Annotated in this window: 193 protein-coding genes, 4 tRNA genes, 1 other RNA gene, 1 pseudogene and 1 riboswitch (2 of these 200 cut by a window edge); of the genes and pseudogenes, 100 read left to right on the forward strand and 99 right to left on the reverse strand. The window is 62.0% G+C overall.

The window, feature by feature from the left end; genetic code table 11:
• From ACYQ3G_RS11250 to hslV, 5 genes are all read right to left on the reverse strand, one after another.
• A protein-coding gene (locus ACYQ3G_RS11250; protein ID WP_459825904.1) for a DUF3999 domain-containing protein crosses the window boundary here: on the reverse strand, window positions 1-584 show its 5' end (the start). It extends 682 nt beyond the left edge of the window; the window shows 584 of its 1,266 coding nt (coding positions 1-584); it begins with the start codon at window positions 582-584; the stop codon falls past the left edge of the window.
• Window positions 581-3,235 (reverse strand): DUF2339 domain-containing protein, encoded by a 2,655-nt coding sequence (locus ACYQ3G_RS11255; RefSeq protein WP_459825906.1) that lies wholly within the window; start codon window positions 3,233-3,235, stop codon window positions 581-583. Before ACYQ3G_RS11255 ends, ACYQ3G_RS11250 begins: the two co-directional genes overlap by 4 nt.
• A 158-nt stretch (window positions 3,236-3,393) precedes the next feature.
• On the reverse strand, window positions 3,394-4,275 hold the full coding sequence (argB, locus tag ACYQ3G_RS11260) for an acetylglutamate kinase (protein ID WP_459825908.1): 882 nt from the start codon (window positions 4,273-4,275) through the stop codon (window positions 3,394-3,396).
• 540 nt (window positions 4,276-4,815) lie between these two features.
• The gene (gene hslU / locus ACYQ3G_RS11265) at window positions 4,816-6,162 is read right to left on the reverse strand and encodes an ATP-dependent protease ATPase subunit HslU (RefSeq protein ID WP_459825910.1); all 1,347 of its coding nucleotides are present in this window, start codon (window positions 6,160-6,162) and stop codon (window positions 4,816-4,818) included.
• Window positions 6,162-6,710 (reverse strand): ATP-dependent protease subunit HslV, encoded by a 549-nt coding sequence (hslV, locus tag ACYQ3G_RS11270; protein ID WP_459825912.1) that lies wholly within the window; start codon window positions 6,708-6,710, stop codon window positions 6,162-6,164. The genes hslU and hslV overlap by 1 nt, the downstream gene beginning before the upstream one ends.
• 196 nt (window positions 6,711-6,906) lie before the next feature.
• Between hslV and ACYQ3G_RS11275 the strand changes: the two genes are divergently transcribed.
• Both ACYQ3G_RS11275 and ssrA read left to right on the forward strand, forming a co-directional pair.
• Window positions 6,907-6,983 (forward strand) — tRNA-Arg (locus ACYQ3G_RS11275).
• A gap of 96 nt (window positions 6,984-7,079) precedes the next feature.
• Window positions 7,080-7,470: a transfer-messenger RNA gene (gene ssrA, locus ACYQ3G_RS11280) on the forward strand.
• Window positions 7,471-8,546: 1,076 nt separating this feature from the next.
• Here the strand turns inward: ssrA and ACYQ3G_RS11285 are convergent.
• The 4 genes from ACYQ3G_RS11285 to ACYQ3G_RS11300 all read right to left on the reverse strand — a co-directional run bounded on the left by ACYQ3G_RS11285 (window position 8,547) and on the right by ACYQ3G_RS11300 (window position 14,405).
• A complete protein-coding gene (locus ACYQ3G_RS11285) occupies window positions 8,547-11,969 on the reverse strand; it encodes a PAS domain S-box protein (RefSeq protein WP_459825914.1) in 3,423 nt (1,140 codons plus the stop codon).
• 468 nt (window positions 11,970-12,437) lie between these two features.
• On the reverse strand, window positions 12,438-13,376 hold the full coding sequence (locus ACYQ3G_RS11290) for a metal ABC transporter solute-binding protein, Zn/Mn family (RefSeq protein ID WP_459825916.1): 939 nt from the start codon (window positions 13,374-13,376) through the stop codon (window positions 12,438-12,440).
• A 184-nt stretch (window positions 13,377-13,560) separates the two neighbouring features.
• Window positions 13,561-13,719, reverse strand: coding sequence for a hypothetical protein (locus tag ACYQ3G_RS11295; protein ID WP_169725552.1), 159 nt, complete (start codon window positions 13,717-13,719; stop codon window positions 13,561-13,563).
• A 56-nt stretch (window positions 13,720-13,775) separates the two neighbouring features.
• Window positions 13,776-14,405: a LexA family transcriptional regulator gene (locus ACYQ3G_RS11300; RefSeq protein WP_028577477.1), complete on the reverse strand. Its 630-nt coding sequence runs from the start codon at window positions 14,403-14,405 to the stop codon at window positions 13,776-13,778.
• 156 nt (window positions 14,406-14,561) lie between these two features.
• On the opposite strand from ACYQ3G_RS11300, the gene ACYQ3G_RS11305 reads away from it, so the two are divergent.
• The 3 genes from ACYQ3G_RS11305 (at window position 14,562) to ACYQ3G_RS11315 (ending at window position 17,226) form a co-directional block, all read left to right on the forward strand.
• Window positions 14,562-14,638, forward strand: a tRNA-Arg gene (locus ACYQ3G_RS11305).
• 326 nt (window positions 14,639-14,964) lie between these two features.
• A complete protein-coding gene (locus tag ACYQ3G_RS11310; RefSeq protein ID WP_459825919.1) occupies window positions 14,965-15,996 on the forward strand; it encodes a nucleoside phosphorylase in 1,032 nt (343 codons plus the stop codon).
• Between the two features lie 276 nt (window positions 15,997-16,272).
• Window positions 16,273-17,226: a hypothetical protein gene (locus tag ACYQ3G_RS11315; RefSeq protein WP_459825921.1), complete on the forward strand. Its 954-nt coding sequence runs from the start codon at window positions 16,273-16,275 to the stop codon at window positions 17,224-17,226.
• 216 nt (window positions 17,227-17,442) lie between these two features.
• Here ACYQ3G_RS11315 and ACYQ3G_RS11320 read toward each other — a convergent pair whose 3' ends face one another.
• From ACYQ3G_RS11320 to ACYQ3G_RS11375, 12 genes are all read right to left on the reverse strand, one after another.
• Complete coding sequence (locus ACYQ3G_RS11320; protein WP_459825923.1) at window positions 17,443-18,798, reverse strand: sigma-54-dependent transcriptional regulator; 1,356 nt, start codon at window positions 18,796-18,798, stop codon at window positions 17,443-17,445.
• Window positions 18,782-20,560 carry a sensor histidine kinase gene (locus tag ACYQ3G_RS11325; protein ID WP_459825925.1) on the reverse strand — a complete coding sequence of 593 codons (1,779 nt, stop codon included), beginning with the start codon at window positions 20,558-20,560 and terminating at the stop codon, window positions 18,782-18,784. Before ACYQ3G_RS11325 ends, ACYQ3G_RS11320 begins: the two co-directional genes overlap by 17 nt.
• The gene (locus ACYQ3G_RS11330; RefSeq protein WP_459825926.1) at window positions 20,557-21,684 is read right to left on the reverse strand and encodes a universal stress protein; all 1,128 of its coding nucleotides are present in this window, start codon (window positions 21,682-21,684) and stop codon (window positions 20,557-20,559) included. Before ACYQ3G_RS11330 ends, ACYQ3G_RS11325 begins: the two co-directional genes overlap by 4 nt.
• A gap of 17 nt (window positions 21,685-21,701) precedes the next feature.
• Window positions 21,702-22,268, reverse strand: a complete 567-nt coding sequence (gene kdpC, locus ACYQ3G_RS11335) for a potassium-transporting ATPase subunit KdpC (protein WP_459825927.1) — start codon at window positions 22,266-22,268, stop codon at window positions 21,702-21,704.
• 9 nt (window positions 22,269-22,277) lie between these two features.
• Entirely contained in the window at window positions 22,278-24,323 is a 2,046-nt protein-coding gene (gene kdpB / locus ACYQ3G_RS11340) for a potassium-transporting ATPase subunit KdpB (RefSeq protein ID WP_459825928.1), read from the reverse strand.
• A 19-nt stretch (window positions 24,324-24,342) separates the two neighbouring features.
• Window positions 24,343-26,046, reverse strand: coding sequence for a potassium-transporting ATPase subunit KdpA (gene kdpA / locus ACYQ3G_RS11345; RefSeq protein ID WP_459825929.1), 1,704 nt, complete (start codon window positions 26,044-26,046; stop codon window positions 24,343-24,345).
• A gap of 19 nt (window positions 26,047-26,065) precedes the next feature.
• A complete protein-coding gene (kdpF, locus tag ACYQ3G_RS11350) occupies window positions 26,066-26,155 on the reverse strand; it encodes a K(+)-transporting ATPase subunit F (RefSeq protein WP_459825930.1) in 90 nt (29 codons plus the stop codon).
• 369 nt (window positions 26,156-26,524) lie between these two features.
• A complete protein-coding gene (locus tag ACYQ3G_RS11355; RefSeq protein WP_459825931.1) occupies window positions 26,525-26,908 on the reverse strand; it encodes a DUF488 domain-containing protein in 384 nt (127 codons plus the stop codon).
• A 113-nt stretch (window positions 26,909-27,021) separates the two neighbouring features.
• On the reverse strand, window positions 27,022-28,197 hold the full coding sequence (locus ACYQ3G_RS11360; protein ID WP_459825932.1) for an FprA family A-type flavoprotein: 1,176 nt from the start codon (window positions 28,195-28,197) through the stop codon (window positions 27,022-27,024).
• Between the two features lie 394 nt (window positions 28,198-28,591).
• Window positions 28,592-29,971: a B12-binding domain-containing radical SAM protein gene (locus ACYQ3G_RS11365; RefSeq protein WP_459825933.1), complete on the reverse strand. Its 1,380-nt coding sequence runs from the start codon at window positions 29,969-29,971 to the stop codon at window positions 28,592-28,594.
• Window positions 29,972-30,125: 154 nt separating this feature from the next.
• Window positions 30,126-32,270 carry an aldehyde ferredoxin oxidoreductase N-terminal domain-containing protein gene (locus tag ACYQ3G_RS11370; RefSeq protein WP_459825934.1) on the reverse strand — a complete coding sequence of 715 codons (2,145 nt, stop codon included), beginning with the start codon at window positions 32,268-32,270 and terminating at the stop codon, window positions 30,126-30,128.
• A 25-nt stretch (window positions 32,271-32,295) separates the two neighbouring features.
• The gene (locus ACYQ3G_RS11375) at window positions 32,296-32,967 is read right to left on the reverse strand and encodes a 4Fe-4S dicluster domain-containing protein (RefSeq protein ID WP_459825935.1); all 672 of its coding nucleotides are present in this window, start codon (window positions 32,965-32,967) and stop codon (window positions 32,296-32,298) included.
• 650 nt (window positions 32,968-33,617) lie between these two features.
• Between ACYQ3G_RS11375 and ACYQ3G_RS11380 the strand changes: the two genes are divergently transcribed.
• From ACYQ3G_RS11380 to ACYQ3G_RS11395, 4 genes are all read left to right on the forward strand, one after another.
• Window positions 33,618-34,760 (forward strand): iron-containing alcohol dehydrogenase, encoded by a 1,143-nt coding sequence (locus tag ACYQ3G_RS11380; RefSeq protein ID WP_459825936.1) that lies wholly within the window; start codon window positions 33,618-33,620, stop codon window positions 34,758-34,760.
• Window positions 34,760-35,965, forward strand: coding sequence for a PAS domain-containing sensor histidine kinase (locus ACYQ3G_RS11385; protein WP_459825937.1), 1,206 nt, complete (start codon window positions 34,760-34,762; stop codon window positions 35,963-35,965). The genes ACYQ3G_RS11380 and ACYQ3G_RS11385 overlap by 1 nt, the downstream gene beginning before the upstream one ends.
• Window positions 35,966-35,976: 11 nt before the next feature.
• The gene (locus ACYQ3G_RS11390; protein ID WP_459825938.1) at window positions 35,977-37,329 is read left to right on the forward strand and encodes a sigma-54-dependent transcriptional regulator; all 1,353 of its coding nucleotides are present in this window, start codon (window positions 35,977-35,979) and stop codon (window positions 37,327-37,329) included.
• Between the two features lie 179 nt (window positions 37,330-37,508).
• Window positions 37,509-38,678 (forward strand): Fic family protein, encoded by a 1,170-nt coding sequence (locus tag ACYQ3G_RS11395; RefSeq protein ID WP_459825939.1) that lies wholly within the window; start codon window positions 37,509-37,511, stop codon window positions 38,676-38,678.
• 228 nt (window positions 38,679-38,906) lie between these two features.
• Here ACYQ3G_RS11395 and ACYQ3G_RS11400 read toward each other — a convergent pair whose 3' ends face one another.
• Window positions 38,907-39,251, reverse strand: a complete 345-nt coding sequence (locus ACYQ3G_RS11400; RefSeq protein ID WP_459825940.1) for a hypothetical protein — start codon at window positions 39,249-39,251, stop codon at window positions 38,907-38,909.
• Window positions 39,248-39,898: a hypothetical protein gene (locus ACYQ3G_RS11405; RefSeq protein WP_459825941.1), complete on the reverse strand. Its 651-nt coding sequence runs from the start codon at window positions 39,896-39,898 to the stop codon at window positions 39,248-39,250. The genes ACYQ3G_RS11400 and ACYQ3G_RS11405 overlap by 4 nt, the downstream gene beginning before the upstream one ends.
• A gap of 626 nt (window positions 39,899-40,524) precedes the next feature.
• Here ACYQ3G_RS11405 and ACYQ3G_RS11410 point away from each other — a divergent pair.
• The 7 genes from ACYQ3G_RS11410 to ACYQ3G_RS11440 all read left to right on the forward strand — a co-directional run bounded on the left by ACYQ3G_RS11410 (window position 40,525) and on the right by ACYQ3G_RS11440 (window position 50,611).
• The gene (locus tag ACYQ3G_RS11410) at window positions 40,525-41,979 is read left to right on the forward strand and encodes a class I SAM-dependent DNA methyltransferase (protein WP_459825942.1); all 1,455 of its coding nucleotides are present in this window, start codon (window positions 40,525-40,527) and stop codon (window positions 41,977-41,979) included.
• Entirely contained in the window at window positions 41,976-43,169 is a 1,194-nt protein-coding gene (locus tag ACYQ3G_RS11415; protein WP_459825943.1) for a restriction endonuclease subunit S, read from the forward strand. The genes ACYQ3G_RS11410 and ACYQ3G_RS11415 overlap by 4 nt, the downstream gene beginning before the upstream one ends.
• Window positions 43,170-43,195: 26 nt before the next feature.
• Window positions 43,196-44,992, forward strand: a complete 1,797-nt coding sequence (locus ACYQ3G_RS11420) for a GmrSD restriction endonuclease domain-containing protein (protein ID WP_459825944.1) — start codon at window positions 43,196-43,198, stop codon at window positions 44,990-44,992.
• A 242-nt stretch (window positions 44,993-45,234) separates the two neighbouring features.
• Window positions 45,235-47,679 (forward strand): EcoAI/FtnUII family type I restriction enzme subunit R, encoded by a 2,445-nt coding sequence (gene hsdR, locus ACYQ3G_RS11425; protein ID WP_459825945.1) that lies wholly within the window; start codon window positions 45,235-45,237, stop codon window positions 47,677-47,679.
• Between the two features lie 79 nt (window positions 47,680-47,758).
• On the forward strand, window positions 47,759-48,199 hold the full coding sequence (locus tag ACYQ3G_RS11430) for a DUF6932 family protein (RefSeq protein WP_459825946.1): 441 nt from the start codon (window positions 47,759-47,761) through the stop codon (window positions 48,197-48,199).
• Between the two features lie 18 nt (window positions 48,200-48,217).
• Window positions 48,218-49,507 (forward strand): XRE family transcriptional regulator, encoded by a 1,290-nt coding sequence (locus ACYQ3G_RS11435; protein WP_459825947.1) that lies wholly within the window; start codon window positions 48,218-48,220, stop codon window positions 49,505-49,507.
• A 15-nt stretch (window positions 49,508-49,522) separates the two neighbouring features.
• Entirely contained in the window at window positions 49,523-50,611 is a 1,089-nt protein-coding gene (locus ACYQ3G_RS11440) for a beta family protein (RefSeq protein ID WP_459825948.1), read from the forward strand.
• Here ACYQ3G_RS11440 and ACYQ3G_RS11445 read toward each other — a convergent pair.
• The 12 genes from ACYQ3G_RS11445 to ACYQ3G_RS11500 all read right to left on the reverse strand — a co-directional run bounded on the left by ACYQ3G_RS11445 (window position 50,535) and on the right by ACYQ3G_RS11500 (window position 57,751).
• Window positions 50,535-51,134, reverse strand: coding sequence for a sce7726 family protein (locus tag ACYQ3G_RS11445; RefSeq protein ID WP_459825949.1), 600 nt, complete (start codon window positions 51,132-51,134; stop codon window positions 50,535-50,537). The two genes, ACYQ3G_RS11440 and ACYQ3G_RS11445, sit on opposite strands and share 77 nt — an antisense overlap.
• Window positions 51,135-51,738: 604 nt before the next feature.
• Window positions 51,739-51,930: a hypothetical protein gene (locus tag ACYQ3G_RS11450; protein WP_459825950.1), complete on the reverse strand. Its 192-nt coding sequence runs from the start codon at window positions 51,928-51,930 to the stop codon at window positions 51,739-51,741.
• Window positions 51,927-52,220 (reverse strand): hypothetical protein, encoded by a 294-nt coding sequence (locus ACYQ3G_RS11455; protein ID WP_459825951.1) that lies wholly within the window; start codon window positions 52,218-52,220, stop codon window positions 51,927-51,929. The genes ACYQ3G_RS11450 and ACYQ3G_RS11455 overlap by 4 nt, the downstream gene beginning before the upstream one ends.
• 3 nt (window positions 52,221-52,223) lie before the next feature.
• A complete protein-coding gene (locus ACYQ3G_RS11460) occupies window positions 52,224-52,676 on the reverse strand; it encodes a DUF5681 domain-containing protein (RefSeq protein ID WP_459825952.1) in 453 nt (150 codons plus the stop codon).
• Window positions 52,673-52,840, reverse strand: coding sequence for a hypothetical protein (locus ACYQ3G_RS11465; RefSeq protein ID WP_459825953.1), 168 nt, complete (start codon window positions 52,838-52,840; stop codon window positions 52,673-52,675). The genes ACYQ3G_RS11460 and ACYQ3G_RS11465 overlap by 4 nt, the downstream gene beginning before the upstream one ends.
• Window positions 52,837-53,346 (reverse strand): hypothetical protein, encoded by a 510-nt coding sequence (locus ACYQ3G_RS11470; RefSeq protein WP_459825954.1) that lies wholly within the window; start codon window positions 53,344-53,346, stop codon window positions 52,837-52,839. The genes ACYQ3G_RS11465 and ACYQ3G_RS11470 overlap by 4 nt, the downstream gene beginning before the upstream one ends.
• Window positions 53,346-54,008, reverse strand: coding sequence for a DUF6475 domain-containing protein (locus ACYQ3G_RS11475; RefSeq protein WP_459825956.1), 663 nt, complete (start codon window positions 54,006-54,008; stop codon window positions 53,346-53,348). Before ACYQ3G_RS11475 ends, ACYQ3G_RS11470 begins: the two co-directional genes overlap by 1 nt.
• Window positions 54,005-54,895, reverse strand: coding sequence for a hypothetical protein (locus tag ACYQ3G_RS11480; protein ID WP_459825957.1), 891 nt, complete (start codon window positions 54,893-54,895; stop codon window positions 54,005-54,007). The genes ACYQ3G_RS11475 and ACYQ3G_RS11480 overlap by 4 nt, the downstream gene beginning before the upstream one ends.
• Window positions 54,896-54,911: 16 nt before the next feature.
• Window positions 54,912-55,124, reverse strand: a complete 213-nt coding sequence (locus ACYQ3G_RS11485) for a helix-turn-helix transcriptional regulator (protein ID WP_459825958.1) — start codon at window positions 55,122-55,124, stop codon at window positions 54,912-54,914.
• A gap of 145 nt (window positions 55,125-55,269) precedes the next feature.
• Entirely contained in the window at window positions 55,270-56,004 is a 735-nt protein-coding gene (locus tag ACYQ3G_RS11490) for a hypothetical protein (protein WP_459825959.1), read from the reverse strand.
• Between the two features lie 266 nt (window positions 56,005-56,270).
• Window positions 56,271-57,482 (reverse strand): tyrosine-type recombinase/integrase, encoded by a 1,212-nt coding sequence (locus tag ACYQ3G_RS11495; protein WP_459825960.1) that lies wholly within the window; start codon window positions 57,480-57,482, stop codon window positions 56,271-56,273.
• A 183-nt stretch (window positions 57,483-57,665) separates the two neighbouring features.
• Window positions 57,666-57,751 (reverse strand) — tRNA-Leu (locus tag ACYQ3G_RS11500).
• 136 nt (window positions 57,752-57,887) lie between these two features.
• On the opposite strand from ACYQ3G_RS11500, the gene ACYQ3G_RS11505 reads away from it, so the two are divergent.
• Window positions 57,888-58,097, forward strand: coding sequence for a hypothetical protein (locus ACYQ3G_RS11505; RefSeq protein WP_459825961.1), 210 nt, complete (start codon window positions 57,888-57,890; stop codon window positions 58,095-58,097).
• Here the strand turns inward: ACYQ3G_RS11505 and rsmG are convergent.
• Complete coding sequence (gene rsmG / locus ACYQ3G_RS11510; RefSeq protein ID WP_459825962.1) at window positions 58,065-58,712, reverse strand: 16S rRNA (guanine(527)-N(7))-methyltransferase RsmG; 648 nt, start codon at window positions 58,710-58,712, stop codon at window positions 58,065-58,067. The genes ACYQ3G_RS11505 and rsmG overlap by 33 nt on opposite strands.
• Before the next feature lie 125 nt (window positions 58,713-58,837).
• Between rsmG and ACYQ3G_RS11515 the strand changes: the two genes are divergently transcribed.
• From ACYQ3G_RS11515 to ACYQ3G_RS11555, 9 genes are all read left to right on the forward strand, one after another.
• The gene (locus tag ACYQ3G_RS11515; protein WP_459825963.1) at window positions 58,838-59,776 is read left to right on the forward strand and encodes an ACP S-malonyltransferase; all 939 of its coding nucleotides are present in this window, start codon (window positions 58,838-58,840) and stop codon (window positions 59,774-59,776) included.
• Window positions 59,773-61,428 carry an arginine--tRNA ligase gene (gene argS, locus ACYQ3G_RS11520; protein WP_459825964.1) on the forward strand — a complete coding sequence of 552 codons (1,656 nt, stop codon included), beginning with the start codon at window positions 59,773-59,775 and terminating at the stop codon, window positions 61,426-61,428. Before ACYQ3G_RS11515 ends, argS begins: the two co-directional genes overlap by 4 nt.
• A 15-nt stretch (window positions 61,429-61,443) precedes the next feature.
• Window positions 61,444-62,172 (forward strand): SPOR domain-containing protein, encoded by a 729-nt coding sequence (locus ACYQ3G_RS11525; RefSeq protein ID WP_459825965.1) that lies wholly within the window; start codon window positions 61,444-61,446, stop codon window positions 62,170-62,172.
• 48 nt (window positions 62,173-62,220) lie between these two features.
• On the forward strand, window positions 62,221-63,096 hold the full coding sequence (speB, locus tag ACYQ3G_RS11530) for an agmatinase (RefSeq protein ID WP_459825966.1): 876 nt from the start codon (window positions 62,221-62,223) through the stop codon (window positions 63,094-63,096).
• Window positions 63,096-64,271, forward strand: a complete 1,176-nt coding sequence (locus ACYQ3G_RS11535) for a class I SAM-dependent RNA methyltransferase (RefSeq protein WP_459825967.1) — start codon at window positions 63,096-63,098, stop codon at window positions 64,269-64,271. Before speB ends, ACYQ3G_RS11535 begins: the two co-directional genes overlap by 1 nt.
• Window positions 64,272-64,353: 82 nt before the next feature.
• On the forward strand, window positions 64,354-66,156 hold the full coding sequence (locus ACYQ3G_RS11540; protein ID WP_459825968.1) for a long-chain-fatty-acid--CoA ligase: 1,803 nt from the start codon (window positions 64,354-64,356) through the stop codon (window positions 66,154-66,156).
• Between the two features lie 208 nt (window positions 66,157-66,364).
• Complete coding sequence (gene htpX / locus ACYQ3G_RS11545; RefSeq protein WP_459825969.1) at window positions 66,365-67,207, forward strand: zinc metalloprotease HtpX; 843 nt, start codon at window positions 66,365-66,367, stop codon at window positions 67,205-67,207.
• Between the two features lie 194 nt (window positions 67,208-67,401).
• Entirely contained in the window at window positions 67,402-69,204 is a 1,803-nt protein-coding gene (locus ACYQ3G_RS11550; RefSeq protein WP_459825970.1) for a protein-disulfide reductase DsbD family protein, read from the forward strand.
• Between the two features lie 100 nt (window positions 69,205-69,304).
• Entirely contained in the window at window positions 69,305-70,510 is a 1,206-nt protein-coding gene (locus ACYQ3G_RS11555; RefSeq protein ID WP_459825971.1) for a hypothetical protein, read from the forward strand.
• Between the two features lie 44 nt (window positions 70,511-70,554).
• On the opposite strand, the gene ACYQ3G_RS11560 is transcribed toward ACYQ3G_RS11555, so the two are convergent.
• From ACYQ3G_RS11560 to mqnC, 5 genes are all read right to left on the reverse strand, one after another.
• Entirely contained in the window at window positions 70,555-70,827 is a 273-nt protein-coding gene (locus ACYQ3G_RS11560) for a GIY-YIG nuclease family protein (protein ID WP_459825972.1), read from the reverse strand.
• Window positions 70,828-70,832: 5 nt separating this feature from the next.
• Complete coding sequence (gene trhA, locus ACYQ3G_RS11565; RefSeq protein ID WP_459825973.1) at window positions 70,833-71,486, reverse strand: PAQR family membrane homeostasis protein TrhA; 654 nt, start codon at window positions 71,484-71,486, stop codon at window positions 70,833-70,835.
• Window positions 71,483-72,142 (reverse strand): NYN domain-containing protein, encoded by a 660-nt coding sequence (locus ACYQ3G_RS11570; protein ID WP_459825974.1) that lies wholly within the window; start codon window positions 72,140-72,142, stop codon window positions 71,483-71,485. Before ACYQ3G_RS11570 ends, trhA begins: the two co-directional genes overlap by 4 nt.
• Window positions 72,143-72,218: 76 nt before the next feature.
• Entirely contained in the window at window positions 72,219-73,442 is a 1,224-nt protein-coding gene (locus ACYQ3G_RS11575) for a M24 family metallopeptidase (protein ID WP_459825975.1), read from the reverse strand.
• On the reverse strand, window positions 73,439-74,476 hold the full coding sequence (gene mqnC / locus ACYQ3G_RS11580; protein WP_459825976.1) for a cyclic dehypoxanthinyl futalosine synthase: 1,038 nt from the start codon (window positions 74,474-74,476) through the stop codon (window positions 73,439-73,441). The genes ACYQ3G_RS11575 and mqnC overlap by 4 nt, the downstream gene beginning before the upstream one ends.
• Window positions 74,477-74,602: 126 nt before the next feature.
• On the opposite strand from mqnC, the gene ACYQ3G_RS11585 reads away from it, so the two are divergent.
• Together ACYQ3G_RS11585 and ACYQ3G_RS11590 are read left to right on the forward strand one after the other, a co-directional pair.
• Window positions 74,603-75,070 (forward strand): YkgJ family cysteine cluster protein, encoded by a 468-nt coding sequence (locus ACYQ3G_RS11585; RefSeq protein ID WP_459825977.1) that lies wholly within the window; start codon window positions 74,603-74,605, stop codon window positions 75,068-75,070.
• Window positions 75,070-75,813, forward strand: a complete 744-nt coding sequence (locus ACYQ3G_RS11590; protein WP_459825978.1) for a J domain-containing protein — start codon at window positions 75,070-75,072, stop codon at window positions 75,811-75,813. The genes ACYQ3G_RS11585 and ACYQ3G_RS11590 overlap by 1 nt, the downstream gene beginning before the upstream one ends.
• A 360-nt stretch (window positions 75,814-76,173) precedes the next feature.
• Here the strand turns inward: ACYQ3G_RS11590 and lolA are convergent, their stop codons facing one another.
• The gene (lolA, locus tag ACYQ3G_RS11595; protein ID WP_459825979.1) at window positions 76,174-76,824 is read right to left on the reverse strand and encodes an outer membrane lipoprotein periplasmic chaperone LolA; all 651 of its coding nucleotides are present in this window, start codon (window positions 76,822-76,824) and stop codon (window positions 76,174-76,176) included.
• A gap of 103 nt (window positions 76,825-76,927) precedes the next feature.
• Between lolA and ACYQ3G_RS11600 the strand changes: the two genes are divergently transcribed.
• Complete coding sequence (locus tag ACYQ3G_RS11600; protein WP_459825980.1) at window positions 76,928-78,115, forward strand: MFS transporter; 1,188 nt, start codon at window positions 76,928-76,930, stop codon at window positions 78,113-78,115.
• 1,016 nt (window positions 78,116-79,131) lie between these two features.
• Here the strand turns inward: ACYQ3G_RS11600 and ACYQ3G_RS11605 are convergent.
• The 9 genes from ACYQ3G_RS11605 to ACYQ3G_RS11645 form a co-directional block, all read right to left on the reverse strand.
• Window positions 79,132-79,440, reverse strand: coding sequence for a PilZ domain-containing protein (locus tag ACYQ3G_RS11605; protein ID WP_459825981.1), 309 nt, complete (start codon window positions 79,438-79,440; stop codon window positions 79,132-79,134).
• A gap of 70 nt (window positions 79,441-79,510) precedes the next feature.
• Window positions 79,511-80,344 carry a 3-methyl-2-oxobutanoate hydroxymethyltransferase gene (panB, locus tag ACYQ3G_RS11610; protein ID WP_459825982.1) on the reverse strand — a complete coding sequence of 278 codons (834 nt, stop codon included), beginning with the start codon at window positions 80,342-80,344 and terminating at the stop codon, window positions 79,511-79,513.
• On the reverse strand, window positions 80,341-80,706 hold the full coding sequence (panD, locus tag ACYQ3G_RS11615) for an aspartate 1-decarboxylase (RefSeq protein ID WP_459825983.1): 366 nt from the start codon (window positions 80,704-80,706) through the stop codon (window positions 80,341-80,343). Before panD ends, panB begins: the two co-directional genes overlap by 4 nt.
• Window positions 80,707-81,561 (reverse strand): pantoate--beta-alanine ligase, encoded by an 855-nt coding sequence (panC, locus tag ACYQ3G_RS11620; protein ID WP_459828317.1) that lies wholly within the window; start codon window positions 81,559-81,561, stop codon window positions 80,707-80,709.
• Window positions 81,562-81,566: 5 nt separating this feature from the next.
• Window positions 81,567-81,785, reverse strand: coding sequence for a hypothetical protein (locus ACYQ3G_RS11625; RefSeq protein ID WP_459825984.1), 219 nt, complete (start codon window positions 81,783-81,785; stop codon window positions 81,567-81,569).
• On the reverse strand, window positions 81,775-82,188 hold the full coding sequence (locus tag ACYQ3G_RS11630) for a DUF2721 domain-containing protein (protein WP_459825985.1): 414 nt from the start codon (window positions 82,186-82,188) through the stop codon (window positions 81,775-81,777). The genes ACYQ3G_RS11625 and ACYQ3G_RS11630 overlap by 11 nt, the downstream gene beginning before the upstream one ends.
• 15 nt (window positions 82,189-82,203) lie before the next feature.
• Window positions 82,204-84,075 (reverse strand): ATP-binding cassette domain-containing protein, encoded by a 1,872-nt coding sequence (locus tag ACYQ3G_RS11635; RefSeq protein WP_459825986.1) that lies wholly within the window; start codon window positions 84,073-84,075, stop codon window positions 82,204-82,206.
• Window positions 84,076-84,213: 138 nt separating this feature from the next.
• Window positions 84,214-84,978, reverse strand: a complete 765-nt coding sequence (locus ACYQ3G_RS11640; RefSeq protein WP_459825987.1) for a SagB/ThcOx family dehydrogenase — start codon at window positions 84,976-84,978, stop codon at window positions 84,214-84,216.
• On the reverse strand, window positions 84,975-86,108 hold the full coding sequence (locus tag ACYQ3G_RS11645; protein WP_459825988.1) for an AI-2E family transporter: 1,134 nt from the start codon (window positions 86,106-86,108) through the stop codon (window positions 84,975-84,977). Before ACYQ3G_RS11645 ends, ACYQ3G_RS11640 begins: the two co-directional genes overlap by 4 nt.
• Before the next feature lie 165 nt (window positions 86,109-86,273).
• Here ACYQ3G_RS11645 and ACYQ3G_RS11650 point away from each other — a divergent pair, with 165 nt between their 5' ends.
• Together ACYQ3G_RS11650 and ACYQ3G_RS11655 are read left to right on the forward strand one after the other, a co-directional pair.
• Window positions 86,274-86,987 carry a TerC family protein gene (locus ACYQ3G_RS11650; RefSeq protein ID WP_459825989.1) on the forward strand — a complete coding sequence of 238 codons (714 nt, stop codon included), beginning with the start codon at window positions 86,274-86,276 and terminating at the stop codon, window positions 86,985-86,987.
• Window positions 86,988-87,068: 81 nt separating this feature from the next.
• Window positions 87,069-88,958: an AMP-dependent synthetase/ligase gene (locus tag ACYQ3G_RS11655; protein ID WP_459825990.1), complete on the forward strand. Its 1,890-nt coding sequence runs from the start codon at window positions 87,069-87,071 to the stop codon at window positions 88,956-88,958.
• Between the two features lie 69 nt (window positions 88,959-89,027).
• Here the strand turns inward: ACYQ3G_RS11655 and ACYQ3G_RS11660 are convergent, their stop codons facing one another.
• Window positions 89,028-89,819 carry a tyrosine-protein phosphatase gene (locus ACYQ3G_RS11660; RefSeq protein WP_459825991.1) on the reverse strand — a complete coding sequence of 264 codons (792 nt, stop codon included), beginning with the start codon at window positions 89,817-89,819 and terminating at the stop codon, window positions 89,028-89,030.
• Between the two features lie 716 nt (window positions 89,820-90,535).
• Here ACYQ3G_RS11660 and ACYQ3G_RS11665 point away from each other — a divergent pair.
• The 16 genes from ACYQ3G_RS11665 (at window position 90,536) to ACYQ3G_RS11740 (ending at window position 105,084) form a co-directional block, all read left to right on the forward strand.
• Window positions 90,536-90,709 (forward strand): hypothetical protein, encoded by a 174-nt coding sequence (locus tag ACYQ3G_RS11665; protein ID WP_459825992.1) that lies wholly within the window; start codon window positions 90,536-90,538, stop codon window positions 90,707-90,709.
• Window positions 90,710-90,802: 93 nt separating this feature from the next.
• Window positions 90,803-91,408: a hypothetical protein gene (locus ACYQ3G_RS11670; protein WP_459825993.1), complete on the forward strand. Its 606-nt coding sequence runs from the start codon at window positions 90,803-90,805 to the stop codon at window positions 91,406-91,408.
• Between the two features lie 201 nt (window positions 91,409-91,609).
• Window positions 91,610-91,740, forward strand: a riboswitch (cyclic di-AMP (ydaO/yuaA leader).
• A 383-nt stretch (window positions 91,741-92,123) separates the two neighbouring features.
• Window positions 92,124-92,519: an NADH-quinone oxidoreductase subunit A gene (locus ACYQ3G_RS11675; protein WP_459825994.1), complete on the forward strand. Its 396-nt coding sequence runs from the start codon at window positions 92,124-92,126 to the stop codon at window positions 92,517-92,519.
• Window positions 92,483-93,016, forward strand: coding sequence for an NADH-quinone oxidoreductase subunit B (locus ACYQ3G_RS11680; protein WP_459825995.1), 534 nt, complete (start codon window positions 92,483-92,485; stop codon window positions 93,014-93,016). Before ACYQ3G_RS11675 ends, ACYQ3G_RS11680 begins: the two co-directional genes overlap by 37 nt.
• On the forward strand, window positions 93,013-93,489 hold the full coding sequence (locus ACYQ3G_RS11685) for an NADH-quinone oxidoreductase subunit C (RefSeq protein ID WP_459825996.1): 477 nt from the start codon (window positions 93,013-93,015) through the stop codon (window positions 93,487-93,489). Before ACYQ3G_RS11680 ends, ACYQ3G_RS11685 begins: the two co-directional genes overlap by 4 nt.
• Window positions 93,486-94,643 carry an NADH-quinone oxidoreductase subunit D gene (locus ACYQ3G_RS11690; protein WP_459825997.1) on the forward strand — a complete coding sequence of 386 codons (1,158 nt, stop codon included), beginning with the start codon at window positions 93,486-93,488 and terminating at the stop codon, window positions 94,641-94,643. The genes ACYQ3G_RS11685 and ACYQ3G_RS11690 overlap by 4 nt, the downstream gene beginning before the upstream one ends.
• The gene (gene nuoH, locus ACYQ3G_RS11695) at window positions 94,640-95,602 is read left to right on the forward strand and encodes an NADH-quinone oxidoreductase subunit NuoH (protein ID WP_459825998.1); all 963 of its coding nucleotides are present in this window, start codon (window positions 94,640-94,642) and stop codon (window positions 95,600-95,602) included. The genes ACYQ3G_RS11690 and nuoH overlap by 4 nt, the downstream gene beginning before the upstream one ends.
• A gap of 10 nt (window positions 95,603-95,612) precedes the next feature.
• Window positions 95,613-96,122 (forward strand): 4Fe-4S binding protein, encoded by a 510-nt coding sequence (locus ACYQ3G_RS11700; RefSeq protein ID WP_459825999.1) that lies wholly within the window; start codon window positions 95,613-95,615, stop codon window positions 96,120-96,122.
• A 2-nt stretch (window positions 96,123-96,124) separates the two neighbouring features.
• Window positions 96,125-96,628, forward strand: a complete 504-nt coding sequence (locus tag ACYQ3G_RS11705) for an NADH-quinone oxidoreductase subunit J family protein (RefSeq protein ID WP_459826000.1) — start codon at window positions 96,125-96,127, stop codon at window positions 96,626-96,628.
• Entirely contained in the window at window positions 96,625-96,933 is a 309-nt protein-coding gene (gene nuoK, locus ACYQ3G_RS11710; RefSeq protein WP_028578204.1) for an NADH-quinone oxidoreductase subunit NuoK, read from the forward strand. Before ACYQ3G_RS11705 ends, nuoK begins: the two co-directional genes overlap by 4 nt.
• Window positions 96,934-98,412 carry a monovalent cation/H+ antiporter subunit D family protein gene (locus ACYQ3G_RS11715; protein ID WP_459826001.1) on the forward strand — a complete coding sequence of 493 codons (1,479 nt, stop codon included), beginning with the start codon at window positions 96,934-96,936 and terminating at the stop codon, window positions 98,410-98,412. It abuts the gene before it with no gap.
• Window positions 98,413-98,414: 2 nt separating this feature from the next.
• Window positions 98,415-98,675, forward strand: a complete 261-nt coding sequence (locus ACYQ3G_RS11720; protein ID WP_459826002.1) for a hypothetical protein — start codon at window positions 98,415-98,417, stop codon at window positions 98,673-98,675.
• Window positions 98,665-100,443 carry a Na(+)/H(+) antiporter subunit D gene (locus ACYQ3G_RS11725; RefSeq protein WP_459826003.1) on the forward strand — a complete coding sequence of 593 codons (1,779 nt, stop codon included), beginning with the start codon at window positions 98,665-98,667 and terminating at the stop codon, window positions 100,441-100,443. Before ACYQ3G_RS11720 ends, ACYQ3G_RS11725 begins: the two co-directional genes overlap by 11 nt.
• Window positions 100,444-100,466: 23 nt before the next feature.
• The gene (locus tag ACYQ3G_RS11730) at window positions 100,467-102,002 is read left to right on the forward strand and encodes a complex I subunit 4 family protein (RefSeq protein WP_459826004.1); all 1,536 of its coding nucleotides are present in this window, start codon (window positions 100,467-100,469) and stop codon (window positions 102,000-102,002) included.
• Window positions 101,999-103,402 carry an NADH-quinone oxidoreductase subunit N gene (locus ACYQ3G_RS11735; protein WP_459826005.1) on the forward strand — a complete coding sequence of 468 codons (1,404 nt, stop codon included), beginning with the start codon at window positions 101,999-102,001 and terminating at the stop codon, window positions 103,400-103,402. The genes ACYQ3G_RS11730 and ACYQ3G_RS11735 overlap by 4 nt, the downstream gene beginning before the upstream one ends.
• Before the next feature lie 53 nt (window positions 103,403-103,455).
• Complete coding sequence (locus ACYQ3G_RS11740; RefSeq protein WP_459826006.1) at window positions 103,456-105,084, forward strand: L-lactate permease; 1,629 nt, start codon at window positions 103,456-103,458, stop codon at window positions 105,082-105,084.
• Window positions 105,085-105,235: 151 nt separating this feature from the next.
• Here the strand turns inward: ACYQ3G_RS11740 and ACYQ3G_RS11745 are convergent, their stop codons facing one another.
• Entirely contained in the window at window positions 105,236-107,134 is a 1,899-nt protein-coding gene (locus ACYQ3G_RS11745; RefSeq protein WP_459826007.1) for an SLC13 family permease, read from the reverse strand.
• A 284-nt stretch (window positions 107,135-107,418) separates the two neighbouring features.
• Between ACYQ3G_RS11745 and ACYQ3G_RS11750 the strand changes: the two genes are divergently transcribed.
• Both ACYQ3G_RS11750 and ACYQ3G_RS11755 read left to right on the forward strand, forming a co-directional pair.
• The gene (locus ACYQ3G_RS11750; protein WP_459826008.1) at window positions 107,419-109,317 is read left to right on the forward strand and encodes a DNA recombination protein RmuC; all 1,899 of its coding nucleotides are present in this window, start codon (window positions 107,419-107,421) and stop codon (window positions 109,315-109,317) included.
• A 128-nt stretch (window positions 109,318-109,445) separates the two neighbouring features.
• On the forward strand, window positions 109,446-110,384 hold the full coding sequence (locus ACYQ3G_RS11755) for an HNH endonuclease (protein ID WP_459826009.1): 939 nt from the start codon (window positions 109,446-109,448) through the stop codon (window positions 110,382-110,384).
• Window positions 110,385-110,435: 51 nt separating this feature from the next.
• Here the strand turns inward: ACYQ3G_RS11755 and ACYQ3G_RS11760 are convergent, their stop codons facing one another.
• On the reverse strand, window positions 110,436-110,867 hold the full coding sequence (locus ACYQ3G_RS11760) for a very short patch repair endonuclease (RefSeq protein ID WP_459826010.1): 432 nt from the start codon (window positions 110,865-110,867) through the stop codon (window positions 110,436-110,438).
• Between the two features lie 89 nt (window positions 110,868-110,956).
• Between ACYQ3G_RS11760 and ACYQ3G_RS11765 the strand changes: the two genes are divergently transcribed.
• Complete coding sequence (locus ACYQ3G_RS11765; protein ID WP_459826011.1) at window positions 110,957-112,504, forward strand: DNA cytosine methyltransferase; 1,548 nt, start codon at window positions 110,957-110,959, stop codon at window positions 112,502-112,504.
• Window positions 112,505-113,175: 671 nt separating this feature from the next.
• On the opposite strand, the gene ACYQ3G_RS11770 is transcribed toward ACYQ3G_RS11765, so the two are convergent.
• The 6 genes from ACYQ3G_RS11770 to metK form a co-directional block, all read right to left on the reverse strand.
• A complete protein-coding gene (locus ACYQ3G_RS11770) occupies window positions 113,176-115,242 on the reverse strand; it encodes an AIPR family protein (protein ID WP_459826012.1) in 2,067 nt (688 codons plus the stop codon).
• Window positions 115,243-115,248: 6 nt separating this feature from the next.
• Entirely contained in the window at window positions 115,249-116,247 is a 999-nt protein-coding gene (locus tag ACYQ3G_RS11775; RefSeq protein ID WP_459826013.1) for a PD-(D/E)XK motif protein, read from the reverse strand.
• Entirely contained in the window at window positions 116,240-118,939 is a 2,700-nt protein-coding gene (locus tag ACYQ3G_RS11780) for a Z1 domain-containing protein (protein ID WP_459826014.1), read from the reverse strand. The genes ACYQ3G_RS11775 and ACYQ3G_RS11780 overlap by 8 nt, the downstream gene beginning before the upstream one ends.
• Complete coding sequence (locus tag ACYQ3G_RS11785) at window positions 118,932-120,404, reverse strand: ATP-binding protein (protein WP_459826015.1); 1,473 nt, start codon at window positions 120,402-120,404, stop codon at window positions 118,932-118,934. Before ACYQ3G_RS11785 ends, ACYQ3G_RS11780 begins: the two co-directional genes overlap by 8 nt.
• 791 nt (window positions 120,405-121,195) lie before the next feature.
• The gene (locus tag ACYQ3G_RS11790) at window positions 121,196-121,825 is read right to left on the reverse strand and encodes a hypothetical protein (protein ID WP_459826016.1); all 630 of its coding nucleotides are present in this window, start codon (window positions 121,823-121,825) and stop codon (window positions 121,196-121,198) included.
• Window positions 121,822-122,985 (reverse strand): methionine adenosyltransferase, encoded by a 1,164-nt coding sequence (metK, locus tag ACYQ3G_RS11795; RefSeq protein WP_459826017.1) that lies wholly within the window; start codon window positions 122,983-122,985, stop codon window positions 121,822-121,824. Before metK ends, ACYQ3G_RS11790 begins: the two co-directional genes overlap by 4 nt.
• A 420-nt stretch (window positions 122,986-123,405) precedes the next feature.
• On the opposite strand from metK, the gene ACYQ3G_RS11800 reads away from it, so the two are divergent.
• The 7 genes from ACYQ3G_RS11800 (at window position 123,406) to ACYQ3G_RS11830 (ending at window position 127,585) form a co-directional block, all read left to right on the forward strand.
• Window positions 123,406-124,005, forward strand: a complete 600-nt coding sequence (locus ACYQ3G_RS11800; RefSeq protein WP_459826018.1) for a PIN domain-containing protein — start codon at window positions 123,406-123,408, stop codon at window positions 124,003-124,005.
• Window positions 124,006-124,185: 180 nt separating this feature from the next.
• On the forward strand, window positions 124,186-124,848 hold the full coding sequence (locus tag ACYQ3G_RS11805) for a hypothetical protein (RefSeq protein ID WP_459826019.1): 663 nt from the start codon (window positions 124,186-124,188) through the stop codon (window positions 124,846-124,848).
• 78 nt (window positions 124,849-124,926) lie between these two features.
• The gene (locus ACYQ3G_RS11810) at window positions 124,927-125,574 is read left to right on the forward strand and encodes a hypothetical protein (RefSeq protein ID WP_459826020.1); all 648 of its coding nucleotides are present in this window, start codon (window positions 124,927-124,929) and stop codon (window positions 125,572-125,574) included.
• 48 nt (window positions 125,575-125,622) lie between these two features.
• Window positions 125,623-125,907 (forward strand): hypothetical protein, encoded by a 285-nt coding sequence (locus ACYQ3G_RS11815; RefSeq protein WP_459826021.1) that lies wholly within the window; start codon window positions 125,623-125,625, stop codon window positions 125,905-125,907.
• 80 nt (window positions 125,908-125,987) lie between these two features.
• Complete coding sequence (locus ACYQ3G_RS11820; RefSeq protein ID WP_459828320.1) at window positions 125,988-126,527, forward strand: protein-tyrosine phosphatase family protein; 540 nt, start codon at window positions 125,988-125,990, stop codon at window positions 126,525-126,527.
• A gap of 95 nt (window positions 126,528-126,622) precedes the next feature.
• On the forward strand, window positions 126,623-127,147 hold the full coding sequence (locus ACYQ3G_RS11825) for a hypothetical protein (RefSeq protein WP_459826022.1): 525 nt from the start codon (window positions 126,623-126,625) through the stop codon (window positions 127,145-127,147).
• 129 nt (window positions 127,148-127,276) lie between these two features.
• Window positions 127,277-127,585, forward strand: coding sequence for a hypothetical protein (locus ACYQ3G_RS11830; protein WP_459826023.1), 309 nt, complete (start codon window positions 127,277-127,279; stop codon window positions 127,583-127,585).
• Between the two features lie 35 nt (window positions 127,586-127,620).
• Here the strand turns inward: ACYQ3G_RS11830 and ACYQ3G_RS11835 are convergent, their stop codons facing one another.
• A complete protein-coding gene (locus tag ACYQ3G_RS11835; RefSeq protein WP_459826024.1) occupies window positions 127,621-128,823 on the reverse strand; it encodes a PcfJ domain-containing protein in 1,203 nt (400 codons plus the stop codon).
• A gap of 9 nt (window positions 128,824-128,832) precedes the next feature.
• A complete protein-coding gene (locus ACYQ3G_RS11840; protein WP_459826025.1) occupies window positions 128,833-131,031 on the reverse strand; it encodes an AAA family ATPase in 2,199 nt (732 codons plus the stop codon).
• Window positions 131,032-131,401: 370 nt separating this feature from the next.
• On the opposite strand from ACYQ3G_RS11840, the gene ACYQ3G_RS11845 reads away from it, so the two are divergent.
• Window positions 131,402-131,995, forward strand: a complete 594-nt coding sequence (locus ACYQ3G_RS11845) for a type IV toxin-antitoxin system AbiEi family antitoxin domain-containing protein (RefSeq protein ID WP_459826026.1) — start codon at window positions 131,402-131,404, stop codon at window positions 131,993-131,995.
• A complete protein-coding gene (locus tag ACYQ3G_RS11850) occupies window positions 131,992-132,894 on the forward strand; it encodes a nucleotidyl transferase AbiEii/AbiGii toxin family protein (RefSeq protein ID WP_459826027.1) in 903 nt (300 codons plus the stop codon). Before ACYQ3G_RS11845 ends, ACYQ3G_RS11850 begins: the two co-directional genes overlap by 4 nt.
• 41 nt (window positions 132,895-132,935) lie before the next feature.
• Here ACYQ3G_RS11850 and ACYQ3G_RS11855 read toward each other — a convergent pair whose 3' ends face one another.
• Complete coding sequence (locus ACYQ3G_RS11855; RefSeq protein WP_459826028.1) at window positions 132,936-133,136, reverse strand: hypothetical protein; 201 nt, start codon at window positions 133,134-133,136, stop codon at window positions 132,936-132,938.
• Between the two features lie 190 nt (window positions 133,137-133,326).
• On the opposite strand from ACYQ3G_RS11855, the gene ACYQ3G_RS11860 reads away from it, so the two are divergent.
• The 3 genes from ACYQ3G_RS11860 to ACYQ3G_RS11870 all read left to right on the forward strand — a co-directional run bounded on the left by ACYQ3G_RS11860 (window position 133,327) and on the right by ACYQ3G_RS11870 (window position 136,128).
• The gene (locus ACYQ3G_RS11860) at window positions 133,327-134,442 is read left to right on the forward strand and encodes an ADP-ribosylglycohydrolase family protein (RefSeq protein ID WP_459826029.1); all 1,116 of its coding nucleotides are present in this window, start codon (window positions 133,327-133,329) and stop codon (window positions 134,440-134,442) included.
• A 48-nt stretch (window positions 134,443-134,490) separates the two neighbouring features.
• Window positions 134,491-134,997 carry a YqiA/YcfP family alpha/beta fold hydrolase gene (locus ACYQ3G_RS11865; protein WP_459826030.1) on the forward strand — a complete coding sequence of 169 codons (507 nt, stop codon included), beginning with the start codon at window positions 134,491-134,493 and terminating at the stop codon, window positions 134,995-134,997.
• Window positions 134,998-135,153: 156 nt separating this feature from the next.
• A complete protein-coding gene (locus ACYQ3G_RS11870; RefSeq protein ID WP_459826031.1) occupies window positions 135,154-136,128 on the forward strand; it encodes a helix-turn-helix transcriptional regulator in 975 nt (324 codons plus the stop codon).
• 145 nt (window positions 136,129-136,273) lie between these two features.
• On the opposite strand, the gene ACYQ3G_RS11875 is transcribed toward ACYQ3G_RS11870, so the two are convergent.
• Window positions 136,274-136,350: transfer RNA gene (locus ACYQ3G_RS11875), tRNA-Arg, on the reverse strand.
• 96 nt (window positions 136,351-136,446) lie between these two features.
• On the opposite strand from ACYQ3G_RS11875, the gene ACYQ3G_RS11880 reads away from it, so the two are divergent.
• From ACYQ3G_RS11880 to ylqF, 6 genes are all read left to right on the forward strand, one after another.
• On the forward strand, window positions 136,447-137,013 hold the full coding sequence (locus ACYQ3G_RS11880; RefSeq protein ID WP_459826032.1) for a UbiX family flavin prenyltransferase: 567 nt from the start codon (window positions 136,447-136,449) through the stop codon (window positions 137,011-137,013).
• A 44-nt stretch (window positions 137,014-137,057) separates the two neighbouring features.
• Window positions 137,058-137,708 (forward strand): site-2 protease family protein, encoded by a 651-nt coding sequence (locus ACYQ3G_RS11885; protein ID WP_459826033.1) that lies wholly within the window; start codon window positions 137,058-137,060, stop codon window positions 137,706-137,708.
• A gap of 11 nt (window positions 137,709-137,719) precedes the next feature.
• Window positions 137,720-138,733, forward strand: coding sequence for a tryptophan--tRNA ligase (locus ACYQ3G_RS11890; protein ID WP_459826034.1), 1,014 nt, complete (start codon window positions 137,720-137,722; stop codon window positions 138,731-138,733).
• Between the two features lie 68 nt (window positions 138,734-138,801).
• Entirely contained in the window at window positions 138,802-139,458 is a 657-nt protein-coding gene (locus tag ACYQ3G_RS11895; protein WP_459826035.1) for a hypothetical protein, read from the forward strand.
• Window positions 139,459-139,690: 232 nt separating this feature from the next.
• Entirely contained in the window at window positions 139,691-141,772 is a 2,082-nt protein-coding gene (locus tag ACYQ3G_RS11900; protein ID WP_459826036.1) for a M3 family metallopeptidase, read from the forward strand.
• Between the two features lies 1 nt (window position 141,773).
• Window positions 141,774-142,613, forward strand: a complete 840-nt coding sequence (gene ylqF / locus ACYQ3G_RS11905) for a ribosome biogenesis GTPase YlqF (protein ID WP_459826037.1) — start codon at window positions 141,774-141,776, stop codon at window positions 142,611-142,613.
• A gap of 184 nt (window positions 142,614-142,797) precedes the next feature.
• Here the strand turns inward: ylqF and ACYQ3G_RS11910 are convergent, their stop codons facing one another.
• On the reverse strand, window positions 142,798-144,207 hold the full coding sequence (locus tag ACYQ3G_RS11910) for a mannose-1-phosphate guanylyltransferase/mannose-6-phosphate isomerase (RefSeq protein ID WP_459826038.1): 1,410 nt from the start codon (window positions 144,205-144,207) through the stop codon (window positions 142,798-142,800).
• 247 nt (window positions 144,208-144,454) lie between these two features.
• Here ACYQ3G_RS11910 and ACYQ3G_RS11915 point away from each other — a divergent pair, with 247 nt between their 5' ends.
• A complete protein-coding gene (locus tag ACYQ3G_RS11915; protein ID WP_459826039.1) occupies window positions 144,455-145,288 on the forward strand; it encodes a rhodanese-like domain-containing protein in 834 nt (277 codons plus the stop codon).
• Window positions 145,281-146,195 (forward strand): DUF362 domain-containing protein, encoded by a 915-nt coding sequence (locus ACYQ3G_RS11920; RefSeq protein WP_459826040.1) that lies wholly within the window; start codon window positions 145,281-145,283, stop codon window positions 146,193-146,195. The genes ACYQ3G_RS11915 and ACYQ3G_RS11920 overlap by 8 nt, the downstream gene beginning before the upstream one ends.
• Window positions 146,196-146,224: 29 nt before the next feature.
• Here the strand turns inward: ACYQ3G_RS11920 and ACYQ3G_RS11925 are convergent, their stop codons facing one another.
• On the reverse strand, window positions 146,225-147,322 hold the full coding sequence (locus tag ACYQ3G_RS11925) for a PAS domain-containing sensor histidine kinase (RefSeq protein ID WP_459826041.1): 1,098 nt from the start codon (window positions 147,320-147,322) through the stop codon (window positions 146,225-146,227).
• Window positions 147,323-147,514: 192 nt separating this feature from the next.
• Between ACYQ3G_RS11925 and hypF the strand changes: the two genes are divergently transcribed.
• The 5 genes from hypF (at window position 147,515) to mltG (ending at window position 156,844) form a co-directional block, all read left to right on the forward strand.
• Window positions 147,515-149,812 carry a carbamoyltransferase HypF gene (gene hypF, locus ACYQ3G_RS11930; protein ID WP_459826042.1) on the forward strand — a complete coding sequence of 766 codons (2,298 nt, stop codon included), beginning with the start codon at window positions 147,515-147,517 and terminating at the stop codon, window positions 149,810-149,812.
• A 14-nt stretch (window positions 149,813-149,826) separates the two neighbouring features.
• Complete coding sequence (gene sppA, locus ACYQ3G_RS11935; RefSeq protein ID WP_459826043.1) at window positions 149,827-151,659, forward strand: signal peptide peptidase SppA; 1,833 nt, start codon at window positions 149,827-149,829, stop codon at window positions 151,657-151,659.
• A 180-nt stretch (window positions 151,660-151,839) separates the two neighbouring features.
• Complete coding sequence (locus ACYQ3G_RS11940; RefSeq protein ID WP_459826044.1) at window positions 151,840-155,391, forward strand: FAD-binding and (Fe-S)-binding domain-containing protein; 3,552 nt, start codon at window positions 151,840-151,842, stop codon at window positions 155,389-155,391.
• A gap of 17 nt (window positions 155,392-155,408) precedes the next feature.
• Window positions 155,409-155,810, forward strand: a complete 402-nt coding sequence (gene ruvX, locus ACYQ3G_RS11945) for a Holliday junction resolvase RuvX (RefSeq protein WP_459826045.1) — start codon at window positions 155,409-155,411, stop codon at window positions 155,808-155,810.
• Window positions 155,807-156,844: an endolytic transglycosylase MltG gene (gene mltG, locus ACYQ3G_RS11950; RefSeq protein WP_459826046.1), complete on the forward strand. Its 1,038-nt coding sequence runs from the start codon at window positions 155,807-155,809 to the stop codon at window positions 156,842-156,844. Before ruvX ends, mltG begins: the two co-directional genes overlap by 4 nt.
• A 10-nt stretch (window positions 156,845-156,854) precedes the next feature.
• Here the strand turns inward: mltG and ACYQ3G_RS11955 are convergent, their stop codons facing one another.
• The 3 genes from ACYQ3G_RS11955 to ACYQ3G_RS11965 are packed head-to-tail and all read right to left on the reverse strand — an operon-like array spanning window position 156,855 to window position 163,257.
• Complete coding sequence (locus ACYQ3G_RS11955) at window positions 156,855-157,967, reverse strand: HD-GYP domain-containing protein (RefSeq protein WP_459826047.1); 1,113 nt, start codon at window positions 157,965-157,967, stop codon at window positions 156,855-156,857.
• Window positions 157,964-162,415 (reverse strand): PAS domain S-box protein, encoded by a 4,452-nt coding sequence (locus tag ACYQ3G_RS11960; RefSeq protein WP_459826048.1) that lies wholly within the window; start codon window positions 162,413-162,415, stop codon window positions 157,964-157,966. Before ACYQ3G_RS11960 ends, ACYQ3G_RS11955 begins: the two co-directional genes overlap by 4 nt.
• The gene (locus tag ACYQ3G_RS11965) at window positions 162,415-163,257 is read right to left on the reverse strand and encodes a PhnD/SsuA/transferrin family substrate-binding protein (protein ID WP_459826049.1); all 843 of its coding nucleotides are present in this window, start codon (window positions 163,255-163,257) and stop codon (window positions 162,415-162,417) included. Before ACYQ3G_RS11965 ends, ACYQ3G_RS11960 begins: the two co-directional genes overlap by 1 nt.
• A 331-nt stretch (window positions 163,258-163,588) precedes the next feature.
• On the opposite strand from ACYQ3G_RS11965, the gene ACYQ3G_RS11970 reads away from it, so the two are divergent.
• The 9 genes from ACYQ3G_RS11970 to ACYQ3G_RS12010 all read left to right on the forward strand — a co-directional run bounded on the left by ACYQ3G_RS11970 (window position 163,589) and on the right by ACYQ3G_RS12010 (window position 177,943).
• Window positions 163,589-165,133 carry an ABC transporter substrate-binding protein gene (locus ACYQ3G_RS11970; RefSeq protein WP_459826050.1) on the forward strand — a complete coding sequence of 515 codons (1,545 nt, stop codon included), beginning with the start codon at window positions 163,589-163,591 and terminating at the stop codon, window positions 165,131-165,133.
• 156 nt (window positions 165,134-165,289) lie between these two features.
• The gene (locus tag ACYQ3G_RS11975; protein ID WP_459826051.1) at window positions 165,290-166,267 is read left to right on the forward strand and encodes an ABC transporter permease; all 978 of its coding nucleotides are present in this window, start codon (window positions 165,290-165,292) and stop codon (window positions 166,265-166,267) included.
• A complete protein-coding gene (locus ACYQ3G_RS11980; RefSeq protein WP_459826052.1) occupies window positions 166,267-167,184 on the forward strand; it encodes an ABC transporter permease in 918 nt (305 codons plus the stop codon). Before ACYQ3G_RS11975 ends, ACYQ3G_RS11980 begins: the two co-directional genes overlap by 1 nt.
• Before the next feature lie 7 nt (window positions 167,185-167,191).
• Entirely contained in the window at window positions 167,192-168,166 is a 975-nt protein-coding gene (locus tag ACYQ3G_RS11985; RefSeq protein ID WP_459826053.1) for an ABC transporter ATP-binding protein, read from the forward strand.
• A 3-nt stretch (window positions 168,167-168,169) separates the two neighbouring features.
• Window positions 168,170-169,189 (forward strand): ABC transporter ATP-binding protein, encoded by a 1,020-nt coding sequence (locus ACYQ3G_RS11990; RefSeq protein WP_459826054.1) that lies wholly within the window; start codon window positions 168,170-168,172, stop codon window positions 169,187-169,189.
• Window positions 169,189-169,707 carry an acyl-CoA thioesterase gene (locus tag ACYQ3G_RS11995; RefSeq protein ID WP_459826055.1) on the forward strand — a complete coding sequence of 173 codons (519 nt, stop codon included), beginning with the start codon at window positions 169,189-169,191 and terminating at the stop codon, window positions 169,705-169,707. The genes ACYQ3G_RS11990 and ACYQ3G_RS11995 overlap by 1 nt, the downstream gene beginning before the upstream one ends.
• Before the next feature lie 206 nt (window positions 169,708-169,913).
• A complete protein-coding gene (locus tag ACYQ3G_RS12000; protein WP_459826056.1) occupies window positions 169,914-175,001 on the forward strand; it encodes a RecQ family ATP-dependent DNA helicase in 5,088 nt (1,695 codons plus the stop codon).
• Between the two features lie 131 nt (window positions 175,002-175,132).
• On the forward strand, window positions 175,133-175,756 hold the full coding sequence (locus tag ACYQ3G_RS12005; protein WP_043774325.1) for a queuosine precursor transporter: 624 nt from the start codon (window positions 175,133-175,135) through the stop codon (window positions 175,754-175,756).
• 180 nt (window positions 175,757-175,936) lie between these two features.
• Entirely contained in the window at window positions 175,937-177,943 is a 2,007-nt protein-coding gene (locus tag ACYQ3G_RS12010) for a methyl-accepting chemotaxis protein (protein ID WP_459826057.1), read from the forward strand.
• 90 nt (window positions 177,944-178,033) lie between these two features.
• Here ACYQ3G_RS12010 and ACYQ3G_RS12015 read toward each other — a convergent pair whose 3' ends face one another.
• Window positions 178,034-179,323, reverse strand: coding sequence for an OmpP1/FadL family transporter (locus ACYQ3G_RS12015; RefSeq protein WP_459826058.1), 1,290 nt, complete (start codon window positions 179,321-179,323; stop codon window positions 178,034-178,036).
• A 284-nt stretch (window positions 179,324-179,607) separates the two neighbouring features.
• Between ACYQ3G_RS12015 and ACYQ3G_RS12020 the strand changes: the two genes are divergently transcribed.
• Complete coding sequence (locus ACYQ3G_RS12020) at window positions 179,608-180,228, forward strand: TetR/AcrR family transcriptional regulator (RefSeq protein ID WP_459826059.1); 621 nt, start codon at window positions 179,608-179,610, stop codon at window positions 180,226-180,228.
• 108 nt (window positions 180,229-180,336) lie between these two features.
• On the opposite strand, the gene ACYQ3G_RS12025 is transcribed toward ACYQ3G_RS12020, so the two are convergent.
• From ACYQ3G_RS12025 to ACYQ3G_RS12040, 4 genes are read right to left on the reverse strand one after another with little or no spacing between them, the layout of a single operon-like run.
• The gene (locus ACYQ3G_RS12025; RefSeq protein ID WP_459826060.1) at window positions 180,337-181,419 is read right to left on the reverse strand and encodes an LptF/LptG family permease; all 1,083 of its coding nucleotides are present in this window, start codon (window positions 181,417-181,419) and stop codon (window positions 180,337-180,339) included.
• Window positions 181,416-182,594, reverse strand: coding sequence for an LPS export ABC transporter permease LptF (gene lptF / locus ACYQ3G_RS12030; protein WP_459826061.1), 1,179 nt, complete (start codon window positions 182,592-182,594; stop codon window positions 181,416-181,418). The genes ACYQ3G_RS12025 and lptF overlap by 4 nt, the downstream gene beginning before the upstream one ends.
• Window positions 182,591-182,773, reverse strand: a complete 183-nt coding sequence (locus ACYQ3G_RS12035; RefSeq protein ID WP_459826062.1) for a hypothetical protein — start codon at window positions 182,771-182,773, stop codon at window positions 182,591-182,593. The genes lptF and ACYQ3G_RS12035 overlap by 4 nt, the downstream gene beginning before the upstream one ends.
• Entirely contained in the window at window positions 182,770-185,211 is a 2,442-nt protein-coding gene (locus ACYQ3G_RS12040) for a DNA internalization-related competence protein ComEC/Rec2 (protein ID WP_459826063.1), read from the reverse strand. The genes ACYQ3G_RS12035 and ACYQ3G_RS12040 overlap by 4 nt, the downstream gene beginning before the upstream one ends.
• A gap of 165 nt (window positions 185,212-185,376) precedes the next feature.
• Here ACYQ3G_RS12040 and ACYQ3G_RS12045 point away from each other — a divergent pair, with 165 nt between their 5' ends.
• Window positions 185,377-185,796 (forward strand): response regulator, encoded by a 420-nt coding sequence (locus tag ACYQ3G_RS12045; protein WP_459826064.1) that lies wholly within the window; start codon window positions 185,377-185,379, stop codon window positions 185,794-185,796.
• A gap of 25 nt (window positions 185,797-185,821) precedes the next feature.
• Window positions 185,822-188,974 (forward strand): hypothetical protein, encoded by a 3,153-nt coding sequence (locus ACYQ3G_RS12050; RefSeq protein WP_459826065.1) that lies wholly within the window; start codon window positions 185,822-185,824, stop codon window positions 188,972-188,974.
• A 181-nt stretch (window positions 188,975-189,155) separates the two neighbouring features.
• Here the strand turns inward: ACYQ3G_RS12050 and ACYQ3G_RS12055 are convergent, their stop codons facing one another.
• The 6 genes from ACYQ3G_RS12055 to ACYQ3G_RS12080 form a co-directional block, all read right to left on the reverse strand.
• Window positions 189,156-189,608 carry a metal-dependent hydrolase gene (locus ACYQ3G_RS12055; protein ID WP_028576155.1) on the reverse strand — a complete coding sequence of 151 codons (453 nt, stop codon included), beginning with the start codon at window positions 189,606-189,608 and terminating at the stop codon, window positions 189,156-189,158.
• Window positions 189,609-189,669: 61 nt separating this feature from the next.
• Entirely contained in the window at window positions 189,670-190,851 is a 1,182-nt protein-coding gene (locus tag ACYQ3G_RS12060; RefSeq protein WP_459826066.1) for a SufB/SufD family protein, read from the reverse strand.
• A complete protein-coding gene (locus tag ACYQ3G_RS12065) occupies window positions 190,839-191,606 on the reverse strand; it encodes an ABC transporter ATP-binding protein (protein ID WP_459826067.1) in 768 nt (255 codons plus the stop codon). Before ACYQ3G_RS12065 ends, ACYQ3G_RS12060 begins: the two co-directional genes overlap by 13 nt.
• Window positions 191,607-191,701: 95 nt before the next feature.
• Window positions 191,702-192,415 carry a rhomboid family intramembrane serine protease gene (locus tag ACYQ3G_RS12070; protein ID WP_459826068.1) on the reverse strand — a complete coding sequence of 238 codons (714 nt, stop codon included), beginning with the start codon at window positions 192,413-192,415 and terminating at the stop codon, window positions 191,702-191,704.
• Between the two features lie 2 nt (window positions 192,416-192,417).
• Window positions 192,418-193,995, reverse strand: a complete 1,578-nt coding sequence (gene coaE, locus ACYQ3G_RS12075; RefSeq protein ID WP_459826069.1) for a dephospho-CoA kinase — start codon at window positions 193,993-193,995, stop codon at window positions 192,418-192,420.
• A 144-nt stretch (window positions 193,996-194,139) separates the two neighbouring features.
• Window positions 194,140-195,264 carry an OmpA family protein gene (locus tag ACYQ3G_RS12080; protein WP_459826070.1) on the reverse strand — a complete coding sequence of 375 codons (1,125 nt, stop codon included), beginning with the start codon at window positions 195,262-195,264 and terminating at the stop codon, window positions 194,140-194,142.
• A gap of 178 nt (window positions 195,265-195,442) precedes the next feature.
• Between ACYQ3G_RS12080 and ACYQ3G_RS12085 the strand changes: the two genes are divergently transcribed.
• The 7 genes from ACYQ3G_RS12085 to ACYQ3G_RS12115 all read left to right on the forward strand — a co-directional run bounded on the left by ACYQ3G_RS12085 (window position 195,443) and on the right by ACYQ3G_RS12115 (window position 200,927).
• Window positions 195,443-196,678, forward strand: coding sequence for a DNA polymerase IV (locus ACYQ3G_RS12085; RefSeq protein ID WP_459826071.1), 1,236 nt, complete (start codon window positions 195,443-195,445; stop codon window positions 196,676-196,678).
• A 67-nt stretch (window positions 196,679-196,745) separates the two neighbouring features.
• Window positions 196,746-197,519 (forward strand): dimethylarginine dimethylaminohydrolase family protein, encoded by a 774-nt coding sequence (locus ACYQ3G_RS12090; protein WP_459826072.1) that lies wholly within the window; start codon window positions 196,746-196,748, stop codon window positions 197,517-197,519.
• A gap of 45 nt (window positions 197,520-197,564) precedes the next feature.
• Window positions 197,565-197,729: a hypothetical protein gene (locus ACYQ3G_RS12095; RefSeq protein ID WP_156902372.1), complete on the forward strand. Its 165-nt coding sequence runs from the start codon at window positions 197,565-197,567 to the stop codon at window positions 197,727-197,729.
• Window positions 197,730-197,764: 35 nt separating this feature from the next.
• A complete protein-coding gene (locus tag ACYQ3G_RS12100) occupies window positions 197,765-198,586 on the forward strand; it encodes a transporter substrate-binding domain-containing protein (RefSeq protein ID WP_459826073.1) in 822 nt (273 codons plus the stop codon).
• 70 nt (window positions 198,587-198,656) lie between these two features.
• Window positions 198,657-199,670 (forward strand): amino acid ABC transporter permease, encoded by a 1,014-nt coding sequence (locus ACYQ3G_RS12105; RefSeq protein ID WP_459826074.1) that lies wholly within the window; start codon window positions 198,657-198,659, stop codon window positions 199,668-199,670.
• Window positions 199,671-199,679: 9 nt separating this feature from the next.
• Entirely contained in the window at window positions 199,680-200,426 is a 747-nt protein-coding gene (locus tag ACYQ3G_RS12110; protein WP_459826075.1) for an amino acid ABC transporter ATP-binding protein, read from the forward strand.
• Between the two features lie 33 nt (window positions 200,427-200,459).
• Entirely contained in the window at window positions 200,460-200,927 is a 468-nt protein-coding gene (locus ACYQ3G_RS12115) for a hypothetical protein (RefSeq protein WP_459826076.1), read from the forward strand.
• Window positions 200,928-201,057: 130 nt separating this feature from the next.
• On the opposite strand, the gene ACYQ3G_RS12120 is transcribed toward ACYQ3G_RS12115, so the two are convergent.
• Window positions 201,058-201,387, reverse strand: coding sequence for a helix-turn-helix domain-containing protein (locus ACYQ3G_RS12120; protein WP_459826077.1), 330 nt, complete (start codon window positions 201,385-201,387; stop codon window positions 201,058-201,060).
• A 491-nt stretch (window positions 201,388-201,878) separates the two neighbouring features.
• Here ACYQ3G_RS12120 and ACYQ3G_RS12125 point away from each other — a divergent pair, with 491 nt between their 5' ends.
• Window positions 201,879-202,685, forward strand: a complete 807-nt coding sequence (locus ACYQ3G_RS12125; protein ID WP_459826078.1) for an ATP-binding protein — start codon at window positions 201,879-201,881, stop codon at window positions 202,683-202,685.
• 42 nt (window positions 202,686-202,727) lie between these two features.
• Here ACYQ3G_RS12125 and ACYQ3G_RS12130 read toward each other — a convergent pair whose 3' ends face one another.
• Window positions 202,728-203,717, reverse strand: coding sequence for a DMT family transporter (locus ACYQ3G_RS12130; protein ID WP_459826079.1), 990 nt, complete (start codon window positions 203,715-203,717; stop codon window positions 202,728-202,730).
• 145 nt (window positions 203,718-203,862) lie between these two features.
• Here ACYQ3G_RS12130 and ACYQ3G_RS12135 point away from each other — a divergent pair, with 145 nt between their 5' ends.
• A complete protein-coding gene (locus ACYQ3G_RS12135) occupies window positions 203,863-205,317 on the forward strand; it encodes an AAA family ATPase (RefSeq protein ID WP_459826080.1) in 1,455 nt (484 codons plus the stop codon).
• A 242-nt stretch (window positions 205,318-205,559) separates the two neighbouring features.
• Here the strand turns inward: ACYQ3G_RS12135 and ACYQ3G_RS12140 are convergent, their stop codons facing one another.
• The 5 genes from ACYQ3G_RS12140 to rpsF are packed head-to-tail and all read right to left on the reverse strand — an operon-like array spanning window position 205,560 to window position 209,409.
• Window positions 205,560-206,852, reverse strand: a complete 1,293-nt coding sequence (locus tag ACYQ3G_RS12140) for a phenylacetate--CoA ligase family protein (RefSeq protein ID WP_459826081.1) — start codon at window positions 206,850-206,852, stop codon at window positions 205,560-205,562.
• A 36-nt stretch (window positions 206,853-206,888) separates the two neighbouring features.
• Window positions 206,889-208,337 (reverse strand): replicative DNA helicase, encoded by a 1,449-nt coding sequence (gene dnaB, locus ACYQ3G_RS12145; RefSeq protein ID WP_459826082.1) that lies wholly within the window; start codon window positions 208,335-208,337, stop codon window positions 206,889-206,891.
• Window positions 208,309-208,818 (reverse strand): 50S ribosomal protein L9, encoded by a 510-nt coding sequence (gene rplI, locus ACYQ3G_RS12150; RefSeq protein WP_028576141.1) that lies wholly within the window; start codon window positions 208,816-208,818, stop codon window positions 208,309-208,311. The genes dnaB and rplI overlap by 29 nt, the downstream gene beginning before the upstream one ends.
• An 11-nt stretch (window positions 208,819-208,829) precedes the next feature.
• Window positions 208,830-209,093 (reverse strand): 30S ribosomal protein S18, encoded by a 264-nt coding sequence (gene rpsR, locus ACYQ3G_RS12155; protein WP_028576140.1) that lies wholly within the window; start codon window positions 209,091-209,093, stop codon window positions 208,830-208,832.
• Window position 209,094: 1 nt separating this feature from the next.
• Window positions 209,095-209,409 carry a 30S ribosomal protein S6 gene (gene rpsF / locus ACYQ3G_RS12160; RefSeq protein WP_459826083.1) on the reverse strand — a complete coding sequence of 105 codons (315 nt, stop codon included), beginning with the start codon at window positions 209,407-209,409 and terminating at the stop codon, window positions 209,095-209,097.
• A gap of 145 nt (window positions 209,410-209,554) precedes the next feature.
• On the opposite strand from rpsF, the gene ACYQ3G_RS12165 reads away from it, so the two are divergent.
• Complete coding sequence (locus tag ACYQ3G_RS12165) at window positions 209,555-211,951, forward strand: ATP-binding protein (RefSeq protein ID WP_459826084.1); 2,397 nt, start codon at window positions 209,555-209,557, stop codon at window positions 211,949-211,951.
• A complete protein-coding gene (locus ACYQ3G_RS12170; protein ID WP_459826085.1) occupies window positions 211,948-213,315 on the forward strand; it encodes a sigma-54-dependent transcriptional regulator in 1,368 nt (455 codons plus the stop codon). Before ACYQ3G_RS12165 ends, ACYQ3G_RS12170 begins: the two co-directional genes overlap by 4 nt.
• 124 nt (window positions 213,316-213,439) lie before the next feature.
• On the opposite strand, the gene ACYQ3G_RS12175 is transcribed toward ACYQ3G_RS12170, so the two are convergent.
• From ACYQ3G_RS12175 to ACYQ3G_RS12190, 4 genes are read right to left on the reverse strand one after another with little or no spacing between them, the layout of a single operon-like run.
• Window positions 213,440-215,323: an ATP-binding response regulator gene (locus ACYQ3G_RS12175; protein WP_459826086.1), complete on the reverse strand. Its 1,884-nt coding sequence runs from the start codon at window positions 215,321-215,323 to the stop codon at window positions 213,440-213,442.
• Complete coding sequence (locus tag ACYQ3G_RS12180) at window positions 215,323-216,726, reverse strand: sigma-54-dependent transcriptional regulator (protein WP_459826087.1); 1,404 nt, start codon at window positions 216,724-216,726, stop codon at window positions 215,323-215,325. Before ACYQ3G_RS12180 ends, ACYQ3G_RS12175 begins: the two co-directional genes overlap by 1 nt.
• A complete protein-coding gene (locus tag ACYQ3G_RS12185) occupies window positions 216,726-218,936 on the reverse strand; it encodes a sensor histidine kinase (RefSeq protein WP_459826088.1) in 2,211 nt (736 codons plus the stop codon). Before ACYQ3G_RS12185 ends, ACYQ3G_RS12180 begins: the two co-directional genes overlap by 1 nt.
• Window positions 218,937-218,953: 17 nt before the next feature.
• A complete protein-coding gene (locus ACYQ3G_RS12190) occupies window positions 218,954-219,652 on the reverse strand; it encodes a DUF4390 domain-containing protein (protein ID WP_459826089.1) in 699 nt (232 codons plus the stop codon).
• A 57-nt stretch (window positions 219,653-219,709) separates the two neighbouring features.
• On the opposite strand from ACYQ3G_RS12190, the gene sucD reads away from it, so the two are divergent.
• Window positions 219,710-221,779 (forward strand): succinate--CoA ligase subunit alpha, encoded by a 2,070-nt coding sequence (gene sucD, locus ACYQ3G_RS12195; RefSeq protein WP_459826090.1) that lies wholly within the window; start codon window positions 219,710-219,712, stop codon window positions 221,777-221,779.
• A gap of 98 nt (window positions 221,780-221,877) precedes the next feature.
• On the opposite strand, the gene ACYQ3G_RS12200 is transcribed toward sucD, so the two are convergent.
• The 6 genes and pseudogenes from ACYQ3G_RS12200 to ACYQ3G_RS12225 all read right to left on the reverse strand — a co-directional run bounded on the left by ACYQ3G_RS12200 (window position 221,878) and on the right by ACYQ3G_RS12225 (window position 229,036).
• On the reverse strand, window positions 221,878-223,563 hold the full coding sequence (locus tag ACYQ3G_RS12200) for an ABC transporter permease (RefSeq protein ID WP_459826091.1): 1,686 nt from the start codon (window positions 223,561-223,563) through the stop codon (window positions 221,878-221,880).
• A gap of 10 nt (window positions 223,564-223,573) precedes the next feature.
• Window positions 223,574-224,659: an ABC transporter ATP-binding protein gene (locus tag ACYQ3G_RS12205; RefSeq protein WP_459826092.1), complete on the reverse strand. Its 1,086-nt coding sequence runs from the start codon at window positions 224,657-224,659 to the stop codon at window positions 223,574-223,576.
• A 137-nt stretch (window positions 224,660-224,796) separates the two neighbouring features.
• Window positions 224,797-225,789, reverse strand: coding sequence for an ABC transporter substrate-binding protein (locus ACYQ3G_RS12210; RefSeq protein WP_459826093.1), 993 nt, complete (start codon window positions 225,787-225,789; stop codon window positions 224,797-224,799).
• A 313-nt stretch (window positions 225,790-226,102) separates the two neighbouring features.
• Window positions 226,103-227,440: pseudogene (locus ACYQ3G_RS12215) on the reverse strand (UDP-glucose dehydrogenase family protein); the annotation flags it as partial.
• 25 nt (window positions 227,441-227,465) lie between these two features.
• Window positions 227,466-228,773 (reverse strand): L-cysteine desulfidase family protein, encoded by a 1,308-nt coding sequence (locus ACYQ3G_RS12220; protein WP_028576126.1) that lies wholly within the window; start codon window positions 228,771-228,773, stop codon window positions 227,466-227,468.
• Window positions 228,774-228,844: 71 nt separating this feature from the next.
• Window positions 228,845-229,036 (reverse strand): hypothetical protein, encoded by a 192-nt coding sequence (locus tag ACYQ3G_RS12225; protein WP_028576125.1) that lies wholly within the window; start codon window positions 229,034-229,036, stop codon window positions 228,845-228,847.
• Window positions 229,037-229,112: 76 nt separating this feature from the next.
• On the opposite strand from ACYQ3G_RS12225, the gene ACYQ3G_RS12230 reads away from it, so the two are divergent.
• Complete coding sequence (locus ACYQ3G_RS12230) at window positions 229,113-229,307, forward strand: FmdB family zinc ribbon protein (protein WP_028576124.1); 195 nt, start codon at window positions 229,113-229,115, stop codon at window positions 229,305-229,307.
• 90 nt (window positions 229,308-229,397) lie between these two features.
• On the opposite strand, the gene ACYQ3G_RS12235 is transcribed toward ACYQ3G_RS12230, so the two are convergent.
• Window positions 229,398-230,426 carry an extracellular solute-binding protein gene (locus tag ACYQ3G_RS12235; RefSeq protein WP_459826094.1) on the reverse strand — a complete coding sequence of 343 codons (1,029 nt, stop codon included), beginning with the start codon at window positions 230,424-230,426 and terminating at the stop codon, window positions 229,398-229,400.
• Window positions 230,423-230,686 carry the 3' end of a spermidine/putrescine ABC transporter permease PotC gene (gene potC, locus ACYQ3G_RS12240; RefSeq protein ID WP_459826095.1) on the reverse strand. The gene runs 501 nt beyond the window's last position, so the window shows 264 of its 765 coding nt (coding positions 502-765); its start codon lies beyond the right edge, outside the window; the stop codon is at window positions 230,423-230,425. The genes ACYQ3G_RS12235 and potC overlap by 4 nt, the downstream gene beginning before the upstream one ends.

A 230,686-nucleotide genomic window follows, 5' to 3' on the forward strand; every position in this document is an offset into this window, starting at 1 on the left:
GCCCGTCCCGACAACTCGACTCGGTCCTGCAGGATGCGGCCGCCGGGATGCTCCATGCGCGCCAGAACCCCGACGCCGGCGTCGCGCCACGTCGCCAGGTCGTCGCTGCCGCGCACGGCGACGCGCAGCATCGTGTCGCCGCCGCTCAACCCGAAGCGCAAGGCACCGATGCCCGACGGCGCACCCGTGGCGTCGAGCAGGATCATGCGGTTCTCACCGGCTGAAGGACGGACCAGGGTTTCGACCACGGCGCCGCGCTCCGAGGTGCGCACCTGAAGGCGGAAGTCGACGTCGCCGCTCCCTCTGACAGGCCCGAGCCGGAAAAGGGGCAGACTCACGGCCGGGACGGGCTCCGCAGCCACCTTGCGCAGGTGCATGGGCACCTCTTCCCCGGCGGCGTTGAAGACGCGCACATCGCCCAAGTCGGCGCGGGCGCTGGCGTTGTAGACGGCAAACGGCAATTCGAGGCGCTGCAGGGAATGGCCCGGCCCGGCTTCGAGGACGAAGCCGCCGGCGAAATCCATGGGCGAGACCGCGAAAGCAGGTACAGGTATAAGCAGGGTCAAAAGAAGGACGAAGATCATTTTCCCTCCTTGGGGGGCAGCGGGCAGAAATACCCCATGACGAGCATGAGCAGGCCCACGCCCAGGAACGAGACGATACGCGCCACCGTGCCGATGCCGTCGAGATCGACCGAAAAGAGCTTGATGACCACCACGGTCAGGAGTCCCGCCCCGGCCAGCCAGGCGCGCCGGTTTGCGCGCCTCCAGCCCAGGAGCATGGCCGCCAGGGCGGCCACGGACCACAGCACTGAGCACGAGGCCTGCATGACCGCAGAACGGTACAGGGCCTCCACAGAATAGGGGACGCCGCCCAGGAAATGAACGCTGCGGGCCAGGACCACGTTGGCCCACGCAAAACCGCCCGCCGCCAGGAAAGCCGGCAGCCGACGTTCCGGGCAAAAGGCGCCCAAGGCCTTTTCCCTGTCTGCGGCCCTCGCCCACGCGGCCAGGGCGGCCAGAACCAGAGCCTGGGCCAGGTCCATGGGGCTCAGGACCGGGATGTACGGCAACGGGTACGGGTCCCCGGCGGACAGGCTGACGGCCGGCCACCACAGGCACAGGAACACGGCCGACGCGGCCCCGGCCCGCAGATAGGCGGCGCGGTGGCGGCCCAGGGGCCAGTCCAGGGGCGCGGACACGGCCGCCAGCAGGAGCAGGACGCCCGTCACGGCCAGGGCCGCGTCGGCCCAGCTGCCGGTCTGCAGCAGCCGGAAAGCCTGCCAATGGGCCTCCCGCCCCGCCAGTACCGCAACGAGCAGACCCGCGGCCGAGTGCGCCCAGCCACGGGCCCGCGGGGTCCATTGGTTCTCAAGAGCACGCAGGGCGGCGAAGAGCGCGGCCAGCGCCAGAGGCCAGGCCAACCAGCCGTGGTTCACTGAGGGGTGGCTGTCCCAGTTCAGAGCAGCCGGGAGCGCAAGCGCGGCCGAAGCCTGGGCCAGATGGCGCGCCGCGGGCCACGCCGTCCTGCGTTGCAGCAGGAACCAGACGCCCAAGCTGGCCGTGAGAGCCGCCACCAGAGCCGAGCCATCGTGGGGAGAGAAGCGCAGATACAGGGTCCCGTACCACCACGCCGCACCCCAGAAACCTGCGACCGCCGGCATGAATTCCTCCTGCCGCAGGCGCGCGGCGGGAAAGGCCCACCACGCCCAGGACGAGGCCAGCCCGCCCGCGCCGAGAAAAAGACCGGCCAGCAGCTGCCCGTCGTCCAGGACAGGTTCGACGCCGGACATGCCTGCGGCGAAAGCCGCGGCCGCGCCGAGCTGCAGCAGGACGCCGAAGACCCGCGTGACCAGGCGCTTCTGGCGCAGGCCGAGCCAGACCATGCCCGCTCCCTCCAGAGCCCAGGTCGAGGCGGTCCAGGTCGCGTCCAGGGCCATGGGCACGGCCAGGGAGACGAAGATGACGCCCAGGGCCAGGTGGGCCTCGCCCAGCAGGCGCAGCCCCGTCCCCGTTGTGCCTGCCTCGGCCCCATCGCCCCCGGCGGAAAGGCGGCGGATGCCGCCCAGGGTCAGCAGGTACCACAGGGCCAGGCCCAGGCAGCTGAAGGCCCCGCCCATGTCCGTGTCGCGCACCAGCCCCATCTGCAGGGCGAAGGCGGCCAGGGGCAGGCCGAAGACCAGGGCGCTGTCCAGGCGCGGGTTCTCGCGCGGGGTCCGAGCGAAAAGAATGGAGACGACACCGTACATGACGAAGAAGAGGATGAGGAAGGGCTCGGTGGTGGCGAAGTATTGCGGCGCGTAGTAGCGCGCGCCCCAGGCCGCGCCGATGCCGAAGGTGCAGGCGAAGCCCAGGAGATTCAGGGGGCGCCAGGTACGGCGCCAGGCGATGCCGAGCACCCCCGTGTTCAGCAGGGCGTAGTAGGCGAAGAGGTGCACGTGGCTGCCCTGCCCGGTGGACAGCAGGACCGGGGCCAGGAACCCGCCGGCCGCGCCGAAAAGTGCCAGGGACATGGCGTTCTGGACCACGGCCAGGACGCCGGAGAAGACCACGACGCCGGTCATGAGCGCCAGCGCCCCCACAGGCGGCAACATCCCGACGTAGCGCGCCGCGGCGAAGATCGTCAGGTACAGGACGCCCACGCCGCCGCCCTGGACCAGCAGGGCGTAGACCGGCTTGCCCCGCCGTAGCCGCCAGCCCAGGACCAGCAGGGCCACGCCCAGCAGCCCGGCCCCGGCCATGCGCAGCTCCAAGGACACCAGGCTGTGGTCCGCGGCGTACTTGAGCAGAAAGGACACGCCAAAGAAGAGCACGACGATGCCGACCTTGACCACGGGGTTCCCGCCGGCGAACCAGTCCCACACCGCCCTGACACCTTCGCGGACCCTGGCCTCGAAGACTGACAGCGCCGCCTTCGGCGCAGGCCGTTCAGCGGGGGCAGGCCGGGCCGCAACCGGTCGGGCAGGCGCCTCCTCGGAAAAGGTGAAGTCCCCTGCGCCGCCATCCGCTGTCGGGGCGGCGCAGGCCCGGACATCCGCTCTCGCCGCACCCGCCCTCTCGGCTGCGGCCCGGCCCTCCAGCTCGCGGAGCCTGCGCTCCAGGGAGGAAATGCGCAACACCAGGGCGAGACAGACGGCGCACAGCACCGGCAGGACGAGGATGACGGGGCTGCGCCAGAAGGTGTCCGCGGCGCCGGCCAGGGCAATGAAGGTCAGGATGACGAGGAAGATGCGCACGGGCGCCTCCGGTTTTGACGGATTTGGCCGCGGAGGTTCCCCGGGGCCGCATTGCAAGGCTTTGCCGTGCAGCGGCTGCAAAGGCAAGGGGAGCGCAATGAAAAGGGCCCGGCCTCCGCATGGACGGAAACCGGGCCGCATGACGTGCGCGGGAAGGTTTACTTGCTGACGATCTCCGAGCCGATGCCGCCTTGGGTGAACATTTCGAGCAGAATGACGTTCTCGATGCGGCCGTCGAGGATGTGGGCCTTGGACACGCCGCCGTCCACGGCCTCCAGGCAGCACTTGATCTTGGGGATCATGCCGCCCGTGACCACGCCCTGCTCCAGGGCGTGCACGGCCTGGTGCAGGGTCATGGAGGAGATGAGTTCGCCCTTCTTGTCCAGGACGCCCGGCACGTCGGTCAGCAGGATGAGCTTCTTGGCGCCCACGGCCACGGCCACGGCGCTGGCCACGGAGTCGGCGTTGATGTTGTAGGTGTTGCCTTCCTCGTCCACGCCCACGGGCGCGATGACGGGCACGAAGTTGGCGTTCTGCAGGGAGGTGATGACCGAGGTGTCCACGGCCACGACCTCGCCGACCTTGCCCAGGTCGATGATCTCGGGCGGCGCGTCGGAGCGCTCCACGGCCATCTCCAGCTTCTGGGCCCAGATGAGGCGCCCGTCCTTGCCCGACAGGCCCACGGCCCGGCCGCCCTGGGTGTTGATGAGGTTGACGATCTCCTTGTTGACCTTGCCGACGAGCACCATTTCGACCACGTCCATGGTCGCGTCGTCGGTCACGCGCAGGCCCTGACGGAACTCGGACTGGATACCCAATTGCTTGAGCATGTTGCCGATCTGCGGCCCGCCGCCGTGGACGATGACGGGGTTCACGCCGATATAGCGCAGAAGCTGGATGTTCAGGGCGAAGCTCCGGCGCAGGGCCTCGTCCTTCATGGCGTGGCCGCCGTACTTGATGACGATGGTCTGGCCGTAGAACTCGCGGATATAGGGCAGCGCCTCCAGCAGGATGGAGGCTCTCAGTGCTTCTTGTGACATGGCTCCCTCGTGGGCTTGAATGGTGAGGAAAGGGGCCGGTTTGACGGCGTGTGAAGGCAGTTTGGCAAGGTGGGGGGAAAAGTTCAAGCACTATGATGAAGAAGGGGGCGGGCATTCGAGAGATCGAACAGAAGACAGGAGGAGTCCCTGCGCGGCCGCGTCCCTGCCTGGTCCGGGCAAGGGTCGCCGAAACTCCTTCGCGGGCCTCGTAGAGCTGTATCGGTGCGTGCAGGACGGCAACCCCGGACAGCGCGCCAGACACCGATTCAGCAAACGATGCCTGGCTCAGTCAGACAGTCGGCGCCCCTTGCCCGGACCAGGCAGGGACGCTCGGACGGTGCAGGATCTGACCGGCGCGCTTCATGAGCCGATGGAACCGCAAAAAACAACGTCATCCCCGCGAAGACGGGGATCCATCCCAGAATTTCAATATCCATTTGAAATAAGATGGATTCCCGCCTTCGCGGGAATGACGCTGTGGTGAACGAGACGTCCGCAAATTGGCGGACGTCCCGTTTCAGTAGGCCGAATTGGCAACGCCTAGAGAATGTATCTCGTCAGGTCCCGGTTCTCCTGCACGTCCTGCAGAGCATGGGCCACGTAGGCTCGGTCGATGGTCACGCTCACGCCGTCCATGTCCGGCGCCTCGAAGGACAGGTCGGCGACGATCTTTTCCATGATGGTATAGAGCCGCCTGGCACCGATGTTCTCGGTTTCCTCGTTGATCTTCTGGGCGAAGCGGGCGATCTCGTTCAGGGCCTCGTCGGTGTAGACGATGTCCACGCTCTCGGTGCCAAGCAGCGCCTTGTACTGCACGGTCAGGGCGTTTTTGGGCTCCGTCAGGATGCGGTAGAAGTCGTCACGGGTCAGGGCCGAGAGTTCCACGCGCAGGGGGAAGCGGCCCTGCAACTCGGGCACCAGGTCCGAGGGCTTGGACATGTGGAAGGCGCCGGCCGCGATGAAGAGGATATGGTCCGTGCGGACCATGCCGTACTTGGTGTTGACGGTGCTGCCCTCGACGATGGGCAGCAGGTCGCGCTGCACGCCCTCGCGGGACACGTCGGCCTTGCCGCTGCTCCCCCCGCCGCCGCAGATCTTGTCGATCTCATCGAGAAAGACGATGCCCGACTCCTGCACGCGCTCGCGGGCGATCTCGTGGACCTTGTCCATGTCGATGAGGCGCTCGCACTCGGACTGGATGAGGATGTCGTAGGCGCTTTTGACGCGGACCTTCTTGGTCTTCTTTTTCTTGGGAAAGACCTTGGAGAGCATGTCCTGCATCTGCATCTCCATGCCCTCCATGCCTGGGATGGTCATGGCCTGCACGCCGCCCGAGGACTGCACCTCGACCTCCACCAGCCTGTCGTCGAGCTTGCCCTCGCGCCAGAGCTGACGGAGCTTCTCACGGGTCGAGTCGGCAGCCCGGGACTCGGGGCCGATGTAGTCCACGCCGGCCGATTCCAGGGGCTTGGTCGGCAGGAGCACATCCAGCAGGCGCTCCTCGGCCGTGGCCTCGGCGCGCACGCGGACCGTGGCCTCCTCCTCTTGGCGCACGAGGTTGACGCCGATCTCCATCAGGTCGCGGATGATGGACTCCACGTCGCGGCCCACGTAGCCCACTTCCGTGAACTTGGTGGCCTCGACCTTGAGGAAGGGCGAACCGGCCAGCTTGGCCAGGCGGCGTGCGATCTCGGTCTTGCCCACGCCCGTGGGCCCGATCATGAGGATGTTCTTGGGCGCGATCTCCTCGGCCAGCTCGGGGTCGAGCTGGCGGCGGCGCCAGCGGTTGCGCAGGGCGATGGCGACCATGCGCTTGGCCTGGTTCTGGCCGACGATATACTTGTCCAGTTCGGACACGATCTCTCTGGGGGTCAGGGTACTGTTCATCAGGAGTTCCTGGTCACGGTCTCGAAGACCACGCGGTCGTTGGTGAAGACGCAGATTTCGGCCGCGATCTCCATGGAGCGGCGCGCTATCTCCTCGGCCGAAAGGTCGGTGTTGCGGCGCAGGGCGCGGGCCGCGGACAGGGCGTAGGCCCCGCCGGAGCCGATGGCGGCCACGCCGTCGTCTGGTTCGATGACGTCGCCGGTGCCGCTGAGCATGAGGATGGTCTCGGCGTCGGCCACCAGCAACATCGCTTCCAGCCGGCGCAGGTATTTGTCGTTCCTCCAGTCCTTGGCCAGCTCCACGCTGGCGCGGACGAGGTTGCCGCCGAATTCTTCAAGTTTCGCTTCAAATTTCTCGAACAGGGTGAAGGCGTCGGCCGTGGACCCGGCGAAGCCGCAGACGATGCGGTCGCGGTAGAGCCGGCGGACCTTGCGGGCCCCGTGCTTGACGACGATGGCCTGGCCGAGGGTGACCTGGCCGTCACCGGCGATGGCCACGCAGTGGTCGTCCTTGACCGCGAGAATGGTGGTTCCGCGCATTTCTGGCATGTTCTCTTCCTTGTTGAACGCCCCGGCGGGCGCGTGAGTTAAACAACAAAAATGGGCACTCCCCCGCCCTTGTCAAGGCAATGCCCTGGATTTGCCGGAAAAACGGGCGGTTGCGGGATGAGAAAAAAAATTTTCGACGTACGTAAAAAACTGCTTGACGATCGGGCGTCATGCACATAGAAACCGACTTCTCGACGCGCCCGTAGCTCAGTTGGATAGAGTGCCTGACTACGAATCAGTAGGTCGCATGTTCGAATCATGCCGGGCGCACCATGAGCGAAACAAAGGAGCAAACGTTGTTTGCTCCTTTTTTCTTACCCTTGCCAGTCGTGAAAACGGTCTTATAAGTACTGCCGTGTTCTTTGAAATGGGGCCGCCCTGGTTTCGACGGGGATGATGAGGCCAAAGTCGCAGGTCGAGGCGCTGGGAGGTCCTCGTTAAAACCCAGCATAAACATAATTGCCAACGACAATTATGACTACGCAATGGCTGCCTAGTTAATAGGTAACCGTTGCATGACGACCAAGGTCGTCACATCCGTGCGGTGGATGTCTGATAAGCCGTATCCGGGTGGCAAACCCCATCAGGCTGGCGAAAGGCCGCTGTCTGGACAGCCAATCGCGAGACTACATCCGGGCTGGTTTTCGGGACGCCTGTTCATGGGCTCCCCCGAAGGCGAGATACAGATCATGAACTAAACCTGTAGAAGCTTTGCGCGGAGCGTTCTCGGACGGGAGTTCGATTCTCCCCGGCTCCACCAGCAACAAAAATTTGCCCACGAAAGTGGGCTTTTTTTGTGCCATCTCTCCAGGAAACAACCGTCAATCCTAGCTTTTCTGATTGACGCAATAGTCCCTCCCCCTGCCCCCCCACCCTCTGGAGGGGCTTTTTATTAAAGGTCTTTCCATCAGGTCAGGACGCCCCAACTTTTTGTCTTACAGCCTATTATTCTTGACACTTCCCGTTTCATGAGGCTTAACTTCGCTTGGGTAAAAAGGATACCTTTCGCGGGCATAAAATGCGTGTTCAAGCCCACTTGCGTGGATTGGTACTCTCCTTTTGCTTGATACGGGGCCGGGTAATTATCTTAGAGAACCATGAAGCCGATTTTTGTCGCGTCTACAAGACAACTTGTATTTTTATTCCCGTCTTTGAAGTCGAGGGGACGCGGTACTTCTCGCTTGAGGGCATCAACAGTTGGATCAAACTGCTGCTGATCTAGGAGTCGCGATACTCGCGGGCGACATACAGACTCACCGACAAAGGCCGCCAGCCGACTGCACATCACTGCGCTGGATAAATTGCCATAAACGCATGAAGGAGAGCCGGGCTCTCCTTCATGGTGTGCGTTGCGTCCTGCGCGCGGGTTCGGAACCATCACGCGAGAACAAACCGGAAACTACACTTTCTTGACCTGTTTCTCACTTTTTACTTGAACTTTTTTACTGTCCTTTGCCGCCTTCTGCTTCTGCATTTTATCCTTGTCCTTCTTTCCGCCCTTGTCTCCCATGATACGCTCCTGGTGTTGAAGTTCGTAAAGATGTTGCGACCCGGAAATACCGGCCTGCAAAGCCGGACCTGCCACGGGTCAAACCGGCTCGAACGGGACTGTTTGCAGATGCGGATAGCACGTTTCGCGGGCGTCTGCAACGTGGAGGGCCATGCCGCGGCGGATATCTTCAATCATTCGAAGGGTTGACGCGGGACGCCCGAGACTGCGCCGCCGCAAGCTGCTCGAAGACATGCGCGGCGTTTTGGCTGCTTCGCACGGGCGCTACGGCAGCCAGGCATTCGGCTGTCCCGGCAACATGAGCCAAGGGACGGCCGAAAGCGATTTCAAGGGTGCATGGCTTCGAGGGCGACGCGCAGCACTTCCCTGATGTCCATGGGCTTGGCCACGTAGCCGTTCATGCCCGCGGCCAGCATCCGTTCCCTGTCACCGGCCATGGCGCAGGCGGTCAGGGCGATGACGGGGATGTTCCGGACCGCCTCTCCGGCGTGGCCGTCCCGGATGCAGCGGGTGGTTTCGACGCCGTCCATCCCGTTCATCTGCACGTCCATGACCACGAGGTCAAAAGACTCGCCGTGCAGGGCGGACAAGGCTTCCTGGCCGCTCCTGACGTGGGTCACCTCGGCCCCCTGTCTGCCCAGAAGGGCAACTCCGGCCAAGGCGCTGACGGCATCGTCCTCGACCAGCAGGACGCGCGTGCCCCGCAGGGATGCTGCGCTCCCGGCGACCCGGGACTCCTTGTCGGCCACTGCCCGGCAGTCTCCGGCGAAACTCAGGGTGAACGCGAAGGTCGTGCCGCGCCCGGCCTCGCTGCTCACGGACATGTTCCCGCCCATGAGGTCCACAAGCCGTTTGCAGATGGACAGGCCAAGCCCGGCCCCCTTCCGACCGCGGACGCAGCCTTCCCCGAACTGGGTGAACGGGTCGAAGAGCGACTTGAGCTCTTCATCAGGGATGCCTACGCCGTTGTCCGTGACGGAAAAGTACACGCGCGCCGACCCGGGACTCAGCGCCGGCAGGGCCCAGGCCTCGACGCTGATCCGACCGGAGGTCGTGAACTTGCACGCGTTGTCCACGAGATTGATGAGAATCTGCTGCAGCCGGACCGCATCGCCGTCCATCCGCCCAGGCAAGGCCGGGTCCAGGTCGAAACAGAGTTCGACCCCGCTGCCGGCGACCAGCGGCGCGAACAGTTCCCGGACCTGGCCGAAGATGTCCCCAAGGCTCATGGGCGCGGCCACGATGTCGAGTTTCCCGGCTTCAATGCGCGAAAAATCCATGATGTCCGTCAACAGGCGGACTAAACGGTCGCAGGATCGTACGGCCATGTTCACGAAGGATGCCTGGTCCGCGCCCAGATCCGAGGACTGCAGCAGCTGGAGCATGCCCATCACTCCGTTGATGGGCGTGCGGATCTCGTGGCTCATGCTGGCCAGGAAGGCCGACTTGGCCCTGTTGGCGTTTTCGGCCTGCTCTTTGGCCTTCTGCAGGGCCTCTTCGAAGCGCCGACGCTCCGTGATGTCCTCGCCCGAACAGACCACGTACTCGACCTCTCCGTCGGGCCCGAGCTTGGGAGATTTGAGGATGGACAGCAGCCGGCGTTCGCCGGAAAAATGCGGCACCCACTCATCGGTGCGTATCGGACGCCCCGTGACGAAGACCTCGCTGTTGCCCTGCCGGCAGACCTGGGTGACATCCTCCGGGTAGATGTCGCCCAAATTCCTGAACGCCATCTCTTCGATGCTGCGACCGTTGAAGGCCGCATGGGCCTCGTTCACGGCCCCGTAGGTCTGTTCGTCCTTCAGGTACCAGACCTGCGTCTGGATATGGTTGAGGAGGATGCCCTGCTCTTCCGCCGCCTTGGCCAGCAGGCTCTCGCTGCGTTTGCGCTCGGTGATGTCCATGGCGATCCTGACCCTGGCAGGGCGGCCGTCGAGCCAGGAGACATGGCGGTCGAAATACAGCCGCCATGTTCCGCTCACGGGATCGAGTTCCTCCCAGGTCGTCACTCCGTCGGGATGCGGGCAGGCTGGTGCAGCCGTCTTGAAACCGGAGGTGCCCGATGCGCCGAAGCAAAACTGGTCCGGGGCATCGGGTCCGAGGCTCTCGCGCAGGGATGCGTTCACGAAGAGGATCGCCTGCGTCGCCTCGTCAATGACGCAGATCTCCGCAGGGACGCTGTCGAGGATGGCCCGCAGGGCGGTGTTCCCGGCTTCGAGTTCCCGCTCCATGCGCTTCTGCACGGTCACGTCCCGGGCCGATCCGACGGTCCCGATCATGACGCCCGCATCGTCGACCAGCGGCGCCTTGCGCACGTCCAGAAACAGGAACTTGCCCATGACGTTGCCGTACTCGTCGAACTGCCTTTCCGTCCCGCAGTCCATGGTCATCTGGTCCGTATCGCGGCAGATTTCCCCGAAGCTGTGCCAGTCCGGATTCTCGGGATGCCGGGCCCGTTCGCGTTCGGCAAAAAAAAGGTCCGTCCTGCCCACGGGCTCCGCCGTGTCCGAGGCCCCCAGCAGCTTCTCGCAGATGGCCTTGTTGGCGAAAATATACTTCTTATCCAGATCCTTGGCCCAGATCATGTCCGGCACGTTGTCGCAGATGAGCCGCAGCATCGTGTCGAGCTGCTGGCTCTTTCGCTCCATGGCCTTGCGAGCCGCGACCTCCTCCTTCTGCTGCGTGACGTCCGTGGCCACGCCATGCATCACCAGCCCGCCGTTCTCGGCGACCACCACACCCCTGTCGTGCAGCCATTTGTAGCTGCCGGACCCGTCGAGCACGCGGTATTCGACGTCGTGCACCCCGGACCGGGCCCGCTTCTCCAACGATTCCCTGTATAAGCCGACATCGTCAGGGTGAATGCGGTCGCTCCAGAAGCCGCTCTCGGCTTCGCCAGGCGGGAGCCCCAGAACATGCCTGATCTGGGGCGAGCAGTAGTGGCCCCCCGTCCCGCTCAGGTTTCTGGAGTAGACGATGGCCGGGATGGTCCGGATCAGGCGTTGCAGGTCCTCATGAGCCCGCTGGGCAGACCTCTCCGCTTCATGACGCAGCGCCAATTCCCTGTTCGCTTCGGCCACGGCCATCGAAAGGGCGGCGGTCCTTTCCCGGATGGTTTCGCTCAGGTCCAACTGGGTGCAATGAAACAGGCGCTGGGCCTCGATCCAATCCGTAATGTCCCAGAAGACGATGCACGCCGTGTCGCCTCCATTGGAATTCAGGATTTCGGCCTGAACCTGCATATCCCTGCGCACACCCTCCTTGCGCTCCACCTCGACCACCATGGGTTCCGGCGGGTCGCGGTCGAGCACGCGCTGAAAAAAGTCGCGGAAGGCGTTCGCCCCGGCGTCGCTCACATGCCGGGAAAAGTACTCAAGGGACGGGAGGCGGACCGATGAGTGGCCGAGCATCCGGCAAAAGGATCTGGACCATGTGTGCCGCCCGGTGCGGATATCGACGGTCCACAGCCCGCACCCGGTGAGGGGCTGGAATTGCCATGCGCCGGCGGGGTTTGACTTGGGGTCGATTTCACCAGGGGCTTGACCATGGCCGAGAAAGAAATTGGCCACGGGGGTGTTCAGGGCTGTGGCCGCCTTGGTCAGAAAATCCAGCGACGGCTTGCATTCCCCGCGTTCGATCTGACCGAGATGCTGCTTCGAAACGCCGATGGCCTCGGACAGGCCCTCCTGAGTCAGGCCGCGCAGCTGGCGAAACAACCTCAGCCGTGTCCCGACACCTTTTCGAACCATGATACCTCACCGCATGCGAACGACCTGTGGAGAACGAAATTCCGGGGCAATCCTGGGGACCGCCCTAACCTGCCAACATCCCAGCTGAAGATTTACCCGACGCGTGGAGATATTTGAACAAGGCTCCATCTTGCTTTTGCAAAAAATTTAGGATTGGCGTTTTGCAGACAATATACGTGAAGAAGCGGGCACGCGTAATGTCAAAAAATGTCTTACACGAGCCTTGCAGTGATACGTTTTTTGCCAACGTCATACAGTCGTGCGAAACGTATTAAGAATACATGACTTTGAGCGATCAGAGCGGATTGTTTCACGAAACATTGCCGCGGAAATTTCCACGCGGCACGAATACACAAGACGGGTGGAGACTCGGGAGCGCTGTTCAGCGCAACCGGGGAGCGGATTCAGGGCAGGAGGCTGACAGGAAGACGACGAGGGCCGAAGCCCTCGTCGTGGGGGCAGGGCAGGCTATTTCAGTGCGTCGACAAAGGCGCGGGCGGCGCGATGCAGGTTCTCGGACCAATCTTCGGCCAGGGGGTCCAGACGCACGACAGTGGCGCCGATCTGCTGGGCGATGACGGCCGCGCTCCTCTCCGAAAACTGCGGCTGGACGAAGACGACCTTCGCACCCGTCTCCCTGCCCATGGCGATGATGCGCCCCAGATCCTTGGGACTCGGCTCCTTGCCCTCCACTTCGATGGGCATCTGCTCAAGCCCGTAGGCCTTGGCGAAATAGCCCCAGGAGGGGTGGAAGACGAGGAACGCGCGGCGGTCCGGGGGGAGGACGGACAGCGTCGTTCGGATTTCGGCGTCCAGACGGTCGAGTTCCAGCATGAATGCCTCGGCGTTGGCGGCGTACTCCTGCGCGCCGGCCGGGTCGGCCTTGGACAGCCCGTCGCGGATGTGGCCGACCTGGATCTTGACCAGGGCCGGGTCCAGCCAGATGTGCGGGTCGAGGGTGCCGTGCCCGTCCGCATCGTCAGCACCTGTGCGGCCGGGCTTCTCGGCATCGTCATCATGCGCACCGTGTCCGCCATGGGCGTGCCCCTCGTCTTCGTCGTGATGATGGGCGGTCATGGGGATCTTCTCGATGCCATCGGCCGTGTGCACGACGGCGATCCCCGGACTCGCCCCGACAATGCGCCCCAGCCAGGTCTGGTCGAAGGCGTCCCCGATGGTGAAGTAGACGGACGCGCCGGCAAGGGCGGCCATCTGCCTGGGGCGCGGCTCGTAGGCATGGGGGTTGGCGCCGGGCGCGACCATGACCGAAACGGACGCCTTGCCGCCGCTGACCTTGTCCACGAAATACTTCTGCGGCGCGACGGTCACGAAGACCGACGGCGCGGCCAGGGCCGCTCCCGCGCACAGGACAAAGGCAAATGTCAGCAGCCAGATACAATTTTTCATATTTCCCCCATGATTTTGCAACGATGTTTATGCAACAGACTTGCATCCAGTCAAGGGGAGCGCAACCCTGTTGCATAACGTCGATTCAGGCCGGCCGCGGGATGAACTTCTCGGGAAAGCCAATCAAGGGGTGCGCCGGACCGCAGCCGCCGACACGTGGGCTGCATGGCTGTGGCCTGCCGGTCTAACGCAGTTCGTTGATGTCCACATGCCGCCCGCAGCACGGACAGCGCATGGGTGAGCCGAACCGGGCGTTGACGCTGTAGACGTGCAGGATGCCCCGCTTCGTGATCACGTACGCCACCAGGATCGGATGCCCGCATTCACAATAACGCTGTTGCATGGGATACCTCCTTGAATTCGTGAATTAACTTTTGTTAATCGTGATGACAAAAAAAACTACGCGTAGTCCCGGCCGCACCACAGCACGCGCCCGATGACCCGCAAGGTGTCCATCTCGTCGCCCTGCAGGGTGACGGGGGAATAGCGCTGGTTGGTGCTGAAAAGGATGACGAGACCCGGCCGGACCTGGACCCGCTTGACCTGGATGGTTTCGCCCAGCCCGATGACGTAGAGGCGGTTGTCGGCAACGTGGGACTGGCTCTGGTCGATGAGGATGGTGTCGCCGGGTTCGATTTCCGGGGACATGCTGTCGCCGACGACGTCCATGGCCACCATCCGGGCCGGGTTGCCCTTGCGCGCCAGCCAGGAGCGTTCGAAGGGCAGTTCGTCCACCACGGCGTCGCCGAGCTCCAGGGATCCGCCGCCGGCGCAGGCCCTGGCTGCGACCTTGGGCACGAACACCGTCCGCCCCTGCTCGTGCTGGTGCACGGGCCCGGCGCCCGAACGGAGCCACTCGGGGTTGAGGCCGAACTTCGCGGCCAGGCTCAGGCCCCAGGACTTGGGCACTCCCCGCGACTTGGCCAGGGTGATGGCCGCAGGGTCGATACCCAACAGGGCCGCCAGTTCCTTCTGCGTCCCGATGCCGGTGGCCCTGACCACTCTCTGGAAGAATTCGTCGAATTTCATGCGTGCTCCGTGCCTGCATGATTAACATAAGTTAATTACACGTCAAGCAAAAAACTGCATACCTGTCGGTAACAGCTGTGATTCTCAATCCTTTCAGGATGTTCGAAAAAACACTTGACCTCGGACACGACCGCGCCTAGTAAGCGATCTCCCGATGCGCCCGTAGCTCAGTTGGATAGAGTGCCTGACTACGAATCAGTAGGTCGCATGTTCGAATCATGCCGGGCGCACCACGAATTCAAGGGAGCTGGCCGCTCCCACCCCCTGAAACCCCCTTCCCGCGAAAGCGGCTGGGGGGTTTTCGTTTTCCGGAACCTCACGAGCGCCTTGCCGACCTCGAGTCCGGCGAGAGCCAACGACGAAGGGGCCTGTCGCCCCCCGCTCGTTCCGGAGGGCGATGGACGAGCCTTGCAGAAGCGAGTCCGGAAAAGCTATGTGGGCACGCGACCGGTCAGGCAACGTACCGGCGTCGCGCACTGTGCATACGAACGCTTTGCCAGGAAGTTGCGCTCGGACGCGGCTCGTCCGCCCCTTTATCCCTTTGAAGGAACACTACGCGATGACGAATGAAACGCCTGAGCCCGGTCCGACCTCACTTCGCCCGACCGGCCCCTTTTCGGAAGCGGACCTGCCCATCGACGCCGACGGGTGCATCTACCATCTGCAGCTGAAGCCGGAGCAGCTCGCCCCGGACATCCTGCTGGTCGGGGATCCCGGCCGGGCGGAGTTCATCGGGTCGTACCTGCTGCGCGAGGTGGAGATCGCCCGGGAGCATCGCGGCCTGATCACGGTGACGGGAACGGCGGAGATCACGGGCGCCCGGACGACCGTCATCTCTCCCCTGCGGACCACGGTGGCCACGTCGGGCATGGGCACGCCGTCCCTGGAGATCGTGCTGAACGAACTGGTCGCACTGCACGAAATCGATTTCGCCACGCGCAGGCGCAAGGACAGCTTCCCGACCCTGAACGTCATCCGCGTGGGCACGTCCGGCGCATTGCAGGCCTCGACCAAACTCGGCACGCCCATCGTCACGTCATACGCCGTGGGCATGGACAACACCGGGCTGTTCTACGAGGCGCCCTGCCCCGACGATACATGCGCGCGGCTGGAGCGGGAGCTGACCGCGGCCGTACGGGAAGCCATGCCCGAAGGCTCGCGCTTCCGCGGCCACGTCCGGCCCTACGTCTCCCGCGCCGAACCGGCCGTATGCGAAGCCCTGGCGCAGGCCGCCACAAGCCTCGGACTGCCCGCCCGGCGAGGCCTGACAGTTTCCAACAGCGGCTTCTTCGCCCCGCAGGGACGCGACGTGTCCCGCCTGCGTCCCAGCGTGCCGGAACTGGACCGCCTCTTCTCGGACTTCGACCCGCGCCTCGGCGGCCAGCGCATGGAAAACATGGAAATGGAGACAAGTTTCCTGTGCCACTTCCTCGGCGCCCTCGGCCACCGTGCCGGGGCCATCTGCCCGGCTCTCGCCAACCGCCGGACGCAAACCTTCGACCATGACTATCTGGACGCCGTGGAAAACGCGACCCGGATCGCCCTGCTGGCCCTGGCGAACCTGCGGGCGTCGTGCCCCGGAGCGGGCTGAAAAATCTCTCCCCCTGCGCCATCATGCGCCGGAGCGTTCTTCTCCCGTGCGCCAAAACCGCCCCGGCCATCGCCGGTTCCGTCCACGGCGATCGGGCACCCCACGCCGCAGGAGTTGCCACCTCAAAAATCCCGCGCATGTTCCGCCTCCGATTCCCCTTCGGCCCCATACCTGCTATGCGGTAACCCTGCCGAACCGCGACCGGGCGGGGGCAAGGCTTTTGGTACACGTCGTCGGCGCATGGTGGCGGCAACAACTCACGGCAAGGAGGTCGCCATGAAATTTTTTTTCCGCAACAGCGCGCAGGACAAGGACCCCATCGTGACGCGCATCGCCAACCGTATCGCCGCCGACAACGCCCTCGACATGTCGGATGCGAAATGCGCCGACGCGCTCGCCGAGGCGGTGCAGGCGGCCTGCACCCACGTCCGCGCCATGATCGACGAACTGGGCGAGCCCTTTGCCCTGGACCGCGCCAAGGGAACCGGCAGCGCCCTTGGCCCCATTCTCTTCGACTCCCGCCAGGATGCCGTGGACGCCTTGCGCAGTGCGTCCAAAATAAGGCAGGTTTTTGCCGATCCCCATGTACGCCAATGCGTCTTTCTCCTGACCATGCACCGCAGGGAATACGTCATCTTCGGCACGGAAATCGAGGGGGAAATGGTCCGGCGGGATGTCATGCAGGACGCGGTGGAATTCAGGGACCACCATTTCTCCGCGGCCGCCCCGTCACTGGAGGAACTGCGGGATCTGCTGACGGAGAACATGGTCCTCTTCCTGGCCGACCTGGCGCCAGAACGCCTGCGGCGGGACGAGAGAGTGCGGACCGAAATCCACCACTCCGAAGAAATGCTCAAGGCGCAGATGAAAACGCTGGATTACGCGCTGCGGGAAAGCAGGCCCTTTGCCGCGCCCGCGCCCCTGCAAGCCAAGGTTTCACAGGGGACCAGGGAGATGGAGGGCCTGCTGAAAAAACTTTCGACACTTTCGGCCAAACCGGATCCGGGGAAATGCCTGCAGGAAATCCGCGATATCCTCCTCGCGCCGCAACGCCATGTGCGCCTGGAACAGGTGGAGATGCGGGTGGGTGATTTCGGGGTCAAGTCGAAGACTGGAAAATTCGTCCGCTTCCATGAATGCATCCTCGGCGACGAGGAGCGCCTGGCCGTCTTCCTGGCCTCCATGGACCGCGACAACGCCCTCTATCTCTGGCCGGAACTGGAAGGCTGACGGCTATGAACCTGCCTTGTGCCATGCATCAAAAGCAAGAACATTTCCTTTTCCAAGGGGAAGATGACTTTTTCAACGACTCTATAAATATTGTGCAAGGCAGTTTACTTCTCCACTTGAGATACAAAGGCATCCGCCACGTGTTCGACATGGAGTTCTGCCACGCCTGATATCAGACCGTTAAAATCCAGCGCAGCCCCATTATGACACCGGCTATCAACCAACTTTGTACTCCTTACGCTTCCTCCACAGCGTGACGGTCGTAATCCCCAGGATTTCCGCGGCACGCGCCTGGTTGGGTTCCACGGCGAGAACGCGGCGTATATGCTCTTCCTCCATTTCTCTGAGAGTCGGGATGCGCCCTTCATCCATCGAAGAATCCTTCGTGATGCCGGATGACTGCAGCGATGAAGGCAGGTCCGAAACCGTCGGCGCCCTGCCCAGCGCCAGCAAGGCCGCGCGTTCCATGACATTGCGCAGTTCCCGCACGTTCCCCGGCCAGGAATGGGTCTGCAGGGCGTGCAGAAAGGCCGCCGGCATCTCGACCACGGGACTGGCCTCGCCGAGCCGCAATGTCGCGGCGCGGAAGAACCTGACCGCAAGGCCCGGCACGTCCTCGGGCCGTTCCCGCAGAGGCGGGATTCTGCATTCGAAGACGTTCAGCCGGTAATACAGGTCCTCCCGGAAACTTCCGTCCCGGCACATCTGAATCAGATCCCGGTTGGTGGCGGCGATGATCCGGACGTCGAGCCGCAGGGGCGTGTTGTCGCCGACGCGTTCGATGACCCGGTCCTCCAGGAAGCGCAGGAGCTTGGATTGGGCCACGGCCGACAGCTCGCCAATCTCGTCCAAAAAGAGCGTGCCCCCGTGGGCGGCCTCGAATTTGCCGACATGGTCGCGCACGGCGCCGGTGAATGCCCCCCGAACATGGCCGAAGACCTCGGACTCGAAGAGCGACTCGGCCAGGGCGGTGCACACGACTTCGACGAACGGCCGGCCGGCCCGTGCGGACCGGCGATGGATGGACCGGGCCAGCGCGGTCTTGCCCGTGCCGGTCTCCCCGGTCAGCAGGACCGTGGCCTCCGTGGGGGCGATGCGCTCGATGAGGGGCTGCAACGCGAGCGCCGACGGGGCGCTCAGGCCTTCGAACCAGTCCCCTTCTACCAGCCCCGCGCGCAGCCTCTCGTTCTCCCTGCGCAGGTCGACGATGGTCGCGACCTTGGCCAGGAGATGTTCGAGCTGTTCCATGGAGAACGGTTTGGGGAGGTAGTCGAAGGCTCCGGCCTTGATGGAGCTGACGGCGTTGTCGAACGAGGCGAAGGCCGTCATGACCACGCACAGGGCGTGCGGATGCCTGGCGCGCACCTCCCGGATCAGGTCGATGCCCGACTCACCCTCCATGCGCATATCCGTCAGAACCAGATCAGCGGGATGTCCGTCCAGAGCAGCCAGCGCCTCCTTGACACCTGTGGCGGTCCGCACGTTGCAGCCCAGGGTTTTGAGGCCCACGGCCAGAGTGGCAACGATGGCCGGGTCGTCGTCGACGATGAGCACGTCAAGTCTGGTCCGCATCCTTCTCCTCCAGGTGTAGGGGAATGGAAACCGTGAAGCGGGAACCCCGCGGGCTCCGCGCCGCATAGCCTATGGCGCCGCCATGCGCCTCGACGATGGACCGGGAGATGGCCAGGCCCAACCCGACCAGCCCTTCCCTGGTCCCGGCCGCCCGGCCGTGGGAAAACGGTTCGAACAGCCGCGCCTGAACGGCTGGCGGAAGCCCGGCCCCCTGGTCCTCCACGTCCAGGCGCAGCGCCCCGCCGTGAAGTTCAAGCCGGACGGACACCTCGTCGCCGCTCGTCGAAGCCTGGACGGCATTGGAGACGAGGTTGGAAACCACCCAGGCGAAGCGATCGGCGTCCAGGGGCACGTCCGGAACGTCGCGGGTGGAATGCACCGTGAGGGCGATCCCCCGTTCCCGCGCGAGCAGTTCGAACGGTCGCAGCCAGCGTTCGAGCATGAGCCCCGGATTGACCGGCTGCAGGTTCAGACGCAGGGCCCCGGGGGCCATCCGCGCAATGTCGAGGAACTGGTGGGCCAGGATGCGCAGGCGGGCCGCATCCTCGTGCACTGTCTCAATCAGCAGGCACACCTCCTGATCGAACTCCCCCTTGCGCCGTTCGAGCAGGTCCGCCGCCAGGCACAGCGACTGCATGGGGGTCTTCAGTTCGTGAGAAATCCAATCCATCATCTCCGAGCGCAACCCTTCTCGCCGTCGCCCCTCGGTCACGTCGGACAGGAGAAATATCTGTCCGATGGGCTTCCCGGAAGGCATGACCAATTCTCTTCGCCGCGCGGAGAATGTCCGCTCCTCGCCGTCGATATGCAGCACGATATCCCGCTTGCCCTGCAGGTTCGCGTTCAGCAGCTCGCGCAGCGCCATGTAGTTGGGGCCGGCCGTGGGCAGATCGCGCCAGTTCAGGCTCCCGCCCTCGGCCCCGACATTGAGGATCGCGCTCATCCGCACACTGAGATGCGCGACACGCATGCTTTCGTCCAGCACCAGGATGGCGTCCTCGGCCGACTCCAGGATGGCTTCCAGCTTGCTCTTCTCGGCGGTGAGGCTGCCCAGGTTCAGTGCGTCCAGTTCGCTCAGGCGGTTCCAGAGCCGCCCCAGCTCGTCGAACAGGATTCTGACCTCAAGCGTCTGGGGGGCAGGCAGATGCAGGATGGTGCCGAGCTTCGGCCTGGCCTTCAAAACCTCGGCCGCGCGCCGCAGCGGGTGGGATACCTTGCCGGATATGCCGTCGGCCATGAATACCGCCAGGAGCGTGCCGAGAACGAACAGGCAGGCCGCGCTCAGAACGGTGGCGTCGCGGATGAGCGCCGAGCGGCGCAACCGATCGAGCATGCCCTGCTCGTTGACCTTGACCAGCTCCGCCACGGCCATGCGCAAGTCCTTGAAGGCGTCGTCCGCATCACGGCCCGAGTCGATATCGGCCTGAAAGCGCGTCCACGACGCCTGCAACGCGTCCAGCACCGTGGGTTCGCCCGACTCCGTGACATTGGCTCTCGCCTTGGCCAGCGCCGACTCGAACTGTCCGCGCCATTGCGCCGCCTCCTTTTCCGGGTACTGCTGCGGAAAGCGCAGCGCGTTCATGGCCGTCTCCATGTCCCTGCCCCAGGCTATGGAGTCGTAGTTCATGCTCACCAGGAGCGTCGGCACCCGGCCGGCGACGAAGATGGCCCCGACGAGCAGGAGCCCGAGAACGCCGAAGATCACCACGATCCTCAGGAACTCGCCGCGGATGCGGCGCTGCAGGGTTGGCAGAACGATCATGGCGCCTCCCTGGGCGTGGTGTTGACGATATGCACGTCCACGCCCACCGCATCGTGGAGAAAATCAAGCAGAAAGGAGCCGCGCAGGCGTTCGCGCAGGGGGGACAGGCGAGATTTCCCGAACACTGCGTGCCTGATGTTGCGCTCGCTGGCGAAGTTGACCAGGACCTCCGCGATGTCGCGCCCTTCGAGCTGGACCACTTCCGCCCCCAGCAGCACGGCCAGGCGGAGGTTGTTCTGCAGGACCCTCTGCAGGCCCGCGTCGATGCGCGTCGGGTTCTCGCTGGGCCTGCGCACGTAGACCACGAAACAGGGGGAGCCGAACTGCCCGGCGATGCGCATGCCCTTGCGAATGAGCATCTCCGCGTCCGTCGGATCGGAGCTGACCCCGACCATGACCGCCTCGACGACATCCCCGCTGTCCCGGCGGGAGAGAAGGTCCATCTCGGCGATCTTGCGGACCTGGTCCCCGGAAGCCTCGCGCAGGCACATCTCGCGCAGCAGCGAGAGGTTCTGGTAGGTGAAAAAGGCGGTCAGCGCCCGCTCGGCCTGCTCCGGGGGGTATATCTTGCCCTGCCGCAGGCGCTCCCGCAGCTCCTCCATGGTCACGTCGACGTTGACCACCTGGTCGGCGCGGTTCAGGACCGCGTTCGGCAGCCGCTCCCGGACCGGGACCCCGAGCATGGTCTCGATCCTCTCGGCGACGGACTCCACATGCTGCACGTTGAGAGTGGTCACGACATTGATCCCGGCCTCGAGAATCTCGAGCACGTCCTGATAGCGCTTTTCTCGCGCGGAGCCGCTCGCGTTGGTGTGCGCCAGTTCGTCCACGAGGACGATCTGCGGCCGCCGCGCCAGGACGGCCTGGACATCCAGTTCGGTCCAGACGGCCTCCCCCTCTTTGCACAGCCGGGGCGGGAGCAGTTCCAGGCTTTCAATCAGGGCGGTGGTTTCGGGGCGGCCGTGGGGCTCCACGTACCCGATGACCACATCGAAGCCGGCCTGGCGCAGCCGGTGCGCCTCCTGCAGCATGGCGAACGTCTTGCCCACGCCCGCGGCGTAGCCGAAGTATATCTTCAGGGATCCCTGGCGCTTGCGGGCCAGAAGTTCGGAAAAATCATCCATGTCCGCCTCCCGGGGCATCACGGGCGCATCCCGTCCAGGGCGAGGTTGAGTTCGAGCACATTGACCCTGTCCGAACCGAACAGGCCGAGTTCGGGTTTACGGACATGCCGTTCGACCAATTCTGACACCGATTGCGGCGAAAGGCCACGGGCAGCTGCCACGCGCCCGACCTGGAAGCGGGCCGCCTCCGGGCTGATGTGCGGGTCCAGCCCGCTGCCCGAGGCGGTCAGCAGATCCACCGGCAGGGGGGCGTCCGGGTTCTCCCTGCGCAGGAGGGCCGCCCTCTCCTGCATGCGTCCGGCCAGAGCCGCGCTGGTCGGGCCGAGGTTGGAGCCGCCCGAGGACATGGCGTCGTAGCCCTGCCCCGCCGCCGAAGGACGGCCGTGAAAGGAGCGCGGCCCGGAAAAAGGCTGCCCGATGAGCTTCGAGCCGATGATCGTGTCCCCACTGGTCAGCAGGGACCCCGTGGCCTGTTCTGGGAAGAGCGCACGGCCGAGGGCGGTGACGGCGACGGGATACGCCCCACACAGGACAAGGGCGAGCAATGCGGTGAGGACGATGGATTGGCGCATAATCGTGTACATAACTGCCTCCTAGGCCATGCCCAGCGCGCTGATGAGCATGTCGATGAGCTTGATGCCGACAAAGGGCGCGACGAGGCCGCCCAGGCCGTAGACCAGCAGGTTCGAGCGCAGCGCCGCCACCGTGGAGCGGGGCTTGTAGCGCACCCCGCGCAGGGCCAGCGGGATGAGGGCCACGATGATCAGGGCGTTGAAGATGACGGCCGAGAGGACGGCGCTCTGCGGGCTGGACAGACGCATGACGTCCAGGGCCCCGAGCTGGGGCAGCGAGGCCGCGAAGATGGCCGGGATGATGGCGAAATACTTGGCCACGTCGTTGGCGACGCTGAAGGTGGTCAGGGCCCCGCGGGTGATGAGGAGCTCTTTGCCGATCTCGACGATCTCGATCAGCTTGGTCGGGTCGGAGTCCAGGTCGATCATGTTGCCGGCCTCCCTGGCGGCCTGGGTGCCGGTGTTCATGACGAGCCCCACGTCCGATTGGGCCAGGGCCGGGGCGTCGTTGGTCCCGTCGCCCGACATGGCCACCAGGCGGCCGCCCTGCTGCATCTCCACGATCAGGCGGAGCTTGTCCTCCGGCCGGGCCTCGGCCAGGAAATCGTCGACCCCGGCTTCGGCTGCGATGGCCTTGGCCGTGAGACGGTTGTCGCCCGTGATCATGACCGTGCGGATGCCCATGGCCCGGATGCGCTCGAAGCGGTCGCGCATGCCCGGCTTGACGATGTCCTTCAGGTGGACCGCGCCGAGGATTCCCCTGGCCCGCGAAGCCACCACCAACGGCGTTCCTCCGGCGGCCGCGATCTCGTCGGCCAGCCGCCTGGCCTCTTCGGCGCGTTCGGAACCGCCCGGCAGAGCCATCTCCGCGGCCCAGGCCAGCACCGCGTCGGCGGCACCCTTGCGGACCTGTTCCGCGTCCCAGTCCAGCCCGCTCATGCGCGTCTCGGCCGTGAAGGCGACCGACTGCGCATGTTCCGGAGCTTCGGCCCTGATTCCCTGCCGTTTGACGAGTTCGACGATGGACCGCCCCTCGGGCGTCTCGTCGCCCGCGGAGGCCAGAAGCGCCATGCCGGCGAGTTCCTGCATGTCGACGCCCCCGACGGGCGCGAGCCGGGTCGCCATGCGGTTGCCCAGGGTGATGGTGCCGGTCTTGTCCAGCAGCAGGACGTCGACGTCCCCGGCCGCTTCGACGGCCCGGCCGGACATGGCCAGGACGTTGCGCCGGAGCAGCCGGTCCATGCCCGCGATGCCGATGGCCGCCAGCAGCCCCCCGATGGTCGTGGGGATGAGGCAGACCAGCAGGGCCACGAGAACCGGCATCTCCACGGACACCCCCTGGTACAGGGCGAACGGCTTGAGGGTCACGACGGCCAGAAGGAAGATGAGGGTCAGGCCGGCCAATAAGATGTTCAGGGCGATCTCGTTGGGCGTCTTCTGGCGCTCGGCTCCCTCGACGAGAGCGATCATGCGGTCCAGGAAGGACTTGCCGGGTTCCTGGGTCACGCGGATGACCAGGCGGTCGGACAGCACGGTCGTCCCGCCCGTGACCGCGCTCCGGTCGCCGCCCGACTCGCGCACGACGGGCGCCGACTCGCCGGTGACGGCGGACTCGTCCACGGCGGCCGCGCCCTCGGTGACCGTGCCGTCGGCCGGGATCATCTGGCCGGCTTCGACCACGACGCTGTCGCCGGGGCGCAGGGTCGACGCGGGTATCTGCTCGATGACGCCGTCGCTGCGCAGGCGCGCGGCCAGGGTGTCCCGACGGGCGCTGCGCAGGCTGTCCGCCTGGGCCTTTCCCCGCCCTTCGGCCAGGGCCTCGGCGAAGTTCGCGAAGAGGACCGTGGCCCACAGCCACAGGCTGATCTGCCCTTCGAAGGACGCCCGGGCCAGGCCGTGCAGGGACAGATCCGTCAGGAAGGAGGCAGTGGTCAGGAGGCTGCCGACGCCGACGACGAACATGACCGGGTTTTTCGCCAGGGTGCGGGGATCGAGCTTGGCCAAAGCCCCCAGCAGCGCCTTGCGTACAATGGACGAATCGTGAACGGCGATGCGTTTTCTTTTCATGTCATATCTCCGGGCCGGCTCAGAAGAGCCGGCCTTCCAGCATGTGCAGGTGTTCGACCACCGGTCCCAGGGACAGGGCCGGCAGATAGGTCAGGGCCCCGACGACGACGATGACGGCCATGAGCAGCACCGCGAACGTCGGACCCTCGACGGGGAACGAGGCGTCCGTGACCGGTCGGGTTCTCCGGGAGGCCAGGGAGCCGGCCACGATGAGCATGGGGATCATGACCCCGAAACGTCCGAGAATCATCGCCAGGGCCAGGGAGACGTTAAAGGTCGGGGTATTGGCCGCGAGCCCCGCGAAGGCGCTGCCGTTGTTCTGCGCCGCAGACGTATAGGCGTAGAGAAGTTCCGAGAACCCGTGAGCCCCCGCGTTCGAGAGGGATGCCGGCCCCCACTGCACGGCGGCCAGCGCCGCGAAGCCCAGCAGGGGCAAGGCCGACATGAGCAGCGCGGTCACGGCCCAGGTGATCTCCCGGCCCTCGACCCTCTTGCCTAGATAGTCGGGCGTCCGCCCGATCATGAGCCCGGCCAGGAAGACTGTGAGCAGAATGAAGAGGATCATGCCGTACAGACCCGAACCCACCCCTCCGAAGACGACCTCGCCCAGCAGCATGTTGACCATCGTCGCCAGCCCCCCGAGGGGGGTGAAGCTGTCGTGCATGGAGTTGACGGCCCCGCAGGACGCGTCCGTGGTCACGGCGGCGAACATGGCCGAGGTGAAGGCCCCGAACCGTACCTCTTTCCCTTCCATGTTGGGGACGTCCTGCCCGGCCAGGGAACGCAGCGTCGGGGTGCCCAGGCTCTCGAAATGCCCGGTCCAGACGACGGATGCGGCGAAGAGCGCGGCCATGACCAGCCAGATGGTCCAGGCGTGCCGCGGACGGCCCAAGGCCTTTCCGAGCGTGAAGACCAGGGCCCCCGGAATGAGGAAGACGCTCAGCATCTGCAGGAAATTCGATACCGCGGTGGGGTTTTCGAAAGGGTGCGCGGCGTTGGCGTTGAAGAACCCGCCCCCGTTGACCCCGAGCATCTTGATCGCGACCTGCGAGGCCACGGGCCCCAGCGGGAGGGACTGCACGCCGCCCTCGAGCGTCGAGACGTCGCGCACGGCCGAGAACGTCTGCACGACGCCCTGACCGATGAGCACGAGCGCGAACACGAAGCTCAGCGGCAGCAGCACGTACAGAAGCGAGCGGACCAGATCGGCCCAGAAGTTGCCGATCCCGGCCGCCTCCCGGCGGGCGACGCCCCGGATGACGGCCATGCAGGCGGCCATGCCAACGGCCGCCGAGACGAAGTTCTGGTAGGTCAGCCCGACCATCTGCGAAAAGACGCTCATGGTCGTCTCTCCGCCGTAGGCCTGCCAGTTGGTGTTGGTCACGAAGCTGACCGCCGTGTTGAAGGCCAGATCCCAGGACAGGGACGGCAACCCCCGCGGGTTGAGGGGCAGGACATCCTGAAACATGAGGACCCCGAACGTGAGCGCGAATCCGGCCGCGGTGAAGCCGGCCAGGCAGGCGGCATAGCGCTGCCACGTATGGTTCAGTTCCGGGTTGATCCCGGCCAATGAATACATCCCCTTTTCGAGACGTTCAAAAGCGGGATGCAGGATCGTCCTGCGCCCCTCCAGAACAGCGTAGATGAAATGCCCGAGGGGCGGGCAGCACAGAGCCAGGATGCCCAGGAAAAGCCCGAGTTGGATGAAATCTGTCGATGTCATAGTATGCGCCTCCCGAGCGCTAAAATTTCTCGGGTCGAAACAGGGCGATGAGCAGATACACGAAAATGCACGCCGCTACCCCCAAGCCGATGATATCGTATGCTTCCATAATGCCTCCAATCATGAAACTGAAAATGCCAATTTCACTATGGAAAAGCAGATGTCGTGCCAAAGCAAGACAATAAGAAAAAACACATTATTTCATCTTGTTGAGTTATCGAAAGCGCAGTGTGCGTAAAGAAATGCTTTCAAAATGAATGCTTCAATTACAAAATGTAATCAGCGTGAGGAAGGGAGAAAACTCAAATCAAAGATATGTACATATTTCCAAGATAAATGGGCCGCAACAACGCGCGTCATCTCTGGCCAGACCTTGATGGCTGATTCCACAATACCAAGATCTTCTGCATACCCTCGTGCTTGTTCACGATCTCCTCCGCTGAATTCATCTCAATTCTTTCCAAAGTTTGAACGAGCCTCACGTGCGAGCATCATTCTGTAAATACTCACGTAACGCTACGGCATGATTGAATTCTTCATTTTTGCTCGCATATAGAAGCGTCACCTTCCCACTCCGAACCAATCGGACAACCCTATCGACGGATTCAGGGCGGCCATCCAGCTCGGCGAAATATTTTCTTTTGAACTCCGGCCACTTCTGAGGCTGATGGTCGAACCACTTCCGCAACTCGGTGCTCGGGGCGATCTCCTTGACCCAAATCCCCTGCAGAGCCTCCTTGCTCACGCCTCGCGGCCAAAGGCGGTCCACCAGGATGCGTGTCCCGTCGTCACCAATGGGATCGTAAACCCTTTTGACGGCAATACCCATAGCGAGCACCAAGATCACATGGAGGGGCAACATGCTCGCCCCTCCATGCAGTTTTACGGTTGTATCAGGGAATTCGAACGGACACAGCAGAAACGGCAGCAACGAGAAGGCCTCACCGCAATAATCATATCCGTCAGCATGCCCTTTCAATCGCGGAAACCGCTTTCGCGGTGCTTCGCGGCGATGGCCTCCGCCATCCTGTCGAGGGCTTCAAGGGTGTCCGCTTTCGGCAGCCCCTTGCACAGCACCGGCTCCAGCACCTCGACCTTGAGGTTCGGGATCATGCCGGCCAATGTCTCGACGGTCTTGCCGCCCCATCCGTAGGAACCGATGATGGACAGGTACTGCGCCTTGGGCCGCAGGGCGTTGGCCAGGAAGGCCGCGTACGCGGCCAGGGGGTGTGGCCCGGCCAGCACCGTGGGCGCGCCGACGATGATGGTTCCGGCCTCGACCAGGGACATGGCCAGCTTGCCGATGTCCGTCACCGCCAGGTTGAAGAGTTCGACCTGCACGCCCCTTTCGGCCAAGGCCGCGGTCAGGTGGTCGACCATGCGCGCCGTGCTGCCGTGCATGGACACGTACGGCAGGGACACGAGATTGCGCGGAGGAGCCGAGACCCACTCGCGGTAGGCCTCGATGATCCAGCCCGGACTGTCGTAGATTTGCCCGTGGCTTGGCGCCACCATGGCGATGTCGTACTCCGCGAGCTTGTCCAGGTTCTTGGCGAGGATGTTGCGGAAAGGCATCATGATCTCGGCGAAATAGCGCTTGGCCGCCTCGTGCACCCGGCACTTGTCCGTGACGAAGAGGTCGCTGCTGGCGATATGCGACCCCAGAAAGTCGCAACTGAAGAGGATTTTGTCCTCGGCCAGATAGGTGGACATGGTCTCGGGCCAGTGCGCCCAGGGAGTGTGGATGAATTTGAGGGTCTTGTCGCCCAGGGACAAGGTTTCCCCGTCGGCCACGACCACGAACTTGTCTTCCGGGATGTTGAGCAGGTCCATGAGCATGGGCTTGGCCTTGGCGGTGGTCATGACCTTGGCCTCGGGAAAGCGCGCCAGCACCAGGGGGATGGAGCCCGAATGGTCCTGCTCGGCGTGCTGGGACACGACATAGTCGATGCGCTCGACGCCATCCAGGTACGTCATGAGCGTCTGCGAGAATTCCGGGTCCACCGCGTCGATGAGTACCGTCTTTTCAGACCCCTGGACCACATACGCGTTGTACGTTGTCCCGTCCGGCAACGGGACAAGCGAATCGAACAGCCTTCTATCCCAATGCACGACCCCAACCCAATACACCGACTCTACGATTTTTCTCATCATTCTCTCCTCTGACCAATCACATTTTCGGAAACCACGAACCTGTGTCTTCCGGACCATTTCGCTTCGCATAGCGCATTGTCGGCCTGATTGTAATGGCCTTGACGACGCCTTCGGCCATGAAACCAGGCGCCGGACTCGCAGCGCGCGGCCGGGGCGACCTGCCCGGAGCACCCCATCGCCACATCCGGTTCGCTGGCAAAGAAGACCGGCCTCACCCCGGCAACGGTCAGCAAGGCCCTGGCCGCCCGAAAGCGCAACCGGATGTTCAGCAATGCGGGTTAGATCGAGGTCATGGGCCGGGGCACGGAAGTGCCGGACAGGTGGATACGTCGGAAAATTTTCCGCCCAACAACCCAAAAGGAGGGAGCAAACTCGGGATCGTCTTGAACAGTCAGGCCTGAAGCCTCCGCAGTCTGAAATACCCTTCATCAAATCCCATGTCGCAGAGCTGATCATACAATTCCGAACATGTTCCTTTCGTGAGCATCATTTGCAACATGATCAGGCCATCGACGTCATATTCTCCTGTATAGAGTGGCGGAAACTCGTCCGTCATCCAGTAATCGTCGTTTATCAATCCTTGACGCTTGGAGAGTTCGTACAATTCCGTTCCTGGAAGAATGGTGGCGATGCCTATGGTTGGCAATGTTGCAGGACGGATGGCATTCACCAACGACACGGTCTCGGCAATGGTCTGCGGGGTCTCTCCGGGGTTGCCGACCATGAGGAAGCAACATGGCTCGATCCCTGCCCCGTGCGTCATCTCGAACGCTTCGGCCACTTGGCGCACCGTGAAGCGTTTATTGATCGCGTGCAGTATTTTCGGACTCCCCGACTCCACACCGTAATAGATCCGATAGCATCCCGCCCGGCGCATCCAGCGCAGCAACTCTTCGTCCACGCAATCCACGCGCGTCTCGGCCATCCAAACGAGGTCCAGCCTGCGGTCAAGAATCTCCTTGCAAATGCCGATTGCCCTTTCGGGGCGAAGTGTAAACAGATCGTCAGAGAAATAGACATGCCGCACACCGAAGTTATGGACCAGGGATTCGAGTTCATCGACGACATTGCGGGGTGATCGGAATGCCCATCTCCCGTTGAAGAACCTGTTCACGGAACAGAACCGGCACGTGAAGGGACAGCCCCGGGAGGTTATGACGTGCGTTCCCGTGAGGCCTTGGTAGCACTCGGGTATTTCCGGAGATTTGTACTGGGACAAATCGAAGGCCTCGTAGGAGGGAAACGGGAATGCATCCAAATTCTCGGTCCAGGCCCTGTGCGCCGATGTGAGGACGGTTTGCCCCTGACGGTACGCGATGCCGGGCACATCCCGAAAATCCGCTCCGCGATCCAGCGCCGCGGCCAGTTCGACCACGGTTGACTCGCCCTCGCCCATGACTACGATGTCCACACAACCTCCGGACAGCACCTGGCCCGGAAAGAACGTGGCGTGCGGGCCACCGGCTATCACCGTGGCTCCAGGCAGGATCTGCTTGGCCAGGGAAGCCGTACGCATGGCGTTCACGCGCCCAAAAGTGAAGAAACTGATGCCGACGACATCCGCGCCCGAACCGGCCAGTACTCGTGCGACATCCTCCCATTCGGCATCGTGCAGATCCGCCATGGCGATGTCGAAGCCGGCGGCGCGCAAGACCGCGGTCAGCGAGGCGATGCCCAACGGAACCCATGTCTTGGGGGCCAGCATATCCGGCTCCAGCGTCACGGGATTCATCATCCTCAGACCTGGAGGGGCCAGGAGCAGTATTTTCATTGTCGTTCCTTGGAACAGCGCCGGGGAGCATGTCTCCCCGGCCTGTCCATGACAACGTGGGTGGAAAAGGACGAGGAGGCATCCGGCACGGATTCCTCCTGGCCGTCCCATGACACCGCCCTGATGAAGGAGGACTCAGGACGGTGCCTCCGGATCACGCGGGAAGTTGAAACCCTTTTGCCTCGAAGGCCTTTGCGACATCGCCCATGCCCAATGCCTCAAGGCTGGATCGCTTCGGCAGACCGGTTTCCGTATCCCATCCCATGTAGTTGTAATATTCCGTCTTCGCCGCTTCGAAATGCTCCCGATCGAGCGGGGGGTGCGGATGCTCGGCCGGAGGATATGGAGGCAGCAGGCGGTCTTCCGCAGGAATGAAGAAATGTTCCGGCAACTGGTCGTGTTCCTTGCGCAGGTTGACCGGCTTGCCGCCTCCCCACTCCAACGCCGTGACCAGTCTGTGCATGTTCCAGATTCTGGCGGCCTTTTCGTTGAGCTTGTCCTGGTTCATCTTTTCCCCGGTGACCAGTTCAAAGAGCTTGTACTCGACCGAGACGTCCCCGGTGTATTTGCGGTCCTCCCGGCCGCTGGTCATGATGGGGTAAACCCAATCGCAGACCGTGATGCTGTCCTTGATGCAGGCCCGCATGTGGATGAACCTGCCCAGCGCGGCGTGGGCCTTGGCCGACTTCTCCCCGTTCCAGGTGATCGGGACGTCCCGGTCACGCCAGATGTCGTTCAGCCCGTTTTCCGCCACTTCTTCGCCCCAGATGGTCTTGGCCACCGGCAGCGCCTGATCGAATTTCAGCCCCGTCCATTCGAGGAGGTTGGTCATGGAATGCCGGTTCGGGTCTCGATTCTCCACCGCGAAATTGATCGCCCAATAGTAGCCATAGGTACGCGGGTCATAATGGGCGGACATGCCCCAGCCGCCGTTGCCGCCGACAACGCCGCCCATGATCCCTTCCATGTTCTCGAAATGCATGACCCTCTCGGCCACGTCCTTCAGGCCCATGACGTTGAGCTTGTCGGCGATGATGTCCATGGCGCGACGGAAGCCCTCGGCAAGACTGTCGCCGAGAAACCCTTCGCGATAGGCGATCATGTGCATCAGCGTCTCAAGCCCTTTTGTCCCGAGGTCGCCCTTGGGCGGGTAATGCCCGCTCTCCAGTCCGGTCTGAATTTCGGAGGACACAAGCTTTTTGTCGCGCAGATGCTGCAGGATGCTCTTCCCGTCGACGACCTGATCCTGCAGGAACCAAACGAACTGGATCATGGGGAACATCTCGAAGGTGTCCACGCCGAGCTTGTTGGCCAGCTGATTGGCCAGGAACGTGGCCTTGTCCCTGTTGCCCATCCAGGAATAGAACCACTGCGTGCAGCTCACCGCTCCGCCGCCCATTCCAGGGACATTCATGTAGGAATAGCACCCTTGCGGACAGGCGTAGCACGACTGCGGCTTCACGTGGTATTCATTGAGCCACGGCGCGCAACTCTTGGTCTGGTCGAAGCGCAATGCCTGCTTGTTGATGTCTTTTGGGTCGATATGCTTTTCAGTCCAGCTCAAAGCCCCTGTTGACAGCGGCGTTGAACCCAAGGGACCAGGCTGAATCTCGCGTACACTCTTGACATATTTGATCAGCCCATCCTTGTCGGCGACCTTGACCCCACCCGTGCCCCGCACGCATACGGCCTTGAGGTTCTTGGATCCCATGACCGCGCCGAACCCGCCCTGTCCCGCTGCATTTCCGATGCGGTGGATAATGGGAGATATGCGCACCAATTTCTCCCCCGAAGGACCGATGATAGCGATCTGGACCTTCTCATCCCCGAGCTTGGCCTTGAGAGCGTCTTGTGCGGCGAACGTATCCTGTCCCCATATGAACCCCGCGTCCTCAATGGTTACGGAATCGTTGTTGATGTTGATGAACACGGGTTTGGGCGCCTTGCCCTGAATGATCAGGGCATCGTAACCCGCGAATTTCAGCTCTGCCCCCCAGTACCCGCCGAAGCCGCTGCGGGTTACGAGAGGATGCTTCGAGCCTGGTGCATAAACGTGCGGCGAAATTCCAATGACCTCCGAGCGCCCCGTGGAAGGGGCCAGAGTACCTGTCAGCGGCCCCGTGGCGAAGACCAGGCGGTTATCCGGGCTGAAGGGATCGGCCAGGGGAGCCTCGTCGAAGACGACCTTGTAGCCGATCCCGATCCCGCCGGTATAATCGATGTACTTTTCCGTAGTTTCCTTGGTGACTTTTCCGGAACTCAAATCAACGCGTGCTATGGTTCCCGTCCATCCGTTCATTACAAGCGCTCCTTGGTATCGATGTTTATCTCAGGTCGACAAATGACAAGGCGTCAGCTGGACAATACTTCACGCATTGCGGGTCTCCTCCGCAAAGGTCGCACTTCGAATAGACTCCGGTCGCCTCGTTCTTGACGATCTTGTCCCACGGACACGCGGCGAAACATTCCCCGCACCCGGTGCATTTCGCAGGGTCGATGACGCGTGCGCCAGTCGCCTTGTCCAGCGTAAGCGCGTCATACGCACATGCGAGATAACAATCGGCCATGTTGCATTGGCGACAGACGTCGGCCATGGCCGCAAACTTGGCGAGGGTCTTTGTCGGGTCGTATTGGGTGGTGATCCGGCTTAAAGACGGCTGACACTGTCCGTCATGGCTCAAGGAACAGACAATCTCGCAGGTGCGGCAACCGACGCAAAGGGTCGGATTGGCCGTCAGCCACGCCTTGGAGTTGGGAAGCTGGTCCGGCGTGATCTCGCGGTTGTAATGCTTCGGGTTGAAATTCTTGGGCGCGGCTACCGCCCCCTTGACCACTCCGGCGCCGATGACAGCCTGAACGCCCAGCAACTGGATCATCCTGCGGCGACTCATCGGCCCCTGTCCCACAGCCTTCTCGGCCTGAGGATCGTCTTGGGGACTCTCGGTCGTGTGATTTCCGAATAGGTTTTGCCAGTGTTCACGAATTTTCTTGCTCACGGTAACCTCCTGTGCGGATGCGGACTGTTGCAGCCCTGTTTCCCTCCCCTTGAGCAAGATGAAGACCATGTGCCGAGCGGATTCGCCCGGAAAACACGCCATCTCATGCAACTGAGAAATCGCTTTTATTTCATACGATTAAACAAGAGACGCAGCTGCATTCCGACGGACGTGCCCACCATGCCGATGGTCGCCGTTTGATGGCCGGGGTCAGAATGACTCCCCGCTCCAAATTTCAGGGGTCACAATGACCCCGCCGCTACGCTTCATGCCATCCGCAACAAAACACCGATCAGAGCCCATAAGTTGGGGCTCCCTGCACATGAAAACAGAACATACCGAATTCATTATGGATTCAAGAGAACGTCACAGCGGAGGGCTCTCGACGTGCAGAACATCGCGGATCTCGTGAAAATGGGAAATCGTACGGATCGACACCAGGCACGACGCTTCGGACCAAAAACATTCCGCCGGGCTTTATGACAACAGGCTTGCTTAACAGCGCGAACAGGTTGTAATGATTCATCGCTGATACCAAACCGGCTGCGGCAGCGCATGAGGACGGGCGTCGGCTCGGCTCGTGCCAGCCCGGCTGGACCGATATTTGTATTTGCGCCCGTAACCACCCCATAAAATCCCGGGAGCCCATCGTGGATGCTTACAAGTTCACCATCCCTGAAATCATTTTTGGACGAGGCAGTCTGAAGTATGCAGGAATCTGTGCACAGCAGCTCGGCGCCTCGAAACTTTTCGTCGTCTCGGACCCAGGAGTCGAAAAGGCGGGATGGGTGGACAAGCTTTTTGAGATTCTTCGCCGGGAAAAGCTCGACTTTGTATACTACAACGACGTCGTGCCCAATCCACGGGACTACCAGGTTCACAACGGCGCCAAGTACTACGAGGAAAAGGAAGCAGACGTGATCCTGGCGCTCGGGGGAGGCAGCACCATGGACGCGGCCAAAGGCATTGCGCTCGTCGTCAGCAACAAAGGAAACATTAAGGACTACGAAGGGGCCAATCACGTCAAACACCCCCTCCCTCCCATGGTCTTCATTCCTTCGACCATCGGCAGCGAATCGAACATCTCCCAATTCACGGTCATCACTGATGTCGATCGCCGCATCAAAATGACCATCATCAGCCGCACGCTGGTCCCGAACATATCGATTTCCGACCCGACGCTGCTTGTGACCCTGAACCGCGACCTCCTCATCGCACCAGTATTCGATTCCCTGGCCCATGCCGTCGAGTCGTTTGTATCCCCTCTGGCCAATCCATTTACCGAACTGCAGTCCATGCGGGGACTCGACTTGCTCATTCGGCATTTCCGGCTCGCCCTGGAGGCGTTTCACCTCGATGACCTCGAGCAACTGGCGATAGCCGGAACCTGTTCGGGCATGGCCTTCACCAACGCCAGCGTCGGCCTTGGACACGCTCTGGCCCACGCCTTGGGAGGCATGTACGATGTCGTCCACGGTATCTCGCACGCCATGCTCCTCCCGGATGTCATGCGCTACAATCTGACCTCGTGCATGAACAAGATGGCAACCATCGGCCGGATCATCACGGGGAAAACGTTCAGTACGGAAGAGGCCACGGCGCAGGCGGGCATTGAAGCGCTCGAAGAATTGCGGGCCGAAATCGGCATCCCATCGCGTCTAAGGGAGATCCTGCCGGACAATACGATGCTTCCCACCGTGAGCCAGAACGCGGCAAAGGACATCTGTCTGCGCACCAACCCCCGCCCGGCCGATTGGAAGGATATTCTCAACATCTATTACGGAGCATGGTGATGACCAACCACGCAGACCTCGGAGACATCTGCGGAATCGAGACAATCAAGCTCGGTTTCTTCCGGGAGGTTCAAAGGAAGATCACGGAGCTCAAAAAATCAAACGTCAAGATCGAACAGCGCCGCCAAGAGACACAGAACATTCTTGACGGCATTCCCGATGTGATGGCCGTTCTGTCCATGGATTTCATGCTGCTTTCCGTAAACAAGGCCTTCTTCCGAACATATAAAGGAGTCGAGCCGTATGGCTTGCACTGCTTCCAAGTTTTCAAGGGGTGCACTGAACCATGCACAAATTGTCCTGTGACGCAAGCACTGGAGTGCTCAACGCAAGTTGCCAGAAATCTGCAAACACTCAACTGGAATGGAGAGAAACGCCAGATTGAATGCACGGCATCCATCATGCGCAATGCAGAGAATACGCCGACACGAATCATATTGCTCCAGCGTGACGTGACCCGTGAAAAGCAGTTTCAGGTAAAATATTTCCAGGCCGAGAGAATGGCCACCATTGGCATCCTGGCCGAAGGGGTGGCGCACGAGATCAACAACCCCCTGACCGGAATCGGAGGTTTCGCCGAGGCGCTGACCCTGAAACTCGACGAATTGCGCGAAATCGCGGCCTTATGCAACAAAAGCAACGTGATAGCGGATTTCGAGGAATATCTCCAAACCATTCTCCGGGAATGTCGGCGGTGCTCCGACATCGTGCAGAACCTGCTCACCTTCGGCCATCGCGAAATCAACTTCTATGTACCCGTCGATCTCAACGATGTAATCCGCAATTCCATCAAACTGCTGCACCCCAGGTTGAGCCGTCTGTCTCACGACATCATGGCCCTGGACCTTGCACTGGACGAAGCCGTCGTGCTCGGGCACCCGGGCGAACTTATGCAGGTGGTGCTCAATCTTGTCCTGAACGCTCTCCACGCAATTCAGAACTCCGGAAGAATTACAGTCAGCACCATGCTCAGGGACAACATGGTCATTCTCACAGTCAGCGACACCGGCATCGGCATACCGGAAGATAACCTTCCCAAACTCTTTGAGCCGTTTTTCACCACGAAACCGCCCGGACAAGGAATCGGAGTCGGGCTGTCAACCTGCTACAACATCATCGGGAAACACGGCGGCTACATCTCCGTGGAAAGCGAACCGGGCAACGGAGCCACGTTTGAGGTAATCCTGCCACATCATACTGATTAGGATCGGGCATCATGTACACAACTGGCGCCATCAATCTTCTCGTTGTGGACGACGAACCATCCATCTGCCGCCTTGCGGAGAAAGAACTGGCCGCAGCCAACCGGGTGGTAACGACGGCAAGCACCGCTCGCGAAGCCTTGACCATCAGCAACAAACAGGATTTCGACGTCATCGTGCTGGATGTCAGGCTGCCCGATGGGCATGGATTGACCCTCCTCGAACATTTCCGGAACTCCTTGCCGGACGCGGAAGTGGTCATGATTACGGGATACTCGGAGGTCAGCGTTGCCGTCGAAGCAATGAAAATGGGGGCCTATGACTATGTCACCAAGCCTTTCACCCTGGAGAAGATCAAGCTGGTTATCGAGAAGGCCTTCCAGGCTTCGGCGCTGCGACGGGAAAACCGTATCCTGAGGACATCGGCCTCGCGCAGACCGGTACGCACGCTCATCGGCCATTCCATTGCCATGAAGCGGGTCGGCTACCTCATCGACAAGGTGGCAAAAACCAGGGCGCCGGTCCTGATAACGGGGGAAAGCGGCGTCGGCAAAGATGTCGTGGCCAATGCCGTTCACGACAAGAGCACGTGCGCGGAAAAGAAATTGGTCGTCAAAAACTGCGGGACCTTCAACAAGGATCTGCTGCGCAGCGAGCTGTTCGGCTATCGGAAGGGAGCGTTTACCGGCGCCATGGACTCACAGGACGGACTGCTCTCCCTGGCGAACAACGGGTCGCTATTCCTGGACGAGGTCGGCGAGTTGCCTTTGGACGTGCAGTCGATGTTGTTACGGGTCCTGGAAACACAAAAGTACAGACGCGTTGGCGACACCGAGGAACGCACCGTCAGCGTCCGGTTCCTGTTTGCGACGAACCGGGACCTGGCCAAGGAGGTCGAAGCCGGGCGGTTCAACGAGGCCCTGTACCACAGGCTCAATATCTTCCGCATAGAGATCCCTCCCCTTCGCGAACGCAAAGAGGACATCCCGGTATTGACGGAATACTTTCTTGGGCACCTCTACCCAGAAAGACCACTCTACAAGATTTCGAAACGCGCCTCGGAATGCTTCATGTCCTACCACTGGCCAGGCAATGTCCGCGAACTGCGCAACGTCATAGAGAGAGCCATCATCCTTTCCGAAAACGAGTTGCTCACGGCCCATTCGCTCCCGCCTGAAATTATCGCCAGCAGGGGAGATGCCAATGATGGCAGCGCTGCGTCTTTAACTCTCGAACAGCATGAAAAGGAGCTCATTCTTCGAGTGCTCAACATAGTCGGAAACAATCGCAATAAAGCAGCTCAAATGCTGCATATCGGAAGAAAGACGCTCTACAGAAAAATGTGCAAATTCAATATATCAGGATAGGGATTGATCCGAAGCAGCGACAGGCGCCGCATGGCGATGATTTCGCCGTTGGGGCACTCGTCTTGAAAAATCATCTTTTGTCGAAATCTGATTGATTTCTCACCCCTGCTCGTTTATTTCAGGAAGAGCTAATAACATAAAATAATAAGGCGCCTTATTTTAGTTTCGCGGAAGGCAGAATGAAACGAGAACTCCAAGGCAAATACGTGATCATTTCGACGGTGGGCGAGAAAGCTCAAGCCTTTGTTCCCGCACCGTTGCCTCCGCGTCCTCCCATCGACTGGACACCTGAATTGCGGAACAAATTCGACCTGGCGCTCCTGGCGCTTGGGCGACTGGACAGCGTTTCGACCCTGCTCCCGGACACTTCACTCTTTCTGTACATGTACGTCCGAAAAGAAGCGGTGCTCTCCTCCATGATCGAGGGCACGCAGTCCTCACTGTCGGACCTGCTGCTCTACGAATTGGACCAGGAACCAGGCGTACCCCTGGATGACGTGCGGGAAGTCAGCAACTACGTCGCGGCTTTTGATCACGGCCGACACCTCCTGGATGGTGGGCTGCCTTTATCGCTGCGGTTGTTCCGAGAGATTCACGGGGTGCTCCTCAACAGGGGGCGAGGCAGCGGCCTGACGCCGGGAGAATTCCGGCGCAGCCAAAACTGGATCGGCGGCACCCGGCCGGGCAATGCGGCTTTTGTGCCGCCTCCCGCCGAGCACGTACTCGAGTGCATGAGCAAGCTCGAACGATTCCTCCACGACCAGCCCGAGCCGACCCCGGTGTTGCTCAAGGCGGCGCTGGCTCATGTGCAGTTCGAGACCATCCACCCGTTTCTCGACGGCAATGGCCGCCTGGGCAGGCTGCTGATCACCCTGCTCCTCTACGACCAGAAGGTGCTGAGGGAGCCGATGCTCTACCTCAGCCTCTACTTCAAAACCCACCGCCAGTACTACTATGAACTGCTCAACAATGTACGACTGACGGGCGACTGGGAAGCCTGGCTCGACTTCTTCGCCGAGGCCGTCATCGTCACCGCCGGTCAGGCGGTGGATACGGCCCGGCAGCTCATCGCCCTCTCAAACCTTGACCGCGACAGAATCAGCGGCCTTGGCCGGGCGGCAGCGTCCACCCTGCACATTCACCGGGCTCTGTTGGAGCACCCTATCGCCACATCCGGCTCGTTGGTTGAGAAGACCGGTCTCACCCCGGCAACCGTCAACAAGTCCCTCGCCCACCTGGGACAACTCGGCATCGTCAAGGAGTTGACCGCCAGGAAGCGCAACCGATTGTTCAGCTATGCCGCCTATATTGAGATTATGAATCGCGGAACGGAACTGCCTGGACGATGATTGAAAGGTGATCGACACCTCGGGGAATTCGGAAAAAGGTGATTTTCGAGGTGACAATGAAAAAGGGTCCGCGAACCATTAAATTCGCGGACCCTTGTCATTCCTGGTAGGAGGCGAGACTCGAATTTTAATATTAACAGTTTGAATTAAAAATGATTTATTAATTTGAGAAAACAAATTATACGCCACGTTATACGATATTCACTTGGCTGTAAGCTCCAGCAAGTTCTAATCTTTGCGTTCGTAGAGCGGTGAGACTTTTCGCCCAACAATGTGGATTATCGGACTCGTAGTCCCGGTAATAGCCCCTTGAATATCAAATGCATGACCATCCGAAAAACCATTTAATTCAAGCGTAAATTTTTTCAATGGCCCAAAAACGGAGTTTAATGGACCGCGGTAGTGGCTGACTTCGATTACAGCTTTTGCCTGATTTCCGTACACATCAATATATCCACGATAGAGATATGTTGCGTCACCGCCGTTAATATCACCCTCCGCGATTACGGCGAGCCCACCTCCGACGTTGTTAGGGCCAACAGAAAATTCTACAAAGAAGATACCTGATGTCACTTTCGTCCCCCTTCGGCAGAAATTAAAGATTTAATTTTTAGAAAATCAGACACCGCATTAGGAAAAGAGGAGAGAAGGCTCGATAATCGCGAGGCCATCCGTCGATCCTTAAATTCTGTCTCCAGTCGTGTAGATAATTCCCAAGCGTCATTCGATGATTCAATAAGGCGTTGCGCAATAGCGTGATCAACTCCAAGATCTACCGTTATAAATTTATATAATTGATTTTTTTCTAAATCTTGCTGCTTCTGAATAGCTTTATTTGCTTCTAGGTACACATTTTTTGCAGCAGAATCTAGATTCGCTCCATCAATAAAATCTTGAATTGCAGAAATTTGTTCTTCAATTATTTTAATTCGGCCATCATATTCTTTATCAATTCCATTAATTCCTATAGATGTAACATATAGCTCTTCTTTTTTATAGTCACCAGGAGAAAAAAATACAGCTGGCTTTTTATACAAAACAAAGAAAAATGCCAAAACAAGACCAGCCGGAAAGCCCATCACAAACCAGATGAAAATTACTTGAAGTCTCTCTGGGAGATTAATAATAACATACGCCATCGCTAACTCAGACAAAGCAGCAAAAATGGCGACCATCGCAAGGGGGTTTTTTACTCGTCCGATTGTTTCATCGATATTCATAGTGTATTGTACCTGCACCAACCATTACAATTTTTCCACCAATCATTCGAGCGAAGCGAAAACTCAATCTTCCCGCCTGAAGAACATGTGACCGCCCACGGTTTATCCTGATGAATATTTCGAGGCCGCAATTCTTTCAATAAAGACGACAAAATTCAAATTGTCAACATGTTACAGCATCTAATACCCGTAACTTGGGGACTGTCGCATCAAACTACGTCTGAACGCACTCTCCTTTGACGGCCCCGAGCGGGCCAGATAATTTTATTCCAGCCCGAAGCTGCTGGACCTCCCGGCTTTGATAGCCGGCGCAGTATCCAGCTTCGGGTTTTTCCATTTCGACCGCGCCTTTGATCTGAGACTGTTAGAGGTTTCGATTCTTTGTAATTATTTCGCCGCCATTTCCGAAGGTGGCTTTGTGCCCGGATCCTGCCAGCACCCTCCCCTTTATTCTCCTTGAACGTGCAGTTCAGATCACTCAGCCCGGCGTCAATCCTTCGAAGGGCAAATTTATCTTGTGTCATACAGGAGTTATGCTCTAAAACACCCGTGGATTTCCGGCCTGGTCGGACTTTTCTTTAACCTGAGTCGGCTGAATTGCCGAGTTTCTTCATTTTTGGGACACCATGTTCGAACAAGCATTCAAGAATATCGACGACGCGCTCTGGAAAGAGAGCGGCTGCACGACGGAGCTCGATTACACGGAGCAGACATCCTGGCTCCTTTTCCTCAAATACCTCGACGCGCTGGAGCAGGACAAGGCCACGGAAGCGGAACTGGAGGGGCGGGAGTATTCGTTCATTCTTGACACTCCCTATCGCTGGGAGGCCTGGGCCGCTCCGAAGAATGGCGGCGGCAAGCTGGACCACAACAAGGCCATGACCGGGGATGATCTGGTCGATTTCGTGGACCGCAAGCTGTTCCCCTATCTGCACGGTTTTAAGCAGCGGGCCACCGGGCCGGACACCATCGAATACAAGATCGGCGAGATTTTCGGTGAGATCAAAAACAAAATCCGGAGCGGCTACACCCTGCGCGACATCATCGACCACGTGGACGAACTGCGTTTCGGCTCCCAGAGCGAAAAGCACGAACTCTCCGCACTGTACGAAGAAAAGATCAAGCGCATGGGCAACGCGGGCCGCAACGGCGGGGAATATTACACGCCGCGCCCGCTCATCCGGGCCATGATCCAGGTCACGCAGCCCAAGATCGGAGAACGCATCTATGACGGCGCCTGCGGTTCGGCCGGCTTCTTGTGCGAATCCTTCGCCTACCTCTCGGCTAAGCCGGACCTGACCACGGACGACCTCAAAGCCCTGCAGGAGCGCACCTTCTACGGCAAGGAAAAGAAGTCCCTGGCCTACGTCATCGCCATCATGAACATGATCCTGCATGGCATCGAGGCCCCGAACATCGTCCATACCAACACCCTGAGCGAAAACCTGGCCGACATCCAGGACAAGGACCGCTTCGACGTGATCCTGGCCAACCCGCCCTTTGGCGGCAAAGAACGCAAGGAGGTCCAGCAGAACTTCCCCATCCGCACGGGCGAAACGGCTTTCCTCTTCCTGCAGCACTTCATCAAGATGCTCAAAGCCGGCGGCCGTGCAGCCGTGGTCATCAAGAATACGTTTCTGTCCAACTCGGACAACGCCTCAGTGTCTCTGCGCAAACTGCTGCTCGAAAGTTGCGGCCTGCACACGGTGCTCGATTGCCCCAGCGGTACGTTCCAGGGCGCGGGCGTGAAGACCGTGGTCCTCTTCTTCGAAAAAGGCCGCCCAACGCGCAAGGTCTGGTTCTATCAACTCGATCCCGGCCGCAGCCTAGGCAAAACTACGGCCCTGAACGACACTGATATGGCCGAGTTCGTAGAACTGCAAAAAACCAGGGCCGACTCGCCCAAAAGCTGGAGTGTGGAGGTTTCTCAGATCGACCGGACGAGCTTTGATCTGTCGGTCAAGAATCCAAATAACGGCCATGAGGTGAAACACCGTAGCACGCAGGAGATTATGGATGAGATTGCGGCGCTGGATGCCGAGAGTGCCGAACTACTGAGCAACATCAAGGCTTTGCTATGAAGAACGGCTGGCAGATTAAGCGGCTCGGCGATGTGGTTACGCGCCTGACTAATGGCTACGTTGGACCAACTCGAAATATCTATGTTGAGTCCGGTATTCCCTACCTCCTTGCTAGGCACGTTCGGAACAACAACCTGTCTTTTGATGGGAAAACCTTCATCTCTGAGGAATTCAATCAAAAGAACAAAAAATCGACGTTGAAGGTTGGTGATGTACTATTGGTTCAAAGTGGACACATTGGTCATTCGGCAGTTGTCACAGAAGAACACGAGGGGCACAATTGTCATGCGATGATTGTCATCACGCCACTCAAAGATGTAATCACTGGTCCATTCCTCTCGTTCTTTTTCAACTCGCCCGACATGCAACAGGGCTTCGAGGAAATTCGTTCCGGCTCAACAGTCCCGCATTTGACGTGTGGCGCGGTTAAAGAACTTCAGGTTCCTATCCCTCCACTTTTCGAGCAGCAACGAATCGTGGCCATTCTCGACGAGGCGTTTGCGGGTCTCGCCACTGCCAAAGCCAACGCCGAAAAGAACCTCCAAAACGCCCGCGCCCTCTTCGAAAGCTACCTCCAATCCGTATTCTTCCAGCGCGGCAAGGGGTGGGTGGAGAAAACGTTAGAAGAGATTGGAAAGACACAGACCGGTTCGACGCCCAAAACATCCGACCAATCGAACTACGGCGACTTTATCTCCTTCGTGAAGCCGGGCGATTTCAACAAGGACGGCACGTTGGACTACAACAAAAACAGACTGAGCGAAAGCGGAGCAGAAGGCTCACGCATCGTTCCTGCCGGCTCAGTGCTCATGGTCTGCATTGGTGCGACCATAGGGAAATGCGGCTATTGCGAGCAAAGCGTGACCACAAACCAGCAAGTGAACGCACTCACACCGAGCGATGGGTCGTCAAACCGGTTCATCTATTATCAAATGCTGACCGAAACATTTCAGCGCAAAGTGATCGACGCATCCGGCCAAGCCACGCTGCCCATCATTAACAAATCGAAGTGGAGTGCGCTTTCCGTTTGGCTGCCACCAACGGTTGCAGAGCAAAAAACGATTGCTGCCAAACTCGACGCTCTGTCAGAAGAAACCCAACGCCTCGCCCACATCTACGAGCGCAAACTCGCCGCGTTGGATGCGTTAAAGCAATCCCTGCTACACCAAGCCTTCAGCGGCCAACTCTGATCCCCACACCCCGGAGCAACTTTACAATGGCCACCCAACGCTACTCCGTGACCCCTCATCCAATCGAAACACTCCTGACCTGGGTGAAATCCGGTGAGATAGCCATCCCTGAAATCCAGCGTCCTTTTGTCTGGGAAGCGACCAAAGTCCGCAACCTGCTTGACTCCCTGTATCAGGGCTATCCGGTGGGCTATCTGATCGCCTGGCGCAATCCCAAGGTCAAACTGAAGGACGGTTCCATCTCCGTTGGCAAGCGCATCCTCATCGACGGCCAACAGCGCGTCACGGCACTCATGGCGTCCCTTCTTGGCCAGGAAGTGCTGACGGACGACTACGAGACGCGGCAGATCCAGATCGCCTTCAATCCGCAAAACGAGACATTCGAGGTCACCAACCCGGCCATCCGCAAAGACTCGGCCTGGCTGCCGGATGTGGCGCAGGTCTTCGCCGCGAACGCCAGCATTTTCCAGATGGTCGAGGCCTATTGTTCGGCCAACCCCGATGTCCCCAGAGACGATGTCTACAAGGTGATCGAAAAGCTGCGCGGTATCATCCACAACCATGTGGGCATCATCGAGTTGGCGGAAGATCTGGATATCGAGACCGTGACCGAAATCTTCATCCGCGTGAACTCGGCCGGCGCCCCTCTGTCGCAAGCCGACTTCGCCATGTCCAAGATCGCGGTGAACGAGACCTACGGCGGCAACATGCTGCGCAAGGCCATCGACTATTTCTGCCATCTCGCCGTGGCCCCTGAATTTCTTCCCAAGATCAAAAAGGGCGACAAGGCCTTCGTCGAATCCGAATTCTTCGACAAGATGAAGTGGGTCGCCGACGTCAATGACGACATCTATGACCCGACCTACACCGACATGCTGCGCGTCGCCTTCACATCGGAATTTGGACGCGGGAAACTGCAGGACCTCGTGGCCCTGCTCTCGGGGCGCAATTTCGAGACCAAGCAGTACGAGGAGGCCATTGCGGAGGAGTCGTTCGCAAAGCTCAAGAACGGCATTCACGCGTTCATCAACAAGACCCACTTCGACCGCATCGTTATGATCCTGCGGTCGGCGGGATTCATCGTCAGCAACCTGATCGGCAGCCAGAACGCCGTCAATTTCGCCTATATACTCTATCTGCGCGGCCGATCGGAAAAAGTGCCCGCCGACGATCTTGAACGCTTGGTGCGCCGCTGGTTCGTCATGTCCATGCTCAGCAAGCGCTACAGCAGCGCCCCGGAATCGACCATCGACTTCGATATCCGTCAGATTGATAACAGAGGTGTGGTTGCGTATGCGGATGCGGTGATTCCCAACGAACTGCCGGACAGCTTCTGGACAGGCATGTTGCCGCAGTTCCTTGATACGTCCTCAAGCATCAGCCCCTATTTTCGCTGCTATCAGGCCGCGCAGATCAAACTCGGGGACCGAGGCTTTCTGTCACGAGACATCACCGTGGCAGACCTGCTTCTGAACCGGGCCGACGTGCATCACGTGTTTCCCAAAAAGCACCTCAAGGATGCAGGTCTGTCCCGCGGGAGCTACAACCAGATCGCCAACTTCGTGATCGCCCAGAGCGAGATCAACATCGCAATCGGCGCCAAGGCCCCTGCCGTCTATTTTGCGGAACTGGCCGACCAGGTCCAGGGCGGCACGAAGAAATACGGAGGCATCACGGACAAGGACGATCTGCATGCAAATCTGCGCATGAACTGCATTCCGGACGGCCTGCTCAGTGGCGCGATCACGGAATACAGTGATTTTCTCGAAGAACGGCGCAAGTTGATGGCCTTGAAAATGAAAGACTGGTTCGAGGTGTTGTGACGGTTCAGGACCGGGACATTGCCTTGGAAGTTTCTTGATCGGGTTTTGATTCGGAGTGTCTCCAAAGGCACCAGATCATGCCCAGGCAAATCAAATCAGCGAGTTAGAGAGGCTGACAGAGATATCATTTCTTGATTTAATTTTTACAAACCAAGCCCAAGGCGATACAGACGCCGAGATTGTGTCTCAAATCCCGCAATAAATGAGACACAAACCAGTTTGTAACGCACAGGTGAGACACAATGAACGAAGCCGAAACCCGCCTCCTCCACATCGACCCGGCCCTCAAGGCCGCCGGCTGGGGCGTGGTCGAAGGCAGTCGCATCCGGCCCGAGTACCCCATCACCATGGGACGCATCCAGGGCGCGGGAAAACGGGCCAAGGCGCTCACTGCCGATTATGTCCTTGAGTACCGTAACACCAAGCTGGCCGTGGTGGAGGCCAAGGCCTGGGACAAGGCGCTGACCGAAGGGCTGGCCCAGGCCAAGGACTACGCCGGCAAGCTGGCCGTGCGCTTCACCTACTCCACCAACGGTCAGGGCATCTATGCCGTAGACATGGAAACGGGCAGCGAGGCCGAAGTTTCCGCCTTCCCCACGCCGGAAGAACTCTGGGGGCGGACCTTCGCCGTGAAGAATCTCTGGAGGGACCGCTTCAAGGCCGTGCCCTTCGAGGATCGGGGTGGATACTTTCAGGGCCGTTATTATCAGGACATCGCCGTGGAGCGGGTCCTATCCGCCATGGCCGACGGCCAGGACCGCATCCTGCTGACGCTGGCCACGGGCACGGGCAAGACCTTCATCGCCTTCCAGATCGCCTGGAAGCTCTTCCACAGCCGCTGGAACCTGCAGGATTGGCGGCAGGATGGCGAGCCGAGCCGCAGGCCGCGCATCCTGTTCCTGGCCGATCGCAACATTCTGGCGGATCAGGCCTACAACGCATTTTCAGCCTTTGCCGAGGACGCTCTGGTGCGCATCGCACCGGACGAGATCAGGAAGAAAGGCAAGGTTCCCAAGAACGGCAATATCTTTTTCACCATTTTCCAGACCTTCATGTGCGGACCGCCAACAGGCGGAGAACCGAGCCCCTATTTCGGGGATTACCCGCCCGACTTCTTCGATTTCATCGTCATCGACGAGTGCCATCGCGGCGGCGCCAGGGACGAAAGCAGATGGCGCGGCATCTTGGAATACTTCGCCCCGGCCGTGCAACTCGGCCTGACGGCCACGCCCAAGCGGGACATCAACGCCGACACCTACGCCTATTTCGGCGACCCGGTCTTCATCTATTCGCTCAAAGACGGCATCAACGACGGTTTCCTCACGCCGTTCCGCGTCAAGCAGATCGCCACCACGCTGGACGAATACGTCTACACGTCCGACGACACGCTGATCGAAGGGGAGATCGAGGACGGAAAGATCTACGGGGAGGCGGATTTCAACCGCATCATCGAAATCAGGGCTCGGGAGAAGAAACGGGTCGAAATTTTCATGTCCCTCATGGACCAGCGCGAAAAGACCCTGGTTTTTTGCGCGAACCAGGACCACGCCCTGGCCGTGCGCGACCTGGTCAATCAGCTCAAGTCCTACGGGGACCCGAACTATTGCCAGCGCGTCACGGCCGATGACGGGGTGCTCGGCGAACAGCACCTGCGGGCCTTCCAGGACAACGAAAAGACCATCCCCACGGTTCTGACCACCTCGCAGAAACTGTCCACCGGCGTGGATGCCCGCAACATCCGCAACATCGTGCTCATGCGGCCCATCAATTCCATGATCGAGTTCAAGCAGATCATCGGACGAGGCACGCGCCTGTACGACGGCAAGGACTATTTCACGATTTACGACTTCGTGGAGGCCCATCACCACTTCAACGATCCCGAATGGGATGGCGAGCCCGTTGAGCCGGAACCCTGCACGATCTGCGGCAAATACCCCTGTGTCTGCGTCAAGGAGCCCCCTGCTCCGTGTCTGACCTGCGGCGAGCAACCATGCGTGTGCCCCAAGCCGCCCTGCCCGGAGTGTGGACAGCAGCCTTGCGTATGTCCCAAGGACCCATGCCCCAAATGCGGACAGCGCCCTTGCAAATGCGTCAAAAGGGCCAGGATCAAGCTGGCCGACGGCAAGGAGCGCACCATCCAGCACATGGTCGCCACGAGTTTCTGGCACCCGGACGGAACGCCCATGTCATCCACGCAGTTCATGGAGGCGCTTTTTGGGAAACTCCCGGAATTCTTCCAAGATGAAGATGAGTTGCGAAGCATCTGGAGCGTTCCGGACACTCGGCGCCGGCTCCTGGACGGTCTGGCGGAAAAAGGCTTTGGCAAGGAACAGCTCGCTGATATGCAAAAGATTATCGATGCCGAAAAATGCGACATCTTCGACGTGCTGGCCCATGTGGCCTACGCCGATGTGCCCCTGACGCGGGAAGAAAGAGCGGCCAGGGCCAGAATCAGCATCCAGCAGCGCTTCAACAGCAAACAGCAGGCTTTTCTGGACTTTGTGCTCGGACACTACGTGAACGTCGGCGTTGAAGAACTGGACCAGACGAAACTGACGCCTCTCTTGCGGCTACGCTACGGCAACTCACTGAAAGATGCCATGGCTGATCTGGGCAAGGCGGAGGAGATCAACAAAATCTTTGTCGGATTCCAGAGGTACTTGTATCAACCTGGAATAACCGCCTAAAAAATAGCTCATCCTAAGTCGTCGTAAATTTTTTAATTCCCTAATTGACCCACCCTTAACACAACATTATTATTGTGTCATGATACCGGAATTAGTTGACGTAAACGGGATTTGGGATGTCCTCCCACCTGGAATCCATGATGCGACTCTCGATGAGATTGAGAATCGATTCGCCACAACCGCAGTTCGCCGAAAGTTATTCGAAGGCTTCAAGCTTGCGGCTCAATCACTTTATAACGCCGGGTGTCGAGCCATCTACCTCGACGGAAGCTTCGTAACAGAGAAAGTGGTGCCAGGTGATTTTGATGTCTGCTGGGACCTTTCAGGCGTGGACACGAAGAAACTCGACCCTGTCTTTTTCGACTTTGACAACAAGCGGAAGAATCAGAAACAGAAATTCGGCGGTGAGTTTTTCCCCTCAAACGTCTCTGCTGACGGGCGGAGAATATTTTTGGATTTCTTTCAATCTGACCGGCACTCGGGAAAGCCGAAGGGCATCATACGGGTCGTGCTAGCTTGAAAAAGGGGAGGAAGCGCAATGATAACGAATGAACGACAGTATAAAATAACAAAAGCGAAACTCAATGAATTCGCAAACGCCATAAAATCCTTTGAGATACACGAAGCCGATCAAAGGCTCGGTTCTTCTATCCTTGCGAAGGCAGAATTTGACGCTTTGCAAAGCATCCATGACGAACTTTCAGACCAAGTAAAGGAATATGAAGCACTCAAATCAGGTGCAGTGACTATATTTAAAGCAAAATCAATCAACGATCTACCTCTTTTACTTATTAGTGCAAGAATTGCAAAAGGATTGTCGCAAAGAGAACTTGCTGAAGCATTAAACTGGAAGGAACAGCAAATACAGCGGTATGAATCAGACCGTTACGCCACAGCAAATCTTAAGCGTCTTGAAGAGGTGGCTTCGATCCTGGCACTGGATATTAGCGGGATAGCTGAATTTCGCACCGATCAAAGCCATGACGAAGAGGCCAACCCAGCGATTCAATGGGATCTGTTCCCGATAAAAGAGATGTATCTGCGACGCTGGTTTGACGATTTCGGCTTTGATGGCTCGTTATCAGCGGCAATTGAGCAGAAGAAAGAATTGGCGATTGCTTATGTGCAGTCAGCTATGCCTAGACGGCAGGCTGCATTTTTGAGGCATAAAGCGCGTTTTGGAACTGAAATGGACGTCTATGCTCTCTGGGCGTGGCAGTGCCGGATAACGCTTCTAATTAAGAACGATGTCCTACCGACGAAATTTTCTCGAACATCCCTCTCCGATGATTGGTTCAAGGCATTGGTAAGGCTGAGCCAATATGATGACGGGCCTTTGCGTGCTCGTGATGCGTTAAAAGAAATTGGTATCCACTTGGTGATAGAGCCTCACTTGCCAAAGACGTACTTGGATGGAGCCGCATTCCTGCTTCTTGACGGACGCCCAGTCATTGGCATGACCATCCGTTACGATCGGCTCGACAATTTCTGGTTCGTTCTATTGCATGAACTTGTTCACGTAAGGGATCATCTTAGAAAAGGAAAATTAGAAAGCATTTTTGATGACTTGGAGTCTGAACCGGATGAACTGGAGCAGACTACAGACCAACTTGCTGGGGACATTTTGATCCCGGATGAAATTTGGGAGACGGCACTGCCTCGCTATCTCTGTACAAAAGAGTCCGTAATCGATTTCGCACGAGAAATTGGATTACACCCATCTATCGTGGCTGGCAGGATCAGGAAGGACGCTGACAACTACGTCATTTTAAGCGACTTGGTTGGACAAAGGATGGTGCGCAAGCAGTTTGCTGAGGTACAGTTCTGACAGTGAGGGGGACTCATGGATTTCAATCATAACCACTACGTTCCGTGCCTACGCTGGAAACAAGGCGAGTACATGGCAATCGCTAAACTGTCGGCGTCTACTCGCGAACGCATAACACCCTTGATTGAGGTTCCAGAAATAGGGTTTGATTTCGAGGAGCAAGCCGAAAAGAAGTCCCTTGACGATCATATCGCTCCGTTCGGAAAGCGGGTGAAGGCTAAATGGGGGCGGCCATGCTTCGTGGACTTGATCCACCTGCCAGCAGGAAAGCTGTTGGCTAATGGAATTCATCCTGTAATCCAGGTGTTCGAAGATCTTCGTAACCTTGGATGTGCAGCTACGCCCGTGACGGGTGTTTCGCGAGACCCTTCGTACCAACGTGCGATCAGCCATGTTGTTTCTGTGGATAATCTAGGGGTATGTATACGGATTTCAGTAGGCGAAGCAGCAAAGTCAACACTGGCAGCGATGCTTGATCGACTCTTGGAGCAATTACGAGTTAAGCAGAATAAGTGTCACCTTGTTCTTGATCTTGGCTCTCCAAAAAATTTTGAACCCATCGATGGATTCACAAAACTGGCCTGCGCCATTCTCTCCCGCTTGCCGTATCAAGATGAGTGGAAAACTATCACAGTCACAGGCTCATCTTTTCCTGAAACCATGGCAGAGGTCAGGCGTAGTCCGGCGCAAATTCCACGATGGGAATGGCTGTTATATAAGGGGATTGTCGCGAAACTAGGAGAAAAAGGCGCTCGTGTGCCAACGTTCGGAGATTACGGAGTCAGCCATACGGATATCGCCCAAGTGGACATGCGTCTAGTAAAGCCATCTGCAACGATCCGCTACACAATCGATGATGCATGGCTCATTTTGAAAGGCGTAAATGTTCGCGATCACGGTTTTGAACAATATCGCAGTCTATGCAACGACTTGATCAACTCGCCCTACTTCAGGGATCCAGAATTTTCAATGGGGGATGAGTATATCTACCATTGCGCCATTGGCAAAGTGAAGACTGGCAATCTTTCTACTTGGCGCAAGGTTGGAACAAATCAACACATGGAGAAGGTAGTTCATGACGTCGCCAACCTGTTCGGGCTTTAAGCTGTGAACACACATACCTGCGAAGATCGACAAGGTTGAGATCAGAAGAAAGACTTTGATACAGCACTTTTCTGGGTGCACGCAAAATTTTCTTTTCAGCGCCCAACATTTCAAGCAACGATACCGCTTCGTCTCTCCATAAAAGTTGAGCAACCGAAAATGGATCAACGGATCGGTTCAAACGAGCTCTTCGCTCAACTTTGAAAGAAAGCTTACCATGTGGTATTGCTGTTGCCAGAATAACTCCCCACCATTCAGGGATTAACGACTTGACAGCGCAAATATGTCTTTCCCCAACTATAACAGAGGCTTTGTCAAAAACTGCGCTATAAGCATCGATCTGTGTCGGCAGCCTGCGTAACGAATCTTGATCACTTTTGATTTCATATCCGACGAGATGACCATTAATAACGGCAATATCAGCCCGGCATTGACCGTGCTTAAGCCCTAACTCATCCACTACAATCGTATCGAAGTCATCATGCTGCCTTCGCAACCTCTTGCAGTGGAACTGATGACGCATCTGTATATCATTCATAAAGATCGTACACTACAGTTAGTGAAGAATAAACTTAGAAAACATGCTAGATATGATCGAGAAGAAAAGACAATCGTTCATGTTTATCCTTTCGCCTCTCAGCCCCCTTCGCTCTTCACGGAACGCCAATATCATGAATTCGTTCCAGAGCGGCTCGACTATAGACTGGCGCTAGCAGTAGCAGCTAACAAAAGTCAATTGACTTTTGTTGGAACTCCCGCAGTTGATTGGTGGCACCAGACAAAGCAAAATTGAGCGTTTAATTCTGCCTTGTCCGGCGCCTTATGATGCCCTGACGAGCTTGTTGAGACGAGCCACGCCGTGTGGCTACTGCTCAAAATATCTCTCAATCAGCGCTTTAACTTTAAGGCTTCGCCTCGATTATCTCGCATACAGCGTTCCATCGTCGTCTACCGCCAAATCACGTCGGGGAACTCGCCGCCGGCATCCTCCGCCTCCATCCGCAGGGCATCATCGACGCGGATCTCCTGGCACGGTCAGATGCACTGGACCGGGCGGTCATTCTCAGGATCGGACGGGTTCCGACTTCCAGAATTGCGCTTGAACATGTTGCCTCCTTCTGGTTGTTTCACGCCCCGCTGCGTGGCCGCGCCTGCTTGTGGATGATCAACACGTACGAGGCAGGCCGAATGATCACCGGCCGTCCCTGGTAACACATCCGGCCATCCGGTATGTCCTCGTCAACGACATACAGCCCAAAGTCCTCGGTCGCGGCATTCTCGGATTCCAGCCGTCCAACCCTGCGCTCCAGATCTTTCACAGTACCACCTCCATCGGTGCGAGCGGCTTGAAGCGCACCGGCCTGGACGCGCCGTCCCCAACCTCATGAGTGCCGCCAGCCCCCAGCCTGAGAAACTTCGTTCCTTGGGAAAATTCCCCATGGAAGGCCCGTTCATCCTGGTGGAATTCGAGATCGGGCACGCTCAATACCCGGCCGCCCTCCATGACCGCGTACATCACATGATCCCGGAAGCCTGCGCGGTCCTCGTGCTGCTCGCCCTCGCCAGCCATGGCCTGTTCGAGCTTTTCAATCCTTGCCTCCAATTTCATCCCTCACCCCTCCTTGCGGCTTTCGAGAGCCGCGACACGTTTTTCCAGTTCCGAAAGTTCCAGGGCCTTGCCGAGTCCGTTCAGCATGGACGTGAGGGCCTGCCCTTCACCGGGGAGCAGGGCGCCCGTGGCCACGGCCTTGACGATCATCTCCAGGGCCTCGGGCAAGTTCTCCACCGTCAGCTTGGGGGGCAGGACCAGGCCTGCGGAAATGGCCTTCTCCCGGGCCGGCGGACAGAGGCGTTCCAGGCAGAGGCGCAGGGCGGTTGTGTCACCCTCCAGGGCCAGGGACACGGCTTTACGGGTCAATCCTTCGGCCTCGCCGTCAAGCAGTTCTTGAACGGCGCGTGTCGCCTTGTTCTGCGTCCCTCGTGGCTTACCCCTCGCATTCCCGGAGCGTCCTTTGACGAATCTCCCGGCCTGATCCCGGCCTGAATTTTCAGGTTTGCGCTTCATCCCCGAACTTCCTCCTTGCTTTGCGCTCGCAATTCCTTGACCTCGGCCTGCAGCTTCACGATTTCGGCCCACAATTGCCGCGTCCGGGCGTCAAGCTGAGAGTCCAGTCCCTGCACCTCGTCTTCGAGCGCCTGGACGCGCTCGGGCAGTGTCGGCACGGTCATTGAAGCCCCTCAATGCCTTGAAGAGCCAGCGTGTAGAGCGGCGTCAAATTCATCACGACTCCCACTGGCCAGCCTTGCGGGCACTGCAACCCGTCCCCGCCGCAAACCTCGAAGCCGTCCTCGTCGTGACAAAATTCGATCCTGGTCAGCACATCCCGGGCCTGTTCCGGCGTCACAACCAAAAAACCGCCCTCGTACGGCTCAAGCACGTCCCAGCAGACGTGAAGCTCCTGAACCGCGGTTCTGAGGCGCTGCAACCTTTTCTGGCTGAACGGTGGTTCGGCCATGACAACGTGCGTTCGCGCTGCGTTGCCCAGCGGCCACCCCTCGGCGCGCAATATCGCCCGTAAACGTTCAATCGCGGCCCACGTCAGAACAGCGATTTCGTCAGCGCTGTCCGGGCCCTGGCACCAGGCCCACAGGTCATGGTCCCCGGCCTCAAAGGGGCGGATTTCTCGCGCTTCAATTCCGGTAATGTTGGCGATTGTGCCTTGGAGAGATTTCATCAGAATCCTCCTTCGGACTTCCGCCCAAGAATTTCGCCGATGCTCCGCAGGCCCGGTTCGACTCGCGTTATGGCAGGTAGACGCTTGGGTTCTGATTTCGCAACTTCGAGCATTCGGCCAACAGTTTCAGGATTTCCAATGATGGCGGGTCGGCCTCGATGCTCGTAGCCCCGGAAGTTGTTTTCAATTTCTGCACGGCCAGGGAGCGCCGAATTTTGTTTAATCCCGGCTCGGGCGAAGCTGGCGTAGGCTTTTGCAAAGTCCTTAATGAACCACTTTTCTCCGTCTTCGCGCATCTCTGCGAACCGATGCCACCCCCCGAAATGCTGGGCGATGACCGCTTGCGTCACGGGATCGTCGAAATGAACAGACTCATACGTCCCTACCTCTTTGATGGCGGTCAAAACCCTCGTTGCCTCCAAGTGCGCCCGGTCCTCCAGGGCCACCTGGCCTCCAATGATGCAATCGACGAGTTCAACCGGCTTCGGAAAAAACTTGAGGGTCGCGCAGGCGGTGGAAATACCCCGCTCAACCTCTTCGATGGAAAACCGTTCCAGGACGCGGAAATATATTTCCGTGACCTGTGGAGTGACGGTTCGCTCGAAAACTGCGGCTGCGGCCATGAGCGCCGCCGCAAACCGGCTTTTGTCTCGCTCGCTCATTGGTGACCTCCCGACGAAAGCCACTCGTTCATGGCCGCGATGTTTCGTTGCTGGAGCAGTTCGGCCTTATTGGGCGCTGTCCGCTTGATGCGCGTTGGCCCCATCTCGTCCGTCCAACCTTGATGATTAAGCCAAGTTGCTGCGTCTCTTGGATAGTCGCCGTAAGTTGGGGCCAAGGCCTTAATTGCTGCAATGAGGGCATCAGGCGCGACCGTGCCGCTTGAAGTGACCTTCCAGAACGTCTTCCAGGCGTCTGCCTTCCGGGCCTTCACGCCGTTCCTCGCAGGATAGATCTTCCAAAATTCCTCAAACTCCGGCGAATAGGCGGAAGGACATTTTTTCGAGGCGGAAGCCGAAGATGTCTGATGCTTCCCTTGAGCAGGATCTGGAGCAGGAACAGGAGCAGGATCTGGAGCAGGAGAAGGAGTACTGCGGTTCGTTAACGAACGTTCTACGGCCGTACTACGCTTGAAGGAATGGTACTCGTCGGGGGTTAGGCCGGTGCGACCTTCGGCCTTGAGCTTGGCGGCGGCCTCGGGGTTCTCGCGGTGAAGTCGTGATAGCCTGGCTGCGGCGCTTCGGTCCTCGGACTCGGCAACCCACGGATTGTGTGATTGCCAGTCGTGCAGGGCATAGCCGTCCGGTCCCTCATCAAGGAATCTGACTTCCACAAGAACTGTCACGAAGGGCGCTTCCTCGTTCCACCCGGCCGCAAGTTCGATGTCCTCAGCCGTCATACCTGCAAGGTCGCCCTTGGCGCGAAATTCGGCCGCGTACTCCCATAACCGAAGCAGGGCCACCACGCCTTCGAGTCCGAGGCGTCGTTCCAGTTTCCGCGTCTTGTGGTGGCGGAAGAAGCCAACTCTGATTCGGAAATCTTGGTTCATAGCCTGCGCCCTCTGCTCATTCCGCCCCCTTCACCCCGGCTTCGATCTCCAGTCGGACGATGAGGTCGTCGATATCCTGCTCCCGCCATGCAGTTGTCCTCGGGCCGAGTTTGATCGGGCGCGGATAGCGGCCCTGGGATACACCCAGCCACCAGGCGGAACGGGAAATTGGAATGCGTTCTAGAACTTGGCGGACACGCAGAAGAGTAGTTTTGGGCTGAGCTTCCATTTTTTACCCCGCAAAAAAATCCACCTAGGGCGGGATTGCACTAGGTGGACAACTATTTGGCATCGGCTTCGAGGAATGAAAAAAGGGATAATTCAGATATTTTTTTTCCGAATTATCCCCTTTCAGGCGTGACGAGGCGAGGCGGTTACTCCTTGCGGCCCTCCTGCTGCATTGATTCCTGCTCCTTGTCGATGGCATGAACTACGGGGTTCACGCAATCTTCCCACAAAATACCGAGAGACTGAGAGCGCCATTCGCAGGCCAGGCGAAAGAATGCTCCCCCTTGACAGCCCTGAGCCTCACTCCAGTAGCAGAGTTTTCCGTCACCGCCGCCGGCCTCCTGGAATATGGCCCGAAGCACCTTGACGTAGTGAACCAGGTCCAAGTCCTGCATGGGTCCAGGCTTGCCATTGGGCATCCGCTCCACAAACGCCTTAGCCCCTCGGGAATAGGTTTCGAGAAATACGGCCAGATTGCGGGGTCGGAAGAACTGCGTCTCTGGATTCGGCGGGCTGGGCAGGCACAAGCCTTTCTGCCTCGGCTCAACGGTGGGCTTCTCAAGCCCGATGGCCTCCCAAAGCTGGTCAACCGCGTCGGCCTCGCGGGGGTGCGTGCCGGGATCGACGTTGAGCAGTTCGGCCAGTTCCCCGGCCTTCGTCGCAATTTTTTTGAGATGCAGCTTCAGGGCCTTGTCGGAGCACAAGAGCCCGCCGCCGTCCCGTGAACTCGCGGCCTTGCTCCATGCCCGGTAGGCCTCTGCCGCCGAAGTCAAGCGGTCGCGTTGATCCTTGTTGAAGCTGAGCTTGCAAGCGGATTCCAGGGCCTCGAAGTTCAACACGACGGGCTCATGGTCCGCCACCATGAACGAAGGAATCTTCATCTCAGCCTCCTTACCCCTGCTGAAGGAGCCAGGGCAGGCGCAAGCGGGGGCGTGGTGCGCTTTTCGGCGGGGTTCACGAGGCCCCGCCTAGGCCCTGGAAAAAGAGTCATCTGCTCAGATAGTTCTGAAAGCGCGGCGTGATGTCTATGACTTGCGCCCTGCGCTCATGGGTCAACTGTCGCGCTGTCTTCTCTTCGGGCTTCCGATAGCGACCGGCTTCCCAGATAGCATTCCAAGCCCTGGCTACTATGGCCAAGGTCGGAAATTTATTTTTCTCCCGCTGTGTGTTGCAGGGGAATGATTTTCGCGCCTTCACGGAGCTGGTCCAGATAATCCGCCCAGGCCTGCATCATGCGCCTGCGCTCCCCCAGATAGTCTGCGTGGTTGTAAGCCGCCCTAACGGAATTGCTCTCCTTGTGCGCAAGCTGGCGCTCAATGGCGTCGTGGTGCCAGCCCATTTCATTCAGGGCCGTGGAGGCCATGCCCCTGAAGCCGTGGGCCGTGATTTCGTCGCGGGAAAAGCCCATGGTGCGCAGAGCGGCATTGATCGTGTTTTCGGACATGGGCCGGGAGTCGCTGCGCCGGCCGGGGAAGACATAGGCTCCGCTTCCGGTCAACGGCCGCAGTTCTTCCAGCACCTCGACCGCCTGCCGTGACAGGGGCACAATGTGCTGCGTCTTGGTCTTGGTGACGAAGTAGCGCCACTCTGCGGTCGTAGTGTCGATGTCGGCCCACTTGGCATGGCGGAGTTCCCCGGGCCTGACGAAGACCAGAGGGGTAAGGCGCAGGGCGCACCGAACAACGTGCGATCCCTGATAATCGTATATCGCCCTCATGAGGGCGGCGATTCCCCGGTGGTCCTTAGGGCATGGGTTGTGTCTGTGCGATACGGGCGTGAGGGCGCCCCGGAGGTCGGCGGAACTGTCCCGGTCAACTCGGCCTGTGGCCACGCCGTAGCGCAGGACTTGGCCGACAGCCTGGTGCATCCGGTGGGCAAGGTCCGTTGCGCCCCGGTTCTCCATGATGCGCAGGACTTCGAGAATTTTCTTGGGCGGGATGTCGTTGGCGGGCAGGGATCCGATGAAGGGGAATATCTCTCGGCGCAGTCGGTAGAGAATCCGGGTTGCGTGGCCCTCGCTCCACTTGGCCTTGGTCCGTGCGTGCCATTCCAGGGCCAGGGCCTCAAAGGTCAGGACTGCCGTACGGGCGGCCTTCTCTTCCTTGCGCTTAGCGCTCGGATTGACGCCGTGGGCAAGCTGCTCCTGGCACTCCTTGCACCTGTCGCGTGCGGCGGCAAGGGTGACGGCCGGATATACGCCGAGGGAGAGAAGAATTTCCTTCCCGTTATACGTGCCACGGAATCTCCAGCACTTCTTGCCGGTCGTGCGCACTTCCAGGGAGAGCCCGCCGAAATCGTTGATTCGGTAGGCTTTTTCTCGGGGCTTAGCGTTCCTGATTGCAGTGTCGGTCAAAGGCATCGCGTATAACCTCCGTGCAAAATCAGCCGTCAGCTTGAAGTTACCCAAGGGATTATACGGAAAAAAAGTGGATGTCTATGGACGAAAAACAACAAAAAAGACAGGAAAGGACTATCAGCCCTTCCCTATCTTCTTGTTTTTATTGAGGCTCCGGATGTTATCGGAGCACTCTGGATTATTCTTTGGTACCGGAGGCGAGACTCGAACTCGCAAGAGGTTGCCCTCGGTGGATTTTGAGTCCACTGCGTCTACCATTCCACCACTCCGGCGTGAGGTGACTCAATTAGTGAAGGGGCTTGGCAAAGTCAATCGGATTCTTGGGGAAGTCCGGGCCGTCGGGCTTTGACCGCGGCGGGGTGTTGTGGCAGACAGGGCCGGTCACTACACGTCTGATCCGAGGATGACATGCTGAGCGAAAAATTCCTGAACGAATTCGAAGAATACCTGACCTCCGGCCGACTGGAGGAGGATTACGGCTACTCCGGCGAAGAGCGCAAGATCGAGATCCTCGAATACCTCGAACGCTTCATGGACCTGGCCGAGGAGGTCGACAAGGTGGCCACGAAACTCCTCATGCCGCACCTATCGGAAGTCTTCCCCGACAAGACGAAATAGCCGGAACCAGCGCGTCTTTCCCGCCACGGAATAATCCTTCTCAACGTCCAGGGCGAAGCCCTCGACGGTTTCGCCCGTGGCCTCGTTGCTCATGACCAGCACCCGGCCGCCGGGGGCGAGGTAGGCGCTGACCTCGGCCAACAGCTTTTTCCACGGCATGAAGGCGCGACTGACGATGAGCCCGGCCTGGCGGCGGGCCTGCGGCAGGGCCTCCATGCGGGCGCAGAGGACGCGGGTGCGCGACAGGCGCATGTGCGCCGCGGCCTGCTCCATGAACAGGGCGCGCTTCTGCCTCGGCTCCACCAGCCAGTAGTCCCCTGCCGTCCAGAAGACGCGCAGCGGGATGCCCGGCAGGCCCGCCCCGGCGCCGAGGTCCAGGGTTTCGGCCGGCTGGGGCTCGATGGTCCGCAGCAGGTCGGCCAGGTGCCAGGAGTCCTGGATCAGCGTTTCCAAGATTTCCTGCCAGGTCGCCGGGCCGACGAGATTCATGCGGCTGTTCCATTTGACCAGCAGGCCGAGGTACACGGCCAAGAGGCCCGCCTGGTCGTCCGTCAGAGCGCGGCCGAGCCGTGCGGCGGAGGCGGCCACCCGGGCCGCGTCGAGAGTTTCGTTCATGATCTGTCCTGGCCGTTTCGGCTCTTTGCTCCCCCGCGGCCGCGGCTCGGCCGGGCGGGGATTTCCCCCTTTACCTGCGGGGGTGCTGCGGATACAAGCAGCACAGTTTTTTGACTGGAGGAACAATGAGTATGGTAAGCATCGTTTTTCCCGGCCAGGGCTCCCAGGAACCCGGCATGGGCCGGGATCTGGCCGAGCACTCCGCCGAGGCCATGGAACTGTGGAAAAAGGCGGAACGCCAAAGCGGCCTTCCCCTGCGCGAAATATACTGGGACGGCGACGAAAGCGCCATGGCGGCGACGCGGAATCTGCAACCCGCTCTGACCGTTGTCAACCTCAACCTCTGGCGGTTCCTGGCCGCAAAGCTCAATCCCGCGGCAGCCGCCGGGCACAGCCTGGGCGAATTCTCCGCCCTCTGCGCCGCCCAGGTCCTGCCCGAGGACCAGCTCCTCGAACTGGTCTGCCTGCGCGGCAGGCTCATGGACGAGGCCGCCAACCAGGACGGCGCCATGACCGCCATCCTCAAGCTGGAACAGGGCCAGGTGGAGTCCCTGGTGGCGGCAGCCGCCACGGCCACGGGCCAGGAGATCCGCATCGCCAACTACAACACACCGGGCCAGTTCGTGGTCAGCGGGCACGCCCAGGCCGTGGACCACGTCTGCGCCGGGACCAAGCCCCTCAAGGGCCGCGCCATGACCCTGCCGGTCAGCAACGCCTTCCACTCGCCCTACATGAGCGAGCCCGGCGCCGAACTGTCCAGATACATGGACAAGCTGGACTGGCGGGACCCGAAGATTCCCGTCTACCTGAACGTCACGGCCAGGCCCGAGCCCTCCGGCGCGGCCCTGAAGGAGGTCATGAAAAAGCAGATGACCTCGTCCGTGCTCTGGACCCAGGCCATCGAGAACCAATACGCCGACGGCATGCGTACCTTTGTCGAACTGGGCCCCAAGGGCGCCCTCTCGCGCATGATTTCGCAGATCCTGAAGGACCGGGACGGGGTCAAGACCCTGGCCGTGAGCAACCTTGAACAGTCGGCAGCCGCCCTGGAGACCCTGGCATGAAAGCCAAGAACTACATTTTCGAAAAACTGACGGCCCTCATGGCCTCCAAGGGCTTTGAGCTGCCCGCCAAGACGACCATCGAGGCCCCAAAGAGCGAACAGCACGGCGACATGGCCACCAACATCGCCATGGTCATGCCCAAGGAGAAGGGCCAGAACCCACGCGCCCTGGCCGAAGGCATCAAGGCCGAACTGCTGGCCGCCTGCCCCGAGATCGAGGGCATCGACATCGCCGGCCCCGGCTTCATCAACTTCACCTTCAAGCCCGCCTTCTGGCAGGACGTGGCCCTGACCGCCCTGGAGAAGGACGGAGAGTTCGGCCGCGTGGACGTGGGCAAGGGCCGCCGCGTGCAGGTCGAGTACGTTTCGGCCAACCCCACGGGCCCCCTGCACATCGGGCACGGCCGCGGCGCCGCCGTGGGCGACAGCCTGACGCGCATCCTGCGCTTCACGGGTCACGAGGTCGAGACCGAGTACTACCTGAACGACGCCGGCCGCCAGATGCGCCTTCTGGGCCTGGCCGTGTGGGTCCGCTACCAGCAGGCCTGCGGCATCGAGATTCCGTTCCCCGAAGACTGCTACCGCGGCGAATACATCAAGGACATCTCCAATGCCCTGCTGGCCGAGAAGGACCGGGCCCTGCTGGACCTGCCCGAGGAGGAGGCCCTGGACCTGTGCTACGAGCGCGGCATGAAGGATATCCTCGACGGCATCAAGAAGGACCTCGTCGACTTCCGCGTCGAGCATCAGCACTGGTTTTCGGAGAAGAGCCTGGTCGACGGCGGACAGGTCGAGGCGACCCTGAACCGCCTGCTGGCCGAGGGCCGGGCCTACGAACAGGACGGCGCCCTGTGGTTCCGCACCACGGAGTTTGGCGACGACAAGGACCGCGTGCTGCGCAAGTCCGACGGCCTGTTGACCTATTTCGCCTCGGACATCGCTTACCACGACAACAAGATCGGCCGCGGCTTCGACCTCATGGTCGACGTCTGGGGCGCCGACCACCACGGCTACGTGCCGCGCATGAAGGCGGCCATCGAGGCCATGGGCAAGGACCGCGAGGCCCTGCAGGTCATCCTCATCCAGCTCGTCAACCTGATCCAGGGCGGCGAGCAGATCGCCATGTCCACCCGCGCCGGCAAGTTCGAGACCCTTGCCGACGTCTGCGCCGAGGTGGGCGTTGACGCGGCGCGCTTCATCTTCCTGTCGCGCAAGAGCGACTCGCACCTGGACTTCGACCTGGACATGGTCAAGCAGCAATCCATGGACAACCCGGTCTACTACGTGCAGTACGCCCACGCCCGCATCAGCTCCCTGCTGCGCAAGGCCGCCGAGCAGGGCGTGGAGCTGCCCGAGCCGTCGCGCGAGCTCATGGCCCTCCTGACCACGCCCGAGGACAAGGCCCTGTTCAAGGCCCTGGACGCCTTCGAGGACACCATGGAGCTGGCCGCCCGCACCCTCTCGCCCCACCACGTCAGCCATTACCTGATGGAGCTTGCCGGGCTGCTGCACCGGTACTATACCGTGCACCACATCCTCTCCGGCGAGGATCAGGACCTGCTGCGGGCCCGCATCCTCCTCTTCCGCGCCGTGGCCGGGGTGATCGCGAGCGGCCTCGACCTGTTGGGGGTGCATGCCCCGGAACGCATGTAGCCAATCCGGAGTCCCATGATCACACGCAAATCGAGCACAGCGAAAAAGGGAAAGGACTCCAAGGGGTTCACCTTCCAGCTCGGCCTGACGGGCTTCATGTCCCTGGCCGTGCTGGTCGTCATCGGCATGGCCTGGTCCTTCATCCTGGGGGTCATCGTCGGCCGCGGGCACCAGCCCGAGAAGATGGCCATGGACATGGCCCGCCAGGTGCTCCCCGAAGACTTCCCGCTGCTCACGGAAAAGAACGAGGAAGTGCTCAAGGGTGAGGAACTGGAGTTCTTCGAAAAGCTGAAGCAGGGTCCGAGCTCCGTGCCGCCGGCCCCGCCCGCGCCGCCCAAGGCGGCAGCCGCGCCTGCGCCCAAGCCCCAGAACGCGACGACGGTCGCGACGGCGGCTGCGGCCGCCAAGCCGCAGTCGGCCATCGACGCGGCCCTGCAGTCGGCGGCCCAGGTGGCCGGCCAGGCTGCGCCGCAGGCGGCGACGGAAAACACCAAGGGCGAGGTCTTTGTCTTCAACTACCAGGTCGCGGCCCTGGCCAGCATGGAGCAGGCCCAGACCTTCCTGAAGAAGCGCGACCTCTCGGGGTTCAAGACCACCGTGGTGCAGGCCGAGCACGAGGGCAAGACGTGGTTCCGCGTCTACGTGCACCATCAGGGCACGGTCGAATCGGCCGTGGGCCTCAAGGAGCAGCTCAAGGCCAAGGGCATCGACAACATCCTGCTGCGCTCGCGCACACCGCTGTAAATCACTTCGGGCGGGCCTCGGTCCGCCCGTCTTTCGACGGAGATCCCCATGTACGATGAATTTTTCGATCTCGGCCCCGCTCAGGGCCGGAACATTTTCGTGCTGCCCGTCCCCTACGAGGGCACGGTCAGCTACGGCACGGGCACGCGCCTGGGGCCCGAGGCCCTGTTTCGGGCCAGCGTGCAGATCGAGTCCTACGACGCCGAGCTGGACCTGGACCTGACGGACCTGGCCCACTTCACCCCCCTGGCCCCCGTGGACCCGCCCAAGGGCGGCCCCGAGGCCCTGCATGGGGTCATGCGCCGCCGGCTGGAGGATTTCGACGCCGCCCGCGACTTCATCCTGACCCTCGGCGGGGAGCACTCGATCCCCCTGCCCCTGTTCGAATTCTACAAGGCCGCCCACCCGGACCTGGTCATCCTGCACGTCGATGCCCACGCCGACCTGCGCGAGAGCTACGGCGACACGCCCTACTCCCACGCCTGCATCATGGCCCGCGCCCGGCAGCTGTCCATCCCCCTGGTCCAGATCGGCATCCGCTCCCTGTGCCGCGAGCAGCGCGACTTCATGCGCGCCCAGCCCAAGTCGGAATTCATGACCATGTTCGCCTGGGACCTGCCCTCCCCCTGCGAGGCGGCCGAACGCGTGCGCGCATTCGTCGGCGATCGGCCCATCTACCTGTCCTTCGACGTGGACGGCATGGACCCGAGCGTCATCCCCGGCACGGGCACGCCCGAGCCCGGCGGCATCGCCTACGCCTGGATGAGCCGCTTCTGGAAGGAACTCTGGCTCGACGGCATGGGCCCGCGCCTGGTCGGCATGGACATGGTCGAGCTCTCGCCCGTTCACGGTTCTCAGGTTTCGGAAACGGCAGCGGTCAAACTCATCCAGCGCATCCTCGTCAGCTGGCTCGGGCAGGGCTGATGGCGCCCGCAAACGGCCACGATCTCACGGCCCTGCGGGTCGAGAAGCTGCTGTGGCGCGGCCGCGGCCTGGCGCGCCTGGAGTCGGGGCAGGTGGTCATGCTCGAACCGGGCGTGCTGCCCGGTGAGATCGTCGATGCGCGGGTGATCAAGGCCTCCAAGGATTTTCTGCAGGCCGAGGCCGTGCGCGTCACGGAGCCGTCTCTCCTGCGCGGCGTCCACCCCTGCCCCCACGCCGCCCTGTGCGGCGGCTCGCGCTTCGGCATGGTCAGCCCGGAAACGGGTCTCGCCCTCAAGACCGACATCCTGCGCGACGCCCTGTCCCGCGCCCTGGGACGCAGCCACGGCGCGGAGCTGCCGGAGATCGGCGTGGTCCCGAGCCCACACGGCTGGCGCTACCGCTGGCGCGGCCAGATCCACGTCCGCGGCGGCCGGCCCCACGCCATGGCCCACGCCAGCAACGACCTCGTGCCCCTGACGGACTGCCATCTTCTGGCCGCACCCCTGGCCGCGTCCATGCCCGCCCTGGCCGCGGGCCTGCCCGACGGCCGCTTCACCATCGCGGCCAGCCCCGACACGGGCCAGGCCGCCACGGAGCGCGACACGATCCTGTTGCCATTCTCCTTCCCGGACTTCGGGCTGACCCTGGAACTGCCGCCCTCCACCTTCTTCCAGGCCAACTGGGAGCTGAACCGGCTGCTGGTGCGCGCCGCCGTGGACGCTCTCGAAGGCTTCGACCGCGTCGCCGACCTCTTCTCCGGCGCCGGCAATTTCGCCCTGCCCCTTGCCAGCCGCGGGCGGAAAGTCCTGGCTGTGGAAGGCTCGGCCGAAGCCGTGGACACAGGAACGCGCAACGCCGCAAGGCTGGGCCTGGCCTCGGTCCGTTTCCGCGCCGCCAACCTCTCCAAGCCGGCCCCATGGAAGACCGTGCGCGACTTCGCCCCCCGGGCCGCCATCCTCGACCCGCCGCGCACGGGCGCCAAGGGCGTGGGCCAGACCCTCGCGGGCATCGGGAGCCTGAAGCGGCTGGTCTGGGTGTCCTGCGACGTGGTCAACACCATCCGCGACGCGAGGCCCCTCTTGGACGCCGGCTGGCGCCTGTCGTCCCTGCGCCTCTTCGACATGTTCCCCGGCACCTGGCATATGGAGGTGCTCATGGTCCTGGACCGCCCCTGAAGCCGCGGCCGCCGCGGAGACTTGCGCGGAAGGGCGCGGGACTGTAGAAGTTTTTTCTCACATCACTTTCCACGGAGGGTCCATGATCGCAGAGGGCATCAACAGAATCTGGCTCAAGCATTACGATCAGGAAGTCAGTCCGAACCTGGACTACGAAATCATCCCCCTCTATGAGGTCCTGGAGCGCGCCGCCGCCAACTATCCCGAACGGCCGGCCATCGTCTTCAACAACTGGACCGTCACGTTCAAAAAGCTCAAGCGCCTGGTGGACCTGTGCAGCGCCAACCTGAAGAAGGCCGGCATCCAGCCCGGCGAGCGGGTGGCCATCATGCTGCCCAACTGCCCCCAGACGGTCATCACCTACTGGGCCTGCCTCAAGCTCGGGGCCGTGGTCGTCATGACCAACCCCCTGTACATGGAGAAGGAGCTGGTCCACCACTTCAACGACTCCGAAGCCAGGACCCTCATCACCCTGAACCTGCTCTGGAAGCGCATAAGCGGCCTGCGCGACAAGCTGCACATGAAGCGCATCTTCGTCACCTCCATCGCCGACTGCCTGGGCTTCCCCCTGAATTTCCTGTATACGATGAAATCCAGGCGCGAGTACAAGCTCGAACCGATCCCCTATGACGGCCACACCGTCCTGCCCTGGAAGGGGCTCCTGAAACGCACGGCCGTCCAGGACCCGCACCCCGTCGACCCCGTGAAGGACCTGGCTGCCCTGCAGTACACCGGCGGCACCACCGGCGTGTCCAAGGGCGTCATGCTGACCCACGCCAACCTGATCTACAACGCCCAGCAGGCCAAGGCCGTGCTGCACACCATCAAGGAGACGGGCGAGACGATCCTTGGACTGCTGCCCTTTTTCCACATCTACGGGCTGACCGTGTGCGTCAATTTCGGCACCCTCATCGGCGCGACCCTCGTGCCCATGGCCAAGTTCGTGCCCCTGGACGTCCTGAAGACCATCCACAAGAAACGGCCGACCATCTTCCCCTGCGCGCCGTCCATCTTCATCGCCCTGCTGCAGCAGAAGAACCTGGAGAAGTACGACCTGGCCTCGGTGCGCTACTGCATCTCCGGCTCGGCGCCCATGCCCGTGCCCATCATGGAGAAGTTCAACAGCCTGACCAACGGCGCCAACATCGTCGAAGGCTTCGGACTGACCGAGGCCTCGCCCATTACGCACCTGAACCCCCTGCGCGGCAACAGCAAGAACGGCTCCATCGGCCTGCCCTTCCCGGACACGGACGCGGCCATCGTCGACATGGAAGTCGGCTCGCTGCCCCTGCCCGTGGGCAAGATCGGCGAGCTGGTCATCCGCGGGCCCCAGGTCATGCAGGGCTACTGGAAGCGGCCCGACGAGACGGCCTCGGTGCTCCGCAACGGCTGGCTCTACACCGGCGACATCGCCTACATGGACGAGGACGGCTATTTCTTCATCGTCGATCGCAAGAAGGACCTGATCATCACCGGCGGCTACAACGTCTACCCGCGCGAGATCGACGAGGTCCTGCACGAGCACCCGGCCATCAAGGAGGCCGTCAGCGTCGGCATCACGCACCCCACACGCGGCGAGATCATCAAAGCCTACATCGTCCTACGCGAGGGACACAGCCTGACCAAGACCGACGTCCTGGCCTTCTGCCGCGAAAAACTGGCCAACTACAAGGTGCCTAAGCAGGTCGAGTTCCGCGACGACCTGCCCAAGAGCATCGTCGGCAAGGTCCTGCGCCGGGTCATCCGCGAGGAGGAGGAGCGCAAGGGGCACGACGCCTGCGAGTGCGAGCCCGACCTGGAGGTGAACGGCGACGGGAACGGGGAGGCTTCGAAGAAGGACAAGCGGGCCAAAAAGAAGAAGAAGGGCGACAAGCCGTCCTCTTGACACCCCCGAGAGCGGACCTTATTTTCTTCGCGCAAAGGGGAGTAGCTATCGGTCCCGGGATGTCCCGCACCGACCCGCGATTCGTCAGTACGGCGCACAGGCCCGGACGCGGGAACCCGACAAACGTCGAGATCAGCAAGACCTTTATCCCAGCATCGCCGCGGATAAAGGTCTTTTTCATTATCCGCGGCTCAACCGGAGGAATTCCATGAACCAGATAAAGACCACGCTGCTGCTGACCATGCTCACCGTCCTGCTGGTCGCCATGGGCGGCGCCATCGGCGGCAAGTCCGGCATGATCATCGCCTTTCTCATCGCCGGCGGCATGAACTTCTTCGCCTACTGGAACTCGGACAAGATCGTGCTGCGCATGTACAACGCCCGCGAGGTGACCCGCGCCGAAAGCCCGGACTTCTACGGCATCGTCGAGAACCTGGCGCGCAAGGCGGACTTGCCCATGCCCAAGGTCTACGTCATCCCCTCGGACACCCCCAACGCCTTCGCCACGGGCCGCAACCCGCAGAACGCCGCAGTGGCCGCGACCACGGGCATCATGCGCATCCTCTCGCGCGACGAACTCGAAGGCGTCATGGCCCACGAACTGACCCACGTCATGAACCGCGACACCCTGATTTCGACCATCGCCGCGACCATCGCCGGCGCCATCTCCATGCTCGGCAACATGCTGCAGTGGGCGGCCATCTTCGGCATGGGCCGCAGCGACGACGAGGAGGGCGGGGGCGGCATCTTCGGCGCCCTGGCCATGGCCATCATCGCGCCCATCGCGGCCATGCTCATCCAGATGGCCGTGTCCCGCTCGCGCGAGTTCATGGCCGACGAGGGCGGGGCGAGGCTCAGCGGCAAGCCCAGAGCCCTGGCCAGCGCCCTGACGAAGCTGCAGCAGGCCGCGACCATGGTGCCCATGCAGGAGGCCACCCCGGCCACATCCCACATGTTCATCGTCAACCCCCTGACCGCGTCCAGGCTGGCCAGCCTCTTCTCGACCCACCCGTCCACCGAGGACCGCGTGGCCAGGCTGATGGCCATGTAGCCGCGACGGATTTTCGCCCCTCCTGCGTCACGCCGGAGGGGCTTTTTCGGTGGACCGGTGAGCCGTCTCCCGTGGACACGGGGAAGCCTCCCCCGCCGATACGCCTCCAGAATCGCCTTTCCTCGCTTGCCACCACCTCCCGAAGCACCTAAAAGGAAAACTCGGCCACAACGTTCAGCCACCCGTGCCCAAACATGACACTACGCGCCGCTTTCATCCTGATCTGTCTGGCAGTCCTGAACATCGCCGCCCCCGCGGGCGCCGCCGGACCCTACGAAGTCTCCCTGCAGGCCTTCCGGACCGACGACCCCGCAACCCCGGTGCTCGGCGTGGTGACGCTCACCCCCGCCCCCGACTGGCATGCCTACGGCAACGTCCAGGGGCCGTCGGGATTCCCCACGACCGTGATCGGCCAAGCCGACGGCGCCGACCTGAACGCCCTCTACCCGCCGGCCGAACCAGGCCCCGACCCCATCGACCCGAGCCTGACCGTCGAGCTCTACAACGGGCCGACCCCCTTTTTCCTGCCCATGGCCAAGGCTCCGGTCAAATTGACGGCCCGCCTGAACGCCCTGCTCTGCTCGGCCACCACCTGCCAACCCCTGCGCGATGACCTGGAACTCGCGGTCACGGACCCGGCCGGACTGCCCCGGGCCGAAGACCAGCAGTGGTGGCCCCTGTACCTGCTGTCCACGCCCGGAGCCGCCGAGTCGCTGCCCGAGACGGCCGCCGAAACGTCTGCTGACGCCGAGACGCCGAAGCCTGCCGTGTCCTTCAGCCCGCGCTATTTCGCCCCGGGGCTCGAGGTCCACACCCTGTCCAAGGCAGCGGGCCTGGCCTTCCTGGCCGGCCTGATCCTCAATTTCATGCCGTGCGTGCTGCCCGTCATCACCCTGAAGCTGCGCTCCTTCATCCCGGCGGCGTCCGGCATGCCCATGCAGCAGCGGCAGGCCTTCCGCGCCCACAACCTCTTCTTCGCCCTGGGCATGATGCTCTACTTCCTGATCCTGGCCGGCATCATCGCCGCCACGGGCATCGCCTGGGGGCAGATATTCCAGCAGCCCTCGGCCATCATCACCCTGACGGCCGTCGTTTTCGCCCTTTCTCTGAGCCTTTTCGGCGTCTACGACCTGCCCCTCATCGACCTCAAGGGCAAATCCGCCGGGGTCAAACACCACCCCAGGCTCGAATCATTCACCACCGGCATCCTGGCCACCGTCCTGGCCACGCCCTGCAGCGGGCCGTTCCTGGGCGGGGTCCTGGCCTGGGCCCTCATCCAGCCGCCGAAAATCATCGCCCTGGTCCTGAGCTGCATCGGCCTCGGCATGGCATCGCCCTACCTGGCCATGGCCCTCATGCCCGGCCTGTACCGTTTCCTGCCCAGGCCCGGGGCCTGGACCGCGCACCTGGAACGCCTGCTCGGCTTCCTTCTGGCCGGGACCTGCGTCTACCTCTTCGGGCTGCTGCCGACCTCCGCATACCTGGACGTGCTCATCCTCCTGTGGGCAATCGCCATGGCGGCGTGGGTCTGGGGCAAGCTCACGGACCTGAACCAGTCAATGTTGCGCAGATGGTCCATCCGTTCCTCCTGCGTGGCCCTCGTGACGGCGGTTGCCTTTCTCCTCTTCCGCCCCACCGTCCACCAGGACCCCTGGCAGAATTTTGAAATGCCCAGATTTCAGAGCCTGCTCGGCCAGGAAAACCTGATTCTCGACTTCACCGCGGACTGGTGCCCCAACTGCAAATTTCTGGAAAAGACAGTGCTCAAACCCGAGAACAGCGCCCGCATCGCCAGGGATTTCAAGGCCACGCTGCTGCGCGTGGACCTGACCCGCCACGATCCCGAGCTCATGGCCCTGCTGGAAAGCATGGGTTCCAAATCCATCCCCATCCTGGCCATCTTCCCCAAGGAACGCCCGGAGAGCCCCCTGGTGCTGCGCGACCTCTTCACCAGCGGACAACTCGACGAGGCCCTCGAAGCGGAACTGCGGCCTTGAGACGACTTGTTCTGCCGGGGGAGACAAAAAAGTAGCCCCCTGCCCTTCGATGTGCTATTTTTTTTGCAAGGGCCGCATGACGCGGCCCGAGCGGGAAAGCATGCACACCGCCCTTTTCCTCCTTCTCGTTCTTCTCCTCTCGCCGACGGCCGTTAACGCCGCGCCGCCCCCTTTCGTCATGCACTTCTTCTACGGCCAGGGCTGCCCTCACTGCGCCAAGGAGGAAAAGCTCCTCCGGGAATACGAAAACCGCTACGGCAACCTGCGCATCGAGCGGTACGAAGTCTATTTCAACACGAAAAACATGGAACTGCTCGAAAGGGTCGCCGAGCGGCTCAACGCGCACTCCGTCGCCGTCCCCTTCCTCGTTGTCGGGGAGGAATTCATCATAGGCTTCGACGAGGCCTTCACCCCGGACATGATCAGGACGCTGGTCGCCAAATGCCTGCCCGGGGACTGCCCGGACCTGGTCCGTCGAACCAGCGAAGGCGAAAAGGCGCCACCGCCCCCGAAGGCCGCACCCGACGCGGCGCCCGTAGCGGCAACTGCGCCGGGCACGCGGATCATCACCGTCCCGCTGCTGGGCGACATCGACGTCCTGGCCTTCTCCCTGCCCCTGCTGACCGTGGTCATGGGCTTTCTGGACGGGTTCAACCCCTGCGCCATGTGGGCCCTGGTCTTTCTGATCGGCCTGCTGCTCGGCATGCGGGACCGCACGCGCATGTGGCTGCTGGGCACCGTTTTCATCGCCGCCTCGGCCTTGGTCTATTTCCTCTTCATGGCTGCCTGGCTCAACCTCATCCTCTTCTTCGGGCTCGTCATGTGGGTCAGGGTCGGGATCGGGCTCATCGCCCTGGCCGGAGGCGCGTACAGCCTCAGGGACGCCCTGGCGCACGAGGAGATCAGCTGCAGGATGAACGGCAGCGAACGGCGCAGGCAGTTCCGCGTCAGGCTGCGGTCCATCATCGGACAGCACAGCCTGCTCCTGTCCCTGGTGGGGATGGCGCTCCTGGCCTTCATGGTCAATCTCGTGGAAATCGTCTGCTCGGCGGGGTTCCCGGCCATCTACACGCAGGTCCTGTCCCTGAACGCGTTCCCGGCCTGGAAGTACTATTCCTACATTGCGCTCTACATCTTCTTCTACATGGCCGACGATCTCGTCGTCTTCGTGGCGGCCATGCTGACCCTGGAGGTCACGGGCGCGACCACGACCTACGTCCGCTTCGCCCGGATGCTCGGCGGGGTGCTCATGCTGGCAGTCGGGCTGTTGCTCATCTTCCGCCCGCAATGGCTCATGTTCGGCTAACAGGCCGCTTTTGAACGGCCTGCGAATTCGGATTTTTCAGTCGGCTAGGGTTCGGGCCAGGACAGACGGCCGCAGATGAGGTCGTCCTTGCGGCTGCGGGGCAGGCCCTTGAGCCAGCGTTCGAGGGACAGGGCCCGCGACCGTCCACCCGCAGGCGCGGAAAAGGCCAACTCCAGGGGGCCGCGGCCGCGCAGGTACTTGGCGGCCTTGGGGCCGCCCGAAGCGTGCTCGGACAGGCGGCGGGAAACGTCGGTGGTGATGCCGGTGTAAAAGGTGCCGTCGCCGCAGCGCAGCACGTAGACGAACCAGTCGGACACGCGGGTCAGGCCGGGAGGGTGTGCAGCACGGAGAAGAAATGCAGGGTGCTGCCGGCGATGACGAAGAGGTGCCAGATGGCGTGGCTGTAGGGCAGGCGCTTCCAGACGTAGAAGACCACGCCCAGGGTGTAGGCCAGGCCGCCCAGGGCCAGCAAGATCAGGCTCGTGCCCGGCAGGGAGGCGTACATGTCGCGCATGACCAGCACGCACAGCCAGCCCATGCCGAGGTAGATGGTCAGGGACAGGCGCTTGAAACGGTACACGCAGCAGCATTTGAGCACCACGCCGGCCACGGCCAGGATCCAGACCACGGCGAAGACGATCCAGCCGGTGGCGCCGCGCATGGAGACCAGCATGAAGGGCGTGTAGGTGCCGGCGATGAGCAGGAAGATGGCGCTGTGGTCCAGGGTCTTGAGGATGCGCTTGGCGCTCGGGAGCGGGATGGCGTGGTACAGGGTCGAAGCCAGATAGAGAAGGATCAGCGTGGACCCGAAGATCGAGAAGCTGACCACGTGCCAGGCGTCGCCCTGGGACACGGCCGAGACGATGAGCACCACCAGGGCGGCGATGGACAGCCCCGTGGCCACGGCGTGGGTGATGCTGTTGGCGATCTCCTCGCCCATGGTGTACTGCGAGACGAACTTTTCGAGGCCGCTCATGAGTTCCTCCTCTCCGTGGCGCCGGCCTGGGCGCTGTCGCCCTCGGCCGCCTGCTCGCGGGTTGCGTTGTCCACTTCGGTCGCGAAATCGTTGATCCAGTGAATGCGGTCGGCCCGGCACTGCAATTCCGAGGACACCCCGTCGCGGAAGACCACGAGTTCGATGGTCTTGCCCTGCTCCGAGAGGTGTTCCACGGCGTCGAGCAGGTCCGAGTCGCCCGAGGACAAGAGCAGCGTGTCGTAGTTGCGCTGATGGATGAGGGACAGGGTGGCGATGCCCACGTCCACGCCCTTCTGGATCTCGTTGAAGACCCGGTGGGTGGTTTCGCCGTTCTGGTTCTGGCAGCGCAGGGAAACCTTCTGCCCGCACTCCTCGCAATAGGCCTTGTCGGCCCGCTGCTGTTTGAGGCCGTAGAACTTGGTGATGATCTTGGGCCCCATGGGCGGGCCGCTGCGCAGCCAGCGGTGAAAATTGTCCTGGCCGTCCGAGGGCGGGTTGGGCGTGGAGTTCAGGTAGTAGGCCCGCCAGATGGGGCCGTCCTGCTCCAGGTACTGGCGCAGGCGCAGGTAGCTGAACTCGTAGCCGCTGCGCACGCTGTGGCGGGCGTTGAACATGTAGCTCGCGTCGATGAGCCAGAGCTTGCGTTTCGGGGTCATTTTTCCTCGGTGGAACGAGTGCTTCGATCCGTATTTTTCATTCATGCCACAATCCCCGCCCCGCCGCCAGTCCCGCCTAAGCCGGGAACGTCGGCCCGAAGCGCTCGCCCGTCAGGCATCTGCCGCCCTCGGGCGTGACCACGAAGGTGTTCTCCACGCCGACCATGCCCAGGCCCGCGATGCCGATCTTGGGCTCCAGGGCCAGGACCATGTTCTCTTCCAGAGGACGGTCGAAGGTCGGGGCGATGACGGGCCACTCATCGATGGCCAGGCCGATGCCATGCCCCAGAAACCCGACCTTGTTGCGCCCAAGGCCCATGAACCCCTCGCCCATGCCGTTGGCCAGGGCGATGCGGATGCAATCGCGGTACAGTTCCGCCGGCACGGCCTCCGGCACCAGGCGGCTGGCCAGGTGCTCCTGGATCTGCAGACAGAAGTCCTGGGCCCGGTCGGCCTCCTCGGGGATGACGGACTCCTCGGCCCAGTACACTTGGGTCTTGTCCGTGTGGTAGCCCTCAAGGCAGAAGCCGCAGTCCAGGGCCAGGGGCTCGCCGCGCTGCCAGACCTTGCCGGCGTAACCCAGGAACGGCAGGACCGGGTGCGCCCCGCGCAGGCCCAGGGGGCCGTTGAAGACCGTCGGGTAGTTGCCCGAGTCGCCGGCCGCCACATGCCCCAGAAAAATCTCCTCGCCCGCGTTCTGCATGCGCATCATGCCCTGGTGGCCGTGGCTGTAGAAGGCGTCCCACACGGCCAGGGCGATTTCGCGCTCGGTCATGCCCGGGCGGATCATGTTCGGCAGGGTGTCGTTCAGGGCCTTGTCGTGCCGCTCACCGGCCAGACGGAGCTTGGCCAGCTCCCAGGGCGTCTTCACGGCCCGGGTCCAGGCCAGGGCCGTGTCGCCGGGCGCCAGGACCACGCCGGGGAGCTTGGAGCGCAGCAGTTCGCCCATGGACCAGGTCAGGCCCGACATCTCCACGGCCACCTCGTCGCCCATGGGCACGCCGGCGTCCTGCAGCAGCGTCGGCAGCTGGGAGTAGGACTTGAACTCGACGATGCGGCTCATGGGCGAGTCGAGCTGCGCCCGCTCGATGCCCTTGCGGCACAGCAGCACGGCCTCGCCGTCCATGGGCACCCACAGCACGCCGCTGACCCAGGCGCCGGTCAGGTGGTAGAGCGCCAGCCTCGAAAAGACGAGGATGCCGGACGCAGCCGGGTTCAGCGTATCCAGGTGCAGGCGCAGGCGAGCCGTGCGCTCCGCCACCTCGGACAGGGGCATCCGCTCAAGAGAGAGAAAGCTCACGCGACCTCCTCGCACAGGGTGTAGTCCATGGTCCGCCGCCTGGGGGTGAAGCCGGCCTTCTGCACCAGGACGCGCAATTCGGCTTCGGGCAGGCGGAAGTGCACGCCCGTGGCCGCCACGACGTTCTCCTCCAGCATGGTCGAGCCCATGTCGTTGGCGCCCCACATCAGGGCCAGCTGGCCGACCATGGGCCCCTGGGTGACCCAGGAGGCCTGGATGTTGTCGATGTTGTCGAGGTAGAGCCGGCACAGGGCCAGGAACTTGAGGTATTCGTGGGACGAGGTCTCGGGCATCGGCATGCGCGTGTTGCGGGGTTGGAAGGTCCAGGGGATGAAGGCCGTGAAGCCGCCCGTGCGGTCCTGCAGGTCGCGCAGGCGGTCGAGGTGCTCGATGCGCTGGTCGAAGGTCTCGCCCTGGCCGAACATCATGGTCGCCGTGGTGCGCATGCCCAGGCCGTGGGCAGTTTCCATGACCGAGAGCCACTGGTCGGCCGAGCACTTGCGCGGGGAGACGCGGCCCCTGACTTCGTCGACCAGGATCTCGGCCCCGCCGCCGGGCATGGAGTCGAGGCCGGCCGAGCGCAGCTGCGTCAGGATGTCGGCCACGGGGCGCGACTCCCTGCCGCTCAGGTAGAAGATTTCCGACGGCGAGAAGCCGTGCACCGCCACCTGCGGGAAGTGCGCCTTCATGGACCGCAGCAGGTCCGCGTACCAGCCCAGGGGCAAGTCCGGATTCATGCCGCCCTGCAGCAGGATCTGGTAGCCGCCCAGGTCCACGGTTTCCTGGACCTTGGCCAGGATCTCGTCCGTGGACAGGACGTACCCGCCCTCGTCGCCCGGGCCCTTGAAGAACGCGCAGAACTTGCAGCCCGACACGCAGACGTTGGTGTAGTTGATGTTGCGGTCGACGATGTAGGTCACGACCCCTTCGGGGTGCATATCCATGCGCCGGCGGTGGCCGAGTTCCCCCAGGGTGAAGACGTCGTGCATGTCCCAGACGTATTGTGCTTCGTTGCGTAGCATACGGGTTTTCATGGGCGATCCTTGTGATGACGTTGTGCTGGCCGAAGTGCTAGCCCCGGGCGGGCCGAGAGGTCAAGGGCCGGGCCTTGCCAAAGGCGGCCCCTTGTGGTTGAAGTCGGGGCCACGCGAGGAACGATCATGACCATATCCGTATTCGACTGCCGCATGTGCGGCCACTGCTGCCAGGGCCGGGGAGGCATCGTGGCTTCGGCCCCTGAACAGGAACGCCTGGCCGCCTTCCTGGGCCTTGACGTCGCCCAGTTCCGCGAGCGCTACACCGAGCCCCAGGGCAAGAAGACGGTTCTGCGCTGCGGCGACGACGGCTACTGCATCTTCTTCGACCGCGACAAGGCCTGCACCGTGCACCCGGCCAAGCCCGACGTCTGCCGCGCCTGGCCGTTCTTCCGCGGCAACCTGGCCGACGCCGTGAGCTGGGAGCTGGCCCAGGACTACTGCCCGGGCATCGTGGCCGAGAGCGGGCATGCCGAGTTCGTGCGCGTCGGTCTGGCCTACGTCCTCGACAGCGGCCTGGCCAAGAGCGGCCGCGAGGACGAGGCTGGCGCCCTGCGCATCGCCGATCTGTGCGGGAAGACGGAAGAGAGCTGATGCGCCTGTCCGAGTGCTACTCCCTGCTGGAGGTTTCGTCCGGCGCGACCCTCGACGAGATCAAGACCAGCTACCGCCGCCTGGCCTTCAGGTACCACCCGGACCTGAACCCCGGCGACGCGCGCGCGGCCCAGCGTTTCACCCGCCTGAACGAAGCCTACGTGCTGCTGAAGAAGAACCTGGAACGTCCGGTCGAACCCGAAGACAACTCCGAGGGCGGGCGGCGCTACAGCGCCGAAACCATCCGCCAGGAAGAGGAGGCCAAGATCAAGCGCGGCGGCCGGCCCTACGGGGGCTTCTCGGCCAGACAGGAGGAGGTGCTGCGGGACATCCTGAACGACCCCTTCGCCAAGCAGGTCTTCGAGGACATCTTCAGCAAGCTCAAGCGCGGCGTGGAGCCCGGCGCGGAACCTGCCGAACCCATCCGGACCAAGAGCCTCAAGGTCAAATGGGGGGAGCGCGACCTGAATTTCAATCTGGGCCGGGGCCTCGTGGCCTCGGTCAAGGACTGGGCGGCGCGCCAGCTCGACGACAGCCAGACCGTGCGCATGCCCGCCCGCTCCCTCATCCCCGGCACGACCCTGCGCGTGCAGATCAAGCACCGCTTCAGCCCGGAGCCGCGGACCATCGACGTGACCCTGCCCCCCGACTTTGTGGTCGGCCGGCCCATCCGCCTGCGCGGGCTGGGGCGCCGGCTGGGCCCCTGGCGGGGCGACCTCTACCTGCGCTTTCTGGCCGTCTGAAAAAAGGCTCTTCAGGTTAGACCGTCCAAGCTGTTATTGGATGCCCACTGACGTCGTTGAACTTTGATCCGGGCGTATCACCACAAATGACCCGTCATCGCGAGCGTAGCGCGGCCTGGTCGGGCAACGCGCGAGATTCATCCTCGACGTGCGCTGGAATACAGCCGGAAAAGATTGTGAAAAACTGGATTGCCGCGTCGAAGACTCCTCGCAATGATTGGCTTCCACATTGATCCATCTTGCTTGAACGCGTCCAGAGTTGACCTTTCGCGGCGCACACGTTCATGGTCGCTCAACCCGGATGATCCTGAACAAAACCGAAGGGGCCCGGAGTTCGTTCGAACTCCGGGCCCCATTTTCTCATTCTTCCTTCATGCCTTCGATGACTTCGGTTCCCTTGGGCGGGACCAGGGTGAACTCCTTCTCGTCCACGGGCACGTCAAGCTCCAGGCCCGTCAGTTCGAGTTCGTTCACGTTGCCGAAGAAATCCACCAGCTTGATGCGCTCCATGATGTCCTGGCCCGGACGCACCCAGACCTCGCCCTCCACCAGATTCGGCTCGGGTTCCTTGGGGATGAGCTTCAGGTGGCGGAATTCGCCGTCCATGCCCAAGTCCTGGACCGTGAAGTCGTCCTTGAGATTGGCTTCGCCGGACAGGAAGCGGATCATGGTCTTGGAACTCAGGACCTGTTCCACCGTGTAGCGGTAGACCGTCTCCTCGTCAGGAAAGTATTCCCAGACCGTGTCCTTGCCGATGATGAGCAGCTCGTTCTCGGGGCTGGTCGTCTCCCAACGGATGAAGCGGGGCCGCGCGAAGGCGATGTTGCCAAGGCGCTCCTGCACCTCCCGGCTGGAGGCGTTGGTCAGCTTCTGCAGAAAAAAGCCGCGGAAGGACTGCAGCGAGTCGTAGCGCTGCTGGATCCTGTCCGTCAGGTCGTCGGCCTGCGCGCCCAAGGCGCCACCCAGCACGATGGCCAGGGCGAAAAGAATGTTCAAGATATGTCGAGGCACGTGAACCTCCCGGTTTGTGTTGATTTTGCGGTTCATTGCACGTATCGGATGTTCCCTTTACGCCAGTCGGGCGAATACAAACTTTCCTTGCAGTTGTTAAGCCATGAACCCATCCCCTGAAAAAATATCCCCCTTCGCCCCGTCCCTGCCGGCCCTGACGCTGCTGACCACGGTCTTCTTCGCCAACTTCCTGGCCCGGACACTTTTCGGCCCCCTGCTCCTGCCCATCTCCGACCATCTCGGCCGCAGCCTGGCCGCCAGCGCCAACCTCTTCATCTTCCTCTCGGGCGGGTACAGCCTCGCGGTGCTCTGCGCGGGCTTCGTCTCGGCGCGCCTCGGGCACAAGGGGACCATCGTCGCCTCGGTGGCCGGCATCGGCCTGGGCCTCCTGGGCCTCGCCGGCTGCGACTCGTTTTTCGGCTTCTCGGTCTGGATCCTGCTCATGGGCGCCGGGGCCGGGCTGTACATGCCCTCCAGCGTGGTGACCATCACCGAGGTCACGCCCACGGCCCACTGGGGCCAGGCCTTCGCCGTGCACGAACTGGCCCCGAATCTGGCCTTCATCGCCTCGCCCCTGGTGGCCGAGGCCTTCATGGGTTCGGCCGGGTACCCGATGTTGTTTCGCCTGCTGGGGGCATTGTGTCTGCTCCTGGCGGCCGTCTACGCCCTGCGCGGCCCGCGCACGGTGCGGCCGGGCATGCCCCCGGTCCTGCGAAACGTCAAGGTCATCGCCGTCCGCCCCGCCTTCTGGATCACGGTCCTGCTCTTCGTGCTGGCCGTGAGCGTGGAGGTCGGCGTCTACAACCTCGTGCCGGCCTTCCTGGTGCAGGAAAAGGGGCTCGGCCGCGAGACGGCCAACATCATTCTGGGCTGCTCGCGCATCGCCTCCCTGGCCTTCCTGCCGGCAACGGGCTGGATCATCCGCCGCATCGGCTACCGCCGCACCCTGGCCCTGTGCCTCGTCGGCACGGGCGCGGCCACGGCCCTGTCCGGGTACGGCCCCCTGTGGTGGACCGTGGCCATGCTGACCCTGCAGCCCGTCTTCGTGGTCTGCTTCTTCCCCGTGGGCTTCGCCGTCCTGTCCCTGGTCTGCCCCAAGGCCACCAACGACCTGTCCGTGTCCCTGACGGTCATGTGCACCTCCGTCATCGGAGCAGGTTTCATGCCGGCCCTGCTGGCCTGGGGCGGCGAGACCTTCAGCTTCGCCCTGTGCTTCGTCCTCTTCGGCCTGACCATGTGCGCGGCCAGCGCCCTGGCCGTGACCAGACTGCGCATCCCCGACCAGGCCTGAGACATTCGGCCCGGAATGCCGAGCCGGCTTTCTGTCATTCCCGCGAAGGCGGGAATCCATGCCTTCGAGGTTCAGAATTCATGGATCCCCGTCTGCACGGGGATGACACCGTGGTGATGCGGAAGGGTGCCGCCAGGAAAATACGCCGAATACCACCCCAGGGAGGCGTCATTCCCGCGAAGGCGGGAATCCATGCCTTCAAGGTTTCAAAATTCATGGATCCCCGTCTGCACGGGGATGACACCGTGGTGATGCGGAAGGGTGCCGCCAGGAAAATACGCCGAATACCACCCCAGGGAGGCGTCATTCCCGCGTAGGCGGGAATCCATGCCTTCGAGGTTCAGAATTCATGGATCCCCGTCTGCACGGGGATGACACCGTGGTAATGCGGAAGGGTGCCGCCAGGAAAATACGCCGAATACCACCCCAGGGAGGCGTCATTCCCGCGAAGGCGGGAATCCATGCCTTCAAGGTTTCAGAATTCATGGATCCCCGTCTGCACGGGGATGACACCGTGGTGATGCGGAAGGGTGCCGCCAGGAAAATACGCCGAATACCACCCCAGGGAGGCGTCATTCCCGCGAAGGCGGGAATCCATGCCTTCGAGGTTCAGAATTCATGGATCCCCGTCTGCACGGGGATGACACCGTGGTGATGCGGAAGGGTGCCGCCAGGAAAATACGCCGAATACCACCCCAGGGAGGCGTCATTCCCGCGAAGGCGGGAATCCATGCCTTCAAGGTTTCAGAATTCATGGATCCCCGTCTGCACGGGGATGACACCGTGGTAATGCGGAAGGGTGCCGCCAGGAAAATACGCCGAATACCACCCCAGGGAGGCGTCATTCCCGCGAAGGCGGGAATCCATGCCTTTTCTCGGGAATCAACGCCTGTCCGGCCGCTTCCACCTCCCCGCTTCTCACCGCGAAATCCGTGCACATGAAAAAATCCCCGCGGGAAATTCCTCTCCCGGGGGATTCCTTTCCGCCTGCAACGCGCCGAAGCCGGCGCAAAGCCTCACTCGTAGCGGGTCCAGCGCAGGGGTTCAACGTACTGCACCCCGACGGCGTAGCCTCCGCTGCGGGACGGCACGCACCATTTGACCTTGGCCCGCACGTCGCGCGCCAGGCCGATCAGGTCCTGCGGCAGGCGGATCATGACGCTCGCCCCCTTGTCCAGGGCCTCGGTGTGCAGGAAGCACAGCCCTCCCCGGCTGAAATTGGAAACCGTGGCCGGAACCGAGCCGGCCGCGAGGGACGTGGATATCTGCACCAAATACTGCTTCTCGTGGCGCGACCATTGCCGGCGGTTGATCTTGGGCAGCATAGGTTCCTCCTGGCGGTATATGCCGAAAATCTGCGCGCAGCCTAGCAGCGAACGCGACAAAAGGACAGTCTCAGCCGTCCCCGTAAATCCGCTTCAACTCGGCCTCGTTCATGGTGAAGGTGTGCTCCGGGCCGGGGAACGTCCCTTCCCGCACCTCGCGGGCGTACGCCCCGACGGCATCCTTGGCCTTGACGCCCAGCGTCTCGAACTTCTTCACGAACTTGGGCGTGAAGCGGTCGAACATGCCCAGGGTGTCGTGCCAGACCAGCACTTGGCCGTCGCAGGCCGCGCCCGCGCCGATGCCGATGGTCGGGATGGACAGGCGGCCGGTCACGAGCTGCGCGACCTGCACGGGGATGCATTCGAGCACGATCATGAAGGCCCCGGCCTCTTCCAGGGCCAGGGCGTCGCGCAGGAGCTTGTTGGCCGCCTCGGCCGTGCGTCCCTGCACCTTGTACCCGCTCAGGGCCGTGGCCGACTGCGGCGTCAGGCCCACGTGGGCGCAGACCGGGATGCCGGCCCGCGTCAGGGCCCGGACCTGGTCGGCGATCTCCTCCCCGCCCTCGACCTTGACGGCCTCGCAACCGCCCTCTTGCACCAGCCGCCCCGCGTTCTCCAGGGCCTGGGCCGGGGATATCTGGTAGCTCAGGAAGGGCATGTCGGTGACGACGAAGGTCTTCCCTGCTCCACGCCGGACGGCCCGGGTATGGTGGATCATGTCGGCCATGGTCACGGGCACGGTGGAATCGTAGCCGAGCACGACCATGCCCAGGGAATCGCCCACCAGGATGACGTCCACCCCGGCCTCCTCCGCGAGTCTGGCCGACGGGTAGTCGTAGGCCGTGAGCATGACGATCTTTTCGCCGTCCTTCTTCATCCGGAGGAAGTCGTTCAGGGTTTTCATCTGCTGTCTCCGTTCGTTTTCGTGATTTCGTTGTCCGGACCGACCAGGACCACGACCGGTTCATGGCCGGGAATCTCGTCCGGGGTCAGCTGCACGTAGGAGGCGATGATGACCTTCTGCCCGCGGCTGCCCTTGTGGGCCGCGGCGCCGTTCAGGCAGATCTCGCCCTTTTCGCCGAGGATGACGTAGGTGGACAGGCGCTCGCCGTTGTCCACGTTGTAGATGTCCACGCGCTCGTTGAGGTGGAACCCGGCGGCGCGGATGAGGTCCGGGCAGATGGCCACGGACCCTTCGTAATCGACCTCGGCGCCGGTGATGGTCGCCCGGTGCAGCTTGGCCTGCAGAAACGTACGTAAAGGCATTTATCTCTCGAAGGCTATATGAATGTTGTCGATGAGCCGAGCCTTGCCCAGGCGCAGGGCCACGGCGGCAAGGACATCGGCCCGGACCCGCTCGACCGTCTCGATGGTCGCGGGGTCCACCAGTTCCAGGTAATCGAGACGCCCCATGGGGATGTGCGCCTCATAAAATTTCTCCACGGCCCCTTTCAGGGCGGCGGCGTCGGACTCGCCGGAGCGGACGAGGTCCTCCAGCAGGAGGAGGCCCTTGCGGATGTGCGGGGCCACGGCGCGCTCTTCGGGAGTCAGATAGACATTGCGCGAGCTCATGGCCAGCCCGTCGGCCTCGCGCATGATGGGACGGCCCTCAATGCGCACGGGGATGTCCAGTTCGCGCGTCATCTTGCGGATCACGGCCAACTGCTGCCAGTCCTTCTCCCCGAACACGGCGAAAGTCGGCTGGACCAGGTTGAAAAGCTTGCAGACCACCGTGGCCACACCCCGGAAATGGATGGGCCGGGAACGGCCGCAGAGGTTCGTGGTCAGTTCCGGCACCGTAACCCAGGTGCCGTGGTCCGGCGCGTACATGTCGTCACGGACCGGAGTGAAGAGCGCGTCCACGCCGGCCTCGCGGGCCAGGTCGGAATCGCGCTCAAGGTCCGACGGGTAGTTCTCCAGGTCTTCGCCGGGGCCGAACTGGGTCGGGTTGACGAAGATGGAGGCCACCAGGACGTCGCAGTGCTCCCGGGCCCAGCGCATGAGGCTCAAGTGCCCCTCGTGCCAGTAGCCCATGGTCGGGACCAGCCCGACCGTCAGCCCCTCGCGGCGCCAGACCAGGCCGAGTTCCTGCATGGCCGCAGGCGCCATGATGCGCAGCATGTCGTTCATCTGGCCGCTCCCTGCACGTGCATGTCGAAGCACTCGCAGCCGCAGTCGCAGACGATCTGGTCGCCGCGGTGGCGGCCGTCGGAGTCGTCGACGACGTCGAAAAGGACGCCCGAGTCGCGGTCGTAGTCGAACTCCATGCCGATGACGTCGACCATGCCGTAGAGGCCGCACTTGCGGCAGATGAAATCCCTCAGCTCTCCAAACTTAGCGTGCATTGTCGTCCCCCTGCGAGAGGCTCAGGCTCTCCAGTTGGATGTTCAGGGCCTGCGTGGAAATGTGGATCTCGCGAGTGGACAGTCCCAGGGAGATCAGCATGGCCACAAGGCTCAGCCCGAAGAGGATCTTACCGAGAAAGACAAAACCGGCGAAAAGGCAGAACATGCACAGGACGCACAGAAAAAGGCTCAGCACCCCGTACAGCTGCATGAGGCGGATGAGGTTGACCCGCAGGCGCAGGCTCTCGATCTGGGCCAGGATGGAGGGACCGTGGCTGGCCTGGTAGCGGTCGTGCAGGGTGCGGATGCGCGAGCCAAGGGCCAGGAAACGGTTGGTATAGGCCAAGAGGACCAGGGAGATGGTCGGGAAGAGCAGGGCCGGTGTGGTCAGGGAAATTTCCATATTTCAACCAAAGCCTTAAGATTCGCACAGAGATCGCAGCTCTTCGAGCTCGTCCCAGCGGGTCAGCAGGGCGTCCAGTTCGGCCTCCAGGGCCTCCAGCCGGGCGGCCTCGGCGGCCACGACGGTGTGGTCGTTGGTGTAGAAATCGGGGGCGTTCATGCGCTCCTGCAGGGCCGAAACCTCGACTTCCATGTCTTCGATGCGGCCGGGCAGGGCCTCGAGCTCCTGGTTCTCCTTCCAGGTCAGCTTGCGCGTCTTGGCGGCCTTGGGCTTCACCGCCTTGGGCTGGACTGCCTCGGGCTCATCGGGCTGTGGCCGCTGCGCCAGCCAGTCGTCGTAGCCGCCGGCGTACTCCACGACCCTGCCCTCGCCCTCGAAGACGAAGCAGGAGGTCACGGTGTTGTTCAGGAATTCGCGGTCGTGGCTGACCACGAGCACCGTGCCGGCGAACTCGCCGATGAGCTCCTCCAGCAGTTCCAGGGTCTCCTGGTCCAGGTCGTTGGTCGGCTCGTCGAGGACGAGGACATTGCAGGGCCGGGTGAAGAGCCGGGCCAGGAGCAGGCGGTTGCGCTCGCCGCCCGAGAGCACGCTGACGGGCGTCTGGGCGCGGTCGGGGGTGAAGAGGAAATCCTTGAGGTAGCCGATGACGTGGCGGCGGTTGCCGTTCACATCCACGTAGTCCGAGCCGTCGCCGACGATGTCGCGGGCGGTCTTGGTCTCGTCGAGGATGGAGCGCATCTGGTCCGAGTAGGCCACCTCCAGGTTGGTGCCTTGGCGGACCTCGCCGGACTGCGGGGTCAGCTCGCCCAGCAGCAGCCCCAGGAGCGTGGTCTTGCCCGCGCCGTTGGGGCCGACGATGCCGACCTTGTCGCCGCGCATGATGTTGGCCGAGAAGTCGCGGATGACCGGGGCCTCGCCCCAGCCGTAGGAAATGCCCTTGACCTCCAGCACCAGCTTGCCGGACGTGTTCGCCTCCTGGATCTGCATGGCCACGTTGCCCGTGCGCTCGCGGCGCTGCCTGCGCTCCAGGCGCATGGCCTTCAAGGCCCGCACGCGGCCCTCGTTGCGCGTGCGGCGGGCTTTGACTCCCTTGCGGATCCAGATCTCCTCCTCCTTGAGCTTCTGGTCGAACTTGCGCCACAGGGTCTCTTCCGTGGCCAGCACGTCGGCCTTGCGCTGCAGGAAGGTGTCGTAGTCGCAGGCCCAGTCCACGAGCTGCCCGCGGTCCAGCTCCAGGATGCGGTTGGCCACGTGGCGCAGGAACATGCGGTCGTGGGTGACGAAGAAGAGCGTGCGCGGCTCCTTGACCAGGAACTCCTCCAGCCAGCCGATGGCCTCGATGTCGAGGTGGTTGGTGGGCTCGTCCAGGAAGAGGATGTCTGGCTCCGCGGCCAGGGCGCGGCCCAGCAGGGTCTTGCGCTTGCCGCCGCCCGACAGGGACGCGAAGGGCGCGTCGGGCGCCAGGCCCAGATGGGTCAGCACGGTGTCGATGCGCCGCGTCAGGCTCCAGCCGGCCTGTTCGTCGAGCAGGCGGTGGGCGCGTTCAAGCAGCTCATGGTCCGCGCCCGCCTCGCCCTCGTGACGCAGGGCGGCCAGGCACCGTCCCGCCTCCCCCGCCCCCGAGGCCACGACGTCGTAGATGCTGCCAGCGAGGTCGGCGGGCACTTCCTGGGGCAGGGAGGCCATGGTCAGCCCCTTGCTCCAGCCCACCTCGCCAGCGTCTGGGGACAGTTCGCCCGCCAGGACGCGCATGAGGGTGGACTTGCCCTCGCCGTTGCGGCCCAGAAGGCAGATGCGTTCGCCGGGGTGTATCTGCAGGCTGATGTCGTCCAGCAGGGGCGGTCCGGAAAAGGACAGGGTCAGGTTGCTTGCGCTGATGAGTGCCATGTGTCGGGGGGAGATGGGTTGGGTGGTCAGACGCCCGACACGTAGTGGGAAACCACCCGATTGTCCAGACGCGTCTCAGCGCCGGAAAATCAGGGCCTTGCGCGGAATGCCGCACACGGAAAGCCGGGACGCCGGGCGTCAGACCTTGCCTACGGGGGCGAGGTAGAGGGCGAACTCGTCCTCCCCGTCCACGCCCAGGAACTCGTCCATGGCCCGCTGGTGGAAGGCGGCCACGGCGCAGGTGCCGCATCCGGCGGCCTGGGCGGCGAGGTAGAGGTTCTGGCAGGCGTGGCCGGCGTCCAGGGCGATGACCCTGTGGGCGGCTTCCATGTAGCGCCACTCCATGCGGTAGGGGATGGTCGTCCAGATGAACGTCAGGGGCGCGCGGGGCACGAAGGTCTGCATGAGGGCGGCCTCGTGCAGGCGGGCCGTGAAATCCGGCCCGGCCTCGCGCTCCAGGACCAGGGCATGGTCCAGAGGCAGGTAGCGGTGCAGGCCGGGCTCAAGCCCCGTGCAATCCCTGGCCGCGACGTAGGTCTCCAGGGCGTGGCGGCAGCCGGCCGAAGGCACGGTGCGAAACACGCTGGCGGCCCCGCCCTTGCGACGCACGCCCTGCACGGCCCAGAGCATGAAGCCCAGTTCGTCCAGGCTGACGGGTTCGTCGCGCCAGGCCCGGTGGCTCTTGCGCCCGGCCAGGGCCCGGGTCAGGTCCATGCGCCCGGCGAAGGCCCCGACCGGGTCGGGAGGCAGGAGAGAAACGCGCTGACCGGGCCGCGCCGGCTTCTGCACGGGCGGCGGGGCCACGCCCCGGTTCTGGTCCGAGCGGGAGAAGTCGAGCAAAAGGCGCAGGTCGTCCTTGAGAAAGTCGCGCATGGCGCGCATGTCCGGGATGCGTCCGCTCATGGTCCCTCCTCCCCTTCGGGCAGGAGGATCGCCTCCTCCTGGGCCAGGACCAACCGCCGGTAGTAGGCCAGGACCAGGCAGGTCATGGGCAGGGCGATCAGAAGGCCGAGCATCCCGAGGAGCTTGCCCCAGATGGACAGGGACAGGAGCATCACGGCCGGGGAGAGGCCCATGGCCTTGCCCATGATGCGCGGCACGAGGATGACGTCCTGCACGACCTGCGCGGCCACGAAGACCACACCCGTCAGGCCCAGGACGATCCAGAAGGACTGCCCCGTCTCCAAGGCGTGGATGGCCGCGACCATGACGGCCGGGATGGCGCCCAGGACCTGCAGGTACGGCACCAGGCTCATGACGCCGAGCATGATGCCGAGCAGAATGCCCAGGGGCAGCCCGATGAGAAAGAAACCCGTGGCGAAGACCACGCACAGGGCCCCGGAGATGAAGATCTGGCCGCGGAAATAGCGGCTCATGGCCAGGTCGAACTCCTCCACGAAGGACACCACGCCCGCCCGGTACGGGGCGGGGATCATCTCCTTCCAGACCACGCGGACCTTCTGGAAGTCCAGGAGCAGGAAGATGAGGTACATGAAGACCACGCCGGGCACGACCAGGGCCATGATCACGCTGTAGGTGCCGGAGATGAACCCCATGATGCCGGGCAGGAGCCTGCGCAGGGCGGCCTGGGCCATGGAGATGAAGCTGTCCGTGCGGAAGAAGTTCTGGACTTCCGGCGTGTTGAAGTAGTCCCGCAGGGCCTGCCAGACGTCGGGGGGCAGGCGCCTGGCTGCGGCCTCGGCCAGCTTGGAATTGCTGACCAGTTCGGAGATAAGGCGGCCCATGTGCGCCATTTCCCGCCCCATGAGGGGCACCACGATAAGGAATATCCCGACCACGACCAGCACGAAGAGAAGCAGAGTCAGGCCGATGGCCACGCTCCTGCTTTTTACAACGCCCTGCACCCGGAGCACGAGCGGATTCATGATGTAGGCCAGGATCAGGGCCACGGCGAAAGGCACGAGCACGTCGCTCAGGTAGCCCAGGGCCGAGATGATGGCCCAGACCAGGCCCACGGACAGGGCCATGCGCACGACGCGGTCGAAGGAATAGGGTTTTTCGTCGAGAAGCATCGGCCCTCCGGCGGATGGAAGATGTCGAAGCGGTCGGGGCTTTCCCCGCTACCGGCAGATAGCAGAGTCGGCCATGCCTTGGAAGTCCGGACACCCCACGTCCCTTGATTTGAGGCATTCCTTCACCTACAAAAACGCATCGCACCGCAACCCAAGGGCAGCCCCATGTTCGAACCGCAAAGCATCATCGCCTTCCTGACCCTGGCCAGCCTCGAGATCGTCTTGGGCATCGACAACATCGTCTTCATCGTCATCATCACCAATAACCTGCCCGAGGCCCTGCAGGCCAAGGCGCGCAAGATCGGCCTGGCCCTGGCCATGCTGACCCGCATCGGACTGCTGTTCGCCATCACCTGGGTCATGGGGCTCACGGCCACCCTCTTCACGGTCATGGAGCATGCCGTGTCCGGCCGCGACATCATCCTGCTGGGCGGTGGGCTCTTCCTCATCGCCAAGGCCACCTTCGAGATTCACGAGAAACTGGAACACCGGCCCGAGGAGGACGTGCGCCTGCGCAAAACCCTCGGGTTCGTCTCGGCCGTGACCCAGATCATGTTCCTCGACATCATCTTTTCGCTTGATTCCGTCATCACGGCCGTGGGCATGGCCAACAACATCTCCGTCATGATCGCGGCGGTGGTGGCCGCAGTGGCCGTCATGCTCCTCTTCGCCGACACGGTCAGCGGGTTCGTCAAGCGCCAGCCGACCATCCAGATCCTGGCCCTGTCCTTCCTCATTCTCATCGGCGTATTCCTGGTGGCCGAGAGCATGGGCAAGCACATCGACCGCGGCTACATCTACTTCGCCATGAGCTTCTCCCTGCTGGTGGAGATCCTGAACCTGCGCATGCGAAAGATTTCCGCGGCGAAAAAAGCCTGAACGGGTACGCACAAACCCGACTTGCCTTGCGGTCCGCCCTCGCCTAAAAGGATTGACCCCATTTTCCCTTGGAGAACAGCCATGGCCTTTGCCCCGACGTTATTCCACACCTTCCTGGAGAGCTGCTCGACGCACCGGGACAACCTCGCCTTCATCTACCGCGTGGGCGAGGACGAGTTCAGAGTCACCTACGAGAAGTTCTTCGAAGACGTGCTCATCCTGGCCCGCGCCTTCAAGGCCCACAAGGTCCGCCGCGGCGACAAGGTCTTCCTGCTGTCCGACAACCGCTACTCCTGGATCGTCACGGACATGGCCTTGCAGGCCCTAGGCGCCGTGAGCGTGCCGCGCGGGTCCGATACGCCGCCGAGCGAGGTCGAGTTCATCGTCACCCATTCCGGGGCGGAGTTCCTCATCCTCGAAACGGAGAAGCTCTACAAGAACTGCCAGTCCCTGATCAAAACCCTGAAGCCCAAGGGGCTTTTCATCATCGCCGGCGAGGAGAAGCACTCCTGGTTCGACAAGGCCGTGACCTACAGCGATCTCCTCAAGGACAGGACCATCGAGCCGCGCGACATCGAGTGGTTCAAGGGCCTGGCCGCCAATATCACCCCCGACGACCTGCTGACCATCATCTACACCTCGGGAACCACGGGCACGCCCAAGGGCGTCATGCTGACCCACTCCAACATCATGCACAACGTGCGCACCCTGCCGCCGCTCATCAGGCTGCAACCCGATGACGTGTGGGTCTCCATCCTGCCGACCTGGCACATCTTCGAGCGTACGGCCGAATACCTCTCCGTGGCCAAGGGCAGCTGCCTGGTCTACTCGTCCATCCGCACCTTCGCCTCCGACCTGGAGACGTACAAGCCCACCCAGGTGGCCACGGTGCCGCGCATCTGGGAGTCCCTCTACTCCAAGATCACGGCCGGACTGAAGAAGAAGGACCCGAAAAAGGCCAAGATATTCAACCTGCTGGTCCGGGTTTCGGCCGCCTACCGCCGCAACAGGCGCGTCCTGCGCGACCAACTGCCGGTCTTCGAGAAGAAGGCCTTCCCTGTCCGTCTGGCGGTCAAGGTCCGCGCCGCGGTGGAGAACGTCTTCCTCTTCCTGCCCTACCTCCTGGCCCAGAAGAAATTCACCCTGGTGCAGGACAAGTTCGGCGGCCGGCTCAAGGCGGCCATCAGCGGCGGCGGCAGCCTGCCGGCCTATCTGGACGAGTGGATCGACGCCATCGGCATCCGCATCGTCAACGCCTACGGCATGACCGAGTGCTCGCCGGGCATCGCCGGCCGTGGCTTCAACTGCGATGTCTTCGGGACCATCGGCCCGGCAGTGGCCGAGACGGAACTGCGCATCGTGGACGACCAGGGCGAGGTCGTGCCGAACGGAACGGAGGGCGAAATCCAGGTCCGCGGGGCCCAAGTCTTCAAGGGCTACTACAACAACCCCGAGGCCAACGCCACTGCCTTCACCCTCGACGGATTCCTGCGCACGGGCGACCTGGGCAAACTGACCCTGACAGGCGAACTGGTCATCACCGGCCGGGCCAAGGAGATCATCGTCCTGGCCAGCGGCGAGAACGTGGACCCGACCAACATCGAGGCCACCCTGTCCATGTTCCCCTTTGTCCAGGACGCCGTGCTGGTGGGCCAGGACAAGAAGGGCCTGGGCGCCCTCATCGTGCCTGACCTCGAAAAGCTGCGGGAGTTCGTCTACGAGAAGTACAACCAGGTCCTGGACGAGACCGAGTCCGCCCTGAAGGACAAGCAGCTCCTGGACCGCCTGCGCGAGGAGATGAACAAGCTCCTGAACGCCAAGAAAGGCTTCAAGCCCTACGAGAAGCTCCAGAACATCCATTTCCTGGACAAGGAGTTCACCCTGGGCGAGGAACTGACCAACTCCTTCAAGAAGAAGCGCCACGTCATCGAGAAGAAGTACAAGGACATCATCAACCGTCTCCTGAAGTAGCGCTCCAGGCGCTTGGCGCGGGCGGCGCGCTCCAACGTCCTCGCAGCCGCGCCGCAGTGTCCAGCCGGATCACTCCCTTTCCAGCAGGAACCGGAACCACGACCGTTTCCTGCGCAAGGGGGCAATCGCCGCATACTCGCGCAGGTCAAGCGGTTCGCCGCGGAGCAGGGAGAGCGGATGGTCATCGACCAGGCGCCGGGCCTCCCGCTCCCCGAGCACGTCCCCCGTTACGTCCACGGCCTGTCGTAGCAGCGGACGGCGCGAACGGACGCCATGGCTGTCGCTGGCCAGGAAATGCACCAGACGGTGCTCCAGAAGTCGCCTGCACAGCGCCGCCATTTCCGGCCCCAGACGACCCAGGACACTGGAGGCCGTGATCTGTACGGCCACACCCATGGACACCCAGTCGTAAAGCCTGGCCGGATCGCGCCGGACGTAGTCGTATCTCTCGGGATGCGCCAGTACCACATGGTAGCCACGCCGGCGCAAACTCTGCAAATGGTCTTCGATACCCGGAGGCGGCGCATATCCCGGAAGTTCGAGCAATACCCACGGGCCGCCGTTGAGCGTTTGGAGCAGCCCCCCATCGAGGCCTGCATCGAGGCTTGCATCCATGCTGAGTTCGCTCCCCGCCCAAACCCTGAATGCGACCCCTTCGTGCAGAAGGCGGGTCTGAAACCGCGCAACGGCATGGACAATTTCCGCGCGATCGTTGGGCCAGATCATCGGGTGCCAATGCGGGGTGCAGATCGCCCCGTCGATGCCGTCGTCCACGGCAATTCGCGCCATGGCCACCGCGTCGTCCATCGTTCCGGGCCCGTCATCAATGCCGGGAAGCATGTGGCAGTGAATATCGATCATGTGCCCTCTGCCTTGCCGGAACGGCAGGGGAGAGCAGCCCCCACCTTTTCGGCTATCACGAACATACATCTTCATCTCGGCTCATCCCGCCGTATCGTCAATGCCTGAGCGCCAATGTTGACAACCCGAGCCAAATGGTTCACCGGCGTTGAAATGTGCCGTGAAGCATCATCGCACCGCATCACCATGAAAAAGATCGCGTGCTTCAGGCCATGGAGCCGTTGATGATGAGTATCCGAGCCAAGAATCGATTCGTAATATCTTCTATGTAAAATCGAATGACCACACGCTTTGACGACATATTACGATTAGCTATTTCTCTGCTGCTGGTGTTCTGCACACCGTCGGTAGTCCATGATTATGGCCCGGCTTCCGTACCTTCTTTTGAGCAAAGATCCAAGACGGATCATTTCGCCCCCAGCATCGCGGAGTCGACAATCGGGTCTGTCGAGCTTGTGCAGAGAACAAACCCCAAATCTTCAGACAGAACATTTTACGACGCCGTAATTCCCGATCAAGTCCCGATCGTTTCGACCCCATTCCTTACATTTTCAGTTTTTGAAGCCATTGATCGCTTTGTCCGAAAAATTAGCTTCAAAGCTATTTCCAGCCGCGCACCTCCTCGTTCCATACTCTAAAATAAGCGTTCCGTTTTTTACCACCGATGCTGATTGATGTCGGTGGTGAACCTTATTTCATTGAATGAAGGAGGCTTTATGCCAAAAGACAACACTCCGCGCCACGATTGCGCCTCCTCGCCTATATCAGGCCAGGAAGTCGACTACACCCCCAAGAACTACAGTTTACGCGAAAGCATCCCGACATTGCTGAAATTCATGGCTATTGCCGGGTTTATTTTCTTCGTATTCTGGTTTTACGAATCACGTTAGTCTGGAAAAATCGATTTTGAGTTCTCTTATTCCTTGCGGGGGACCTTATCTCCCGCAAGGATATCGCAAAAATTCAAAAGAGAGAGACTGACAATGATTTCGCAAAAACAGACGGCCATACACTGGAACTACTTTATTGCTCTTGAGAACGATATTTTACAACTCTCCAGATTTTTGGAAATTTCCGAGCCAAACTTTTCGAGTTATTCCATAGAGCTTGGCCGCATACTTTTTGCATCCGCTTCAGAAATTGATGTTATCGCAAAAAAATACTGCAATACCATAGAAAACAAATTATCTGCAGACAATATCGGAAATTACAAAGCAATTATCACGAAGCATCATCCCGAATTCAGCGCGGTCAAGGTACATATGCCAAGATTCGGCTTGACCTTGACACCGTGGAACAAATGGAGGGTTGACACGCAACCACTTTGGTGGAGAGCATATACAAAAGTGAAGTATGAACGCCAAGAACACTTCGCTGAAGCCAACCTCAAAAATGCGCTCAATGCGGTGGCAGCTCTCTACGTTCTACAAATTTTCTTGTACAGAAAAGAAGCGGAAGCAGGGGAACTCAGCCCGAAACCGCAGCTTTTTCTCATTGGCGAACCGTTCACTCTTGAAACTTTCAGGTGCAGCCTTGAAAGACCATTCGTCTACAAATTTGTCTCTGAAAGCCCAAAGTCGACAGGGTGAAGCCGCTATTATTGTTCGCATAGCGGCACAGATATCGACAAAAGGCAAGCAAGACACCCCAAGGACTGGCCACAAATTGATCACTTGTTCAACAGCGCGGCGGCATATAACATTATATTCAATTATTTCAATCGGAAAATTATATTCATACTACGTATGCATCAATATTATTTGACTTTCAAAAACACCAAATCTATGTGACTCACAACACTGCTGAGTTCCGCCGATGGCGGAAGCGGGGGACCCAATTCTTTGGGGCGAATCGCACATGCGTAGGGGACCTTTCGACCCGAGCCCGTCAGCTAACCTCGTAAGCATCGAAAGGAGACCTCCCTTTGGCGTGAGGCCTCCTCATGGTTCATGCCTCTTTTTTTGAGGCGGGGAGTTATTTATGTGTCGTCCCATCCGCAAAGCCTCGCGGCTTTCTTGCGGCGCGAACAGCATCCAGTTCCGCCCGCGTCTTCATTTCACGACATCGTTCACTGCCGTTTTGACAACTCATTACGGCGACATCGACACTCCTTCACCCCCTTTGCCCTGAAAAAGGACTGTAACGGCTTTCCGTCGTGACAGTCCTTCCTGCGTTCCAGCGAACACATCCTTCGGCATATCAGGCAGTTCTGGACTCGGGTCATCCCGCGTGGGAAATCGCTGTGGATGTATTAATCTGCAATAATCTGTTTTTATTGATGTATTCAAACAGAAGAGGTCTCCTATGGTCTTCAGCTGGATGAACGTCTCGATCCTGGCATTCCTGGCGGCCGGCCTGGCTTTCGCCCTCGGGCCCATTGTCGTGTCTCTCCTGCTGGCCCCAAAGGCCAGAGGGGGCGCCTTCGCCGAGTCCTACGAATGCGGCATTCCGGTGCACGGGCGGCAGGCGTGGGTGCAATTCGGCCTGACCTTCTACTTCTACGCCCTCATCTTCCTCGCCTTCGACGTCGACGTCCTCTACCTCTTCCCGGTGGCCACCACGTACCCCGACACCGCCGGGTGGGTTCCCTTCTGGCAGGTCCTCGTCTTCATTGCCGTGCTCTTCGCCGCGATCTTCTATTTTTCCAGCAAAGGAGTGTTCTCATGGCCCAGACGAATCCGCGTATCGCCCCGGCGGTAACCGACCTCGAACCGCCGCTGCTCAACCTGAAGCCGGCGCAGCAGGTGCTCGACATCTGCCGGGCCATGTCCCTGTGGCCCATGACCTTCGGCCTGGCCTGCTGTGCCATCGAGATGATGGCCGCCGGCATGGCCCGTTTCGACATCTCGCGCTTCGGAGCCGAGGTTTTCCGGCCCTCGCCGCGCCAGGCGGACCTCATGATCGTGGCCGGCACCGTGACGCGCAAGATGGCCCCGGCCCTGGTGCGCCTGTACGAGCAGATGCCGGCGCCCAAGTACGTCATCGCCATGGGCAACTGCGCCATCTCCGGCGGCCCCTTTGCCGGGGAGCACAACTACAACGTGGTCGAGGGCGTGGATACGCTCGTGCCCGTGGACGTCTACGTCCCGGGCTGTCCGCCGCGCCCGGAGGGACTGCTGGAAGGCCTGTTCCTGCTGCAGGAGAAGATCACCGGAAAACGCTGGTGGCCCGAGGCCCCGGGAGGGATCGAGCCATGAGCGTACACTTCCTCGAAACCCTGCCCTGCCTGTATTCCGCGGTCCAGGACCCCGGCCGCACGGGCCTGACCTTCGCGGCGCTCATCGCACCAGAACAAATCCGCAGCGCCGCGCAGCTTTGCCGGGCCGCAGGCTACCATCTGGAAGACGTCAGCGTGTGCGAGGTGCAGGAAGGAACCCTGGCCATCTACCACTTCGACCGCTTCGGCCGGCCGGGCCGCATCTCCTGCATGGCGCTCAGCACCGACAACGCCTTCGACTCCATCGCCGACATCTTTCCCGGGGCCGACTGGCACGAACGGGAGTGCTTCGACTTTTTCGGCACGACCTTCGCCGGGCACCCAAACCTCATCCCCCTGCTCCTGCCGCCCGACGCCCAGACGCCGCCGCTCAGAAAGCAGGACGGCGGCAAGGTCCCCCTGGCCACGCTCTTTCCCTGGGCCCAGGCCCCGGCAACCCCGGAGGAGGCATGATGTTCACCAAGGAACAGATCGCCGAGCGCGGATTCTACACGCAACATTTCGAACAAGGAAAACAGGACAACACCCTCATCCTGAACATGGGACCTCAACACCCTTCGACGCACGGCGTCCTGCGGGTCATGCTGGAGATTGACGGCGAGTACATCCTGCGCGCCGACCCCGTGCTCGGATACATACACCGCATGCACGAGAAGATGGCGGAAGCGAAAACCTACGCCCAGTTCATCACCAACATGGGCCGCGTGGACTACCTGCACGCCCTGGCCTGGAACTGGGCCTTCGTGGGCGCGGTGGAGAAACTCGGCGACACCCCGCCCACGCCGCGGGCCGAGTACTTGCGCGTCATCACCTGCGAACTGAACCGCATCTCCTCGCACCTGCTCTGGTGGGGCGCCTACCTCCTGGACCTGGGCGCCTTCACTCCCATCCTCTACGCATTCGACGACCGCGAGGAGCTTCTGGACATCCTCCAGGACATGACCGGCTCCCGGCTGACCTACGCGTCCTTCACCTTCGGGGGCGTGGTCGCTGACATGAACGACGCGCTCAAGGAACGCATCATCCGCTTCATCGCGCGGCTGCGCGACCGTCTGCCCATGTACAAGTCCCTGGTCACGGACAACTTCATCCTTCTCGGCCGTGTCGAGGACATCGGGCACATCCCCGTGGACATGGCCGTGCGCTACGGCGCCACGGGCCCGGTCCTGCGCGGCAGCGGCGTGGCCTACGACGTGCGCCGGGCCGAGCCCTATTCCGTCTATCCGGACCTGGATTTCACCATCCCCTCCAGCCCTCGCACCGACGCCTTAGGCCGGTATCTGGTGCGCATGCAGGAACTCGAACAGAGCCTGAACATCGTCGAGCAGGCCGTGGCCCAGATCCCTGAGGGCGACATCCAGGCCAAGATGCCCAAGAAGCCGAAAGTCCCGGCCGGCGAGGTCTACTTCGCCGCGGAAGGGGCGCGGGGCAAGATCGGCTGCTACCTGCAGAGCGACGGGGGCGGGAGCCCCTACCGCGTCAAGCTGCGCGCCCCGAGCTTCTCCAACCTGAGCCTGTTCGCGGAACTGAGCCAGGGCACGCTCCTGGCCGACGCCGTATCCATCCTGGGCAGCCTCGACCTCGTCATCCCGGAGATTGACCGATGATCGACCCGCAACTCCTGCGCATCCTCGTGGCATTGGTGGGCATCCTGGTCTTCGTGGCCCTGAACGCCCTGGCCCTGGTCTACGCCGAGCGAAAAATCGCCGGCCATGTCCAGCGCCGCCCCGGCCCCTACGAAGTGGGCCCCCACGGCATACTCCAACCCCTGGTGGACGGCCTCAAGCTCATGGGCAAGCAGCTGACCACGCCCAAGGACGCCGACCCGGTCATCTTCTGGCTGGCGCCCATCATGTGCTTCATGCCCGTGGCCCTGTGCATGCTGCCCATCCCCTTCGGCCCGAACCTCGTGGCCCTGAAGCTCGATCTGGGCATCGTGCTCATCCTGGCCTTCGCCGGGTTCGGCGTGCTCTCGCTGTGCCTGGCCGGCTGGGGCTCCAACAACAAGTGGAGCCTCCTGGGCGCGGCCCGTTCCGTGGCCCAGAACGTGGCCTACGAGATTCCCCTGCTCCTGTCCGTGCTCTCGGTCGCCTTCATGACCGGCAGCCTGGATCTGGCCACCATCTCCGCCGGTCAGGGCGCCCTGCCCTGGCAGTGGAACGCCCTGGTCAACCCGCTGGGCTTCATCATCTACTTCATCTGCGCCCTGGCCGAGACCAACCGCGCCCCCTTCGACCTCCCCGAGGCCGAGAGCGAACTGACGGCGGGCTTCCACACCGAATACTCGGGCATGGGCTTCGGCCTCTTCTTCATGGCCGAGTACGCCAACATGGTCGTGGTCTGCTCCGTGGCCACCGTGCTCTTCCTGGGCGGCTGGAACGGCCCCTTCGCCCCCGGCTGGTGGTGGTTCCTGCTCAAGATGTACGCCCTCATCTTCCTCATCATCCAGATCCGCTGGACCTACCCCCGGGTGCGCTTCGACCAGCTCCTGAACCTGTGCTGGCGGTGGCTCGTGCCCCTGGCCCTGGTGAACCTGGTGTACGTCACCGTCATCGTCAAACTCTAGGAGGCGTCGCGTGTACAGACTCGAAGAAATCAAGCGCGCGGCCCGGGGCATGTGGTCCCTCGTCGTCGGCCTGAACATCACCGGGAAATACTTTCTGCAGCCCAACGTGACCATCCACTACCCCCGTCAGGAAGTGGACAATCTGGCGACGTTTCGGGGCCACATCGAGCTGATTCCCGAGGATGACGATCCCCTGACTCCGCGCTGCATCTCCTGCGGCACGTGCGCCAAAGCCTGCCCCTCGAACTGCATCACCGTGACCAAGAAGAAGGCCCCGGCGCCGACACCCGAGGAAGTCGAACAGGGCGTCAAGCCCAAGGCGCCCAAGGACCCCGAAACCTTCCGGCTGGACTTCACCCTCTGCTCCCTGTGCGGGCAATGCGTGATGTCATGCCCCGCAAGCGCCATCCGTTTCTCGCAGAACATCAACATTGCGGGGTATTCACGGCAGGATTTCCAGTTCGACCTCGTCGCCCGGTTGCGCTCACGGCTGCCAAAACACGTCAATAAGGCGGAATGATTATGGAAACACTCGCATTATTCGCCTACGCCATGTACCTGGCCATCATCGTCGGCGGCGGGTTCACGGCCGTGACCAACCCGAACCTGGTCCGGGCCCTGGTCGGCCTGGTGGCGGCCATGTTCGGTGTCGCCGGCATGTACTTCCTCATGAACGCCCCCTTCGTGGGCCTCATGCAGCTGCTCATCTACGTCGGCGCCATCAGCGTCCTGATCTTCTTCGCCATCATGCTGACCCGCCCGCCGGCGGGCGGCGAGGAGCGGGCCACGTCGCGGCGCAGGCCCATGGCCTTCGTGGCCGCGGCCGCTCCGGTGGCCCTGCTGGGCGCGGTCTGCTTCAAGGCGTTCACGCAGACCGTGGACGTGCCCGCCGAAACGGGCATCAAGGAACTGGGGCAGGGGCTCCTGGGCACCTACGGGCTGGCCTTCGAGCTCATTTCCGTGGTGCTCCTGGTGGCCATGGCCGGGGCCGTGCTGCTTGGCTTCAAACGGAGGGAGGAAGCATGAACTCGCTCTTTCTCTTTCATCTGGCGGGGCTTGCGCTCCTGGGGTTGGGCCTTTTCGGCCTCGTCCAGCGCAAGACCCTCGTAGGCATGCTCATCAGCGTCGAACTGCTGCTGAATGGCGCGGGCCTGTCCATCGTCGCCTCGGCCAAGCTGACCCCGGCCGACGACGTCCTCGGGCAGCTCTCATCGCTTCTGATCATGGGGCTGGCCGCCGCCGAGGCGACCCTGGTCCTGGCCATCATCCTGGTTGTGCTGCGGCGCTTCGGCTCCGTGGAAACCGACACCATCGCCACACTGAGGGACTAAATGGACACACCGGCACTCCTCCTCCCCCTCATCGTCACGGGCCTCGCTCCTCTGGGCATCTGGATGTTCCGCAAAACCCCGAACACCCGCGAAGCGGTCTCCTTTGTCGCCGCGGCCCTGACCTTCGGCTTCATGCTCTCCCTCGTCCCGGGCGTGCTCGGCGGCGAGATCAAGACCCTGACCGTGTTCACCATCCTGCCGGGCATCACCGTCAAGCTCTGCGCCGACGGACTGACCATGATCTTCGGCATCGTGGCCAGCTTCCTGTGGTTCCTGGCCACGAGCTACAACATCGGCTACATGCGCGGCCTGAACGAGCACGCCCAGACGCGCTACTACTTCTGCTTCGCCATCGCCATCTTCGGGGCGGTGGGCGTGGCCATGAGCGCGAATATCTTCACCCTCTACCTGTTCTACGAGATCATCTCCATCTTCACGTACCCGCTGGTCGCCCATCATCAGGATGAAGAAGGATTCAGCGGTGCGCGCAAGTACATGGTCTACCTCATGGGCACGTCGAAGCTCTTCCTGCTCCCGGCCATGGTCCTGACCTACGTGATCTGCGGCACCCTCGACTTCCAGCTCGGCGACGTGGTCAAGGGCATCTTCCCGGCCGACGCCGACCCCTTTCTGGTGCAGCTGACCTACGTGCTCTACATCGCAGGCCTGGCCAAGGCGGCGCTGATGCCGTTCCACAACTGGCTGCCCTCGGCCATGGTCGCGCCCACGCCGGTCTCGGCCCTGCTGCATGCGGTGGCGGTGGTCAAGGCGGGCGTCTTCTCGGTCAGCCGGATCATCCTCTCGGGCTTCGGCCTCGAGACCATGAACGCCCTGAACCTGGGCATCCCCACGGCCTATCTGGCCGCCTTCACCATCGTCGTGGCGTCGATCATCGCCCTGACCAAGGACGACCTCAAGGCCCGGCTGGCCTACTCCACCGTCAGCCAGCTGTCCTACGTGATCATCGGCGTGACCATGCTCACGCCCGACGCGGTCACGGGCGGCCTGGCCCACATCGCGCACCACGCCTTCTCCAAGATCACCCTCTTCTTCGCGGCCGGCGCCATCTACGTGGCCACGCACAACAAGAAGATCAGCCTCATGGGCGGTTTCGGGCGCAAGATGCCCATCACCTTCGCCATGTTCTCCCTGGCCTCCCTGTCCATGATCGGCATGCCGCCGGTCTGCGGGTTCGTGTCCAAATGGTATCTGATCAACGGGGCGATGCAGGCCCACCAGATCATCATCCTCTGCGCGCTCCTCGGCAGCACGATTCTCAATGCCGGATACTTCACGCCGATCATTTACAGGGCTTTCTTCATGGCCCCCGACCCGACGGTTGACTACGACCACTACTCCGAAGCCCCCATGACCATGGTCATCCCCCTGACCATCACGGCCTGCATCAGCGTGCTCCTGGGCTTCTATCCGCAACTCTTCTTCGGTTTCATCAACATTTTCACGGGATTTCGAGGGTAGCCATGGAAACAAGCACGCTTGGCGAACTTCTGGGCAAGGCCCGTCAAAACCTCGGCTTCTGGAAAAAGGTCATGTACGGGATCATGGTCCTTCTGGTCGGGCTGAACGTCCTCATCTACCCGCATCACCCGCACTTCGCGGGTGAGGAAAAACCTGGTTACTGGGCCGTGTTCGCGCTGGTCGCCACGGTCGCCATGGTCCGGATCTGCAAGGGGGCCGCCCACACCTTCCTGGGCAAGAAGGAGGGCTACTATGACCGCTAGCTTCCAGCACCCCTCCGTCCCGTTCCTGATCGCGGCGCTGCTCATCCCGCTCATCAGGACGGACAAATACCGCTGGCTCCTGCCCATCCCGGCCCTCATGGCCGTCGCATCGGTCCTGACCATGCCCACGGGCACGCACGGGGTCATCCACTACCTCGGGCAGATTCTGACCACGGGCAGGGTCGACACGCTGTCCATCGTCTTCGCCCACGTCTTCGCCATCCAGTCGGTCATCGGCTTCATCTACGCCCTGCACCTCAAGGACAGGGCCCAGCACGTGGCTGCCAACCTGTACGTGGCGGGCGGCTTCGGCTGCGTCTTCGCCGGCGACTACCTGACCCTGTTCCTCTTCTGGGAACTGATGAGCATCGCCTCGACCATGCTCATCTGGCTGAACCGAGCCCCGCGCTCGACGGCGGCGGGCTTCCGCTACTTCCTGTTCCACACCCTGGGCGGGCTCATGCTCCTGGCGGGCATGCTGATCCGGCACCAGGCCACGGGCAGCTTCGCCTTCGAAGCCATCATCCCGGCCTCGGCCCAATGGTACGACTACCTCATCCTGGCCGGCTTCTGCGTCAACGCCGCCGTCGTGCCCCTGCACGCCTGGCTGCCCGACGCCTACCCCAGGGCGACCATCACCGGCGCGGTGTTCATGTCGGCCTACACGACCAAGACGGCCGTGTACGTCCTGCTGCGCGGGTTCTCGGGCTTCGAGGTCCTGGCCATCGGCGGGACCATCATGGCCATCTACGGCGTCTGCTACGCCACCATTGAGAACAACGCCCGGCGCATCCTGTCCTACCACATCGTCTCGCAGGTCGGGTACATGGTCGCCGGCATCGGCATCGCCTCCCAGCTGACCCTGAACGGCGCCTGCGCCCACGCCTACGCCCACATCATCTACAAGGGCCTGCTGTTCATGACCACGGGCGCGCTGCTGTACGCCACGGGCACGGCCAAACTGTCCGAGCTCGGCGGCCTGGTCCGCCGTCTGCCCTGGGTCTTCGTGCTGTACATGGTCGCGGCCGTGTCCATCTCGGGCATGCCGCTCTTCTCGGGCTTCGTGTCCAAGACCATGGTCATAGCCGGAGCCGCCGAGGCGCACCGCACCTGGCTGGCGCTGGGTCTTGAACTGGCCTCCATCGGCACATTCCTGTCCGTCGGGCTGAAGCTCCCGTACTTCGCCTTCTACGCCAAGCCCGACGACATGACCCGGCCCATCACCCCCATCCCGGCCAACATGTACGTGGCCATGGGCCTGGGCGCGGCATTGTGCTTCATCATCGGCATCCAGCCGCAGCTGCTGTACTCGCTGCTGCCCTTCGAAGCCGACTACGTGCCCTACACGCCGTGGCACGTGCTGCAGATCTCCATCCTGCTCGGCTTCACGGGCCTGGGCTTCGCCCTCATGGTGGGGCGCCTCACGCCGGCGGCCAAGCAGAACCTGGACTTCGAGTTCTTCTACATCTGGATCGGCAGGATCTTCCTGTTCTTCTGCCAGTACCCCTTCGCCGTGGTCGACGCATGGTGGAGCGAAATCTACCGGAAGGTCGGCCTGGGCGGCCTGTTGGAACGCGCCAAGGAAGCCAACTACTGCGACCAGCTCGTCATCGACGGCATCCTGGACGGCAGCGCCCTCGGCGTGCGCGGCATAGGCCGCCATACGGCATCGACGGTCAACGGCAAGCTGCAGGACTACATCGGCGGCGCGGTGATCCTGGCCTTCGGCATCGGCGCCGCGGCGATGCTCTTCACCCTGCTCCGCTAACCCCGAAACAAGGACTGACCAACATGACAGCATCATCCTTTCCGGTCCTGAGCGCGCTCATCTTCTTCCCCTTGGCGGCGTCCCTGGCGCTGCTCATGGTGAAGGGCGAAGAGGCCATCCGCAGGCTGACCCTGGCCGCGGGCCTGGCGGAGATCGCGCTGGCGCTCCCGCTGGCCGGTTTCGATCTCGCCTCGGGCGGGTTCCAGTTCGTGGAGAAGGCATCCTGGGTGCCGCAGTGGGGTTTGACCTACCATCTCGGCATCGACGGCATCAGCCTGCTCATGATCCTGCTGACCGTGGCCCTCCTGCCGCTGTGCGTGCTCTGCTCCTGGCACTACATCTCCAGACGCATCAAGGAGTTCCACATCGTCCTGCTGCTCATGACCTCGGCCTGCGTCGGCGTCTTCGCGTCCCTGGACTTCGTGCTCTTCTACCTCTTCTGGGAAGCCATGCTCGTGCCCATGTACCTGCTTATCGCGGTCTGGGGCGGCCCCAACAAGCGCTACGCGTCCATCAAGTTCTTCCTCTACACCCTGGCGGGGTCGACGCTCCTGCTGGTGGCCATCATCGCCTTCTACGCCGCCGGGGGCACGTTCTCCATCCCGGAACTGATGACCAAGACCTTCAGCCCCAGGCTGCAGTTCTGGGCCTTCCTGGCCATGGCCCTGGCCTTCGCCATCAAGTGCCCCATGTTCCCCTTCCATACTTGGCTCCCGGCCGCCCACGTCGAGGCGCCCACGGCCGGGTCGGTCCTGCTGGCCTCGGTGCTCCTGAAGATGGGCACGTACGGCTTCCTGCGCTTCTGCATGCCCCTGACCCCGGACGCCTGCGTGACCTTCGCGCCCCTCATGATCGCCCTGTCCCTGGCCTCCATCCTCTACGGCGGGGTCATCGCCCTCGGGCAGAAGGACATGAAGAAGCTCATCGCCTACTCGTCCGTGGGCCACATGGGCTTCGTGACCCTGGGCATCTTCCTCTTCAGCCAGCGTGGCGTGGAGGGGGCAGTCATGCAGATGCTCAACCACGGCATCACCACCGGCGGCCTGTTCATGCTCGTCGGCGCGGCCTACGAGCGCAGCCACAGCCGTGAAATCAGCGAAAACATGGGTCTGGGCAAATACCTGCCGGCCTACATGTTCTTCTTCGGGCTCTTCTCCCTGTCCTCCCTGGGCTTCCCGGGCACCAACTCCTTCGTGGGCGAGGCCCTGGTCCTGGTGGGCGCGTTCCAGGAGAGCCTGCTGGTCGGCGGCCTGGCCATCCCCGGCGCCATGCTCGCCGCGGCCTACATGCTGCGCCTGCTGCAAAAGCTGGCCTGGGGCGTACCGAGCAAAGGCGCAAAATTCACCGACCTGTGCCCGCGGGAATGGATCTACCTCGCGCCGCTGGCGGTCTTCGTGCTCTACATCGGCCTGGCCCCGACCATGACGCTCAAGGTCATGGACCCGTCCATCGACAAACTGCTCACGGATTTCTCGGCCAGGACCGAGGACGCGGCTACCGCCAGGCCCATCAACCTGGCCCATACCCCGTTGATGAACGGCAAGGAGGCAAACCAATGACCCTCGCGCTTCTCCCTGAAATCCTGCTTCTGGGGCTGATCGTCCTGATTTTCTGCCTTGTGGTCGCGAAACCGGGCAAGAATGTGGCCGGAACCTGGCTCCCAGTCGGTTGTCTGGCCGTCCTGGCCGCGGCGGGGGCGAGCCTCGGGCAGTCGGCCACCCTCTTCGGCGGCACCTACCAGGTGGACCCCCTGTCCCAATTCATGAAAATGGCCGTGGCCCTGGGTCTGTTCATCGCCGTGACGAACTCCAGGGGCCAGGTGACACTCAAAGACGAGATGCGCGCGGATTATTCCATGCTGCTGTGCCTGTCGGCGTGGGGCCTCATGCTCTTGGCCAGTTCCGTGGAACTCATGACCATCTACATCTCCCTTGAGATCTCCTCCTACGCCCTCTACGCCCTGATCCCCCTGCGGGCGGGCGACAAGCGGGCGGCCGAGGCGGGGATCAAGTATGTGCTCTTCGGCGCGGCGGCCACGGCGGTCTCCCTGTACGGGTTCGCCTACATCACCGCGTCCCAGCACACGACCTTCCTTGCGGAGCTCACGGCCAAGCCGTGGGACTTCGCCACCAACCCCGGCGCCCTGGTCGGCCTGATCATGTTCATGGCCGGGTTCATGTACAAGCTGGCCCTGTTCCCCTTCCACTTCTGGTGCCCGGACGTCTACCAGGGCACGAGCAACGAGACGGCGGCCTACGCCGCGACCCTGCCCAAGCTCGGGGCCGTGGTCATCCTGGTCCGCCTGGCCTCCCTTCTGGTGCCGGGTCAGCCCGGCATGACCATCCTGGCCGTCCTGGGCGCGGTGTCCATGACCTTCGGCAACCTCTCGGCCCTGGTCCAGGACGACGTGAAGCGCATGCTCGGCTACTCCTCCATCGCCCACGCCGGATACGTCATCATCGGCCTGGTGGCCGGGACCGCCGAGGGACTGGCCTCGGCCTCGTTCTACGCGCTGGTCTACATCCTCATGAACCTGACCTGCTTCTGGGTCGTCTGCCACCTGTCCAAGGACGGCCGGAACATGCGTTACGCGGATCTGGACGGACTGCACCAGCGCAGCCCGGTCTTCGCCTTCGTCCTGGCCGTGGCCGCGTTCTCCCTGGTCGGCCTGCCGCCCACCGCCGGGTTCATGGGCAAGCTCTTCCTGCTGACCGCGACCTGGGGCCGGGGCTACGACTGGCTGGTCATCATCGCGGCCCTGAACACGGCCATCTCGATCTACTTCTATCTGAGCCTGGTCCGGCATGCCTACACGCATGACCCGTCATCCGCGTCCGAGACCAAAAACAGCGGATTGGCCCTCGGCACACTTTTCGCGGCCGTTCTCCTGGCGCTGGGGATCCTGCCGGGCCCCGTCTACGAGTTGGCCGCGCAGGCCGGAAAATCACTTTTGCCGTAACGGCTCTGTTTTGGGGATAATTCGGTACAACCTTTAACGCATTTGGAGCTTCCATGAATTGGATTCAGGTTTATGACCCCTTTAACAGTATTGTGGGATCTGCCCTTGTTGCGGCAATTCCTCTTTACATCCTCTTTTTCATGCTTGCGGTGAAAAGAGCAAAAGGGCATTTCGCCGCTGGCCTGGCCGTGCTCGGCGCCCTGATCGTGGCGGTGGCCGTGTGGGGCATGCCCGCACAGCTGGCCGCATCCTCCTTCCTCTACGGCGCCGGGGTCGGCATCTTCCCCATCGTCTGGATCGTCGTGACCGCCATCTGGGTCTACAACATGACCGTCGAGAGCGGACAGTTCGAGATCATCAAGAGCTCCCTGGCCACCATCACCGAGGACCGGCGCCTGCAGGCCATCTTCATCGCCTTCGCCTTCGGCTCCTTCATCGAGGGCACGGCAGGCTTCGGCACACCCGTGGCCATCACCGCAGCCATGCTCGTCGGCCTGGGCTTCAACCCCCTCTACGCCGCCGGACTGTGCCTCATAGCCAACACCGCGCCCGTGGCCTTCGGCGCCCTGGGTATCCCTATCATCGCCGTGGCCGAACTGACCAAGCTCGATGTCATGCACATCAGCGCCATCACCGGCCGCCAGCTGCCCTTCCTGTCCATCATCGTGCCCCTGTGGCTGTCCGTGACCATGTGCGGCTTCAAGCGCTCCATGGAAGTGCTCCCGGCCTGCATCGTGGCCGGCCTGTGCTTCGCCACGACCCAGTTCGTGACCTCCAACTTCGTCGGCCCCATGCTCCCCGACGTCCTCTCGGCCATCGCCACCATCGTCGGTCTGGGCATGTTCCTCAAAGTCTGGCAGCCCAAGAGCATCTGGCGCTTCCCCAACGAGCCCGCCTCCACCGGCAAGGCCGTCTGCAACTACTCCCAGGGTGATGTCATCCGCGCCTGGATGCCCTGGGTCATCCTCGCCGCCATGGTCTTCATCTGGGGCCTCAAGCCCGTGCAGGACATGATGAAGTCCACGGTCATCAACTTCGCCTGGCCGGGCCTGGATTCCCTGATCAGCAAGACCGTGCCCGTCGTGGCCCAGGAAACCGTCTACAAGGCCATGTACAAGTTCAACTACCTGACCTCCCCCGGCACCGCCGTCCTCATCGCCGGCATCCTGTCCCTGGCCGTGCTGCCCAAATACGGCGTCGGGCGCGCCGTGTCCTGCTTCGGCAAGACCGTGGTGCAGCTGCGCTTCCCCATCGTGACCATCGCCATGATCGTGGGCCTGGCCTACCTCATGAACTACTCCGGCATGAGCTCCACCCTGGGCCTGGCCTTTGCCCAGACCGGCCACTTCTTCCCGCTCTTCTCGCCGGTCATCGGCTGGCTGGGCGTGTTCCTGACCGGCTCCGACACCTCGTCGAACCTGCTCTTCGGCAACCTGCAGATGACCACCGCCCAGCAGATCGGCGTGTCCCCGGAACTGTGCGTGGCCGCCAACTCCTCCGGCGGCGTCACCGGCAAGATGATCTCCCCGCAGTCCATCTCCGTGGCCACGGCCGCGGCCAACATGGTCGGCGAGGAAGGCAACCTCTTCCTCTTCACCCTGAAGCACTCCATCGCCATGATCATCTTCGTCAGCGTGCTGACATATCTCCAAGCCTACCCCCTGAGCTGGATGCTGCCCTAGCCCCCCGGCATCGAACGATGCCGGGAGACTGCGGAACGCCTGCTCCCTCCCCCTCCCTGGGCCGCCTGCTTTCCCACAAGGCAGGCGGCCTTTCTCGTCGCGCCGGCGTCCGGCAAGCAGTGACGGCTCGCGGCCCTGTTGCGCGCACCCCTCACAACGGCCAGAATATGAGCAGCAGCGGAAGGCTTACGGACAGGACGAGAACGTCCATCGGCAGCCCCATGCGCCAGTAATCGCCGAAACGAAACCCCCCGGGGCCGAGGATCAGGGTGTTGTTCTGGTGTCCGATAGGGGTCAGGAAGGCGCAGGAAGCCCCGATGGCGACCGCCATGAGAAACGTGTCCGGGTTCACGCCCAGCCTGAGCGCCGCGCCCAGCCCGACGGGAGCCATCACGGCCGCGGTGGCGGTGTTGTTCATGAAATCGGTCAGCACCATGGTCGTGGCCATGATCACCGCCAGGCCGACAAAGGCATTTCCCTGCGCCATGGTGTCCAGCAGCAGGCGCGCGATCAGGTCCGCCAGGCCGGTGCTCTGCATGGCGCCCGCTACAGGCAGAAGCGCCCCCAGCAAGATGACCACAGGCCAGTCGACCGCCTCGTAGACAGTGCGCAGCGGGACGGTTCGCAGCGCCATGGACGCCAGCACGCCGCCAGCGAAGGACACCGCGGCGGGAAGCAGGTCCAAGGCGGCCACGCCAACCGACACCCCGAGAATGCCCGCAGCCAGAAGGGCCTTCCGCTTGTCCGGGATGTTCAGGTCGCGTTGCGCCAGGGGGACGCAGCCGGAACTGTTTGCAAATTCGTTCAAGACGTCCCTGCGTCCCTGCAAGAGCAGCACGTCGCCGGGCTTGAACCTGAGGGAACGAAGCCTGGCAATCGTGAAAGAGTCCTGCCGTGCGACCGCAAGCAGATTGATGCCGTACCGGCTGCGCAGCAACAGGTCGCTTGCGGAACTCCCGACAATCCGCGATTCCGGCAACACTGCCATTTCAACCAACCCGGCCTCCGTGTCGTGCACGGATTCTGGCGGCGTCTCGCCTCCCTCTTCCTGGTCGGCTTCGGGCCCGGTGCTGCCTGAGGATTTTGCCATGCCGGCGCCGACGCGCTCTTCCTGACGGTCGCCATCGCCCTTGTCGGCGCCGTCGCTGCCAGCCGGCGGCTTGTCTTCTTCCAGCTTGAGATCCAGCCGAGACAGCACCTCCGCCAGAACGCCGACGTTCGCTTCAAGCACGAGGATGTCTCCAGCCCTCAGGACTTTGCCGGGCCGGGGTGAGCGCACGTAGACGTCGTTGCGCACGAGATCCAGCATCTGCGCATCGAGATCCGCCAGCACCCGCGTCACCTCCCGGACCTGTTTGCCTTCGATGGCGCTGTTTTCCGGAACGCGAAGCTCGGTGATGTAGGAACTCGTCTCGAAACCGGCGGTTCCGGCCTGCTTCCGTGCCGGAACCAGGCGCCAGCCGACAAGGGCGATGAAGACGACGCCGACGGCGGTCAGCGGCAAGCCGACCATGGAAAAATCGAACATGCCGAAGGCGCCCATGTCCGGCCGGGAGCCCCGGAAACCCGAGACGATCAGATTGGGCGGGGTTCCGATCAGGGTCATGGTGCCACCGAGGATCGACCCGAAGGCCAGGGGCATCAGCAGCTTCCCCGGAGGGAGATCCAAACGGCTCGCAACCTGAATGGCGACAGGCATCAGCAGAGCCAATGCACCGACATTGTTCATGAAAGCCGACAAGACAGCGGCAAGGGCAGCCAGCGCCGCTATGCTCGCCGTCGGTCTGGCGGAATCCGGCAGCACGGCCCTGCTCAGCACGTCGACGGCTCCAGAAAGCTGCAGGCCGCGACTGAGCACCAGCACGCACGCCACGGTGACCACCGCGGGATGGCTGAAACCGGCAAAAGCCTGTCCAGGAGCGACCAGTCCGAGCACGACACAGGCCAGCAAAGCCCCGACAGCCACCATGTCGTGCCGCCACCTGCCCCACATGAACATGCCGATGACTGCCATCATGACGACCGTGATCGCGATCTGATCGTGGCTCATAACAACCTCCTTACAGAACGCCCAGTTCCCGGACCTTGCGGACGACCGTACCCCTCTTCGCCGCATTTTGAAATCATGGGCAGCGCCTCGAAAAGCGCCACAGGAGGAGCGCTGATGACGCACAGCGGGGCAGACGCGAAATTCCCCATCCAGCGCATGATTCCGCGCCTAGGAGTGCCGGTCTTCAGGAACGGATGATCCCCGCAGCACGGGACTACCCATGAACTTCGGCTGGAAAATGTCCGCCCCGTCCACTAAGGCTTCGTGAACCAGTGGAGGTGATCGTGAACGAACTGCTCATGTACGGCCCCGTCGCCCTGTCCGCGACAGCCATTCTTCTTCTCCTCGTCGTTCTGTACCGCATGTCGCGCAGCGCCCTGCTCATGGGCGCACGGCTCGAGGCCTTCGAAAAGTCCATGGAAATGACGGCCCGCCTCATCAAGGACGAAATCGGCCAGGGACGGATCGAGTCCGGTCGCATGCTGGGCGATCAGCGCCGGGAGGTCGCCGAGAGTTTCAGGGAACTGGCGGGGGGCGTGCTGCAGCGTATGGCCGATGCGCATTGCGCCCAGGGGCGTCGGTTCGACGCATTGGCCGCGCAGTTTTCCGACTTCACCAGATCCAACCAGGACCAGCTTGCCCTCCTCGAAAAACAGGCGGCCGAGAACTCCACGGCCTTGCGCGGCGAAGTGGTCTCGACGCTGAAGGACATCGCCGAAGCCGTGACCATGAACATGAAGAGCGTCGGCGAGGCGCAGATGATCCGGATGGACGCCTTCGGAACGCAGTTCGCGGCGGCCGCCAAGGGAACCTCCGACAAGCTCGACGCCGTCACACTCGAATCCGCTGCCCACGCCAAGAGCCTGCGGGAGGAAGTCGTGGCTACGCTGACGAAGATCTCCGAGTCCATGAACACGACCCTCAAGGACCTCTCGGCGGCCGAGAAGGTCCAGCTCGACGCCTTCTCGGGGCAGCTGTCCGAACTGACAAAAACCACCTCCGGGAGCCTCGACGCCATGCGCGTCCAGGCCTCGGGCAGCGCCAAGGAGTTGCGGGAGGAGATCGTCAGGGCCCTGACCGCCGTCTCCGAAACCACGGCCAGGACCATGGGCGAACTCGGCAAGACGCAGAAATCCCAGCTCGACGCCATGGCCGCGGCCATGAACCAGCTCTCGGAGACCAATGCCGCCAAACTGGAGACCGTCCGCTCCACCGTCGAGACCAAACTGAAGATGCTGCAGGACGACAACGCCAAACAGCTCGAAAACATGCGCCAGACCGTCGACGAAAAGCTCCAGGGCACTCTGGAGAAGCGGCTCGGCGAGTCCTTCCGGCAGGTCAGCGAGCGCCTCGAACAGGTCCACAAGGGCCTGGGCGAGATGCAGACCCTGGCCACGGGCGTGGGCGACCTGAAAAAGGTCCTGACCAACGTCAAGACGCGCGGCACGTGGGGCGAGGTGCAGCTCGGGGCCTTGCTGGAGCAGGTCCTGAGCGCCGAGCAGTTCGTGCGCAACGCCTCCACCCGCGACGGCGCCGAGCGCGTCGAGTTCGCCGTCAAGCTGCCCGGCCAGGACGGCGAGGCCCCAGTGCTGCTGCCCATCGACGCCAAGTTCCCGGTGGAGGACTACCAGCGCCTCCTCGACGCCCAGGAGCGCGCCGACGCCGAAGGCATCGAGACGGCCGGCAAGCAACTCGAAATCAGGGTCAAGGCCTGCGCCAAAGACATCCGGGACAAGTACGTCAACCCGCCCGTCAGCACGGACTTCGGCATCCTCTTCCTGCCCATCGAAGGGCTCTTCGCCGAGGTCATCCGCCGCCCGGGCCTCGCTGAATGCATCCAGCGCGATTGCCGAGTGGTCATCGCCGGCCCGACGACCTTGTGGTCAATCCTGAACAGCCTGCAGATGGGCTTCCGCACCCTGGCCATCCAGAAACGCTCCAGCGAGGTCTGGACCCTGCTCGGAGCGGTCAAGACGGAATGGACCAAGTACGGCGAGGTCCTGGACGCGGTGCAGAAACGCATCCACCAGGCTTCGGAGACCATCGAAAAGGCCAAGATCCGCACCCGCGCCATCGGCCGCAAGCTCCGAAACGTCCAGGAACTGCCAGCCGAGGCATCCTCGACGCTGCTTTCGCTGCCCATGGATGACGATGAAGGCGAACTCGTTGTCGAAATGCAATAGGCCGACGTGAAAATTTGGCATTGCGGGACAAAGTGATGATGGAAGATAGAACGCGCGAACCGGATATAAGCATTAAAATTAGCGTATTCTCCTACTGACATTTCCTCCCTTGGACGCTACAAAACCCCATGCTTGAGCCACCATTCGCCTTTCCACCCATCCGGCAGGATACCAACAGAAGCACTTGGACGGCAGAAACCCTCGGCCGGGCGCCGTACAAGCCCGTCCTGCTCCTTGCCGTGATCGACCTCATGGATGCCGGCAAGATTACCGAAAACCGGATCGTACCCGACCAGGATCTGACCGATGCGTTCATGCTCTACTGGAACGCCATCCTGCCCGACCGCCTGCGCCCGAGCATCCACCTGCCCTTCTTCTACCTGCAGACGGACGGTTTCTGGACCCTGCATCCGCTCCCCGGCAAGGTGCTGCCCGCCACGGAGCCGTCCTCCTGGAAGAATGTACGGGAGCGGTACGCCTGGGCGTCCCTGGAGCAAAGCATCTTCGATCGCCTGAGGAAACCGGAAAACCGCACCACGGCCCGGCTGGACCTGATCCGCCGCTGCTTCGCGCCCGCGCTGGGAAAGCCGCTGCTCGACTTGGCCACTGCCCAGATCTCGGCCTTCAACTATGCCGACAAACTCCTCCGGGAAGCGCCGGCGCCCTACGAAAAACCCGTGGAAAAACCCGTCCGCGACCAGGCATTCCGAAGGGTCATCGTCAAGGTTTACGACCACCGCTGCGCCCTGTGTGGCATCCGCATCATCTCCCCGGACAGCCGCACGGCGGTCGACGCCGCCCACATCAAGGACTGGGCAGTGTCCCACGACGACACCCCCGCCAACGGCCTGGCCCTGTGCAAGCTCTGCCACTGGACCTTCGACAGCGGCTTGGTGGGTTTCGACGACGACTACCGCGTCATCGTCGCCCGTTCGATAGCACGAGACGGCAACCTGCCGGGGCATATCCAGCAATTCGCGCACAGGCCGATGATCCTTCCGGAAAGGCAGTGCCACTACCCGGCGACGGAGAATCTGGCGTGGCATCGGCAGCGGTACAAGCTTTGATAAATCGCAGCCGATTCTCACATCCTAAATATTAAATTATTTTATTATTTATCATACTTTACTTGACGTGCATTTATTGGTATTCATAATTTTTTCAACATAAAATTCCAACATTTTTTCATTTATTTGACACTCCCATATTACAACAACTTCCCACCCTAACTGTTTCAATTTGGAAATACATTTATTATCTCTTGCTATATTTTCATTGAATTTATTATTCCAGAAATCGTAATTTGAAGCTGGAACATATGATTTTGAACATCCTTCATGTCTGTGCCAGAAACATCCATGAACAAATACAACTAATTTAAATTTTGGGAAAACCAAATCTGGCTTCCCAGGCAAATCTTTTCTGTGGAGCCGATATCTTAGACCCTTAGCGTGAAAATATCGACGGACCAAGAGTTCAGGTTTAGTATTTTTTTGTTTGATCGCAGACATTATTTCACTTCTTTTTTTTGAATCCACTATATCTGCCATGGTGCCCGCTTTCCTTGTTGCTTTTTCATTTCAATCTTGGCAATTGAGCCCTTGCCATAAAAATATTTCAATCCTAACCAACTGAATTAATGAAAACAATACCCGTTGTCGATATTTTTGCCGGACCAGGAGGCTTGGGAGAAGGTTTTTCCGCCTTTGTCGACAATTCGCAATCTTGCCCATTTGAAATTATCGTTTCGGCAGAGATGGATCCATATGCACACGAAACCTTACGCCTTCGAGCTTTTTATAGAAGTCTAATACTCAACCAAGAAGACCCATCTGAATTGTATCAATATTGTCTTGGACAAGTTCCTAAGCCCTACAATTCAAGGACATCTCCTCTCTGGATCAAGGCAAATAATGAAGCTCTATGCTTAGAACTTGGAAGCAAGCAAGGAGATTTTAAATTATATAAGCATCTCGATACACACCTTTTCAACGTTAACAAGTGGGCATTGATTGGCGGACCACCATGCCAAGCATACTCTGTCGTCGGACGTGTTCGCAACCAAGGTAACACAAAATATAATCCATCAAACGATAAAAGACATTTTTTGTATCAAGAATACTTAAAAGTTTTAAATAAATACAAGCCTGCTGTATTTGTTATGGAAAATGTGCGAGGCATGCTTTCATGCAAAATTGAAGGAAAATACATTGCATATAAAATATTGAATGATTTGGCAAATGGAGGAGATCCGGATTGCAAAAATAATTGTACTGGCTATAAAATATATTCCATCGTAAAACCAGTTTACTATGAACAAGGAATGGATATTGCCGATGTCGACACGTCTGATTATATTGTCAAATCAGAAGATTATGGAATTCCCCAGACTCGACACAGAGTAATCCTCCTTGGAGTACGCAATGATATATGTAAAAAACCAGATTTATTAAAATTTCAACAACCACCATCTGTCTCAAACATGTTGTCAGACCTTCCGAAATTGCGCAGTGGCTTGACAAGAGAACCAGATGATCAAGCAAAATGGCATTTATATGTTGCTCGAGAGCTATGGAATTTGGCTAAACATGCGCAGAAAGCTGGAATGCATGATTTTGCAGACGAATTGAATGAAAATGGTTATTTAGTTTCCATTAAAAAATATAATCGTTACGCCCAAAGAAAAAATAAGCTCAATTTCTCAAAAAAACTTCCCCCTGATCTTCAAAGATGGTTACGCGGTATTTGGCCGGATACATGCTTAAATCACGAAAGTAAGTCCCATATGGTTTCTGATTTAAGAAGATATGCATTTGCATCTGTATTTGCCAAAACTTTTAACAGATCTCCAAAGGGAGAAAACGATTTTTCTTTACCTGGATTGGCTCCTGAACATGGCAACTGGAATTCCGGAAATTTTGCAGATAGATTCCGAGTCCAGTTAGCGTCCCTACCATCAACAACTATTACGAGCCATATTTCAAAAGATGGACATTACTATATTCATCCTGATCCACTTCAGTGCCGGAGCTTAACTGTACGAGAAGCTGCAAGGCTGCAAACTTTCCCGGATGATTATTTTTTTTGCGGCCCTAGAACAAGTCAGTATACCCAAGTTGGCAATGCCGTTCCTCCGTATTTAGCCAAACAAATTGCATGCATTGTTCATAGCCTCTTCGAAGAATGAAAACGAACTCCCGTTCATCCACAGCATAGGAGAGTAGAATCTTGTCATCGGAGCCCGTCCAAAGGGGCTGGCGCTTGATGATGAGCCGTGCCTCGAAGGCGCCCAGGCAGTGACGGAAAAAACCAATTGGAAGTTCGCCAAAATCAGCCTTTGGGGGGTTTGAGGCTGTGGCCGTTCCGAGATTGGCGATAGGACTTGCAACGGGACCATGCGTTGAATGGTCGATCATTTCGGCATTGAGGGCTTGTTCGTCGAGGGCCCTGTCAGTTGCGTTAGAAGACCTTCTTCGCCAATGAAGCTTCCAAGCTTCTTGTGATCCGCGAGGAGTTTGTCAATCAGGCCACTTGGAAGTGGATTGCGTGCGGTCATATCGACTCCTTGTGGGATCGAATATCGACGGCTGCCCCCTTACAAAAATATTATTCACCCCAGCCGAGATCACTCCGAGAGGAGTTAACCCTAAAAAAATCGTGCTGCCTGCGTTGCTTCCCCTGCCCGAATCTGATATTTTTTCAAAACTACCTTTACGGGTTTAATCAAGCTTATTTCGTCGCAGGTGGCCAAAGACAACTTCCGATCGCATTATACAACTTCCAATTGTCCCAAGAAAACCCGTCCGGTTGATAGTCATTATTTCATGCTGAAATTATGGCAACTTTTCATCATCAAAATCACACATTAAATTCATATCCCATTTCATTCATGCGTTTGAAAAGAAACTCCAAAGTATTCTTCTCGGAGGCGCTTATAATAATGTTTCCAGAATTTATTTTACTGAGAGCGGCATGACTCTTCGGCGAAAGAAGTCTTCTGGAACGAGCAAACTCCATGATTTCATTCATCGCAGGCATGAGTTCAAGCAATCTAGTCTCAAATTCAATTTCATTGGTCATTTTTTTGACCGCTAAGCTCTCTTTCTTGATCAGTTTCAACTGATCAGCATGAATAAGCGCTGTCTTCAGCGACCCCGGAAGTTCGACTTTTAGGCTGGACACAGCCGCCCAGCAAGCCTGTTTCTTGCAATATTCGCCCAAGTTTTTAACGTTTGGAGGCGCGTCTTTAATTTTTAAGTAGACCTGTGGAGCCAGATTCTCAAGCGCAGCTTTCAGCCCATCGCAAAGGGTTTGTTTGTTCCAGATCTGCTGGAGATCCAGATAAAAATTGCCGCCGGCCTTGAGGTGATTGACCAGCCACGCAATCGTGTAGGTGACAATCTGAGCCTTGTAGCCACGGTCATCCCGATACCAAACTGATTGTGCAACCATCTTATCAGTCCATCGAAAGACAATGACCTTGGCTATGACATCTTTGAAATACCCATCGTTGTAACTGTTAGAGTTTTCTTCCCAATCCTTTCCAATCATGTCAGCAAAATGCATGAAACACTTCTGAGCCCCTTGGCTGACAAGATGTGGCAGACACTCGAATGTGAGTGCATATTTCGCAAAGTCTGTCTTCGTGATAACCTGATCTGACGGGAACTCGGTTTCAAACTTACGCTTATCCGATATCTTCCCATATGCAAACATGTTCTTGTACTGACCTCTGGCTCTTTCGTAGAACCACTTTGAGGCGGTAAAGGCGTTTTCTTTCTGGGGAGCTGAAAGCCTTCTGGAGATCTTCTCCATTTCGACATGGAACGGATGAGTTGAGAAGAAATCGGCATCACTGATCTTGTTCTGAGAGTTGGCATACCTAGATATCTTCGGAACGGTTTCATCGACGCGTTCCTCCGAAATCACACTTAGCTTCATCTGGACAAAAACGTTATCAAGGTTTGCTTTTTTATTATCTCTTGCATAGAGGATGGACGCTGTAGTCTGCCCCCCGTTGACAATTTGAAGGTTGTTGATGGCCTTGATCGTTGTCCCCCCGGCCAGCTCCTTCGTCGTCACTCCAGAAGCTGTCGCTGTAAGCCCATTGTTATATGCAAAGAACATCTGGGGATATTTTTCAATGGTCGTGATGATTGCCTGATTGACCTTTGTCTTGGCCTGCAGAAACGTTCTGACGTTCTGCTCTAAAAGTCTTGCACCGTAAATTTCATAGATTCTGGAAAGAAGACATCCAGGCATGACCACCAAGTAGGATGCATATTCCGTGCTTCCTGTATGCACTTTGAGACAAGGAAGTGTTGTCTGGAATTCCTCTTCAAGGTCGATTTCTATCGGTTCTGGAGACCCCATGGACTTGAGAATGTCGATATATCTTGAAAAATCGAGAATATTGTAGATAAATTTCTTTCCTGCAATCTCTCTAGAATCAACCGTCTTCTTTCTTGAAGCAAGTCTTGCGTTTGAAAATATGATAACGCGGACTCTCTTGAACAGCGCATTATCTGAAAAAATCGGATATGCGACTTGAAATGTCGGACTAGTTTCCTCAATAGTATTTATGTACCCAGGTTTTATAGCATTTTTATAGAATCGCTCAACCCTTCCGTAGAGAGAATTGACTTGACTCTGGTTCAGTGGCGCTATTTCCTCGTCATCTCTCAGGTCGACGATTGCGAGATAAAGCTCACCTCGCTCCGTATCGAGAGCATATCCGTCAACTTGATATCCAGTCGTCCCTTCCTTTTTGACCGGAGTATAGGTCAGATCCAGACAATCTCCATTTCCTGCTGCAATCTCAGCATAAATATTGAAAAAACTTTCCGGCTGCGGCTGACCGAAAGCATAAGAGTCCCTTTTGATGTCTTTCCACAATTCTGCATAAGCTTCTTCTATATTTTGCATGACAGATTACCTCTCGGAATAATCCTGACCAAAAACAGAGTCCTTGAACTGATCTTCTGCTACTAGGAAATCGCTGATCGATTCCCTCCTGATGCTGTATTTGACTTCCGTGATCCCAGAAACAAGCTCGGACGCCTTGATGGCTGGAAATCCTTCCCCAACCAGATAGTAGCACCGCTCATTGATAATCCATTTTTCAGCATCGTACTCGCTTCTTTTCATGTACCCGAACTCAATGAGGACTGAACGAAGATTATCGATCGCTGCTGTATCCTTTCCCATTCTTTCGGAAACACTTACAATCAGATCATTCAATGACATTGCCTGCGGATCTTCATTCCCTGCTGGACCGATGATCTGATGACAAATCACAATTTGTCCGGAAACTGTATCCAATTGTTCTGCTGATGCAATCTGAATCTTGCGGTCGGAGCTGCTCAACTGCGTCTTGATCTCCATCAGCCAAGAGCCGAGAATGAAATCCTGCTCGTCGCCAAACGGACCCCGCCACGATGACAAGGCCTCATGCGGTGCAAGATGCCCCAGTAAAATGTCCCTAAAGAACAGAAGCTCTCCCCACAGCCCGATGATTTGACTTCGAGAAAGGATGTCCTCCATTCTGGATTTGAGCAGCTCCTGCCATCTCGCAAGCCGACGGAGCGTGGTTTCAAGACCGGCTACGTGCTGATCTCGCTGAAGCATTCTCGTGGCGGACATCAGATTGGCACAGAGCGCCTTGAAAATATCCACTTGTGCCGCGTCTATCAGTCTGAGCCGAAGTTCGAACTCTCCCTCACCCCATGTATCCAGTACTATATCCAACCCAGCCAGCTGTTTCGGATTTCTCGGTAGCGTGCCGGTGAGCCTGCCTCTGAGAGTGAAAACGTAATTTCCGTAAAAATCCTTGCCGTAGAAGAAATCCATCGGATGGAGTGGGTTAACGCGGCGCACTCTCAGTTCAGATGGGTGGTCACTTCTTTTGAAATCATCCCACTTCTCAGGCATACTCCACTCCATCAATCATTGGTTCGTCATCATCAGGTGGCTCCACAGCGGCTTCTAGAATTTGACGCCTATACACAAGGTTGACCTGATAAGTTCGTTCAACTGCTTTTACAGACGTTGCCGGGAGACAGAAAGTCAAAGTTACGACTGGGTTGGACAGCTGGAGAGCCTCCCCTTTGGGCTCTTCCTTGAGCTTAGCTTCGAACGCATGTATCAGAAGCAGAGGCCTTTTTCTGTGACGGCTGTATGAACAGCACCCTCTCTCTGTGCTTCCGCCTTCGATCTCGAATTCCGCCGCCTGTCGTTCTTCGCTGCTTAGGCCGAGCTTCTCATCACCAGGGTTGGCAACTCTGTTTTTGCTTGTCACCTTGTACTTTCCGCTGTCTACTCTTCCCGCCTCACGACTTCTCAGTGCCAACTCCACATTTGGAAGAATCTCCTTGGACGTGAATTTACTGGTTTGCGAAAGAGGGATGGCGATGTCCCACGAACTGAGGTCTGCTTTGAGCCGGTCAGAAACGTAGTCCATGAAGAGAGATCTGTTCGACGAGATAAGACCCAGATCAGCGTGATCTTCAGGAAAGGAAAAATCTCTGATAAATGGAAATACAGTTACGGCGTCGATTCCCCTCCAGAGAATATAGTTGCCTTCAATTGGCTCATGCTCACCGCATTTCCTGAGGAAATTCTGAGTCAGAGTACGGTTTCTACTATTGACCATTTCATCATTGTGGAGAATATAGCCTTCGACATGGCGCCCTGAATAATCTTGGGCGATGGTCATTTGCGTGGCAGTCCTCATCTTGTTAGCAGCCGTAATTCTTATTGCCGCAGGGTCATGTCGCACACGGAGGCCGAAATCATTTGGTGTCATGTGTACCAGCTCCATCCGATTGATTTCAGCTCTGAGTTCTTCAATGGCCTCCGTGATGAATTCATAGTGATCAAGCGATCTGTCAGGAATGTAGAGCTTACAGACATCTTCGTACCCTGGTCTGTATCCGAACCATCTTGCCATCTGCATCAAAGTGTCAGAGGCAGATGCATTCCTGAGAATATAGGAGACCGTCAGACCTTCAAGCGTCAACCCACGGGACAGCGCGAGTCCACCAATTGCTATGACATGGAGTCCAGTGTCCTTGTATTTTGAATAATCAAGTACACCGCCCCTCATGTTGATTGTTCTCACGGAGATGCTGCCAACGGCGCTGTTGAGAACACGCTGAATTTCAGAAAAACAATATCCAATCTCTCCGTATTCCGATTCGAAAGTCTCCTTAAACGCAAGCATGTGCGCGTCTTTGAATGCCCCGGCGCCAAGCCCCGAGTTGATGACTATCGAATTTTTAAGCAAACCCAGATAGTTGTAAACCAATCCGAATATCGCCTGTTGGACATCATTGAAGCGACTGACATTGATCATCATCGTACAATGCTTGTTGCCGTCACCTCTCAGTATTCTGATCGCCCTTGAAAGGATGAAGGTACGGACGGCCCTCTCCAGCGATTTCGGCAACAAAGAAACAACCTGATTCTTTTTATGATTCAAGGGGAGGATTGTCGCAAATTCATCTGTATCGGAGTCCAGCGGGACAACCATTGAAGACTTGAGGTCACCCCGCTCGGAGAACACTCGTGTTGCCCCGGCGTAATTGTTTGGAGGATCGAGGGCTTTGATGAAATCTCTTGGAAACAGATCATCCTCAAGCATTTCGCTTTCGGATTCGGGGTCGATGAATATATTGGCAAATGGTGTTGCAGTATATCCGATATAAGTTGACCTTGAAAACAGAGCCAGTATCTCTCGTATTGCCCTGTTTATGGCCGTAACTTGGTTCGGATTGTTTGCAGTATTTATGGAGGCATTGTCTGCCTCATCATCAATCAGAAGAATGGGCTGATTGATCTTTTTTGTAAGATTCTGCTCCTTCAACCAATCCCTGAGCCTCTCAAGGGTCGTCTTGTTTTTTTTAGTTATAAAAATGATTGGCTCGTTCAGCGCCGCAAGACTAACACCGTAGGTGGACGCCGCATCCTTTAGAAAATCTCTGTCGCGTGACGTCCCATAGGCAGGGAATCGCCTCTTCTCTGCAAAGTTGATGATGGAGAGGGGTTCTTGGGCTGCGGCCTGAAAGACCGACTTCTTGCCGATGAAAGTTTCGTCCAGTCTCTCTTGGGTCTGTTGTCGGAGCGAGTTAGTTATGCCGGCGAGCAAAATGATGACCTTGTATCCTGCATCTGCCGCCTTGCAGATTAATGTTGAATAGTTTGTAGTCTTTCCCGACTGGACATGGCCCACGACCATGCCACGACGCTTCCATGGGCCTTCAAGAGCTGGATTTCCCGAATAATCAAGAATTTCGTCCGTATCCGTATCAAGGGTGCCCACAACGTTGGGTGGGAGAATTCCCTTCTCCAAGTAATAGCGCTGGAGTCGGCTCCAGTAGAAGAAATCTATTTCAGATTTCCTTTCCAAAAGCCAAGGTTTGTAAACCGTACTTTTTAGTGAAGAGCCAACTGTCTGGGTAATGTCGAATGTATGCTCGAGGTGGCGTATAATGGATTCCAGCTCCTCTTCAGGGAAAGACCATGGACCGCCTAGCACTGTCTCCCTTATGATTTCACGAGACAATTTTCCCATTTTAGAGATTTCTATGCGGAAAAAAGCTATTTTGCTTTCATGATTATTCATTAATCCACCCTTCCCTCGTCAGAAATTCATTAACCATTAACCAGTTACTGCTGAATGGCTCTGCACTTTTAATTCTGTCTATCATCAGATTAATCTTGCCGTTGCATTCTGAAAGAATCCCCGGGAGCGAAGCTGATAGAAAGTCCATGAAATGCTCTGGATTGGTCTCAGCTTGATTAATATTTTCAGTCCCGCTGGAAAGATCTTCCCCGAATTTGTTAACCGGAAACTCCTGCTCAATGACTCGCAAGGCACCATCAATTTTATTTTCCAGATCTGTAGAAGCATCCTTGTAGAGCGCCGTCAGAAGAGGATGTGATCTGTTGATCTCGTAACGTATCTCCCCATTCTTCACATACCTTTTCCAGACAGAAACTTTTCCGTGTTCATTGATCTTTCCTCCCTTGGACCTGAAAACCTTGGCAGAGCGTTTTTTCAATCCCTCAACGATCTGCCTCAATCTCGATCTGAGAACAGACGGTAGCTGTGCGTCGGATTTGTCGACAGTGATCTTCCAGATTTCATCGAGGGAGTTTGGGATATCGACACTGACTCTCACCAACTGGGAAAGATCCCCGTGCTTGACCAAGCGAAACCAAGTTCCGTAGATGATGAGGCGGTTGTTTCTGTAGACGTAGAATCCTTGATTCTTCAGAAGCCCTTCGTCACCTGAAAGCTTTTCCAGATCGAGTGCTTTGAGCTTCGAGTAGTGAGGGAGGATATATGATTGAACTGTGATCTTCTTTCTGCCACCCATTTTTAGAGTTTCACATTCAAGCTGCATCGTGGCTACGTGTTTTCGGTGAAAGGGATCGTATTCAGGCACCGGAATGCCGTTAAGTTCAATCACAAGTTTCTTTGATTTGACTTCGCCGTTGATAAACCTGTGATAGATGAGTGCCAGCTTGTTGCGTGCGTGAACGATCAGTTCATTGAACTGTTCATCGTTGAGAGACTGCCCTTCCGACAGACGGTCACATTTTCGCCAAATGATTTCGGTCCCGTCCGCAGCCAGCAGATCCTTTGAAGAGTTAGACTTGACCTCGTCAGCCCCGAGAATCCCCATACTCCAGTTGTCAAGGCTGTCCAGATCCCAAGAAGCCCCGGAATATTCACCATTCTTTCTTGTAAGAACGGTCAGAAAACGACACTGGGAAAACGAGGCGGACTTCATTCCCCAGCCGAATCTACCCAAGTCATCAGGGGCTCTCTCTTCACAGGGAGTCCGGCTTGCAGGCCTCATGGCCTTGCACAGTTCTTCCAAAGACATCCCTGTGCCGTTGTCTGCAATCCTGATCTCTGGATCACCGTCGTTAAACAAGCACTGGAGTCGGATTATTTTAGACTTGGCCTTTATGCTGTTGTCAATCAGATCGGCGAGAGCACCGGCCAGATCGTAATTGCCAAAACTTCGCGCAGACATCATCAGCGAAGCGGCATCTGGTGGGTTGGAAATATAGCGCATAAAACCCCCAAACATCCTTTAAAAAAAACTAACAAAAAAAATATAAACGAAGGTTATTGAATTTCCACCTATCTTTCCAATTAAACAATCTTATTAATACACTTCAAATTACAATAAAATAACTTTAGCTGGCTTAACTAACCACATATGCCAAGTATGTATGTCTATGAGTGCTAAAAAATACAAGCTTACTTGCCAAATGGGCATGAACAAAGTACTATTATATACGCAGTGCAAAGCCGCTAATCAATCTGGAATTGGTAGCGCAAAAAATTGCCTGACCGGCAGTTCTTATCACCAAATGATCCCATACAGGCGGGACGATGCCCCAAATCCGATGGTTGAAGGGGCCACGTTTTTACTAAGTTCAGTTACGCCTTATGAAATAATAATTGTCAAGGATAATAGGACGTAAGACGAATTCCCGAAATGTGGCAGAAATAAGCGCAGTTCATTAGTTTGTCATACATGAATTTTCTGAGTCGAGTGATACAGACTGAGTTTCTGAGACAAATAATATTCTGAAATAATTAATTTTTTTTTAATATTAACTTTTCGAGACCCTTGAATAGCTATTTTAGCTCAAAATCAAGCCTCTTGTTCTGCAACATGCTGATATATTGATATAAATTGAAGAATCAACCAGTAAGCATGCCAAATCTTACAAATTTGAGGGATTATACGTAGCTGACAGATAGAGGATATGAACGTCATCCCGTTCGGCGAGGTCTCTGAGGCCGAGAGCAACGACGGAAACGGGGCCTTAATGATTGAGCTCCCGTTCCGCGTTTTCATCCTTCTTCTCTGTCCTGTTCGTACGCTTTTGCATACGCTTCGATCACCCTCTGTCGCAGGAGCAGATCAAAGTCCGGGTAGAAGCTCGACTCCGCCCAGAAAAAGTCGAGACCTTCGCCCAGATCCCCTTCGGCGTTCATCATTACGACATCGATGAACGGCCACACGCCCAGAAAGAAATCGGTGAACTCCCCCATTGTCAACGGACGTTCCGTTTCCATCTCGGGATGCCCGACCAATGTATCGCCGCCGTATTCGTCAACGACCCTGAGGCGGATTTTCCCGTTCGACCGCCCGGCATAAACACTGGTGACATCGTACGTCGTGGACTTGATGTTGATGCGACCGATCTCGACCTCCCCATGCTGGCGCTCGGGAAGGTAGTTGCCGCCCATGAACATGGGGTGGATGGATTCCAGATAGGTGGCGATCTCCCCACCGTCATTCACGATCTCATCGATCAGCTCTTGGGCTTCCTTCTCATGCCCGGCCGAAATCATCTCACGCATCCGGTTCCTGACCACTCCGCCATGCACGTTCGAAAGCAGGTGTTCTTCGAGCTTCTGGGGGCCGAAATACGCCTTGGGCCTGAACTCGGAATTCACTCCTTTGCCTCGCGCTTTCATCGCACCACCTCCCATGGGAGGCTCAGGTCGGTTCTCCCGAAATGCCCGTAGGCCGCCGTGGGATAGTAGATGGGACGGAGCAGATCCAGGATGTCGATGATACCCTGCGGTCGCAGGTCAAATTCGCGGCCAAGTTGGGAGGCTATGATCGCGCATGGCTCCGTCCCGGTGCCGAAGGTGTCGACCATGAAGCTGACGGGCTCCGCCATGCCGATGACGTACGCCAGTTGCACCAGGGCGCGCCGCGCCCATCCGCGCGCCACGACCTGCTTGGCCAGGAAGCGGGCCATGTATGCGGCCGAGCGATCCACCTTGGACGGGTCCTTCCCGGAGAAGGCCCCTCCCCCATGCGGGGCGGCCCCGCCGTAGGTGTCCACGATGATCTTGCGGCCGGTAAGGCCGGCGTCGCCCTTGGGGCCGCCGGTGACGAAGCTGCCGGTCGGGTTGATCAGGGTGCGGAATGCAGGGGAACGCAGCCCTTCCGGAATGACGGGGTCGATGACGTGCTTGCGGACTTCGGCACGCAGCACGTCCGCCCCGATGCCAGCGTCGTGCTGGGTGGAAAGAACCACAGCCTCGACCTGGACTGGACGGCCCTGAATGTATCGGAACGTGACCTGGGACTTGGCGTCGGACCCGAGCCACGGCAGCAGCCCGCTTTTGCGCGCCTCGGCCTGCCTGCGCACCAATCGGTGCGCATACACGATGGGCGCGGGCATGAGCTCCGGGGTTTCGTCGCAGGCGTACCCGAACATGAGCCCCTGATCGCCGGCGCCGAGAATCCCGTCCAGGCGGTCGACACCCTGGCCGATCTCCTTCGACTGGCCGTTGAAGCGCACCTGGATTTCACAGGCTTCTGGATCGATGCCCGTTTCCGCGCTGCGGTAACCGGCGTCACGGAGCACCTGGCGCACCAGGGTTTCGGCGGAATCGCGCACGGCGTGGAAGTCATCGATCCGACGGGTCTTGAACTCCCCGGCCACGATGACACACTGGTCGGCCAGCATCGTCTCGCAGGCGACCCGGGAATGCGGGTCGCGTTCCAGAAAGGCGTCGAGGATCCGGTCGGAGATCCGGTCGGCGAGTTTGTCCGGATGGCCTTCGGACACGGATTCGGAAGTAAAAAGATGAAAATGGTCGGCAGGTGTTGTTGTCGACATGGCCCAAAAACTCCTTTGCTCCGAACTGTGGGCGTATGGCGCACTACGGAGCAGAGTCGTGGGCCAACGCTTTAGCAGTATTTCTTGGTCGCCCCGCAAGTTGTCGATTAAATCGGCGACGCCCGGATTCCGGGCAAAAAAAATCCGCTCAGCTTGCGCCAAAGCGGGATGTCCCTCGCTTTAGCTGCATTTGTAGAGCGCCCGCAAGCTGAAATCAAATCGGCGCTAAAATGTATCTATGCCCGAGCAGGCTGAAGGTCAACTGAAAACAGGACATGCCAATCCTCAATAAACACTTGTGTCATACATCTCCTGCCCGCTATATCCCCACAGCGTCTCATACCATGACCCGACATCGCGGCTTGGCTGCTTGAGACAACTGCTGATCTTCTCGGCCCACAGGTAGTATCATAAGGGAGAATGATCTTGCGCACGAACTATGTCCTCATCGACCACGAAAACGTTCAGATCGAGGCGTTACCCGGATTGGACGCCGAACATTTCAAGGTTCTCATCTTCGTCGGCGCCAATCAGAACAAGCTGGCCTACGAACTCGTAGCGCCCGTGCAGAAAATGGGGACCCGCGCTGAGTACGTGAAGATATCCGGCAACGGGTCCAACGCCCTGGATTTCCATATCGCCTTCTATATCGGCCAACTGGTCGCACAGGAGCCGAAGGCCTATTTCCACATCATTTCCAAGGACAAGGGGTTCGATCCGCTGATCCAGCATTTGCGCAGCAAGAAGATCTCAATTGCACGTTCAAGTTCCATCGCCGACATCCCTTTACTCAAGGCGTCGAATGCGAAGACGGCTACTGAAAAAATCGAAGTGATCGTCGGCAACCTCAAGCAGCGGGGCTCGGCCAAGCCGCGCACCATCAAGACCCTCTCCAGCACCATCAGCTCCCTGTTCCAGAAGCAACTCGCCGACGATGAACTCACGTCGCTCCTTGCCGAACTGCAGGGCAAGGGCTGGATTCTGACCACCGAGAACAAGGTGTCTTACGCCCTGCCATGAAACGCCTGCCGAGAGGACCTGAACGGACGCCACCCAAGCCTATGTCGCTGAAAGATACTCCCCACAGCATGGGCCGATCCCTAAAATTCAAGTTCCAGAGAGATACATCTGGATGATACCTGTCCGTGTCATCCCAGCCGAGGGCATCCCAATTTCAACACCGCAAAACGGAGGTCATTCATGTTACGCACCACACTTTTGCTTCTCATCCTCTGCTCAATGACGGCCGTCACCGGCTGCTCCAAGGTCCAGGTCAAACCGGAGCTGGGCACGAGCCTGGGCTACGAGGCGTTTTCCAGCATGAAAGTCATCAACATGCGGGACATTTCCCTGGGCCTCTACCTTTCCCCCAAGCTCCTCGAAGCCACTGCCTCGCAGTCCATCAAGATGGGCCAGTTCGACTTCGCCATCGGCAAGGCTCTGGCCGTGAAACTGACCAAGGCCATGGCCTACCAGTTCCAGGAGGTGCACATCCTGGACGATGCGGCAAGCCGGGACGGGATTCAGGCCCTCATGCGCGTGGAACTGCAGGATATCGACTCCAAGATGGACGTGAAAACCGGTTGGTCCACGGTCAGTGCTGAAAGCTACACGCGCCTGGCCATCCGCGCCGAACTGCAGGACGCCGCGACCGGCAAGGTCATGTGGGTCGGAACCAGTCAGGTCAACCAATCCGGCGGCATCAACGAGCAGATGATGACCTACCAGGAGGCCGGCCGCGGGTTCGCTTCGGGCTTTGACGGTGCCGTCGACAAGGCTGTTGGTGACATACTCAGCCAGATGAACAAATCGCAAAACCTTCGCGAATATTTCAAAACACTCGAAGCCGCTCCCAGGGGGTAATCTGTGAGAAGCATCCTTGCCGCTTTGATGATCTGCGGACTCCTTACGGGTTGCACGGCACCGCTGAAGGTAGAAAGCGTGTCCTTTCAGTCTCCCGAGTCCATCCCCAACCATCAGGATTTTGATGGCCTCAAGGTTGCCGTCGTTCCCATAGATACCGAGGAGCAATCCAAGGCCATCTTCAACACGGACCTGAAGAAGGCCAACATCCTCCCCGTCCATGTCATCGTCCGGCACACGGGAACCAAGGAATTCGAGATCAACCATCAGCAGATGTTCGGCGTCCAGGGCGACGGGTCCTATACGGTGGCCCTGACCATCGGCACCGCCGCCCAAAACGTGCGCTCATCCTCCATCGGTACCACGGCGGTGACGGGGGCGGTCGTGGGCGCGGTGGCCGGAGCGGCCATCGGGGCCGGCATCGGTGCAGGCATCGGTTCGGCCGGCGGTGATGCCGGCGCGGGTGCGCAGGCCGGGGCGATCATCGGCGGCACCACCGGCGCTGCATCCGGCACAGCCGCAGGCCTGTCCGACGGTTTCACCATCGAGTTCAAGAAGCAGTTGGCCATGCACGCCTTCGAAGACCGCGTCATCTACCCGGCCGACATGAGCCAGGGCTTCGTCTACCTGCCGTGGCGCCCGTATCAACACTTCAGAATGGTCATCTTTGACATCAACACGGGGAATCGCACGGAAATGGTGTTTCCCATTTCCGTGCGCAGGTGAGAAAATCGATTTCAATATTATACTTGCAAACCAAGACAAGGATAAAAAATGCACCATATAGAATCACAATCATTGATGGCTTTAATTGTATGGTCAATTGGAAGCTACCAGCAAGGGGATGATCATTTTAAATATAATCATCTCGATAATGCACTTGAAAATTACAATCTATTGAAAAATTATATCATATGTAATGAGAAATATCTCGAAGAAAAGGAAAACTTCAAGCAAGACGGAAATACAAAAACTCCTCTTTTAAACGCTCAAAGGACATTCAAACAGGCACGAAAGAAACTCTTTGACTTTGTCGAGGAACAAAATCGAAAACCGTGACAATGCAGGGAGGTCATATGGGGCAGGAGAATTATGGGGGACACGAATGACGCAAACGCATCGATATCTCCTACTGGGTCATCCCAGGCAGATTTCTGGTCGGCGAATACCCGCGCAATCACGACCACGAATCGTCCGTTCCCAAGTTGCAGGCTCTGACCGCGGCCGGCATCAATTTCTTCATCGACCTGACCACGTCCCTCGACTGCCTGCTCCCCTACCGGGACATCCTCCAGCAGATCGACCCGCAGGCCGAGCACCACGCCTTCCCGGTCCCGGACATGGGCACTCCCCTGGTCGAGGCCACGACATGCGACATCCTCTACGAGATCGACTCGGCACTGGCGAGGGGCAAAGGAGTCTATCTTCATTGCTGGGGCGGCGTGGGCCGGACCGGGACGCTTGTCGGGTGCTGGCTGGCCCGGCACCTCTGTCCGGGGAGGCGGCGCTGGCGAAGCTGGGAGAATTGTGGACGCGTTGCCCGAAATCGCGCTTTCGCGAGGTTCCGGAGAAGCAGCAGTTGGACTACACTACCATTTAGAAGAGCATACAAAAATGAGTACACCATACCATTTTCAATGCTTAATCTTATAACTTGGCAGACTTCTCCATTGACTTAGGCATTTGATTTACGATATTATACAAATAAGTTCAAATTTTGATCATTCAATCCATCCCCTACTCATAATGCAACATCCATAGACAGGAGGCTATCATGATATTTTTTCCGTACGGCCCTTTTGATATTCCAAAACAAGAAAATGGGCTGATATCTAGAAATCGGGACGATCTGAAGGAATTCTGGCAAAGGGTTGAAGAGGAAAATGAGGGTCTCTCTAACGCAATAGGTATATATATTTTTTCTATTCGAGCCGGAAAAGGTGTTCGACCATGGTACGTAGGAAAATCAGATAAAGCAGGATTTTTCAAAGAGTGCTTCCAACCTCACAAAATAAAACACTATGATAACTGCATAGCAGCGCGGAAATGCACCCCGCTTCTGACATTTATTCCCAAATTTACTCAGGCAAACTACTTCGCACAGCCAAATGGCAACCCGCAGAAAGATATCTCATCATTGGAAAAGATGTTGATCGGTGCCTGCCTGCAAAAGAACAAGGACTTAGTCAATGTGAGAGACACTAAAATATTTCGCGACATGGTTGTACACGGCTATCTGAACACTCCTCAGGGCGGCGTGGCAAATAACGTGAAAGAATTCAAAAAGCTAATTGGGTGACACCACGTTCAACACCAAATACTGATGTGTTGTAAGTCATTTAAGCAGTACAATGATACAAACATTATTCTACAAATAATCCAACGAAATTCATTCTATAACAATTTAATTTTTTAAAACGAGAATTTTATGGCCATTAAAAAACATGAACTTGATGCAATGAATGATCATGTAAAAAACGGTCTGACAATAGCAGACATATCTAAAAAATTTCCAGATTACGATTACTGGGAAATATATTGGGAAGTCAACGACGCAAGTTTTCTTGGAAAGAAAAGAACCATAACTAACAGAATTAATCAATTAGTTAGTACAAAATCGAAATCTAATCGCGAAGAGATTGCTGAGGAAGCCAAAGAATTGCTCAATGATTTATATCTATCATTGAAGAAAAACAGCAAAAAACTTATTGAAATAGATAGAATTTTGCGCAAATAGCCCCTGCGATTCTCATTTTTCACTATAACCAGGCTCTATGGCCTGGTTATAGTGCATGTATCAACCCCAGACACCCACCCTATTAAAACATTCCATGTCTCTTTGGACGCCTTCCCATTCCGATACAACTTAACCTGTTCCATCCGAAACTCCCCATCAGCAGACCTCTGCACCGCCAAAGTCGACCTCTCCGGCGCGTGAACGCGATAAATAAAAACATCCCCTCGCAATGCCTGGTAGACAAATTCACCAACGCAATGCCTCATCACCAACCCTTCTTCAAGCAAGTCGCCGACATTGCTTATATACTCGATATCTTTTGTCTCTTTAAGTGGCGACGGAGGAAAAACTTCACCATAGTGGGCGATGATGGTCTCTTTTTCTTTTTTGCTGAGATCCCTGGCGATTTTATCGTGCAGGTCTCGAATCTGAAATGCGCTTTTCATGGCCAAAACCTGCCGCTCCGGATTTTCACGTTCGAGCATTTTGCACATCATGCGGATATCGCGAATATCACGACAGACCTTGTACAAATACCGAAAGGCATCCCGGCAGCTGTCAGCCGCCAGGCAGTCCTTGGCGCATCCAAGATCCATCACGTACCGTTGCGTGTAAAACACCTTCAGCACGGGCCAGTTGATCTGCCGGTAATGACGCACCTTTTTCAAAAACTCCCCATCGTTGAGAATGCGGCGCAACAGCTCAAGATCTTTGAGCGAGTAACCGAACTCACGAATTTTCGACAAAAACTTCAGAAGCGATCTGTTTGAAGCCCCACAAAACGATTCCAGGATCGAAACACGTCGGCGGGTATAGAGCTTTCTGACATCGGCCTTGGACGGAGCCGGTCCGAGCATGTTCGAGGCCAGCCAGAACAAAATCGGCGCGGACCCGGCCATCTCCTTACTTTCGGGAAACTGGCCGATCACATGCATAAGGCGGCATTGCATTGAACGGAACCGGCGCAACACGCTTGTCACGTCCGCGGGCAACGCGTCATGGTACGCGCGCACCGGATGGTCCGGTTCAAGGTCGAAAACGTCGTCTGACGCGATCGGGTAGTCAAAGGCGTCGTCGTTTCTTTTCCAACCGCCGCCTTCCCTGAGTTCCACTCCCCCGCCCTCGTTCCAGGAACGCAGACGGACCTGAAAGCCCCCCTGGTCGGGAGCCAGCCCCATGGAGACGATCAGGCGCTGTGTAGCCGGATCGAATTTGCAATACTCGGGATCAATGATCATGACGCACTCCTATTTCAAAAAACCCATGCCCCGCCGATCGCTGTCGAGCTTCAAATCCTGCTCCCTGCGCAAGCCTTGAAGCAGCTCATGGTGCGTGCCTCCCCTTTCGTCATCAAAAAGCATCCGCGAACGAACGGCATGAAAATCACCGGGAGTCAGGCGGCGCATGGCCAGGAGCCCCGTCTCCAATTCTTTCGGCAGAGGCTCCGGCGCCAGCGGGGCCAGGAGCGCGTCATAAAGCGCCTTCACCTGCTCCGGTTTGGAGTATGTGAACGCAATCTTGTGGCTGAACCGACGCATGGCTGCCTGATCCATGTTGTCCCGACGATTGGTGGTACAGATGCAGAAGCCCCGACATTCTTCGAGGGCTGTCAGGAACTCGTTGACATGGGCGGCTTCCCAGGAGCGTGTCGCCATTTCCCTTGGGAAGAGGAAGCTGTCGGCTTCGTCAATGACAAGGACGGCATCGTCGCGCTCCGCTTCCCGAAAAGCCTCCGAAATGTTCGCTTCCGTCATCCCGATATATGGCCCGAGCAGGTCGCTGGCGCGGACGACCTTGCATTCACGCTCCAGCCGGTCCGCTAAATACCGGGCGAGAGCGGTCTTGCCGGTGCCGGGAGGTCCGTAGAAGAGCATTGTGGCCGCGCCGGCGTTCAATTCGCCGCCGCTGCGCAGCAGGTGATCGACACGAGACAGCTTCCCAAGCAGGGCATCAACGGAACCTTCCAAACTGACGCCTTTGGGGTCGTAATGTGGTGCCACCGAAATTTTCTTACGGCGCTTGCCTCCGTCACGTCGCAGCGTCTCATAAGAATCCACCACGCGCCTGAGGGCGGGGACAAAAGCGCTCCGCTTTCTCCCGGTAAGCGCCGCAGCCTGGGTCACGGACATCTCCATGACCGAAGCCGGTACATCGTAGGTGCGGGACAGATCCGCCAGTTCGGCGTCATCCAAGCGATTCAGCACGCCGTGCCGCTCCAGGATCTGCCGCCACATGGAGCTCCGCTCCTTTCGCCCCAGCGGCTCGAAATGGATACTGAAATGAAAACGCCGGCGTACCGCCCCTTCCAGGTGATGCACATGGTTCGTGATCCATACCACGCGCTGGCCAGGCTTCTCCAGGAAGGTATTGAGCCAGGCTTTGTCCACGTTCTTGTGCCGGGAAAACATGTCGCAATCGAGGATGCGCTCGGCCTCGTCCACGAGCAGGAAAGCCCTGTCGTGCTGGGAGACAATACGCACCCCCGCCGTCAATTGTGCTCGACGGTCGTTGTCCGCACCCTGAGGCGGACTCACGGACCAGGCCGGGATGCCTTCGGCCGCAGCCAGACTTCTGGCGAACGTGGTCTTGCCGGTGCCCGGAGGGCCGTAGAGGAGAATATGCACGGGCCGGTCACCCGATTGCCGGAGCACGGCCCGCACATGCTCCACCTGATCGGCGGGGATGCTGAAATTTTCGAGCGGCAGCGCTTCCCCCTCAAGAGGGCGGCAGAACGCCTCGGAAATCCGCTTGGAATCGGTTTCGGTCCACAGGTCCTTGATGGGGTCCTCGAGCACCACGCTTGCCCGGGCAACCTCAGCGATGCCCAAATAGGCCAGTTCCCGCAGGATGATCCGGCAACGCGAACCAGGAATGCCGAGCATATGGGCAAGAAAGTCGGTTCCACCGAATCGCATGACATGCAGGTTGTCCTCGAAGTAACTTTCCACCGGCTCAAATGCCCGGTTGATGAACAGGAACTCGCACAAGTCCATGCTGTCCTGGTCGAGCCCGAAGAGATCCTGCAGGCGCTGCGCAGCCATGGCATAGGAACGAGGGCGTTTCATTCTTGCGGCATGCACGCTCCGGCATTCTTCCTTCAGGAGTGCCCGGACTGTCTTTTGGTAGCGAGGATGGTTCTGGAGGAACTCTTCGAGGCCATTGGTCAAACTGAAGAGGGCGAACCGGTTGATTTCTATGAGGACTTCAAGCTCTTCCTCGTTGTTGGAGACAAGGCCGTAGCTTTCCACTTCTTTAACAAGGGCGTTCAGGCAGAAATCCAGTCCGCCAAGACACCAGGACGCGCATTCAAAGAGCGCAGAGTTGAGAACGATCTTTCTATCCAGCACACGCATGAGCCAACCGGCCGTTCTGATCCGCGCGTAGCGGCTCTCGGGTGTGGCATCGATGGAACCGGAGCTGATCCTGTTTCTGGGGCGTCTTCTCATGTCGTCTCTCCTGTGGTCTGCGGTTGGGCCGAAAGCCTGAACCTTTTCATGTCGAAAAGCTCAAACTGTTCCTACCAATTCCGCACGATCATTGACCACGGACAAGACGACGATCGTCCCGCGAAGGTGGGAAGATCCCACTTTTTTCCACCTCCCGCCGAGAAGCCCCGAGCCTATTTCGGACGAGATTATTCTGAAATATTATAGAATTACCACTGAAGCGTTCCTGCCCCCCCCTTTACGTGGCAGCAATGCTCTAAAACGGGCGCACCCGCAGATTATTGAATGAATGGCCCTTGATTTCCCGATCGCAACAAGACATATTGTCCATACTTATTCATAAAGCATGACATTTTGTCTGGTAGCAACCATGAAGCAGACCCCTGAAGACATCTTCCGAGCCAACGGCGGCCGACTGCGGATGAGCGAAGCCATCACGCGCGGCATCTCCCGCTACATGCTCTACGCCCTCAGGGACAGCGGCGTGATCGAACAACTCAGCCGCGGGGTGTATCGCCTCGTGGAGCTGCCGCCTATCGGCAACCCGGATCTGGTAACCGTCGCCCTGCGCGTCCCGAACGCTGTCGTCTGCCTGATATCGGCCCTCGCCTTCCACGAGATCACCACACAAATTCCGCACGGGGTCTCCGTGGCCATTCCGCCACAGGCGCGACGGCCTGCGCTGGATCACCCCCCGCTGTTTGTGCACCGGTTTTCCGGTGCGTCGTACCTGGCTGGCGTCGAAGAGCACCGGATCGACGGGGTACCGGTCAACATCTACTCACCTGAGAAAACCATCGCCGACTGCTTCAAATTCCGAAACAAGATTGGCATGGACGTGGTGCTGGAAGCCCTCAAACTCTACAAAACCCGAAAGCCCTTCAAACTCGCAGCTCTCCTCGACTATGCGAAAATCTGCCGGGTCCAGAACGTGATGCGCCCCTACCTGGAGGCAACCCTGTGACATCCGGCAAGAATGCCGCCGCATCCGTCCGGCAACGGCTCCTGAACATAGCCCGGCATGATGGGAGGCCTTTCAATGAACTCCTGCAGTACTACGCCATGGAGCGCTTCCTGTACCGGCTTTCCCGTTCTGCGCATGCGGACAGCTTCATCCTCAAAGGGGCACTGATGCTCAGAATCTGGCGGTCCCCACAATTCCGGTCTACCATGGATATCGACATGCTCGGCAGGACCAGCAGCCAGGAGGCGCGCATAGTCAGCCAGATGCGGGACATCATGACGGCGGGGGTTGATCCGGACGGGCTCGTGTTCGCCCCTGATTCGATCCGGACCGAGCGCATCACGGAGGACGCCGAATACGAGGGAATCAGGGTGCGCTTCCTCGGAACCCTCGGCACGGCTCGGATCAGCATGCAAATTGATATCGGTTTCGGCGACATCATCCATCCCGGCCCCGAGATGTCGGAACTGCCCACGCTCCTCGATTCACCAGCTCCAAGACTGCTCTGTTACAGCCGGGAAAGCGCCATCGCCGAAAAGTTCGAAGCCATGGTGTCCCTTGGTGCCTTGAATAGTCGAATGAAGGATTTTTACGACATATGGCTTCTGTCGCGCCAATTCGATTTTGTCGGCAACGACTTGGCCGAGGCCATCACGTTGACATTCCGACAGAGAGAAACAATACTCCCCGCGGACATTGAAGCCTTCAGCAAAGATTTCGCGGAGGCCAAGCAGAATCAGTGGGCGGCTTTCCGCAAAAGGCTGCAGCACGAGCATATCCCGCCCTCATTCCACGAGTTGACGACCGCGCTTGAATCGTTTCTCGCACCGATCGCCACATCGATATCGAAGGGCGTCCCCGCGCCCCGCACATGGACCGCATCCGGTCCTTGGTCCTGACGCCATTCCGCTTTCTTTCCATCGAACCCAGCAGGGCAAATCTACTTCACTTCTCGATAACTGAAGACGATCCGCACGCCGACCTGATCCCCCCCCACATGTTTGTTCCATGATGCTCCCAGCATCGCGGGACCATCCTCCCCGCCGCGATTGTGGAAGCGAGCCGCAAACAGCACAAAGAATGCGTCGACAACATCCAAACCGTCGCCGCAACCAGCGAGGAGCATGATGAGCGAAAGCACCCTGCACCAGGTTCCGTATGAAGAAATCCTCCACTCAATCGCCCTGGACGCTCATTCGTGTGGGCCGGAGCCCTGGGGCACTCCGGCCAACAACCCCGATCAGTGCAAGACCAGCGACGTCCAGCCTGACCAGCCGGACCTTGTCCTCACTGCCAACGAACCCCTCTGCACAAGGCCCTGGAGGTCACGATTGAACGAAGTCCATCAGCACAATTCCGCCAGGCTGCGCCAGATGTTCCAGGACAAGGTCATACGGTTGGAGCGTGGAGCGATCTTCGATCTTACCCTCACTCCAAAGGGACCCGGTTTCGACTTCGACCGCGTCGAGGGGATGCTCCTGGGCTCGGCCATCGGCGACGCCCTCGGGAATACCTCGGAATCGAAGCTGCCCCTGGTCAGAAGGCGGCTCCACGGCGAGATCCGCGACTACCTGATCTGCGACCGGAACGGCAACGCCAAGGGATACCCCAGCGACGACACGCAGCTGACCTTCTGGACCCTGGAACAGCTTCTTGAGGACGAGGGCAGCTTTGTTCCGGAGCGTCTGGCTCGGAAGTTTGCGGACAGCGGCAGGATCTACGGCATTGGGCGGACCATGAAAGACTTCCTCGATGCGTTCAAATCAGGCCGGCCATGGCACGAAAGCGGTCAGCACTCCGCCGGCAATGGGGCCCTGATGCGCATCGCGCCCATGCTCGTCCCGCACCTGCGCCACGGCGGTACGGACGTCTGGACCGACACGGCCCTCGCGGCCATGATGACCCACAACGACCATGCGTCCACTTCGTCCTGCCTGGCTTTCACGGCCATGCTCTGGGAACTTCTGGACATGCGGAGACCGCCCGAGCCCGCCTGGTGGCCCCGGCGATACTCCGAACTGGCCGGCGACCTCCAGGGCAATGTTGGCTACGCTCCGCGCGGAGGCTGCCTCAAGAACGTATTTCACGGCACGCTCAGCGACTTTGTCCTGGACAAACTGGAGTGGGCGTACGCCGAAAACCTGAACACCTTCGAGGCCTGCGACATCTGGCTCTCGGGCGCCTATCTCCTGGAGACGGTGCCAAGCGCCCTCTACATCCTCATGCGCCACGCCCACGACCCGGAGGAGGCACTCGTCCGCGCCGTCAACGATACCAAGGACAACGACACCATCGCCTCCATCGTGGGCGCGGCCGTCGGTGCGCTGCACGGCAAAAGGAGGCTTCCGGCAAGGTGGGTTGCGGGTCTGACGGGGCGGACGATGGCACGCGATGACGGGAAGGTGTTTTCACTCATCGCGGAGGCCAGAACGGAATTCTGGCGTTAGCCGACATCCCGGAATACTCATCAAGCAAAGAATCTCGCGAGGGCCACCATGAAAGACCGCAAACAGACCATAATTTTCCTTCACGGCAAGCAGTCCACCCCCGAAGGGTCAGGGAGCGGCAAGGCCATCAAGGAGTGCTTCGCATCAGAACATACCGTGCTCATCCCCGATTACAGACCGCTTGAACGCACGCACGAGGAGATCGAAACCTTCCTGAGGGGCGTCATCTCCGCCCATCCCGGCGCGCTCCTCGTCGGCATCTCCCTGGGCGGCTACTGGGCCTACCGCATGACGTGCGTTCTGCCGAAGGAACTGAACCTCTCCTGCGTCCTGCTCAACCCGTATTTCTACAACTATCCCGAGATCGAAATTCCGATGCCGCCCAATGCTGCGCAAATCGCCCTCGTCGTCAACCTGGATGACGACCTGATCAACCCTGAAGCAGTGGTTGAAAGATTCTCGGGACACGCCACGATCGTGACTGCCGAGAAAGGAGGGCACAGGTTTGCGGACAAGGGCCCTATCGTGGAGGCCGTCCGGGCCAGTCTGCGGTAATGAGGAGACGTCTCGAACTCATGTGAGGGAACTCCGGACGTGTTGATTTGTCATACACCCTGACATTGCTGGATTTGTTCAGCGAGAAGCGCTACATGCACCTCGGTCCTCGCCTCTCCCCGAGGCGCCCCGTCACCCCAAGACATCGAGACTCGCATGCCAAACGATTCCAAGAAGATCCAACAACTGCAACGCGTGCTGCTCCTGTACCAGCTCGTCAAGACGAAGCCCGAGATGTCCTCCAAGGCGCTTCAGGAGGAACTGGGCATCGGCAAGTCGACATACAACCGGGACCGGGACTTCATGAAGAAACTGGGGGTCAGTTTCGAATACGACAAGGCAAGAAAACGGCAGAACCTCACAAAGGATGCGTTCCTGCCAATCCCCGACCTGAGCCTCGATGAGCGCCTGGCCATCATTCTGGCCCTGAGCCAACTCGGGGAGATGCAGGAGTCCTTCCTGGCCAAACACGCCAGGGCTGCGGCGGCGAAACTTCTGGCCGGCCAAGAGAAATCCTTTTGCGACATCTGCAGAGCCCTGCTCGAACACGGCGTCTCCCATGGCGGGCAGCCACGCCAGGAACGGATCGTCGACGACCTGCTCAAGGCCACCATCAACCGCAGGCGCATCCGCATCAGCTACTGCAAGCCGGGGCAACCTGCCGAGGACTACGAAGTCGAGCCCTATCAGGTGTTCGTAGTGGACGGGTTCCTGTATCTGGACGGATACTGCATCGAGCGCAAGGAGATACGCTGCTTCAAGGTCTGTCGGATTCGCAGCGTACACGAGTTGGGGCTGACCTTCTCGGGCCTGCGCGGCTATGACTTCACCCGCCGCCGGACGAACGTCTTCGGCATCTATGCGTCAGATTTGGAACCCGAGCACGTCAAGGTCTGGTTCGCTGCGGAAATTGCACCGTTCATCCGCGAAGAGTCCCGCCACGCGTCGCAGAAGCTCACTGAAAACAGTGACGGGAGCCTCTTTTTCGAGGTCGATGTGGCGGAACCGGAAGAGGTGCTATGGTGGGCCCTGCGCTGGGGAGGGAATTTCGAGATCATCGAACCGCAGTGGCTCCGGAACGAAGCTATCAAGACCATCAGGAAGATGGCGCAGCGGTATAAGAACAATTGACAGGTGACCCGCCGGGAAACATCGGACCACTCAATTCTTGAAGGTGCCGTCGTAAACCTTGCGGGGAGCGGATTTCCATGCTGGGAATAGAGCGGGGAAAGAAAAAGGGCTTACCGGTGTGTTCCCGATAAGCCCTTGATTTCTTTGGTGCGCAATGCAGGAATCGAACCTGCGACCTTTAGCTCCGGAGGCTAACGCTCTATCCAACTGAGCTAATTGCGCACGAGGAAAGACTACCTATGCAGACGGCCCGGGCTTGTCAAGCTTTCTGCTCTGGGATAGCCCGATTGTCCGCAAACTGAATCACGAGGAGAGGTCATGAGCAGCACCCGACGCATCGTCCTGGCCGTTACCGGGGCCAGCGGCATGGAGTATGCCCGCAGTCTGGCCCGCGCCCTGCGCAGTGCGCCGGGGGTGGAACTGCACGGGATCGTGTCCGATGCCGCCAGGCAGGTGTTCCGGCACGAACTGGGCGCGGACCCGGCCGAACTGGACGCGTTCTTCCATGTCATCCACGAGCCCGAAAACATCGCCGCAGGCCCGGCCAGCGGGTCCTGGGAGCATTCGGGCATGGTCGTGTGCCCCTGCTCCATGGCCAGCCTGGCCGCCATCGCCACGGGCGTGGGCACGAACCTCATCCACCGCGCCGCCGACGTGGCCCTGAAGGAGCGCCGCCCCCTGGTCCTCGTGCCGCGCGAGACGCCCCTGAACGACATCCACCTCGAAAACATGCTCCGCGCGCGCCGGGCAGGGGCCGTGATCATGCCGCCGTGTCCGGGCTTCTACCACCGGCCGCAGTCCGTGGAAGAATTGGTGGCCCAGTTCACGGGCCGGGTCATGGAGCAGCTCTCCATCCCCCACGACCTCTACGCCCGCTGGCGCTGAAAGGAGTTGCCCGCCGGGGCGCTTGATGATAGCCGATGCAGTCTATGTTCGACATAAGCCAGACCCTGCACCATTTCTCGATCATCGCCCTGCCCTTTTTCCTCGGCATCACCTGCCACGAATTCGCGCACGGGTACGTGTCCTATCTCATGGGCGACCCCACGGCCAAGCTGGCCGGGCGCCTGACCCTGAACCCGCTCAAGCACCTCGACCCGGTGGGCACCCTGGTCCTGGTCCTGACCCAGCTCATCGGCTGGGCCAAACCCGTGCCCATCAACCCGAACTACTACAAGGACTACCGCAAGGGCATGCTCTACGTGTCCCTGGCCGGGCCCATGGCCAACTTCGCGGTCATGGTCTTCTTTGTTCTGGTGCTCAAGATCCTCCTGGCCTTTGCCCAGGGACCTTCGGCCCAGTCCGCCGAATACGTGCTGCGGCCCATGATCAACATCGCCGTGGCCGGCGTCTTCATCAACGCCATCCTCGGCACCTTCAACCTGCTGCCCATCCCGCCCCTGGACGGGAGCAAGATCCTGGCCAGCCTGCTGCCGGGTCATCTGGCCATGAAGTTCATGCAGCTCGAGCGCTACGGCTTCATCATCCTGCTTCTGCTGGCCATCACCGGCGGACTGGGCATGATCTTGTCCCCCGTCTCGGCCTTCGTGCAAAATATGATCATCAAACCAATGCTTTAAGGTTTTCACCGATGAAGAAACTGACCGTCCTGACCGGAATCACCACCTCCGGCACGCCCCATCTCGGCAACTACGTCGGCGCCATCCGACCGTGCATCGAGGCCAGCCGCGACGAAAACGTCAACTCCTACTACTTTCTGGCCGACTTCCACTCCCTGATCAAATGCCAGGACCCCGAGCGCGTGCACCAGTCGCGCCTGGAAGTGGCCGCCACCTGGCTGGCCCTGGGCCTGGACACGGACAAGAGCACCTTCTACTGCCAGTCCGACATCCCGGAGATCCCGGAGCTGACCTGGATACTGACCTGCATGACGGCCAAGGGCCTCATGAACCGCGCCCACGCCTACAAGGCCGCTGTCCAGGAGAACGAGGAGAACGGCAGCCCCGACCCGGACAAGGGCGTGACCATGGGGCTTTACTGCTACCCCATCCTCATGGCCGCCGACATCCTGATGTTCAACGCCAACATCGTGCCCGTGGGCAAGGACCAGATCCAGCACCTGGAGATGACCCGCGACATCGCCCAGCGCTTCAACCACCATTTCGGCGAGCACTTCGTCCTGCCCGAGGCCCGCGTGGACGAGTCCACGGCCGTGCTGACGGGCCTCGACGGCCGCAAGATGAGCAAGAGCTACGACAACTACATCCCGCTCTTCGCCCCGGAGAAGACCTTGCGCAAGCTGATCATGAAGATCGTGACCAACTCGCAGGCCCCCGAGGAACCCAAGGAGACCGAGGGCTGCGCCCTGTTCGACATGTACCGCGCCTTCGCCACCCCGGCCCAGGTCGAGGAGATGCGCGCCAAGTTCGCCGCCGGCATCGGCTGGGGATACGTCAAGCAGGATCTCTTCGAGGTGGTCAACGAGCAGCTGGCCGAGCCGCGGGAGAAATACGCCGAGCTCATGCAGAACCCGGACTACATCGAAAAGGTGCTGAAGGAAGGCGCCGAGAAGGCCCGGGCCTACAGCCGCCCCTTCCTGGAGCGCATCCGCAAGTCCGTGGGCATCCGCACCCTGACGGCCTGAAACCGGGGCTGGTCTTCGGAACGGCCTTTGTATAGAAGCATTCTTATTTGTTCGTGACGGAGGATATGATGGGAGCCGCCAAGAAAGTCGTGCAACTGGAGCGCAAGGCCAAGAAGCCCACGCTGACCGAGGTCGTCAAGGAATCAAAGTCTGCCGAAAAACCCGCCAAGGTGACGTCCTACGAGGATTTCGCCGGCCTGGCCCGGGAGTTGACCAGGGAAAAATCCATGACCCATGACGAAGTGGAGGAACTGCTCCAGGCCAAGGCCGAGCCGGTCGTTCTGGAGTCAACCGACACCTCCGCCGGGCATGACGCGCATGTCTCGGCCGGCGAGCCCGCGGCAGCCCCCGAAACCCCACGCAAGGACATGAGCAAGGCGGCGCTTTTCGCCTCCCTGGTGGCCGTAATCCTGCTTCTGGGCTTCTATTTCAATCTGAACCAGAACATCAAGAGCCTCACGGCCCAGGTCCAGGATCTGGCCTCCATCAAGACCTCCGTCGCCACCCTCGACACCAAGGTCGGCACCATGGAATCCAAGGTGGCGGACCTCGAAACCCTGCCCGCCAAGACCCGCGCCGCGCTCATGAGCAGCATCCTGGACGAGATGAGCCAGAAGACCTCCTACATGTCCGGCCAGCTCCAGTCCCCGGAGCAGCAGGACAAGCTGATGAAGGCCAAGGAGCTCATCCAGCAGGTGCAGACCGAACTGAACGCCCAGAACTAGGCGGACGTCCGGCGCGCTCCGCCCCGCGGGACGCGCGGAACCTGCGGCGCCCCGCACCACGAGTTCGCGCCGTCAAAATGACCTTTGAACGATCAGGGGCCCGGGCAACCGGGCCTCTCGCTTTCCGGGCCGACGGGGCAGGCCGGAAACGGATGGCCGATGCGCCTTGTCCGCCCCTCCCCTTTTCTGTAGACCGGAACACGTCACAAACTTCCCTATGCCAAGGACCATCATGCCCGAGCACAACCCCATCCTGAACTGGGAGATTTTCCCGGACTTCCCCGCCATCACCGCCGACCATGTCGTTCCCGCCATCCAGGAGGCCGTGGCCCGCAGCACCGCGGACCTGGAAATTCTGGAGGCTTCGCGCCCTGCCACCTGGCACGGACTCCTCGTGCCCCTCGAACGGCTCTCGGACCGCGTTTCCAGGGCCTGGGGACTGGCCACGCACCTGCACAACGTCAGGAACTCCCCGGCCATGCGCCAGGCCTACGCCGAGGCCCAGCCCCTGGTGGTGGAATTTTCCAGCCGCCTGGGTCAGAGCCGTCCCGTGTACGAAGGCCTCACGGCCCTGCTGCAAAGCCCCGAATATCAGACTTTCAGCCAGGCACTGCAACGCACCATCACCCTCCTGGCCCGCGACGCGGCGCTTCAGGGTGTGGGCCTCGAAGCCGAGGCCCGCGAGCGGTTCAACGCCATCAGCCAGGAACTGGCCGAGCTGTCCACCCGCTTCACCAACAACGTCCTCGACGCCACGCAGGCCTACGCCCTCGTCCTGACCAGCCCGGACGACGTGGCGGGCCTGCCCGTGGACTCCCTGAGCCTGGCCGCGGGCAAGGCCAGGGCTCGCGGCCACGAAGGCGCCACGGCCGAAGCCGGCCCATGGGCCGTGACCCTGGACCTGCCGTCCTTCCTGTCCTTCATGCAGCATGCCTCGCGCCGCGACCTGCGCGAGGAGGTCTACCGGGCCTACATCACTCGGGCATCCGCCGGCGAGAACGACAACCTGCCGCTCATCCTGCGCATCCTCGCCCTGCGCCGGGAGCAGGCCGGGATGCTCGGTTTCGGGAATTTCGCGGCCATGAGCCTGGCCCGCAAGATGGCCCCGGACACGGCGGGCATCGAGGCCCTCCTGCACACCATCCGCGACGCGGCCACGGACCCGGGTCTGGGCGACCTCATCGAACTGGGCGATCTGGCCCGCGAGCGCGGCCAGCACGAGGAAATCCAGCCCTGGGACGTCATGTTCTGGACCGAGCGCCTCAAGGAGGAACGCTTCGGGCTGCGCGACGACCTTGTCCGCCCCTACTTCCCCCTGCCGGCGGTCCTGACGGGTCTGTTCGAGCGCATCGGCGAGCTCTTCGACGTCCGCATCGAGGCGGCCGACGGAGTGCCTGTCTGGCATCCCGACGCGACGTTTTACCGCGTCCTCGACGAACGGGGCCTCGAAATCGCGGGGCTGTACCTCGACCCCTACGCCCGGCCCGAGGAAAAGCGGGGCGGGGCCTGGATGGACGAGCTGTGCGGCCGCAGCACCGTCTGCGCGGCATCGGGACGAGATATCCGCCTGCCCGTGGCCTACGTGAACTGCAACCAGCGCCCCGGCCTGGACGGAGCCCCCTCGCTGATGAGCTTCCAGGAGGTGACGACCCTTTTCCACGAGTTCGGGCACGCCCTGCAGCACATGCTGACCACGGTCCGGCACGGCTTCGTGGCCGGCATCTCCAACGTCGAGTGGGACGCCGTGGAGTTGGCCAGTCAGTTCATGGAGAACTGGTGCTACCACCGCCCAACCCTGGCCGGACTGGCGCGGCACTACCTGACCGGCGAACCCATGCCCGAGGACATGGCGGACAAGCTGCTCGGCGCCCGCACCTTCCGCGCCGGCTCCAACGCCCTGCGCCAGGTCTCCTTCGCCCTGACGGACCTGGCCCTGCACACGGCCGACCCCGAGGGCCTCGACCCGCTGGCCGTCGCCCAGACCATCGCCCAGGACATCCTGCCTCTGCCGCCCCTGCCCGAGGACCGTTTCCTGTGCTCCTTCTCGCACATCTTCTCCGGCGGGTACGCCGCGGGCTACTACAGCTACAAGTGGGCCGAGGTGCTGAGCGCCGACGCCTTCGGGGCCTTCGAGGAAGCCGGGCTGGACGATCCGAACGCGCGCAGGGCCCTGGGCCGCCGCTTCCGCGACACGGTCCTGGCCCTGGGCGGCAGCCGCCACCCCATGGACGTCTTCCGACTCTTCCGCGGCCGCGAACCCGACCCGCAGGCCCTGCTGCGCCAGGAAGGCCTGCTGCCCGGCGGGAGGAGCTGACATGTCCGTCCAATGGTTCCCGGGCCACATGCACCGGGCCCGCAAGCAGATTGCGCTCGTCATGGCCAAGGTCGACGTGGTCATCGAGGTTCTGGACGCCCGCCTGCCGGGCTACAGCGAAAACCCCCTGCTGCGCGAACTGCGCGGCGGCCGCCCCTGCCTCAAGGTCCTGAACAAGAGCGATCTGGCCGACCCGGCCGTGACCGAGGCCTGGAAGGAGTTCTACCGCACGCAGGGGGCCGTGCCCATGGAGATCGTCGGCACCTCGGCCAAGGACGCGAGGCGCATCCTGGCCGTGCTGCCCGGCATGGTCCCGCCGCGCAATTTCGTCATGCAGCCCGTGAACTGCCTCATCGTCGGCATCCCCAACGTCGGGAAGTCGACCCTCATGAACGCCCTCGTCGGCCGCCGGGTGGCCCGCGCCGCCAACCAGGCGGCCATCACCACCAAGCAGAAGCGCGTGCACATCGGCGACGAGCTGACCATCTACGACACCCCCGGCGTGCTCTGGCCCAAGATCGAGAACGAAGAGGCCTCCTACATGCTGGCCGCCAGCGGCGCCGTGCGCGAGACGGCCATGGACAACGCCGAGGTGGCCGCCCGCGCGGGCGTCTACCTGTTGCGCGAATACCCGGAACTGCTGCAGGCGCGCTACAAGCTGACGGAACTGCCCGCCGGGGGGCTCGAACTGCTGGAAGCCGTGGGCCGCAAGCGCGGCTGCCTGGTCAAGGGCGGCGAGGTGGATCAGGACAAGGCCGCCGGCATCCTGCTGAACGAACTGCGGGCGGGGCAGATAGGGCGCATCAGCCTGCAGAGGCCGCCCCGTGGAAAAACGGCCTGAGCCTGCCGACAAAAATCCCCGGCTGCCTTTGGGCAGCCGGGGATTTTTTTGGAGGGGGCCGGGTGGACGAGATGGACTTGATGGACCGGATGGACGATATGGACAGGGGCTGTAGGATCAGCGCCCCATCACCCCCGCCTATCCCCGCCAAAGTCCATTTCGTCCATAAGGTCCATCCCGTCCATCACCGTCCGTAAACATCCTCAAACCGCACTATGTCGTCCTCGCCCAGGTAGCTGCCCACCTGCACCTCTATCAGTTCCAGCGGGATCTTGCCAGGATTGGCCAGGCGGTGCACGGCGCCAAGGGGCAGGTAGACCGATTCGTTTTCTCGCAGCAGGATTTCCTCGTCGTTCCGCGTCACGACGGCCGTGCCCTGGACCACGACCCAGTGCTCGGCCCGGTGAAAATGCTTCTGCAGGGACAGGACGTGCCCCGGCGAAACCGTGATGCGCTTGACCTGATAGCGCGCGCCGTCGCCGATGGACTCGTAGTGCCCCCAGGGGCGGAAGACCTTCTTGTGGGCCACGGCCTCGATGCGGTTCTCGGCCTTGAGCTTGTCCACGATCTTCTTGACCTCCTGCACCCGGTCCCGCGGCGAGATGAGCACGGCGTCGGCGGTCTCGACCACGATGTGGTTGCGCAGCCCCACGGCCGCCAGCAGGCGCGTCTCGGCGTGCAGGTACGAGTCGTGGACGTCGCAGGTCACCACGTCGCCACGGATCACGTTGCCGCTCTCGTCCTTGCTCCCAGCCTGCCACAGGGCCTCCCACGAACCCAGGTCGTTCCAGCCGCACGACAGGGGCACCATGGCGCCCTTGTCCGTCTGCTCCATGACGGCGTAGTCCACGGAGTCCTCGGGACAGGCCTCGAAGGGGGCCCGGTCCAGACGCAGGAAGTCCAGATCCTGTCCGGCCTTGGCCAGGGATTCGCGGCAGGCCTGGACGATGGCGGGGGCGAAACGCTCCAGTTCCGCCAGGACCGTGTCGGCACGGAAAAGAAACATACCGGAATTCCAGAAATATTCGCCCGTGGCCACATAGCTCTCGGCCGTGGGCAGGTCGGGCTTCTCCACGAAACGCTCGATGGCCCGGGCCGTGCCCTCTTCCAGGGGGCTGCCCTGCAGGATGTAGCCGTAGCCGGTCTCCGGGGCCGTGGGCACGATGCCGAAGGTGACCAGATGCCCCTTGGCCGCATGGGCCGCGGCCTCATTCACGGCGGCGTGGAAGCGGGCCGGCTCGGCGATGAGGTGGTCGGCCGGCAGGATGAGGAGCACCCCGTCCGGGTCCTTCTCCAGGGCGCGCAGGGCGGCCACGGCCACGGCCGGGGCGGTGTTGCGGCCCGCGGGTTCGAGGATGATGGCGTCCGGGGTCGCGCCCATGGCCCGCATCTGCTCGGCGATGATGAAGCGGTGGTCCTCGTTGCAGATGATGAGTGGATCGGCCAGGTCGTTCAGCCCGTGCAGCCGCGACAGGGTGTTCTGGACCAGCGTGCTGCTGTCCACCAGGGCCAGGAGCTGTTTGGGATAGAGCTTGCGCGACAGGGGCCAGAGCCTGGTGCCGGAACCGCCGGCCAGTATGACGGGTATGATCATGCGATACTCCGGGAAGACGTGACGGAAGCGCGCCGGGCAGAAGCCGGACGCGGTCGCGGGCGGGACCGCGACGCAAACGGCAACCATCTATCCCAGATCATGAGAAAATCAAACCACATTTCGCCGCACCCGATGCGCCCGATGCCGTCCGGCCCCGCCGGGAGCCGGCCCGCAGGCTACTGGATTTATGCAAATCTTTGCCGTATGGGGAGGGCTTCGATCAACCTTGGCCACATACGAGGCGGCAATGAGCAGGAACGTGATCAATATCTTCCCGGACGAGTTGGAGGAATTCCGCACCAAAACCAGGGAACGCAACTACCTGCTCATCGACGTGCGGCAACCCCGCGAGTACGCGGAAGGGCACATTCCCGGCGCCCAGCTCATCCCCCTACCCGAGATCGAGAACCGCATCGGCGAACTGGGCAGCGAGCAGAACCTCATCCTCTACTGCCGCACTGGCGGCAGGTCCGCCGTGGCCGCGGCCCTGATCAAGGACATCGGGCCGCGACAGGGCATGATTTACAACCTCGTGGGCGGAATCGCCGGCTGGGAAGGCAAGGAGCTCAAGGACATCCCGCACCTCGAGCTTTTCCCGCGGGATATGCCGCTGGCCCAGACGCTCTACCGCGCCATGAACATGGAAAAGGGCGCCTGGCTCTTCTACCGGGACCTCGCCCAGGAATACGCCGGCACGGAACTCGGCGACATGCTCAAGGACCTGGGCGGCATGGAGGAAGTACACGCCAAGAGCATCTTCACCTACTGGTCCAAACACCGTAAGGCCCCTGCCCCGGAGTCCTTCGAAGCGCTCTTCGAGCGTCTCGACGGCAAGATCATGGAGGGCGGCAAACCCATCTCGGCCTGGATGGCCCGCCTGGGGAAAAACCCTGACGACCGCAAGCTGCGTCTGCTGGAACTGGCCTGCGAGATCGAATACTACGCCTACGATCTCTACCGCGGTCTGGCCACGCGCGACGCCGACCCCGAGGCCGCCACGACCTACATGCTCCTGGCCGAACAGGAGAAGGCCCACGTGCGGGTCATTTCCAAGGCCCTGAACCAGGCCTTCGGTGCCTGACGTCCTCATGGAGCGGGCCCGGGACTACTCCCTGGCCCCCGAAACCGTCTCCCTTCTCCTGGCTCGGCTCCTGCCGGACATCTCCGGCATCCGCGTGCTGATCAAGCCCAATTTCGTGGCTCTGAAGGGCGCCCCCCTGTGCTGCACCCACGCCTCGGTCATCGCCGCGGCGGCCCGGCACTGCGTGGAATGCGGCGCGCGCGTCACCGTCGGGGACTCCCCGGCCTTCGGCACGGCCCAGGCCGTCGCCTCAGCCATCGGTCTGCCGGAAATGCTGCGCCCCCTGGGCGTGCCCGTCGTCACCCTCGGCCGCGGCGTGAAGGTGACGAGCGGCTCCGTGCGCGTGCCGGTCTCGGCCGACGCACTGGAGGCGGACCTCATCCTGAACCTGCCCAAGTTCAAGGCCCATTCGCAGATGCGCTACAGCGGCGCGGTCAAGAACCTGTTCGGATGCGTCACGGGCGTGAGCAAGGCCTGGCTGCACGCCGTGCACGGGGACAAGGGCGGGCGGTTCGCGGACATGATCTGCGGGCTCATGGATGTCCTGCCGCCCGTGGTCAGCCTCATGGACGGCGTGGAGGCCATGCACCGCACGGGCCCCATCGCCGGCGACCCGTTCCCCCTGGGGCTCCTCGCCGCCAGCGCGAACCCCGTGGCCCTGGACACGGCCGGCGCCCTGGTGCTCGGGGCGCCGCCAGAGTTCTTTCCGGTCTGGAGGGCCTGCGAACGTGCGGGGCTGGCCGGGGCAAGGACCGATGAACTGAATTTTTCGCGACTGTGTCCGGGAGATTTCGACGCTGCGGGCTTTGAACTTCCGCAAAACCTCAAGCCGGAGTCCTTCCGGCCCGATGTTCTGCTGAAGAGCCTCATCCGCCGCGCATGGCTGTCGCGCCGCGGCGGTTCCTGAGGACTTGAGGCCGATCCGGCGCGGACCCGTCAGGCCTGCTGCAGGTCTTGCCCCTGGGGGATGCGCAGATGGAAGGTCGTGCCGGTCTCGCCCGTTTCGAACCAGACCCGGCCCTGCAGGTAGTTCGCGCAGAGCAGGTGCACGCTGTAGACGCCCAGGCCCCGCCCCTGCCCCTTGGTGGAGAAGGAGCGGCGGAAGAGATGGCGCTGCACGTCTTGGGGCATGGCACCGGGGTTGTGGACGCAGACATGAAAGACGTCCGGCCCGACGCCGGCCCGCATGCGCACCGTCCCGCCTTCGGGCGTGGCCTCCAGGGCGTTCTTGAGCAGGTTCATGCACATGCGGTGCACGATGGTGCGGTCGGAAATGACTTCGTCGGCCGTGGTCTCCATCTCGACCACGATGTCCTTGCCCCTGCCCAGGGCGTGCTGGGTGTGGATGTTGGCCAGTCCCTGCAGGAGCTGGCCCAGGGAAAAGCGCTCCAGGCTCAGCCGCAGTTCGTTGTTCTCGGCGGCCAGAAGCTTCTGCTGGGCGGATATCTCATCCACGCAGAGGTCGAAATAGGGCAGGATGGTGTCCAGGAGTTCCCGGTTGTCCCCGGTCATGTCCGCGCGCAGGAAATGGAGGATGCCCTTGACCGCGCCCACGGTGTTCAGGATGTCGTGCAGGAAGACCTGCTCCAGGGAGCGGCAGCGCTTCTCGTGGGTCCAATCCTGCAGGGACACGGCCACGAAGGGCTGGCCGTCCAGGGACACGGGGATGGCCCTGACCTTGAATTCCCGGGCCTGCAGCTGATCCTGCGACATGAGGGTCAGGGAGCATTCCGTTTCGGCCGCGATCCCGTCCAGGCCGGAGCGGATGCCCAGCAGCGCGCCGCACTCCCCGCACAGGGAACCGGCGCCGCAACCGGCCTCGCAGGCGTTGGCGCAGTGCAGGAAGTCCCCGGGCCGCAGACCCCAGAGCTCGTCGAGGCGAGCCGCGCCGACGAGGTCGAGCACGGCCTTGGAGCAGTGGACGAGCCTGCGCTCGGCATCGAGGACGATGATCAGGGCGTGGGACTCGTCGAGGATATGTGCCAGATGCCCGGCGCGCATGAACCGCCCATGCAGGTCGGCGTAATTGTGCATAATCGGGTTTTCCTTGTCGGGGAAACGACTTGGAGGATTTTTCGGGGCTCACTTTCATACGGACACGGTCCGGAAAGGTCAATGTTGCGGTCGCCGCGGCCTTGAGGCTATGAACCAGGCTTCCCGCTCGGCCAGGGACAGCCGCCATGCGCGGCCGCCCGACGAGCGCATCACGCAGACATCGGATACCCAATGCCCATAGAACGCTGGAAATGGATCATCACCGGAGGGGTGCAGGGGGTCGGATTCCGGCCCTTCGTCTACAAGTCCGCCCTGGAAGCCCGCGTCAGCGGCCTGGTGCTGAACACGCCCGAAGGGGTGCTCATCGAGGTGCAGGGGACCAGGGACAGGCTCGACGCCTTCGAGGCCCGCTTCAACGCGAACGTCCCGCCCCTGGCCCGCATCGTGACCTGGGAGCGCGAGTCCGTCGCCCCCCACCCCGACGAGGAAGGTTTCAGCATCCTCAAGAGCACCGGCGGCGCAGGCCACCAGGTGCTCATCAGCCCCGACGTGGCCACCTGCGACGACTGCATCGCGGACCTGCGCAACCCGGCGAACCGCCGCCACCGCTACGCCTTCACCAACTGCACCAACTGCGGGCCGCGCTACACCATCACCCGCTCCATCCCCTACGACCGCGCCACCACGTCCATGGCCTGCTTCCCCCTGTGCCCGGACTGCCTGGCGGAATACGAGAACCCCCTGGACCGCCGCTTCCACGCCCAGCCCAACGCCTGCCCCGTGTGCGGCCCCAGGTTGTGGCTGACGGACCGGGAAGGCCGGACCATGTCCGAGAACGACGCGGCCATCCGCGGCGTGACGGAACTGCTCCAGGCGGGCCGCATCGCGGCCATGAAGGGCCTGGGCGGCTTCCACCTGGCCTGCGACGCCCGCAACCGGGAGGCCGTGGCCCTGCTGCGGGAGCGCAAGAACCGCAGGGACAAGCCCCTGGCGATCATGGTCCGCGACCTGGAAGCCGCCCGCGCCGTGTGCGAGCTTTCGGAATGCGAGACGCGCCTCCTCACGGGCCGGGAGCGTCCCATCGTCCTGGCCAGGCGCCGCAAGGGAGCCGGGCTCGCGCCGGGGCTGTCGCCGGACACGGACTACCTGGGCGTCATGCTGCCCTACACGCCCCTGCACCACGTGCTCTTCGACGAACTGTCCTCCTTGGCCGCTCCGGCGGCCCTGGTCATGACCTCGGGCAACATGAGCTCCGAACCCATCTGCCTGGGCAACCGCGAGGCCCTGCGCAGGCTCGGGACCATCGCCGACGCCTTCCTCCTGCACGACCGCGACATCCTCATCCGCTGCGACGACTCCGTGGTCCGCGCCGTGGGCGACGCGCCCCAGTTCATCCGTCGGGCGCGCGGCTTCACCCCGGCGCCCGTTGACCTGGCCCAGGACGGACCCGTCGTGCTCGGCACCGGCCCCCTGCTCAAGAACACCCTCTGCCTGACCAAGGGCAGGCAGGCCTTCGTCTCGCAGCACATCGGCGACCTCGAGAACCTCGAAGCCTACGGTTTTTTCCAGGAGATCGCCGCCCACCTGGCCGACATCCTGCAAGTCCGGCCCACGGCCGTGGTCCACGACCTGCACCCGGACTTCATGAGCACAGAATTCGCCCGCACCTCGGGCCTGCCCTGCCTGCCCCTGCAGCACCACTACGCCCACATCCACGCGGTCCTGGCCGAAAACCGCCACGTCGGCCCGGCCATCGGCCTGGCCCTGGACGGCACGGGCCTGGGCGACGACGGGACCGTCTGGGGCGGCGAGGCGCTGCTGGTGGACACGCGCGAACTGCGGCACATGCGCCTGGGGCGCTTCTCCCAGGTCATGCTGCCCGGCGGCGACGCCGCGGCCCGCGAGCCGTGGCGGCTGGCCCGGGCCTTCCTGCACGCCCTCGGCATCGAGGCCGACGGCGGAAAACCGTGGCCGTGGCTGGCGGAGCACGTCGCGGCCGACAGGGTCGTGGCCCAGATGCTCGACCGCCGTCTGAACTCCCCCCTGTCCTCCAGCTGCGGGCGCCTCTTCGACGCCGTCGCCGCCATGCTCGGCGTCTGCGACCGCATCTCCTACGAAGGACAGGCCGCAATCCGGCTCGAAGCCATACAAGACAAAAGCGAAAAAGACGGATATACGTGCCCCATCATCGAACATGACGGCCTCGTGGAACTCGATACACTGAAGCTCTTCGCCCAGGTCCATGCGCAGTGGCGCGACGGCGAGCCTTCGGCCAGAATCAGCAGACGTTTCCACCTCGGGCTCATGGACGGTCTTGCCGGGCTTTGCGTCCGCCTGGCCGGGCAGTGCGGCTGCTCCACAGTGGCCTTGAGCGGCGGGGTCATGCAGAACCTGACGCTGGCCGCCGCCCTTCCCGGACTGCTCGAACGGGAAGGCCTCACGGTGCTCACGCACCAGGCTCTGCCACCCAACGACGCATGCATCTCACTCGGCCAGGCCGCCTACGGAAGATTGGCGCTGCAACAATAACAGGAGCGGACATCGTGGATATACTCTCCCGTCTGACCAAGGTTCTCGGCATAGTCTGGAAGGTGCTGACCGGCATCCGGAACGCCTTCGCCAACATCTTCTTCATCATCGTCATCATCGTCCTGCTGGTGGCCGTGTTCTCCGACACCAAGGAGACCCTGGACTCCAATTCGGTCTTGCTGCTCAACCCCTCCGGCACCCTCGTGGAGGAAACCACGCCGCCCGACCCGGCCGAGGCCTTCCTCAAGCTCGGGCGCGAGACGGCCGTGGCCGACGAGACCAAGGCCCAGGACGTCATCGACGCCGTCCGCAGGGCCGCCACGGATTCACGCATCAAGGCCATGGTCATCGACCCCCGCGACCTGCAGGGCTGCGACACGACGAAACTCACGGACATCGGCAAGGCCATCCGGGATTTCAAGGAAACGGGCAAGCCCGTCCTGGCCCACGCCATGTTCTACACCCAGGGCCAGTACCTGCTGGCCTCCTACGCCGACTCGGTCTCCGTGAACCCCTTGGGCGGGGTGATGATCAACGGCTTCGGCATGTACCAGACCTACTTCAAGGGCCTCCTGGACAAGCTGCGCATCAACTTCCACGTCTACCGCGTCGGCGACTACAAGTCGGCGGCCGAACCCTTCATGCGCGACTCCATGTCCTATGAAGCGCGCGAATCGAGCCGCCAGTGGCTCGACGGCCTGTGGCAGGCCTACCTCGCGGAATTGGGCAAGAACCGCAGCGTGACCGCGGCGGACATCACGGCCTACGTCGAGAACATCGACACCCGGCTGCGCGACGTCGAGGGCGACGCGGCCAAGCTGGCCGTGACGGCCAGGCTGGTGGACGACATCCGCACGGGCGACCAGTTCGACCAGTTCCTCGAAGGCAAGACCGGCCTGAAGTCCCGGGACATGCACCGCGTCTCCTTCCGCGACTACCTCGCCATGACGGCGGCCCATGCGTCAAAGGCCAAGGAACTCGTAGCCGTCATCCGCGCCCGCGGCCCCATCATGCCCGGCAAGCAGCCCGAAAGCATGACGGGCAGCGAATCCCTGGCCGAACTGTTCCGGCAGGCCCGGCAGGACTCCTCCGTGGTGGCCGTGGTCCTGCGCCTGGACAGCCCCGGCGGCAGCGCCGCGGCCTCCGAGGAAATCCACCACGAAATCGCGCGCACCCAGGAAGCCGGCAAGCCCGTGGTCGTGTCCATGGGCAGTGTGGCCGCGTCCGGCGCCTACTGGATCGCCGCGGGCGCCAACCGCATCGTGGCCGCACCCACGACCCTGACGGGCTCCATCGGCATCTTCGCCGCCTTCCCGACCTTCGAGAACGCGGCCGAATCTGTGGGCATAACGAGCGACGGCATCGGCACCACCTCCCTGGCCGACCTGGGCAACCCCCTGCGCCCCCTGGCGCCCAAGGTCGAGGCGTCCATCGAGCATCTCCTCAAGTTCGGCTACAACCTCTTCATCAGCCGCGTGGCCAACGGCCGCCGCATGGCTCCCGATGATGTCGAGAAGATGGCCCAGGGCCGGGTCTTCCTCGGTCAGGTGGCCCAGGAGGCCAGGCTCGTGGACCAGCTCGGCGACCTGGACGAGGCCGTCAAGACGGCCGGCACCCTGGCCGGGCTGACCGCCGTCGAAAGCAAGGAGCTGCGCCGGGAACCCACGGCCAAGGAAAAATTCATGCAGGCCTTCTTCTCCTCCGGCCAGGCCCTGCTCGCCCCCCAGTCCCCGACCCTGCACAAGCTCATGACCATGGTCCAGGCCCGGGCAGGGCTGTTGGACACCATGGCCGACCCCGGGCACATCTACGCCCGCAGCCTTGAATGCGAGGCGTCCTCGTTCTGACCCGCACCCCCGCCCGGCGTACCGCGCCGGGCGGGCGCTCCCGGCCTGCCCCGCCTTTTCGCCTTGCCAACCCCCTGTCTTGCGATTAAAAATTATCTTTTTTCGTGACCGCGGATACCCTTCCCCCGCGCCGCGCCTTCAGCAACGGCCCGCCCTCAGGCCAGACCAACGGAAATCGCCATGCCCCAGAAAGGACCACATATATCCCTCGCCCCCGAACGCCTGGTCAAACGCGTCCTCGGACTTCCCCTCGAAGAGTTCCAGACCTGGCCCGAATACCTGCAGCAGCTGGCCCTGGACCTGGCCGAAGAGCTGTTCATCATCCGCTACAATCCGTTCATCCCGCCCAAGGACGTCCGCCAGAGCGTCAACGCCCGGCTGCAGGCCGAACGCGCAGCCCTGTCGCCGGAATACTTCCGCGAGCTTTCGGGCTGCCTGGAGCGCTTCTGGCAGAACTGGGAAGCCGACCAGAAGTTCAGGGCCGCCCTGGTGGAGCGCCTGTCCAGAATCCTGGACAAGGAGCAGATCGTCACCGCGGCCAACAACCTCATCGAATGCTCCACCGACGCCACGGACCTGCGCATGGAACTGCCGGCCCTGGTGGTCTTCCCCGAGAACACGGCCCAGATCCAGGGCATCATCCGCCTGGCCAACGAGATGGGCTTCCCCATCGTGCCCCGCGGCGGAGGCTCCGGCCTGACGGGCGGCGCCGTGCCGGCCAAGCCGCGCAGCGTGATCCTGAGCCTGAGCCGCCTGAAAGACATCATGGACATCGACGTCCAGGGCCGGACCATCACCCTGCAGTCGGGCGTCATCACCCTGAACGCCATCCAGGCCGCGGCGGCCAAGGGCATGCTCTTCACCGTGGACCCGGCCTCCAAGGCGGCCTCGTCCATCGGCGGCAACGTCTCGGAGAACGCCGGCGGGCCCTTCGCCTTCGAGTACGGCACGACGCTCGACAACCTCCTGTCCTACAAGATGGTCCTGCCCACGGGCGAGCTGATCCAGGTCAGGCGGGTGGACCACCCCTGGCACAAGATCATGCCCGACGAGGCCGCCACGTACGAAATCCTCGACGAATTCGGCAACCGCAAGGAGCTTCTGACCCTCAAGGGCGACGAGATCCGCGGCACGGCCTTGGGCAAGGACGTGACCAACAAGTTTCTGGGCGGCCTGCCCGGCGTGCAGAAGGAGGGCGTGGACGGCGTCATCACCGAGGCCACCTTCACCCTGCACCCCATCCTGCCCCATTCGCGGGTCATGTGCCTGGAATTCTACGGCAACTCCATGCGCAACGCCATGTTCGTCATCAAGGACATCGTGGCCCTGCGCAACGAGATCCGCACCCAGGGCGACCTGGTCAAGCTCTCGGCCCTGGAGGAGTTCGGCATCAAGTACGTTCAGGCCATCGAGTATTCCAAGAAGTCCCAGAAGTTCGATGGCATCCCCATCTCGGTGCTCATCGTCCAGCTCGACTCCACCGACGAGGAGGCCGTGTTCGACGCCGTGCGACGCATCACGGACATCTGCGCGGGCTACGACAACGTCGACAGCTTCGTGGCCGCCGACGAACGCGAGGCCGAGGTCTTCTGGCACGACCGGCACCAGCTCTCGGCCATCTCCAAACGCACCAGCGGATTCAAGCTCAACGAGGACATCGTCATCCCCCTGGAGGTCATTCCGGACTTCTCGGACTTCCTGGAAGAGCAGAACCTCTACTACCTGGCCATCGCCTACCGCGAGGCCCTGCAGCAGGTGCAGGTCCTGCCCGGCATCGAGGTCGACGACGAGTTCGTGCGCATGGAGATGGATGTGGCCTCGTCCATCATCAAGGGCAAGATCCGCAAGGACGAGCTGCCCGAACAGGAACTGCAGCTGCAGACGTCCTTCTTCTTCCAGCACCTCAAGGGCAAGTACCCCAAGCTGCACGAGGAATTGGGCAAGATCTTCGAGAACATGCAGAACACGCGCGTCGTCATCGCCAACCACATGCACGCCGGCGACGGCAACTGCCACGTCAACCTGCCCGTCAACTCCAACGACCCGCGCATGCTGGCCCTGGCCGAAGAGGCCGTGGAGAAGCTCTTCCACAAGGTCCTGGAATTCAAGGGCCAGGTTTCGGGCGAGCACGGCATCGGCATCACCAAGATCGGGTTCTTGGCCGAGGAGAAGATCGCGGCCCTGCGCGCCTACAAGAAGAAGGTCGACCCCAACAACATCTTCAACCCCGGCAAGCTGACCCAGCGCGACCTGGTGGTGGTGCCCTATACCTTCTCCTTCAACCGCCTGATCAAGGACATCAACAAGACGGCGCTCCCGGGCAAGGAGAGCCTCATCAACCTGCTGCTGAACGTGCAGACCTGCACCCGCTGCGGCAAGTGCAAGCAGGTCTGCCCCATGTACCTGCCCCAGAAGGGCCTGCTCTTCCACCCGCGCAACAAGAACATCACACTCGGCGCCCTGGTCGAGGCCATCTACTATTCCCAGCTGCAGAACGGCGAACCCCAGACCCAGCTCCTGGGCGAACTGCGCAAGATCCTGGAGCACTGCACGGCCTGCGGCAAATGCTATGCCATCTGCCCGGTCAAGATCCGCACCCAGGACGTGACGCTGCAGATGCGCGCCTACCTCGAGGAAAAGGGCGCGGGCGGGCACCCCTTCAAGAACCGCGTGCTGAACCTCCTGAGCCAGGACCCGCAGGTCACCCTGCCCAAGGTGGCCAAGATCGCCGGCATCGGCCAGGAGCTTGGAAATCGGGCCGTGAACCTGCTGCCCGCCAAGTGGCGCGAACGCCTCGACAGCCCGCTGTTGCGCGGCAAGGGGCCTTCCACCCAGTTCAAGAATCTCAAGGAAGGCCTGCACCTCGCCAAGGGCAACGTCATTTCGCCCAAGGACGCGCCCAGCAAACGTGCCGTGATCTACTTCCCGGGCTGCGGGGCGAGCCTCTTCTACCGCTCCATCGGCATGGCCGCCGTGCGCCTGCTCCTCGACGCCGGTGTGAGCGTGGTCCTGCCGCCGGACCACCTGTGCTGCGGCTATCCGCTGCTGGCCTCGGGCTGCCGTGACCAGTTCGAGCGCATGGGCAAGGAGAACCAGAAGATCCTCGAAAACCTGATCCGCCAGGCCGAGACCGCCGGCTTCGCCGTCAAGGCCGTGCTGACCTCGTGCGGCACCTGCCGCGAGGGCATCAAGGACTATCGCCTCAAGTCCCTGGAAACGCGCCAGGTGGAGCACATGGACGTGGTGCAGTTCATCATCCAGAACTCCAAGGCGGGCTTCGGCCAGGGGCCGGAGCGCCTGCTCTACCACGCGGCCTGCCACCACGAGTGGACCGGGGTGCCGCCGCTGAAGGCCGGGGACATCTACGCCCGCGAGGTGGGAAAGCTGGTGGGCGCCCAGGTCTCGATCTCGCCCTACTGCTGCGGTGAATCCGGGCTCGGCGCCCTGACCTCGCCCCGGATCTACAACCGCCTGCGGGCGCGCAAGAAGGAGCAGCTCTCGACGGACCTCGCGGGCTACTCCGCCGACGGCCCGATCATCGTCGGCTGCCCCTCGTGCAAGATCGGCATCCAGAGGACGCTCCTGGAAATGGGGGCCGAGCGCGACGTGCTGCACACCCTGGAATACCTGGCCAGGCTTCGCCACGGCGAGAACTGGCGCAAGGAATTCCACAGGCAGCTGGCCAAGTCCGAGGTTCAGTCCGGCGTACAGGTCGTGACGGCCACGGCCTGACGGAACCGGAAACCCGCATGAAGCTCTTAGGCATCGACTACGGTCAGAAGCGCATCGGGCTGGCCATCGCCCAAGGCGGCATGGCCTTTCCCTTGAGAACGCTGGCCAAAAGCACCAGGGACAAGCTCTTTGCCGACCTGCTGGCCGTCATCGCGGCCGAGGGCGTCGAGGCAGTTGTCCTGGGCCTGCCCCTGGACATGGAAGGCAGGCAGACCTTGACCACCCGGCAGGTCCTGAACTTCCGCGACAGCCTGGCCCGGCGCATGGACCTGCCCATCCACCTCGTCAACGAGGCCCTGACGTCCTTCGACGCACGTGAACGCCTGCGCGAGGCCGGCGTGCCGGCGCGCAGGCAGGCCGAGATGCTCGACCAGATGGCGGCCGTGTGCATCCTCGAAACCTATCTGGGGAATTCATGAAGACGTGGATGAAGCTCGTCCTGGCGGTGATTCTTGCGGCGGGCATCGCTGCCGCGGCGGGACTGTACGCCGCCTGGCGCTACGTGGAGACGCCCATCGACCCGGAATCGAACGCGACGACCGTCTTTCGCGTCGAGACGGGCGAAAACCTGCGCGGCGTGTCGGCGAAACTCGAGGAGGAAGGGCTGATCAGGCACGCCGAGGCCTTCCGGACCTACGGACGCTACCGCAAGCTGCCCCTGCAGGCCGGAGAGTTCGAACTCTCCAGGGCCATGAGCCCCAGGCAAATTCTGGAAGTCCTGGCCTTCGGCAAGCCCATCCTCTACCGCCTGAGCTTCGCCGAAGGGCTGACCATGCGCGAGGTGGCCCAGGCCGTGAACGCCACGGGCCTGACCACGTCGGAGCGGTTCCTGGCGGCCTGCCGGGACCGCGACTATCTGCTGTCCAAAGGCATCAACGCCACGGACGCCGAAGGATACCTCTTCCCCGAGACCTATTTCTTCGCGCGCATCCCGGACCAGAACCCCTACCCGATCCTCGACGCCCTGTTGGAGCATTTCCGGGCCAGCGTGGCGGACCTGCCCCAGGCCGGGGATTCCGCAGCCCTGCACCGCCTGGTCATCCTGGCCTCTCTCGTCGAGAAGGAAACGGCCGTCCCCGCCGAACGCCCCACCGTGGCCGGGGTCTACGCCAACCGCCTGCGCCTGGGCATGCTGCTGCAATGCGACCCGACCATCATCTACGGCCTGGGCGAAACCTTCGACGGCAACCTGCGCCGCTCGCACCTGCAGGACGCCTCCAACCCCTACAACACCTACGTCCACCCGGGCCTGCCGCCCGGCCCCATCTGCTCGCCCGGCAAGGCCTCGCTCCAGGCGGCCTCAAGCCCCGAAGAGCACGATTTCCTCTACTTCGTGGCCCGATCCGACGGATCCCACCAGTTCAGCCGCACCCTGCGCGAGCACACCAACGCCGTCATCAGGCACCAGCGCAAGGGGCGCCCCTTCCCGACGGGCAACACGCAGGGCGACTGAACGGAAGCCGTCACCGGGCCAGATTTTCGCGCTGCTCGTCCGATTCGGAGTTGAAGAGGGCCACCTGCCGGAAGGCCTGGGAAAACTCCGCGAACACCTCCACGATGTCCGGATCGAAATGCGTCCCGGCGCCTTGCAGGATGATCTCCGCGGCCTTGGTGTGGGTGAAGGGCGGCTTGTAGACCCGGCGGCTGATGAGGGCGTCGTAGACGTCGGCCAGGGCCATGATCCTCCCGCACAGGGGGATGCCCTCGCCGGCCAGCCCCTGCGGGTAGCCGCTGCCGTCCCATTTTTCGTGGTGGGTGAAGATGATGTCCTCGGCCATGCGCAGAAACGGCATGGCCCCGAGCTTGCGCTGCACCGAGAGTATGGCGTCCCGGCCGTACTCGGTGTGCCGGCGCATCTCTGCGAACTCCTCGTTGCTCAGCGGCCCCGGCTTGAGCAGGATGTGGTCGGGCACGCCGACCTTGCCGATGTCGTGCAACGGACAGGACAATCCCAGCAGTTCGATGAAGTCGCGGGTCAGGGTGCCGGCGAAGCGCGGGTGCGTCCGCAGCTCCTCGGCCAGGATGGTCACATACCCCTTGACCCGATGGATGTGTTGCCCGGTCTCGGGGTCGCGGTATTCCGCCAGGGCGGCCATGCTCTCGATGGTCGCCTGCTGGGTCTGGATGACCTCGCGGGTGCGCTCGCGCACCATCTCCTCCAGGCGTTCGTTCTGGCATCGCAGATCCCGCTGGGCCCGAGCCAGGAGAAGATGGGTCCTCACCCGGGCCTTGAGCTCCTCGACTTCAAAGGGCTTGCTCAGGTAGTCCACGGCCCCGAGCTGAAAGCCCCGCGCCTTGGTGCCCACGTCGGACAGGGCCGAAAGCATGATGACCGGCACCTCGGCCGTGGCAGGGTGCCGCTTGAGCCTTTCCAGGACCTCGTAGCCGTTCATGCCGGGCATCATGATGTCCAGCAGAATCAGATCCGGCGGCGACTCCGCGGCCATCTCCAGCGCCGAGGCCCCATTCAGGGCCACGGCCAGTTCATGGCTCTTGCCCAGCGTGTTGACCAGTATGTCCAGATTGAGCTTGGTGTCGTCCACTGCGAGCACCCGGCATTGCGACAGGTCCATCATGCGTCTCTCTTGATTTTGTCCAGCACCCTTTCCGCCAGGGCCAGCGCCGGAGCAAAGTCGTACTGCTCCGTCAGGGCGCAGATGCGGTCCACGTCTTCCCGAAACGCCTTGGGTACCGCCGCTGCGCACAGCCTGTCCGCCACGGCCTGGCATTTCATCGGGGTTCGCGAGCGCAGCCCCGGCAGCAGTTCATCGAGCAGGGACGCCAGGGCCGAGACGTCCAGCTCCAGCCCCTGGCGGCAGGAGACCTCGCGAACTTCCAGGCGACCGATTTCCTCCAGCATGGCTTCGAAGGCGTCGCGAAACGGCGTGAAAGCCTCGGCATGGTCGCCCGGCGCATCGCCGGCCAGCCGCCGCTCAAGGTCCGCCGCCGTTGCCTCGACCCGATGCGCCCCGATGTTGGCGCACATGCCGCGCAGGGAGTGCACGATCATGCGGGCCTCCACCGTCTCGCCGCGGTCCAGGAGCTCCCGAATCCGTGACGCGGACTGCCCGTACTCGCGGCGGACGAGCAGCAGCGCCTCCGCATAGGCCTCGCCGTCCCCCATGAGGCGGGCGATCCCGCCCTGCGTGTCGATGTCCCGCAGCGCAGGGATGCCCGGGCAGGAGGGCGGCGCGTCAAGGACGGGCGCGGGGACGGGGGCGCGCAGCCAGGTGTTCAGCACCCGGAAGACCTCGGCCGGGTCGATGGGCTTGAATACCTGGTCGTCCATGCCGGCGTCCTTGATCTTCTGGCGCTCCTCGGGGAGGACATGGGCGGTCATGGCCACGATGGGCAATCCGGCCAGGCGCGGGTCGGCCTTGATCCGGCGTGAGGCCTCGAAGCCATCCATGACCGGCATCTGGATGTCCATGAAGACCAGGTCGAACTCCTGCGCCCGCACAAGCCGCAGGGCCTCCTCGCCGTTGGCGGCCGTGACCGCGGTGAGGCCCGCCTGCTCGAGAATGCCCCGCGCCACCTGCTGGTTGAGCTCGTTGTCCTCGACGAGCAGGATGCGCCCGCCATGGCAGACCACGCTGTCGCCGTCCTTGGGGGACACGCGGCAGAACCGCCCCTGCTCCGCAGGCACGCCCAGGGCCTCGCGCAGGACGCTTGCCAGGGCCGGACGGCTGGCCGGCTTGGTCAGCACGGCGCAAAAACCAAGCGCCGGAGCGTTTCTGATCATGCCCTCCTGGGCGAAGGGACACAGCAGGACTGCTCTGGCGTCCGGAGCCCCCGATGTCCGGAGCCGCTCCCGCAGGGTCGCTCCGTCCATGTCCGGCAGCTTCCAGTCGACCAGGACGAGCCATTGCGTTCCCCGGGGCGCGTCCGACAGGGACTCCAGGGCCGCAGCGCCTGACGCGACGCCTTCGGCGTGCATCCCGAGCTCCCGCAGGCAGTCGAGAATGAACTGGCGGGAGGAATCCACGTCGTCCACGACCAATGCCCGCATACTCTCCAATCCGTCAGGCGGGCGAATCCGCTCTTCGTCGGAAAATGAGCGCGGGGAGACGGGACACACGATCGTGAAGGTGAAGACGCTCCCGTGGCCGGGCTGGCTTTCGACCAGCAGCTTCCCGCCCATCAATTCCACAAGGTGCCGGGAAATGGGGAGCCCGAGCCCGCTGCCCCCGTAGCGCCTGCTGGTCGAAGCGTCGGCCTGGGCAAAGGGGGTGAAGAGGGACTCGACCTGTTCCGGCCTCATCCCGATGCCCGTATCCATGATCTCGAACCGCAGCCGCGCCTCGTGGCGCGCATCGCAGTCCTCGGGCACCACGCTGACGCGGATCTCCCCTTCGTGGGTGAACTTGGCGGCGTTTCCCGCCAGGTTGATGAAGACCTGCCCCAACCGCAGGGGATCGCCCAGCAGGAATCTGGGCGCCCGCGCGTCGACCGTGACGACGAACTCCACGTTCTCCGGCACGCGCACGCCGACCACCGTGGCGACATTGTCGAGGACCTCCCAGAGGTCGAACTCGATGTGCTCGATGACGATCTTGCCGGCCTCGATCTTCGAGAAATCGAGGATGTCGTTCAGGATGCCCAAAAGCGTCTTGGCCGAACGCTCGACCTTGAGCAGATAATCCCGCTGGCGCGGGGTCAGTTCAGTGCCCAGGGCCAGATGGACCATGCCCAGGATGGCGTTCATGGGCGTGCGGATCTCGTGGCTCATGTTGGCCAGGAAGCTGCTCTTGGCCTGATTGGCGACCTCGGCCTCCCGCGTCAGCCCCTCGGCCCTGGCGATGGCCTTTTCGAGCTGCCTGTTGAGGCGCTGCATGGCCTCCTCGGCCTCCTTGCGCGCGCTGATGTCCATGAGGCATTCGAGCAGCTTCTCCCGTCCGCCGACGCGGATGCGGGTCACGGTCTTGAGGACCGGGAGGGAGGATCCGTCGGCGCGGATCATGACGCGGTCGGAATTGTCGATCTGGCATCCCAGGTCCACGATGGGGCAGCTCTGCTCGTTCGACGGGCACAGAAAGTGGTGGCAGCGCTTGCCGACGATATCCTCCTGCGGGGCGCCGAAAAGCAGTGCGGCGGCGGGGTTGAGGCTCTCGATGACCCGGGTCTGGCCGTCGATGATGACCAGCCCCACGGGCAGATGCTCCATGAGGGTGCGCTGCAGGGACTCGCTCTCCCGCAGGGCTTCCCGCATGATCTTCTGCTCCGTGATGTCTTCCTTGAGGGCGACGAAATGCGTGATGCTGCCGGCGCTGCGGATGGGGGATATGGTCACGTATTCCCAGAACAGCTCGCCGTTCTTGCGCTTGTTGTGCAGTTCCCCCTTCCAGGCCCCGCCGCCGAGAATGGTCTTCCACAGGTCTTCGTAGACTTCGGGCGCCATGAGCCCGGATTTCACGATGCGCGGATTCTGCCCGATGACCTCGGCCAAGCTGAAGCCCGTCTTCTCCTCGAACTTCGGGTTGACGTATTCGATGGCCCCGTCGATGCCCGTGATCATGACGCTGACGGGGCTCTGCTCGACCACGGTGGACAGCTTCCGGCCCCGTTCCTCGCTCTCGCGCAGGGCCAGCTCCGTTCTCTTGCGTTCGCTGATGTCGTGGAACGCCGTGACGGAACCGGCATGGACGCCGTTCTTGACCACGGGACGGCTTGCGACCTCGACGTGCAGCAGGTTTCCGGCCTTGCCCTTGAAGCAGTCCTCCGCGTCGTAGGGCTCCCCCCGGTCCAAGGCCGACTGGAAGGGGCAGCGTCCGCGCTCCAGATGGGCGTTCCCTTCATGGCAATGGAAGATGTCGTGGCCGATGCGCCCGACGATCTCCCCGGCCGGGTAGCCGAGCAGCTCGCACCCTGCCGGATTCATCCAGACGATCTCCCCCACCGGATTCGTCATGTAGACGCCTTCGGCCAGGGCGTCGTTCATGACGCGCAGGTTGCCGCGTTCCGTTTCGAGGGCCACGGTGCTCTCGCGCAAGCGCAGGAGAAGCGCCAGGAACATGGCCGAAACCGAGACAAGCAGGACGACGAAGGTCGTGAACTCCTGCCTGAAGGTCGCCACGACCGTGTCCGGGGAATAGCTGACCAGGTACCCGGAGGTACGGCCCTCGACGTCCAGCATGGGCAACAGAATGACGTCGTAGTCCTTCGCCGCCGCGCTGACCGTCGTCGCGAAGGACGCGCCGTCGCGCATGGCCTGCCGCAGTTTGGGGTTCTTCGCGAGCAGGCGGTTGATGGCCAGCGCCTCGGCGGAAAGCGGCGGGGGGCTGGTCGGCAGCAGGGCGTTGGCGTCCTCGACCAGAAAGTCCGGATTCAGGGGTGACTCGCTGTACAGCCAGCCCTGTTCTGGGAAGAGCGCCCGCGACGTCAGTTCGCGCGACAGGATGAAGGAATACTCGCGACGCGGGTCCAGGCCGGCCAGGGAATCACGCAGGGCCTTGGTCGAGATGAGCGTCTCCACGCTGCCGACCAGCCTGCCGTCCAGTTTGAGAGGAAAAATGTAGCGATATCCCGTGGCGGTCCCTCCCGCCTCGAAACCTTGGGCCGGCTGCCCGGACTGGGTGACCGTGCGCACAAGGGGCCGCATCTCCATGAGGCTATCCCCGTAGCGATCGGACATGTAAAACCGCAGCAGGCTGCTGCCGTCGGGCAGGTGGAAGTGAAGCTGCCGCAGGTTCTGCCGCCGCATGGCCTCGAAGGTCGGGAACAGCGTCCGGTACAGCTTCCCCCGGGCCAGGTCCCGCTTTTGGCCTTCGGTTCCGGCCGCCTGGGCGATGATGCCGAGCACCTCGGGCGTGTTCAGGGACGTTTCGTAGAAGCTCTGCATGGACAGCCCGTACATCCGGGCGCTGGCCTTGTAGGCCGTTTCCAGGATGCTGCGCTGCTCCGAGAAGTGGGCGTTCTCCTTCTGGATGCGGTTGGCGCGCAGGAACACGCCGGCTCCCAGGCACAGCAGAAGGACCAGGGCCAGCAGGAGGTGGCGCTCCATGGCGGCGTTGCGCCACGACGCCATCAGAAGTTCCCGTCCTCGGGGATGACGTCGTTGCCAAGAAGCGCCCGGACCGGGGCGTAATCGCCGTCGTCCGCGGGCACGGAACCGTACCGCAGGTTTTCGCCCCAGGAGGAAAGCATGGCCTTGTCCTTGCCGTCAGGGTCCAGACTGGCCAGGGCCTGCCGGATGGCCTCCCGCTCCGCGGGCGAAAGCGTCGCGGCGTTGCCGACCAGGGCGAAGGACGGCATCGGCGCACTTTCGGCCATGATCGTGAGGCCGAGGTGCGCATACTTCCGCCCGATGGCGGTCTTGATCCCCCCGAGGTCGAATTCGCCGCGAACCACGGCCTTGGCCACCTCGTCGTGCTTGTCCAGGTAACGGTACAGGTTGCGGGAAAGAGCCGAGCCGCGTTCGCGCAGCAGGCCGTTGGTGGCGAGAAAACCGCATGTGGAGAGAGGTTGGGTCAGGGCGACCTTGCGGTTCTCCAGGCCCTCCAGGACCAGCCCCTTGTCGGCCGGGGCCACGATGGCGCAGGTGTAGAGGGGGTCGCCGCTGGCCTCTCGGAAATGGACCAGCGGAGTGGCATCGGGGCAGACTTTCTTGAGGGAGACATAGGGCAAAGGGCCGAGGTAGGCCAGGTCGATGCGGCCCTGCATGAACTTTTCAAGAATTTGTTCGTAGCTGTCGGAGTAGTCGAAGACTACCTCATGGCCGAGGCTTTGCTGCAGGTAGCGGGCCATGGGCATGAACTGCTTGAGGACCGTCTCGCGGCTTTCCATGGGCAACGGCGCAAGTACCAGATTCCTGGCATGGAGAGGCTGGCACGTGAGTACGAACATGAGCAGGGTGAATACGAAACGCATAGGTGCCTCCGAAGGGGGAGATGGTCGAGATCGAGTCCACGCCTCATCCGATCAAATGCCGCGAAAGCCCTGCAAAGTCCAGCCCCTCCGTGAAATCGGGCGATCACTCAGTCATGAAAAACGATAATCTATGACCTGGCCGGAAAAATTCCCGCTTCAGTTATTTTCCATAATCAGATATGTAAGTTGCCACATCATTGACAACTCTCGGAAACGAACTTCGGGCCAAACGCCCGCACCTTCAATTCGGTACGCCTCGACTACGTGAAAAATCCCGCCGGGACGTTCCCTGCGGGAAGAGATATCGGTTCACCATCCAAGGAGGTTCGCTGTGAAGAAACTGCTCTTTCTCGCTCTGGCTTTCGTCTTTCTGGCCACGGCCGCCCAGGGCAAAACGCTGAAGATGGCCCTCGACGCCGACCCCGAGTCCATGGACCCGCACGTCCAGCTTTCGGGCGGCATGCTGCAGTACACCCACCTGTGCTTCGACCCGCTGATCCGCTGGACCAAGGACATGAAGTTCGAGCCGCGCCTGGCCGAAAAATGGGAGCGCATCGATGACCTGACCGTGCGCTTCCACCTGCGCAAGGGCGTCAAGTTCCACTCCGGCAACCCCTTCACCGCCGCCGACGTGGCCTGGACCATGGACCGCCTGAAGAAGAGCGAAGACTTCAAGGGCCTGTTCACGTCCTTCGCCGCGCCCAAGATCATCGATGACTACACCATCGACATCGTGACCACCGAGCCCTACCCGCTGGTCGAGAACATGGCTACCTACATCTTCCCGCTGGACTCCAAGTTCTACACCGGCACCGACGAGAAGGGCCTGCCCAAGGACGCCATCGTCAAGACCGAATACTCCTTCGCCAACCAGAACGAGTCCGGCACCGGCCCCTTCACCGTCGAGTCCCGCGAGCACGGCGTGAAGATGGTCTACAAGCGCTTCGCCGACTACTGGGACAAGGACAGCAAGGGCAACGTCAGCGAGATCGTCCTGACCCCCATCAAGGAAAACGCCACCCGCACCGCCGCCCTGCTGTCCGGCGACGTTGACTTCATCGCCCCGGTCCCGCCCCAGGACTTCGAGCGTCTGAGCACCAACAAGGACATCAACATGGTGACCATGGCCGGCTCGCGCATCATCACCTTGCAGCTCAACCAGAAGAAAAAGCCCGAATTCGCTGACCTCAAGGTCCGCCAGGCCGTCATCGCCGCCATCGACAACGCCGGCATCGCGGCCAAGCTGATGAAGGGCACCGCCACGCCCGCCCAGCAGCAGGGCCCCGAGGGCTTCGACGGCTACGTCGAAGGCCTCAAGCCCCGCTTCGACCTGGAAAAGGCCAAGCAGCTCATGAAGGAAGCCGGCTTTGAGAAGGGCTTCGAGGCGACCATGATCGCCCCCAACAACCGCTACGTGAACGACGAGAAGATCGCCGAGGCCGTGGTTTCCATGCTCTCCAAGATCGGCATCAAGGTCAGCCTGAAGACCATGCCCAAGGCCCAGTACTGGGACGAGTTCGACGCCCAGGTGGCCGACATCCAGATGATCGGCTGGCACTCCGACACCGAGGACTCCGCCAACTACTCCGAGTACCTGCTGATGTGCCCCAACAAGGAAACCGGCAAGGGCCAGTACAACAGCGGCAACTACTGCAACGCCAAGCTCGACGAACTGGTCAACAAGGCCAACGTCGAGAACGACCGCGCCAAGCGCAAGGCCCTGCTGCAGGAAGTGGAAAAGGTCGCCTACGAGGACGCCGCCTACGTGCCCCTGCACTGGCAGAACCTGTCCTGGGCAGCCAAGAAGGGCATCGACATCGAGCCCATCGTCAACATCATGGACTTCCCGTACATCGGCGACCTGGTCATCAAATAGGCGCCTTTGACCTATGATCGATTTGTCGGCATGGATGGCAAAAGGCTTGATCCATCCTCCGACACTGTGTACGCGGGGCAGGCTTTTCACGAAGCCTGCCCCTTTTTGAACCAACCCCGGCATACCGTCCGAGCCGGGACCACCACGGATTGACACATGTTCGCATTCATTGTCCGACGCGTCCTGCAGGCCATCGTCGTCATGCTCATCATCAGTTTCATCGGCTTCGCCCTGAAACAGAACGTGGGCGACCCGGTGCGCGAGCTGACCGGCATCTCGGTCTCGGCGGCCGAGCGCGACGCCATCCGCGAGAAGCTGGGCCTGAACGACCCCTTCCTCGTCCAGTACGGCCGCTTCCTCAAAGGCGCGGTGCTGGAGGGCAACATCGGCCAGTCCTTCTTCTACAAGAAGCCGGCCATGGAGGTCATCGTCAGCAAGGCCCCGGCCACCCTGGAGCTGGTCCTGGTCTGCTCGGTCCTCATCGTGGTCCTGTCCATCCCCATGGGCATTTACAGCGCCATCTACCCCAAGCGCCTGCTCTCGCGGCTGATCATGGGCTTCAGCACCATCGGCGTGTCCGTCCCCATCTTTCTCATCGCCATCCTCCTCATCTACGTCTTCTCCATCAAGCTGGGCTGGCTGCCCTCCTACGGCCGCGGCGAAACGGTCAACGTCTGGGGCTGGGAATCGGGCCTGCTGACCGTCGACGGCCTGAAACACCTCCTGCTGCCGGCCACGGCCCTGACGGCCCTCATGCTGCCTCTCTTCGTGCGCCTCATCCGCTCGGAGATGATGGAGGTGCTCGAGACCGAGTACGTCAAGTTCGCCTGGGCCAAGGGACTGCCGCGGGTGCGCATCTGGTTCGTGCACGCCTTCAAGAACACGCTGCTGCCCGTCATCACCGTGGGCGGCGTGCAGATCGGCACCATGATCGCCTTCACCATCCTGACGGAAACGGTCTTCCAGTGGGGGGGCCTCGGCTTCCTGTTCCTGGAGGCAGTCGAGCGCGCCGACACGTCGCTCCTGGTGGCCTACCTCATCTTCGTCGGCGTGATCTTCGTGGTGGTCAACACCGTGGTCGACATCATCTACGGACTGGTCAACCCCATGGTCCGCATCACGGGGAGGAAGTGATGAATCTCTGGAAACGTTTCCGCGGCTCCTACTTTCTCTACAGCTTCCTGCACGACCCCGTGGCCATGGGCAGCTTCATCGTCCTGGCCCTGCTGGCCCTGGCGGCCTTCGGCGCCCCGCTCGTGGCGCCCCACAACCCCTACGACACGACGACCATCGACATCATGGACTCGGAGATCCCGCCGGTCTGGATGGACAACGCGGACCAGAAATTCCTCCTCGGCACCGACGCCCAGGGCCGCGACATGCTGAGCACCATGCTCTACGGCATGCGCATCTCGCTGGTCATCGGCATCGGGGCGACCTTCCTGCAGGCCGCCATCGGCATCGTGCTGGGCCTCATCGCCGGCTACAAGGGCGGCAAGATAGACAATTTCCTCATGCGCATGGCCGACGTGCAGCTGAGCTTCTCGACCCTCATGGTCGCCATCTTCCTCTCGGCCATCTTCCAGGCCATCTTCGGCGTGGCCGCCTTCGAGAGCATGGCCGTGCCGTTCCTCGTGCTGGTCATCGGCATCGCCGAGTGGCCTCAGTACGCCCGCACGGTGCGCGCCTCGGTCCTGGCCGAGAAGAAGAAGGAGTACGTCGAGGCGGCCCGCGTCATGGGCCTGCCGTCGGGTCGCATCATGTGGCGGCACATCCTGCCGAACACCATGTCGCCCATCCTGGTCCTGTCCACGGTGCAGGTGGCCCACGCCATCATGAGCGAGGCGGCCCTGTCCTTCCTGGGGCTGGGCATGCCCATCACCAAGCCGTCGCTGGGGTCGCTCATCAACTCGGGCTTCGACTACATCTTCAGCGGCTCGTGGTGGATCACGATGTTTCCCGGCTTCCTGCTGGTGCTCCTCATCCTGGTCATCAACCTCCTGGGCGACTGGGTGCAGGACGTCCTCAACCCCAAACTCTACAAAGGATGACCCGGACATGACGCACCTCCTCGACGTACAGGATCTGGTGGTCAAGTTCCGGCTGCGCTCCGGCGACCTGACCGCCCTGAACGGCATCAACTTCACCCTGAACCCCGGCGAACGCATGGGGCTGGTGGGCGAATCCGGCGCCGGCAAGTCCGTGGCCGGCTTCTCCATCATCAACCTGATCAGCAAGCCGGGCTTCATCGCCTCGGGCCGCGTCCTCTTCGAGGGCGAGGAGATCAGCGCCTACCCCCTGGAGCAGATGCGCGACATCCGCGGCAACCGCATCAGCATGATCTTCCAGGACCCGATGATGACCCTTAACCCCGTGCTGACCATCGGCACGCAGATGGTCGAGACCATCCTGGCCCACAACAGGGTCTCGGAGGCCCACGCCCGGGAGATCGCCCTTGAGAAGCTCTCGAAGGTCTACATCTCCTCGCCGGGCAAGCGTCTGGGGCAGTACCCCCACGAGCTTTCTGGCGGCATGAGGCAGCGCGTGGTCATCGCCATCTCGCTTCTGACCAACCCGAGCCTGATCATCGCCGACGAACCGACCACGGCCCTGGACGTGACCATCCAGGCCGAGGTCATGGCCCTGCTTCTGGAACTGTGCAAAAACGAGAACATGGGCCTCATCCTCATCACCCACGACCTGGGCGTGGTCTCGCAGGTGACGGAGAAAATCTGCGTCATGTACGCCGGCCGCATCGTCGAGCAGGGACCCACGGACACGATCGTCGGCGCACCGCGCCACCCCTACACCCAGGGGCTCATCAAGGCCCTGCCCCAGGGCAGCGGCGGCCAGCGGCGCCTGCACCAGATCCCGGGCATGATGCCCAACCTGACCAGCATCCCCTCGGGCTGCGCCTTCCACCCTCGCTGCGAGCACGCCATGGACGTCTGCCGCAACGTCACGCCGCAGCTCCTTGACGATGGAAAAACACCGGGCCTGGTGGCCTGTCATCTGTATGCGCAAGCCAGGTAGACCATGACAGCACAGACACAACCCCTTGTCGGCATCACCGACGTGGTGAAGCACTTCGACATTTCCGGCGGCTTTCTGGACCGCCTGACCTTCTCGGGCGGCCTGCCCTCCCTGACCTCGACCACGGTCAAGGCCATCAACGGCGTCAGCCTCGACATCCGCCAGGGCGAAATCCTCTCGGTGGTCGGAGAGTCGGGCTGCGGCAAGTCGACCCTCGGCCGCACGGTGCTGGGCCTCTACCCGCCCACCAGCGGGCGGATCGAATTCCGCGGCGAGCGCATCGACAACCTCTCGGCCAAGGACATGCTCCCCTACCGCCGCAAGATGCAGATGGTCTTCCAGGACCCGTACGCGTCCCTCAACCCGCGCATGACCGTACGCCAGATCCTGGAGGAGCCGACGCGCTTCCACTTCCCGGACCTGTCCGCCAGCCAGGTCCAGGACAAGGTGGCCGAGGTCATGCGCCAGGTGGGCGTGGACCCGGCCTGGGCCGGGCGCTTCCCCCACGAGTTCTCGGGCGGGCAGCGCCAGCGCATCAGCATCGCCCGCGCGCTGATGGTCGACCCTGAGTTCATCGTGGCCGACGAGCCCATCTCGGCCCTCGACGTGTCCATCCAGGCCCAGATCCTGAACCTGATCATGGACTGCCAGGAGCGCTTCGGCCTGACCTACATGTTCATCACCCACGACCTCTCGGTGGTCGAGCACATCAGCACGCGCGTGGCCGTCATGTACCTGGGCACCCTGTGCGAGCTGGCCGACAAGGCCAGCCTCTACGGCGACCCGCAGCACCCCTACTCCCGCGCCCTGCTCTCGGCCATCCCGAGGCTCGGCGCCAAGGGCGTCTCGCACATCCGCTTGAAGGGCGAGGTGCCCACGCCCATCAATCTGCCCACGGGCTGCGTCTTCCACACCCGCTGCCCGTACACGGACGACCGCTGCCGTCGGGAGATCCCGGTCCTGCGACGGCTGGCAAACGGCAGCCAGGCCGCCTGCCACGCCCTGGAGGAAGGGAGGATCTGATGACCAACGCCCGCAAGGTCAGCGACAGCGAAACCCTCATGACCCACCGCGCCCTGCCCGAGGACGCCAACCCGGCGGGCAACGTCCACGGCGGGGTCATCCTCAAGCACATCGACCTGGCCGGGGCCGTGTGCGCCATGCGCCACGCGCGCATGGGCGTGGTCACGGCCTCCATCGACCGCATGGAGTTCAAGGCGCCCGTGCACGTGGGCGAACTGATGCTCCTCTACGCAAGCGTGAACCGCGTGGGGAAGCAGTCCATGGAGATCGGCGTGCGCGTGGTGGTGGAAAACCTCATGACCGGCGAACTGCGCCACGCCGCCTCGGCCTACCTGACCTTCGTGGCCATGGGCCCGGACCGCAAGCCGGCCCCCACCCCGGACCTCATCCTCGAAACCCCGACCCACGAACGCCGCAACCGCGAGGCCGAAATGCGCCGCAAGCTGCGTCTGGAGGAAAGGCAACGGGAAAGGCAGGCCCAGGAATCGGAAAAGGATCAGGCCGCTGGTCCGATCTGACGGGCCTCGCTTCTTTCCGTCGCCCCGCGCGTTCCATCACGGACATCCTGCCGCAGCCCTTGTTCCACCGCCGATGCATCGTACGCCTCCAACACAGGCGAACGCATCCATGACGAGCAGATCCCTCCTGGCCTAGCATCGCGCATTGCACTTGCCCTCAACTTGCCGTAGAGACAAAAAAATTTTTCCTCTGCCGGGCAAGGTACATGCGCGATCCCCTCGACTTCTCCCGATACATCCAGCAAGGCGTGGCCCTGGATCTGGAAACCCACCCCCAGGACAACCTGCTGCTCAAAATCGGGGCCGTGGATCTGGCCACCCGCACCGGCCGCGCCTTCAAAGGCCGGTTCGACCCGAAGCGGGCGCTGGCCGAGCTTGATGAGGCCTTTGGCGACGCATCGTACCTGCTCGGACACAACATCATCGGCCACGATCTGCCGTGGCTGCGCGCGCATTACCCGGACACCGCATTGCTGCGCCTGCCCGCCCTCGACACGCTCTACCTTTCCCCGCTGGCCTTTCCCAAAAATCCCTATCATCATCTGGTCAAGGACTACAAAATCGTCCGATCTTCCGTGAACGACCCTGTCCGCGACTGCGTCCAGGCTACCAGCGTTTTCCTGGACGAAATCGAAGCGTTCCGGCTCCTTCCCGCAGAACAGAGCCTCTTTTATGGGGCGGTCCTGGACCGCAGTCATCCGGCCGGGGGATTTGGGGACTTCTTCTCGCGCCTGACGGCACGCCCGCCCATGAACGATTCCGAAGCCAGGACGTTCTGGATGGAGAAAGTTTCCGGCCTGGCGTGCTCCCATGCTGCCGGGGACGTCTTCGACACCCTCTGGTCGAAGCCGGAGGAAGCCTGCTGTCTCGGGTTCGTCATGGCCTGGCTTGAAGTGTCGGGAGGCAATTCCGTGCTCCCGGCCTGGGTCTGGAAACGTCACGCCATGGTTCCGGGCACCCTGCGCGCGTTGCGGGAGAATCCCTGCCGCGACCCGCACTGCGCCTACTGCATGTCGGCCTTCGACCCCAGGGGCCAGCTCCGCCGCTATTTCGGCCATGACGATTTCCTGCCCATCCACGGCGAGGACCCGCCCCTGCAGCGCCTGGTGGTCGAATCCATGATCAACGGCCTGGACTGCCTGGCCATCCTGCCCACCGGGGCGGGAAAATCCCTGTGTTACCAACTGCCGGCCCTGATCCGGGCCGAACAGCGCAAAACCCTGACCATCATCATTTCGCCGCTGCAATCCCTGATGAAGGACCAAGTTGACGGCCTGAGCCGCAAGGGCATCCTGCAGGGGTGCACCATCAATTCCTCCCTGACCCAACTGGAACGGAAGATAACGCTGGAGGCCATCCGCCTCGGAGACCGCGACCTGGTCTGGATCGCTCCGGAGCAGCTGCGCAACAGCGGGGTGAAGGACGTGCTCCGCAGCCGGGAGATCGGGCTGGTCGTCATGGACGAAGCCCACTGCTTCTCCAAGTGGGGGCATGATTTCCGGCCCGACTATCTGGCCCTGTCCACATTCCTGCGGGACATCGTGCCCCCGCCGCCCTACCCCGAGCCGCAGATCGCCTGCTTCACGGCCACCGCCAAGCAGGACGTGCGCGACGAGGTGCTGGAATACTTCCGCACGGAGATGGGCCGGGACCTGGTCCTCTTCGAAGGAGGCCACGAGCGGCCGAATCTGCGCTTCGACGTCATCCCCTGCTCGGACATCGACAAGCTCGACCGCATGGACGCCATCCTGAAGGAAATGCTGCCGCCCGGACAGGCCGGAGGCGGCATCGTTTTCGCGGCCACACGCAAGCAGGCCCAGGAGTTTTCGGAACTTCTCGCCGACCGGGACTGGTCCGTGGACTACTACCACGCGGGCAGGACCCCCGAAGAAAAACGGACGGTGCAGGACCGGTTCCTGGGAGGAACGCTGCAGGTCATCGTGGCCACCAACGCCTTCGGCATGGGCGTGGACAAGCCCGACGTGAGGGTGGTCATCCATGCCTCGCCGCCGGGTTCCCTTGAGAACTATCTGCAGGAGGCCGGCAGAGCGGGCCGGGACCGTCATCCCGCCATGTGCTGCCTGCTTTTCGATCCCGAGGACCTGAACACCCAGTTCGATCTGTGCCGCGCCTCGGAACTGACCTCGCGCGACATCAAATGCCTCTACAACGGTCTGAAGACGCTGGCCGATTCCCGCAGGTCCGACACGCTGGTCATGACCTCGGGAGAGCTGATGGCCGCCGAGGAGGTGGCCGAGTACACCTTCGACGCCCTGGACCGCGGCGAGCCGCTCCTGGACACGAAGGTCCGCACCGCATTGGCCTGGCTGGAGCGCAGCGGCAAGGTCGCGCGCGGCGACAACAAGACCACGGCCATCGACGGCAGCATCCTGGTCGCCTCCCGCGAGGAAGCCGAGAAGCGCATGGCCTCGCTGGAGCTTTCGCAGTCGGAAAAGGAGTTGTGGCAGGAATTGGTCAATATCCTCCTGCAGGCCGAACCCAAGGAACTCCTCAACACCGACAACCTTTCCCTGATGCTTGGCGCCGACACGGACAGAATCCTGGGGGCGCTTCGCTCCATGCGCGAAGCGCGCATTCTCGACCACGACCTGAACATGACCGCCTTCGTGCGCAAGGGCATCGTCGACGACGCCCTGTCGCGCTTCGCCGCCCACACCGGGCTGGAGGAGGCCTTGCTGCGACTCATGGAAGAGGACGAGCCCGACGCACGGCCAGGCAGGACCGCGATGCTCTCCATGCGACACGTAAGCCAACGGCTGAAGGACAGCGGGACCGAAGACGCCACGCCCGCCCGCTTGCAGCGGGTGCTGGAACTTTTCATGGACGAGAAACTGCTGCGCCTGGGCCAGGTTTCGCCCAACACCTATGCCGTGAGTCTGCGCCGGGAATGGCCCGTTCTGCGCGAGAACGTGGCGCGGCGCAACGAAACGGCCAGAGTGTTGCTGCAATTCCTGCTGGACCTGCTCCCGTCCGGCGCACGCGGCAAGGATCTCCTCGTGTCGTTCCGGTCAGGGCAGCTGGAACGGGCCCTGCGCGGCAACGTGACCACCAGCGCCTTGCCGGACCATGCGCAGGCGGCCACGGCGGCGCTCTTCGCCCTGCACTCCATGCACGCCATCTGCCTGCAGAACGGCCTGTCCATCATCCGGCCGGCCATGAGCATCACCGTGACCGACCGCAAGGGCAAGTTCGGCCAGGCCGAGTATGCGCCCCTCTCCCTGTTCTACAAGGAGAAGATCGCGCAGGTGCACATCATGGGACGCTATGCGGAGCTCGGGGCGGTCTTCGACGGCATCGACAAGGCCCTGCGCTTCGTGCGCGACTATTTTCAGAAAACCCGCGAAGCCTTTGTGGACACGCACCTGCGCGACCGCAAGTCCATCCTCGACCTGCCGGTCACGGAGCAGCAGTACAGCGCCATCCTTCACGAACTGAACCCGACGCAGAAAACCATCGTGCAGGCCCCCCTGGACAGGAACATGCTGGTCGTGGCCGGTCCGGGCTCGGGCAAGACACGGATCATCGTCCACCGCATGGCCTATCTGCTCAAGGTAGCCCGCATCAGGCCCAGGAAAATCCTGGCCGTGGCCTTCAACAGGAACGCCGTGGCCGAACTGCGGAGGCGGCTGACCGCCCTGCTCGGAAAGAGCGCCGCGGGAATCCGCATCCACACCTACCACAGCCTGGCCATGACCATCACCGGGCGGACCCTGTTCGGCAGCCGTGGAGAGGAAGGCGTCTTCCGCGAAATCCTGGACGAGGCGGTGGCCTACCTGCGCGAGAACCGAAACCTGGATGCCGAGTCCGCCCTGGACTGGCGAGAGCGCCTGCTGGGCCTGGAGCACATCCTGGTCGACGAATACCAGGACATCAACGAGGTGGAATACGAATTCCTGTCCCTCTTGGCCGGACGCAACGAGGAAGAACAGGGCAAGCGCCCGGCACTGCTGGCCGTTGGCGACGCCGATCAGAACATCTACGCGTTCCAGGGTTCCAACGTGCGCTTCATCCGGCGATTCGCCACGGACTACGGTGCGGCGGTGACCTTCATGGTCCAGAACTACCGCTCCACTGCGCCCATCGTCGAAGCGGCCAACGCCCTCATCCGCCACAACCGGGACCGCATGGACATCCCTCCCGTGGTTGCGGTCCGCATGGGAGACGCCGCGAACGTGGAGATCAGGTCGGCACCAACCGTTCAGGCCATGCTCAAGGACGCGCTGGAGCAGGCCCAAAGCCTGGTCCGGGAAGGCATGGCCCCGCAGGATGTCTGCATCCTGACCCGCACCAACCAGGAGGTCTTCGGCATCTCGCTTTTGGCCAGACGCCTGGGCGTCGATGTCCACCCCGTGCGGCGTCGCAACCTTCCGTTTCCCGCGATTCACGAAATCCACGACATCCTGGAACTGCTCGAACGCAACGGTTCATGCCTGTGCACCGGCCAGGAAGTGCATACCCTGGTTATGCAGATGGTCGAGGAAACGACGGTGCGCAGCAGGCTCTGGCTCGACCATCTGGCCGTCATCGCCTGCGAATACAGGGACGCCTACCCGGCCCTGCGACGCCCTCTGCACGAATTTTGCGATTTTGTCTGGGACATTTCGCGGGACTTGAGCCGCTTCGATCGAAGCATGGGGCGCGGCATTTTCATATCCACCATGCACGGCGCCAAGGGGCTCGAATTTCCCGCCGTCATCCTCGCCGGAGAACCCCGCGCAAACGCCCAGACCGAAGAGGAACGGCGGCTCTGCTATGTCGGCATGACACGGGCCAGGGACCGCCTGGTCGTGTGCGCGCCATGGACGCATCCATTTCTTCACGAGATCGCGGGGAACGGCGCGGACACGGTGACGGTGCGGCATGTCGCCCCCCGGATCAGCCCGGAGGAGGACCGGGACCTGCGGAGCGGACTGTGGGAAATGGGAGCCGATGACGTCATCCTGTCCTATCCGGCAGGAAAGTCCGCGCATGCGCGCACACTGGAGCATATCGAGATGCTGCGCACGGAATGCGCCGTGAATCTCGAAATCCAGGATGGCGAACGAGTGCGCATCTTGGCAAACTCCGTTCCGGTCTGCCAGCTTTCAGCCAAAGGGCGCGAAACCTATGCGCGGCATCGGGCCCAGGGGATGACCGCATCCAGGATCATTCATCTGGCGTCCTTGCACCGCACCCCGTCGGAGCAGGATGTGACGTCGGGATGGGTGGACGTCGAACGGTGCAGTAGTTGGCACGTCCCTCTTTTTCAGGTCGTGTGGGAGCCTCCAACTTAAATTGCTCCATGATTTTAAATTGATGCAAAGCAATAGAGCAAGATTGGCCGACAATCGATAGCCAAATTTGTCATTTACAACGCGCCCGCTTCCGTTTACGAAGCCTCCCGATCATCTCCAAGAGGAATTTCATGCAATCACTCATCGTACTCGTGGCGTCCTACATCGCCCTGCAGATATTTTCCGATGTCGGTTCCCTGCGCATCGTCATGCTCGGCGGCATGTCCATCGACGCCGGCACCTTCATCTACCCCCTGACCTTCACCCTGCGCGACATGGTCCACAAGACCATGGGCAAGAAGGGCGCGCAGCTCATGATTGTCACGGCCGCGGGCTTCAACCTGCTCATGGCTCTCTACTTCTGGCTGGTGTCCATCCTCCCGGCGGACATGTCCGTGGGCGCCCAGGCCGAGTTCGGCCAGGTCCTGGCCCCGCTCTGGCGCCTGGTCTTCGCCTCCATCGTGGCCGAGGTCATCGCCGAACTGACGGACACCGAAGTCTACAGCATGTGGAAGGAGCGGGTCACGGCCCGCCACCAGTGGTCGCGGGTGCTGGTCAGCAACGCCGTGAGCATCCCCCTCGACAGCCTCATCTTCTCCTGGATCGCCTTCGGCGGCATGTTCGAGTCGTCCGTGGTCTGGTCCATCTTCCTCAGCAACACCCTCATCAAGTTCGCCACCACCCTCGTCTCCCTGCCGGCCATCTACCTGGTCAAGGAGAAGGAGCGACCAGACGCGGCCCCCACGCGCTGCTGACGATCAAGCCGGGCGACCGGCTTTTTTTGCGCCCTCCGACGGCCTTCGGCTCCCTGCGGCCTTGCCGTGTCACATTGATGCGAACGGCAAAAAAAGTACTGGACTGTCCGTACCCGGTTTGGTGTATGACATGCGGAAATCCTCCATCATTTTCATCCGCCCATTCCGGAAGGGACCCTCATGAAGCTGTCCGTGCGAAAGAAACTTCTGCTGGCCTTCACCTCCACCATCCTGACCTCCATCCTCATCACCTGCATCGTTCTCGGCCTGCAGATACGGGACTCGGCCATCGCGACGTTCCACAATTCGGCCGCCAAGGAACTCGGGCAGATCGACCGCGCCATCGGCATTTTCGTGGACAAGGCCCTGAAGATGACGACCATGCTCTCCTCCCATCCCCTGGTCCGGACTGCAGACGAATCCATCCACAGCTACGTGCACGAGAGTCGCGGCCTCACGCCCAAGGACATCACGCGCAGCGCGCTTGAAGAGGAACTGGTCGTCCTCTTCAAGCTCATCAACGCCTCCCACCCGGAATTCGTCGAGGTCTTCATCGGCACGAAATGGGGAGGGTTCGCCTCATCGGGCGACAATGAAATGCCCCCCGGATACGACCCGCGCAAGAGGCCCTGGTACACCACGGCCATGAAGACGCCTGAAAAGGCGTCCATCTCCCCCGCCTACATGTCCACCACCGGCGAGGCCGTCATCAGCAACATGCGCCCCATCGCCGCCCAGAGCGGCGAAATCATCGGCTGCGCAGCCCTCGACGTGGGGCTCGGGGTGCTCACGGACCTGATCAAGAAGTCGCCCATGGGCAAGACTGGGTACGTGATCCTGGTGCAGGATGACGGGACCATTCTGGCCAATCCCCGGCACGAGGACCTCAATTTCAAGCAGATGCAGGAAACGGGCGTGCCGGCGCTGGCGCAGTTGGGTGCAATTTCCGATGGCGGCATGGAAGTGTCCATGGACGAACGTCAGTGGTTCGCCCAGGTCCATACCATCGAAGGATTGGGCTGGAAGCTTATCGGCGTCATCGAGAAGTCCGAGGTCATGGCCGAATTCTACGCCATGCTGCAGAAGATGGCCGTCATGGGCGCGATCCTGCTGGCCGTCTTCCTTGGCCTGGCCACGATCTTCGCCAACGCCATCGCGCGGCCGGTGCTGAACGCCACGGCCATGCTCAAGGACGTGGCCCAGGGCGAGGGCGACCTGACGCGCAAGCTCGCCGTGACCTCCAGGGACGAAATCGGCGAAATGGCCACCTGGTTCAACACCTTCCTGGACAAGCTGCGCGGCATCATCCGGGACGTGGTAGCCAACGGCGACACCCTGAACAGCGCCTCCGACAGCCTGCTTGGCATCGCCAACGACCTGCGGACGGGAGCGGCGGGCGCGACCCGGAAATCGCAGACCGTGACGGCGGCGACCCACGACCTGAACTCCAGGTTCGGCACCGTGGCCGCGGCCATGGAGCAGACCACGCAGAACACGAACATGGTGGCCACGGCCACCGAAGAAATGGCCGCCACGATCACGGAAATCGCGTCCAATACGGAAAAAGCCAGGTCCGTGGCGCAACGGGCCATGACCGAAGCCGGGGCGGCCACATCGGCCATGAGTGCCCTGGGCGACGCGGCCTTGGAGATCGGCAAGGTCACGACCATGATCACGGAAATCTCGGACCAGACCAACCTCCTGGCCCTCAACGCGACCATCGAGGCGGCCAGGGCCGGCGAGGCCGGACGCGGCTTCGCCGTGGTCGCCAACGAGATCAAGGAACTGGCCAAGCAGACCGCCACGGCCACGGAAGAAATCAGGTCGCGCATCGCCGAGATGCAGGGCACGTCGAAAAGCACCGAAGGACAGATTCAGGCCATCTCCAGAATCATCGAGGAGATCAACGACATCATCGCCAACGTGGCCACGGCCATCGAGGAACAGTCCGTGGCCACCCGCGACATTGCCGGCAACGTGGCCCAGGCCTCCCAGGGCCTGCAGGAGATCAACGTCAACGTGGCCGAGAGCTCCACGGTCATCAAGGAGATTTCGAAAGAGATCGCCGACGTCAGCAGCGCCTCGGAAAGCACCCAGCAGAACACGGACGAAGTGGCCCGCAAGGCGGAGGAGTTGCGGGTGTTGGCATCGAATCTGTTTGAGCTGCTGGGAAGGTTCAGAACGTAAACATTTGGTAACGACCTGCGCTCCAATGCAAAACTCCCCGCAGTCCTTGAGGAGCGCGGGGAGTTTTATTTGGGTCATGCAGAAGACAGGCTAGAACTTGTAACCGACGGACAACCCAACCATGTGGGCGTCAGCGTTGTCAATCTCGCCTTCGTAAACCCCATCATCGGGGCGAGCATCAATGTCGCGATCCATGATCATCAGATAGGTATAGTTTACGTCCACCACCCAATTATCCCAGTGAAAGCCGAGACCACCATTCAAAAGATGCCGATCATTGGCCGGGACCATGTAGTCGATGGTTTCGTCCTGAACGGGTGACTGATCGAATACGTATCCAGCGCGGAGGTCGAGCCAGTCCAAGACAGCATATTCCACGCCTATATTGAAACGCCAGACGTCGTCCCAGTTCTTGTCATACGACGACACTGATTTAAGAGACATTGTATCGCGATCAAATATTACAGGATCACTATATTTAATTTCCAACTTATCATACTTGCTCCACAACGTGTAAATAGCGCCAACTTCAATACTGAGCTTATTCGTAGGATACACCGCCACACCGAAAGAAAATGAGTCTGGCAATGTTACTGTTCCGTGCGCATTAGTATCTTTAAATGCGCCAATATTATCAAGTAGTGTCCCTTCATATACTGAAGGCATAGAAAAATCTGCCTTTCCATTCACATCCATTGTAACAGGACTTCTATAAGACAGACCTATCTTTGCATAATCGCAAGGCATATAATGCAAAGCCATGTTAAATCCATATCCCCATCCATCAGCTTCGAGACTTGCATCACCATCAATAGCTGGATTCGGGTTTAGAGCTCCTGTCCAATTAATTTTTTGCTTTTTTGAAAAATTTAAATACGTTGCATCAACTCCGAATGCAGCAGAAAGTTTATCTGTAACCTTCACAGCCACATTGGGATTGATGGACATGGACTCGATGATGGCTTCATAATTGTTGTAACGACCGTCCCAATCCTCATCAAAGACTGATCCCAATCCAAAGCGTGAGAAGGTGCCCAGTCCGACGGTGTAACGATCGTTCACCTTCCACGTGGCATAGAAGTGAGGAGGTACCCACAAAGAATCCTTGTCAGACGAGGCCCACTCGTTGCCAGCAGGAGAATTCGTCCGGATATCCAAAACCGGGTGAATGGCCGTGAAACCGGCCAAGACCTGGAGGCCATCCAGTTGGGTGATGCCTGCAGGGTTGGAGGCAAGTGCTGACGGGTCGTCTGCCCGCCCTACTGTTGCACCGCCGAGCGCGTTGCCGCGGGCGCTCCACTCGTAAATTCCGAAACCGGCCGCCGAACAGAACTGCGCGGTTGCCAACACCAACGCCCAGGCGATTGCCCATGATTTCATACGTGTCCGCATTCAACCTCCCCCTTGAGTTACAATGTTTGCTCACCCGCAGCAGCAATTTAAGTGGCTGCTCAGCGTACGCCTCGATGTGCGCTAAATGAAGAAGGATTTTGCGTCAAGGGGTTTCCAACAAACCGCAATTACAGCCTTTCCCCCATCGCCGCCAACGGCTGGGACGGGAAAAACACTAAGCGGCCACATAATGCGAGCGGAGAAAAACGGTGGACTGGGAATCGAGGGCTGGGTAAGAGATTCGGCAAATCGCAGACGGCAAGGAGAGGAGCGTGGTCAAAGGCAACAAGGAACGGATATTGGACACGGCCAAACGGCTTTTCGGCGAACTCGGCTACGCGGAAACAACCTACAAGCGCATCGCCCAGGAGGCCGGCATCGCCGACGGGCTCATCGCCCACCACTACGGCAGCAAGGAAAATCTTTTTCAGCTGGTGGAAATTTCCATCCTCAAAGACCTGCTCGGCAAGATCGACGAGAGCCTCTACTACGCCTCGGACGGTCTGAGCAGCGTCGTCAACTTCGCCAAGTGCATCCTCAAGGCCTCGGCCACCCCGGAGTCGGGCTTCCTGACCCTGCTGCGCTGCTCCCCGTTCCTGGCCAACACCGTCGATGCCGACAACTCGGAGATTCTGGCCGTCTGCTCGCAGGTCGTGCAGAAGATGCTCGGCTGCATCGAAGCCGGGATCAAGGACGGCTCCATCCGCGCCGACGTCGATGCGACTCTGGCGGCCAGCGTCATCTTCTCCACCGTCTTCGGCTCCACCCGAGCCCGGCTTCTGGCCGGCGAGAACATCCTGGGACTGAGTTTTTCGGACGACTTCTACCCCGAAATCCTGAGCATCCTGACGAAATACCTCGAACCGGATCAGGCCGCCCCGGTCGCAGGCTAATCCTCGTCGTCCTTGTCGCCCTGAACCATGGCATAGGCCACCAGGCATCCGAGAAGAAAGCCGCCCAGAGTTATCCACCAGATCATCGCACGCCTCCGAAAGGGCCGTTCAGCCCAGATGAAAGGAACGGCCCATGGCCATGCGCCCGCCCGCCACAAGGGCAAAGAGCGCATTGGCCGCCCAGGCCGCCAGCACCGGGGGCACCAGGCCCTTCTCCCCTGCCGAGGCGCAGAGCACGAACAGGCCGTAATAGCAGAAGGTGGTCACCAGCCCCACGGGGATGATGACGTAGAGCGACCCAAAAACCGAAATCACGGCCAGGGCGATGAGCGCCATGACCAGCACCGAAGCGGCGTACGCAAGCTTCATGTGCCAGGCCGTTTGCAGGCGCTCGATGTTCGACCCGGAATCCCTGAGCCGGCGTATCTCGCTCCCAAGTTGCCAGAAGGGCAGGGAGTCGAGCTTGGTCTTGGGGTCGATGATCAGAAAACCGGCCACGTCGGTACGCAGGTCAAGATCGACGCTCTTTTCCCGGGTGACGGCGAAGGATTCGGGGACAGTGCGCGTTGCATCCGTCAGCGTCCAGCCGCTCGCCGACGAACGGAATTCCGCCGCCGTGAGGACCTCCGCGACCTTGCCGGAATCCTTCGCGTCCAGCACGTAGACCGTCAGTTTCCTGCCAGTCCTGGAGGCCGGGACAACCTCCCCCATGTGCACGATGCGATCCCCTTCGCGGAACCAGATGTCGTTGAGCTTGCGGGTCACGACCTGACGGTTGCGCACCTCCTCGCTCCAGATCCGGTCTGCGCCCTTGTGGCCGCTGACGCCCAGCACCTCGGAAAAGGAGAACTGCACCAGACACAAGGCCAAGGCGTACCACAGCACGGACCTGGCCACGCTCCCCGGTGAGACGGCGCAGGCCTCCAGGGCCAGCAACTCGCGGTTGCGCAGCATGAGCCCGAGCTGGACCATGAGCGCCACCAGGAACACGGCCGGAAATATCTGGGCCAGGATGAAGGGCGTGCGGAAGATAAAGTAGGCGGCGATGGTGCCGGCGCCGACCCCGGCGGCCAGAAATTCGTCCATGCGGTCGAAAAGCTCGACGAAAACGAAGATGCCAAGGCCGATGCCGCAGATCAGCAGCAGCAGGTACAGATTCTGGCGAAGGATGTAGCGGGTCAAAAGGTTCATGAATCAGCCCCGCGCGGATTGGTCAGGCGCCTGAGCCATGTCGTCACGGAACGGAAATCCGCCCCCCGTTCCCCGATCACCCACCACATGCCGATGGCCGCGCCCAGCAGGAAAATGACGTTGGGCATCCAAAGTCCGACCGCGGCAGACATGACGCCACCCTCGGCCAGGGACATGCCGGCGGACAGCAGGATGTAGTACAGAAAAAAGGCCCCCAGACAGACGAGAAGCCCGTACTGACGCTTCATGCCCTGGAAAAAGAAGGCCAGGGGCATGGCGAAAAGCCCGAGGACCATACAGGCTGCTGGCAGGGAAAACCGCTTGTGCATCTCGGTCTGGACCCGGCGCTGAAAATTGTCGCCCCTGTTGGCGAAAGCCTCGGCCGCAAGCGTGCGAAGATCCGCCCAGGACATTTCCTTGGGCGCCTTGTCCTTGAGCTCCAACCCGCCCAGAAGCCTGCTCATGTCCAGGGACAGGAGATAGCGGTCGAAGCTGATCACGGACAGTTCCTCCCCCTGCCGTCGGTAGATGTGCCCGTTTTCGAGGAGCACGAAGACCTGCCCCTGCTGCGCATCGGAATCGATCTGACCCTTGGGGGCGACGATGGTCGCGCTCGATTCGGACTTGGAGGAATCGAGGACGAAGACGTCGCTCAGCGCCCCGCTGCCTGGGTCGGCCTGCGTCGCGTACACGGTCAGCCCCGGAAAGGAGGTGTTGAACACGCCTGGCTGGATGTTGACCGACGTCTTGTGCCTGGCCATCTCCACCACGGTCTCCCGGAAATTGTCCATGCCCCAGGAGATGCCCGTGAGGGAGATCCACAGGGTCAGGGCCGAACCGCACGCACACAGAATCAACGGCGCGGGCATGAGGGGCCAGAAGCTGATGCCGCCGGCGCGCAGGGAGATCAGTTCACGGTCCGCGCCCATGCGCAGGAAGGTCAAAAAAAGCCCCATCATGCAGGACACGGGGATGAGCAGGATGAGGAACAGGGGGCTGAGGAAAACGAAAAGCTTCAGCAGGTCGAAAAGCGTCACGCCCTGGGCCATGAACAGGTCGCGCAACTGAAGGAGCCTGCCCAGCAGGATGAGGCACAGGAAGCCGCCGAGGCAGATGCCCGAAATGAGCAGCATCTCCCGGAACAGCTCCCTCTGCAGCAAAGGCGGTCGGATCACCGTGAGGCCACCTCATCGAGGTAGAACTTGGCCAGGGCCAACTCCTCCGTGGGCGTGAGGTTGAAACGGGTGGAGGCCTGGGCCATGAGTCCCTTGAGATCGGCGTCGCCGCGGCGATGCTCCTCGATCCAGGCGATGGCGTTGCGCAGGTTCTTGTCCGTAGGCATGATGGTGGTCATTGACCGCTCCTTGGGTTGTGCTGTTCGAGAGGGGGCATACAGGAAAGGTGCGCCGGGCACAATGCGTCAGGGCCGCCGCCCGCACCGGCCCGGGCGCAGCGCACCTGCGCCGGTCCGTCCCCGTCCCAGCTGAACCGCACCGCGCCGCAGTCGGCCGTGGTCAGGACGGCGCTCCCGGCATGTTCGCAGGCCTGCACCACCTCCGGATGGGGAAACCCGAAGCGGTTGTCGGGACCGCAGGCGGCCACGGCCCAGGCCGCGCCGACCCGGTCGTACAGACCGGGCTTCAGGCTCGACTTGGACCCATGGTGCGGCAGGACCAGGACCTCGGACGCGAGATCTGCGCCCGAAAGCAGGACGCCGGCCAAGGCCCGCTGCTCCGCATCCCCGGGGAGCAACGCCAGTCCCCTGCCCTGCCACACCAGCCGCAGCACCACGGAGGTCTCGTTTCCGGACAGCCCCCGTTCGCCGACGGCCGGATACAGGACGTCGAGCCACAGTCCCGGCTCGATGTCGATGCGGTCCCCGGCGCGCACCGTCCGCGCCGTCCACAGTTTTCTCGACATGAGCCGCTCCAGGCGCCGCGAGTCCTCGCTGCGGTCCAGCAGGCCGGACCAGGCGAAGCACCCGACATCGAAGGACTCCAGGACATACATCAGGCCCCTGGAATGGTCCGAGTCCACATGGGACAGCACCACGACGTCCAACCTGGGCGGTCGGCTCCAGGCCAGGGCCGGCGCCACAAGCGCCCGGCCCGGGTCATAGTCGGCGCTCCACCCGCCGGCGCCGTCAACCAGCACCATCCGGCCCGATGGCCCGCGGATGCCGACGGCCTGGCTCATGCCCGTGTCCAGCACCGTAAGCTCCACAGCCGGGCCGCTCATGCCCGTCGCATCGCGCAGGGACGGCGCGGACATAAGCAGCAGGCCGAGCCCGAGAAAGGCCATGGGTCCCGGTGCGTGCCGCTTCGCGCCCAGCATCGCGCCCGCCGCCAGCAGCACGGCCCAGTAGCCGACCACTTCGATCCCTTCGGGCCGCAACACGGCTGCGGCCCGCAGCATTCCCGCGGCGTCCAGAACGCCAAGGCCCCGGTCCAACGCGTCCACCCCGAGACCGGCCAATGAAAAACAGGCCCGCGCCGCCTCCACGGAAACGAAGACGGCGAAGAACCCGAGAAAGGACAACGGCAGGACCGCCATGCCGAGAACGGGCAGCCAGAGGAGGTTGAGCCACAGATGCACAGGTGTCTCGAAGAAATACAGGGCCTGGACCGGCAGGATGAAAAGGTTGGCGCAGACCGTGACCGCCGCCATGGTCAGCAGAGCGTATGCCCAACGCCCTGCCCGGCCGCCTTGCCGCAACGGCTCCAACAGTCTCGAAAAATGCGGCATGAAAAGGACGATGCCCGTCACGGCCAGCACCGAGAGCTGCAGGCCCACGTCGCGCGCGATGGCCGGATCCGCGACGACGAGGACCGCCACGGCGGCAAAGAGGGTGTCCTGCGGCTGGTTCCGCGCCCCGCGCAGCAGATGCAGGGCCAGGGTCGAAAGCATCAGCGCGGCGCGCAGCAGGGACGGGGTGAAGCCGCCCAGCCACATGTACCCGAGGACCAGGGGCAGGGACAGGAGCACCCCAAGCTTCTGACGGGGAACAACGAGCAACAGGCCGGGGCGGACTCGTGCGGCCCCCTTGGCCAGGACGAAACCGAGCCCCGCCACCAGCGCCAGATGCATACCGGACAGCGCCAGGCTGTGGGACAGGCCGGCGCGCCGGATGCGGTCCATGAAGGCCGGGTCGAGGTCAAACCTGTCGCCGAAGAGCAGCGCCCGGACAACCGCCCCGCCCTGTCCAGCGGGGACATGCCTGGCCACGGCCTCCAGAAGCCTGGCCCTCAAGGGCCGGCCTCCATCCTCCCAGCGCACGTCCGCGCGCCCACGCGAAAAGGCCCTGTGCCGGACGCCCTGTCGGGCCCAGTAGTCCTCGTTGCTCGACAGCCCGAAATTATGCCGTCCGCGCAGCTCGCGGATGCGCAGCCCGGCCTCGAACTCCCGTCCGGCATCGGGCATCGCCGGCGGATCGATCCAGGTCCAGGCCAACCGTCCCGGCAGGGCCTCGCCCGTGTCCGCACGGACCACATCCGAAGCGACAATCGTCACGCGCCGGCCTGGGTGGGTCCGGACCTCGCGCACGACGCCCCGTACGCGCGCCTCGACGTTCCAGCCGGCCGGCCCGAACCCGGCCGGGGGCATTGCCAAGGCCATGCCCAGTCCGAATGCGATGCACATGCCCGCTGCCAGCCCGCGGCGCCGGGCGAAGGCCAGAACGCACAGAACGCAGGACAGTCCTGCCGCCGTCGGGTAGTCCCAAGCGAAAAGGCCGCAGACGCAGGCCAGCAGGCAGAGCTGCCAGGGCAGCGGGATGACGGGAACCTCTCTCACGCAAACCTCCGTCCCGCCGGCTACCAGAGGCAAGGCGACCTGTCATGGGCATGAGGCGGTAGAGGCGCTACGGGGTACCAAGAAGGACATTGCCTGTCCGCGCCTTCTCAGGCTATGAATGAGAGCTGTGGACCGGAAAGCGATCAACGATTTCAGGGAGCTCCAATGGAAGAATTTTCCGTACTGCTGGTAGACGACGAGGAGGATTTCCTGCGCACCATCATCAAGCGGCTGTCCAAGCGCGGCATCCGCGCCGAGGGCGCATCGAGGGGCGAACAGGCTCTGGCCATGCTGACCGAGGAACCACGGGACGTGGTCGTGCTGGACGTGAAGATGCCGGGCATGGACGGGATCGAGGTCCTGAAGCGCATCAAAGCGCAATGGCCCACCACCGAGGTCATCATGCTGACCGGACACGCCAGCATCGATGCGGCCATGCAGGGCATGGGCTGCGGCGCCTTCGACTACCTGATGAAGCCTGCGGACCTCGAGGACCTGCTCTACAAGCTTGAAGACGCGTACCGCAAGAAATCCCTGAACGACCGACGCCAAGGCAACGGAACCGTCGCCGACGGCCAGGCCTAGCCGCTCCGGCGAATCGGGAACCCGCGTGGCGAATTCACGTTTCTTTTTCGACGCCAACGACTACACGCTGCTGCGCATCGTCAACGACGTCCTGCACCGCTCGGCGGAACGGGCCAGCGTCCGTTCGCTGATCGACAGCTGCATGCATCCCCACGGCATCAAGGAGATGGCCGCACCCGGCGTGCTGCGGGTGGCCTACGCCATCGCGAGCCTGCTGGGCTCCCTGGAGGGCGGCAAGACGGCGGACAGGATCAGCGCCCTGCGGGCCCTCAGGGACGAAATCCTGCTCTCGAACACCTTCTATCTGCAGAAAAACACCTCGCGCGTTCTCCTGCAGATCATGAAGGAGCTGGTCCGGCACAAGGACAACGAGCGAGCCCAGCTGCGCCTGGCCCACGACTTCCGCATGGCCTCGTCGGGCAAGCCGCGCGTGGTGCGGGCGGCGCTGGAGAAATACCACCTCCTGGAAATGCCCGAGGAATGGAACCAGCTGGCCTTCGACCACCACGTCCACGACGCCAACACCAAGGGCCGGAAGTCGCCGACCCACCTGGTCATGGACGCCTGGATCAAGGGCATCCGCTTCCTGACCGTGGTCTACTACAACTACGTAGACGCCGAGGTGGCGAGCGAACTGCTGGAGGCGGGGCGCATCCTGGACATGCACATCCGCATCGGCATCGAGGTCACCTCGCGCTTCCGCGGCAAGTACGTGCGCGTCATCTGGGAGCCGCAAAGCTATACGGACCCCAAGTCCTTCCAGGCCTTTCTCGAAGAGCAGCCCGTACGCGCCTTCATGAACGAAGGGCGTCAGATCTCGGCCTATCAGCAGAAATACGTTTTCGAGGCCCTGGCGGCATACAACCGCACCCACCGCGCCGCCATGGAGGAGGAATACGGCCTGACCCTGGATGAGCTCGACGCGGTCGGCTTCCGGGCTTTCGTCGGCACGGGCCAGCCCTCGCTCCTGCACCTGGCCAAATACATCCAGAGCGGACTGCAGCCCAGATTGCAGGACGCCGCGCGGGCCATGGCCAAGGAATACGCCAAGGCCGGCCCCGAACGCCGCCTCGAACTGCAAAAACGCCTCGACGCCCTCAACGCCATCGACTCGGACCTGCTCATTTCGAACTATCTGCAGCCGTGCCGCAATCCCGAGCTGCACGACCCCACGGCGCCCCAGGACTCCGGCGACGTGCCCCACCTGCTGCGCCTGCACATCGGAGAGCTGCTGCCCAGGCTGGCCAAATTTCATTCCAGCTCCCACTTCACCCTGAACCTGAGCAACCTGTCCACGGCGGACGCCCTGGAAATTCTCTACGATTGCCGGGGACACGTCAGCAACATCGAACTCTACAATCTCAAGGACGTAACCCGCGGCAAATGGTCCCTGGCCCCGACCGGGCAGAAGGGCTGCCCCGGGGACGCGGTCGACCTGATCAGTCCGGAACGGACCTTCGCCCAGATCGCCGAACTGCAGAAGGCCTTGAACGAGGACAACGTCATCGCCCTCAAGCGCGCCATCCGCGCCGTGATCTGGTCCTTCGAGGAGGACAGGCTGGTGCTGTCCAACACGCTCTCCCTGGCGCGCGGCAGGAACGACCTGTCACGGGTCGCGGAAGTCCAGGCGGAGCTTGCGGACATGGACGCCCGCAAGGACAAGCTGCTCGACATCCTGTTCGACATCGAGAACTTTCACCGTCACTACAAGTCCCGACCACTGGGTTCGCGCATCGGCAGCGGCTCCACGGGCCAGTCCCGCCACCTGTACGGCATGGGCGTGGTGGTGCTGGAGACCCTGCCCGCGCGGGCGCGGAAGATCGCCCTGAGCCAGGGCGGACAGCGCAAGCTCCTGCCCGTCACGGCCCGGATGACCATGCACATGCGGACCTGCTGCCACTGCCTGTCCGACGACACCCCGCTGCTGCGGATGGTGCGCAAGATCCCGGGCCTGGAACGCGTCGGGTGTGGCGTCAACCAGGAATGGTTCCTGGACCGCATCGACATCCACCCCAAGCAGCCGGGCAACATCGTCACCCTGGGCGGCGTGCAGCTGGAACACGACAACGGACTGCGTCTGACGGAGCAGACCGGTGAGACGGCCGCGCCCCTCTCTTTCAAATACATGAACACGGCCCTGAAGAACGGGCTGAAGATCCTGGGGGGCTTTGTCCCGGCCTTCCTGACCTTCGCCCTGACCAAGGACTGGTGGGTGCTGGCGTATCTGGGCGGCTTCATCTGGTTCGGCATCACGGGCGTGCGCAACGTCCTGCAGGCCGTGCTCGGCGGCGGCGGCCTCAAGCGCTCGCCCCTGGTGCAATGGAACTCGCTGATCAGTTGGAGCCGCATCGCCGACTCCCTGCTCTTCACGGGCTTCTCCGTGCCGCTCCTGGATCTGGTGGTGAAGACCATCCTCCTGGACCGGACCTTCGGCATCACCACGAGCACGGACCCCATCCTGCTCTTCTCGGTCATGGCCCTGGCCAACGGCATCTACATCTCAAGCCACAACATCTTCCGCGGCTTGCCGCGCAGCGCGGTCATCGGCAACTTCTTCCGCAGCATCCTGTCCATCCCGCTGGCCGTGCTCTTCAACTCGGTACTGGCCGGTGGCATGCACATGGCCATGCTGCCCGGCGTGGAGGAGGCTCTGCAGAAATGGGCGGCCATCACGTCGAAGCTGGCCTCGGACGTGGTCGCGGCCATCATCGAGGGCCTGGCCGACCGCCACAACAACGTCCGCACCAGGCTGGCCGACTATCGCGCCAAGCTGGTCGGCATGTACGACGCCTTCGCCCGCCTTGACGTGCTCTTCCCGGAGGAGGACGTGCTGGACATGCTGGAGTCGCCGAAGATGTTCATCGAGACCATCTCCTACGAGGCCCGCGACCTGGAAAAGGTGCTCATCGTCAACGCCCTGGATTGCATGTATTTCTGGCTCTACCAGCCGCGGGCCGCCAAGGCCCTGGAGATCGTCTCCCGGGACATGAGCAAGGAGGAGTGGCTCATCTTCCTGCGTTCCCAGTACGTGCTCAAGCGCTACCGGGAGATCAGCCAGATGTTCGTGGACGGACTGGTGGGCAAGCACTTCTCCAAGGCCCTGGCTTTCTACCTGGACCGTTCGGACAGGTACCTGCGCGACATGGAGGAGATGGCCAAAAGCAGGAAGCTGCGCTGAGCGGAACAATGGGCGACATGCGCCCGGCAGGTCGCGGGCGTGCTGAAGAGGCATGGATTCCCGCCTTCGCGGGAATGACATCGGGGCAGGGGCGATGGTGATTCGTCAATCCCTCGAACGTACGCCCGACAGGGAGGCGAGAACCCATGCCTCAAAACCTCTCCGGCGAGCGCCGATCCCGTCAGCTCCACTTGCGGTCGAGCATCAGGTGCGAAAAATACCCGACCACGGCCGCGCCGTAGAACGGGGCCATGGCCCTGGGCGAGGCGCCGTAGAGCCAGATGGGGAACAGGGCCAGGGGCAGCGGGACGAGGAGCATGGCCCACCAGGTGTGGGTCCAGCCGCGATGGGAGCCGATGGCCGGGAACATGGCTGCGAAACCGAGAACCGCGGCCCATTTGTAGTGCCCCTGCACGATGAGGGCGAAATCGAGCACCGCCAGGGTCAGGTAGAAGATGTGCTGGCCGCGCGAGTCCGTGTCCACGTCAGGGAACAGGCTGCCCAGCAGCACCAGGGCGCCGAGAACGGCCATCTGCGGCATGTCGGGGACGTACGTCCCGCTCCATATCAACCCACCCAGCACCGCCGCACCCGTCAGCGCCCCGCCGACGAGATGTCCCTTGTATCCCGGCACGCGAACCTCCCAAAATGCAAAGGCCCGGACAAGCCGGGCCTTTGCGGTCGACGATCAGTTCCTACATGGCGTCGCCGGCGTCCAGCTCGGCGATGGTCCTGTCGATGGATTCCCGCAGCTCCTGCGGCAGCCCCATGATCTCCACGTTCAGGAACCCGCGCACGATGGTCGAGGTGGCTTCGTCCTCGTCCAGGCCGCGGGCCATGAGGTACTCGATCTCCTCCTGGGCGATCTTGCCAACGGCCGCCTCGTGGGACAGCTCCACGCCCGGCACGCGGCCCTGCAGCTCGGGAATGGCGTGGATGACGCCGCCGCCGAGGATGAGTCCCTTGCACTCCAGGTGTCCGCGGGCCGGCACGTCGTTGCCGATGATCTCGCCGCGGGCGACGATGGTGCCGCCGGTGGTGATGGTGCGGGAGATGATCTCGCCGCGCGTGTTCGGGGCGTTCAGCACGATGCGGTTGCCCGTGTCCACGTGGGAGCCTTCGGGCGTGACGATGACGGAGTTGAAGCGCGCCACCGCGCCCTCGCCGTTCAGATGGATGGTCGGGTAGGACTGTACGGACTTGACCTTCTTCAGCAGGATGTAGTTGTTCTGCAGCACCCCGCGTTCCTCGACGATGCCCACGGTGCGGGGCCGGACCATGACGTCCTCGCCCCAGTTGTGGACCATGGTGAAGGTCAGCTTGCCGCCCTTCTTGATGTAGAACTCGGAGATGCCCAGGTGCAGGGCCGAGGTCACGTCGTGGGATGTGGCGCAGCCGGTGATGATGTGGACCTCGGAGTCTTCCTCCACCACGACGATATTGTGCACGTTCTGGCCCACGTTCTGTCCCTTGATGAACAGGCAGGACTGGACCGGCTCGGCCACTTTGGCGCCCTTTTCGGTGCGGATGAAGTAGCCGCCGTGCAGTTCCTCGCGGGCCGCGGCGCGGGTGAAGTCGTCCTTGTCGGGATCCATGGCCTTCCAGAAGTACTCGGGCAGGCCGTCGTACTTCTTGAGGGCCTGACGGATGCCCAGCACCTCCACGCCCTTGGCGGACGTCTTGCAGTGCACGGTGGAGTGGTCGAACTGCAGGAAGGTACCGGCGCGCTGCTCTTCGGCGTCCACGTCCACGCCGACCATGCGCAGTTCGCGCTTGCTGTCCTCGGACAGGGTCGACAGGTCGGGCAGTTCGGCGCTCTGCTGGCCGGAAAAGGCGTAGGAGTTCAGATCGACCAGGGTTTGGTTCAGTTCAGACATCTGATGCACTCCTTGTAGCCGTACTTGCTGATGTGGTCCAAAATGTCGCGGGGCCTCGTGGGCCGCGTGTCGCAGCACAGCACGCCGTTGTACATGACCTGGCCGCGGTCGGCGTTGACGTAGTCGAGGATGTAGCCCGTGTGGGTGATGATCAGGCCCGAGGTCTTGTTGCTGCGGCGCAGGTCGCGCATGCAGGTGTCCGGCTTGGGCTCGGCCGCGCCGTCCAGGAGCGCCCGGGCCGTGTGGCCGATGAGGGCCATATTTTCGAGGTCCACGCCCGACTCGGGCTCGTCGAAGAGCACGAGGCTCGGGTTCTGGGCCATGAGCTGCAGCAGTTCCGAACGCTTGATCTCGCCGCCGGAGAAGCCCGAATTGATGTCGCGCTCCAGAAAATCCGTGAAGTTGACGGTCTTGGCCATGGCGTCCACATCCACCTCGCGCCCGCGCGCGCACATGGAGACCAGGTGCCGGGTCTTGAGGCCGTGGATGGTCGGCGGACGCTGGAAGGACATGCCTATCCCCAGGCGCGCGCGCTCGTAGGTGGGCATGGCCGTGATGTCCGTACCCTTGAAGACGATCCGGCCGGCCGTGACCGTGTAGCCTGAGAAGCCCATGAGGGTCATGAGCAGCGTGGTCTTGCCGGACCCGTTGGGGCCGAAGAGGATGAAGGTCTCGCCTTCGTCGATGTTCAGGTTGATCCCCTTGAGGACTTCCCGTTCGCCGATACTGACATGCAGGTTTTCGATCTGAAGCATAGTGGCATCCCTATGGTGGTATGGAGAGCGGCCCGGAGGGCGCGTCAAGGCAAGAGATTGCGCTTAATGGAGGAGGCCCCAAATGTCCAGCCGCCCTACTTCCACTCCTTGAACGATTCCGAGCGGTAGCAGTAGTAGCAGCGCGAGTCGTCGCGGAAGAAGCGCAGCAGGACCATGCCGGCCACGAAGCCGCCGATGTGCGCCCACCAGGCCACCCCACCCCCGCCGGCCGGGGCGAGCATCCCCGAGAAGACCTGGGTCAGGAACCAGGCCCCGAGGTAGAAGACGGCCGGGAGTTCAAAGACGAAGGGGATGATCAGAATGGGCAGGAAGGTCACGACTTTGGCGTGGGGGTACAGGAAGAAGTAGGCACCCATGACCCCGGCGATGGCCCCCGAGGCGCCCACGACGGGCACCGTGGAATTCGGGCTCGTGACCATGTGCACGCCAAGGGCGCACAGGCCGCAGAGCAGGTAGAAGATCGGGAATCGCACGGGGCCCATGACGTCCTCGACGTTGTCGCCGAAGATCCACAGGGTCCACATGTTGACGATGAGGTGCAGCCAGCCCGAGTGCAGGAACATGTGGGAAAAAAGCGGCAGCCAGGCGTTTTCGGGATACCCCTGCCACATGGCCCACTCGGGGTGGAAGAAACGGGCCGGGACCACACCCAGCAGATGAAAGAGCTTGAATTCCTGGGCCGGCGAAAGCCCGGCGTAGAGCAGGAATACGATGACGTTGACCCCGAGCAGGGTCCACATGACGTACGGCTTGTGCCGGGAAGGGATGTTGTCGCGCAGAGGGAGCATGGTCAGTCCGTTTCGTCGAAGGTGTCTGGGTGTTCGAAGAGGTCGCGCAGCTTCTCCAAGTCCCGCTGGGACCGGGCGCGCAGCATGTCGCGCACCACGGTCAGCATGGACCTGGCGCGGGTCCGCAACTCGTCCAGGGAGCCGGAGTTGTCGATGGCCAGATGCGCGGCGCGCACCTTCCTCGCCTGGGGCCATTGCCACGAGTCGATCTCGGCGATGCGCTCGTCGGACCAGCCCCGGCCGCGCAGGCGCTCGTGGCGCACGCCGTCCGGGCAGAAGACCGCCGCCACCAGATCCGTCTCGCCGGCCAGCCCGGCCTCGCACAACAGCGGGATCTCGGCCAGGGTCACGTCCTCGGCGTGCTGCGCCCTGAAGTCAGCCAGGGCGTGACGGACCAAGGGGTGGACGAGGCGCTCCACCTCCCGGCGCAGGCTCGGGTCCTGCATGGCCTCGCGCAGGCGGTCCTTGTCGACGCCGCCGTCCGCAGCGGTGAAGCGCCGTCCGAAATGATGTTCGAGGATGGCGCAGCCCGACCCGCCGCGAGCATAGGATTCGGCCACGACCCGATCCGCGCAGAAGACCGGCACGCCCGCCTCCTCCACCGCCGCCCGCACCGTGGACTTGCCGCCGCCGACGGCCCCGGTCAGCCCGATGCAGACCCGCTCCCGGGAAAGCTTTTGTAATACATGAAGAAAATCGGCCGGCGGCGCAGCCGAAAAGGACAGCTCCTCACCGCCCGCGGGATGTCGGAAACGCAGCCGCCAGGCGTGCAGCATCTGCCGCGGGGCCCGGGCGGCCGTCTTCCTGTCGGCGTAGACGGCGTCGCCGAGCAGCGGGTGTCCAAGAGCGGTCATGTGTACGCGGATCTGGTGGGTGCGGCCCGTGAGGATGCGCACCCGCACCAGGGAGGCGCTGCGGTCCGGGGCCGTCCACACGAGCCGGTAGCGGCTTTCGGCAGCACGCCCGCCCCGCTCGGCCACGGCCATGCGCGTCTTGATGGTCGGGTGGCGGTCCAGGGGCAGGGTTACGGCGCCCGAAGACGGCGGCACCCCGGCCACCAGGGCCAGGTATTCCTTGGACACGTCGCGCGAGGCGAAACTCTCGGACAGGGCCAGCCTGGCCGGCTCGGACAGGGCCAGAACCATGAGACCCGAGGTGTCCTTGTCGAGGCGATGGACCACGCCGGGCCGCTGTCCACCCAGGGCCAGCAGGGACGGGAAGCGGGCGGCGGCCCTGTGCACCAGGGTTGTCCCGCTCACGGACGGGGCGGGGTGGACCGTCAGCCCCGCCTCCTTGTCCACCACGGCGAGGTGCTCGTCGGCGTACAGGACGTTCAGCGGCCCATCGACGGGGACGATGTCCGAATCCGGAAATTCCGGAAGCAGGCTCAGCTCCTGGCCCGGAAGGACCTTCGCCGCCGGCTTGGTGCAGACCTTCCCGTCGATGCGCGCACGGCCGTCCCGAATCCAGGTCTGAACCCGGCTACGGGTCACGCCGTCCTCGTCCAGCACTCCCTGCCAAAAAGCGTCGAGCCTCTGGCCTCCGTCGGCCGCCTGGGCCTTCTCCACAAATTCCTGCATGTCCCTTTCCTGTTCCGTTTTCCCGCGCGCCCTGGCGGACGATCGGTTTCCTTTCCGGGAAATGCGTATGCGGCTTTGACCGTCCTGACAACAAAAAGGCGGCCCCGTCAGGAGCCGCCTTGATTGAGCGTACGTCGGGAAGGCTTACTTCTTCTTGTACACGCCCTTCAGTTCGGCTTCGATGCGGCGGTTCTGGGCACGACCCGCTTCGGTGTCGTTGGTGGCGATGGGCTTGCTCTCGCCGTAACCCTTGGAGGAGAACAGCTTCTCGTCCAGGCCGAAGTTCTTGACCAGATAGTCGCGCACGCTCTTGGCGCGGCGGTCGGACAGCTTCAGGTTGTAGGCGTCGGAGCCGACGGAGTCGGTGTGGCCGGCGATCTCAACCACGGTGAAGGACTGCTGCTTCTTCATGTACGCGGCGAAGTCGGCCAGGACCTGATGGTATTCGGGCTTGACGTTGTACTTGTCGAAGTCGAAGTTGACCATGAGGCGCACGACATCGGGGATCGGACAACCATTGGAGTCGACGGCCAGGCCCTTGATGGTGTCGGGGCACTTGTCGACGCAGTTGCCCACGCCGTCGCCGTCGTCGTCGAGGGCGCAGGGGTCGACCGCGGCTTCATCGTAGAACACGTCCTTGACGAACTGCTTCAGGGCCGCGTCATCGGCCAACTGCGCGGCGGAAACGCCGACGCCGCAGGACTTCAGGGCGGTGATGTCGTCCAGCAGCTTCTGATTGCCGTTGACGGTGTCAGCGAAGCTGATGGTATGGAAGCAGATGTTGTACTTTTCAGCCATGGCGGCGGCAATCTTCAGCGCGGGGGAGCCGTCGTTCTCCTGACCGTCGGACACGATGATGACGGCGTTGCGGCCGGATGCGCCCTGCAGGACGGGCTCAAGGGCCTTCAGGCCGTCGCCCAGCGGGGTGGGATTGCTGCCCAGCAGGGTCGGGACCTTGTCGAGGGAGGCGCCGTAGGAAGCCGCGGCGTAGGGTTCGAGGCCCTGGATCGGTTTTGCGTAGGAAGCGAGGCTGAGACCGCCGTTGTAACCCAACTCGGGGATCATGGCGTTCATGCGTTCGAGAATGCTCTTGGCCAGAACGATTTTCTTGTCCTTGGTTCCTACGTACTTTTCATCCATGGAGCCCGAACGGTCCACGAGGATGATGAAATTGTCCACTTTCTTCACATACTTCTCGGCGGCGAGGCCGTTTGAAACGGCGAACGCCACCAGCACCAGACTCAAAAGGATCAGCTTTGTTGCTTTCATAGGCTCACTCCCCTGTTTGCGGTTCCGTTTGAAATAATGAATCACCAATACACCTATGGATTTCATTATTATGTTTTTTACAGTTTGTTGTCAAAGCCCCTCTCAGGAGAAATGAAAATTCCCCACCTTCGGGAACGGAGTTGACCGGCATTGCGACTCGGGGGAATATCGCATTCCGATGACGGACATACACCCCAATCAATCGCCCGAGCGGATCGTCCTGCACCTCGACATGGACGCGTTCTTCACTTCCGTGGAACAGGCGGACAACCTGGAACTGCGCGGCAAGCCCGTGGTCATCGGCCAGTCCCTGCGCGGCGTGGCCTCGGCGGCGTCCTACGAAGCCAGACGCTACGGAGTGCGCTCGGCCATGCCCATCGTGCAGGCCAGAAAGCTCTGCCCCCACGCCATCTTCCTGCCTGGGCGCATGTCCCGCTACCGGGAGGTTTCGGAACAGATCATGGACGTCATGCGGGGCATCTGCCCGGTCGTCGAGCAGGCCTCGGTGGACGAGGCCTACGCGGACGTGAGCGGCACGCGCCGCGTTCTGGGCCCTCCCGAGGATTTGGCGCGACGGCTCAAGTCCGAAATTCTGGAGCGGATCGGGTTGACCTGCTCCGTAGGCATCGCCCCCAACAAGTTCCTGGCCAAGATCGCCTCGGACTGGAACAAGCCCGACGGACTGACCGTCATCCGGCCCGCCGACGTCCCGGCCTTCCTGCGCGACCTGCCGCTTAGCAAGATTCCCGGCGTGGGACCGCGCATGCTGGAGGAACTCCGGAACATGGGCGTGGCGGGCATCGGCGATGTCCTCGCCCGGCCGCGCGAATTCTGGGTCCAACGCCTCGGCAGGCGCGGCTCCTTCCTGCACGACAGGGCACTGGGCATCGACGAGTCGCCGGTGGTGCCGCACGGGGAGGCCCAATCCTGCAGCGCGGAGAACACCCTGGAGCGCGACACTCTCGACCGGGAACTGCTGCAGCGCCGGCTCCTGGCCCAGGCCGAACGCGTCGGCCGGGAGCTGCGGGCCATGGACAAGAAGGGCCTGACCGTGACGCTGAAGATCAAGTTCCACGACTTCTCCGCCATGACCCGCAGCAAAACCCTGCACCGGCCCACGGACATCACCGCGGAGATCTATCAGGCGGCCCGCCGGCTCCTGGCAGCGGAAAAACTGCCCAAGCCCGTGCGGCTCATCGGCCTGGGCGTGTCCAATTTCCGGGCCGTACAGGCCGCCCTTCCCCTGGCGGAAGCCCCCGGACGCGGCCGAGACCGGCTGTTGGACCAGGCCATGGACCGCATCCGGGACAAATTCGGGTCCAAGATCATCCTGCGCGCCGACGCGGCCGCCAGGGAAGCCGAGGCCGTCGAGGACCTTCTGTCCCGCAAGAACCGCATTTCCGGCGACGAATAATGCTTGCCAAAGAAGATTTTTCTTGCTTGGAAGTCCGAATTCGAACTTCAAGCAGGAAGGATACCAGATGTTTTCCCACGCCATCACCCGCGTCCCCGGCCCGGACTACCCCCAGGGCCTGACCACCTCCGCCGCGGCCGCCCCGGACATGGACCTGACCCTGTCCCAGCACGCCGCCTACGTCGACTGCCTGCGCTCCCTCGGCCTTACGGTCACGGTGCTCCCGGCGGCCCAGGGCTTTCCCGACGCCTGCTTCGTGGAGGACACGGCCGTGGTCGTGCGCGAGGTCGGCGTCATCACCCGCCCCGGCGCGCCGTCGCGCGCGGGCGAGACGGCCTTCATCGAGGAGGCGCTCTCAGCCCACCGTCCCCTGGCGCGCATCGAGGCGCCCGGCACCCTGGACGGCGGCGACATCCTGCAGGTCGGCAAGCGCTTCTTCATCGGCGTCTCGGACCGCACCAACGACGAGGGCGCGCGCCAGCTGGCCGCCATCCTGGGCGCCCACGGCTACGCGAGCGACGTCATCCGGGTCGCGGCAGGCCTGCACCTGAAATCGAGTCTGAACTTCGTCGGCGCGGACACCATGCTGGTCACGGCGGACTTCGCCGGCCACCCGGCCATCGAGGGCTATCGGCAGATCGTCTGCCCCGCGGGCGAGGAGTATGCGGCCAACACCCTGCTCGTGAACGGCACCCTGATCATGCCCACCGGCTACGCCCGCACCCGCGCCCTGCTCGCCCCCCTGGGCCTGCCCATTGTCGAACTGGACACGAGCGAGTACCGCAAGATGGACGGCGGCCTGACCTGCCTGTCCCTGCGCCTCGAACCGGCCCTTCCTTGAATTTTTCGCCTTCCCGGCGTACGGGAAGCAACGCGAGGGAACATCATGGAACTGCTCAAAGACCGTTACAGGCGTGAATTCGTGGAAGTCGCCTGCCCCAAGTGCAAGCAGACGAAAATCATCTGCCTGCCCGAGGAGGAAATCCCGATGTGCGAATTCTGCAAGGTGCGGATGATCATCAAAGAGGTCCTGACCGAGGGCAAATACTGAACTCGGGCACGTTTTCCAACCAACGAGGAGGCATTATGCGTTTTGTGACGAAAGTTGTTGTGGCCCTGCTCCTGACCGCCTTTGCGGCCATGCCTGTTCTCGCCGCCGACCACGAGCTGGCCGAGAAGTCCACCCTGAACGAAATCCTGAAGCGCGGCGAACTGCGCGTGGGCCTCGACGCCGGCTACCTGCCCTTCGAGATGACCGACAAGAAGGGCGAGATCGTCGGCTTCGACGTGGACATGGCCAAGGAAATGGCCAAGGCCATGGGCGTGAAGCTGAAGATCGTCAACACCGACTACGACGGCATCATCCCGGCGCTGATGTCCGACAAGTTCGACATCATCATCTCCGGCATGACCGTGAACCAGGAACGCAACCTGCAGATCAACTTCGCCGACCCCTACATCGTCGTCGGCCAGGCCATCCTGCTGAACAAGAAGCATGAAGGGACCATCAAGTCCTACAAGGACCTGAACGATCCCAAGTACACCGTCGCCTCCCGCATCGGCACCACCGGCGAGCAGGCCACCAAGCGCATGATTCCCAAGGCCCAGTACAAGAGCTTCGAGAAGGAGTCCGACGGCGCCATGGAAGTGGTCAACGGCCAGGCTGACGCCTTCGTCTACGACCTGCCCTTCAACGTCGTCTTCATGGCCCAGCAGGGCGGCAAGAACCTGGTCCTGCTGGACAAGGTCTTCACCTACGAGCCCCTGGGCTTCGGCATCAAGAAGGGCGACCCGGACTTCCTGAACTGGCTGGACAACTTCCTGGCCCAGATCAAGAACGACGGCCGCTACGACGACATCTACAACAAGTGGATCAAGGGCACCGAGTGGCTCAAGGACGTGCAGTAAGCAAGCATACGGGATCCGGCTCAAGGGCCGGATCCCTCGTTTTTACGATTCATCAGCAGCAGGACGGATAATGGCCACCTACACGGGACTCGACCGGCCCAAAAGCAAATTTTACTACCAGTTCTGGAGCATCTTCTTCATCCTCGGCCTGTGCGGCAGCATGGCCCTCCTCTACTTCGCCACCAAGAAGGTGGAGTACATCTGGAGATGGAACCGCGTGCCCCAGTATTTCCTCTATGAGGAAAAGGTGACCATCCGCGCGGAGATGGAAGGCAAGATCGTCTCCATCGACCCGGCCGGCGCCGAAGGCAAGAACGTGCGCGTTCTCGTCAGGGGCGACGACGGCGAGGAGACCCACGAACTGCCCAAGGAGTCGCTCCTGCTCTCCTCGGGCGACCACGTCTACGCCGGCGACAACATCGGCTACTACACCCACTGGAAGCCGGGCATCCTGGTCGAGGGTCTGTGGCTGACCCTGGAGGTCAGCTTCCTGGCCATCATCTTCGGCATCGTCCTGGGCCTGTTCACGGGTCTGGCGCGCATCTCCGACAACCCGGCCCTGCGCTGGGGCGCCATCACCTACATCGAACTCATCCGCGGCTCGCCTTTGCTGGTGCAGATTTTCCTGTGGTACTTCGTGGTCGGCACGGTCATCAACTCCATCCTGGCCCAGTCGGGCTTCGGGCAGATTCCGCCCCTGTGGTTCGGCGTCATGGCCCTGGCCATCTTCACTGGCGCCTACACGGCCGAGATCGTGCGCGCCGGCATCCAGTCGGTGCACCGCGGCCAGATGGAGGCGGCCCGCTCCCTGGGCATGACCTACGCCAAGGCCATGCGCAAGGTCATCCTGCCCCAGGCCTTCCGGCGCATCCTGCCGCCCCTGGCCGGCCAGTTCATCAGCCTGGTCAAGGACTCCTCGCTCCTGGGCGTGCTGTCCATCCGCGAACTGACCAAGGCCTCGCGCGAGGTCGTGTCCTCCTCCCTGCAACCCTTCGAGATCTGGATCGTGTGCGCGATCCTGTACCTGATACTGACCTTCACCCTGTCCATGTTCGTGCAGTATCTCGAACGCAAGGCCATCTAGAGGAACACCATGCACACGCCCCCCATCATCGACGTCCAGAGCATCGACAAGTTCTTCTACACCCCCGAACGGCTGCAGGCCCTGAACCGGGTCTCCTGTTCCGTGGCGCCGGGCGAGGTGGTCGTCATCATCGGGCCCTCGGGCTCGGGCAAATCCACCTTCCTGCGCTGCCTGAACCGCCTGGAGTACGCCGATTCCGGGCACATCATCATCGACGGCGTGGACATCCTCGACCCCAAGTGCGACATCAACGCCATCCGCGCCGAAGTCGGCATGGTCTTCCAGTCCTTCAACCTCTTCCCCCACAAGACGGTCCTTGAAAACCTGACCATGGCCCAGATGACGGTGCGCGGGCGCTCCAAGCAGGAGGCCGAGGCCAAGGGCATGGCCCTCTTGGAGAAGGTCGGCATCGCCGAGAAGTTCGCCGTCAAGCCGGACCAGCTCTCGGGCGGCCAGCAACAGCGCGTGGCCATCGCGCGCTCCCTGGCCATGGACCCGAAAATCATGCTCTTCGACGAGCCCACCTCGGCCCTGGACCCGGAAATGGTCGGAGAGGTGCTGGACGTCATGAAGAACCTGGCCCGCGAAGGCATGACCATGGTCGTGGTCACCCACGAGATGGGCTTCGCCCGCGAGGTTGCGGACAGGGTCCTTTTCATGGACAAGGGGGAGATACTGGAGGAAGGCGCGCCCGAACATTTCTTCACCGCGCCGACGCACGAACGGACCAAGGAGTTTCTGGGGCAGATTCTGTAGACGTGAAACCGCCAACGGCATGAAGGAGCGCGCATGAGCAAGGTGTTGCAGAACCAGCTGGCCAAGACCATCAAGGAACAGGGAGACGTGGCCCGGGACATGGCCATCGCGGAGCTGAAGGATCTGAAGAAGGACCTTCTGGAACTGGAAAAGGCCCTGACCACGAAGAAGACCCCCGACCAGGGCCTGCTCATGGACATCTCCCACGGCGCCTTCGAGCTCTTCCGCACGGCCTCCATCGTCCTGGAGACGGACAACCTGCAGATCCAGCTCCAGGCCGCCGTCGAGGAAGGACGCGACCTGGAATACCTCGAACGCAAGGGCGCCATGCTCCTGACCAAGCCCGAAGGCTGGCACTGGTTCTCCCCCAAGGGCGAAATGCTCTTCCTGGCGGCCCCCGGCGAAACCCGCCAGGCCGCCCTGAAACTGCAGGAACGCATCAACCGCAAAACACCCGCCAAACCGGCCCCCAAGCCCCAGCCCGCGGCGACGGAAGCTTAGGGTCAGGCAAGCCCCCGGACGCAAGAAAGCCCGCCGGACCGAAAGGTTCGAGCGGGCTTTTTCAAATGCTACCCGTCACGGCATCCCCTATATTTTCACTTTTTCGTGGGGTTCCAACGAAATACGACAATTACAGAAATACCCTGTAATCAACCCTCAGCACTTCCGCCAATTTGCGAGCCGTCTGCTTGCCGATGGGCCGGCGGTTGTTTTCCATGTCGGAAATGTGTCGTCTCGGAATGCCGGAGACCTCGGCCAGCTTGACCTGGGTCATGTCCTCCTTGAAGCGGGCCCCACGGAGCATCGTACCCGGTGTCTGGTCCAAAAATTCTTCGGCGGGAATGGCCCGTTCCACGTGGCAGTCGAAGTTCTCAAGCATCTTCAGCACGTCAATATAAACATCTTGCGGGCAGGTTACGCGCAAAAGTTCAATATGGGGCTTTTTCGTGGGTTCCAACATATGTCACCTCGATAAGTCGTATCGATCCATCCATCTCTTGCCACACCGCTACATAGGTTGGGTGACCGTTCTTGATGTGACAATGGTGGCGCCCTTTGCCAAGCTTCCCATAATTCGCCCACTCACCACGAACAGGACCGGATATGCGCATGTTCTTGACCAGCAAGGCGATCATATCCCGAATCCGTCCCGGAAGTTTGGGCAGGGCCTTTTGAACCTTCGGGTGCAGGGTCACGCGCCATGACGCATCAGTCCTCATTTTTTGGTGCATGTCAAGTGATTCACAATTTTCTGATCTTGGTGGGATTAAACGTCACTCCGGCCGGATGGCAACTTTGATGGAGCATAGGGTCCCAGCTCAGACAGGACAATGGAGCGCAGTCCTGATCCTGCCCCGGAAATATCTCCGTGTTTTTGACATGGCTCAAAGCGGCCTTATCCCAAAGCCCCTAGACAGGACTCACGCAAACAACAGCGGAGGAGAGAAAACCATGATACGCAAGATCATCGAAATAGACGAAGAAAAGTGCACGGGCTGCGGCCAGTGTGTGACCGGATGTGCGGAAGGTGCTTTGGCCATCATCGACGGCAAGGCCAAGATCGTGAGGGACATGTTCTGTGACGGGCTCGGGGCCTGCATCGGGCACTGCCCCGAGGACGCCCTGCACATCATCGAGCGCGAGGCCGATGATTTCGACGAGGAAGCGGCCATGGAGCACGTGCGCCGCGCGGGCGGCGGCGCCCCCCAGGGTCATGGCGCCGGACACGGCGGCTGCCCGTCAGCCCAGGTCTCGACCAGGAAGCCCGCCCACGGCGGCTGCCCCTCGGCGGGCATGATGCAGATGACGCCCTGCGACCGGGCCAACGTCCCGACCGGGCAGGTCGGCTCCGCTCTGTCCCACTGGCCCGTGCAGATCCGGCTCATCCCGCCCCACGCGCCGTTTTTGCAGGACGCCGACCTGCTCATCGCCGGCGACTGCTGCCCCGTGGCCACGCCGGACTTCCACGGCCGTTTCCTGGCCGGACGCACGGTCATGATCGGCTGCCCCAAGTTCGACAACGCCGCCGAGTACGTGGAACGCCTGAGCCAGGTCTTCGCCCAGAACCGCATCAACTCCATCACGGTGCTCGAAATGGAAGTGCCCTGCTGCTCCGGCCTGTCGCGCATCGTCGGCCAGGCCCTGGCCAAGAGCGGCCGGGACATCCCCTGCACGCGGGCCATCGTGGCCAGGGACGGTCAGGTCAGCGAGGAGAAGCTCACGCCCGCCGCTGCGCCCATGGGCCTCGGCAAGCTCTAACCCTTCTGCGGCACGGGACCCGGGGCCCGGAAGGCCCCTGGTTCATTTCCGGCGCCGCACCTGAGCCATCGCCTCTTCCATCACGCCCAAAGGCTGCGACAACGCCTCATCCTCGACGCCCTCGTCCGCCACAATGCGGCCGGGGGCGTCGTCTTTGTCCGCCCCGCCCCACTCCTGGCTCAGGACCACCCCGCCGAAGACCACCGCAACGCCGGCCAACTGGGCGGCGTTGAGGCTTTCCCCCAGCCAGGCCCAGCCCAAAAGCATGGAGATGACGGGGATGAGGTTGACGAAGGCCGAGGCCTGCCAGGCCGGGAACCTGCTGATGCCGAAATTGTAGAGCCCGTAGGCGCCGATGCTGATACCCACGGCCAGGTACATGACGGCCAAGCTCGGACCGGCCGGGAAGGCCTGGGGCAGATCCGTCGAGGGGAGAAAGAGCAGCGGCAGGAAGAACACGGTCCCGACCAGGGACTGCACCGCCGTCAGGAACCAGGGGGAATAGCTGGCGCAGAGCTTCTTCATGCTGACCGTGTACCCGGCCGCGCAGAGCATGGCCGCGAGCTCCAGGAAATTGCCGAGCACGGGCCGCGGCGCGACCTCGGTGGCGGTCCCGGTCAGGCTGACCCAGGCCACCCCGGCCAGGGCCAGGAGCAGGCCTATCCAGGAGCGCCTCGAAAGGCGCTCGCCCAGCAGAAACCCGGCGCAGACAGCCACCAGGACGGGCAGCGTGGCTGCGACCATCCCGGCCTGGGAGGCCGTGGTCAGGGTCAGGGCCTGGCCTTCGAAGACGAAGTACAGGCACGGCTCGCACAGGGCCATGAAAACCATGAACCAGACGTCGCCGCGCTTGATGGAACGCGGCCGCCACGCGGGAAGGACCAGCAGAAAGAGCGCCGCCGAGACGGACATGCGCGCGAAAACGACCACGATGGGGTCGAAGGTCATGACCGCATACTTGAAGGCCACGAAGGAACTTCCCCACAGGAGCATGGCCATGGACAAGGCGAAAAAAGGAAGCGAAAAGGTCATCGCGAACCGCCAAAGCGCGCATAATAGCGGGATATTTCAAAAAAAGCTTGCATAGAATTCCGTCAACACCTAATTGAAGAGGTCAGAATACCAGAAAATTTCAGCATTGGGACAAAAAATCGGATTTCCGGAACCAATCCATCACATGACCGATTCCCCTTTCGACACTGCATCCGGCGCTACGCTGCACTTCACGACTCCGCAACTGGAGGACGTATTCGACTCTGTCCTGCATGAGATACAAAGCCTGCGCCCTTTGAGTTGCGTCATCGGGTTCCCCAAGTCCGGCAAGACGGCATTCCTGGAGCGGCTGAAGACGGCCATCGACATCGAAACGCTGAGCCTTGTCGCATCGACGGAACAGACCCTTTTCCACATCCTGATGCTGCACACGACGCCCGAAGGAGAGAGCAAGCCGGTCCTGTCCAAGCTTTTGCGGGAAAAGAAACGCCTGGTCCTGTTCATCGACAACGCCCATCTCCTCACGGACGGCGACTTTGCCTTCCTGGGGAGCCTCTTCGGGCTGGCCAAGCAGCACCAGAGCGGGCTGCAGGTGGTACTGGTGGGCAACGGCGAGATCGTCCACCGCCTGGCCCGCCCGGAAAACAGGGCCATCTACTCCATGCTCGGCGCCGTCTGGACCCTGCCCAAGCTGACCCGGGAACAATCCCGCGAATACATCACCTTTCTGCTCGAAAACGCCGGCCTGGCCGCCGACCTCATTTCCAACCCCGAACCGCTGATCAGGAAGGCCGCCGGCGTCATCGGCATCCTGCGCATGCTGACCGTGACCCTTGCGCTGCGGGCGCTCAGCACCAAGGAGGCCTGCAACGCCGAAGACGTGCTGGAGTGCGCCCCGGAAACCGCCGCCACGGCGCAGGCGCCCCCATCCACCGCCCCTGCGCCCACCCAGCACATGGGCGCCAGGATGCCGCGCTGGGGCGGGCTTGTCCTGGTCCTGAGCATGTGCGGCATCATCGGACTGCTCGTCTTCTTCCTGTCCTGGCTCATGCCGGACCTGCGCATCATGGACATGGTCTTCAGATCCGGCGACGCGCCGCGCGAAGCGGCATCCACGCCGCCCGTCCCGCAGCTGGAGACCAGACCCGCCGGTCCCGTCATGCAGAGCGTGGCCAAGACGGTCTTCCGCAAACGCACCAAGGACGGCCCGTATTCCGTCCAGCTCGGGTCCTTCGCAACCATGGAGGCCCTGCTCCTGCATCTGCCCCGCTTCAAGGATCTGGACCAAAACCTGTTCTGGAACCGCGAAAGCGGAACGCCGGCCAGCTTCTCACTGTTCGTCGGGCGCTTCGAAAGCTTCGAGCAGGCCAGGGACTACGGCCGAGAGCACGACCTCAAGGACACGCAGGTCGTCTTCCGCCCCTTTGTTGGCACCATCGGCCCCCTCACCAATCCGGAGCAGATCCGGCAGGTGAGCCTGCTGCTGGGGCTGCAGGAACCGCTGAAGGTCTTCGAGCAGGAACTCGTCAGCGGCGTGGAAATCCAGTTCGCCCTGGAGCGTTCCCGCGAGGACGCCCTGAACCAGTGCGTGGAAGCCGAAAAGAAAGGCATGTCCTGCGCCGTGACCCAGTACGAATAGGCTGGCGGCACATCCCGGCAGCAGCCAAAATGAAGCCGCGCGCACGCCTAGCGTCACGAGCCGGCGTCATTCCCGCGAAGGCGGGAATCCACGAGCACATCAAAAAGGCATGGATTCCCGCCTTCGCGGGAATGACGCCGAAACGATCCAAAAATCCGGCGCCACCCTCCCGAAGGGAAATACCATGCCTGCCCGCGGGCCTGAATGTGCCCGGAAGAAGATTCCAATCTTGACCGTTCTGCCTATTCCCGCAGATCCAGCACCCGCTGGGCCTTGCCCTCGGACTTGGGCAGGGAGTTCTGCTCCACCAGGTCGATGCGTGCCGTGATGAGGATCTCGTCGCGCAGCCTCGCGCTGATGCGGCTCTGCAGGGCCTTGAGTTCGCGCATGTCCTCGACGAAGAACTCCTCCTTGACCTCCACCTTGACCCGCATCTGATCCAGATACCCTTCGCGCTCCAGCACGATGAGGTAGTTCTGCCCCACTTCCGGGATGCTCATGAGCACCTGCTCGACCTGCATGGGGTAGATGTTCACGCCCTTCAAGATGATCATGTCATCGGCGCGGCCCTTGATGCGGTCCAGACGCCGGTGCGTGCGGCCGCAGGGGCAGTCGCCGGGCAGGAAGCGCGTCAGGTCCTTGGTGCGGTAGCGGATGAGCGGCATGCCCTCTCGGCACAGGGTGGTGATGACGAGTTCGCCGATCTCGCCGTCGGGCAGACGCTCGCCCGTGTCGGGGTCGACGATCTCGGCCAGGTAGGCGTCCTCCCAGATGTGCATGCCGTTTTGCTCCAGGCACTCGAAGGCCACGCCGGGGCCGTTCATCTCGGACAATCCGTAGGAGTTGTAGGCCTTGAGGCCCCAGACCTCCTCGATGCGCTTGCGGATGGCCTCGGTGTGCGGCTCGGCGCCGATGAGGGCCACGCGCACGTTCAGGCGGTCGGGTCCGTAGCCGAGCTCTTCCTTCACGGTGCCCAGGTGCAGGGCGTAGGACGGGATGATGTGGATGGCCGAAACCTGGAAGTCCTCCAGGAGCTTGAGCTGGCGCTTGGAGTTGCCTGCGCCGGCCGGGATGGTCAGGCAGCCCAGGCGCTCGGCGCCGTAGTGGATGCCGAGCCCCCCGGTGAAGAGGCCGTAGCCCGACATGTTCTGAAAGGTGTCCTCGGCCCGGATGCCGATCATGTGCATGCAGCGCGCCATGAGGTCCGCCCAGGAATCGACGTCGTTTCGCGTGTAGTAGATGACCGTGGCCGAGCCAGTGGTGCCCGAGGATGCGTGCAGGCGGATCATGTCCGTCACGGGACGGGTCAGCATGCGCGCGGGGTATGCGCTGCGCAGGTCGTCCTTGGTGGTGAAGGGCAGCTTGACGACGTCGTCCGCGGAGGTGATCGCGGCCAGGTCGATGCCGGCCTCGGCGAAGCGGCGGGAATAGAACTCCGAGCGGGCCGCGCGTTCGAGGGTGGTGGTCAGGCGCGTCTTCTGGACGTTATCGAGCTGGCTGCGCGAGAAAAACTCTTCAGGACAATAGGCTTTCATGACGGCATCCGCAAAAGTTGAGGGTGGCGGAGAAGGTCAGTACGCGCCGCCGTCCTCGGACGGCAGTCCCACTTCCGTGAGGTTTTCGAACACGGTGTACTGGCCGAAATAAGCCAGGCGCAGCATGCCGACGGGGCCGTTGCGCTGCTTGCCGATGATGATCTCGGCGATGTTCTTGTTCGGGTTGTCCTCGGCCTTGTTGTAGGCCGCGTCGCGGTAGATGAAGACGATGACGTCGGCGTCCTGCTCGATGGCGCCGGACTCGCGCAGGTCCGAGATCATGGGACGCTTGTCCGAGCGCTCCTCGACCTTGCGGTTGAGCTGCGACAGGGCGATGACCGGGACTTCCAGCTCCTTGGCCAGGGCCTTCAGGTTCCGGGAAATGTCCGAGATCTCCTGCTCGCGCGAATCGCTCTTGTGGCTGGAGCGCATGAGCTGGAGGTAGTCGACGATGATGAGGCCCACGCCCTTCTCGGCCTTGAGGCGGCGGCTGCGGGCCCGGATCTCCATGGTCGAGAGGGCCGGCGTGTCGTCGATGTAGATGGGCGCCCGCGACAGGTCGTCAGCGGCCTGGTAGAGGCGGCTCCAGTCCTCGTCGTTCAGATAGCCGCTGCGCAGGCGGCTCAGGTCCACGCGGCCGTGGCAGCCCAGCAGGCGCATCATGAGCTGGTCCATGGACATTTCCAGGGAGAAGACGGCCACGGGCACGTCGTGGCGGATGGCCGCGCGCATGCCCATGTTCAGGGCCAGGGCCGTCTTGCCCATGGACGGGCGGGCGGCCAGGATGATGAGGTCCGACTTCTGCAGGCCCGCGGTCATGTGGTCGAAATCCGTGTAGCTCGTGGGCACGCCGGTCACCAGCTCGCCCTGCCCGGCACGCGTCTCGAGCTGTTCGAAGACGCGCTGGACCAGGTCCTTGCTGCTCGTGAAGACGGGCTTGCCCTTGGACTCGGCGATGGAGAAGATCTGCTGTTCGGCCTGGTCCAGGAGGGATTCGGTCTCCTCGCCGGCCTCGAAGCAGCTGGTCAGGATCTCCGAGGAGGTCTGGATGAGCCGCCGGCGCACGGCCTTGTCCCGCACGATCTGGGCGTGGTACACGGCGTTGGATGCCGAGGCCACGGACTCGGCCAGGGAGGCCAGGTAGACTGTGCCACCGACCTCGTCGAGCTGGCCGCGGGTCTTGAGGTGTTCCGCCACGGTGACCAGGTCGGCCGGCTCACGGCGGCGGTAGAGCTCCTGGAAAGCCTGATAGATGGTCTTGTGGACCGGCGAGTAGAAGTCCTCGTCGGAGATGACGTCGACCAGGGTGTGAAAGATGTCGTTGCGCAGAAAAACCCCGCCCAGCACGGCCTGCTCGGCTTCGGTGTTGTGCGGGGGTATACGGCGCAACAAATCAGAAGAGGCCTTTTGCAAGGCCTCTTCCGGTTGGATTTGCGTTCCGAGGCGCTGCCCGAACTTATTCTGCGGCGGCTTCTTCGGTTGCATCGGTCTCCACCGCGGCTTCGGTCACCTGCTCGGCCTTGCCGTGCTTGATGACGTTCACGGTGAGCTTGGCCACGACCTCGGGGTGCAGCTTCACTTCAATGATGTACTCGCCCAGGGAGCGAATGCCCTCGTCGAGCTGGATCTTGCGGCGATCCACGTCGACGCCCTGCTCGGCCAGGATGGCCGCGATCTGGGGGGAGGTGACGGAGCCGTAAAGCTTGTCGCCGTCGCCCGTGCGCACTTCGATGACCACCTTGGCGGCCTCGATCTTGGCTGCCAGGGCGGAAGCGTCGGCCTTGACGGCGTCGTTCATGGCCTGCAGCTTGCGGCGCTCCTGCTCGAAGACCTTCAGGTTGCCGGGAGTCGCCAGGGAAGCCAGACCCTGCGGCAAGAGGTAATTTCTGCCGTAACCGGGCTTGACGGCGACGATGTCGCCGAGGCGGCCCAGATTATCCACGTCTGCTCGCAAAATGACCTTCATGACCTACTCTCCTAGACTCTGGATTTTTTGAGCACGTCCGTGCTGTGGGTGGCCGTGTAGAACAACAGCGCCATCTGACGTGCGCGCTTGACCTCGCGGGTGATGGCCCGCTGGTGCTTGGCGCAGGATCCGGTGATGCGGCTGGCGATGATCTTGCCGCGATCGGTCACGAAGTCCTTCAGGATCTCGGGGTGCTTGTAATCGAGTGGAATCTCGGGGTTCTCGCAGAAACGGCAGTACTTTCTCCGGGGTGCGAACTTCTTCTTGAAAGACATCTTAGGCCTCCTCGATGGTCTCGACGGGGGTGTCGGCGAGCTTCACGGTGATGAATTTGAACACGCCGTCGGCGATGCGCACGTTGCGCTCCAGTTCGGCCACAGCCTTGCCGGGCATGCTCATTTCCATGCGGATGTACCGGCCGCGGTTGAACTTGCGCACCGGGTAGGCCGTATCCTTGACGCCCCAGTCGTCGATCTTCAGGACGCTTCCGCCCTCGCGTTCGACAACGGCGCTCAGGTTGTTGATGATCTCGCGGCACTCATCGGTGCCGAGCTCCGGGCTGAGCAGGAGCAGTTCCTCGTACCTGGTCATTACAGAATCCTCCTTGTGGGTGGTAGCCCGCCCATTCACTTCGAGCGAGCAAGGAAACACAGACCGTTATTCCCAACTCCCACCCCTGTCAAGGACGTTCGCGCACGGGCTTGAATGCCGCGCCGTTTGGGCATACACCCGCAACATGCCGCGTGTCATCCTCCCCGTCCTGCTGTCCCTGCTGCTGTTTCTGGCCACCGCCCCCGCGCAGGCCAGATCGCAGAACGTGCTCCTGCTGCACTCCTACCATCCTGGCCTGTCCTGGACCGACACCCTCAACACCGGCATCCAGGAGACCTTCCGCGCCGAAATGCCCCAGGCCCTGCTGTGGGTCGAGTACCTGGACACCAAGCGCAACACCGACACGTCCTACCTGTCCCTGCAAGCCGCCCTGCTGGGGCACAAATTGTCCGAGAGCGTCTTCAACCTCATCGTGACCACGGACAACGACGCCCTGAACTTCGTCCTCGAATACCGCGACAGCATCTTCCGCGGCGCGCCCGTGGTCTTCTGCGGGGTCAACGACTTCCGCCCCGAGCAGCTGCGCGGTCAGACCCGCATCACGGGCCTGGCCGAAAACCCGCCCTTCGCCGAAACCATGCGCACGGCCCTGGGCCTGCACCCTGGGACGCGCGAGTTCGTGGTCATCGGCGCGGACCAGTCCATCACCGACCTGCTCACGGACCAGTCCCTGCGCGCCCTGGAGGCGCAGTTCCCCGGCATCCGCTTCACCTACTGGAACAACCTGCCGGCCCAGGAACTGCGCACCCGCCTGGCGCAGCTGGGGCCCGGGCAGATCATCTTCGTGCACGGCGTCATGCGCAACGAGGAAGGCGTGCTGGTGGACTACCGCGGCAAGAACCTCTTCCTCTCGACCTACGCCAAGGTGCCCATCTACGGCTTTTGGGACTTCGAGATGGGCACGGGCTGCGTGGGCGGACGGATGGTCGAGGGCCGGGCCGAGGGCGAACGCGTGGCCCGACTGGCCATGCGCGTCCTGAACGGGACCGACCCGGACTCCATCCCCGTAGACACGCAGACCCCGTCGCGCTTCATCTTCGACTACATCCAGCTGCGGCGGTTCGGCATCGCCGAATCCCTGCTGCCCGAGGGCAGCCAGATCCTGAACCAACCGGCGCGCTTCTACCAGATCGACAAGCGCTACATCTGGACGGCCACGGTCGGCGTGGCCGTGCTCCTGGCCGCCGTGGCCATGCTCGTCAGCGCCATCCGCCGCCGCCAGGAGGCCCAAGAGGTGCTGCGCCGCCACAAGGAGCAGCTGGAGGAGGCGGTCAGGGCCCGCACCGGGCACCTGCGGGCGGCCAACGACGAACTCGAGCGGGAGGTCGGCGAGCGCATCCGCGCCGAAGGCGACCTGCGCAAAGCACGGGCGCGCCTGGAGATAGAAGTCGAACGCCGCACCAGCGACCTGCTCTTCGAGGTCGAGCAGCGCCGTCTGGCCGAGGCCCAGATCCGCGACCGCGAGGCCAAGGCCCGCGCCCTCATCAACGCTCCCACCGAGACCCTGCTGCTCATGGACCAGGCAGGCATCCTCCTCGACATCAACGACACCGGCGCCTCGCGCCTGGGGACCATCCGCGAGTCCCTCATCGGCCAGTCCCTGTTCGACATCCTGCCCCCCGAGCGCTGCGCGCGCCTGCGGCAGGCCGTGGACGCCGTCTTCGCCGGCGGCGAGGCGGGCTCCATCGCGGAATACGGTCAGGACGAGGACCTGGACCTGCACATCTACCCCGTCTTCGACGACGCGGGCCGCGTCACGCGCGTGGCCGTGTTCATGGCCGACGTCACGGCCTCGCGACGCATGGCCAGGCAGATCATGCTCCTGGACAAGATCAACTCCCTGGGCCGCATGGCCGCCGGCATCGCCCACGAGATCCGCAACCCCCTGACGGGCATCCACGCCTACCTCTACGCCATGGACGAGATCTGCGCCGAGCTGACCGAAGACGGCCCGGCCGGCGTGCTGCGCTCGACCATCGAAAAGATCCGCAAGGCCGCCGGCAAGATGGAGTCCGTCATCCGCCGCGTGCTGGACTTCTCCAAGCCGGGCACGCCCCGCCTGGAGCTCCTGGACCTGTCGGCCCCCGTGCAGGAGGCCCTGGGCCTGCTGGCCCCGACCCTGCGCAAGGCCGGCGTGGATGTGGTCACGCGCTTCGACCCGGCCCCCATGATCCGCGGCGACCGCATGCAGCTCGAACAGGCCGTGGTCAACATCGTCGACAACGCCGCCCGTGCCGTGCGCCTGGGCGACGGCGAAAAACGCGTCGAGATCCGCATCGACGCGGCCGAGGACCATGTCCTGCTGACCATCGGCGACACGGGGCCGGGCATCGCCAAGGCCGACCGGGAGCGCGTCTTCGATCCCTTCTTCACCACGGCCAGCGACGGCACGGGCATCGGCCTGTCCATCGTGCAGCGCATCGTCGCCGACCACCGCGGCGTCATCCGCGTGGCCGAGAGCCCCCTGGGCGGGGCCGAATTCAGGCTGGAATTCCCCCTTCCGGCCCCGGAGCACCCATGAACTATTCCCTGCTCATCATCGACGACGAGGAGTCCATCCGCGACAGCCTGTCCATGACCCTCGGCCGCCGGTACGACGTCTCCACCCGGGCCACGGGCAAGGAGGCCCTGGCCGACCTGGCGGGCCTGAACCCGGACCTGGTGCTCCTCGACATCGGCCTGCCGGACGTGAGCGGCCTGGACGTGCTGGACGGCATCCGCAGGCTGACGCCCCACGCGGCCGTTGTCATGATCACGGCCTTCGAGGACCTGGACACGGTCATCTCGGCCATGAAGCGCGGCGCCTTCGACTATCTGGTCAAACCCCTGCGCATGGACGCCCTCAAGCTCTGCCTGGAGCGCGCCGGCAGCTCCATCCGCCTGGGCAAGGAGATCCGGGAGCTGCAGGACAAGGCCCTGCGCGAGCAGATCCCCTTCTTCGTGGCCGAGAGCGAAGCCCTGACGGACGTGGTGCAGACCGTGGCCAAGGTCGCGGTCAGCCCCGACACTCCGGTCCTCATCGAAGGCGCCACGGGCACGGGCAAGGAGCTCGTGGCCAGCTCCATCCACCACCGCAGCCCCAATTTTCGTGGGCCGCTGGTCACGGTCAACTGCGCGGCCATGCCGGGGGAGCTCATCGAGAGCGAACTGTTCGGGTACGCGCCGGGGGCCTTCAGCGGCGCCGGCAAGAAGGGCAAGGCCGGGCTCGTGGAGGAGGCCGCCGGCGGCACGCTGTTTTTGGACGAGATAGGCGAACTGCCGCCCAGCGCCCAGGCCAAGCTCCTGCGCTTCCTGCAGCACGGCGAGTTCTACCCCCTGGGCTCAACGGCCAAGCGCACGGTGCGCACGCGCGTCCTGGCGGCCACCAACCGCGACCTGGAAGACATGGTCGCCCGCGGGACCTTCCGGCAGGACCTGTTCTACCGCCTGGCCGTGGTGCGCATCCGCGTGCCGTCCCTGGCCAGCCGCCGCGAGGACATCCTGCCCCTGGCCAAGCTCTTCCTGCACCAGTACGGCGAGAAATTCGGCAAGAAATTCACGGCTCTGACGGACTCCGCCCGCCAAGCCCTGCTGCACCACGACTGGACCGGCAACGTACGCGAACTGCGCAACATCATGGAACGCGCCGCCCTCATGGCCTGCGGCCCGGAGTTGGACGCCGCGGACCTTGGCCTGCGCGACGGCTGCGCGCCCGATGAGGGACCAACCGGCATGACGCCCCTGACCGGGGCGGGCGTGGACCTGCCGGCCCTGCTGCAGCGGCTGGAGCGTGACTACTACGAGCAGGCCCTGGGCCTGGCCGACGGGAACGAGTCCCAGGCCGCCAGGCTCCTGAACGTGTCGCGGGACACGTTCAGGTACAGGCGCGGGAAGCTCGGGCTGTAAACGCAGGCGGCCCGCCGGGATGATTCACGGCGGGCCGGGCGGGACCTCTTCGAATGGTGCCGGATTACTCCGGCGGTCATTTCCTCATGAACGGCAATGAGCACGCATGCCATCCCTGGATCTGTCAGACCAGGGCCGCGGCCTGCTCCACGCGCCACAACTCCTGCATGATCTCCTCCCCCAGGGACGCCGCCTTGTCGGCGCGGGACCGGCGGCAGGCCTGCTCGGCCATCTCCGCCAGGACGCGCACGCCCTCGGCCCGGATGTTCCCGGCCATTCCGCGCAGCGCGCTGGACTTCTGCTCGGCCGTGGGAAAATCCCCCTGCTCCAGAGCCTGCAGGAATTCTCCCACCCTGGTGCGCCCCTCCCGCAGAAAGGTCTGCAACACGTCGGCCAGCAGCACCTGATCGTGGTCCAGCTGCTCAAGGAGACGCTCCACATCCAGGGCCTGGCCGCGGAAGTCGCTCTTTCCGGGCTCGTTGGGCTGGACGTACTTTTCGAGGGCCCGGAAAAAGGCCTGGGTGTCCACGGGCTTGACCATGATCTCGTTGAAGCCGGCCGAAGCGCACCTGGCCGCGTCGCCGCTCTCGAGCCGCGCCGTCGTGCCGATCACCGGCACGTCCCCGCCCGTTTCGGGGTTGCGGATGACCCTGGCCGTGTCGAGGCCGGACATGCCGGGCAGGTCCAGTGCCAGAAAGACGAGCGCGCACGGGTTGTCGCGCAGCATGCGCAACGCCTCCTCGCCGGAGCCCGCTTCGAGGTGCGCATAGCCCCCCTGGTCGAGCTTGCGCACCATGAGCGCCCGGCTCTGGAGGTCGGGGTCGACCACCAGCACGATCTTGCGCCGCTTGCGCTCCTCGGCCACGACGTGGCGGGTCACAAGGCCGATGCTGCGCCCCAGGGCGCGGGCCCCCAGAATGAGGCACAGGGCGTCGCGCAGCCGGAACTGTTCCACGGGCCGGGACAGGTAGGCGGCGAAACCCGCGGCCTCCATGCGCGCCGCATCCCCCGGCCGGGCCGAGGACGGCAGAGCCACGAGCCTGGCCTCCGCCAGTTCCGGATGCGTGCGAATCGCCGCGGCGAACCCCTCCATGTCCATGCTGCCGAGGTTCGAACCCGCAAGGATGAAATCCGGAACCTCGTCACGGGCCGCGGCTTCGCGCAGCAGTTCCAGGGCGGCCTGGCCGTCGGGGGCTTCGAGGAAGGGGCATTCCCAGAGGTAGCAGTATTCCCGGAGCACCCCGCGCCAGGTCGCGTCCGTGTCCACGGCCAGGATGCGGCGACCGGCGATGGGCTGCGGCGGCGGGAAGGACGACGGCCTGGCCTGCAACTCGGGCAGGCGGAAGGTTGCCCAGAACACGCAGGAGTCCGCTTCCGCTTCGAACCCCGCACAGCCGTCCTGCTGGGCGGCGAGATCGCGGCTGAGGGCTTGGCACTCGGTATCGGGCTCGATCCGGGCGTCGACGCGCACCTCCAGCCGCACCGTGACCGTCCCTTCCCCGCGTTCGGCCAGTCCGAGGCCCATGGACACGTTCGAACCGCCCGGTGCATGCAGTACGCGGTTCAGGAACCCGCCGGTGATGCGCCGCACAATTCCCGGCACACCCCGGACCAGGCTCGGCACCTCATCCTCCACATTGGCCTTGAAATGGATGTTGCGGCGGCGGGCGTGAATGCGCGACAGCTCGGCCAGGTCGTGCACCAGCACGCGCAGGTCGAAATCGGCCTCACCGCCCAGGGCGCTCCGGGTGTCCTGCCAGGCCATGTCGCCCAGGCTGCGGCGGACCAGATCCATGCCCTCGGCGGCATCGCGGATGACCCGCAGGTATTCGGCCTGCTCGCCGCTCAGGCCCGAGTTCTGCAGCAGGCCGGCCACGCCGAGGATGGAGGAAATGGGCGATTCCAGCTCCTGGCGCAAATGCTCCAGCAGGCTCTCCATCCGCCCCCTGAGCCGTGCGCACTCGGCGCAGCCCGACCCGTCCCGTGAGCTTCCGTCATTCGTCGCCATCACTGCCTCCCGAGGCCGTCCCTCTGACGGCCTTCGTCTATACCGATGCCATAGGTCTTGAGTTTTCGGTAGAGGTATGTCCGCTCCAGCCCGATGGCCTCGGCCAGGCGGGCGATGTTGCCGTCGGCGCGGGCCAGCCCCCGGCGCAGGAAGGCCTCCTCGAACCGGGCGCGGGCCTCCTTGAAATCCGTGACCCCGTCCGGCACCTCGGCCAGGGCGTCTCGGGCCGCGGCGGCGCGGTATTCCGGCGGGAGCATGGTGATGTCCACGTCCCGCCCCTGGTAGAGGATGTAGATCCGTTCCACGAAGTTTCTGAGCTCACGCACGTTCCCCGGCCACGCATACCGCGTGAGCGCGTCCATGACCTCGCTGTCCAGGCGCACGGGCTGCAGGCTCTGCTCCTCGATCATGAGCCGCGAAAAATGCCCGATCATCTCGGGGATGTCCTCGGCCCGCTCGCGCAGGGCCGGGACCGTGACGGGAAAGACGTTGAGGCGGTAGTACAGGTCCTGGCGGAAGCGCCCCTCGGTCATCTCCCTGACCAGGTCCTTGTTGGTGGCCGCGATGACCCGCACGTCCACCCGGAAGGACTTCGTCCCGCCAACGCGCTCGAACTTCTGCTCCTGCAGGATGCGCAGGATCTTGGCCTGGGTCTTGAGGCTCATGTCGGCGATTTCGTCCAGGAAGAGCGTCCCCTTGTCCGCCAGTTCGAACTTGCCCTTGCGCGCCTTGTCGGCCCCGGTGAAGGCGCCCTTCTCGTGGCCGAAAAGCTCGCTTTCGATGAGTTCCTCGGGGATGGCCGCGCAGTTCACGCAGACCATCTCCCGGGCGGCGCGGCGGCTCGCCGCGTGGATGGCCCTGGCCGCGACCTCCTTGCCCGTCCCGTTCTCGCCGGTGATGAGCACCCAGGCCTCGGTGGGCGCGACCTGCTCGATGAGCTGACGCAGCCGGACGATGCCCGGCGAGGAGCCGATGATGACCGGCACGCCTTCGGGACGGATGCGCGAGCGCAGTTCCCGGTTCTCGCGCTTGAGGCGGGACAGCTCCAGGGCCTTGCCGGCAGCGACCAGGGTGTCGTCCAGGGACAGCGGCTTCTCGATGAAGTCGAAGGCCCCGTTCTTCAGGGCCGTGACCGCGGTCTCGATATTGCCGTGGCCGGAGATCATGATGACCGGAGTGTCCACGCCCTTCTCGCGCATGGACACGAGCACGCCCATGCCGTCGAGGCCCGGCATCCAGATGTCCAGGAAGATGAGGTCGAAGTCCCCGTCCAGGGCCATGGCCAGGCCCTCGGTCCCGTTGCCGGCCTCGGACACCTGCCAGCCCTCGTCCTCGAAAATGCCGCGCAGCGCCGCGCGGATGTCCCTCTCGTCGTCGATGATGAGAATGGATGCGGTGCTCATCACGCCTCGCTGCGCGCCGACGGCAACTCGATGACGAAGGTCGTGCCGGCGGGCTCGTTGGGTTTGACACGGATGTGGCCGTGATGGTCGTTGACGATGGACTTGACGATGGTCAGGCCCAGCCCCGTGCCGCTGCGTTTGGTCGAATAGTAGGGCTCGAACATGCGCGACTGCTCCTCGGGCTTGATGCCTGGCCCGTTGTCGCTGATCTCGATGTAGACCCGCCCCTTGCGCTTGCGGGAGTAGAGGACGGTTTCCACGCGGCCGTCTTCCCGGCCCGCCAGGATCTCGGCGGCATTGAGGAGGATGTTGGCGAAGGCGCGGCCCATGGCCTCGCGGTCAAGCATGACGGCCGGCACGTCCTCGACCCGCACGACCCAGCGGATGGCCGTATGGCTCTCGGCAAAGACCGACACGGCCTCGCGCAGGATGGGCTCGATCTGGCCGCGCACCAACTTCACTTCGGGCATCTTGGCGAAGGCCGAGAACTCCCGGACCATCTCCTGCAGGTGCTCCACCTGCCTGACGATGAGCCCGGTGCACTGGCTGAAGACGGGATCCTCCACCGACTGGCCGAACTTGCGCTCCAGGCGTTCGGCCGAGAGCTTGATGGGGGTCAGCGGATTCTTGATCTCGTGGGCGATGCGGCGGGCCACCTCCTTCCAGGCGTCCAGACGCTGCATCTTCTCCAGCTCGGAGATGTTCTCGAAGACAGCGACGATGCCAGAGTCGCTCCCCTCGCTGTCCATGAGGGCCACGGCATTGACCAGGAGCTTGACGGTCTCGCCGTCGACCTCCAGGTCCAACCGGCGCTGCCACTGGGAGCCGGGGATGCTCGTCAGGAGCTGGCTGACCTCCTGCACCAGGCTGCGGTGTTCGGGCCCGAGGATGTCCAGGGCGGACTTGCCGATGAGCCCTCCGCCCTCCAGGCCGAGAATGGCCTCGGCCGCACGGTTCATGGTCGTGACCCGGCCCGCGCGGTCGATGGAGACCACGCCGGAGGTGATGTTGTCGAGAATGGCCTGCACGTAATGGTTCTTGGCGATGAGGGCCTGATACTGCTCCTGCAGGCGCCGGTTGGCCTCGGTCAGCCCCTGGCGGCTCTGCTCCAGGTCCTCGGCCATGCTGTTGAAGGACTGGACCAGCAGGCCGAGTTCGTCGCGCGAGTCGTCCATGAGGCGCACCGAAAGGTCGCCCTTCGCGATGCGCTGGGTGCCCGCGGCCAGGGCCTGGACAGGGGCGCTGATCTCCCGCGCCAGGCGGAAGCCGAACCAGGTCGCGCCGAGAAAGATGAGCAGGGTCATGAGACCGAGCACCATGTAGAGCGTCATCTTCAGGGGAAACTTGAGGCTGCGGAGCTGCTTGTACTCGCCCACGCCCTTGGCGATGAGCTCCAGGCGTTCCAGGAACCCCTTCCCCACCTCGGCGCCCACGACGAGATAGGCCGAAGCCGCCTCGTCGACCGGCAGGACGCCTACCACGAGGTCCGAGTCCGGGTGCGCCAGGAGCGTCGCCCAGTAGGACGGCTTCCGGGACAGGTCGTCCCACGGCACCTCGGCCTTGACCTTGCGCCACGCTTGGTCCCAGACCGCGTCGGCCTGCCAGCTCCTCTCCTGCAGGGTGGACGAGACAAGGCCCACCAGAGTCAGCCGGTACTCCCGCGCCTTGGCGCGCATGGCCTCGTCAGCGCCCTTGGCGTTCCAGGCAATGCGCCGCTCCCGCAGGTGATCGAGTATCCCCTGGGCCTTGGCCTCCAGCCCGGACTCGGCCGCGGCGTAGAAATCCTGACCAACCTCCAGGGCGTGGTCCATGGACGTCTCGACCTGGGACTGGAACCAGTAGTCCACCGAGGTCTGCACGAACCACATGGACAGGATGAACATGATGAAGGTCGGGACCATGGAGAGGGTCACGAAGACGAGGACCAGCCGCGCCCTGAGCCCAGAGCCCAGCACGCGCCTTCGCCGGTCGAGGATGAGCTTGATGACGTTTCGAAGGACCAGGAAGAGGACGAGGATGAGCAGGATCAGGTTGACGTTGAAAAGTGCGAAGAAGAGGTAGGAGTGGACGCCCAGCAGGCGCAGTTCGATCCAGGTCAGGATGACGATGACGAAGATGGCGATGACGGCCAGGGTGATTTCCCGCTGCCGCTTGCGGCGTTCCTGGGCGGGCCGCTCCTTGACCGGAATGAGGCGCGACGGGTTATCCATGATCCCCCAGAACGGATTCAGAAATCGAAATCGAACTCATACACGATCTCGGGGACGAGATCCCAGGTGACGAAAAAGAGCGGCTTGCTGACCCAGGCGGGCATGTTCGTGCGCGTGACCTTGAAGGTCATGACCACCCGGTAGGCCGAACCGCGCTCGATCATGTCCCAGCTGCCCATGGGGACGGATATGCGGGACCAGTAGCGGTTGAGCTGGTCCTGCAGGCCCTGGAACGAAAACGTGTGCGTGCCTCGGCCGTCGTGGACCTGGCATTCGCGGGCGATGGGCTTGCTGGAAATGACGCAGGTGTAGCCGGATTCGGACAGGAAGGAATCCCAGAAGCCGGCCCGGCGGTGGTAGAGCCTGCTCGTGCAGCGCACCTCGTAGTCCCCGCCGTTCTTCAGGGCCTCCATGAGGGGCTCCATGTCGTTGACCACGATGCTGAACCCCACGGAAACCTGGCCTGCCGCATTGTCGACGCCAAGGTCCGTGACGGAGATCGAGCTCGCCGAGACCGCACGGGGCTGGCAAACAGCCAGCGCCAAAAGGCACCAAAAGGTGATGAATGTTCTGTTTAGTTGCATCTTTAACGACTTACATGAGCAAAAATAGTCTTTTGCTGTGATTTTTCTTGATTTTAAAGACAGGGCAGGTATGCACCCCTGAAAGATCGAGGAACCCCGGGCCCCGTTTCCGGAAGCCCCCCTGCGCGCCATCCCGCGGTGATAGTCCAAGGGATGGGATTTGACAACCGCCGATGCGAGGACTGCGTCATGAAGCTCAACGAACACAGCAGCAAACAGCTTTTCCAGGAATCCGGCATCCCGGTCCCCCGCGGCGTGCTTCTCGCGCCCGGCGGCCTCCCCGACATCCCCTTCCCCCTGCCCTGGGTCCTCAAGTCCCAGGTCCTGAGCGGCGGCCGCGGCAAGGCCGGGGGCATCCGCCTGGCCGACACCGTGGAGCAGGCCCGAACGGAGCTCGAACGCCTCTTTTGCCTGGACATCAAGGGGGAGCGGGTGCGCCTGGTGCGCGTCGAGCCCAAGGCAGCCTTCAGCCGGGAGATGTACCTGTCCGTGACTCTCGACCGCCAGAGCCGCAGTCTCTGCGTCACGGCCGGGCGCACGGGCGGCGTCGACATCGAGGCCTGCGACCCGGCGACCATCCTCGTCGAGCACGCCATGCCCGACGCGGGGCTCGCCCCCTACCAGGTCCGCAACATCTTCTTCCACCTCGGCCTGCCCAAGGAACTCATGAAGCCCTTCGGCGGCCTCCTGACCGCCCTTTTCGACGTGACTCTGCGCCACCGCCTGCTCCTGGCCGAGATCAACCCGCTGGTCGTGACCGACGGCGACGAACTGCTGGCCCTGGACGGCAAGGTCGAGATCGACGGACACCGCGTGGGCATCGACCCGTCCCTGAACCGCTTCTTCGAACCCGCCCACCTGAGCGCCGAGGAGAACCGCTCCCGCGAAGCGGGCCTGAGCTACCACAAGCTCGACGGCTTCGTGGGCCTCATGGTCAACGGCGCAGGCCTGGCCATGGCCAGCATGGACATCCTCAACTACTCGGGCCTGGAGGCCGCCAACTTTCTGGACCTGGGCGGCGGCGCAGACAGCGCGGCCATGCGCACGGCCCTGGACATCCTTTTCGACGACGAGCGCGTAGGCATGGTCTTCATCAACATCTTCGGCGGCATCCTGTCCTGCCACAAGGTAGCCAGCTCCATGCTCGAAGCTCTGGGCGGCGAACCGCCGCGCAAGCCCATCGTGGTCCGCTTCGCCGGCAACGGCGCGGCCGACGGCCTGGCCCTGCTGCGCGAGGCCGACATGCGGGGCCTGCACCTCTGCCCCGACCTCTCCTCGGCCCGCGCCGAGCTGGAAAAACTCAAGGGCGCCATGCAGGGGGCCGTGCACGCCCCGGTGCGCGTCGAGTCCTCGGCCCCCCTGGTCCCCGCGCGGCCCCGCGCCGAAAGCGCGCCCTTCCCCCTGCCCGCGGACTGCCGCATCCTGGTCCAGGGCCTGACGGGCAAGCAGGGCCAACTGCACTGTCGACTCATGCAGGAATACGGCTCGCAGGTCGTGGCCGGGGTCACGCCCGGCAAGGGCGGAAGCGAAGTCCTGGGCGTGCCGGTCTTCGACACGGTGCGCGAGGCGGCCGCGGCTACGCGCATCGACGCCTCCATCATCTTCGTGCCCGGCGCCCTGGCCCCGGACGCGGTCCTCGAAGCGGCGGCCGCGGGCGTGCCTTGGGTGGTCTGCATCACCGACGGCATCCCCCAGCTGGACATGCTGCGCGCCCTGGAGCGCCTCAAGGGCGGCCCCACGCGCGTCATCGGCCCCAACTGCCCAGGCCTCATCATGCCGGGTCGCACCAAGATCGGCATCATGCCCGGCGACATCTTCACCCCCGGCCCCGTGGCCGTGTTCTCGCGCAGCGGCACCCTGACCTACGAATGCGTCGACCGCCTGACCCGCGCCGGCATCGGCCAGTCCGTGTGCGTGGGCATCGGCGGCGACCCCTTCGTCGGCATGTCGTTTACGGACCTCTGCAAGCTCGTGCGCCACGACCCGCTGACCAGGGCCGTGGTCATCCTGGGCGAGATCGGCGGCAGCGCCGAGGAGGACCTGGGCCGCTACATGCGGGAGACGGGCTTCGAACTCCCGGTCTTCGGCTTCATCGCCGGCCGCACGGCCCCTCCCGGCAAGCGCCTGGGCCACGCCGGAGCAATCCTCGAAAAGGGCTCCGGCGGCATCGAGGCCAAGCTGCGCGCCATGGCCGACTCGGGCTTCCACCTCATCGACGACCTGGACCAGATCGCCCCGGCCGTGGCCAAGGTGCTGTAGACAGCCGCCCGCCTTCGCGTTTCCAACGAATAACGCCCGTCGTCCCGGACAATGCCGAGGCGACGGGCGTCTTTTTTCTGCAGCCGCAGTCCGGCGCCCTATCCGCCGTTCTCCACGGGCTTGAACCTGGCTCCGACCAACGTGGCCAGGACCACCAGGGCCGTGGAGATGAAGATCATCATGATGCCCAGGGCCGACAGACGCCCCCACAGCCCATCCTCGGCGAAACGCAGGATCTGCACGGCCAGGACCTCCGTGCCGGGCCTCGACAGGACCACCGACAGGGTCAGCTCACGCACGAACATGGTGGCCATGAGAATCCAGCCCGAGACCATGCCCGGCACCAGAAGGGGTATGATGATTCGGCGCATGGTCGTCATGCGGCTGGCGCCGCAGACCAGGGACGACTCCTCCAGATGGCTGTGGACCTGGATGAAGGCGCTGGCCAGGGGGCGGATGCCGTAGGGCAGGTAGGTGGCGATGTAGCCGATGAGCAGGGCCCAGATGGTGGCGTAGAGCGGCGTGCGCACGAAGAACCACATGAAGCCCACGCCGATGACGATGCCGGGGAAGGAGAAGGACAGAAAGCTCAGGGATTCGAGGAAGCCCGCGGCCCGGGTCCGGACCTTGACGATGGTGTAGGCCACGAAGACCGAGAGGGCCACGCCCAGTGTGGCCCCGCCCACTCCGAGGTAGAGGCTGTTCTTCAGGGACAGCAGGGAGATGGGGTCCTTCAGGACCTCTATCCAGTGCCGCCAGCTCATGAGGGAGAAGGCCCGGACGCTTGGCACCATGGAGTACGGCACCAGCGAGGTGTAGACGAGCACGGCCACGGGCAGCACGATGAGCACGAAGGACAGGAGCGCCACCACGGCGAAGAGCGGGTACCTGGCCGCCTTGAGGGGAATGACCGTGGGACGGTACCCGCGGCTCGATATGGTCACGAACTTCTCACTCTCGGCCGTCAGGGCGCGGTAGACGAAAATGAGCGTGATGGACGCGGCCAGGACGCTCATGCCCACGGCCGCGGCCTTGCCGTAGTCCGTGGAGAAGCCCGTGGCGATCATCTGATAGAGGTGCGTGGCCAGGACGTAGACCCGGCCGGGCATGCCGATGACCGACGGCACGGCGAAGGACGCCAGGCTCCTGACCACGCCGAGGATGAAGGCCGCCAGGATGGCCGGCCGCAGCACCGGCAGGGTCACGCGCAGCAGGGTCCGCCACGGCCCGGCGCCGCAGACCTTGGACGACTCCTCCAGGGCCACGTCGAAGGAGGCCATGGCCGGCGCGATGATGAGGTAGGCGATGGGCAGGTCCAAAAGCCCCTCCACCAGGATCATGCCCCACAGGGAATAGATGTTCAACGGCGCATGATCGAGAAAAAAGGCCTGCTTGAGCACCAGGTTGATGAGCCCGTTGGACGGATTCAGGAGCAGCGCCCAACTCACGGAAAAGAGGATGTGCGGGATCATCATCGGGATGATGGAGATGATCCGGAACATGAACTTGCAGGGGATGTCCGTGCGGTTGTTCAGGTAGGCCAGAAACAGGGCCAGGCCCGTGGCCAGGGTCGACGACCCGAGGACGAAGACCGCGGTGTTGAGGATGATCTGCGCCAGGGCCGGGTCCGTATAGGCGTCCACGTACTTCTGTACGGTGAAGCTGCCGAAGGCCGTCAGCCCTTCTGAAAAGCTGCCGAGCACGAGCATGACCACCGGACAGACGGTCAGCACGCCGACGATGAGAATCAGGGTCAGGGTCAGTTTGGATCGGCTGGAATCCATGTCCACCCCCTCAGGCGCCGACCAGCATGCAGTGGGCCGGGTCCAGGGTGAAGTGCATGGCGTCGCCCTCCTGAATGCGGGTATCGGCGTCGACCTTGGCCAGCAGGCGCTCGCCGCCGGCCACGACCTCCATCTCGAAGGCCTCGCCGATGAAGACCAGGGAATCGACCTTGCCGCGGACGGTGTTGGCTCCGCCCTCCCCCTCCCCGGGGACGACACGGATGAACTCGGGGCGGATGCACAGGGTCACTTCGGAGCCCACGGCGAAATCCCGCTGCTGGCAGGTGATGGCGCCAAGGGGGCTCTCGACCACCGTCGAACCGTCCTGCTGGCTCGCGACCTTGGCCGGGATCAGGTTGGCCCGGCCGATGAAGTCGGCCACGAAGCGATGGTCCGAGTCGAAATAGATCTTCTGCGGAGAGCCCTGCTCGATGATCCGGCCGGCGCGCATGACGGCGATGGAATCGGACAGGGCCAGGGCCTCGATGCGGTCGTGGGTCACGTACACGGCCGTGATGGACAGCTCCGTCAGGAAGGTGCGCAGCTCCTTGCGCGTCTCCTCCCGCAGCTTGGCATCGAGGTTGCTCAGGGGCTCGTCGAAAAGGATGACCTTGGGCTCGGCCACCAGGGCGCGGGCCAGGGCCACGCGCTGCTGCTGCCCGCCCGAGAGCTTGGTGGCCGGGCGTTTCTCGAAGCCTTCCAACTGCACGAACTTGAGCGTCTTCTCCACCTTCTGCCGGATGACGTCACGCGGCGTGCCCCGAGTCTGCAGGGGATAGGCCACGTTGTCGAAGACGTTCATGTGCGGCCAGATGGCGTAGGTCTGGAAGACCATGCCGAGCCCCCTCCGCTCCGTGGGCACGTAGATGCCCTTGTCCTTGGACCAGACAATCTCGTCGCCGATGGATATCTCGCCGGAGTCGGGAGACTCCAGTCCGACGATGCAGCGCAGCAGGGTCGTCTTGCCGCAGCCGCTGGGGCCCAGGAGCGTGAAAATCTGGTTTGAGGGGATGGTCACGTCCACGTTGTCCAGGGCCTTGATGGTCTTGCCCTCGGAAAAATAATGCTTGCTGACGCCTTGAATCCGAATCTCCATGATGTGATCCCGTTGGCCGCCTGCCGGTGCGCATCCGGCCCGGCGGGACTCAAGTTCCGGTTGAAGGGGGGAGGCGGTTCACGCGGAAACGCCGAAGCGCGGCCGCCCGGCCCGAAAGCCGGGACGGTCGCTCCGGGTCACTGCACGTCGAAGATGGTCTTGAACTCGTCGCCCCACTTCTGGATCTCCTCGTCGGAGAGGTCCTTGATGGGCAGCACCTTGGCCTGGTCCATGCCGTCGATGGGCGGGAACACGCCGGGGGCCAGAACGTACTCGCCCACGTCCTTGGCCAGCATGCCCATGGCCTTGCCGGACAGCCAATAGTCGACGAAGGCGCGCGCGGCGTTGGGATGCGGAGCCTTGGAGGTCACGGCGATGGCGCGCGGCGTGCCGAAGAGGGGCTGCTCCAGCCGTGCCCAGTCCAGCGGGGCCGGAGCCTTGGTGATGATGTACTTGGGCATGGAGATGGCGATGAGCTTTTCACCGCTCTCGACCGGAGCGGGAGTCGGGCCGAAGGAGGACACGAACATGGGCTTGTTGGCCGCCAGCCCCTTCAGGAAGGCCCGCCACTCCTCCTCGCTCTTGAAGATGTTGTCCTTGAGGCCCACCAGCCAGGAGATGGTCGTGGCGTGATTGGCCGGGTTGGCCATGACGATCTTGTCCTTCCACTTGGGGTCGGCCAGGTCCTCGTAGCGCTTGGGAGCGTCGGCGGCCTTGACCAGCTCCTTGTTGTAGATGAGGCCGACGTATTCGATGCCGAACAGCTGGATGGCGTCGTCCTTTCTGGTCCACTCGGCATAGCCGGCGGCCGCCGGGGAGCTGTAGGGGGCCAGCACGCCCTTGGCCTTGAGGATTTCAAGAACCGGAAGCGGTCCCTGCACCACGTCTGCCATGAGCTTGCCCGCCTCGAATTCCGTCATGATGGTAGCCACGAATTTCGAGGTCGAGATCCTGGTGTACTGCCCCTTGATCCCGGTATCCGCCCCGAAGGCCTCCATGATGGGCTCGACCGCCGTGATGTTCGCGTAGAACGTCGCCGTCCCCTCGGCCTTGGCCGCGGCGTCGTCCGACGCCATGGCCGTCAGGGCCGGGAAAAGCAGCATCGCAAGCACAACCACCAACCTTTTCATCAACGCATCCTCCTTCGGGCTCCACATGGCCCTGTGTTACGGAATTGTGACACAAGAATGACAATTATGTGGCAGAAACTAGCCCACGGGATAGGTGCTGTCAACGCGCAAATGCCTTCATTAAATATTTTTATATATTAATTACAACATATTGCACAGAGTTAACGAAAAATCCCCCTTCAACTCACCCACACGAAGAGGACCGTGCGGACGATCTCGGGGCAACAAGACATGCCCCTCTTGCAAGCAACGAAAAGAGCCCCGCCCGGAAAGTACCGGTCGGGGCTCGGGATGGCGGGTTGATGAATGCGGCCTATCTGCCCACGCAGAAATACGCGAACCCCTCCGCCGCCATGAGGGCCGGGGAATAGAGGTTGCGGCCGTCGAAGAGGATGGGGGCCGAGAGGGCCTTCTTCATCTTGGCGAAATCCGGGTTGCGGAACTGGTTCCATTCCGTGACCACGGCCAGGGCGGCGGCGCCGTGCAGGGCCTCGTACTGGTCGTCGCAGATCTCGACCAGAGGGTTGTCCTGCAGAATGCGACGGGCATTGGGACCGGCCACTGGGTCGAAGGCGCGGACCTTCATGCCCAGACCCGTCAGGTGGCGGATAAGCTCCAGGGCCGGGGCCTCGCGCATGTCGTCGGTGTTGGCCTTGAAGGCCAGGCCCCACAGGGCCAGGGTCTTGCCGGCCACCCCGCCCTGCTCGGCGAAATAGGCCTCGACCTTGCGGGCGATGACGGTCTTCTGGCGGTCGTTGACCTCGTCCACTGCCGAAAGGAGCTGCGGCTCGTAGCCCGCGCCCTTGGCCGTGCCGATGAGGGCCTTGACGTCCTTGGGGAAGCAGGACCCGCCGTAGCCCACGCCCGGGTATATGAACTGGTAGCCGATGCGGTGGTCGGCCCCGATGCCGTGACGCACGTCGCGCACATCGGCCCCGACCTTCTCGCAGATGTTGGCGACCTCGTTGATGAACGAAATCTTGGTGGCCAGCATGCAGTTGGCGGCGTACTTGGTCATCTCGGCGCTGCGCACGCCCATGACGATCATCTTCTCGCGGCTGCGGGCGTAAGGGGCGTAGAGGGTCTTCAGAAGTTCGGCCGTGCGCACGTTGTCCGTGCCGACCACCACGCGGTCAGGCTTCATGAAGTCGTTGACCGCGTCGCCCTCCTTCAGGAACTCGGGGTTGGAGACCACGTCGAACTCGATCTTGAGCCCCCGCCTGTCCAGTTCCTCCTGGATGATGGCGCGCACGCTGTCGGCCGTGCCCACGGGTACCGTGGATTTGTCGACGACGATCTTGTAGTCGGTCATCAGCTGCCCGACCTGACGGGCCACCTGGCGCACGTAGCGCAGGTCGGCGCTGCCGTCCTCTCCTTCGGGCGTGCCGACGCAGCAGAAGATGAAAAGGCTGTCCTTCAGCCCTTCGGCCAGGTCCGTGGTGAAGGTCAGGCGACCTTCCTGGGCGTTGCGGCGGACCATGGGCTCCAGGCCCGGCTCGTAGATGTGGACCTCGCCTTTCTTCAGGCGCTCCACCACCTCGGGGTTGATGTCCACGCAGGTCACGGTATTGCCCATTTCAGCGAAACAGGCTGCGGAGACCAGGCCGACGTAGCCGGTCCCGACGATGCATATGTTCATTGGTTTTTTCTCCTTGAAAGCGCCGGAATGTCCGGGGTCAGAACCCCGAGAACCGTTTCTCCAGCATGATTTTCAGAATGGTCCGATCGGTCTCGATCATACCCTCGGTGCTGAGCGTGCCGATGTTCTGCATGGTCTGCTCGGGCGAGGCGCCGATGATCCCGTCCGTGTGCAGGACGTTGACGCCCTGCAGCGAAAAAAGGGCCGACTGCACGGCCGTGCCCGCGGCCGTGGCCAGCTTGAGGGAGCATCCCGCCTTGGCCCCGTCGCAGATGACCCCGGCCAGATCCTCGATGATGTTCTTGATGGCCCCGGCGATGTGCGCCAAGTTCCCGCCAAGCAGGTAGGCCACGCCGGCGCTGGCCCCGGCCCCAGCCGCCACGGAGCAGCCACAGATGGCCGAGAGGCGGCCAGTGTGGGCCTTGACGTAGGCCGTGACCAGGTGGCTCAGGGCCATGGCCTCGAGCACCGTCTTCTCGTCGCACACGATGAAGTCGCGGATGGCCCAGATGGGCAGGATGGCCGTCAGGCCGTGGTTGCCGCTGCCGGCGGAGCTCATGGCCGGCAGCTTGACCCCGCCCATGCGCGCGTCGGACGCGGCCGAAGTCAGGATGCGCGCAGCCAGGACCATGTCGCGGCAGATGAGCTTCTGGCGCACCAGCCGGTCCAGGGCCTTGCCGATGCCAAGCCCAGGCCCGAACTTGAGCCCGTGCTCGGCCAGGCGCATGTTGGTGCGCACGCCTTCCATGAGGAACTCGCGGTCCTCGTCGTCCAGGTCGTCCAGCAGACGGACCAGGTCTTCAAGGGTCAGAGCCTTGATCCAGGCTTCCAGCCGCGAAACGTCGGCCTTGGCCGCGGCGCGGGGCGAGGCCGTGTCCAGGGGCAAGGGCTGGCCGTCCAGGCTCACGCCGACGACGTTGTCATGCATTTCGCGGATGACCGCCTCGGCCACGTGGGAGCCGTCGAAAACCTCGGCGCGGATGAAGAGCCCGCGCTGGTCCTGCAGCAGGTTCAGGGTCACCCCACCGTCGCGGACCAGGGTGCGGGCGGCCTGCACGGACTCGGGCGTGAGGGGTTCGAGGACCTCCAGGCCCAAGGCCGGGTTCCCGCCGAAGGCTCCCAGGGCCCCGGCCAGGTCCAGGCCGCTCAGGCCCCCGGTGCCGGGGATGATCACGGCCAACCCGTTCTTGTAGATGTTGGGGTCCACCCACAGGTCGATGCGCTCGGGACGGCCCGGCAGAACAGCGGCGGCCGCCGCGGCGGCCAGGGCCACGGCCACGGGCTCGGTGCACCCCAGGGCCGGGGCCACCTGCGCGCGCAGTAGATCCTTGACGGAGAAACTCATTGCACCCTCTTCAGGAAAAAATCCGCAAAAGCGGATTTCATTGCCGAGAATACCGGGGCTGTCAATCCGGCTCACTCGCGCACGTCAAGGTTCGGTTCGAAGAGCTGCACCAGACGCACGAACAGGTCCGGAATCTTCTCCGGGTCCGCGGCGGCGGAACCGGCGTATATCTTGGTGATCTCCAGGGCCGTGTCGATGCCGGTGGTCTTGCCGAACCCCACGTCGAAAAAGTCGTCCAGGCGCTTGCGCAATTGAGGATCCATGATTACCTCCTTCGATTGATTCGTACCCGTCACCGCAAACCGCCCCGCCCGGGGCGCTCACCCTTGGATTTCTACCATGCCCATCTATGAATTCCAATGCAAAACCTGCCAATTCTGTTTCGAGGAGATCCTTCCGGCCACGCACGAGGACATGCCGGCGTGCCCGCGCTGCGGCTCGTCCGAAAACGTGGTCAGGCTGGTCTCGGCCTGCGCCGCACAGCCCGGCCGGCAAACCGAGTCGACATGCGCCCCGCGGGGCGGCTTCTCCTGAGGATGAACGGCCCTTCCCGTGCGGAAGGCAAAAAAAATCGGCGTCACCCCACGCGGGGCAACGCCGATTTTTCATTTGGCCGCCACGCGGCTATTCGGTCTTGAGCTTCATCCAACACTGCTCGTAGGCCTTGACGGCCTCGCCGAGGTCGGTCTCGAACTCGCCACGGGCCATGTCCTCGGCCGCCGGATAGACGAGAGCGTTGGTGCGCACGTCCTCGGGCAGGGTGTCCTTGGCCGCCAGGTTGGGGGAGGAGTAGCCCATCTCCTGGCAAATGAAGGCCGCCACCTCAGGCCGCAGGAGGTAATCGATGAAGACGTGGGCGTTCTCGACGTTGGCCGCGTTCTTGGGGATGCAGAGGTTGTCCACCCAAAGGCTGAAGCCTTCCGTGGGGTAGACGAACTTGATGTCGGGATTCTCGCCGGAGGCGATGTAGGCCTCGCCGTTCCACAGCACCGCCGCCATGACCTCGTTGTTCAGCAGGGCCTGCTTGGGGGAGTCGGAGTCGAAGACGCGGACGCTTGCCATCAGCGGCATGAGCAGCTCGCAGGCCTGGCCGACCTTGGCCGGGTCGGTCTCGTTCAGGGAGTACCCGAGACGCTTGAGGCCCATGCCCAGCACCCCGCGCATGTCGTTGGGCAGCAGGATCTTTCCCTTGAGTTCGGGCTTCCAGAGGTCGGCGAAGGAGGTGACCGAAGCGGCGGCCGGGTCCTTGGCGTTGATGGCGATGACCGTGGAGCCCCACATGTAGGGGACGCTGTAGGTGTTGTCCGGGTCGAAGGCCTGGTTCAGAAGCTTGGGGTCAAGGTTGCCGAAGTTGGACAGCTTGGACTTGTCGATGGGCTGGAGCAGCCCCTCCTTGCGCATGCGGGAGACGAAGTCCGTCGAGGGGACGATGAGGTCGTAGCCCTTGGCGTCGACCATCTTGACCTTGGCGTACAGGGCCTCGTTGCTGTCGTAGGTCGACATGACGACCTTGATGCCGGTCTCCTTCGTGAAGTCCTCCAGAACGCTGTCGGGCATGTATTCCGACCAGTTGTAGACGTAGAGTTCCTTGGAGGCCGCCATGGCCTGGGAGGCCAGCAGCAGGCAGAGGGCGAGGAAGGCGAGACGTTTCATGGTTTCTCCTTGAGGAAGCGCTGCGACAGCATGACGGCCACAACGGTTATGAGGATCATGATGGCGCACAGGGCGTTGACCTCGGGTTTGAGGCCAAGTCGGACCATGGAGTAGATGCGCAGCGGCAGGACCTCGAAGGTCGGGCCGGTGGTGAAGAAACTGATGATGACGTCGTCCACGGACAGGGTGAAGCTCAGGAACCACCCGGCCAGGACCGCCGGGAAGATCATGGGCAGGACCACGTGCCGGAAGACCTCGTA

Source organism: Desulfomicrobium salsuginis (assembly GCF_054657795.1).

Excerpts from the sequence above, each read along its gene's own strand:
- argB (WP_459825908.1), bottom strand. The coding sequence starts at position 4,275 with ATGTCACAAGAAGCACTGAGAGCCTCCATCCTGCTGGAGGCGCTGCCC.
- hslU (WP_459825910.1), bottom strand. The coding sequence starts at position 6,162 with ATGAACAGTACCCTGACCCCCAGAGAGATCGTGTCCGAACTGGACAAG.
- hslV (WP_459825912.1), bottom strand. The coding sequence starts at position 6,710 with ATGCCAGAAATGCGCGGAACCACCATTCTCGCGGTCAAGGACGACCAC.
- ACYQ3G_RS11285 (WP_459825914.1), bottom strand. The coding sequence starts at position 11,969 with ATGGTTCGAAAAGGTGTCGGGACACGGCTGAGGTTGTTTCGCCAGCTG.
- ACYQ3G_RS11290 (WP_459825916.1), bottom strand. The coding sequence starts at position 13,376 with ATGAAAAATTGTATCTGGCTGCTGACATTTGCCTTTGTCCTGTGCGCG.
- ACYQ3G_RS11295 (WP_169725552.1), bottom strand. The coding sequence starts at position 13,719 with ATGCAACAGCGTTATTGTGAATGCGGGCATCCGATCCTGGTGGCGTAC.
- ACYQ3G_RS11300 (WP_028577477.1), bottom strand. The coding sequence starts at position 14,405 with ATGAAATTCGACGAATTCTTCCAGAGAGTGGTCAGGGCCACCGGCATC.
- ACYQ3G_RS11310 (WP_459825919.1), top strand. The coding sequence starts at position 14,965 with ATGACGAATGAAACGCCTGAGCCCGGTCCGACCTCACTTCGCCCGACC.
- ACYQ3G_RS11315 (WP_459825921.1), top strand. The coding sequence starts at position 16,273 with ATGAAATTTTTTTTCCGCAACAGCGCGCAGGACAAGGACCCCATCGTG.
- ACYQ3G_RS11320 (WP_459825923.1), bottom strand. The coding sequence starts at position 18,798 with ATGCGGACCAGACTTGACGTGCTCATCGTCGACGACGACCCGGCCATC.
- ACYQ3G_RS11325 (WP_459825925.1), bottom strand. The coding sequence starts at position 20,560 with ATGATCGTTCTGCCAACCCTGCAGCGCCGCATCCGCGGCGAGTTCCTG.
- ACYQ3G_RS11330 (WP_459825926.1), bottom strand. The coding sequence starts at position 21,684 with ATGGATGATTTTTCCGAACTTCTGGCCCGCAAGCGCCAGGGATCCCTG.
- kdpC (WP_459825927.1), bottom strand. The coding sequence starts at position 22,268 with ATGTACACGATTATGCGCCAATCCATCGTCCTCACCGCATTGCTCGCC.
- kdpB (WP_459825928.1), bottom strand. The coding sequence starts at position 24,323 with ATGAAAAGAAAACGCATCGCCGTTCACGATTCGTCCATTGTACGCAAG.
- kdpA (WP_459825929.1), bottom strand. The coding sequence starts at position 26,046 with ATGACATCGACAGATTTCATCCAACTCGGGCTTTTCCTGGGCATCCTG.
- kdpF (WP_459825930.1), bottom strand. The coding sequence starts at position 26,155 with ATGGAAGCATACGATATCATCGGCTTGGGGGTAGCGGCGTGCATTTTC.
- ACYQ3G_RS11355 (WP_459825931.1), bottom strand. The coding sequence starts at position 26,908 with ATGTTGCCCCTCCATGTGATCTTGGTGCTCGCTATGGGTATTGCCGTC.
- ACYQ3G_RS11360 (WP_459825932.1), bottom strand. The coding sequence starts at position 28,197 with ATGAGAAAAATCGTAGAGTCGGTGTATTGGGTTGGGGTCGTGCATTGG.
- ACYQ3G_RS11365 (WP_459825933.1), bottom strand. The coding sequence starts at position 29,971 with ATGAAAATACTGCTCCTGGCCCCTCCAGGTCTGAGGATGATGAATCCC.
- ACYQ3G_RS11370 (WP_459825934.1), bottom strand. The coding sequence starts at position 32,270 with ATGAACGGATGGACGGGAACCATAGCACGCGTTGATTTGAGTTCCGGA.
- ACYQ3G_RS11385 (WP_459825937.1), top strand. The coding sequence starts at position 34,760 with ATGACCAACCACGCAGACCTCGGAGACATCTGCGGAATCGAGACAATC.
- ACYQ3G_RS11390 (WP_459825938.1), top strand. The coding sequence starts at position 35,977 with ATGTACACAACTGGCGCCATCAATCTTCTCGTTGTGGACGACGAACCA.
- ACYQ3G_RS11395 (WP_459825939.1), top strand. The coding sequence starts at position 37,509 with ATGAAACGAGAACTCCAAGGCAAATACGTGATCATTTCGACGGTGGGC.
- ACYQ3G_RS11405 (WP_459825941.1), bottom strand. The coding sequence starts at position 39,898 with ATGAATATCGATGAAACAATCGGACGAGTAAAAAACCCCCTTGCGATG.
- ACYQ3G_RS11410 (WP_459825942.1), top strand. The coding sequence starts at position 40,525 with ATGTTCGAACAAGCATTCAAGAATATCGACGACGCGCTCTGGAAAGAG.
- ACYQ3G_RS11415 (WP_459825943.1), top strand. The coding sequence starts at position 41,976 with ATGAAGAACGGCTGGCAGATTAAGCGGCTCGGCGATGTGGTTACGCGC.
- ACYQ3G_RS11420 (WP_459825944.1), top strand. The coding sequence starts at position 43,196 with ATGGCCACCCAACGCTACTCCGTGACCCCTCATCCAATCGAAACACTC.
- hsdR (WP_459825945.1), top strand. The coding sequence starts at position 45,235 with ATGAACGAAGCCGAAACCCGCCTCCTCCACATCGACCCGGCCCTCAAG.
- ACYQ3G_RS11430 (WP_459825946.1), top strand. The coding sequence starts at position 47,759 with ATGATACCGGAATTAGTTGACGTAAACGGGATTTGGGATGTCCTCCCA.
- ACYQ3G_RS11435 (WP_459825947.1), top strand. The coding sequence starts at position 48,218 with ATGATAACGAATGAACGACAGTATAAAATAACAAAAGCGAAACTCAAT.
- ACYQ3G_RS11440 (WP_459825948.1), top strand. The coding sequence starts at position 49,523 with ATGGATTTCAATCATAACCACTACGTTCCGTGCCTACGCTGGAAACAA.
- ACYQ3G_RS11445 (WP_459825949.1), bottom strand. The coding sequence starts at position 51,134 with ATGCGTCATCAGTTCCACTGCAAGAGGTTGCGAAGGCAGCATGATGAC.
- ACYQ3G_RS11455 (WP_459825951.1), bottom strand. The coding sequence starts at position 52,220 with ATGAAATTGGAGGCAAGGATTGAAAAGCTCGAACAGGCCATGGCTGGC.
- ACYQ3G_RS11460 (WP_459825952.1), bottom strand. The coding sequence starts at position 52,676 with ATGAAGCGCAAACCTGAAAATTCAGGCCGGGATCAGGCCGGGAGATTC.
- ACYQ3G_RS11465 (WP_459825953.1), bottom strand. The coding sequence starts at position 52,840 with ATGACCGTGCCGACACTGCCCGAGCGCGTCCAGGCGCTCGAAGACGAG.
- ACYQ3G_RS11470 (WP_459825954.1), bottom strand. The coding sequence starts at position 53,346 with ATGAAATCTCTCCAAGGCACAATCGCCAACATTACCGGAATTGAAGCG.
- ACYQ3G_RS11475 (WP_459825956.1), bottom strand. The coding sequence starts at position 54,008 with ATGAGCGAGCGAGACAAAAGCCGGTTTGCGGCGGCGCTCATGGCCGCA.
- ACYQ3G_RS11480 (WP_459825957.1), bottom strand. The coding sequence starts at position 54,895 with ATGAACCAAGATTTCCGAATCAGAGTTGGCTTCTTCCGCCACCACAAG.
- ACYQ3G_RS11485 (WP_459825958.1), bottom strand. The coding sequence starts at position 55,124 with ATGGAAGCTCAGCCCAAAACTACTCTTCTGCGTGTCCGCCAAGTTCTA.
- ACYQ3G_RS11490 (WP_459825959.1), bottom strand. The coding sequence starts at position 56,004 with ATGAAGATTCCTTCGTTCATGGTGGCGGACCATGAGCCCGTCGTGTTG.
- ACYQ3G_RS11495 (WP_459825960.1), bottom strand. The coding sequence starts at position 57,482 with ATGCCTTTGACCGACACTGCAATCAGGAACGCTAAGCCCCGAGAAAAA.
- ACYQ3G_RS11505 (WP_459825961.1), top strand. The coding sequence starts at position 57,888 with ATGCTGAGCGAAAAATTCCTGAACGAATTCGAAGAATACCTGACCTCC.
- rsmG (WP_459825962.1), bottom strand. The coding sequence starts at position 58,712 with ATGAACGAAACTCTCGACGCGGCCCGGGTGGCCGCCTCCGCCGCACGG.
- ACYQ3G_RS11515 (WP_459825963.1), top strand. The coding sequence starts at position 58,838 with ATGAGTATGGTAAGCATCGTTTTTCCCGGCCAGGGCTCCCAGGAACCC.
- argS (WP_459825964.1), top strand. The coding sequence starts at position 59,773 with ATGAAAGCCAAGAACTACATTTTCGAAAAACTGACGGCCCTCATGGCC.
- ACYQ3G_RS11525 (WP_459825965.1), top strand. The coding sequence starts at position 61,444 with ATGATCACACGCAAATCGAGCACAGCGAAAAAGGGAAAGGACTCCAAG.
- speB (WP_459825966.1), top strand. The coding sequence starts at position 62,221 with ATGTACGATGAATTTTTCGATCTCGGCCCCGCTCAGGGCCGGAACATT.
- ACYQ3G_RS11535 (WP_459825967.1), top strand. The coding sequence starts at position 63,096 with ATGGCGCCCGCAAACGGCCACGATCTCACGGCCCTGCGGGTCGAGAAG.
- ACYQ3G_RS11540 (WP_459825968.1), top strand. The coding sequence starts at position 64,354 with ATGATCGCAGAGGGCATCAACAGAATCTGGCTCAAGCATTACGATCAG.
- htpX (WP_459825969.1), top strand. The coding sequence starts at position 66,365 with ATGAACCAGATAAAGACCACGCTGCTGCTGACCATGCTCACCGTCCTG.
- ACYQ3G_RS11550 (WP_459825970.1), top strand. The coding sequence starts at position 67,402 with ATGACACTACGCGCCGCTTTCATCCTGATCTGTCTGGCAGTCCTGAAC.
- ACYQ3G_RS11555 (WP_459825971.1), top strand. The coding sequence starts at position 69,305 with ATGCACACCGCCCTTTTCCTCCTTCTCGTTCTTCTCCTCTCGCCGACG.
- trhA (WP_459825973.1), bottom strand. The coding sequence starts at position 71,486 with ATGAGCGGCCTCGAAAAGTTCGTCTCGCAGTACACCATGGGCGAGGAG.
- ACYQ3G_RS11570 (WP_459825974.1), bottom strand. The coding sequence starts at position 72,142 with ATGACCCCGAAACGCAAGCTCTGGCTCATCGACGCGAGCTACATGTTC.
- mqnC (WP_459825976.1), bottom strand. The coding sequence starts at position 74,476 with ATGAAAACCCGTATGCTACGCAACGAAGCACAATACGTCTGGGACATG.
- ACYQ3G_RS11585 (WP_459825977.1), top strand. The coding sequence starts at position 74,603 with ATGACCATATCCGTATTCGACTGCCGCATGTGCGGCCACTGCTGCCAG.
- ACYQ3G_RS11590 (WP_459825978.1), top strand. The coding sequence starts at position 75,070 with ATGCGCCTGTCCGAGTGCTACTCCCTGCTGGAGGTTTCGTCCGGCGCG.
- ACYQ3G_RS11600 (WP_459825980.1), top strand. The coding sequence starts at position 76,928 with ATGAACCCATCCCCTGAAAAAATATCCCCCTTCGCCCCGTCCCTGCCG.
- ACYQ3G_RS11605 (WP_459825981.1), bottom strand. The coding sequence starts at position 79,440 with ATGCTGCCCAAGATCAACCGCCGGCAATGGTCGCGCCACGAGAAGCAG.
- panB (WP_459825982.1), bottom strand. The coding sequence starts at position 80,344 with ATGAAAACCCTGAACGACTTCCTCCGGATGAAGAAGGACGGCGAAAAG.
- panD (WP_459825983.1), bottom strand. The coding sequence starts at position 80,706 with ATGCCTTTACGTACGTTTCTGCAGGCCAAGCTGCACCGGGCGACCATC.
- panC (WP_459828317.1), bottom strand. The coding sequence starts at position 81,561 with ATGCTGCGCATCATGGCGCCTGCGGCCATGCAGGAACTCGGCCTGGTC.
- ACYQ3G_RS11625 (WP_459825984.1), bottom strand. The coding sequence starts at position 81,785 with ATGCACGCTAAGTTTGGAGAGCTGAGGGATTTCATCTGCCGCAAGTGC.
- ACYQ3G_RS11630 (WP_459825985.1), bottom strand. The coding sequence starts at position 82,188 with ATGGAAATTTCCCTGACCACACCGGCCCTGCTCTTCCCGACCATCTCC.
- ACYQ3G_RS11635 (WP_459825986.1), bottom strand. The coding sequence starts at position 84,075 with ATGGCACTCATCAGCGCAAGCAACCTGACCCTGTCCTTTTCCGGACCG.
- ACYQ3G_RS11640 (WP_459825987.1), bottom strand. The coding sequence starts at position 84,978 with ATGAGCGGACGCATCCCGGACATGCGCGCCATGCGCGACTTTCTCAAG.
- ACYQ3G_RS11645 (WP_459825988.1), bottom strand. The coding sequence starts at position 86,108 with ATGCTTCTCGACGAAAAACCCTATTCCTTCGACCGCGTCGTGCGCATG.
- ACYQ3G_RS11650 (WP_459825989.1), top strand. The coding sequence starts at position 86,274 with ATGTTCGAACCGCAAAGCATCATCGCCTTCCTGACCCTGGCCAGCCTC.
- ACYQ3G_RS11655 (WP_459825990.1), top strand. The coding sequence starts at position 87,069 with ATGGCCTTTGCCCCGACGTTATTCCACACCTTCCTGGAGAGCTGCTCG.
- ACYQ3G_RS11660 (WP_459825991.1), bottom strand. The coding sequence starts at position 89,819 with ATGATCGATATTCACTGCCACATGCTTCCCGGCATTGATGACGGGCCC.
- ACYQ3G_RS11665 (WP_459825992.1), top strand. The coding sequence starts at position 90,536 with ATGCCAAAAGACAACACTCCGCGCCACGATTGCGCCTCCTCGCCTATA.
- ACYQ3G_RS11670 (WP_459825993.1), top strand. The coding sequence starts at position 90,803 with ATGATTTCGCAAAAACAGACGGCCATACACTGGAACTACTTTATTGCT.
- ACYQ3G_RS11675 (WP_459825994.1), top strand. The coding sequence starts at position 92,124 with ATGGTCTTCAGCTGGATGAACGTCTCGATCCTGGCATTCCTGGCGGCC.
- ACYQ3G_RS11680 (WP_459825995.1), top strand. The coding sequence starts at position 92,483 with ATGGCCCAGACGAATCCGCGTATCGCCCCGGCGGTAACCGACCTCGAA.
- ACYQ3G_RS11685 (WP_459825996.1), top strand. The coding sequence starts at position 93,013 with ATGAGCGTACACTTCCTCGAAACCCTGCCCTGCCTGTATTCCGCGGTC.
- ACYQ3G_RS11690 (WP_459825997.1), top strand. The coding sequence starts at position 93,486 with ATGATGTTCACCAAGGAACAGATCGCCGAGCGCGGATTCTACACGCAA.
- nuoH (WP_459825998.1), top strand. The coding sequence starts at position 94,640 with ATGATCGACCCGCAACTCCTGCGCATCCTCGTGGCATTGGTGGGCATC.
- ACYQ3G_RS11705 (WP_459826000.1), top strand. The coding sequence starts at position 96,125 with ATGGAAACACTCGCATTATTCGCCTACGCCATGTACCTGGCCATCATC.
- nuoK (WP_028578204.1), top strand. The coding sequence starts at position 96,625 with ATGAACTCGCTCTTTCTCTTTCATCTGGCGGGGCTTGCGCTCCTGGGG.
- ACYQ3G_RS11715 (WP_459826001.1), top strand. The coding sequence starts at position 96,934 with ATGGACACACCGGCACTCCTCCTCCCCCTCATCGTCACGGGCCTCGCT.
- ACYQ3G_RS11720 (WP_459826002.1), top strand. The coding sequence starts at position 98,415 with ATGGAAACAAGCACGCTTGGCGAACTTCTGGGCAAGGCCCGTCAAAAC.
- ACYQ3G_RS11725 (WP_459826003.1), top strand. The coding sequence starts at position 98,665 with ATGACCGCTAGCTTCCAGCACCCCTCCGTCCCGTTCCTGATCGCGGCG.
- ACYQ3G_RS11730 (WP_459826004.1), top strand. The coding sequence starts at position 100,467 with ATGACAGCATCATCCTTTCCGGTCCTGAGCGCGCTCATCTTCTTCCCC.
- ACYQ3G_RS11735 (WP_459826005.1), top strand. The coding sequence starts at position 101,999 with ATGACCCTCGCGCTTCTCCCTGAAATCCTGCTTCTGGGGCTGATCGTC.
- ACYQ3G_RS11740 (WP_459826006.1), top strand. The coding sequence starts at position 103,456 with ATGAATTGGATTCAGGTTTATGACCCCTTTAACAGTATTGTGGGATCT.
- ACYQ3G_RS11745 (WP_459826007.1), bottom strand. The coding sequence starts at position 107,134 with ATGAGCCACGATCAGATCGCGATCACGGTCGTCATGATGGCAGTCATC.
- ACYQ3G_RS11755 (WP_459826009.1), top strand. The coding sequence starts at position 109,446 with ATGCTTGAGCCACCATTCGCCTTTCCACCCATCCGGCAGGATACCAAC.
- ACYQ3G_RS11760 (WP_459826010.1), bottom strand. The coding sequence starts at position 110,867 with ATGGCAGATATAGTGGATTCAAAAAAAAGAAGTGAAATAATGTCTGCG.
- ACYQ3G_RS11765 (WP_459826011.1), top strand. The coding sequence starts at position 110,957 with ATGAAAACAATACCCGTTGTCGATATTTTTGCCGGACCAGGAGGCTTG.
- ACYQ3G_RS11770 (WP_459826012.1), bottom strand. The coding sequence starts at position 115,242 with ATGCAAAATATAGAAGAAGCTTATGCAGAATTGTGGAAAGACATCAAA.
- ACYQ3G_RS11775 (WP_459826013.1), bottom strand. The coding sequence starts at position 116,247 with ATGCCTGAGAAGTGGGATGATTTCAAAAGAAGTGACCACCCATCTGAA.
- ACYQ3G_RS11780 (WP_459826014.1), bottom strand. The coding sequence starts at position 118,939 with ATGAATAATCATGAAAGCAAAATAGCTTTTTTCCGCATAGAAATCTCT.
- ACYQ3G_RS11785 (WP_459826015.1), bottom strand. The coding sequence starts at position 120,404 with ATGCGCTATATTTCCAACCCACCAGATGCCGCTTCGCTGATGATGTCT.
- ACYQ3G_RS11790 (WP_459826016.1), bottom strand. The coding sequence starts at position 121,825 with ATGAAAGCGCGAGGCAAAGGAGTGAATTCCGAGTTCAGGCCCAAGGCG.
- metK (WP_459826017.1), bottom strand. The coding sequence starts at position 122,985 with ATGTCGACAACAACACCTGCCGACCATTTTCATCTTTTTACTTCCGAA.
- ACYQ3G_RS11800 (WP_459826018.1), top strand. The coding sequence starts at position 123,406 with ATGATCTTGCGCACGAACTATGTCCTCATCGACCACGAAAACGTTCAG.
- ACYQ3G_RS11805 (WP_459826019.1), top strand. The coding sequence starts at position 124,186 with ATGTTACGCACCACACTTTTGCTTCTCATCCTCTGCTCAATGACGGCC.
- ACYQ3G_RS11815 (WP_459826021.1), top strand. The coding sequence starts at position 125,623 with ATGCACCATATAGAATCACAATCATTGATGGCTTTAATTGTATGGTCA.
- ACYQ3G_RS11825 (WP_459826022.1), top strand. The coding sequence starts at position 126,623 with ATGATATTTTTTCCGTACGGCCCTTTTGATATTCCAAAACAAGAAAAT.
- ACYQ3G_RS11830 (WP_459826023.1), top strand. The coding sequence starts at position 127,277 with ATGGCCATTAAAAAACATGAACTTGATGCAATGAATGATCATGTAAAA.
- ACYQ3G_RS11835 (WP_459826024.1), bottom strand. The coding sequence starts at position 128,823 with ATGATCATTGATCCCGAGTATTGCAAATTCGATCCGGCTACACAGCGC.
- ACYQ3G_RS11840 (WP_459826025.1), bottom strand. The coding sequence starts at position 131,031 with ATGAGAAGACGCCCCAGAAACAGGATCAGCTCCGGTTCCATCGATGCC.
- ACYQ3G_RS11845 (WP_459826026.1), top strand. The coding sequence starts at position 131,402 with ATGAAGCAGACCCCTGAAGACATCTTCCGAGCCAACGGCGGCCGACTG.
- ACYQ3G_RS11865 (WP_459826030.1), top strand. The coding sequence starts at position 134,491 with ATGAAAGACCGCAAACAGACCATAATTTTCCTTCACGGCAAGCAGTCC.
- ACYQ3G_RS11870 (WP_459826031.1), top strand. The coding sequence starts at position 135,154 with ATGCCAAACGATTCCAAGAAGATCCAACAACTGCAACGCGTGCTGCTC.
- ACYQ3G_RS11880 (WP_459826032.1), top strand. The coding sequence starts at position 136,447 with ATGAGCAGCACCCGACGCATCGTCCTGGCCGTTACCGGGGCCAGCGGC.
- ACYQ3G_RS11885 (WP_459826033.1), top strand. The coding sequence starts at position 137,058 with ATGTTCGACATAAGCCAGACCCTGCACCATTTCTCGATCATCGCCCTG.
- ACYQ3G_RS11890 (WP_459826034.1), top strand. The coding sequence starts at position 137,720 with ATGAAGAAACTGACCGTCCTGACCGGAATCACCACCTCCGGCACGCCC.
- ACYQ3G_RS11895 (WP_459826035.1), top strand. The coding sequence starts at position 138,802 with ATGGGAGCCGCCAAGAAAGTCGTGCAACTGGAGCGCAAGGCCAAGAAG.
- ACYQ3G_RS11900 (WP_459826036.1), top strand. The coding sequence starts at position 139,691 with ATGCCCGAGCACAACCCCATCCTGAACTGGGAGATTTTCCCGGACTTC.
- ylqF (WP_459826037.1), top strand. The coding sequence starts at position 141,774 with ATGTCCGTCCAATGGTTCCCGGGCCACATGCACCGGGCCCGCAAGCAG.
- ACYQ3G_RS11910 (WP_459826038.1), bottom strand. The coding sequence starts at position 144,207 with ATGATCATACCCGTCATACTGGCCGGCGGTTCCGGCACCAGGCTCTGG.
- ACYQ3G_RS11915 (WP_459826039.1), top strand. The coding sequence starts at position 144,455 with ATGAGCAGGAACGTGATCAATATCTTCCCGGACGAGTTGGAGGAATTC.
- ACYQ3G_RS11925 (WP_459826041.1), bottom strand. The coding sequence starts at position 147,322 with ATGCACAATTACGCCGACCTGCATGGGCGGTTCATGCGCGCCGGGCAT.
- hypF (WP_459826042.1), top strand. The coding sequence starts at position 147,515 with ATGCCCATAGAACGCTGGAAATGGATCATCACCGGAGGGGTGCAGGGG.
- ACYQ3G_RS11940 (WP_459826044.1), top strand. The coding sequence starts at position 151,840 with ATGCCCCAGAAAGGACCACATATATCCCTCGCCCCCGAACGCCTGGTC.
- ruvX (WP_459826045.1), top strand. The coding sequence starts at position 155,409 with ATGAAGCTCTTAGGCATCGACTACGGTCAGAAGCGCATCGGGCTGGCC.
- mltG (WP_459826046.1), top strand. The coding sequence starts at position 155,807 with ATGAAGACGTGGATGAAGCTCGTCCTGGCGGTGATTCTTGCGGCGGGC.
- ACYQ3G_RS11955 (WP_459826047.1), bottom strand. The coding sequence starts at position 157,967 with ATGATGGACCTGTCGCAATGCCGGGTGCTCGCAGTGGACGACACCAAG.
- ACYQ3G_RS11960 (WP_459826048.1), bottom strand. The coding sequence starts at position 162,415 with ATGGCGTCGTGGCGCAACGCCGCCATGGAGCGCCACCTCCTGCTGGCC.
- ACYQ3G_RS11965 (WP_459826049.1), bottom strand. The coding sequence starts at position 163,257 with ATGCGTTTCGTATTCACCCTGCTCATGTTCGTACTCACGTGCCAGCCT.
- ACYQ3G_RS11975 (WP_459826051.1), top strand. The coding sequence starts at position 165,290 with ATGTTCGCATTCATTGTCCGACGCGTCCTGCAGGCCATCGTCGTCATG.
- ACYQ3G_RS11980 (WP_459826052.1), top strand. The coding sequence starts at position 166,267 with ATGAATCTCTGGAAACGTTTCCGCGGCTCCTACTTTCTCTACAGCTTC.
- ACYQ3G_RS11985 (WP_459826053.1), top strand. The coding sequence starts at position 167,192 with ATGACGCACCTCCTCGACGTACAGGATCTGGTGGTCAAGTTCCGGCTG.
- ACYQ3G_RS11990 (WP_459826054.1), top strand. The coding sequence starts at position 168,170 with ATGACAGCACAGACACAACCCCTTGTCGGCATCACCGACGTGGTGAAG.
- ACYQ3G_RS11995 (WP_459826055.1), top strand. The coding sequence starts at position 169,189 with ATGACCAACGCCCGCAAGGTCAGCGACAGCGAAACCCTCATGACCCAC.
- ACYQ3G_RS12000 (WP_459826056.1), top strand. The coding sequence starts at position 169,914 with ATGCGCGATCCCCTCGACTTCTCCCGATACATCCAGCAAGGCGTGGCC.
- ACYQ3G_RS12005 (WP_043774325.1), top strand. The coding sequence starts at position 175,133 with ATGCAATCACTCATCGTACTCGTGGCGTCCTACATCGCCCTGCAGATA.
- ACYQ3G_RS12010 (WP_459826057.1), top strand. The coding sequence starts at position 175,937 with ATGAAGCTGTCCGTGCGAAAGAAACTTCTGCTGGCCTTCACCTCCACC.
- ACYQ3G_RS12015 (WP_459826058.1), bottom strand. The coding sequence starts at position 179,323 with ATGAAATCATGGGCAATCGCCTGGGCGTTGGTGTTGGCAACCGCGCAG.
- ACYQ3G_RS12025 (WP_459826060.1), bottom strand. The coding sequence starts at position 181,419 with ATGAACCTTTTGACCCGCTACATCCTTCGCCAGAATCTGTACCTGCTG.
- ACYQ3G_RS12035 (WP_459826062.1), bottom strand. The coding sequence starts at position 182,773 with ATGACCACCATCATGCCTACGGACAAGAACCTGCGCAACGCCATCGCC.
- ACYQ3G_RS12045 (WP_459826064.1), top strand. The coding sequence starts at position 185,377 with ATGGAAGAATTTTCCGTACTGCTGGTAGACGACGAGGAGGATTTCCTG.
- ACYQ3G_RS12060 (WP_459826066.1), bottom strand. The coding sequence starts at position 190,851 with ATGTCTGAACTGAACCAAACCCTGGTCGATCTGAACTCCTACGCCTTT.
- ACYQ3G_RS12065 (WP_459826067.1), bottom strand. The coding sequence starts at position 191,606 with ATGCTTCAGATCGAAAACCTGCATGTCAGTATCGGCGAACGGGAAGTC.
- ACYQ3G_RS12070 (WP_459826068.1), bottom strand. The coding sequence starts at position 192,415 with ATGCTCCCTCTGCGCGACAACATCCCTTCCCGGCACAAGCCGTACGTC.
- coaE (WP_459826069.1), bottom strand. The coding sequence starts at position 193,995 with ATGCAGGAATTTGTGGAGAAGGCCCAGGCGGCCGACGGAGGCCAGAGG.
- ACYQ3G_RS12080 (WP_459826070.1), bottom strand. The coding sequence starts at position 195,264 with ATGAAAGCAACAAAGCTGATCCTTTTGAGTCTGGTGCTGGTGGCGTTC.
- ACYQ3G_RS12085 (WP_459826071.1), top strand. The coding sequence starts at position 195,443 with ATGACGGACATACACCCCAATCAATCGCCCGAGCGGATCGTCCTGCAC.
- ACYQ3G_RS12090 (WP_459826072.1), top strand. The coding sequence starts at position 196,746 with ATGTTTTCCCACGCCATCACCCGCGTCCCCGGCCCGGACTACCCCCAG.
- ACYQ3G_RS12095 (WP_156902372.1), top strand. The coding sequence starts at position 197,565 with ATGGAACTGCTCAAAGACCGTTACAGGCGTGAATTCGTGGAAGTCGCC.
- ACYQ3G_RS12100 (WP_459826073.1), top strand. The coding sequence starts at position 197,765 with ATGCGTTTTGTGACGAAAGTTGTTGTGGCCCTGCTCCTGACCGCCTTT.
- ACYQ3G_RS12105 (WP_459826074.1), top strand. The coding sequence starts at position 198,657 with ATGGCCACCTACACGGGACTCGACCGGCCCAAAAGCAAATTTTACTAC.
- ACYQ3G_RS12110 (WP_459826075.1), top strand. The coding sequence starts at position 199,680 with ATGCACACGCCCCCCATCATCGACGTCCAGAGCATCGACAAGTTCTTC.
- ACYQ3G_RS12115 (WP_459826076.1), top strand. The coding sequence starts at position 200,460 with ATGAGCAAGGTGTTGCAGAACCAGCTGGCCAAGACCATCAAGGAACAG.
- ACYQ3G_RS12120 (WP_459826077.1), bottom strand. The coding sequence starts at position 201,387 with ATGTTGGAACCCACGAAAAAGCCCCATATTGAACTTTTGCGCGTAACC.
- ACYQ3G_RS12125 (WP_459826078.1), top strand. The coding sequence starts at position 201,879 with ATGATACGCAAGATCATCGAAATAGACGAAGAAAAGTGCACGGGCTGC.
- ACYQ3G_RS12130 (WP_459826079.1), bottom strand. The coding sequence starts at position 203,717 with ATGACCTTTTCGCTTCCTTTTTTCGCCTTGTCCATGGCCATGCTCCTG.
- ACYQ3G_RS12135 (WP_459826080.1), top strand. The coding sequence starts at position 203,863 with ATGACCGATTCCCCTTTCGACACTGCATCCGGCGCTACGCTGCACTTC.
- ACYQ3G_RS12140 (WP_459826081.1), bottom strand. The coding sequence starts at position 206,852 with ATGAAAGCCTATTGTCCTGAAGAGTTTTTCTCGCGCAGCCAGCTCGAT.
- dnaB (WP_459826082.1), bottom strand. The coding sequence starts at position 208,337 with ATGCAACCGAAGAAGCCGCCGCAGAATAAGTTCGGGCAGCGCCTCGGA.
- rplI (WP_028576141.1), bottom strand. The coding sequence starts at position 208,818 with ATGAAGGTCATTTTGCGAGCAGACGTGGATAATCTGGGCCGCCTCGGC.
- rpsR (WP_028576140.1), bottom strand. The coding sequence starts at position 209,093 with ATGTCTTTCAAGAAGAAGTTCGCACCCCGGAGAAAGTACTGCCGTTTC.
- rpsF (WP_459826083.1), bottom strand. The coding sequence starts at position 209,409 with ATGACCAGGTACGAGGAACTGCTCCTGCTCAGCCCGGAGCTCGGCACC.
- ACYQ3G_RS12165 (WP_459826084.1), top strand. The coding sequence starts at position 209,555 with ATGCCGCGTGTCATCCTCCCCGTCCTGCTGTCCCTGCTGCTGTTTCTG.
- ACYQ3G_RS12170 (WP_459826085.1), top strand. The coding sequence starts at position 211,948 with ATGAACTATTCCCTGCTCATCATCGACGACGAGGAGTCCATCCGCGAC.
- ACYQ3G_RS12175 (WP_459826086.1), bottom strand. The coding sequence starts at position 215,323 with ATGGCGACGAATGACGGAAGCTCACGGGACGGGTCGGGCTGCGCCGAG.
- ACYQ3G_RS12180 (WP_459826087.1), bottom strand. The coding sequence starts at position 216,726 with ATGAGCACCGCATCCATTCTCATCATCGACGACGAGAGGGACATCCGC.
- ACYQ3G_RS12185 (WP_459826088.1), bottom strand. The coding sequence starts at position 218,936 with ATGGATAACCCGTCGCGCCTCATTCCGGTCAAGGAGCGGCCCGCCCAG.
- ACYQ3G_RS12190 (WP_459826089.1), bottom strand. The coding sequence starts at position 219,652 with ATGGCGCGCAGGGGGGCTTCCGGAAACGGGGCCCGGGGTTCCTCGATC.
- sucD (WP_459826090.1), top strand. The coding sequence starts at position 219,710 with ATGAAGCTCAACGAACACAGCAGCAAACAGCTTTTCCAGGAATCCGGC.
- ACYQ3G_RS12200 (WP_459826091.1), bottom strand. The coding sequence starts at position 223,563 with ATGGATTCCAGCCGATCCAAACTGACCCTGACCCTGATTCTCATCGTC.
- ACYQ3G_RS12205 (WP_459826092.1), bottom strand. The coding sequence starts at position 224,659 with ATGGAGATTCGGATTCAAGGCGTCAGCAAGCATTATTTTTCCGAGGGC.
- ACYQ3G_RS12210 (WP_459826093.1), bottom strand. The coding sequence starts at position 225,789 with ATGAAAAGGTTGGTGGTTGTGCTTGCGATGCTGCTTTTCCCGGCCCTG.
- ACYQ3G_RS12220 (WP_028576126.1), bottom strand. The coding sequence starts at position 228,773 with ATGAGTTTCTCCGTCAAGGATCTACTGCGCGCGCAGGTGGCCCCGGCC.
- ACYQ3G_RS12225 (WP_028576125.1), bottom strand. The coding sequence starts at position 229,036 with ATGGATCCTCAATTGCGCAAGCGCCTGGACGACTTTTTCGACGTGGGG.
- ACYQ3G_RS12230 (WP_028576124.1), top strand. The coding sequence starts at position 229,113 with ATGCCCATCTATGAATTCCAATGCAAAACCTGCCAATTCTGTTTCGAG.
- ACYQ3G_RS12235 (WP_459826094.1), bottom strand. The coding sequence starts at position 230,426 with ATGAAACGTCTCGCCTTCCTCGCCCTCTGCCTGCTGCTGGCCTCCCAG.